Annotated in this window: 192 protein-coding genes, 1 tRNA gene, 2 pseudogenes and 1 riboswitch (1 of these 196 running past the window's edge); of the genes and pseudogenes, 87 read left to right on the top strand and 108 right to left on the bottom strand. The window is 74.1% G+C overall.

The window, feature by feature from the left end; translation table 11 throughout:
• A partial coding sequence (locus tag ABT403_RS04120; RefSeq protein ID WP_351647839.1) for a carboxylesterase/lipase family protein occupies positions 1-1395 on the top strand: 1395 nt, incomplete at its 5' end.
• 18 nt (positions 1396-1413) lie between these two features.
• On the opposite strand, the gene ABT403_RS04115 is transcribed toward ABT403_RS04120, so the two are convergent.
• Positions 1414-2769, bottom strand: a complete 1356-nt coding sequence (locus tag ABT403_RS04115) for a M64 family metallopeptidase (protein ID WP_344158064.1) — start codon at positions 2767-2769, stop codon at positions 1414-1416.
• A 161-nt stretch (positions 2770-2930) separates the two neighbouring features.
• On the opposite strand from ABT403_RS04115, the gene ABT403_RS04110 reads away from it, so the two are divergent.
• A complete protein-coding gene (locus ABT403_RS04110) occupies positions 2931-4265 on the top strand; it encodes a tetratricopeptide repeat protein (protein ID WP_344158061.1) in 1335 nt (444 codons plus the stop codon).
• Positions 4266-4337: 72 nt separating this feature from the next.
• On the opposite strand, the gene ABT403_RS04105 is transcribed toward ABT403_RS04110, so the two are convergent.
• Together ABT403_RS04105 and ABT403_RS04100 are read right to left on the bottom strand one after the other, a co-directional pair.
• Entirely contained in the window at positions 4338-4583 is a 246-nt protein-coding gene (locus ABT403_RS04105; RefSeq protein ID WP_344158058.1) for a DUF6158 family protein, read from the bottom strand.
• A gap of 42 nt (positions 4584-4625) precedes the next feature.
• The gene (locus ABT403_RS04100) at positions 4626-5726 is read right to left on the bottom strand and encodes an AI-2E family transporter (RefSeq protein ID WP_344158055.1); all 1101 of its coding nucleotides are present in this window, start codon (positions 5724-5726) and stop codon (positions 4626-4628) included.
• 128 nt (positions 5727-5854) lie between these two features.
• Here ABT403_RS04100 and ABT403_RS04095 point away from each other — a divergent pair, with 128 nt between their 5' ends.
• Together ABT403_RS04095 and ABT403_RS04090 are read left to right on the top strand one after the other, a co-directional pair.
• Entirely contained in the window at positions 5855-7147 is a 1293-nt protein-coding gene (locus ABT403_RS04095; RefSeq protein ID WP_425580192.1) for an MFS transporter, read from the top strand.
• A gap of 76 nt (positions 7148-7223) precedes the next feature.
• Entirely contained in the window at positions 7224-7961 is a 738-nt protein-coding gene (locus ABT403_RS04090; RefSeq protein ID WP_344158049.1) for a hypothetical protein, read from the top strand.
• Positions 7962-7969: 8 nt separating this feature from the next.
• On the opposite strand, the gene ABT403_RS04085 is transcribed toward ABT403_RS04090, so the two are convergent.
• The 4 genes from ABT403_RS04085 to ABT403_RS04070 form a co-directional block, all read right to left on the bottom strand.
• On the bottom strand, positions 7970-8314 hold the full coding sequence (locus ABT403_RS04085; protein WP_079431055.1) for a hypothetical protein: 345 nt from the start codon (positions 8312-8314) through the stop codon (positions 7970-7972).
• Between the two features lie 136 nt (positions 8315-8450).
• Complete coding sequence (locus tag ABT403_RS04080) at positions 8451-8681, bottom strand: hypothetical protein (RefSeq protein WP_344158043.1); 231 nt, start codon at positions 8679-8681, stop codon at positions 8451-8453.
• A gap of 141 nt (positions 8682-8822) precedes the next feature.
• Complete coding sequence (locus tag ABT403_RS04075; RefSeq protein ID WP_344158040.1) at positions 8823-9491, bottom strand: response regulator; 669 nt, start codon at positions 9489-9491, stop codon at positions 8823-8825.
• Positions 9488-10672, bottom strand: a complete 1185-nt coding sequence (locus ABT403_RS04070; RefSeq protein WP_344158037.1) for a sensor histidine kinase — start codon at positions 10670-10672, stop codon at positions 9488-9490. Before ABT403_RS04070 ends, ABT403_RS04075 begins: the two co-directional genes overlap by 4 nt.
• Before the next feature lie 279 nt (positions 10673-10951).
• On the opposite strand from ABT403_RS04070, the gene ABT403_RS04065 reads away from it, so the two are divergent.
• Positions 10952-13150 carry an MMPL family transporter gene (locus tag ABT403_RS04065; protein WP_344158034.1) on the top strand — a complete coding sequence of 733 codons (2199 nt, stop codon included), beginning with the start codon at positions 10952-10954 and terminating at the stop codon, positions 13148-13150.
• 39 nt (positions 13151-13189) lie between these two features.
• Here ABT403_RS04065 and ABT403_RS04060 read toward each other — a convergent pair whose 3' ends face one another.
• Positions 13190-13963: a GntR family transcriptional regulator gene (locus tag ABT403_RS04060; RefSeq protein WP_344158031.1), complete on the bottom strand. Its 774-nt coding sequence runs from the start codon at positions 13961-13963 to the stop codon at positions 13190-13192.
• Positions 13964-14098: 135 nt separating this feature from the next.
• Positions 14099-15634, bottom strand: a complete 1536-nt coding sequence (locus ABT403_RS04055; protein WP_344158028.1) for an IucA/IucC family protein — start codon at positions 15632-15634, stop codon at positions 14099-14101.
• Positions 15635-15851: 217 nt separating this feature from the next.
• Between ABT403_RS04055 and ABT403_RS04050 the strand changes: the two genes are divergently transcribed.
• The 4 genes from ABT403_RS04050 (at position 15852) to ABT403_RS04035 (ending at position 21086) form a co-directional block, all read left to right on the top strand.
• Positions 15852-17351, top strand: coding sequence for an IucA/IucC family protein (locus ABT403_RS04050; RefSeq protein ID WP_344158025.1), 1500 nt, complete (start codon positions 15852-15854; stop codon positions 17349-17351).
• 53 nt (positions 17352-17404) lie between these two features.
• Positions 17405-18028, top strand: a complete 624-nt coding sequence (locus ABT403_RS04045) for a class I SAM-dependent methyltransferase (RefSeq protein WP_344158021.1) — start codon at positions 17405-17407, stop codon at positions 18026-18028.
• A gap of 212 nt (positions 18029-18240) precedes the next feature.
• Positions 18241-19794, top strand: coding sequence for an FAD-binding oxidoreductase (locus ABT403_RS04040; protein WP_344158018.1), 1554 nt, complete (start codon positions 18241-18243; stop codon positions 19792-19794).
• Positions 19795-19874: 80 nt separating this feature from the next.
• Positions 19875-21086, top strand: coding sequence for a hypothetical protein (locus ABT403_RS04035; protein WP_344158015.1), 1212 nt, complete (start codon positions 19875-19877; stop codon positions 21084-21086).
• On the opposite strand, the gene ABT403_RS04030 is transcribed toward ABT403_RS04035, so the two are convergent.
• Complete coding sequence (locus tag ABT403_RS04030) at positions 21040-21435, bottom strand: hypothetical protein (RefSeq protein ID WP_344158012.1); 396 nt, start codon at positions 21433-21435, stop codon at positions 21040-21042. The genes ABT403_RS04035 and ABT403_RS04030 overlap by 47 nt on opposite strands.
• A gap of 51 nt (positions 21436-21486) precedes the next feature.
• The gene (locus tag ABT403_RS04025) at positions 21487-22428 is read right to left on the bottom strand and encodes an AEC family transporter (RefSeq protein WP_344158009.1); all 942 of its coding nucleotides are present in this window, start codon (positions 22426-22428) and stop codon (positions 21487-21489) included.
• A gap of 96 nt (positions 22429-22524) precedes the next feature.
• Here ABT403_RS04025 and ABT403_RS04020 point away from each other — a divergent pair, with 96 nt between their 5' ends.
• The 5 genes from ABT403_RS04020 (at position 22525) to ABT403_RS04000 (ending at position 27295) form a co-directional block, all read left to right on the top strand.
• Positions 22525-23898, top strand: coding sequence for a sensor histidine kinase (locus ABT403_RS04020; RefSeq protein WP_344158006.1), 1374 nt, complete (start codon positions 22525-22527; stop codon positions 23896-23898).
• Complete coding sequence (locus tag ABT403_RS04015) at positions 23895-24575, top strand: response regulator (protein WP_344158003.1); 681 nt, start codon at positions 23895-23897, stop codon at positions 24573-24575. The genes ABT403_RS04020 and ABT403_RS04015 overlap by 4 nt, the downstream gene beginning before the upstream one ends.
• Positions 24576-24684: 109 nt before the next feature.
• Positions 24685-24861, top strand: a complete 177-nt coding sequence (locus tag ABT403_RS04010; protein ID WP_344157999.1) for a DUF6126 family protein — start codon at positions 24685-24687, stop codon at positions 24859-24861.
• Between the two features lie 161 nt (positions 24862-25022).
• Positions 25023-26075, top strand: coding sequence for an alpha/beta hydrolase (locus ABT403_RS04005; RefSeq protein WP_344157993.1), 1053 nt, complete (start codon positions 25023-25025; stop codon positions 26073-26075).
• On the top strand, positions 26072-27295 hold the full coding sequence (locus ABT403_RS04000; protein WP_344157990.1) for an acyltransferase family protein: 1224 nt from the start codon (positions 26072-26074) through the stop codon (positions 27293-27295). Before ABT403_RS04005 ends, ABT403_RS04000 begins: the two co-directional genes overlap by 4 nt.
• Before the next feature lie 140 nt (positions 27296-27435).
• Here the strand turns inward: ABT403_RS04000 and ABT403_RS03995 are convergent, their stop codons facing one another.
• Positions 27436-27858, bottom strand: a complete 423-nt coding sequence (locus tag ABT403_RS03995; protein WP_344157987.1) for a DUF350 domain-containing protein — start codon at positions 27856-27858, stop codon at positions 27436-27438.
• 123 nt (positions 27859-27981) lie between these two features.
• Here ABT403_RS03995 and ABT403_RS03990 point away from each other — a divergent pair, with 123 nt between their 5' ends.
• Positions 27982-29811 (top strand): GNAT family N-acetyltransferase, encoded by a 1830-nt coding sequence (locus ABT403_RS03990; RefSeq protein WP_344157984.1) that lies wholly within the window; start codon positions 27982-27984, stop codon positions 29809-29811.
• Here the strand turns inward: ABT403_RS03990 and ABT403_RS03985 are convergent.
• Positions 29763-31766 (bottom strand): AMP-binding protein, encoded by a 2004-nt coding sequence (locus ABT403_RS03985; protein WP_344157981.1) that lies wholly within the window; start codon positions 31764-31766, stop codon positions 29763-29765. The two genes, ABT403_RS03990 and ABT403_RS03985, sit on opposite strands and share 49 nt — an antisense overlap.
• 148 nt (positions 31767-31914) lie before the next feature.
• On the opposite strand from ABT403_RS03985, the gene ABT403_RS03980 reads away from it, so the two are divergent.
• Entirely contained in the window at positions 31915-33816 is a 1902-nt protein-coding gene (locus ABT403_RS03980) for an ABC transporter ATP-binding protein (RefSeq protein ID WP_344157978.1), read from the top strand.
• 16 nt (positions 33817-33832) lie between these two features.
• On the opposite strand, the gene ABT403_RS03975 is transcribed toward ABT403_RS03980, so the two are convergent.
• Positions 33833-34543: a FadR/GntR family transcriptional regulator gene (locus ABT403_RS03975; RefSeq protein WP_344157975.1), complete on the bottom strand. Its 711-nt coding sequence runs from the start codon at positions 34541-34543 to the stop codon at positions 33833-33835.
• A 158-nt stretch (positions 34544-34701) separates the two neighbouring features.
• Between ABT403_RS03975 and ABT403_RS03970 the strand changes: the two genes are divergently transcribed.
• Both ABT403_RS03970 and ABT403_RS03965 read left to right on the top strand, forming a co-directional pair.
• On the top strand, positions 34702-35190 hold the full coding sequence (locus ABT403_RS03970; protein WP_425580191.1) for a gluconokinase: 489 nt from the start codon (positions 34702-34704) through the stop codon (positions 35188-35190).
• A gap of 11 nt (positions 35191-35201) precedes the next feature.
• Entirely contained in the window at positions 35202-36599 is a 1398-nt protein-coding gene (locus tag ABT403_RS03965; RefSeq protein ID WP_344157969.1) for a GntT/GntP/DsdX family permease, read from the top strand.
• Positions 36600-36612: 13 nt separating this feature from the next.
• Here ABT403_RS03965 and ABT403_RS03960 read toward each other — a convergent pair whose 3' ends face one another.
• The 4 genes from ABT403_RS03960 to ABT403_RS03945 form a co-directional block, all read right to left on the bottom strand.
• Complete coding sequence (locus ABT403_RS03960) at positions 36613-36861, bottom strand: hypothetical protein (RefSeq protein ID WP_344157966.1); 249 nt, start codon at positions 36859-36861, stop codon at positions 36613-36615.
• Positions 36858-38000, bottom strand: coding sequence for a hypothetical protein (locus ABT403_RS03955; protein ID WP_344157963.1), 1143 nt, complete (start codon positions 37998-38000; stop codon positions 36858-36860). The genes ABT403_RS03960 and ABT403_RS03955 overlap by 4 nt, the downstream gene beginning before the upstream one ends.
• A 100-nt stretch (positions 38001-38100) precedes the next feature.
• Positions 38101-38850: a serine hydrolase domain-containing protein gene (locus ABT403_RS03950; RefSeq protein ID WP_344157960.1), complete on the bottom strand. Its 750-nt coding sequence runs from the start codon at positions 38848-38850 to the stop codon at positions 38101-38103.
• A 109-nt stretch (positions 38851-38959) separates the two neighbouring features.
• Positions 38960-42529, bottom strand: a complete 3570-nt coding sequence (locus ABT403_RS03945) for a S8 family serine peptidase (RefSeq protein ID WP_344157957.1) — start codon at positions 42527-42529, stop codon at positions 38960-38962.
• A 196-nt stretch (positions 42530-42725) separates the two neighbouring features.
• On the opposite strand from ABT403_RS03945, the gene ABT403_RS03940 reads away from it, so the two are divergent.
• Positions 42726-44291 carry an MFS transporter gene (locus ABT403_RS03940; protein ID WP_344157954.1) on the top strand — a complete coding sequence of 522 codons (1566 nt, stop codon included), beginning with the start codon at positions 42726-42728 and terminating at the stop codon, positions 44289-44291.
• Between the two features lie 19 nt (positions 44292-44310).
• Positions 44311-45006 carry a DUF6629 family protein gene (locus ABT403_RS03935; protein WP_425580176.1) on the top strand — a complete coding sequence of 232 codons (696 nt, stop codon included), beginning with the start codon at positions 44311-44313 and terminating at the stop codon, positions 45004-45006.
• Here ABT403_RS03935 and ABT403_RS03930 read toward each other — a convergent pair.
• The 3 genes from ABT403_RS03930 to ABT403_RS03920 form a co-directional block, all read right to left on the bottom strand.
• Entirely contained in the window at positions 44921-45106 is a 186-nt protein-coding gene (locus tag ABT403_RS03930; RefSeq protein WP_425580175.1) for a DUF6126 family protein, read from the bottom strand. The genes ABT403_RS03935 and ABT403_RS03930 overlap by 86 nt on opposite strands.
• Positions 45107-45172: 66 nt before the next feature.
• Positions 45173-45835 (bottom strand): helix-turn-helix domain-containing protein, encoded by a 663-nt coding sequence (locus tag ABT403_RS03925; RefSeq protein WP_344157951.1) that lies wholly within the window; start codon positions 45833-45835, stop codon positions 45173-45175.
• Positions 45836-45910: 75 nt separating this feature from the next.
• Entirely contained in the window at positions 45911-47443 is a 1533-nt protein-coding gene (locus ABT403_RS03920) for an ATP-dependent DNA ligase (protein ID WP_344157948.1), read from the bottom strand.
• 163 nt (positions 47444-47606) lie between these two features.
• Here ABT403_RS03920 and ABT403_RS03915 point away from each other — a divergent pair, with 163 nt between their 5' ends.
• Positions 47607-50345, top strand: coding sequence for an alpha/beta fold hydrolase (locus ABT403_RS03915; RefSeq protein WP_344157945.1), 2739 nt, complete (start codon positions 47607-47609; stop codon positions 50343-50345).
• On the top strand, positions 50342-51223 hold the full coding sequence (locus ABT403_RS03910; protein ID WP_344157942.1) for an ABC transporter permease: 882 nt from the start codon (positions 50342-50344) through the stop codon (positions 51221-51223). The genes ABT403_RS03915 and ABT403_RS03910 overlap by 4 nt, the downstream gene beginning before the upstream one ends.
• Positions 51224-51292: 69 nt before the next feature.
• On the opposite strand, the gene ABT403_RS03905 is transcribed toward ABT403_RS03910, so the two are convergent.
• The 4 genes from ABT403_RS03905 to ABT403_RS03890 all read right to left on the bottom strand — a co-directional run bounded on the left by ABT403_RS03905 (position 51293) and on the right by ABT403_RS03890 (position 55252).
• Entirely contained in the window at positions 51293-52261 is a 969-nt protein-coding gene (locus ABT403_RS03905) for a D-2-hydroxyacid dehydrogenase family protein (RefSeq protein WP_344157939.1), read from the bottom strand.
• A complete protein-coding gene (locus ABT403_RS03900) occupies positions 52258-53208 on the bottom strand; it encodes an aldo/keto reductase (protein WP_344157936.1) in 951 nt (316 codons plus the stop codon). The genes ABT403_RS03905 and ABT403_RS03900 overlap by 4 nt, the downstream gene beginning before the upstream one ends.
• Positions 53209-53412: 204 nt before the next feature.
• Positions 53413-54588 (bottom strand): UDP-N-acetylglucosamine--N-acetylmuramyl-(pentapeptide) pyrophosphoryl-undecaprenol N-acetylglucosamine transferase, encoded by a 1176-nt coding sequence (locus ABT403_RS03895; RefSeq protein ID WP_344157933.1) that lies wholly within the window; start codon positions 54586-54588, stop codon positions 53413-53415.
• Between the two features lie 10 nt (positions 54589-54598).
• On the bottom strand, positions 54599-55252 hold the full coding sequence (locus ABT403_RS03890; RefSeq protein ID WP_344157930.1) for a DUF6000 family protein: 654 nt from the start codon (positions 55250-55252) through the stop codon (positions 54599-54601).
• A 567-nt stretch (positions 55253-55819) separates the two neighbouring features.
• Here ABT403_RS03890 and ABT403_RS03885 point away from each other — a divergent pair.
• The 4 genes from ABT403_RS03885 to ABT403_RS03870 all read left to right on the top strand — a co-directional run bounded on the left by ABT403_RS03885 (position 55820) and on the right by ABT403_RS03870 (position 58742).
• Complete coding sequence (locus ABT403_RS03885; protein ID WP_344157927.1) at positions 55820-56170, top strand: hypothetical protein; 351 nt, start codon at positions 55820-55822, stop codon at positions 56168-56170.
• Positions 56171-56216: 46 nt separating this feature from the next.
• Positions 56217-56684, top strand: coding sequence for a hypothetical protein (locus tag ABT403_RS03880; protein ID WP_344157924.1), 468 nt, complete (start codon positions 56217-56219; stop codon positions 56682-56684).
• A gap of 65 nt (positions 56685-56749) precedes the next feature.
• The gene (locus tag ABT403_RS03875) at positions 56750-57460 is read left to right on the top strand and encodes a class I SAM-dependent methyltransferase (RefSeq protein ID WP_344157921.1); all 711 of its coding nucleotides are present in this window, start codon (positions 56750-56752) and stop codon (positions 57458-57460) included.
• Between the two features lie 295 nt (positions 57461-57755).
• Positions 57756-58742 (top strand): hydroxyacid dehydrogenase, encoded by a 987-nt coding sequence (locus tag ABT403_RS03870; RefSeq protein ID WP_344158952.1) that lies wholly within the window; start codon positions 57756-57758, stop codon positions 58740-58742.
• Here the strand turns inward: ABT403_RS03870 and ABT403_RS03865 are convergent.
• Together ABT403_RS03865 and ABT403_RS03860 are read right to left on the bottom strand one after the other, a co-directional pair.
• Entirely contained in the window at positions 58730-59530 is an 801-nt protein-coding gene (locus ABT403_RS03865) for a sugar phosphate isomerase/epimerase family protein (RefSeq protein ID WP_344157918.1), read from the bottom strand. The genes ABT403_RS03870 and ABT403_RS03865 overlap by 13 nt on opposite strands.
• Positions 59527-60603 (bottom strand): LacI family DNA-binding transcriptional regulator, encoded by a 1077-nt coding sequence (locus ABT403_RS03860; protein WP_344157915.1) that lies wholly within the window; start codon positions 60601-60603, stop codon positions 59527-59529. Before ABT403_RS03860 ends, ABT403_RS03865 begins: the two co-directional genes overlap by 4 nt.
• 217 nt (positions 60604-60820) lie before the next feature.
• On the opposite strand from ABT403_RS03860, the gene ABT403_RS03855 reads away from it, so the two are divergent.
• The 5 genes from ABT403_RS03855 to ABT403_RS03835 all read left to right on the top strand — a co-directional run bounded on the left by ABT403_RS03855 (position 60821) and on the right by ABT403_RS03835 (position 66176).
• Entirely contained in the window at positions 60821-61972 is a 1152-nt protein-coding gene (locus ABT403_RS03855; protein WP_344157912.1) for a Gfo/Idh/MocA family protein, read from the top strand.
• Positions 61969-63129, top strand: a complete 1161-nt coding sequence (locus tag ABT403_RS03850) for a DUF993 family protein (protein ID WP_425580174.1) — start codon at positions 61969-61971, stop codon at positions 63127-63129. The genes ABT403_RS03855 and ABT403_RS03850 overlap by 4 nt, the downstream gene beginning before the upstream one ends.
• Complete coding sequence (locus ABT403_RS03845) at positions 63126-63965, top strand: sugar phosphate isomerase/epimerase family protein (protein ID WP_425580173.1); 840 nt, start codon at positions 63126-63128, stop codon at positions 63963-63965. The genes ABT403_RS03850 and ABT403_RS03845 overlap by 4 nt, the downstream gene beginning before the upstream one ends.
• Before the next feature lie 86 nt (positions 63966-64051).
• Positions 64052-65662 (top strand): N,N-dimethylformamidase beta subunit family domain-containing protein, encoded by a 1611-nt coding sequence (locus ABT403_RS03840; RefSeq protein WP_344157909.1) that lies wholly within the window; start codon positions 64052-64054, stop codon positions 65660-65662.
• A 133-nt stretch (positions 65663-65795) separates the two neighbouring features.
• A complete protein-coding gene (locus ABT403_RS03835; RefSeq protein ID WP_344157906.1) occupies positions 65796-66176 on the top strand; it encodes a VOC family protein in 381 nt (126 codons plus the stop codon).
• 57 nt (positions 66177-66233) lie between these two features.
• On the opposite strand, the gene ABT403_RS03830 is transcribed toward ABT403_RS03835, so the two are convergent.
• Genes ABT403_RS03830 through ABT403_RS03820 form a run of 3 tightly spaced genes read right to left on the bottom strand, consistent with a single transcriptional unit; the run spans position 66234 to position 69054 of the window.
• Positions 66234-67049, bottom strand: coding sequence for an ABC transporter ATP-binding protein (locus ABT403_RS03830; RefSeq protein ID WP_344157903.1), 816 nt, complete (start codon positions 67047-67049; stop codon positions 66234-66236).
• Entirely contained in the window at positions 67046-68068 is a 1023-nt protein-coding gene (locus ABT403_RS03825) for a FecCD family ABC transporter permease (protein ID WP_425580172.1), read from the bottom strand. Before ABT403_RS03825 ends, ABT403_RS03830 begins: the two co-directional genes overlap by 4 nt.
• Entirely contained in the window at positions 68065-69054 is a 990-nt protein-coding gene (locus tag ABT403_RS03820; RefSeq protein WP_344157900.1) for an ABC transporter substrate-binding protein, read from the bottom strand. The genes ABT403_RS03825 and ABT403_RS03820 overlap by 4 nt, the downstream gene beginning before the upstream one ends.
• Positions 69055-69089: 35 nt before the next feature.
• A riboswitch (cobalamin riboswitch) is annotated at positions 69090-69227 on the bottom strand.
• Positions 69228-69331: 104 nt separating this feature from the next.
• On the opposite strand from ABT403_RS03820, the gene ABT403_RS03815 reads away from it, so the two are divergent.
• Positions 69332-69841 (top strand): DUF4352 domain-containing protein, encoded by a 510-nt coding sequence (locus ABT403_RS03815; RefSeq protein WP_344157897.1) that lies wholly within the window; start codon positions 69332-69334, stop codon positions 69839-69841.
• Positions 69842-69945: 104 nt separating this feature from the next.
• A complete protein-coding gene (locus ABT403_RS03810; RefSeq protein WP_344157894.1) occupies positions 69946-71613 on the top strand; it encodes a GMC oxidoreductase in 1668 nt (555 codons plus the stop codon).
• A 67-nt stretch (positions 71614-71680) separates the two neighbouring features.
• Here the strand turns inward: ABT403_RS03810 and ABT403_RS03805 are convergent, their stop codons facing one another.
• On the bottom strand, positions 71681-72160 hold the full coding sequence (locus ABT403_RS03805) for a carboxymuconolactone decarboxylase family protein (RefSeq protein WP_344157891.1): 480 nt from the start codon (positions 72158-72160) through the stop codon (positions 71681-71683).
• Positions 72157-73239: an NAD(P)H-dependent amine dehydrogenase family protein gene (locus tag ABT403_RS03800; RefSeq protein ID WP_344157888.1), complete on the bottom strand. Its 1083-nt coding sequence runs from the start codon at positions 73237-73239 to the stop codon at positions 72157-72159. The genes ABT403_RS03805 and ABT403_RS03800 overlap by 4 nt, the downstream gene beginning before the upstream one ends.
• A gap of 135 nt (positions 73240-73374) precedes the next feature.
• Between ABT403_RS03800 and ABT403_RS03795 the strand changes: the two genes are divergently transcribed.
• The gene (locus ABT403_RS03795; protein ID WP_344157884.1) at positions 73375-74646 is read left to right on the top strand and encodes a serpin family protein; all 1272 of its coding nucleotides are present in this window, start codon (positions 73375-73377) and stop codon (positions 74644-74646) included.
• Here the strand turns inward: ABT403_RS03795 and ABT403_RS03790 are convergent.
• Positions 74546-75616 (bottom strand): PfkB family carbohydrate kinase, encoded by a 1071-nt coding sequence (locus tag ABT403_RS03790; protein WP_344157881.1) that lies wholly within the window; start codon positions 75614-75616, stop codon positions 74546-74548. The genes ABT403_RS03795 and ABT403_RS03790 overlap by 101 nt on opposite strands.
• Before the next feature lie 2 nt (positions 75617-75618).
• Positions 75619-76572, bottom strand: coding sequence for a bifunctional 4-hydroxy-2-oxoglutarate aldolase/2-dehydro-3-deoxy-phosphogluconate aldolase (locus tag ABT403_RS03785; RefSeq protein ID WP_344157878.1), 954 nt, complete (start codon positions 76570-76572; stop codon positions 75619-75621).
• A gap of 208 nt (positions 76573-76780) precedes the next feature.
• Between ABT403_RS03785 and ABT403_RS03780 the strand changes: the two genes are divergently transcribed.
• Positions 76781-78448: a sigma-70 family RNA polymerase sigma factor gene (locus tag ABT403_RS03780; protein ID WP_344157875.1), complete on the top strand. Its 1668-nt coding sequence runs from the start codon at positions 76781-76783 to the stop codon at positions 78446-78448.
• A 108-nt stretch (positions 78449-78556) separates the two neighbouring features.
• Positions 78557-81001 carry a DEAD/DEAH box helicase gene (locus ABT403_RS03775; RefSeq protein ID WP_344157872.1) on the top strand — a complete coding sequence of 815 codons (2445 nt, stop codon included), beginning with the start codon at positions 78557-78559 and terminating at the stop codon, positions 80999-81001.
• Between the two features lie 9 nt (positions 81002-81010).
• On the opposite strand, the gene gad is transcribed toward ABT403_RS03775, so the two are convergent.
• Positions 81011-82402 (bottom strand): glutamate decarboxylase, encoded by a 1392-nt coding sequence (gene gad / locus ABT403_RS03770; RefSeq protein WP_344157869.1) that lies wholly within the window; start codon positions 82400-82402, stop codon positions 81011-81013.
• Between the two features lie 297 nt (positions 82403-82699).
• Here gad and melC1 point away from each other — a divergent pair, with 297 nt between their 5' ends.
• A complete protein-coding gene (gene melC1, locus ABT403_RS03765; RefSeq protein WP_344157866.1) occupies positions 82700-83095 on the top strand; it encodes an apotyrosinase chaperone MelC1 in 396 nt (131 codons plus the stop codon).
• A complete protein-coding gene (gene melC2, locus ABT403_RS03760) occupies positions 83095-83943 on the top strand; it encodes a tyrosinase MelC2 (protein WP_344157862.1) in 849 nt (282 codons plus the stop codon). Before melC1 ends, melC2 begins: the two co-directional genes overlap by 1 nt.
• Here the strand turns inward: melC2 and ABT403_RS03755 are convergent.
• The gene (locus ABT403_RS03755; protein WP_344157858.1) at positions 83898-84599 is read right to left on the bottom strand and encodes a response regulator; all 702 of its coding nucleotides are present in this window, start codon (positions 84597-84599) and stop codon (positions 83898-83900) included. The genes melC2 and ABT403_RS03755 overlap by 46 nt on opposite strands.
• Positions 84596-86314, bottom strand: coding sequence for a sensor histidine kinase (locus tag ABT403_RS03750; RefSeq protein ID WP_344158944.1), 1719 nt, complete (start codon positions 86312-86314; stop codon positions 84596-84598). The genes ABT403_RS03755 and ABT403_RS03750 overlap by 4 nt, the downstream gene beginning before the upstream one ends.
• A gap of 156 nt (positions 86315-86470) precedes the next feature.
• Between ABT403_RS03750 and ABT403_RS03745 the strand changes: the two genes are divergently transcribed.
• A complete protein-coding gene (locus ABT403_RS03745) occupies positions 86471-87838 on the top strand; it encodes a cation:dicarboxylate symporter family transporter (protein ID WP_344157855.1) in 1368 nt (455 codons plus the stop codon).
• Positions 87839-88210: 372 nt separating this feature from the next.
• A complete protein-coding gene (locus ABT403_RS03740; protein WP_344157853.1) occupies positions 88211-89980 on the top strand; it encodes a S8 family peptidase in 1770 nt (589 codons plus the stop codon).
• A 53-nt stretch (positions 89981-90033) separates the two neighbouring features.
• Here ABT403_RS03740 and ABT403_RS03735 read toward each other — a convergent pair whose 3' ends face one another.
• From ABT403_RS03735 to ABT403_RS03725, 3 genes are all read right to left on the bottom strand, one after another.
• On the bottom strand, positions 90034-90711 hold the full coding sequence (locus tag ABT403_RS03735; protein ID WP_344157850.1) for a (2Fe-2S)-binding protein: 678 nt from the start codon (positions 90709-90711) through the stop codon (positions 90034-90036).
• Positions 90712-90760: 49 nt separating this feature from the next.
• Positions 90761-92014 (bottom strand): MFS transporter, encoded by a 1254-nt coding sequence (locus tag ABT403_RS03730; protein ID WP_344157847.1) that lies wholly within the window; start codon positions 92012-92014, stop codon positions 90761-90763.
• 111 nt (positions 92015-92125) lie between these two features.
• On the bottom strand, positions 92126-92932 hold the full coding sequence (locus tag ABT403_RS03725) for an alpha/beta fold hydrolase (protein ID WP_344157844.1): 807 nt from the start codon (positions 92930-92932) through the stop codon (positions 92126-92128).
• Between the two features lie 140 nt (positions 92933-93072).
• On the opposite strand from ABT403_RS03725, the gene ABT403_RS03720 reads away from it, so the two are divergent.
• Positions 93073-93759: a GNAT family N-acetyltransferase gene (locus tag ABT403_RS03720; protein WP_344157841.1), complete on the top strand. Its 687-nt coding sequence runs from the start codon at positions 93073-93075 to the stop codon at positions 93757-93759.
• A 93-nt stretch (positions 93760-93852) separates the two neighbouring features.
• Here the strand turns inward: ABT403_RS03720 and ABT403_RS03715 are convergent, their stop codons facing one another.
• The 3 genes from ABT403_RS03715 to ABT403_RS03705 are packed head-to-tail and all read right to left on the bottom strand — an operon-like array spanning position 93853 to position 97081.
• The gene (locus ABT403_RS03715; protein ID WP_344157838.1) at positions 93853-94881 is read right to left on the bottom strand and encodes a hypothetical protein; all 1029 of its coding nucleotides are present in this window, start codon (positions 94879-94881) and stop codon (positions 93853-93855) included.
• Between the two features lie 53 nt (positions 94882-94934).
• A complete protein-coding gene (locus tag ABT403_RS03710) occupies positions 94935-96197 on the bottom strand; it encodes an MFS transporter (protein ID WP_344157835.1) in 1263 nt (420 codons plus the stop codon).
• A 2-nt stretch (positions 96198-96199) separates the two neighbouring features.
• On the bottom strand, positions 96200-97081 hold the full coding sequence (locus ABT403_RS03705) for an alkaline phosphatase family protein (protein WP_344157832.1): 882 nt from the start codon (positions 97079-97081) through the stop codon (positions 96200-96202).
• Positions 97082-97352: 271 nt separating this feature from the next.
• On the opposite strand from ABT403_RS03705, the gene ABT403_RS03700 reads away from it, so the two are divergent.
• Positions 97353-98744, top strand: a complete 1392-nt coding sequence (locus tag ABT403_RS03700; protein WP_344157827.1) for an alpha/beta hydrolase-fold protein — start codon at positions 97353-97355, stop codon at positions 98742-98744.
• On the opposite strand, the gene ABT403_RS03695 is transcribed toward ABT403_RS03700, so the two are convergent.
• The gene (locus ABT403_RS03695; RefSeq protein WP_344157824.1) at positions 98722-100176 is read right to left on the bottom strand and encodes a carboxylesterase/lipase family protein; all 1455 of its coding nucleotides are present in this window, start codon (positions 100174-100176) and stop codon (positions 98722-98724) included. The two genes, ABT403_RS03700 and ABT403_RS03695, sit on opposite strands and share 23 nt — an antisense overlap.
• 144 nt (positions 100177-100320) lie before the next feature.
• On the opposite strand from ABT403_RS03695, the gene ABT403_RS03690 reads away from it, so the two are divergent.
• On the top strand, positions 100321-100644 hold the full coding sequence (locus tag ABT403_RS03690; protein WP_344157821.1) for a hypothetical protein: 324 nt from the start codon (positions 100321-100323) through the stop codon (positions 100642-100644).
• 94 nt (positions 100645-100738) lie between these two features.
• A complete protein-coding gene (locus tag ABT403_RS03685; protein ID WP_344157817.1) occupies positions 100739-101023 on the top strand; it encodes a chaplin in 285 nt (94 codons plus the stop codon).
• A 121-nt stretch (positions 101024-101144) separates the two neighbouring features.
• On the opposite strand, the gene ABT403_RS03680 is transcribed toward ABT403_RS03685, so the two are convergent.
• From ABT403_RS03680 to ABT403_RS03660, 5 genes are all read right to left on the bottom strand, one after another.
• A complete protein-coding gene (locus tag ABT403_RS03680) occupies positions 101145-102008 on the bottom strand; it encodes a tyrosinase family protein (RefSeq protein WP_344157814.1) in 864 nt (287 codons plus the stop codon).
• A 27-nt stretch (positions 102009-102035) separates the two neighbouring features.
• On the bottom strand, positions 102036-102404 hold the full coding sequence (locus tag ABT403_RS03675; protein ID WP_344157811.1) for a tyrosinase family oxidase copper chaperone: 369 nt from the start codon (positions 102402-102404) through the stop codon (positions 102036-102038).
• Between the two features lie 162 nt (positions 102405-102566).
• A complete protein-coding gene (locus ABT403_RS03670; RefSeq protein ID WP_344157808.1) occupies positions 102567-103715 on the bottom strand; it encodes an acyl-CoA dehydrogenase family protein in 1149 nt (382 codons plus the stop codon).
• Positions 103712-104902 carry an acyl-CoA dehydrogenase family protein gene (locus tag ABT403_RS03665; protein ID WP_344157805.1) on the bottom strand — a complete coding sequence of 397 codons (1191 nt, stop codon included), beginning with the start codon at positions 104900-104902 and terminating at the stop codon, positions 103712-103714. The genes ABT403_RS03670 and ABT403_RS03665 overlap by 4 nt, the downstream gene beginning before the upstream one ends.
• Positions 104899-105873: an NADPH:quinone oxidoreductase family protein gene (locus ABT403_RS03660; protein ID WP_344157802.1), complete on the bottom strand. Its 975-nt coding sequence runs from the start codon at positions 105871-105873 to the stop codon at positions 104899-104901. Before ABT403_RS03660 ends, ABT403_RS03665 begins: the two co-directional genes overlap by 4 nt.
• Before the next feature lie 243 nt (positions 105874-106116).
• On the opposite strand from ABT403_RS03660, the gene ABT403_RS03655 reads away from it, so the two are divergent.
• Genes ABT403_RS03655 through ABT403_RS03645 form a run of 3 tightly spaced genes read left to right on the top strand, consistent with a single transcriptional unit; the run spans position 106117 to position 108854 of the window.
• Positions 106117-107253, top strand: coding sequence for a hypothetical protein (locus ABT403_RS03655; RefSeq protein ID WP_344157799.1), 1137 nt, complete (start codon positions 106117-106119; stop codon positions 107251-107253).
• A gap of 59 nt (positions 107254-107312) precedes the next feature.
• On the top strand, positions 107313-108212 hold the full coding sequence (locus ABT403_RS03650; protein WP_344157796.1) for an SDR family oxidoreductase: 900 nt from the start codon (positions 107313-107315) through the stop codon (positions 108210-108212).
• 36 nt (positions 108213-108248) lie between these two features.
• Positions 108249-108854 carry an SMI1/KNR4 family protein gene (locus ABT403_RS03645; RefSeq protein WP_344157793.1) on the top strand — a complete coding sequence of 202 codons (606 nt, stop codon included), beginning with the start codon at positions 108249-108251 and terminating at the stop codon, positions 108852-108854.
• On the opposite strand, the gene ABT403_RS03640 is transcribed toward ABT403_RS03645, so the two are convergent.
• From ABT403_RS03640 to ABT403_RS03620, 5 genes are all read right to left on the bottom strand, one after another.
• Complete coding sequence (locus ABT403_RS03640; protein WP_344157790.1) at positions 108851-109684, bottom strand: enoyl-CoA hydratase/isomerase family protein; 834 nt, start codon at positions 109682-109684, stop codon at positions 108851-108853. The genes ABT403_RS03645 and ABT403_RS03640 overlap by 4 nt on opposite strands.
• A 63-nt stretch (positions 109685-109747) precedes the next feature.
• Positions 109748-110512: a PIG-L deacetylase family protein gene (locus ABT403_RS03635; protein ID WP_344157787.1), complete on the bottom strand. Its 765-nt coding sequence runs from the start codon at positions 110510-110512 to the stop codon at positions 109748-109750.
• 61 nt (positions 110513-110573) lie between these two features.
• Positions 110574-111884, bottom strand: a complete 1311-nt coding sequence (locus ABT403_RS03630) for an alpha/beta fold hydrolase (protein ID WP_344157784.1) — start codon at positions 111882-111884, stop codon at positions 110574-110576.
• Between the two features lie 184 nt (positions 111885-112068).
• Positions 112069-113154 (bottom strand): S-(hydroxymethyl)mycothiol dehydrogenase, encoded by a 1086-nt coding sequence (locus ABT403_RS03625; RefSeq protein ID WP_344157780.1) that lies wholly within the window; start codon positions 113152-113154, stop codon positions 112069-112071.
• A gap of 73 nt (positions 113155-113227) precedes the next feature.
• Positions 113228-114181 carry a LysR family transcriptional regulator gene (locus ABT403_RS03620; protein WP_344157777.1) on the bottom strand — a complete coding sequence of 318 codons (954 nt, stop codon included), beginning with the start codon at positions 114179-114181 and terminating at the stop codon, positions 113228-113230.
• Between the two features lie 71 nt (positions 114182-114252).
• On the opposite strand from ABT403_RS03620, the gene ABT403_RS03615 reads away from it, so the two are divergent.
• Both ABT403_RS03615 and ABT403_RS03610 read left to right on the top strand, forming a co-directional pair.
• A complete protein-coding gene (locus tag ABT403_RS03615; protein ID WP_344157774.1) occupies positions 114253-115236 on the top strand; it encodes a dihydrodipicolinate synthase family protein in 984 nt (327 codons plus the stop codon).
• Positions 115237-115639: 403 nt separating this feature from the next.
• Positions 115640-116416, top strand: coding sequence for a transglycosylase SLT domain-containing protein (locus ABT403_RS03610; RefSeq protein WP_344157771.1), 777 nt, complete (start codon positions 115640-115642; stop codon positions 116414-116416).
• Here ABT403_RS03610 and nadE read toward each other — a convergent pair.
• The 10 genes from nadE to ABT403_RS03560 form a co-directional block, all read right to left on the bottom strand.
• Positions 116410-117258: an NAD(+) synthase gene (gene nadE, locus ABT403_RS03605; RefSeq protein ID WP_344157768.1), complete on the bottom strand. Its 849-nt coding sequence runs from the start codon at positions 117256-117258 to the stop codon at positions 116410-116412. The genes ABT403_RS03610 and nadE overlap by 7 nt on opposite strands.
• A 143-nt stretch (positions 117259-117401) precedes the next feature.
• Complete coding sequence (locus tag ABT403_RS03600) at positions 117402-118007, bottom strand: response regulator (protein WP_344157765.1); 606 nt, start codon at positions 118005-118007, stop codon at positions 117402-117404.
• Positions 118004-119269 carry a sensor histidine kinase gene (locus tag ABT403_RS03595; RefSeq protein WP_425580190.1) on the bottom strand — a complete coding sequence of 422 codons (1266 nt, stop codon included), beginning with the start codon at positions 119267-119269 and terminating at the stop codon, positions 118004-118006. Before ABT403_RS03595 ends, ABT403_RS03600 begins: the two co-directional genes overlap by 4 nt.
• A gap of 175 nt (positions 119270-119444) precedes the next feature.
• Positions 119445-121097 (bottom strand): serine/threonine-protein kinase, encoded by a 1653-nt coding sequence (locus ABT403_RS03590; protein WP_344157759.1) that lies wholly within the window; start codon positions 121095-121097, stop codon positions 119445-119447.
• Between the two features lie 27 nt (positions 121098-121124).
• Positions 121125-122768, bottom strand: coding sequence for a peptide-N4-asparagine amidase (locus tag ABT403_RS03585; protein WP_344157756.1), 1644 nt, complete (start codon positions 122766-122768; stop codon positions 121125-121127).
• Positions 122769-122845: 77 nt separating this feature from the next.
• The gene (gene rraA, locus ABT403_RS03580; RefSeq protein WP_344157753.1) at positions 122846-123325 is read right to left on the bottom strand and encodes a ribonuclease E activity regulator RraA; all 480 of its coding nucleotides are present in this window, start codon (positions 123323-123325) and stop codon (positions 122846-122848) included.
• A gap of 62 nt (positions 123326-123387) precedes the next feature.
• On the bottom strand, positions 123388-123654 hold the full coding sequence (locus ABT403_RS03575) for a GlsB/YeaQ/YmgE family stress response membrane protein (protein WP_344157750.1): 267 nt from the start codon (positions 123652-123654) through the stop codon (positions 123388-123390).
• A gap of 71 nt (positions 123655-123725) precedes the next feature.
• Positions 123726-124022, bottom strand: a complete 297-nt coding sequence (locus ABT403_RS03570; RefSeq protein WP_344157747.1) for a hypothetical protein — start codon at positions 124020-124022, stop codon at positions 123726-123728.
• Between the two features lie 5 nt (positions 124023-124027).
• Entirely contained in the window at positions 124028-124909 is an 882-nt protein-coding gene (locus ABT403_RS03565) for a DMT family transporter (protein WP_344157744.1), read from the bottom strand.
• The gene (locus ABT403_RS03560) at positions 124906-125985 is read right to left on the bottom strand and encodes a phosphatase PAP2 family protein (protein WP_344157741.1); all 1080 of its coding nucleotides are present in this window, start codon (positions 125983-125985) and stop codon (positions 124906-124908) included. The genes ABT403_RS03565 and ABT403_RS03560 overlap by 4 nt, the downstream gene beginning before the upstream one ends.
• A gap of 170 nt (positions 125986-126155) precedes the next feature.
• Here ABT403_RS03560 and ABT403_RS03555 point away from each other — a divergent pair, with 170 nt between their 5' ends.
• Complete coding sequence (locus ABT403_RS03555; protein WP_344157737.1) at positions 126156-126785, top strand: TetR/AcrR family transcriptional regulator; 630 nt, start codon at positions 126156-126158, stop codon at positions 126783-126785.
• A 141-nt stretch (positions 126786-126926) separates the two neighbouring features.
• Here the strand turns inward: ABT403_RS03555 and ABT403_RS03550 are convergent, their stop codons facing one another.
• The 7 genes from ABT403_RS03550 to ABT403_RS03520 all read right to left on the bottom strand — a co-directional run bounded on the left by ABT403_RS03550 (position 126927) and on the right by ABT403_RS03520 (position 134373).
• Positions 126927-127472, bottom strand: a complete 546-nt coding sequence (locus ABT403_RS03550) for a TerD family protein (protein ID WP_344157734.1) — start codon at positions 127470-127472, stop codon at positions 126927-126929.
• A 106-nt stretch (positions 127473-127578) separates the two neighbouring features.
• On the bottom strand, positions 127579-128781 hold the full coding sequence (locus tag ABT403_RS03545; RefSeq protein ID WP_344157731.1) for a vWA domain-containing protein: 1203 nt from the start codon (positions 128779-128781) through the stop codon (positions 127579-127581).
• A 29-nt stretch (positions 128782-128810) separates the two neighbouring features.
• Entirely contained in the window at positions 128811-130022 is a 1212-nt protein-coding gene (locus ABT403_RS03540) for an AAA family ATPase (protein WP_344157728.1), read from the bottom strand.
• On the bottom strand, positions 130019-131866 hold the full coding sequence (locus tag ABT403_RS03535) for an ankyrin repeat domain-containing protein (RefSeq protein WP_344157725.1): 1848 nt from the start codon (positions 131864-131866) through the stop codon (positions 130019-130021). The genes ABT403_RS03540 and ABT403_RS03535 overlap by 4 nt, the downstream gene beginning before the upstream one ends.
• On the bottom strand, positions 131863-133014 hold the full coding sequence (locus tag ABT403_RS03530; RefSeq protein WP_344157722.1) for a leucine-rich repeat domain-containing protein: 1152 nt from the start codon (positions 133012-133014) through the stop codon (positions 131863-131865). The genes ABT403_RS03535 and ABT403_RS03530 overlap by 4 nt, the downstream gene beginning before the upstream one ends.
• 107 nt (positions 133015-133121) lie before the next feature.
• Positions 133122-133194 (bottom strand) — tRNA-Arg (locus ABT403_RS03525).
• A 75-nt stretch (positions 133195-133269) separates the two neighbouring features.
• The gene (locus ABT403_RS03520; RefSeq protein WP_344157719.1) at positions 133270-134373 is read right to left on the bottom strand and encodes a hypothetical protein; all 1104 of its coding nucleotides are present in this window, start codon (positions 134371-134373) and stop codon (positions 133270-133272) included.
• 219 nt (positions 134374-134592) lie between these two features.
• Between ABT403_RS03520 and ABT403_RS03515 the strand changes: the two genes are divergently transcribed.
• A complete protein-coding gene (locus ABT403_RS03515; protein WP_344157716.1) occupies positions 134593-135405 on the top strand; it encodes a glutamate ABC transporter substrate-binding protein in 813 nt (270 codons plus the stop codon).
• Positions 135406-135471: 66 nt separating this feature from the next.
• On the opposite strand, the gene ABT403_RS03510 is transcribed toward ABT403_RS03515, so the two are convergent.
• Positions 135472-135999 (bottom strand): DJ-1/PfpI family protein, encoded by a 528-nt coding sequence (locus tag ABT403_RS03510; RefSeq protein WP_344157713.1) that lies wholly within the window; start codon positions 135997-135999, stop codon positions 135472-135474.
• Positions 136000-136035: 36 nt separating this feature from the next.
• On the opposite strand from ABT403_RS03510, the gene ABT403_RS03505 reads away from it, so the two are divergent.
• Positions 136036-137508, top strand: a complete 1473-nt coding sequence (locus tag ABT403_RS03505) for a hypothetical protein (protein ID WP_344157710.1) — start codon at positions 136036-136038, stop codon at positions 137506-137508.
• Between the two features lie 157 nt (positions 137509-137665).
• Here ABT403_RS03505 and ABT403_RS03500 read toward each other — a convergent pair whose 3' ends face one another.
• Positions 137666-137887 carry a hypothetical protein gene (locus ABT403_RS03500; RefSeq protein WP_159050725.1) on the bottom strand — a complete coding sequence of 74 codons (222 nt, stop codon included), beginning with the start codon at positions 137885-137887 and terminating at the stop codon, positions 137666-137668.
• A 369-nt stretch (positions 137888-138256) separates the two neighbouring features.
• On the opposite strand from ABT403_RS03500, the gene ABT403_RS03495 reads away from it, so the two are divergent.
• The 25 genes from ABT403_RS03495 (at position 138257) to ABT403_RS03375 (ending at position 151756) form a co-directional block, all read left to right on the top strand.
• The gene (locus ABT403_RS03495; protein WP_344157703.1) at positions 138257-138589 is read left to right on the top strand and encodes a hypothetical protein; all 333 of its coding nucleotides are present in this window, start codon (positions 138257-138259) and stop codon (positions 138587-138589) included.
• A complete protein-coding gene (locus ABT403_RS03490) occupies positions 138586-138741 on the top strand; it encodes a hypothetical protein (RefSeq protein WP_344157700.1) in 156 nt (51 codons plus the stop codon). The genes ABT403_RS03495 and ABT403_RS03490 overlap by 4 nt, the downstream gene beginning before the upstream one ends.
• Positions 138742-138927: 186 nt before the next feature.
• Positions 138928-140202: a DUF2637 domain-containing protein gene (locus ABT403_RS03485; protein WP_425580171.1), complete on the top strand. Its 1275-nt coding sequence runs from the start codon at positions 138928-138930 to the stop codon at positions 140200-140202.
• A 139-nt stretch (positions 140203-140341) separates the two neighbouring features.
• The gene (locus tag ABT403_RS03480) at positions 140342-140503 is read left to right on the top strand and encodes a hypothetical protein (RefSeq protein ID WP_344157697.1); all 162 of its coding nucleotides are present in this window, start codon (positions 140342-140344) and stop codon (positions 140501-140503) included.
• A complete protein-coding gene (locus ABT403_RS03475) occupies positions 140500-141087 on the top strand; it encodes a hypothetical protein (RefSeq protein WP_344157693.1) in 588 nt (195 codons plus the stop codon). The genes ABT403_RS03480 and ABT403_RS03475 overlap by 4 nt, the downstream gene beginning before the upstream one ends.
• Before the next feature lie 8 nt (positions 141088-141095).
• Positions 141096-141536: a hypothetical protein gene (locus tag ABT403_RS03470; protein WP_344157690.1), complete on the top strand. Its 441-nt coding sequence runs from the start codon at positions 141096-141098 to the stop codon at positions 141534-141536.
• A 1-nt stretch (position 141537) separates the two neighbouring features.
• Complete coding sequence (locus ABT403_RS03465; RefSeq protein WP_344157687.1) at positions 141538-142323, top strand: molecular chaperone TorD family protein; 786 nt, start codon at positions 141538-141540, stop codon at positions 142321-142323.
• Between the two features lie 114 nt (positions 142324-142437).
• Positions 142438-142680 carry a hypothetical protein gene (locus tag ABT403_RS03460; RefSeq protein ID WP_344157684.1) on the top strand — a complete coding sequence of 81 codons (243 nt, stop codon included), beginning with the start codon at positions 142438-142440 and terminating at the stop codon, positions 142678-142680.
• A gap of 86 nt (positions 142681-142766) precedes the next feature.
• Complete coding sequence (locus ABT403_RS03455) at positions 142767-142928, top strand: hypothetical protein (RefSeq protein ID WP_344157681.1); 162 nt, start codon at positions 142767-142769, stop codon at positions 142926-142928.
• A 78-nt stretch (positions 142929-143006) separates the two neighbouring features.
• The gene (locus tag ABT403_RS03450) at positions 143007-143261 is read left to right on the top strand and encodes a hypothetical protein (protein ID WP_344157678.1); all 255 of its coding nucleotides are present in this window, start codon (positions 143007-143009) and stop codon (positions 143259-143261) included.
• Positions 143258-143728 (top strand): hypothetical protein, encoded by a 471-nt coding sequence (locus ABT403_RS03445; protein WP_344157675.1) that lies wholly within the window; start codon positions 143258-143260, stop codon positions 143726-143728. Before ABT403_RS03450 ends, ABT403_RS03445 begins: the two co-directional genes overlap by 4 nt.
• Positions 143725-143985 (top strand): hypothetical protein, encoded by a 261-nt coding sequence (locus tag ABT403_RS03440; RefSeq protein ID WP_344157671.1) that lies wholly within the window; start codon positions 143725-143727, stop codon positions 143983-143985. The genes ABT403_RS03445 and ABT403_RS03440 overlap by 4 nt, the downstream gene beginning before the upstream one ends.
• A gap of 79 nt (positions 143986-144064) precedes the next feature.
• Positions 144065-144463 (top strand): hypothetical protein, encoded by a 399-nt coding sequence (locus ABT403_RS03435; protein WP_344157668.1) that lies wholly within the window; start codon positions 144065-144067, stop codon positions 144461-144463.
• 103 nt (positions 144464-144566) lie between these two features.
• Entirely contained in the window at positions 144567-145160 is a 594-nt protein-coding gene (locus ABT403_RS03430) for a DUF5753 domain-containing protein (RefSeq protein ID WP_344157665.1), read from the top strand.
• Between the two features lie 221 nt (positions 145161-145381).
• Positions 145382-145645: a hypothetical protein gene (locus ABT403_RS03425; RefSeq protein ID WP_344157662.1), complete on the top strand. Its 264-nt coding sequence runs from the start codon at positions 145382-145384 to the stop codon at positions 145643-145645.
• Complete coding sequence (locus tag ABT403_RS03420; protein WP_344157659.1) at positions 145617-146141, top strand: DUF6879 family protein; 525 nt, start codon at positions 145617-145619, stop codon at positions 146139-146141. The genes ABT403_RS03425 and ABT403_RS03420 overlap by 29 nt, the downstream gene beginning before the upstream one ends.
• Positions 146142-146165: 24 nt before the next feature.
• Positions 146166-147014: a helix-turn-helix domain-containing protein gene (locus ABT403_RS03415; protein ID WP_344157656.1), complete on the top strand. Its 849-nt coding sequence runs from the start codon at positions 146166-146168 to the stop codon at positions 147012-147014.
• Between the two features lie 178 nt (positions 147015-147192).
• Positions 147193-147411: a hypothetical protein gene (locus ABT403_RS03410; RefSeq protein WP_344157654.1), complete on the top strand. Its 219-nt coding sequence runs from the start codon at positions 147193-147195 to the stop codon at positions 147409-147411.
• Complete coding sequence (locus ABT403_RS03405) at positions 147408-147617, top strand: hypothetical protein (protein ID WP_344157651.1); 210 nt, start codon at positions 147408-147410, stop codon at positions 147615-147617. Before ABT403_RS03410 ends, ABT403_RS03405 begins: the two co-directional genes overlap by 4 nt.
• Positions 147618-147758: 141 nt before the next feature.
• Positions 147759-148304 carry a class IV adenylate cyclase gene (locus ABT403_RS03400; RefSeq protein WP_344157648.1) on the top strand — a complete coding sequence of 182 codons (546 nt, stop codon included), beginning with the start codon at positions 147759-147761 and terminating at the stop codon, positions 148302-148304.
• 66 nt (positions 148305-148370) lie between these two features.
• A complete protein-coding gene (locus ABT403_RS03395) occupies positions 148371-149477 on the top strand; it encodes a radical SAM protein (RefSeq protein ID WP_344157645.1) in 1107 nt (368 codons plus the stop codon).
• Between the two features lie 93 nt (positions 149478-149570).
• Entirely contained in the window at positions 149571-150080 is a 510-nt protein-coding gene (locus ABT403_RS03390; RefSeq protein WP_344157642.1) for a hypothetical protein, read from the top strand.
• 110 nt (positions 150081-150190) lie between these two features.
• On the top strand, positions 150191-150862 hold the full coding sequence (locus ABT403_RS03385) for a class I SAM-dependent methyltransferase (protein WP_344157639.1): 672 nt from the start codon (positions 150191-150193) through the stop codon (positions 150860-150862).
• Positions 150863-150874: 12 nt separating this feature from the next.
• A complete protein-coding gene (locus ABT403_RS03380) occupies positions 150875-151360 on the top strand; it encodes an NUDIX domain-containing protein (RefSeq protein ID WP_344157636.1) in 486 nt (161 codons plus the stop codon).
• Between the two features lie 105 nt (positions 151361-151465).
• Complete coding sequence (locus ABT403_RS03375; protein WP_344157633.1) at positions 151466-151756, top strand: DUF6087 family protein; 291 nt, start codon at positions 151466-151468, stop codon at positions 151754-151756.
• Positions 151757-151760: 4 nt separating this feature from the next.
• Here the strand turns inward: ABT403_RS03375 and ABT403_RS03370 are convergent, their stop codons facing one another.
• The 5 genes from ABT403_RS03370 to ABT403_RS03350 all read right to left on the bottom strand — a co-directional run bounded on the left by ABT403_RS03370 (position 151761) and on the right by ABT403_RS03350 (position 154830).
• Positions 151761-153011 (bottom strand): fibronectin type III domain-containing protein, encoded by a 1251-nt coding sequence (locus ABT403_RS03370; protein ID WP_344157630.1) that lies wholly within the window; start codon positions 153009-153011, stop codon positions 151761-151763.
• A gap of 37 nt (positions 153012-153048) precedes the next feature.
• Positions 153049-153618 carry a hypothetical protein gene (locus tag ABT403_RS03365; protein ID WP_344157628.1) on the bottom strand — a complete coding sequence of 190 codons (570 nt, stop codon included), beginning with the start codon at positions 153616-153618 and terminating at the stop codon, positions 153049-153051.
• Positions 153618-153887 carry a hypothetical protein gene (locus tag ABT403_RS03360; RefSeq protein WP_344157625.1) on the bottom strand — a complete coding sequence of 90 codons (270 nt, stop codon included), beginning with the start codon at positions 153885-153887 and terminating at the stop codon, positions 153618-153620. The genes ABT403_RS03365 and ABT403_RS03360 overlap by 1 nt, the downstream gene beginning before the upstream one ends.
• A gap of 255 nt (positions 153888-154142) precedes the next feature.
• The gene (locus ABT403_RS03355) at positions 154143-154601 is read right to left on the bottom strand and encodes a hypothetical protein (protein ID WP_344157622.1); all 459 of its coding nucleotides are present in this window, start codon (positions 154599-154601) and stop codon (positions 154143-154145) included.
• A gap of 1 nt (position 154602) precedes the next feature.
• Positions 154603-154830, bottom strand: a complete 228-nt coding sequence (locus ABT403_RS03350; RefSeq protein ID WP_344157619.1) for a hypothetical protein — start codon at positions 154828-154830, stop codon at positions 154603-154605.
• 106 nt (positions 154831-154936) lie between these two features.
• On the opposite strand from ABT403_RS03350, the gene ABT403_RS03345 reads away from it, so the two are divergent.
• A complete protein-coding gene (locus ABT403_RS03345) occupies positions 154937-155290 on the top strand; it encodes a hypothetical protein (protein ID WP_344157616.1) in 354 nt (117 codons plus the stop codon).
• Positions 155291-155380: 90 nt separating this feature from the next.
• Here the strand turns inward: ABT403_RS03345 and ABT403_RS03340 are convergent, their stop codons facing one another.
• Entirely contained in the window at positions 155381-155707 is a 327-nt protein-coding gene (locus tag ABT403_RS03340; RefSeq protein ID WP_344157613.1) for a hypothetical protein, read from the bottom strand.
• Positions 155708-155798: 91 nt separating this feature from the next.
• Between ABT403_RS03340 and ABT403_RS03335 the strand changes: the two genes are divergently transcribed.
• The gene (locus ABT403_RS03335) at positions 155799-156008 is read left to right on the top strand and encodes a hypothetical protein (protein ID WP_344157611.1); all 210 of its coding nucleotides are present in this window, start codon (positions 155799-155801) and stop codon (positions 156006-156008) included.
• A 434-nt stretch (positions 156009-156442) separates the two neighbouring features.
• On the opposite strand, the gene ABT403_RS03330 is transcribed toward ABT403_RS03335, so the two are convergent.
• Both ABT403_RS03330 and ABT403_RS03325 read right to left on the bottom strand, forming a co-directional pair.
• Positions 156443-157348, bottom strand: coding sequence for a site-specific integrase (locus tag ABT403_RS03330; protein ID WP_344157608.1), 906 nt, complete (start codon positions 157346-157348; stop codon positions 156443-156445).
• A gap of 693 nt (positions 157349-158041) precedes the next feature.
• Entirely contained in the window at positions 158042-163510 is a 5469-nt protein-coding gene (locus tag ABT403_RS03325; protein WP_344157605.1) for a serine/threonine-protein kinase, read from the bottom strand.
• A 444-nt stretch (positions 163511-163954) separates the two neighbouring features.
• On the opposite strand from ABT403_RS03325, the gene ABT403_RS03320 reads away from it, so the two are divergent.
• Positions 163955-164218: a hypothetical protein gene (locus tag ABT403_RS03320; RefSeq protein WP_344157603.1), complete on the top strand. Its 264-nt coding sequence runs from the start codon at positions 163955-163957 to the stop codon at positions 164216-164218.
• Between the two features lie 262 nt (positions 164219-164480).
• On the opposite strand, the gene ABT403_RS03315 is transcribed toward ABT403_RS03320, so the two are convergent.
• Positions 164481-164876, bottom strand: coding sequence for a type II toxin-antitoxin system VapC family toxin (locus ABT403_RS03315; RefSeq protein WP_344157600.1), 396 nt, complete (start codon positions 164874-164876; stop codon positions 164481-164483).
• Positions 164873-165406 (bottom strand): hypothetical protein, encoded by a 534-nt coding sequence (locus ABT403_RS39000; RefSeq protein WP_425580170.1) that lies wholly within the window; start codon positions 165404-165406, stop codon positions 164873-164875. The genes ABT403_RS03315 and ABT403_RS39000 overlap by 4 nt, the downstream gene beginning before the upstream one ends.
• Positions 165407-165925: 519 nt before the next feature.
• Between ABT403_RS39000 and ABT403_RS03305 the strand changes: the two genes are divergently transcribed.
• Positions 165926-166114, top strand: coding sequence for a hypothetical protein (locus ABT403_RS03305; RefSeq protein WP_344157597.1), 189 nt, complete (start codon positions 165926-165928; stop codon positions 166112-166114).
• A 52-nt stretch (positions 166115-166166) separates the two neighbouring features.
• Here the strand turns inward: ABT403_RS03305 and ABT403_RS03300 are convergent, their stop codons facing one another.
• From ABT403_RS03300 to ABT403_RS03270, 7 genes and pseudogenes are all read right to left on the bottom strand, one after another.
• Entirely contained in the window at positions 166167-166535 is a 369-nt protein-coding gene (locus tag ABT403_RS03300; protein WP_344157594.1) for a hypothetical protein, read from the bottom strand.
• Positions 166536-166537: 2 nt separating this feature from the next.
• Positions 166538-168304: an AAA family ATPase gene (locus tag ABT403_RS03295; protein WP_344157591.1), complete on the bottom strand. Its 1767-nt coding sequence runs from the start codon at positions 168302-168304 to the stop codon at positions 166538-166540.
• Positions 168301-169152, bottom strand: a complete 852-nt coding sequence (locus tag ABT403_RS03290; protein ID WP_344157588.1) for a bifunctional DNA primase/polymerase — start codon at positions 169150-169152, stop codon at positions 168301-168303. The genes ABT403_RS03295 and ABT403_RS03290 overlap by 4 nt, the downstream gene beginning before the upstream one ends.
• 122 nt (positions 169153-169274) lie before the next feature.
• On the bottom strand, positions 169275-169727 hold the full coding sequence (locus ABT403_RS03285) for a hypothetical protein (RefSeq protein WP_344157585.1): 453 nt from the start codon (positions 169725-169727) through the stop codon (positions 169275-169277).
• Between the two features lie 62 nt (positions 169728-169789).
• The gene (locus ABT403_RS03280) at positions 169790-170116 is read right to left on the bottom strand and encodes a helix-turn-helix transcriptional regulator (protein WP_344157582.1); all 327 of its coding nucleotides are present in this window, start codon (positions 170114-170116) and stop codon (positions 169790-169792) included.
• Between the two features lie 545 nt (positions 170117-170661).
• Positions 170662-172395 carry a recombinase family protein gene (locus ABT403_RS03275; RefSeq protein WP_344157580.1) on the bottom strand — a complete coding sequence of 578 codons (1734 nt, stop codon included), beginning with the start codon at positions 172393-172395 and terminating at the stop codon, positions 170662-170664.
• A 497-nt stretch (positions 172396-172892) separates the two neighbouring features.
• A pseudogene (locus ABT403_RS03270) lies at positions 172893-172979 on the bottom strand (peptidase); the annotation flags it as partial.
• Positions 172980-173196: 217 nt separating this feature from the next.
• Here ABT403_RS03270 and ABT403_RS03265 point away from each other — a divergent pair.
• The gene (locus ABT403_RS03265) at positions 173197-174012 is read left to right on the top strand and encodes an endonuclease I family protein (protein WP_344157577.1); all 816 of its coding nucleotides are present in this window, start codon (positions 173197-173199) and stop codon (positions 174010-174012) included.
• A 21-nt stretch (positions 174013-174033) separates the two neighbouring features.
• Here the strand turns inward: ABT403_RS03265 and ABT403_RS03260 are convergent, their stop codons facing one another.
• From ABT403_RS03260 to ABT403_RS03245, 4 genes are all read right to left on the bottom strand, one after another.
• Positions 174034-174633, bottom strand: coding sequence for a hypothetical protein (locus ABT403_RS03260; protein WP_344157574.1), 600 nt, complete (start codon positions 174631-174633; stop codon positions 174034-174036).
• Between the two features lie 169 nt (positions 174634-174802).
• Positions 174803-176434: a beta-N-acetylhexosaminidase gene (locus ABT403_RS03255; RefSeq protein ID WP_344157571.1), complete on the bottom strand. Its 1632-nt coding sequence runs from the start codon at positions 176432-176434 to the stop codon at positions 174803-174805.
• Positions 176435-176520: 86 nt separating this feature from the next.
• On the bottom strand, positions 176521-176958 hold the full coding sequence (locus tag ABT403_RS03250; RefSeq protein WP_344157568.1) for a GlcG/HbpS family heme-binding protein: 438 nt from the start codon (positions 176956-176958) through the stop codon (positions 176521-176523).
• Positions 176959-176996: 38 nt separating this feature from the next.
• The gene (locus ABT403_RS03245; RefSeq protein ID WP_344157565.1) at positions 176997-178223 is read right to left on the bottom strand and encodes an MFS transporter; all 1227 of its coding nucleotides are present in this window, start codon (positions 178221-178223) and stop codon (positions 176997-176999) included.
• Between the two features lie 196 nt (positions 178224-178419).
• Here ABT403_RS03245 and ABT403_RS03240 point away from each other — a divergent pair, with 196 nt between their 5' ends.
• Complete coding sequence (locus ABT403_RS03240) at positions 178420-178872, top strand: MarR family winged helix-turn-helix transcriptional regulator (RefSeq protein WP_344157562.1); 453 nt, start codon at positions 178420-178422, stop codon at positions 178870-178872.
• Positions 178873-178910: 38 nt separating this feature from the next.
• On the opposite strand, the gene ABT403_RS03235 is transcribed toward ABT403_RS03240, so the two are convergent.
• The 4 genes from ABT403_RS03235 to ABT403_RS03220 all read right to left on the bottom strand — a co-directional run bounded on the left by ABT403_RS03235 (position 178911) and on the right by ABT403_RS03220 (position 181595).
• Positions 178911-179420: a hypothetical protein gene (locus tag ABT403_RS03235; protein ID WP_344157559.1), complete on the bottom strand. Its 510-nt coding sequence runs from the start codon at positions 179418-179420 to the stop codon at positions 178911-178913.
• Positions 179417-180073, bottom strand: a complete 657-nt coding sequence (locus ABT403_RS03230; protein WP_425580169.1) for an RNA polymerase sigma factor — start codon at positions 180071-180073, stop codon at positions 179417-179419. The genes ABT403_RS03235 and ABT403_RS03230 overlap by 4 nt, the downstream gene beginning before the upstream one ends.
• Positions 180074-180081: 8 nt before the next feature.
• Entirely contained in the window at positions 180082-180558 is a 477-nt protein-coding gene (locus ABT403_RS03225; RefSeq protein WP_344157556.1) for an LAETG motif-containing sortase-dependent surface protein, read from the bottom strand.
• A gap of 125 nt (positions 180559-180683) precedes the next feature.
• Positions 180684-181595 carry a nitroreductase/quinone reductase family protein gene (locus ABT403_RS03220; RefSeq protein WP_344157553.1) on the bottom strand — a complete coding sequence of 304 codons (912 nt, stop codon included), beginning with the start codon at positions 181593-181595 and terminating at the stop codon, positions 180684-180686.
• A gap of 463 nt (positions 181596-182058) precedes the next feature.
• Between ABT403_RS03220 and ABT403_RS03215 the strand changes: the two are divergent.
• Positions 182059-182880, top strand: a pseudogene (locus ABT403_RS03215) (helix-turn-helix domain-containing protein); the annotation flags it as partial.
• A 9-nt stretch (positions 182881-182889) separates the two neighbouring features.
• On the opposite strand, the gene ABT403_RS03210 reads toward ABT403_RS03215, so the two are convergent.
• Together ABT403_RS03210 and ABT403_RS03205 are read right to left on the bottom strand one after the other, a co-directional pair.
• On the bottom strand, positions 182890-183525 hold the full coding sequence (locus tag ABT403_RS03210; protein ID WP_344157550.1) for a class I SAM-dependent methyltransferase: 636 nt from the start codon (positions 183523-183525) through the stop codon (positions 182890-182892).
• A gap of 109 nt (positions 183526-183634) precedes the next feature.
• Entirely contained in the window at positions 183635-184501 is an 867-nt protein-coding gene (locus ABT403_RS03205) for a LysR family transcriptional regulator (RefSeq protein ID WP_344157547.1), read from the bottom strand.
• A gap of 111 nt (positions 184502-184612) precedes the next feature.
• On the opposite strand from ABT403_RS03205, the gene ABT403_RS03200 reads away from it, so the two are divergent.
• Positions 184613-185212: a short chain dehydrogenase gene (locus tag ABT403_RS03200; RefSeq protein WP_344157544.1), complete on the top strand. Its 600-nt coding sequence runs from the start codon at positions 184613-184615 to the stop codon at positions 185210-185212.
• 23 nt (positions 185213-185235) lie between these two features.
• Here the strand turns inward: ABT403_RS03200 and ABT403_RS03195 are convergent, their stop codons facing one another.
• The gene (locus ABT403_RS03195) at positions 185236-188682 is read right to left on the bottom strand and encodes an endo-alpha-N-acetylgalactosaminidase family protein (protein WP_344157541.1); all 3447 of its coding nucleotides are present in this window, start codon (positions 188680-188682) and stop codon (positions 185236-185238) included.
• A 151-nt stretch (positions 188683-188833) separates the two neighbouring features.
• On the bottom strand, positions 188834-189208 hold the full coding sequence (locus ABT403_RS03190; protein WP_344157538.1) for a YbjQ family protein: 375 nt from the start codon (positions 189206-189208) through the stop codon (positions 188834-188836).
• Between the two features lie 226 nt (positions 189209-189434).
• Here ABT403_RS03190 and ABT403_RS03185 point away from each other — a divergent pair, with 226 nt between their 5' ends.
• A complete protein-coding gene (locus ABT403_RS03185; protein ID WP_344157535.1) occupies positions 189435-189941 on the top strand; it encodes a hypothetical protein in 507 nt (168 codons plus the stop codon).
• A 105-nt stretch (positions 189942-190046) separates the two neighbouring features.
• Here ABT403_RS03185 and ABT403_RS03180 read toward each other — a convergent pair whose 3' ends face one another.
• The 4 genes from ABT403_RS03180 to ABT403_RS03165 all read right to left on the bottom strand — a co-directional run bounded on the left by ABT403_RS03180 (position 190047) and on the right by ABT403_RS03165 (position 193895).
• On the bottom strand, positions 190047-190976 hold the full coding sequence (locus ABT403_RS03180; protein WP_344157532.1) for a phosphatase domain-containing protein: 930 nt from the start codon (positions 190974-190976) through the stop codon (positions 190047-190049).
• A gap of 3 nt (positions 190977-190979) precedes the next feature.
• Positions 190980-192197 (bottom strand): RNA ligase, encoded by a 1218-nt coding sequence (locus tag ABT403_RS03175; protein WP_344157529.1) that lies wholly within the window; start codon positions 192195-192197, stop codon positions 190980-190982.
• 110 nt (positions 192198-192307) lie between these two features.
• Entirely contained in the window at positions 192308-193264 is a 957-nt protein-coding gene (locus ABT403_RS03170; RefSeq protein WP_344157526.1) for an SLAC1 family transporter, read from the bottom strand.
• Between the two features lie 4 nt (positions 193265-193268).
• Positions 193269-193895, bottom strand: coding sequence for an alpha-ketoglutarate-dependent dioxygenase AlkB (locus tag ABT403_RS03165; RefSeq protein ID WP_344157523.1), 627 nt, complete (start codon positions 193893-193895; stop codon positions 193269-193271).
• A gap of 97 nt (positions 193896-193992) precedes the next feature.
• On the opposite strand from ABT403_RS03165, the gene ABT403_RS03160 reads away from it, so the two are divergent.
• Positions 193993-195699, top strand: coding sequence for an AMP-binding protein (locus tag ABT403_RS03160; protein WP_344157520.1), 1707 nt, complete (start codon positions 193993-193995; stop codon positions 195697-195699).
• Between the two features lie 6 nt (positions 195700-195705).
• Here ABT403_RS03160 and ABT403_RS03155 read toward each other — a convergent pair whose 3' ends face one another.
• Both ABT403_RS03155 and ABT403_RS03150 read right to left on the bottom strand, forming a co-directional pair.
• Positions 195706-196569, bottom strand: a complete 864-nt coding sequence (locus ABT403_RS03155; RefSeq protein WP_344157517.1) for an FAD binding domain-containing protein — start codon at positions 196567-196569, stop codon at positions 195706-195708.
• A 9-nt stretch (positions 196570-196578) separates the two neighbouring features.
• A protein-coding gene (locus ABT403_RS03150; protein ID WP_344157514.1) for a SpoIIE family protein phosphatase crosses the window boundary here: on the bottom strand, positions 196579-197238 show its final stretch. 1479 nt of this gene lie beyond the right edge of the window; only the last 660 of its 2139 coding nucleotides appear in the window; its start codon lies off the right edge, out of view — the gene reads right to left on this strand; it ends in the stop codon at positions 196579-196581.

Below are 197238 nucleotides of genomic sequence, written 5' to 3'. Positions count from 1 at the left end.
CGCCGGGCGGCCGTCCTCGACGCGGGCGCGCCCGGGGCCCGCTGCCCGCAGCTGCCGGCCATCGGGCCGGGCGGGCCGAGCGGCTCGGAGGACTGCCTGTACCTGAACGTCACCGCCCCGGCGGGCCGGGGGGCGGCCCGGCCGGTCATGGTGTGGTTCCACGGCGGCGGCTTCCGCCTCGGCGCTGCGGACCTCTACGCACCGGAGCCGCTGGCCGTGCGCGGGGACGGCGCGGTGGTGGTGACGGTCAACTACCGGCTGGGGATCCTCGGCTTCTTCGGCCACCCCGAGCTGGGCGGCGCCCCGGACTTCGGGCTCGCCGACCAGCAGGCGGCGCTGCGCTGGGTCCGGGCGAACGCGGCCGCCTTCGGCGGGGATCCGGGGCGGGTGACGGTGTTCGGGGAGTCGGCGGGCGGGCTGAGCGTCTGCGCCCACCTGACCGCCCCCGGCTCGGCCGGCCTGTTCCACCGGGCGATCGTGCAGAGCGGGTCCTGCTCGACCACGATGCCGCCGTACTCCCTGCTGCCGACGGTCGGCACGTACGAGCCCTTCGTCCCGGAGGAACGCGTCGCCGGGGCCGGCGTCGCGGCGGCGGACGGGCTCGGCTGCGGCGGACGGCCGGCCGGGAAGGTGCTCGACTGCCTGCGCGCACTGGACGCGCGCCGGCTGGTGACGGCAGAGCTGACGGAACGGTTCTCCGGGGTCGCGTACGGGAACGCCCTGCTGCCCGTGGAGCCCCGGCGGGCCCTGGAGACCGGCCGTTTCCACCGGGTGCCGGTGGTCCAGGGCAGCACCGTGGACGAGATGCGGCTGTTCGTCTCGCAGACCCTCGCCACGTACCCGGTGGACGGGCGGCGGGACTACGGCGAACGGCTCCGCGCCTCCTTCGGCGCCTCGGCCCCGGCCGTCGCGGCCGCGTACCCCGAGGCCGCGTACCCCTCGGCCGCGATCGCCTGGGCCACGGCACTGTCCGACGCCTCATTCACCTGCCCGACGCTGCGCGACAGCCGCGCCCTGGCCCGCCACGTCCCGGTGTACGGCTACCTGTTCAGCGACAGCCGGGCGCCGAACTTCACCGGCCTGCCGGAGCGCGCCGGCTTCCCCTTCGGGGCGGCCCACGGCTTCGAGCTGCCCTACCTGTTCCGGACGGTGCCCCTGACGGCACCTCAGACGGAGCTGTCGGAGCGGATGACCGGCTACTGGACCCGGTTCGCCGGCACCGGCTCGCCGGACGCGCCGGGGGCGCCGGCCTGGCCCCGGTTCGACGGGCGGACGCCGTCGGTGCTGCGGCTGGCTCCGGGCCCCGGGGGGATCCGGCCGGTGGACGCGGCGGCCGCGCACCACTGCGCCCTGTGGGACGGCCTGCCGGTGCCGGAACCCGGCACCGGCGGCTGAACGGGGGTCAGACGGCCCCTACAGGCGCACGTTCCAGGTCGCGGTGGAGGACAGGGAGCGGGCGACGGCGGGGTCGCGGACGGCGGGGGTGCGGTCCTCCACGGTCACCGACAGCTCGTGGGTGCGCAGGTCCAGCAGCCACAGCTCGGCCACCCGCACCTCGGTGCGGCCCTCGAACCGCTTGACCTCGCGGCCGTCGAGGTACCAGCGCACCGTCGGCTGGCGCCCGTCGGCGGCGGCCAGGCGCGGGACGGCCGCCTTCGCCGTGTGCCGCAGCCTCAGGGTCCGGTCGGTGGGGGTGATGGGGGTGACGAGGCGTGCGTGCCGCTGGAAGCCGGCGATCATCGCCTCCACGCCGGGGAGGTTGAAGGGCTTGCCCAGCACCCGCATGATCGAGTTGTCGGTGGGCCGGTAGAGGCCGGTGACGTAGTAGCCGCCGCCCTCGTAGGCGCCGACGGTGCCTCCGTCGGGGGAGGTCTCGCCGAGCCAGCGGTACCACTTGGCCCGCTGCGCGGCCATCCGGCCGGCGTCGAGGGTGGAGGTGTTGGGGTCGGCGGGCTCGGGGCCGGTGTACTTCTCGTAGTCGGGGACGCCCGGGTAGAAGTACTCGTCGGCGAGCTTGCCGAGCGAGTGGCCGGTCTCGTGGATGGCCACCTGACCGGACTTGGGATGGCCGGCGGAGGCCGTCGAGATGCCCTCGTACCCGAGGGTGGGGCTGGGTTCGTTGTAGCCGGCGCCGCCGTACTTGGCGCTGTTGGCGAGGACGACGACCAGGTCGGCGGCAGGCGCCTTCGCCACGTACGCGTCCACCTTGGGCTGGTCCACGCAGAGCAGCCGCTCGATGGACTCGCACCAGAAGTAGGCACCGAGGGCGGTGTCGCGGACGGTGTCCGGGCCGGGGTCGCCGGAGACCCCGGACTGGGCGGAGACGGCGTCCACGGTCCATACGTTGAACAGGTTCCGGTAGGTCGTGTAGGGCTCCACGGCCGTGACCTCGGCCCATTTCGCGCGGACGTCGGCGTGGAAGCGGTCCAGTTCGGCGGCGGTGTAGCCGTCGCCGACGAAGACCACGTCGAGCCGGTCGGAGGTGGGGCCGTTGTCGACCGTCTTGGTGACCTGCCCGTCGGCCGCCCGCACGGACTCCGAGAGGCGGGGCGCGGCCTTCGCCCGTCCGGCGGCGGGTACCCGGGTGTGGCCGGATCCGGCTTCCGCGCCGTGTTCCGGCCCGGGTATCTCGACCTCGACGCCGGGGCGGGTGCTCGGGCCGCCGGGCGGCGCCGCGTCGGCGGGCACGGCCGACGCGGCCAGCAGCGCGGCGCTCGCGCAGGCGGCCGCGAGCGCCGCGCGCAGGGCCGTTCGGACGGTTCTCTTCATGAAGTCCTCCGCCGGGGCCGGGAGTTGAGGGGAGTTAATTGAACGGTTAACTCGACTGAACCGGCTGCTTAAACTAGAGGGCGCCCGAGGGCGTGCGCAATGGGTGACTCCCGCCGGATACTGGGGAGTTGAGGAAACCTCGTGGACCGCAGGGGGAGTTCATGGACGAACCGGCCGAGATCGGGCGCCGGGTGCACCGGCTGCGCGGTGAACGCGGGCTGACGCAGAGGCAGTTGGCGGAACCCGCGTACACACCGGCGTACGTGTCCACCCTGGAGGCGGGCAAGGTGCGGCCCTCGGAGACCGCGCTGCGCTTCCTCGCCGGACGCCTCGGGACCTCGTACGAGGAACTCGCCACCGGGCGCCCGGCCTCCCTGGCCACGGAGCTGCGCCTGGCCCTCACCGACGCCCAGCGCACCCTCGCCACCGGCTCCGCGCACGAGGCCGCGGGGCACTTCCGGCGGCTGCTCGGGGAGGCGGAGCGGCTCGGGCTGGCCGACGAGCGGGCGGAGGCCCTGCTAGGGCTCGGCGACTGCGCGCTGGAGGCGGGCGAACTGACCGAGGCGGCCGGGCACTTCGAGGCCGCGGAGCTGCTGCTGGCCGGTGAGCCGCTCCCCCGCCGGGCCCGGCCGATCCGCGGCCGGGCCGTCGCACACCTGCTGGCCGGCGAGCTGCGGTACGCCTGCTACCTGCTGGAATCGGCCATCGACGGCCTCAACGCGGGCGGGCTCGCCGACCCCGAGGCGCTGGTGCTGCTGTACTCGGCGGTGATCGGCCCGTACATCGACATGGGCGCGCACGCCCGCGCGGCCCACGCGGCGGAGCTGGCGCTGGCACTGGCCCCGCAGGTCGCGGACCCGGCGCTGGTGGCGGGGATGCACCGGCAGGTGGCCCGCACGTTCCTCGCCGAGGGCCGGATCGCGGACGCCGACGCCTCACTGGCGCAGGCCCAGGCCGTCTACCGGCAGCTGCGGCTGCGCACCGATCTGGCGCACTGCCACTGGATGCGTGGCTACGTCCAGGCGCAGCACGGGGAACTGGCCTCGGCGGAGCGGGAGTTGCGGATCGCCCGGGAGATGCTCACGGCCCGGCGGGCGGCGTTGTACACCGCGCAGGTGGAGGTGGAGCTGGCGGACGTGCTGCGCCGTCTGGGACGGCACGAGGAGGCGGCCGAGCTGGTGTCGGGGCTGCTGGCGGAGGGCTCCGGCCCGGGCGCGGTGCACGCGGGCGGGGCGCACCGGCTGCTGGGGCTGATCGCCGAGGAGCGGGGGGAGGCAAAGGCGGCGGAGGAGCACTACGTACGGGCGCTGGCGCTGCTGGAGCGGAGCGGGGCGGGCGGGGACCTGGCGGACCTGTGCCGGCTGCTGGGGGACCTGCTGCGCCGGGCCGGCCGCACCGAGGCGGCGCTCGACGCCTACCGCACGGGCCTGGGCCACCGCGCCGCCCCCGGCACCACCACCCTGGGCCCGGCCCCGGCGGCCCCGGCCTTCCGCTGAGCCGTACCCCGCGCGGGGCGGGGGCGGGGGCGGGGCCGCGGGGGCGGGGACATCGCCCCGCGCGGCGGCCGGCTACGACTCGCCCGGGGTACGGGCGCGGGCGCCCTCGCGGGTGCGGCCCGAGGCGGGGGCGCGCTCCGGGTGGCGCCGGAGGTACTCGTCCTCCAGCTCCCGCAGCCGCTGCGTGTGCGTGGCCAGGGCGTCGTCCGAACCGTGCAGCAGGGTCTCGTGGCGGGTGCGGTGGATGGTCTCCAGTTCCTTCAGCAACCGGTCGTCCCCCAGCTTGCGCGGCGCCGCTCCGCCGGAGCTCTCTGCCATGGCTACCACCTCCACGTCCTACGGTAGACGCGTCCCGCCCGTTCAGCCGTCCGGCCCCGGCCCGGACCCCACCACCGGCGGCGGCTCCGGCGGCAGCGGCCGGGCCGCGGCGGCGTGGGCGCGCAGGGCGCAGCGGACGGACCAGGTCACCGAGACCACCGGCACGGCGACCACCGCCCCCACCACCCCGGCGGCGATGGCCCCCGCGACCACCGAGACGGCCACGACCAGCGGGTGCAGGGCCACCGCCCAGCTCATCACCAGGGGGTGCAGCAGATGGCCCTCGATCTGGCCGATCACCACGATCAGAGCGACCACCACGCCCGCGATGACCGGCCCCTTAGCCGCCAGCGCGACCACCGCCGCGACGGCGAGCGCCACCGGGGAGCCGATCAGGGGGACGAAGGCGGCGAAGAACTCCAGCAGCGCCAGCGGGAGGGCCAGCGGGACCCCGAGGAGGTAGAGCGCGAGTCCGACCAGGGCCGCGTTCGTGCCGGCGACCAGCACGATCCCGTGCGTGTAGCCGGTGAAGGTGCGCCAGGCCGCGCGTCCGGCGACGCCCACCCGCTCGCGCGCCCCCTCGGGCAGCTGGGCGCAGAACCAGGCCCACTGCCGGTCGCCGCCGTGCAGGAAGAAGACGGAGGAGAACACCGCGAGCGCCAGGACCGTGAGCACCTGCACCACGTGCCCGGCGCCGCTGACGGCCGTGCTCAGCAGGGCCGAGCGGTGGGCCGAGACGTACGCGCCGATGCGGGCCTGGATGTCGGTGAGGGCTTCCGACTTCAGCCGGAACGGCGGCCGCTCCAGCCACCCCTGGATGCTGACGAGTCCCTCCCGGAACTCCCTGACCAGGGTCTCGCTCTCCCCCGCCACCGCCTCGCCGACCAGCGCGAGCACGCCCAGCAGCACGACCGTGCTGCCGATGAGGCTGACGGCCACGGCCAGCGAGCGGGGCACGAGCAGGGTCAGCCGCCGGGACAGGGGGGACAGCAGCGCGGTGATGACCAGGCCCAGGAAGAGGGCGACGCCGATCTCGTGGAAGCGGCCCAGGACCACGAAGACGGCGTAGACGGCAGCCCCGACGACCAGCAGGCGCCACGCATAGGACGCTGCCGTACGCAGGAACGGGGAGACCGGCGGCATGACCCATGGGTGCCACCGGAGGCGGCGCGTGCCACGCCCCGGGGTCCGTTTTGACCCGTCCGGGGAGAAAATCCGTTGCCCGGCCGTGCGGCGGCCCCGCACGATGGCGCGTTGTGAGTAGCTCCCGTCTGTCCTCCGTACTGCCCGACCTGTCCCCCTGGCGTTCCAGCCGTGACTTCCGGCTCCTCTTCTTCCAGGGGACGGTCACCTTCTTCGGCTCGTTCATGGCGATGATCGCCCTCCCGCTCCAGATCAAGCACCTGACGGACTCGCCGCTGGCGGTCGGTGCGATGGGCGCGGTGGAGCTGGTGCCGCTGGTGGTGTGCGGGCTGTACGGGGGCGCGCTGGCGGACGCGGTGGACCGGCGGCGGCTGATCCTGCTGACGGAGGCGGCGCTCGGGCTGCTGGCGCTGGTGCTGCTGGTGAACGCGCTGCTGCCGGCCCCGCTGCTGTGGCCGCTGTACGTGGTGGCGGCCGGGGTGTCGGCGCTGACGGGGCTCCAGCGGCCGGCGCTGGACTCGCTGATGGCGCGGATCGTGCCGCACGACCAGCTGACGGCCGCCGCCGCGCTGAACGCGCTGCGCTACCAGTTCGGGGCGATCGCCGGGCCGGCGGTGGCCGGGGTGGTCGTCGCCTACGCCGGGTACGCCTCGGCATACGCGACGACGGTCGCGGGCTTCGCCGTCTCGGTGGCGCTGTGCGCGCGGCTGCGCCCGGCGCCGCCGGCGGGCGGCGGGGAGCGGCCCTCGCTGCGGGCGATAGCCGAGGGGGCGCGGTACGCGTGGAGCCGGCCGGTGCTGCTGGGGACGTACGCCGTCGACCTGGCGGCGATGTTCTTCGCGTTCCCGAACACGATCTTCCCCTTCCTCGCGGACGAGCTCGACGCCGAGTGGGCGCTGGGGCTGATGTACGCGGCGGGGGCGGTCGGCTCGCTGGTGCTGGGGCTGACCAGCGGCTGGGTGTCGCGGGTGCGGCGGCACGGGCTGCTGGTGGTCTTCGGGGCGGCGGCCTGGGGGCTGGCGATCGCCGCGGCGGGCTGGTTCTCGGACATCTGGCTCGTGCTGCTGTGCCTGGCGGCGGCGGGCGCGGGCGACATGCTGAGCGCCCTGGGCCGCTCGACGATCTGGAACCAGACGATCCCGGAGGAGCTGCGGGGGCGGCTCGCGGGGATCGAGGTGCTCTCGTACAGCGTCGGGCCGCAGCTCGGCCAGGTGCGGGCGGGTACGACGGCCGGCTGGACCGGGACCCGTCCGGCCTTCTGGAGCGGCGGTCTGGCCTGTGTGGCGTCGGTGGCGCTGCTGGCGGCGCTGCTGCCGAAGCTGATCTCGTACGACGCGGACACCGACGAGGACGCGCTGCGCCGCCGGGCCGCCCGTGAGGCCGGCGACCCGCAGGCCGATCCGGCGGGCGCGGCGGCCTGAGCGGGCGCCGGGCGCGGGACGCCCGAACGGCGGTCCTCGCGGTGCGGAAGGCCGCCGTCACCGGGAGGGTGACGGCATGGGCGACTGGTGGTACCGCAACATCCTGGAGCCGGGCAAGCTCCCGCTGCTGCTGGCCCTGACGGCGTTCGTCGTGACCTTCGTGGCCACCCGGGTGATCACCCGGATGATCCGGGCCGGGAAGGGCCCCTTCCGCAACGTCACGCCGGGTGGTCTGCACGTGCACCACTGCGTGCCCGGGGTGATCCTCATGACCGTCGGCGGTTTCACCGCGATCGCGGGCGGCCGCACAGGCTGGGGTTCGTGGGTGGCGGCCGTGCTGTTCGGGATGGGCACGGGGCTGGTGCTGGACGAGTTCGCGCTGATCCTGCACCTGAGCGACGTCTACTGGAGCAAGGAGGGAACGCTCAGCGTCGAGGTGGTGGTCATGACCTCGGCCCTGGCGGGGCTGTTGCTGTGCGGGTTCCTGCCGCTGGGCGTGGACGGTCTGACCGAGGGCCAGCTGGAGAACCGCCTGTTCCTCGTGCTGACCGTGCTGTTCAACCTGCTGCTGGCCGTGATGGCCCTGTTCAAGGGGAAGCCGCGGCTCGCGGTGCTGGGGGTGGTGGTGCCGCTGATCGCCCTGATCGCGGCGGTGCGGCTGGCCCGGCCCGCGTCCCCGTGGGCGCGCCGGTTCTACGGCCGGCGGCCGAGGGCCCGGGCCCGGACCCTGCGGCGCGCCTACCGGCACGACCGGCGCTGGAGCGGGCTCGAGCGCCGGATCGGCTACCTCATCGGCGGCGCGCCCAGCCGGTGAAGGGGGTGTCAGGCCGAGGCGGCGGGGGCCGCGTCGAGCTCCCAGGCGTGGCGCTTGAACTCCTTGCGGAAGTCGGCGTGGTCCTCCCACTGGCGGGCGATGCCGCGCAGCACGTCCCAGTGGTGCTCGACCGACTGGTCGATGACCTTGCGCACGAGCGGCTCGGCCGTCTCGCGGGTCGCGATGAGCCCCTTGACGGCGGAGGCCTCCAGGACGCTGTTGCGCAGGGCGCGCAGGGCCCGGGAGGTGTCGTCCATGGCGAAGCCGCGCTCACTTCCGGTCTCCGCGTCGAACAGCGGGGTCAGCCGCGCCTCGATGAACGCGGTGATCCGCTCGAAGTGCTGCACGTCCATCAGGGTTCTCCCGTTCCCGCCGGTCCGGCGCTGCGCGCGGCCCGGCCCGTCTCGTCGAAGCTGCTCGGGGGTGAGCTCCGGTGCAGGATACGAGGTCACGGGCGCCCGGGGTGCGCCGGGCACCCTGACGCCGCGTTCAACGGCGCAGCGGGTCCGGCGCGGTGACGGCGAGGAGGGGCGGGGCCGGGGAGGTGTGGCGGTGGCCGCAGGGGTCGAAGACCAGCACCACGGGCTCGCCCGGGCGCTGGCGCCAGGAGATCCGCTCCGGCGGGGCGGCGCAGCGGGGACAGGCGGGCAGCGGGCCCGGCTCGGTCCGGCACTCGGGTGCGGCCGTCAGCAGCGGCGGCAGGGTGTGCGGGTCAGGCATGGGGGCTCCCTGGTCCGGAGGTTGCGCTGCTGGCACTGTGCCATGTGCGGGGCCTTGCGCGCACGGGTGAATCGTCCGGCGTTCCGGCAGGTCAGAGCCGTCCCGGCCGGGGAAATCGGGCCGTCTGCGGGCAGTTGGTGATCAAGTGCTCCTCCGCTCCGCCTCCACCAGGCCCGATTCGTACGCGGCGATCACGGCCTGGGCCCGGTCGCGGACGCCGAGCTTGCCGAAGACACCGGTGAGGTGGTTCTTGACGGTGGAGACGCTGATGTCCAGTTCCGCGGCGATCTCGGCGTTGTCCAGCCCGGCGGCGAGCAGCCGCCAGATCTCCAGCTCGCGCGGGGTGAGTCCGTCGGGGGCCGCCGGGGCGGGCCGGGGCGCGCGGGCCGGGGTGCGGACGTAGGCGGAGATCAGCCGGGTCAGCAGCCTCGGGGCGACGGCGGCCTCTCCGCTGTGGACGGTCCGGACGGCGGCGATCAGCTCCTCGGGGGAGACGTCCTTGGGCAGGAAGCCGTAGGCGCCGGCGCGCAGGGCGGCCACCACGTACTCGTCCATGTCGAAGGTGCTCAGCGCCAGGACCCGGGACGCGGGGCGGGCGGAGGCGAGTTCCCCGGTGGCGCGGACCCCGTCGAGGACCGGCATGCGGATGTCCATGACCACGACGTCGGGGTGCAGCCGCAGGGCGAGTTCCACCGCCTCGGCGCCGTCACCGGCCTCGCCGACGACCTCGACGTCCGGGTGGGGGGCCAGGATCAGGCTGAGGCCGCGCCGCACCAGCGGCTGGTCGTCGGCTATCAGTACGCGGATCAACGGGGGTGGTCCTCTCCTCGTGCCCCGTCCGGGGCTCCGGCGGCGGCCGGGACCGGGAGGCGGGCCGCGACCCGGAAGCCGCCGTCCGCACGCGGGCCGGCTTCCAGGGTGCCGCCGTGCAGGGCGACGCGTTCGCGCATGCCGATCAGACCGTACCCGCCCCGGCCCTGCTGCCGCTGGGCCCGGCGCGGCGGCGCCTCGCCGGGGCCGTCGTCGCAGACCTCGACGGCGACCTCCGCCGCGCGGTACGTGAGCCGGACCCGGGCGCCGGCGTTCCCGGCGTGCTTGCGGGCGTTGGTCAGGGCCTCCTGGACGACCCGGAACACGGTCAGGCCGACGGTGGGCGGCAGCGGGCGGACGGCGCCGTGCACGGTGAACTCGGTGTCCATGCCGCCCAGCCGGGACTCGGTGACGATCCGTTCGAGGTCGGCGGTGCCGGGCTGCGGGGCGGACGGCGCGGGCTCCGTCTCCTCCCCGGCGCGCAGGACGTCCAGGAGCTGGCGCATCTCGCCCAGGGCCATCCGGCCGGAGTCCTCCAGGATCACCAGGGCCTCGCGGGCCGCCCCGGGGTCGTGCTCCAGGCTGACGCGGGCCCCGCCGGCCATCAGCTGCATGGTGGTGATGTGGTGGGCGACGATGTCGTGCAGCTCCCGGGCGATCCTGCGGCGTTCGGCGGCCACCGCCCGGTCGGCGAGCAGCGCCCGGTTGGCCTCGACCTCCCGCTGCCAGCGGTTGACGCCGACGGCGGCGCCGACGACCAGGGCGGCGGCGAGGGCGTTGGTGAGGACGTTCAGACCGGAGGGGAGCACGGAGCCCCCCAGGCCGACGGCGGCCAGCGGAACGCAGGCCGGGGCAGCGGCGGCGACCACGGCGGGCCGGCAGCGGCGGGCCACCGTGAAGAGGGCGACGGTCAGGGTCAGGCCGAAGTGCGGCGCCGCCGGGGTGACGACGTTCACCACCATGCCGAGGGCCAGCACGGCACCGAGCACCGGGACCGGGTGGCGGCGCCGGAAGAGCAGGGTCAGGGCGGCGAGCACCAGTCCGAGCGCGGCGGTGACCGTGAAGGGGGTCCCGTCCACCAGGGCGCTGAGGGACAGACCGGTGAGGTCGGTGGCCGCCGCCCCCACCGCCACCAGTCCGTCGCCCCGCGTCCACTCCAGGCGCTCGGCGCGCGTGCCCATCGGTTCCCGCCTCCTCCGCAGGCCGCTCCCGCCCGGCCGGTCCGGGGCGGCGCGCGGCCGCCCGCGGAGCTCCATTCTGGCAAAGCCCCCTGGTCGGGGCAGCGTCCCCGGGTCGGGGAGCGGACCAGGACTGCGGTCCTGGTCCGGGCCACGGCCCGGACCGGGGTCCCGGGCGGCGGATCCTCCCGCGCCCCGACGCGCGGTGCCCGGGCGGCTGATGGTCTGGAGACCCGTCGGCGGTGCGCCGGCGGTGGACGTCGCAGAGACCGGAGGAGAGAAGTGATCCGCGCCCTGACGGGATGTTCGACGAGACACGCGTGGAAGGTGATCGCCGTCTGGGCGGTGGTGGGCATCGCGCTGGCCATCCTGGGCCAGGCGTTCGTGTACCGGGCGACCCAGTCCGGCAACGCCGGTTTCCTGCCGGAGAGCTACGACTCGGCGGCCGCGCTGCGGATCGCCGAGGAGGACTTCGGGGTGCGGCCGGACGCCGACCCGCTGACGGTGCTCGTGGCCCGCCCGGACGGGGCGGCGCTGACGGCCGGGGACGAGCGGCGCATCGGGGAGGTGGCCGGGCGGCTGGGCCGGCAGCGGGTGGTCATGCCGCGGCCGAAGGACGATCCGCCGCTGGTGCAGGACCACTCCCAGGTGCCCCGGATCGGGGCGGGGGCGACTGCGCCGGACCGGGCCTTCCGGCTGATACCGGTGGAGCTGACGGGCAATCCGGAGGATCCCGGGGTGCAGGACACCTACCGGGCCTTCCGGGAGCAGGCGCGCGGGGCGTTCCGGGAGGCGGGGCTGCGGACCGGGTTCACGGGCGGGCTGGCCACGACGGTGGACACGGCCGACGCGGAGGAGACCCGCACCCTGGTCGTCGGTCTCGCGATGACCGGGCTGATCGTGCTGCTGCACGTCCTGGTGTTCCGCAGCCTGGCGGCGGCCCTGCTGCCGCTGGTGACGGTGACGATCGTCGGCGGGGCGGCGGCGGGCGCGGTGGTCGGCGCGGCGCTGCTGACCGGGGTCGACCTGGCCCCGTCCACGCCCGGGCTGATCAACGTGGTGCTGATCGGCATCGGGATCGACTACTTCCTCTTCCTGCTGTTCCGCTTCCGCGAGCAGCTGCGCGCCCATCCCGGGCAGTCGGGCCGGGAGGCGGCGGCCGAGGTGGCGGGCCGGGTGGGGACGGCGGTCACCTCGGCGGCGCTGACGATCGTGGCCGCGTTCGCCACGCTGGGGACCGCCTCCTTCGGCCAGTTCCGGGTGCTGGGCCCGGCGATCGCGGTGGCGGTGCTGGTGATGCTGCTGGGCAGCCTGACGCTGATGCCGGCGCTGCTGGCCGTGACGGGCCGCCGGATGTTCTGGCCCTCGCGGTCGCTGCGGCGGGCTCCGCGCGCGGGCGCGGCGGGGCGGCTCGGTGAGCTGGCCGCCCGGCGGCCTGCGGCCCTCGCGGTGGGCGCCGTACTGCTCCTCGGGGCGCTGACGGCGGGGGCCGCCGGGGTCCGGATGGACTACGGGCAGGGCGGCGCCGGCGGTGAGCGGACCGCGGCCGTGCGGACGGCGGAGGAGATCGCCCGGTCGATGCCGGCCGGGGTCTCGGATCCGGCGACCGTGTTCGTCAAGGCGGAGGACGGGCGGCCGATGACCGCCGAGCGGGTGGCGGGGCTGGCGGGGGCGCTGGCGCGGGTGCCCGGGGTGGGGCAGGTGACCCCGGCGGTGGTGAGCGGGAACGGTTCGGCCGCCCGTATCGACCTGCTGCTGACGGCCGCGCCGGGCGGCCAGGAGGCCCGGGACCTGGTGTCGGGTCCGGTGCGCGCGACCGTACGGGCGCACGTGCCGGCCGGGACCGGGGCGCACGTCGGGGGCACGGCCGCGGTGTTCGCCGACGTCGCGGTGGCGGTGGGCGAGGACCTGGAGGTGATCTTCCCGGTGGCGGCGGTGCTGATCGCGCTGATCCTGCTGGTGCTGCTGCGCAGCCTGTTGGCGCCCGTGGTGCTGATGGTCGCGGTCGGGCTGGGCTTCACGGCCACGCTGGGGGCGGCGGCGCTGGTGTTCCAGCACGCGCTGGGGCGGCCGGGTGTGGACTTCACGCTGCCGCTGGTGCTGTTCCTGTTCGTGGTGGCCCTCGGCACCGACTACAACATCCTGGTCTGCGACCGGATCCGGGAGGAGATGGAACGGCCCGGGCCGGCGCGGGCGGCGGTGGCCCGGGCGGTCCGGCACACCGCGCCGGCGATCGCCACCGCGGGCCTGGTGCTGGCCGCCTCCTTCGGCAGCCTGGCGGTCAGTCCGCAGCCGGGTCTCCAGCAGACCGGGTTCGCGACGGCGGTGGGCATCCTGCTGTCGGCGTTCGTCCTGTCGGTGGTCCTGGTCCCCGCCCTGGCCGCGCTGCTGGGCCGCTCCCTGTGGTGGCCGGTGCGCCCGTCCGCGAAGGCGGCGGCCCGTGTGGAGCGGCCCGAGCCCGGGCGGGTCCCGGTCGGCTGAGGGCCCGTCGGCCGGGGCGGGAGGCCTCCGGGCGGACCGTCAGCTGACGCGGAAGGCGCTGGCCTCGGGCCGGCGGTGGAAGGTGACCCGGTCCCAGCCGGGGAACGCCAGGTCCGTGACGGCGAGCAGCCGGCCGGAGGCGTCGTGCACGGTGCGCCGTACCGAGAGCCCGCAGGCGGGGGACGCGGCGGCGGGGTGGCTGGTGCGGGTCATCGTGATGGTCTCGGCGGTGCGGCCCCGGGCGGCGGCCCGCTCCAGCCAGCGGTGCAGCGGCCGCAGGTCCTCCTCGCGGGCGGCGGCCGGGTGTTCCAGGTAGGCCGCGAGTTCCGGGGTGCGGGCGACGGCGCGCGGGCAGAGGTAGGTCACGGTGTGCTGGAGGGTGCGGCCGTCGGGGCCGTGCACGCGGTGGTGGTGGACCAGGGTGCGCTCCCCGCCGCCCATGCCGAGCAGCGCCGCGAGGGAGGGCGGCACGGTGACCAGTGCGAGCCGGACGGCGGCCGGGCCGGCCGGCCCCTGGGGGCGGGCGGTGGCGGGACCCCGCGCGTCCGCGCGGCCGGCGGGCCGGGGCTGCAGCGCCGGGGCGGCCCGGGTGCCCCGGCGGCCGGTGACCACCAGTCCGTCGGCGCGCAGCTGCTGGAGGGCGGCGCGGACGGTCTGCCGGTTGACCTCGTAGCGGGCGGCGAGGCTGCGCTCGGAGGGCAGTCTGCCTCCGGCGGTCCGGGCGGCGTGGTCGAGTTCGTCCCGCAGCGCTGCGGCGATGCGCTGGTACTTGGGCATGGCGGCCGGGCCGCCGCCCCGCGAAGGGGAGGGCATGGCTTCTCCTCTGACGGGTGGTCAAGGACTGCGCGGTCTGCCCGACCAACCTAGCATTGGTCTATACCTTTCGGTACGGGATCCCCGCCACCGGCGCCACCTTGGCCGAATCCGGCACCGGCCCTCCCGCCCCCGTCAGCCGCGCAGCGGGTTGGGCAGCTCCAGGTAGCGCGCGTCGGCGCCGTCCGCGCGGGTCCACCGCAGCAGCAGGTTCGTCTTGGCCGGAAGGGCGGGGGCCGCCAGCAGCCGTGCGATCTCGGGCAGGCCGTGCTCGGCGTCGTAGCGCAGGAACTCCTCGCGGACCGCCGGCCACACCAGGCCGGCCAGCTCCGGACGGTGTTCGGCCAGGGCTGCGGCCACCTCCGCCAGGTGGTTGACGACCAGGCAGTACACGAGCCGCTCCCAGGCCGCCGCGCGCGGCATGTCCTGCGGGAGTTTGACCCCCTCCGCGTCGCGGAAGAGGGCCTGCACGGGCGTCCCCCGGCCGTCGACGGCGACCAGGCAGTTCTGGAGGTGGGCCTCCAGGACGATCCCGTGCCGCGCGAACAGGTCCAGCACCGGAGGCACGACGTGGCGCAGATAGGCCCGCCACCACCCCGCCGGATCGGGCGCACCCTCCAGCGGGCTGCCGGGGTACCCCTCGGCGAGCGCGGCGCACAGCAGCGGCACCGCCCCCGGAAGCACCCGCCCGCGCAGTCCGTCACGGACCAGGACGGCGAGTTCCTCGAAGGCGAAGGCGGCCGTACGGTAGCCGCGGTCGCACAGCCAGACCGCGCTCGCCCCGGTGCGGCGGCGCAGGTCGGCGAAGCCCTCCTCGACGGCGGCGTCGGTGCGGCGCAGCTTGAGCAGGTCGTGGCGCCACAGCCGGCGCACGTCGTTGGTGATGCGGACGTCGAGGCTGAACTTCGCGAACAGGTCGCCGTCCGGGCCGGGCGCGTGCACGGTGCGGATCGAGGCGGTGGGCCACACCGGCCGCCGGGTCGGCCCGAGCCGCAGCAGGCGCCCGTCGGCGAGGGCCTCGCGCACCTCCCGCCGCCCGGCGACCAGCTCCAGCTGCCAGGGGTGCGCGGGCAGCGCCCGGTAGCCGGCCGGCGGGCGGGGGCCGTCGAGGATCCCGGCCAGGGCGTCGACCGCCGCCGCGGCGGCCGGGCCGCCCTCCTGCGCCACCTGGTCCTCGCGCAGCCCCAGCATCACCAGCGGGAAGCGCGCGTGGGCCTCGGGGGCGTACGGCAGCCAGCTCGCGGCGGGGCCGCCGCCTCGGGTCTTGGGCGCGGGATGGTGCGGGTGGCCCATGAGGAGGGCCTGCTCGGAACGGACGTAGGGGTCCTCGGGCACCGCCGCGCCGGCCCGGGCGGCCAGCAGCGCGGCGACGGTGTCGCGGCTGTCGGCCATCTCCACCGGCAGCTCGTCGTTGGAGACGCCCGTGTGGCGCAGCAGCTCGTCGGAGGCGAGCTTGACCAGTTCGGCGTGGCTGAGCGGGTGCCAGCCGTCCGCGGTGCGCAGCTCGGGGTCCGCGGGCCGGCGGCCGCCGCCGACCCGCAGGAGCCGGCCGCTGCCGCGCAGCCGGTGGACCCGCCCGCCCTCGGCGTCGGTCACCTCCCGCAGCAGGCAGTTCAGGAGCGGTGCGGCGGCGTAGGCGTCGGCGGCGGCGTTGAGGTCCACTGGATCCATTCGGGGGCTTCGGAGCGTCGGTGCGTCGGTGCTGCGGCGCGGCGGGGTCCGCTGGGGGGACCACCGGCCGTGATCTTCAGTATCCGGGATGATGACTTGATCATCGGGTAAACGCCCGAGTCGAGAGCGATCCGAAAGGAACGGGACCCTGGACCGCAGCACGCACGTTTCCCCGCCCGACCCCGGCCCCTCCCCGGCGGGCGCCGCCGAGGAGGCGGTGGCCGCCGCCCTGGCCGGCGTACGGCCCGGCCTCGGGTCCGCGTACGAGGCCGCCCTGGAGGGCGCGCGCGCCGCCGTGCTGACCCGGCTCTGGCGGGCGCTGGCCTTCGAGCCGCTGCCCTGGGTGACGGGCCGGGAGCGGGGGCCGGACTCGCTCACGCTGCTGCTGGCCGGGGGCGGGCGGCTGGAGGGGCCGCGACCGGACCCGTACGCGACCGACGCCCGCGTCACCGAGGTGCGGCTCGACGGCCGGGCGTACCGGCAGGCGGCCCGGCTCGTCGAGGCGCTGCGGGTGCCGCACGGCGCGGCCGGTCCCCTCGGGGCCGCCTTCGCATCCTTCGCCGCCGAGCTGGACGACAGCACGGCCTCCCTGGCGCTGTCGCGCGCCGGGCAGCCGGCCGGGGTGAGGGCCGCGCCGCGCACCACCTGGGAGTGGGAGCAGCGGGTGGTCGACGGGCACCCGTACCACCCCAACTGCCGTTCCCGTCCCGGGTTCTCGGTGGCCGAGCAGCTGGCGTACGCGCCCGAGCACGGACCGCTGGTGGAGCTCGGGCTGGTCCCCGTACCGGCCCGGGAGTGCCTGGTCTCCGGGGAGTGGCCGGAGCACCTGCGCGACGGCGACCGGATCCTGGTCCCGGTGCACCCGTGGCAGGCCGAGCACGTCCTCAAGGGCGAGGAGGTGCTGCCGGGGCCGGCCGCGCACCCGCTGATGGCGCTGCGCACGCTCGCCCCGGCGGACGGGGGCGCCCATGTCAAGACGGCCCTGAGCACCCGGCTGACCTCCTCGGTACGCGACATCTCCGCCTACTCCGTCGAGACGGCCGCCGTGGTCTCGCAGTTCGCGCACGCGCTGGCCGAGCGGCTGGACGGCCGCCTGCACATCACCCGCACCCTCGGCGCCGCCACCGCCTACAGCCCGGACCTGGCGGCGGTGCTCCGCGAACCCCCGGAGGCGTACGCACGGGCCGGGGAGCGGGTCGTGCCGGTGGCGGCGCTGGCGGGGAGCGAACTGGCCCGGTCGGCCGGCTGGCAGGCGCGGTTCGCCCGGCTGGCGCTCTCGGTGTGCCTGCGGGTGCTGGACCTCGGGGTGGCGCTGGAGGCCCACGGGCAGAACCTCCTGGTGGTCCTGGCGGCCGACGGCACCCCGCTGCGGCTGGTCTACCGGGACCTGGCGGACATCCGGATCAGCCCGGCCCGGCTGGCCCGGCACGGGCTGGCGGTGCCGCCGCTGTCGGGCCGGCTGGTGACGGACGACGAGACGGTGCTGCGGCGCAAGATGTTCGGCTCCCTCGCGGCCGGGGCGCTGGCCGCGACGGCGGGTTCGCGGGAGGCCTTCGGGGAGGCGCTCGCGGCGGGCCTGGACGGGCTCGCGCCGACCGCCGACTCCGAGGTGCTGCGGGGGCCGCTTCCGGTGAAGGCGCTCACCCTGATGCGGCTGAGCCCCGGTGTGTCCGGGGACCAGTGGACGAGCCTGCCCGGTCCGCTCGCCGGGGGGTGAGGCAGGGGGCGGGCCGGTGAATCCGGGCGCCCGCCCCACTAATGTGCAGGAGCATGACAGCCACCTCGCGCCCCGGCCCCGCAGGGGGGTCGCACGAGCGCGCCGCCGTCGACCGCGCCCGGCCGCCGTGGGACGAACCGCCGGCACGGCCGCTGGACCGGGCCCTGCTGGACGCCTTCACCGCGTACGCGCGCGCCGGGGGCGGGGCGGTCGCCGACGTGGGCTGCGGCCCGGGGCACCTGACGGCGCACCTGGACCGGCGGGGCGTACGGGCCTTCGGCGTCGACCCCTCCCCGGCGAGGGTGGCGGCGGCCCGGCGCTCCTATCCGTGGCTGCGCTTCGAGGTCGGGCCGATGGCCGGGCTGGACGTGGCGGACGGGACCCTGTCCGGGGTCCTCTCCTGGTACGCGACCGTCCACACCCCTCCCTCCGGGCTCCCCGGCCTCTTCGCCGGGTTCGCCCGGGCCCTGGCACCCGGTGGCTACGCGCTGGTCGCCTTCGAGACCGACGACGGCCACCCGTCGGGCCCCGGCGTGTACGGGACCCCGCCCGGACTGGTCGCCGGGCTGCTGGCGGAGGCGGGGCTGGCCGAGACGGCCCGCACGGTCCGCGCACCGGACGGGGACGAGTCGGCCCCCCGCGGCTTCGTCCTGGCCCGCAGGCCACCGGCGGCCTGACGCCCGCCTGACGGCGCGACACCACCCCTCCCCGCAGCGTGCCTTCACGGCGTCCGCACGGGGGCACGGGTCTCGAGAGCGGCCTCGTAAGGGGGCTGACGGGGTGACACCCGTCGGGTTGTCGGTCCGGAGTGTCCGCCGTTCGGGGGACAACCCGGCCGCGCCGGGCCCGCCTTCGTATCGATCGGCGCGGGCGGTGGCAGGAAGGAAGTATGAAGATTCCACGCCGCCGGGTCCTCGCGGGCGGGGCCGCCGCCCTGCTGGGCGCCGCCGGGGCGGGCCCGTCGGCCGCCGCCGGACGCACCCGGGCCCCACGCGCCGGGGCCTCGGCCGGGCCGGACTTCGCGGCGCTGGCCCGGGCGGTGGACGGGCGGGTGGTCCTCCCCGGGGACGCGGACTACGCCGAGGCCCGGCAGCTGTTCCAGCCCCGCTACGACTCGGTCGCCCCCGGGGCCGTGGCCTATCCCGCGCACGCCGCGGACGTGGCCGTCTGCCTGGACTTCGCCCGCCGCTCGGCCGCGCCCGTGGTGCCGCGCGGCGGCGGCCACGGCTACGCGGGCTGGTCGACGGTGGCCGCCGGGCTCGTGATCGACGTCGGGGCCATGGCCCGGGTGACGGTCGAGGGCGACGAGGCGCACGTCGGCGCGGGCGCCCGGCTGGCCGACGTGCACGCGGCCCTCGCCGGGCGCGGTCTGGGCGTCCCGGCCGGGCTGTGCCCCTCCGTCGGCATCGCGGGACTCACCCTCGGCGGCGGCCTCGGCATCGCCTCCCGGGCCCACGGCACCACCTCCGACCGGCTGGCCGGCGCCCGCGTGGTGACCCCGGACGGGGTGGTCCGGGAGGCCGGTCCCGACCGGGACCCGGAGCTGTTCTGGGCGCTGCGCGGCGGCGGGGGCGGCAACTTCGGGGTGGTCACCGAGTTCCGGCTGCGCACCCATCCGGTCGGCGACGCCGCCTTCGCCGAACTGCACTGGCCCGGGGCCGACGCGGCCGCGGTGGTGCGCGGCTGGCAGCGCTGGCTGGACGGACTGCCGGACCCGTTCTGGAGCCAGGCCGAGTTCACAGTGGAGACCGGGTCCGCCGCCGCCCTGGCCGTCCGGGCGGTCTGCCTCGACGGGCGCGCGGAGCTGGAACGGGAACTGGCCCGGCTGACCGGCCTGGTGGGGCGGGAGCCCCGGGACTCCTGGACCACCGTGCGGAGTTACGGGGACACCGTACGGGCCATGGCGGGCTGCCCCGACGGCGGCCCCGAGCGGTGCCGGCTGCCGGGGCGGCTGCCCGGCCGGGACCCTCGGGGCCTGCTGGGCCGGGACTCGTACGCGGCCCGCTCCGACTTCTGGGGCGGGGCCGGGCTGCCGGACGCGGCGGTCGCCGCCGTCCTGGACGCCCTCGGCCGCTACGGGCGGACGGCGCCACCGGGCGGGCTGGGCGTGATCCAGTTCGACGGGGTGTGCGGCGGGGCCGTGAACCGGGTACCGGCCGGCGCGACCGCCTTCGTGCACCGCGACAGCGCCTTCCTCGCCCAGTACCTCGCGTACTGGCCGACGTCCGCGACCGCCGCCGAGACGGCCCGGCACCAGGACTGGCTGGACGGCCTCTGGCGGGCGCTGCGCCCGTGGGCGGGCGGCCGGGCCTACCAGAACTACGCCGACCCGAAGCTGACCGGCTGGCGCGAGGCCTACTACGGGCCGAACCTCCCCCGCCTGGAGCGGGTCCGGCGCGCCTACGACCCGGACCGGCTGCTGCGTTTCCCCCAGGCCCTCTAGGCCGTCCAGGCCGTCCGGGCCGCCACTCACCGGAACGAACAGGCACGAACAGGCACGACAGGAACGGACAGGAACGAGAGATGCTGCGCACCTTCACGCTGGCGGCGGCGACCGCCGCCCTGTTGCTCCCGGGCGGGCCGCTGCCCGGCCTGGAACCCGCGAGCGCCGAGGCCTCGGCCGGGCGCTGGACCGCGCGGGAGGCCGCCGCGTTCTGGACACCGGAGCGGATGGCCTCGGCGGCCCCCGTACCGGACCCGCCGGCCCCCGGCGCGGCGGCACCGGCCGCGCCCGGTACGGCTCTCCCCGGTACGGCTCTGCCCGGCGCGGCCGCCCCCGCCGCGCCGCCCGCACCCGCCGCCCAACCGGCCCCCGCGCCGGAACCTTTCGCCTCCGCCCCCGCCGCACCCTCCGCCCCGCCCGCCCCCGCCGCCTCGGCCGCCGCCGCCTCGGCCGTGCCCGTGCCCGCACCGGCGGCGAGCACCCTGCCCGCCCTGGTGACCGCGCCCTCCGCCACGGCGCCGGCGCCGTCCGCCTCCCCGCTGCCCGCGCCGGTGCTCCCCTCCGCCCCGGCCGGGGTGGGCAAGGACTTCGACGGGATCCCGGTCGTCGGCCGGATGTTCGTCATGAAGGGGGCGGGCGCCTACTTCTGCACCGCCAGCGTCGTCTCCTCCCCCGGCCGGGACCTGGTGCTCAGCGCGGCGCACTGCCTGATCGGCAGCGACACCCGCCAGATCGCCTTCGTCCCGCAGTACACGCTGGCCAACCCGCGCCCGTACGGCATGTTCCCGGTCCTGCGGGACTCGGGGGGCCGTTCGAAGATCTGGATCGCCTCCCGCTACCGCGCCGAGGGCGCCGCGAAGGCCGCCACCCTCGACGTGGCCTTCGCGCAGGTCGGCCCGGACGCCGACGGTGAGGAGGTGGAGGACGTGGTCGGCGGGAACCGGCTGGTGACCGGGGCCACCTTCACCCACCCCAAGGTCGTCCTCATCGGCCACCCCGCGCCCGCGCCGCGCCCGCGCGTGTGCGTCAACAAGACCACCAAGTTCACCAGCACCGACCCGGCCAGCCCCGGATCGTTCCTGCGGATCGACTGCACCGGCTACCCGGGCGGCACCAGCGGCGGCCCCTTCATCACCCGCTTCGACGAGGACACGGCGACCGGGGACGTGGTCGGGGTGATCGGCGGCTGGGAGACCGGCGGGCCCACGGCCGACACCTCCTACAGCGCCTACTTCGGCGCGGAGATCAGGAAGCTGTACCAGTCGGCGGTCGCCGGGGTGCGGGCGGAGTGAGGACCCGCACCCAGCGGGTGCGGCGCGGGTTGCCGACCGTCCGGGGGGTCGCCGGGACCCCCTCGGCGGTCAGCGGCTCGGCCGGGGGCAGGGCCAGCTGACGGCGCAGGTCGGCGAGGGCGGCGTGCACCGGCGCCAGGATGACCTCGGCGCGCGGGTGGATGCGCGCGAGGGCGTGCGCGGTGGTCTCGATCGTCTCGGCGGCGTCCTCGGCGGCGGTCCGGCTCCATCCCCCGGGCCCGCCCTCGCCCCAGGGCATGACGGCGTCGTAGAGGTGGCAGGCGGCATCGGCCGCGGCGTCGGCCCGTTCGCCGACCCCCGGCGCCGCGATCATCGGCAGCAGCTCCATGCCCGCTCAACGAGCGGAGCCCGCCGGGGGAACGAGGCGCCGGCCGGCGGCCTACGAGGCGACGGCCTGGAGCCAGACGGGCAGCAGGAGGAGGGAGACCACCGAGCTCTTGATCACGACGGAGGCGGAGAGGTCGACGCCGATCTCGTAGCGCTGGGCGAAGATGAAGAGGTTCTGCGGGGTCGGCATCGCCGCGATCAGCACGAGGTACGCGAGCCAGGGCCCGCGTATCCCGAAGAGCCCCGCGCACACCGCCCAGGCCAGCAGCGGGAAGGCCAGGCACTTGAAGGCGATCAGCGCGGCCTCCTCCCGGGTGGTGCCCCGGACGTCCAGTCCGGTGCCGCCGAGGTGCAGGCCGAGGGCGAACAGGGCCACCGGCGAGGCGCTGTCGCCGACGAACGCGGCCCCGTCGAGGAGCACCTTGGGGACGTGCACCGAGAGCAGGTTGAGCAGGATGCCCGCGTTGCAGGCGAGGACGAGCGGGGTGGCGAGGGAGGCGGCCAGCGCGCGGGAGAGCCGGGTGCCGGGGCCGCCCGCGCCCGCGCGGCCCAGTTCCATGAGGGCGATGACCACGAGCGAGAGCACGCACACCTGGAACAGCAGCACCGGGAAGATCGGCGCGGCCGTCCCGAAGACCGTGATGAAGACGGGGACGGCGAAGTAGGCGGTGTTGACCTGAACCCCGGCCATCACGCGCAGTGCCACCGCGCGGGGCTCGCGCACGCCGTAGGCGGCGGCGCCGAGGGCCACGGCGAGGACGGCGAGGGCGGCGGCGGCCGCGTAGCCGCCGATGGCCCGCCAGTCGAAGAGGGCGCCGAGGTCGGCGGCGTAGATGTTGCCGAAGAGGTAGCAGGGGACGGCGAAGAGGAAGGCGTAGTCGGAGAAGGCCTTGGAGGTGTCCGCCGGGACGGTCTTGCGGCGGGCGAGCAGGACCCCGCCGCCGAAGGCCAGCAGGACCGGCACCAGTTTCTCGAGTGCGGCCGCCCCGCCCATAGCCGTCGACCCCCTCGTTCGATTTTCGGACGGCGTGCAGCCTATCCCTCCCCTCCGCCGCCCCTCCGCGGGCCCCTGCGCATAGGCTGGCGGATCATGAGGTTCACACCGCGCATCCCGGGCCGCGCCCGGAAGACCCCGGCGGCCGGCGCGCGGGGCGCGGGCCCACGGGACACCGGCGGCGGGTTCGGCCGGCTGGCGGTGGCCCTGCGCACCCCGGCCCGGCCGGGCGAGCCGCTGCTGGCCCGGGCCCCGCGCCGCTGGCAGCGGCTGGCGCCCTTCGCCGTCACGGCCGTCTTCGTGGTGGTGCTGCTCCCGGTGACCATCGCGGTGCTCACCAACGACTACCGGATGGGCGGCGGCTGGGCCGGCGCGCTGGGGGTGGCGCAGACGGTGCCGCTGCTGCTGGCGGTCACCCGGCCGGTGCCGGCCTGGGCGGTGGTGCTGGCCGCGGACGTGGCCGGGGCCGTGCTGCTGGTGTTCACCGAGGGGGTGGCGGGGCGTTCGTGGCCGTGGCCGCCGATGGGGATCGTCGGCTACCTGGTGCTGATGGCCTGCCTGGGGCTGCGGGAGTCCGTGCGCACCCTGGTCGGGGTGTGGCTGGCGACCGGCGCGGCCGGGGTGGTGCTCGGGTTCTTCGCCCCCGGCGGGGTGACGAACACGGTGGCCGTGCAGTTCGTGCTGGGCGGGGTCGTGCTGGCGCTGACCGGGGCGCTGCGCGGGCTGGGCGACGCCCGGCAGCGGATCGCGGAGCAGGAGAGCATCAGCGGGGCGGAGCGGGCGCGGCGCACGCTGCTGGAGGAACGGGCGCGCATCGCGAGGGAGTTGCACGACGTGGTGGCCCACCACATGTCGGTGATCACGGTGCAGGCGGACTCCGCGCCGTACCGGCTCCCGGGGCTGGAGGAACCGGTGCGCAAGGAGTTCGCGGCGATCGCGGCGAGCGCGCGCGAGTCGCTGGGCGAGATGCGGCGGCTGCTGACGGTGCTGCGCGGGGACGGTTCCGACGGGGGCGCGGGCGGGGGCGGCGGGGAACGGGCGCCGCAGCCGGGTGTGGCGAGGATCCAGCAGCTGGTGGAGGCGACCGTGCGGGCCGGGCAGCCGGTGGAGCTGTCCCTGGCGACGGGCGTGGCCGAGGCGGCGCGGGCGGTGCCGGCCGTGGACCTGTCGGCGTACCGCATCGTCCAGGAGGCCCTGGCGAACGTGGTGCGGCACGCCCCGGGGGCGCGGACCAGCGTGTCGGTGACGCGTTCCGCCGGGGACCGGGAGGTGCTCGTGCTGGTGGTCAACGGCCCGGCGCGGGACGCCGTGACGGCGCTGGAGGGGGAGGGCACGGGCCACGGTCTGGTCGGGATGCGCGAGCGCGTACGGTTGACCGGCGGGACCCTGGACGCAGGCCCGCTGCCCGAGGGCGGTTTCCGGGTCGCCGCCCGGCTGCCGCTCGATTCCCGGACCGAGGACTCCAGTTGACCATCCGCGTGATCATCGTCGACGACCAGGCCATGGTGCGGGCGGGGTTCGCCGCACTGCTGTCGGCGCAGGCCGACATCGACGTGGTGGGCGAGGCGCCCGACGGCCGGGAGGGCGTACGGCTCTCGCGGACGGTGCACCCGGACGTGGTGCTGATGGACGTGCGGATGCCGGAGCTGGACGGGCTCTCGGCGGCCCGGGAGCTGCTGGACCCGCCGGCCGGGGTGGTCCACCGGCCGAAGGTGCTGATGCTGACCACCTTCGACATCGACGACTACGTGTACGAGGCGCTGCGCGCGGGCGCGTCCGGGTTCCTGCTGAAGGACGCCCCGCCCGCCGACCTGATCGCGGCGGTCCGGGTGGTGGCCTCGGGCGAGGCGCTGCTGGCGCCGTCGGTGACGCGCCGGCTGATCGCGGACTTCGTGCGGCGGCGTCCGGCGCCGCGCAAGGACCCGGCGCTGCGGCTGAACGGCCTGACCCCGCGCGAGACGGAGGTGCTGGAGCTGATCGCCCGGGGGCTGTCGAACCAGGAGATCGCCGCGCACCTGGTGCTGGCGGAGCAGACGGTCAAAACCCACATCGGGCGGGTGCTCGGCAAGCTGGACCTGCGCGACCGGGCCCAGGCGGTGATCTTCGCGTACGAGGCGGGGCTGGTCCGGCCCGGCGACTCGGCGTAGCCCGGGGGGCCGGGGCCGGGCCGGGATCCGGGCCGGGATCCGGGGGCCGGGGTCCGGGCGGGCGCTAGACTTGCAGAGTTATGCAATTCACCAAGGAGGCCCCGCGGTCATGACGCACGACACCCAGGACGACGGCGCCTCCGGGAGCCGGGCGGCAGCGCGGGAGCAGGAGAGGTGGAAGGCCAAGGGCGTCGCCCTCCGTGCCTTCTTCTACATCGCCGGCACGCACGTGTTCGCCGCCTTCGTGATGCTGCTGTTCTACCTGGGGCAGCACGCGCAGAAGTGAGCCCGGCCGCCGCGCGGTGAGCGGCGGCCCCCTCCCCCTCCCCCTCCCCCTCCTCCACCCCCTACCGGGGTATGACATCCGGCTTGGCTCTCCGGTCCGACGTGCCGCCGGGCACCTGCTTCCTACCTTCCTCCCCGTCACGAGGAGAGAGGGGACAGGACATGGGCCGCTTCGGGAGGACGATCGTCACGGCCGCGCTGGCGGTGGCCGTCGTCACGGGAACCGCCGGCTGGGCCTCCGGCGACGCGCAGCAGGCCGTCACCGGCCCGCCGCCGGGAACGGCGGCCTGGCGGGCCGACCCGGGGTACGGCCGGGAGCTGCCCGATCCGGCGGGCGCGAGCCCCCGGGAGGTGGCCCGGTTCTTCGCCGGCCTGGACGAGGACGCGCGGCGCGGACTGATGCGGGCCCACCCGCTCGTGGTCGGCAACCTGGACGGGGCGCCGCTCCCCCTGAGGTACGAGGCCAACCGGCTGGCCGTCCTCGCCACCGGTGAGGCCCGCTACGCCTCCCTCGCGGCTCCGGGCCGCCGGATCCTCGCCTTCGACCCGCGCGGCCGGGGCCAGGTGGCGGAGGTGTTCGGGGACCTGGAACGGGCCGCGCACGTCGCCGTGGTCGTGCCCGGCTCCGACAACGACGCCGAGACCCACGACGCCCCCCGCGCCCCGGCCACCGGCCCGGCCGGGATGGCCCGCGCGCTGTGGGCGGCGGCGGGCGGGGCCGGCGGGGACACCGCCGTCGTCGCGTGGACGGGGTACACCACCCCCGTCGGGGTCGGCCTGGACGCGGCGGGCGGGCGGCTGGCCGAGGCCGGCGCCGTCCGGCTGGCCCGGTTCACCGCGGGGCTCGACGCCGTCGGCACCCCGGACCCGGTGCTGCTGTGCCACAGCTACGGCTCGGTGGTCTGCGGTCTCGCGGCCCGCCACACGGACGCCCGCGACCTCGTCGTCCTAGGCTCCCCCGGGACGCGCGCCGCCACCGCCGCCGGTCTCGGGACGAAGGCCCGGGTGTGGGCGGCGCGCGGCCCCTCGGACTGGATCGCCGACGTGCCGAACGTGGAGGTTGCGGGGCTCGGGCACGGCGCCGACCCCACCTCGCCCGCCTTCGGCGCGCGCCGGGTGCCGGCCTCCGACGTGGTCGGGCACACCGGGTACTTCAGGCCCGGCACCCGTTCGCTGGCCGCCCTCGCGGCGATCGTGCGGGGGGAGGTCCGATGAGCGCCCTGACCGCGCTGCGGCGGACCGCCGACGGGATCGACCGCCGGACCCCCGCCCACCGGGACCGGGCGGTCGACGGGCTGCGGGCCCTGGCCCTGCTGGCGGTGCCCACCGGGCACTGGCTGCTCGGCGGGTTCACCCTGGACCCGGAGGGCGGGCTGCACAACGCCAGTCCGCTGTCGGCCGTCGGCGCCCTCGCCCCGGCGAGCTGGGTGCTCCAGATGCTCGGGATCTTCTTCCTCGTCGGCGGCTACGCCTCGGTGCTCTCCTTCCGCCGGCGCACGGGCTCGACGCGGGCCTGGCTCAAGGGGCGGATGGTGCGGCTGGGACGGCCGGTGCTGGGGGTGACCGCGGTGTGGGCGCTGGCCGCGCCGCTGCTGTACGCGGCCGGGGTGCCGGAGGCCACCCTGCGGACGGGGGCGACCCTGGTGGTCCAGCCGCTGTGGTTCGTCGGAGTGTACGCGGTGGTGACGGCCCTGACCCCGTACTGCGTCCGGGCCGCGGGCCGGCTCGGCGGCTGGGCGGCGGCCCCGCTGCTGGTCTCGGTCGCGGTGGTGGACTTCCTGCGGTACGGGCCGGCCGGCCCCTCGATGCCGTCGTGGCTGTCCCTGCTGAACGTCCTGCCGGGCTGGCTGTTCGCCTACCAGCTGGGCGTGGACTGGGGCGAGGGGCGGATCGGCCGGCGCGGGGCCCGGCTGCTGCTGGTGGGCGGGGTCGCGCTGTTCGCGGTGCTGCTGACGGTCTTCCACTACCCGGCGTCGATGGTCGGCGTGCCGGGGCGGACGCGGACCAACTCGCACCCGCCGTCGCTGCTCGTCCTCGCGCTGGCCTCGGCCCAGTCGGGCGCGGCGATCCTGCTGCGGGACCGGCTGGGGCGGCTGCTGGCGCGGCCGGCGCTGTGGGCCCCGGTGGTGGTGGTCAACCTGTCGGCGATGACCGTCCTGTGCTGGCACCAGACCGCGATGCTGGCGGCGGCCGTGCCGGCCTCCTTCGCGGGCGGCGGGGTGGCCGGACTGACGACGGCGCCCGACGGGGCGGGCTGGATCGTGGCGCGGGCCCTGTGGCTGCCGGTGTTCGCGGTACTGCTGGTAGGGATCGCCCGGTACGCGCGCCGGTTCGAGACGCCGCCGACGGCGGGGCGCCGGGGGGCGGCGGTCCGCGGGGCCCTGGCCGGGGTACTGGCGGCCGGGTTCGGGGCGTTCGCGCTGGGGCTGGCGTAGGCCCGCCCACGGCGGAGCGCCCGTACGCGAGCGGAGCACCCGTACACGGGCGGAGCACCTGTACACGAGGAGAGCGCCGCTCCCGAGGGGGAGCGGCGCTCTCCCGCCGTGCGGGACGCGGGTACCCCCGCGCCGGGCGGTCAGGCGATGGAGGCTGCCACGATCGCGGCGACCGCGAGGTTGCAGGAGGCGGTGACCCACACGGCCGGGTGCGGCTCGGGGTCGACCACGATGGCGCCGAGCTTGCCCGGGGTCACCAGGTCCAGCACCAGGAAGGCCACGGCCATCAGGACCAGGCCCAGCAGCCCGAAGGCCGCAGTCGACAGCAGCCCCTTGCCGAAGTCCTCGTACGTCGTCCAGATCGAGGTGAAGACGATCCCGCCGATGCCGAGGAGCGCGGAGCTGAGCATCAGGGCCGCGTTGCGGTTGCGCTCCTCCCAGATCTGCCGGGGGAGCTTCCCCGGGGTCAGGACGTCCACCAGGACGATACCGAGGACCAGCAGGACCAGCCCGACGGCGCCGTAGGCGGTCGTACGGCCAAGTCCGTTGACGATGTCGCTCATTGAGAAGCCTGTCTGACGCGGAGGTGGGATAAGGATGGGCCGGATGAGGATGGGCCGGGGACGTGCCGTGGGGAGGCCGAATCTATCGCACGGCCCAGCCCCGGACCATGGGAAGGTCAGGAGATGGCAAAGGCCAGGCCCGCGCGGCCCGGGGAGGCGGCCGCGCTGACCGCGCTGGTCATGCGGTCCAAGGCGTACTGGGGGTACGGCCCGGAGTTCCTCGCCGCGTGCGCGCCGGAGCTGCTGGTCCGTGAGGAGGAGCTGACGCTCCGGCGGATCGCGGTGGCCGAGAACGCGCGCGGCGAGGTGCTGGGCCTCGCTTCCCTGGAGGACGTCCGCGGGGACGCGGACGGGGTGCGGGGCGCGACGGCGCGGCTCGGGCTGCTGTTCGTGGATCCCCCGGCCGTCGGCCGGGGCCTCGGCCGGCTGCTGTACCTGGACGCCGTGCGCCGGGCCGCAGACCTGGGGGTGCGGCGGCTGCTGATCGACGCCGACCCCCATGCGGCCGGCTTCTACCGGGCGATGGGCGCCGTCCCGGCGGCGGGTTCCCCGCCGGGCCTGGTCCGCTTCGAGGTGGCGCCCGCGCCCCTCGCCCCCTGGGCGCGGGCCTGGACGGGCGGGATCCCGGCGGTGCACCTGGGCAACGTCGCCGAGTTCAACGCCCAGTTCGCCGACGCCTCCCTCGGCCCCGGGCAGCGGCCCGCGCACGACTACGCCTGCCTGGCCGCCTTCTACAGCCCCCGCCCGGCCGCGCTGGTCCTGCCCCGGCCGGTGCCGCGCTGGTGGGCCGGGGCGGTCGGCCGGCAGCTGGGCTGGGACCCCGAAGTGGAGGTGTACGACGGGCTGGTGGAGCGGGGCCCCGGCCTGTCGGAGGCGGTGCTGGCGCGGCCGGCGCTGGCCGGGCGGCTGAGGGAGGCCGGGCTGCCGCTCGTACCGTGGGGGCGGACCGGGGCGTACGCGCGGCTCGCGGGCCTGCCGTGGCGGCCGGACGCGCTGCGGTACGAGTCGAAGTCCGCGGCCCACGCCCTGTTCGCCCGGATCCTCGCGGACGGCGGCCACCCGGGGATCACCCTGCCCGCGCAGTGGCCGGCCGCCACCCGCCGGGCGGCGGTCCGGCGGGCGGCCGCGCGCGCCCGGGCCGGCGAGAGCACCGTTCTCAAATCGGAGCATGGCGTCGGGGGTTCGGGCACCACGGTGGTGACCCCCGGGCGCGTACGGGCGGCCGGCGGGGCGCGGGCCCTGCTGCGGCACCTGCCGCGCGGGCCGCTGCTGGTGGAGGAGTACGTGCACGGCCCGGCGGAGGGGGACACCCCCCGGGACGTGACCTACGACGGCTTCGTGGACGCGGCGGGCCGCCCGCACCCGGTCGGCGCGGCGCTGATGGACGTGGCCGACGGCGCCTACCGGGGCGCCACGGTGGGCCCCGGGGTGGTGCCCGCCCGCCTGGAGGGGCCCCTGCTGGCCTTCGGCGCGGCGGTGGGCCGGGAGCTGGCGGCGGCCGGCCACCGGGGCTGGTTCGACGTGGACTTCGTCGTGGACGCGGCGGGGAGGCTCGCGCCGACCGAGGCCAACCTGCGGCTCACCGGCCCGTCGGTGGCGTTCATGGCGGCCGCCCGGCTCGACGAACTGCGGGGCGCGGGGCACCTCGTACGGATCGTGGACCGGGTCGAGCTGGGCGCCCGGCTGCCGGAGGCCCAGCTCGAGGAGGTGTGCGCCGCGCTGGCGCGGGGCTGCGCGGAGCTCGGGGCGGTGTTCGTGCCGGCCATTCCGACGGGGGCCTTCGACCCGGCGCCGTGGCTGGGCGTGCTGCTGGCCGCGCGCGGCCCGGAGGCACTGGACGCGGCCGGCGCCCTGGTGCGGGAACGGGCCCTGGCCGTGGGCGAGGGCCTCGCAAGGCCGGCGGATCAGCCCCCGGGGCCGGACCGGGGGGCCGCGGGCCGGCGGGTGAGGTAGAGGGCCACCACCGCTCCCGCGATCATCAGCGGGACGTTGAAGGTGTAGACGAGGGCGGCCTGCCGGGGCCAGTCGTGTTTCGCGGCGAGCCGGTAGAGGTTGTCCTGCGGCCACCAGGCCATCAGCAGGTAGGCCACGGCCAGGTGGGCGGCCGCCGTCAGTCGCCTGCCCGGGCCCGGGCGCGGCATCCGCTTGCGGCCCGCGAACAGGAACAGCAGCCCCGCCGCGAAGGCCGAGCATTCGAAGAAGTACAGGAGGGAGAAGAGGAACGACCACGGGCCGGGCACTGCGGTGAGGTCGGTCGAGCCGGGCCAGATCAGATCGGTGGCGAGCAGGGTGAGCACGGCCAGCGGCAGCGCCGCACAGCCGAAGCCGAAGCAGCCGGGGAGCTCGCCTCCCGGCCCCGCCCCGTACTTGCCGCTGCGCGCCGGCCGGGCCCCCGGCCGCGGGGGCTGCGGCAGCGCCGCCCGGTCCTCCTGGCCCGCCCGGGTCCGGGGCAGCGCGCGCAGGCGCACCAGGCGGGCCGGGGCCTCGGCACCGGGCAGCTCCCGCGCCAGGTGCGCGCGGAGCTCCTCGACACCCGCGGCCCCGTCCGCCCAGGCGTCGCCGGGCGGCGGGGCGACGTACGCGACGAGGCGGGTGTTCCCGCCGTCGTCCCGGACGGGGGCGACGAGGGCCGCGCCGACCTCGGGGTGGGTGCGGAGCGCCGACTCGACCGGGTGGGGGTCGAGGGGGCTGCCGTCGTCCAGGGTGATCCGGTCGCGCAGGCGTCCCGCGAACTCCAGCAGCCCGTCGGGGCGGAGCACGGCGAGGTCGCCGGTGGCCAGCGCGTCGCCGCCGCCCGGCGGGGTCAGGCGCAGCTCCCCGTCTCCCGGGTCGGCGCGGCAGCCCGGGAAGGGGGTGCCGAGCAGGGAGAGCCGTTCGGGCGGGTCCGGGGGGCGGGGCGTCAGCGGGAGTTCGGACCAGGTGCCGACGCCGGCGGCCTCGGCGGGGCCGTACACGTTGAGCACGCGGGCGCCGGGGCTCAGGCGGTCCTGGAGGGCGGCGTGTTCGTCGTGGTAGAGGCGGTCCCCGGTGACGGTGAGCAGCCGCAGGGAGGCGAGCTGCGGCGCGGGCCCGGGCCGCCGCGGGCGGGTGGCGGCGCCCGCCTCCGGGCCGCCGTCCGGGAGGCGCAGGGCGCCGGCGGGGTCGGTGTGCAGCACGGTGACGTCCCGGTCGGCGACGGCCTCGGATATCCCGTCGGGCTGCCGGACCGGGCCTTCGGGGAGGACGAGGGAGCCTCCGGCGCACAGGGCGCGGGTCCATCCGGCGGCGAAGGCCGTGAGGTCGGGGCCGCCGGTGAACAGGTGGCGGTCCTCCGGGGCCGGCCGGGCGACCTGCGACCAGGCGTCGTGGGCGGCGAGCAGCAGGGCGTGGCCGACGGGGACGGGGCGGGGGACGGCGGTGCCGGTGAACAGCAGGGCCGCCGCCTGCCGCTGCGGGGAGCGGGCCGGGGCGTGGCCGGGGCGGGCGGCGATCCGTTCGGCCTCCTCGTCGGTGAGCAGGGTGGGCAGGCCCTTGCCCTGGTCGAGGCGGGCCGCGCCGGCCGCGTCGGTGATCAGCAGGTCCGGGGCGAGGGCGGTGAGCTGGAGCCGGGCGGTGCGGGAGTCCCCGGTGTCGACCAGGGCGTAGGCGGCTTGGGCCTTGAGGACGGCGAGGAGGGCGACGACGGCCTCCTCGCGGCGGGTGGGGCCGACGGCGATGCGGGCGTGCGGGGGCAGTCCCCGGCCGAGGAGGTGGTGGGCGAGCCGGTTGGCGCGCGCGTCGAGTTCGGCGTAGGAGGTGGAGGGGTGGGGGTCCCGCCGGACGATGAGGGCGGGGGCGCCCGGGGTGTCGCGGGCCCACTGTTCGAAGCGCTCCAGCACGGTGTCGGCGGCGGGCCGGCCGGGGCCGGCCGCGTGCGATGCCTGCGTCATTCCCCGATGATGCCACCGCGTCCGGAGCGGGCACGTGGTTCTCGGGAATCCCTTGCGTCAGCGGGAGTTGACCGCCGGCGGACCCCTTCGGGCGGTACCCCGACGTTCCCTTGACCTGAAGTTTGGTCGAGGTTCTACCGTGGGGGTCATGGACATGGAAGTCACCGCCTGGCATTCACTGCACAGCGCGATCAACGCCCAGCAGGGCGACCGGCCCCCGTTCTCCCGGGCGAGCCTGCGCCGGATCGCCGCCTTCGCCCGCCCGCACCGGCGCGGGCTCACCCTCTTCCTGCTGCTGAGCGTGGTGGGCGCGCTGCTCGCGGTGGCCACCCCGCTGCTGGCCAGCCGGATCGTGGACGCGATCGTCCAGGGGGCGAAGGAGGGCGGGGGCGGCGACACGGGGAAGGTCACCCGCCTCGCCCTGCTGATCGCGGTGATCGCGGTCGCCGAGGCGGGTCTGGGCCTGCTGACCCGCAAGCTCTCCTCGACCCTTGGTGAGGGGCTGATCCTCGACCTGCGCCGGGCGGTCTTCGACCACGTCCAGCGGATGCCGGTGGCCTTCTTCACCCGGACCCGGACGGGAGCCCTGGTCAGCCGCCTCAACAACGATGTGATCGGCGCCCAGCGGGCCTTCAGCAACACGCTGTCGGGGGTGGTCTCCAACGTGGTGACCCTGCTCCTGACCCTGGGGGTGATGCTGAGCATCTCCTGGCAGATCACCCTGCTGGCCCTGGTGCTGCTGCCGGTGTTCGTGCTGCCGGCCCGCCGGATGGGCACCCGGATGGCCGGGATGCAGCGGGAGGCCTCGGCCCTGAACGCGGCGATGGGCACGCAGATGACGGAACGGTTCTCCGCGCCCGGTGCCACCCTCGTCAAGCTGTTCGGGCGGCCCGCCGACGAGTCCGCGGAGTTCGCGGCCCGCGCGGCCCGGGTGCGGGACATCGGGATCCGGACGGCGATGGCCCAGTCGGCCTTCATCACCGCCCTGACCCTGGTCTCGGCACTGGCCCTCGCCCTCGTCTACGGCCTGGGCGGCTACTACGCCCTGCGCGGCAGCCTGGAGGCCGGCTCGGTCGTCGCCCTGGCCCTGCTCCTGACCCGGCTGTACGCCCCGCTGACCGCGCTGGCCGGGGCCCGGGTGGAGGTGATGAGCGCGATGGTCAGCTTCGAGCGGGTCTTCGAGATCCTCGACCTGGAGCCGCTGATCGCCGAGAAGCCGGACGCCCGCCGGGTGCCCGACGGCCCGGTGGCGGTGGAGTTCGACCGGGTCTCCTTCGGCTACCCCTCCCCCGACAAGGTCTCGCTCGCCTCCCTGGAGGAGGTGGCCGTCCTCGACGCCCGCGGCGGCACGCGGGTGCTGCACGAGGTGTCCTTCCGCGCCGAGCCCGGCCAGATGATCGCCCTGGTCGGTTCCTCCGGCGCCGGCAAGTCCACCATCGCCCAGCTGCTGCCCCGCCTGTACGACGCGGACGCGGGCGCGGTGCGCCTGGGCGGGGTCGACGTACGCGACCTGACCGCGGACTCGATCCGCGACACCCTGGGCATGGTCACCCAGGACGGGCACCTGTTCCACGAGTCGGTACGGGCCAACCTGCTGCTGGCCCGCCCGGAGGCGGCCGAGGAGGAGCTGTGGGAGGCCCTGCGCCGTTCCCGCCTGGACGGCCTGGTCGCCTCCCTCCCGGACGGCCTGGACACCGTCGTCGGCGAGCGCGGCTACCGGCTGTCGGGCGGCGAGCGGCAGCGGCTGACCATCGCGCGGCTGCTGCTGGCCCGGCAGCGGGTGGTGATCCTGGACGAGGCCACCGCCCATCTGGACTCCACCTCCGAGGCGGCCGTCCAGGAGGCCCTGGCCGAGGCCCTGGCGGGCCGGACGGCCGTGGTGATCGCGCACCGGCTCTCCACGGTGCAGGCCGCCGACCTGATCCTGGTGGTCGAGGAGGGCCGCATCGTGGAACGCGGCACCCACACCGAACTCCTGGCCGCGGGCGGCCGCTACGAGGAGCTCTACCGCACCCAGTTCGCGACGCGCGGCACGGCCGCGGCCGGCTGAGCCCGGGCCGCACCGCCTACGGGGCGAGGACGTCGAGCTCCTCCAGGGCCCCGAGGGCGATCTCGCGGGTCAGGGCCTCGGCCGCGGCCGCGTCGCCCTCGCGGACCGCCTCGGCGACCCGGACGTGGAGGGTGACGGCCTCCGGGTCGGGGTCGTGGAACATCACCGCGTGCTCGGTACGGCCCGTGAGGACCTCGGCGACCACGTCGCCGAGGCGGGCGAACATCTCGTTGCCGGAGGCCTCCAGCACGGTGCGGTGGAAGGCGATGTCGTGCCGGAGGTAGCCCTCCAGCTGGTGGCCGCGCGAGGTGCGGACCATGCCGAGGGCGGCCTCCGTGAGCCGCGCGCACTGTTCGGGGGTGGCCCGGGACGCGGCGAGGCCGGCCGCCACGGGTTCGACGGCCGAGCGCAGGACGGTCAGGGAGCGCAGCTGCCGGGGGCGGTCCGCGCCGGCCAGCCGCCAGCGGATGACGTGCGGGTCGTAGACGTTCCACTCCTCGGGCGGGCGGACGGTGACCCCGACCCGGCGGCGGGATTCGACGAGCCGCATCGACTCCAGGACCCGGACCACCTCCCGTACGACGGTCCGCGAGGCCCCGAACCGCTCGGCGATCCCGTCGGTGCGCAGCACGCTGCCGGGCGGGTGCTCCCCCGCCGTGATCGCGAGACCGAGGGTGTCCAGCACCTGGGAGTGGAGTCCTCGGCCCGGACTGCCTTCGGTGGTCATGGCGTAAGCGTACGGTGACGGCCGGAGGGCCAAAAGATACGACTTTTCGGGGGCAGGGTCTTGAATACGTAGTACTTAATGCGCTTCAGTGGTGCTCCTGCAACGAAGCGGCGAGAACGGCGAGGTACGACGTGGGGTCCCAGCGCGTCATCGTGGTGATGGGTGTGTCCGGTACGGGCAAGACGACCGTGGGCCGGCTGCTCGCACGGGCCCTGGGCGTCCCGTACGCCGAGGGGGACGCCTTCCACCCGGCGGCCAACGTGGCCAAGATGTCGGCCGGGATCCCGCTGGAGGACGCCGACCGGTGGCCCTGGCTGGACGCCGTCGGCGCGTGGATGCGCGAGCGGGGCGCGCCGTGCGGCGCGGTGGTCGCCGCCTCCTGCCTGAAGCGGGTCTACCGCGACCGGCTGCGGGCCGCCGCGCCCGGGGGCGCGGTGTTCGTCCACCTCACCGGCGAACGGGGGCTCATCGAGGGGCGGATGGCCGCCCGCACGGGGCACTTCATGCCCGCCTCCCTGCTGGACTCGCAGTTCGCCGTGCTCGAACCGCTCCAGGCGGACGAGCCCGGGGTCGCCGTCGACGTCGCCGGTACCCCGCCGGAGATCACCGAGCGGGCGCTCGCCGCCCTGCGCACGTTCGAGAATTGAGGAACCCCACCGTGACCGGTCTCAGCGTCGAGACTCTGGCGGCGGCCGCTCCGGCGCCCATCACCTCGGCCGGCGACGCCCGGCTGGGGCTCGCCGTCCTCGCGGGCATCGCCGTCATCGTCCTGCTCATCACCCGTTTCAGGCTGCACGCCTTCCTCGCCCTGACGATCGGCTCGCTCGCGCTCGGGTTCCTCGCGGGGGCCCCGGCGGACAAGACGATCGCGAGCTTCACCTCCGGACTCGGCTCCACGGTCGCCGGCGTCGGCGTGCTCATCGCCCTGGGCGCGGTCCTCGGCAGGCTGCTCGCCGACTCCGGCGGCGCGGACGAGATCGTGGACACGATCCTGGCCCGCGCCCGGGGCCGCGCCATGCCCTGGGCCATGGTGCTGATCGCCTCGGTGATCGGGCTGCCGCTGTTCTTCGAGGTCGGCATCGTGCTGCTGATCCCGGTGGTGCTGCTGGTCGCCCGGCGCGGCGGCTACTCGCTGATGCGGATCGGGATCCCCGCGCTGGCCGGCCTGTCGGTGATGCACGGCCTGATCCCGCCGCACCCCGGCCCGCTGGTCGCCGTGGACGCGCTCCACGCGGATCTGGGCGTCACCCTGGCCCTCGGGGTGCTCGTGGCGGTGCCGACGGTGGTCGTCGCCGGGCCGCTGTTCTCCCGTTACGCGGCCCGCTGGGTGGACATACCCGCGCCGCAGGAGCCTCCCGCGCAGACCCCGCCGGCGCCGGCCGCGCGGCGGCCCCGGTTCGGTGCGACGGTGTGCACGGTGCTGCTGCCGGTGGCCTTGATGCTGTTCAAGGCCCTGGCCGACATCGTCGTCGCCGACCCGGCCGACGGGGTCCGCCGGTTCGCGGACGTCGCCGGCTCCCCGCTCGTCGCGCTCCTCGCGGCCGTGCTGGTCGCCATGTTCACCCTCGGCCGGGCGGCCGGCTTCGGCCGGGAGCGGCTGTCGTCCACGGTGGAAAAGTCCCTCGCCCCCATCGCGGGCATCCTGCTGATCGTGGGCGCGGGCGGCGGCTTCAAGCAGACCTTGATCGACGCGGGCGTGGGACGGATGGTCCTGGACCTGTCGCGGGACTGGTCGGTCCCGGCCCTGCTGCTGGCCTGGCTGATCGCGGTGGCGATCCGTCTGGCGACCGGCTCGGCGACGGTCGCCACCATCTCGGCGTCCGGCCTGGTGGCCCCGCTCGCGGCGGGCCTGCCGACGGCGCAGACGGCGCTGCTGGTGCTGGCGGTCGGGGCCGGCTCGCTGTTCTTCAGCCATGTCAACGACGCCGGGTTCTGGCTGGTCAAGGAGTACTTCGGGATGAGCGTCGGACAGACCGTCAAGACCTGGTCGGTGATGGAGACGGTCATCTCGGTGGTCGGGCTGGGCTTCGTCCTGCTGCTGTCGCTCGTGCTGTGAGGACCGCGCGGGCTCAGGACCGCCGGGGGTCCGGGCCGTCCAGCTGGGCCGCCGCGAGGGCGAAGCCGTCGGCGGCGCGGGCGCAGCGGTCGGCGAGGGCGGCCACCTCGGCGCGCAAGGCGTCGGCCTGCGGGCCGCGCCACTCCAGCGCCGCCGCGCCCGCGCGCAGCCGCCGGGCGTGGGCGCGCAGGGCGGCGCAGTGGCCGCGCAGGCCGTCGGCGCGGGCGGACGGGGCGGGGCGCGGCTGACGGCGGTCGCTCACGGGTTCCTCCGGGGGGCGGCGGCGAGCGGGAGGAGGCGGCTGTCCGTCACCGTCCCGTCGGCGGCGGCGGGCTGGTCCGCACCGGGCGGGAAGACCACCCCGGTGCGGAGGCCGGCGGGCGGCCGGGCGTCGGCCGGGGAGCCGGCGGCGTACACGTACGCGACGGTGTAGACGGCGGTGAAGTCCCGGTCGCGGGCCAGGTCCAGGGCGGTGACCGCGCCCATCCGGAGGCCGACCAGGGCGAGTTCGGCCCCGGAGGGGACCAGTGCGCGCAGCGCCCGGGCGACGGCCGGGGCGTAGGCGGCGTCCCGGTCGGGGAGCTGGACGACGTGGCGGAGCGTCCCGTCGGGTCCGGTCACCCGCTGGACGAGCAGCGACCCGGACGGGCCGAGCAGGCCGGTGTTGCGGACGTATCCGGCGAGGGTGCCGGTGGTGTCGAGCGCCTCCGGCAGGCCGGTCCCGGCGGTGCCGGGGACGTCGTCGCCCTGATCGCGTCCGCAGAAGGCCCGCAGGGCGGCGGCGATCCCCAGCAGCGGTTCGGCCCTCACGGCCCGGCCGGTGGCGACCTGCCAGCCCGCGTGGTCGTTGAAGGGGTTCTCGTCGGTCAGCGCGTGCCAGGCCAGGATGTCCGGGAAGGCCGGGGCGAGCAGGGTGAAGGCCCGCCCGGCGCCCCGCTCGCGCACCAGGGTGCGGAACGCGCGGGCCGCGTCGGCCTGCCGGCCCCCGTCCACGGCCCGCAGGACGGCCGCGCAGCCGGGGTCGGCGAGGAGCTCGGGCCGGCCCGCGCTGGCGACGCGGATCCGGGCCTTCAGCCCGCAGACGGCGGCGCTGACCGCCAGGTTCTCGCGCCGGGCCAGGACCCCGGCGAGCCACCCGGCCCGCGCGACCCCCCGCCCGCGCGGGGCCCAGCCGAGGCCGGCCGGGTCGGTGAGGGTGCGCAGCAGGGTCCGCCAGGCGCGGCGCCCCCGGCTGCTGCGGGCCACGAGGGCCCCGGCCGGCAGGCGCGCGCCGAACGCGAGCCCGGAGGCGTACCGGGCGGCTTCGCCCACGGCGTCGGCGGCCTCGGCCAGTTCCCGGCACAGGGCGTCGAGCGTGTCGACGTCCGGGTCGGTGGCCGGCGCGGTCACGGCGTCGGACATGGGCTCCTCGCGGGGGCTGCGTAGGGCGCTGCGCAGGGCGGCTTCGGGGGCTGACGGGATCACCGTACGTCGGCCCCGCGAGCGGCGCGCTCCGACTGCGCTACGGGAGTGGGCCGCCCCCCACGGCCGGTGCGGTGACGGGTCCGGCGGCGAAGGCAGCCTCCCTGAAGGCGGTGCGCGGCCCGGGGCCGGGGCCCTGCGCGGGGCCCGGGAGCAGGATCGCCCAGCGGTCGTGGCGCGGGGCGATCCAGAGGGCGGGGCCGGGGCCGGACGGGGGGTGGTGGGCCCAGACTCCGGCGGGCGCCGGGTGCCAGAGCAGGCCCCGGGAGGGGCTGAGCTCGCCGGTGCGGATGCGCAGCGACTCGGCGGTCCAGGCGCGCGGGACGGGATGCTCGGCCGGGGACAGCAGGTGGCGGAGGAACCGGGTGAGGTCGGCCAGGGTGGTGTGCAGGACGCCGTCGGCGAGGCGGGTGCCGGTCATGCCGAGGGGCTGCCAGATCCGGGCCCGGGCACAGTCTCCGAGCGGGGCGCCGGCGAGGTGTTCGGCGAGGCGGGTGAGGGCGGCGAGCGGGTCCGGGCCGTCGCCGTGCGTGAGGAGCCGGTGGGCGGTGGTCGCGGGGTGCCGGCCGTAGGCGGTGAGCGGGGTGTGGAGGCCCAGTTCGCCCTCGGCCACGAGGGTGCCGAGGACGGGCCAGAGCGCGAGGACCGGGGTGAGGGCGGCGGCGTCGAGCGGGGTGTCCCAGTCGCCGGGCGGGCCGGGGCGGGCGGCGTGGACGGAGTCCGCCGAGCCCACCGCCCAGACCGCGTCCGGATCGGCGGTGCGCATGAGGGCCTCGATCTGCGGCGTCATGCCCGGCACGCTACGTCGGCCCGGGCGGCCCGCCGGGCAGGTCCGGGGGGAAGTCGCGGACGCGTTGCCGCCCGCCACTCGAATGCCGGGGGCGGGCGGCGGGCCGGGGCTACGGCTTGTCGGGGCGTTCGGTCACCCGGACGGCGTTGACGAGGGGTTTGCCGGATCCGCCGTGGGTGACGAAGCGCAGGTCGAGCGCCCCGTCCGTGACCTTGACCGTGTAGGTCCTGGTCAGGGCGGTGTACGGGCCGGCTTCGAGGGCGATGTCCAGGGAGGGCAGGACGAGGGCGCCCTCGGCGAGGACGTCGAAGACGCGTTTGTCGGGCCGGGTGGCGGAGAGCTCGGCGAAGCCCAGCTCCACGGTGTAGGTGCCGTTCGGGACGCCGTCGAAGCGGTAGGCGTACATGCCCTCGCGGGCGGTGCGCAGCAGCCGCTGGTCCTCCGTCGCGGCGATGGCGCGTCCGGTGGACCGTACGGCGGAGGTGCCCAGGTAGCCGTAGGAGCCGGGGGTGTGGGCGCGGTCCGGGGACCAGGGGTCGCCCGCGGCGTCCACGGAGGCCTGGTCGGATCCGGCGTCCACGGCGGCCTGGTAGCGGGGGACGACGAGGGTGACGGGGACGGTGAGGACGGGGGCCCGGCCGCTGGCCGAGGTGATCCTCAGGCCCGTGGTGAGGACCGTGCCGGGGGTCAGCCCGGTGGTGTCGGCCGTCAGGGTGAGCGGGGTCCGGCCGCCCGTCGGGAGGTTCCCGTCGGCGGGTGCGGCCGTCAGCCAGGGGGCGTCCTCGGCGACGGTGAAGGCGGTGGCGAGGCCGGGGTTGGTGAGGTTCAGGGTGCGGGTGCGGCGCTGCCCGGGTGTGAGGACGAGTTCCAGCGCGGGCCGGTCGGCGGTGACCCGGCCCGTGCGCAGGGAGCCGTCGACGGTGGTGACGTCGGCCGCCCTGACCTCGGCGGTGCTCTGAGCGGCCTCGTAGGCCGGGGCGGTGAGGGAGACGGGGCGCGGTCCGGAGGGGCTCTGGACGACGTACCCGCCGTCGGCGGCGGTGGTGGCGGAGACGGCGGTGTCCCCGGTGCCCACGGTCACCGTGGCCCCGGGGACGCCGTTGCCGTCGTTGGCGTCGAGGACGCGGCCGGTGACGACGCCGCTGCGGGTGGTGCGGAAGCCGACGGACAGGCCGTCGGTGAGCACCGGGGTGTTGAAGGAGTACCGGAAGGCGTCGGTGCCGGCCGCGTTCTCCACGCCGACGGTGGCCGAGGAGCCGCTCTTGAGGCCGGTGCCGCCGGTGCCCTTGTAGGAGTAGGAGACGGTGCCGTCCTCGCCGACGGCCGCCGCGAAGGAGAAGGGGTCGGACTGGGCGGACCAGTGGGCCACCTGCCGCCATTCGATGACGTAGGCGCGGTGCGGGGCGGTGCCGGTGACGGCGGTGAAGACGCCGGAGCCGCTGCCGGCGGCGCCGACGACGAGGTCGTCCCAGAAGGGGTAGAGGGCCGCGTTGGGCGTGGCCGCACTCGGGAGGTCGCCGTTGACGTCGCCGGTGTGGTCGCCGCCGAAGCTGACGGTGCCGTTGGTGCCGATCCAGGCCTGGCCGTACGTCTTCCCGTACAGCGGCAGCGGGAAGGGCAGGTCGACGCGCTCGGTGGCGTTGTCGCCGGTCAGGGCGAGCCGCCGGTCTCCGGCGGGGTACGGCCGGCCGGCCGTGGTGGCGCAGGCGTAGCCGTAGGCGTCGGTGCGCTCGGGCAGGGTGAGGGCGACGGTGGTGTCCCCGGCGACCTCGGCCCGGGCGGTGGCGCCGGAGAGGCAGCGGGAGGGATGGGTGGCGGTGAGGTCGTAGCCGCCGTGCGGCAGGGTCACCGCGAAGCGGCCCTGGGCGTCGGTGGTCGCGGTGACCGGGGTGCCGGTGACGGTGACGGTCGCGCCGGGGGCGGGGCCGGCGGCGGAGGAGACGGTTCCGGTGAGGGTGGCGGACGGGGCCGGGGTGAGGGTGAGGTCGCCGGTGGCGGTGGTGTTCTCGACGACGTCGGCGGTGGCGGTCCGTTCGCCGTAGCCGAACTTCGTGGCGGTCAGGGCGTAGGCGCCGGCCGGGAGGGAGGGGAAGCGGTAGCCGCCGTCGGCGGCGGTGACGGCCGTCCGGTCGATCGGGCCGCGGGCGGTGACCTGCGCACCGGCGACGGGTGCGCCGTCGGGGCCGCGCACGGTCCCGGCGAGGGCGCCGGCCGGGCCGCGCGGGGCGGCGGTGACCGCGGCCAGCGCGTCGAGGCGTCCCTCGCCGAAGACGTTGTTGTCGGCGGGGGTGCCGCCGCACTGGCCGTCGGGGGTGTCCTGGGCGCTGCCGTCGAGGAGGGCCTCGGTCCGGGCCACGTCGCCCACGAGGGCGGGTGCGGCCGACCAGAGCAGGGCCACGGTGGCGGCGGTGTGCGGGGAGGCCATGGAGGTGCCGGAGAAGGAGGCGTACTCCCCGCCGGGGACGGAGGAGCGGATGTTCACGCCGGGCGCGGCGATGTCCGGCTTAACGATGCCGCCGGGGCCGGCGCCGCGCGAGGAGAACGGGGCGATGGCCCCGTCGCTGCCGAAGGCGCCGGAGCTGTAGGAGCCGGCGTAGTCGCCGGGCGAGCCGCTGGTGGCGCAGGCGGGGCCGGAGTTCCCGCCTGAGAAGGCGGGGAAGATGCCGGCGGCCCGCCAGGTGTCGACGACCTGGCGGTACCAGTCGTCGTGCGCGGGGCTGCCCCAGGAGTTGTTGACGACGTGCGGGGCGAGGTCGGGGCGCGGGTTCTGCCCCCTGAGATCGGTCGGGGCGACGATCCACTGGCCGGCGGCGAGGAGGGAGGCCTCGGAGCAGGAGTTGGACTCGCAGCCCTTCGCGGCGATCCAGCGGGCGCCGGGGGCGACGCCGATCCTGTTGGTCCCTCCGTCGTCCCCGACCATGGTGCCCATGGTGTGGGTGCCGTGGTTGTTGTTGTCGCAGGGTGCGGCCCCGGCGCAGATCCCGGCGGGGTCGAACCAGTTGTAGTCGTGCTCGTAACTCCCGTCGGCCTTGCGGCCCCGGTACCGGCCGTTGACCGCGGGGTGGGTGTAGTCGACCCCGCTGTCGATGCTGGCGACGACGATCCCCTCGCCCCGGACCCCGAGGCGGTCCCAGACCTGCGGGGCGTTGATCCGGTCCACGTTCCACTCGACGGCGCCCGCGGCGGTCCCTTCGCGGGTGCCCGTGGCGGGTGCGGGGAGGGTGACCTTCTCGTCGGCGTCGATCCGCGCGACCTCGCGGCGCCCGGCGAGCGCGCCGGCGAGTTTGCGGTCGCCGACGACGCGGACGGCGTTCACGATCCAGTACGAGGTGTACTCGGCCCCGGCCCCGTCCAGCGCCTTGAGCAGTCCGGCCTGGGTGCGCGCGGCATGCTCCCGCTGGGTGCGCAGAACCGTTTCGGCTTTGGCGGTGCGGGTCGGCTGCCGGCGGGCGGCCGTGAGGTCGGCGGCGCTGTCCAGGTAGACCCAGAAGGCGGCCTTGCCGGCGCCGTCGAGCTGCGCGCGCAGGGCGGGCTCGACCTTCCGCTCGGCGGGGCCGGGCGCGGGTCCGGGTCCGGGGGCGGCGGCCGCCGTGCCGACGCCGAGGGGCAGGAGCAGGGCGGAGGTGAGGGCGGCGAGCGCCCCGCGTAAGGATCGTCGTCGACGGTTGGGCCGGGCCACGTGTGGTCTCCTCGTACGCCGGGTGCGGAACGTGCGGAACGGACGTGCGCGACGTGTGCGACGTGCGCGGATCATGCTGGAGGAGCCCGTGCCCGGCTCACAAGGACGCCCATCCGGCCGGGCGGCGGCCGGATGCGGTGCCCGCCCGGCGCTCCTCCCACTGGCCCTTCCGGGGCGGGCGGGTCAGCCTGGGGGGATGAGCGCGATACCCGGCGAACCCGTGCCCGGTCCCGGTGCGTCCCCGCCGCCGCCCGGCCCCGCCCCCGCCCCCGGGCCCGGAGCGGAGCCGGGGGTCGTGCTGCGCTCCGCGCGGGGGCGGTGGGTGCTGCTCGCCACCGTCCTGGGGTCGGCCATGGCCCTGCTGGACTCGACCGTGGTCAACGTGGCCCTCCCCCGCATCGGCCGCGACCTCGGCGCGGACCTGGCGGTCCTCCAGTGGACGGTCAACGCCTACCTGCTGACCCTGGCCGGGCTGATCCTGGTGGGCGGGGCGCTCGGCGACCGGTTCGGGCGGCGCCGGATCTTCGTCCTCGGGGTGGTGTGGTTCGCCGTGGGCTCGCTGCTGTGCGGCATCGCCCCGAACGCCGGGGTGCTGATCGGCGCCCGCGCCCTCCAGGGCGTCGGCGGGGCCCTGCTGACGCCCGGCTCGCTCGCGCTCATCCAGGGCTCGATCCGGGCCGACGACCGGGCCCGGGCGGTGGGCCTGTGGTCGGGGTTCGGCGGTGTCGGCGCGGCCGTGGGGCCCTTCCTCGGAGGCTGGCTGGTGGACGGGCCGGGCTGGCGGTGGGTGTTCCTGCTGAACGTGCCGGTGGCCGCGCTGTGCGTGCCGGTGGCGCTGAGACACGTACCGGAATCCCGGGATCCGCAGGCCGGCGGGCGGTTCGACGTGGCCGGCGCGGTGCTCGGGGCGGCGGCCCTGGCCCTGCTCACGTACGCGCTGATCGAGGCGCGCTCCGCCGGCGCGGCCGTCATCGGGGCGGCGGTGGGCGGGGTGCTGCTGTCGGCCGCGTTCGTGTACGTGGAGCGGCGGCGGGCGCATCCGATGGTGCCGCCGGACGTCTTCGCCTCCCGCCAGTTCACGGCCGTCAACCTGGTCACGCTGTGCGTGTACGCGGCCTTCGGCGGGTTCTTCTTCCTCGTCGTGCTCCAGCTCCAGGTGGTGTCCGGGTACTCGGCGCTGGCGGCGGGGGCCGCGCTGCTGCCGACCACCGCCCTGATGCTGCTGCTGTCGGCCCGCGCGGGGGCGCTGGGCGAGCGGATCGGCCCGCGGATCCCGCTCACGGCGGGGCCGCTGCTGTGCGCGGCCGGGATGCTGCTGACGCTGCGCGTGGGGCCGGGGGCCTCGTACGTGCGGGACGTGCTGCCGGCGATGGCGGTGCTCGGCCTCGGCATGGCCGCCCTGGTGGCCCCGCTGACCGCGACCGTGCTGGCCTCGCTGGACCCCGGCCGGGCGGGCCTGGCCAGCGGCATCAACAACGCCGCCGCCCGGGCCGCCGGTCTGCTCGCGGTGGCGGCGCTGCCGCTGCTGGCCGGGATGGGCCCGGACGCCTACCTGTCGGCCGGCGCCTTCGACGCGGCCTACGGGCGGGCCATGCTCTGGTGCGCGGGGCTGCTGGTGGCGGGCGCGGCCCTGGCGTGGGCGACCGTACGCTCCCCCTCGCCCGGGGCCTGCCACCCGGAGTGCCGGACCTCGTGCGCGGTCGGCTCCCCGCCCCTGGAGCACCCGCAGGGGGCGGACCCCCCGCCGCGGCCCGCCCCCTGACGGGTCCCGGAGGCCGTCCGTGTGCTGGAGCGCTCCGGCGGACCTGGTGGCGGGCTCGGCCGTGGCCGCCGTCGGGGTGGTGTGCCTGGCGCGCGTACGGCGGGCCCGGGACCTGCCCGTCGCCGCGCTGCCGCTGCTGCTGGGCGCGCACCAGCTGGTCGAGGCCGCCGTCTGGCACGCGGGCGGCGGCTGTGGTCCGGCCACCACGGCCTGGGCGGTGATCGCGCTGCCCGTGCTGCCGGCGTGGGTGGCGCTGGGGGTGCTGCTCGCCGCCCCGCCCGCCGCGCGGCCCCGGCTGTGGGGGCCGGCGGCCGCCGGGGCGGCCGTCTCCGCGGTGCTCGCGTACCGCCTGGCCGTGCGGCCTGCGGGGGCCGAGGTGCGGGGGCGGGTGATGGGCTACACGGTGGACGTGCCGCTCGCGCCGCTGGTCCTGGCGGGGTACCTGTACGCCGCCCTCGGCTCCCTGCTGCTGTCCGGGGACCGGCGGCTGAGGGCGCTGGGGGCCGTGCTGGGCGCAGGGGCGGCGGTGTGCGCGGCGCTGTGGCGGCTGGAGTTCGCCTCCACCTGGTGCGCGTTCGCGGCGGTGGCGTCGGTGCTGGTGGCGGGCTGGGTCCGGCGGGAGGGGCCGGCTACTGGTTCTGGCCGCCCAGGACGAACAGCAGGTACACGAAGAAGGCGAAGAGGTGGCCGACGAACAGGTACGCGACCAGCCTGATGACCAGGCCGCGCGGGAACTTCGACTCGAAGCGCCGGAAGACGCCGCGCTGCGCGGGCCGTTCGGTGTCGGTGGACATGTTCTCTCCCTTGGACGGCATGAGGACGGCTCCTGGACTGGACCGGCGGCACGCCGGTCGGCTGGTGACGGCTGGGCAGGGTGACGGCTAGGTGTGGTGCTTGGCGGCGCCGCCGAGGCACACTCCGGCGAGGCTGCTCTGGAGCAGGGTGTGGACGAACAGCAGCTCGGCCCCGCCGGGACCGGCCGCGCCGATCCGGTGCGGGGTCAGCGAGTCGAAGTGCGCGCTGTCCCCCGGTTCCAGCAGGTGCTCGGCCTCCCCCAGGTGCAGCCGCAGCCGCCCGCCGAGCACGTACAGCCACTCCTCCCCGGGATGGACGCGGACCAGCTCGCCCTGGCTCCGCCCGGGCGGGACGTGCACGCGCAGCGCCTGCATCCCCCGCCCGGATCCCCCGGCCTGCCAGTACGTCCACCCGTCGGCCTCGCGGGCCCCGGGGCCGCCGGCCCGTACGATGGGGTCGGGGACGCCCGGGGTCTCGCCGAGCAGTTCGGAGACGGTCGTACCGTAGGTGCGGGCGAGTCCGAGCAGCAGCGGCAGCGAGGGCTGGCGCCGGCCGGTCTCCAGCCGCGACAGGTGCGCGGGCGAGAGCCGGGCCCGGGCGGCGGCCGCCTCCAGGGTGAGCCCGGCGCGCCGGCGCAGCTCGCGCAGCTGCGGGGCCACGGCGGGCAGCTCGTCGGCCGCGCCGCCGGGGGCCTGCTGAGGGGGCTGCGGGTTCGCGGTGTCCGAGGGGTCCTCGGGACGGGGGGTCATGTCCCGATTGAGCCAGAATCTTGCCCCGCTGGCAATGTTACTTGCCTCTGAGGCAAAAACACCGCCGGAGCGCCTTCAGCCGCCGTGCTGCCCCAGCACCGTCTCCACGGTGTCGGCCTCCCGCGGACCCTTGTCCGGGCGGTGCCGCAGGACGCGGGCGAAGCGCAGGGCCACCCCCGCCGGGTAGCGCGGGGAGCGCTGGAGGCCGTCGTAGGCGATCTCCACGACCAGCTCCGGCCTGACCCGTACGGTGAACCCGTCGTCCTCGACGGCGAGCTCGCGCAGCCGCCCGGTCTGCCAGCGGAGCATCTCGTCGGTGAGCCCCTTGAAGGTCTTGCCGAGCATGGCGAAGCCGCCGTCGGCGGTCCGGGCGCCCAGGTGCAGGTTGGACAGCAGGCCGGTGCGGCGGCCGTGGCCCCATTCGGCCGCGAGCACCACCAGGTCGAGGGTGTGCACCGGCTTCACCTTCAGCCACTGCTTGCCGCGCCGCCCCGCCGCGTACGGGGAATCGAGCCCCTTGACCATGACCCCCTCGTGGCCCCGGCGCAGGGTCTCGGCCCGGAACGCCTCGGCCGCCTCCGCCTGCGCGGCCGGGTCCTCCACCACCAGCCGGCGGACCCGGGCGGCCTCGGGGACGAGCCCGGCCAGGGCGGCGTACCGTTCGCGGACGGGCAGGTCCAGCAGGGCGCGGTCGCCGAGGGCCAGCAGGTCGAAGAAGTACGCGGTGACGGGCAGGGTGCGGCGGGCCGCGGCCACGTCCACCCGGGAGCCCACCCGGCTCGCGATCTCCTGGAAGGGCACCGGCCGTCCGGCGGCGTCGTGCCCGATGACCTCCCCGTCCAGGATGAACCGCTCCCCCGGCAGGCTCCGGGCCAGCTCGGCGACCTCCGGCAGCCGGCCGGTGATCTCGTCCAGGGAGCGGGTGTACACGTGGACGTCGCCGCCGTCGCGGTGCACCTGGACCCGGATCCCGTCGAGCTTCTCCTCCACCGCGCAGGGGCCGAGCGCGCGCAGGGCGTCCTCCAGGGAACGGGCGGTCCCGGCCAGCATCGGCTGCACGGGCTGCCCGACCCGCAGGGCGACCCCGCTCAGCGCCCCGGCCCCCTCGGCCAGCACCGCCGCGGCCACCCGGGGCAGCGAGCCGTCCAGCATCACCGCCCGGCGCAGCGCGGCGGCCGGCACCCCGGCGGCCGCCGCCACCCCTTCCAGGGCCACCGCGTCCAGCGCGCCCTGGCGCACCTCGCCGGAGAGCAGGCTGCGCAGGAACCGCTGTTCGGCCTCCGTGGCGGCGCCCAGCAGGGAGGCCACGATCCGGCGCCGCTCGGCCTGCGCGCCGGGGCCGGATACGGCGGCCAGCTCGGTCACCGCCGCGTCGACGGCCCGTACGGTCAGGGCGGGCTCCGGGGCGGGCTCGGCGTCCTGGGCGAGGGTGCGCCAGCCGACGCCCGGGCGGCCCTGCGGGAGCCGGCCGGAGAGGTAGGCGATGACCAGGCCGGCCTCGTCGGGCGGCGCGGCGGCGAAGAGCCCGGCGAGCAGGGCGGTCTTCCGCGACCGGGCGGAGGTCTCGGCGACCTCCCGGGACACGCGCGCGACCTCGGCCAGCAGCATGCGGTCCATCCTGCCGCCGCCGGGCCCGCCCCGCAGCACGGGCGGGGCGGGGCCCGCCTACCGCAGGTGCGGTACGCGGGGCCGCGCGGGTACTCCTGGAGAAGGGGCGGGGCTCCCCCTGAGGGAGCTCGGGGAAGGCGATCACGGGCTTTAGGGTTCCCCTATGAAGCTCCGACTGCCCCGGCGGCCCCGGGACCGCCTGCTCGCCGGCGCCGCCGCCCTCGCGGTCCTCGCGGGCGCCGGCACCTGGACGGCCTCGGCCGCCTCCGGGGACGAGCCGGCCGTGCACCGCCTGGACCAGGTCCTGCGGATGCCCGCCACCGGCACCGGCGACTCCGCCGAACCCGAAGCCGGCATCGACACCTCCTTCTTCACGGCCGGGGAGGGCTCCGGGCGCCGTCCGGCCGTCCTCCTCGGCCACGGTTTCGGCGGCAGCAAGGACGACGTCCGCGCGCAGGCCGAACGCCTGGCCCGCGACGGGTACGCCGTCATGACCTGGTCGGCGCGCGGTTTCGGCCGCTCCGGCGGGAAGATCGGGCTGAACGACCCCGAGCACGAGGTCAAGGACGTCTCCGCGCTCATCGACTGGCTGGCCCGCCGTCCCGAGGTGCGGCTCGACGCGGACGGCGACCCGCGCGTGGGCGTGGCCGGCGCCTCCTACGGCGGGGCCGCGGCGCTGCTGGCCGCCGGGTACGACCGGCGGGTGGACGCGATCGCCCCGCAGATCACGTACTGGAACCTCGCGGACGCCCTCTTCCCGCAGGGCGTGTTCAAGAAGCTGTGGGCCGGGATCTTCTTCGCCGGCGGCTCGGCCGACGGCCTCGGTCAGGCGGGCCGCCCGGCCGGCGCGGCCGGCGCGGCCGGCCCCCCGGCGGCGGCCCCGGGCTGTGGACGGTTCGAACCGGGCCTGTGCGCCATGTACGAGCGCGTCGCGGTGGCCGGCAAGCCCGACGCCGAGGCGCGCGAGCTGCTGGAGCGGCGCAGCCCGTCGGCCGTCGGCGACCGGATCAAGGTGCCCGCGCTGATCGTGCAGGGGCAGGACGACTCCCTCTTCCCGCTGGACCAGGGCGACGCCATGGCGAAGGCCATCGCCGCGAACGGAGCCCCGGTCGCCGTGGACTGGGCGGCCGGCGGACACGACGGCGGGATGCGCGAGTCCGGCCGGATCGAGACCCGGGTGAGGACCTGGTTCGACCGCTACCTCAAGGGCGACGAGGGCGTGGACACCGGCCCGGCCTTCCGGATCACTCGTACCGGCGGCATCGACTCCACCGACGGGCGGATCATGGTGCGCGGCGCGAGCGGCGACCGCTACCCCGGACTGCTGTCGGATCCGCGGGCGTTCGCCCTGGCCGGGCGGGAGCAGACCTTCGCCAACCCGGCCGGCGGGGCTCCGCCGGCGCTGTCGGCGCTGCCGGGGATCGGCGGGCAGCTCGCCGCCCTCGGGACCGGGTTCTCCCTGGACTTCCCCGGTCAGAGCGCCCGCTTCGAATCGGAGCCGCTGGCCTCGGAGGTACGGCTCACCGGGACCCCGACCGTCACCCTCGACCTGAGGTCGACGGCCGCGGACGGCTCGGCCGTGCTGTTCGGGAAGCTGTACGACGTGGGGCCCGACGGGAGCCGGCAGGTGCTGCCGAGCCAGCTCGTGGCCCCGGTACGGGTCGCGGACGCGGGCCGGGGCCGGAGCGTGGAGCTGCGGCTGCCGGCCGTCGACCACGTCTTCCAGGCCGGGCACCGGCTGCGGCTGGTGCTCGCGGCCACCGACCTCGGCTACGCCTCCCCGGCCGAGCCGGCCTCGTACACCGTCGCGGTGCGCTCGCCGCTGCGCGTGCCCGTCGCCGACGGGGTGCGCACCGCCACCGCCGGTCTGCCCGGCTGGATCTGGTGGCTGCCGCTCGGCGCGCTGGCGCTGGCCGCCGCGCTGCTCGGGATCCGCCGCCCGGGCGGGAGCCGGGCGGCCGCCGCGCCGCCCGAGCCCGCGCTGGCCGGCGTACCGCTCGACATCACGGGGCTGACGAAGCGCTACGCGAAGTCCCAGGACCGGTACGCCGTGCGCGACCTGTCCTTCCGGGTGGAGCGGGGCCAGGTGCTGGGCCTGCTGGGGCCCAACGGGGCCGGCAAGACCACGACCCTGCGGATGCTGATGGGGCTGATCACGCCGGACGCCGGGGAGATCCGGGTGTTCGGGCACCCGATCCGGCCCGGTGCCCCGGTGCTGTCGCGGGTCGGGGCGTTCGTGGAGGGCGCCGGCTTCCTGCCGCACCTGAGCGGCCGGGCCAACCTGGAGCTGTACTGGGAGGCCACCGGCCGCCCCGCCGAGGACGCGCACCTGGCGGAGGCCCTGGAGATCGCCGGGCTCGGCGACGCGCTGGAGCGGGCGGTGCGCACGTACTCGCAGGGCATGCGCCAGCGCCTCGCGATCGCCCAGGCCATGCTGGGCCTGCCGGACCTGCTGATCCTCGACGAGCCGACGAACGGTCTGGACCCGCCGCAGATCCGGGAGATGCGCGACGTGATGATCCGCTACGCCGCCGCCGGACGGACGGTCATCGTCTCCAGCCACCTGCTGTCGGAGGTGGAGCAGTCCTGCACGCACCTGGTGGTCATGGACCGCGGGCGGCTCGTGCAGGCCGGTCCGGTCGCGGAGATCACCGGCGGCGGGGACACCCTGCTGGTGGCGCTGGAGGGGCCGGTGGACGAGGCGGCCGTGGAGAAGGTCGCCGCGCTGGAGGGCGTCGCCTCCGTGGTCCCCGCCGACGAGGGGCTCCTCGTACGGCTCGACGGCGCGACGCCCGCCGCGCTGATCGCCGAACTCGTGCGGCTGGAGCTGCCGGTGTCGGCCGTGGGGCCGCACCGGCGGCTGGAGGACGCGTTCCTGACCCTGATCGGAGGTGCGGCATGAGCGCCGTACGGGCCTCGGCGGCCGCCGAGGAGACCGCGCCCGGCTACCGGCCGGGGCGGACGCTGCCGCTGCGCGTGGAGGCGCTGCGCCAGTGGCGCCGGCGGCGGACGCTGGTGATGGGCGGGGTGCTGGCCGCACTGCCGTTCATCATGATCATCGCCTTCGCGGTGGGCGGGGCGGACGACGGCCGGGGCGGCACCGACGGCCGGGTCAGCTTCATCGACACCGCCACGGCCTCCGGCGCGAACTTCGCCGCGACCTGCCTGTTCGTGTCGGCCGGCTTCCTGCTGGTGGTGCCGGTGGCCCTGTTCTGCGGGGACACCGTGGCCTCGGAGGCCGGCTGGTCCTCGCTGCGCTATCTGCTGGCCTCGCCGGTGCCCCGGGCCCGGCTGCTGTGGAACAAGCTGGTGGTGGCGCTGGGGTTCAGCCTCGCCGCGATCGTGCTGCTGCCGGTGGTGGCGCTGGCGGCGGGCACGGCCGCGTACAGCTGGGGTCCGCTGAAGCTGCCCGCGGGCGGGGCGCTGCCCGCCGCGGACACGGTGGCGAGGCTGGCGCTGGCCGTGGCCTTCGTGTTCGTGTCACAGCTGGTCACGGCCGGGCTGGCGTTCTGGCTGTCGACGCGCACGGACGCGCCGCTGGGCGCGGTCGGCGGTGCCGTCGGGCTGACGATCGTGGGGAACGTGCTGGACGCGGTGACGGCGCTCGGCTCGTGGCGCGAGTTCCTGCCCGCGCACTGGCAGTTCGCCTGGGTGGACGCCCTTCAGCCGCAGCTGGAGTGGGGCGGCATGGCCAAGGGGGCGGTGGTGTCGGCGTCGTACGCGGTGGTGCTGTTCGCGCTCGCCTTCCGCGGCTTCGCCCGCAAGGACATCGTGTCCTGAGGTCCGGCCAGGACGCGGGCCGCCGAGGGCCCTCCCGGGTGTCCGGGAGGGCCCTCGGGGCGTCCGGGCTCAGGGCAGAACGCGTACGGGCGAGCCGTCGAGGAAGGCGAGGACGTCCTCGACCGCCTCCCGGTAGTACGTGGCGTAGTTGGCCCGGGTGACGTAGCCGAGGTGGGGCGTGGCCAGCAGGTTGGGGGCGGTGCGCAGCGGATGGTCCGCCGGCAGCGGCTCGGTGTCGAACACGTCCAGGCCGGCCCCGGCGATCCGGCCCGTGCGCAGGGCCTCCAGGAGCGCGTCCTGGTCCACGATCGCGGACCGGGAGGTGTTGACCAGGTAGGCGGTCGGCCGCATCAGCGCCAGCTCGGCGGCGCCGATCAGCCCCCGGGTGCGCTCGCCGAGCGCCAGGTGGACGGAGACGAAGTCGCCGTCCGCGAGCAGCGCCTCCTTGGACGGGGCGAGCACGACCCCCGCGGCGTCGGCCCGCTCCTTCGTCAGGTTCGGGCTCCAGGCCGTCACCTCCATGCCGAAGGCGAGACCGATGCGGGCCACCCGGCTGCCGGTCTTGCCGAGGCCCAGCAGGCCGAGGCGGCGGCCGTACAGGTCGGCGCCCACGGTCTGCTGCCAGGGGCCGCCCCCGCGCAGGGCGGTGTGCTCGGTGACGATGCCGCGCGCGAGCCCGAGCAGCAGGGCCCAGGTGAGCTCGACGGGCGGGGTGGAGGAGCTGGCGGTGCCGCACACGGTCACCCCGGCGCGTTCGGCGGCGGCGTAGTCGATGACCGAGTTGCGCATGCCGCTGGCCACCAGGAGCTTGAGACGCGGCAGCCGCGCCAGCAGGCTCGCGGGGAAGGGGACGCGCTCGCGCAGGGTGACGAGGATGTCGTACGCGGCCAGGCGGGCGGCCAGTTCGTCCTCGTCCGCCAGGTGGTCGGGGTAGGAGACCACCTCGACGCCCCGCGCGGTGACCGGCGACCAGTCGGCCAGGGTGGTGGCCACCGCCTGGAAGTCGTCGAGCACCGCGCAGCGCAGCGGGGTCGTCATACGGCGTGGGCCTGGGCCACGGCGTCGATCTCGGCCAGGAGTTCCGCCTCCAGCGGGCGGGCACCCGCGGCCGCGTTGGCGCGTACCTGCTCGGGGGAGGTGGCTCCGGCGATGACGGACGCGCAGCCGGGCTGGGCGGAGAGCCAGCCGATGGCGAGTTCCAGCACGGTGCGTCCGTGCTTCTCGGCGATCGCGGCCAGGGCCTCCACGGTGTCGAGGCGCTCCTCGGTGAGGTAGGAGTCCCGGCCTTCGAGGCGGGAGCCGGCCGGGACGGGGGCGCCCCGGCGGATCTTGCCGGTGAGCAGGCCGTTGGCGAGCGGGAAGTACGGCAGGACGCCGAGGCCGTAGTGGCGGGCGGCGGGCACCAGTTCGCGCTCGGCGGACCGCTCCAGCAGCGACCATTCGTTCTGCGCCGACACGAAGGGCACCGTGCCGCTCTCGCGGGCGGTGTGGGCGGCTTCGGCGAGCTGCCAGCCGCTGAGGTTGGAGTGGCCGAGGTAGCGGACCTTGCCCTCGGCGACGAGCTCGCCGAGCGCGGCGAGGGTCTCGGCGACCGGGGTGGCGGGGTCGGGGCTGTGCAGCTGGAGGAGGTCGATGTGGTCGGTCTCCAGGCGGCGCAGGGACTCCTCGACGGCGCGCCGGATGTAGGCCCGGCCGCCCCGGGAGCCGGCGGCGGGCCCGTATCCCATGTCGACGCCGTCGTAGCCGAACTTGGTGGCGAGGACCACCTGGTCGCGGCGGCCCTTGAGGACCTGGCCGAGGTGGCGCTCGGAGCCGCCCCGGCCGCCGTAGATGTCGGCGGTGTCGAGGAGGGTGATCCCGGAGTCGAGGGCGGCGTCGACGACGGCGCGGGTGGCCTGGAGGTCGAGGCGGGCGCCGAAGTTGTTGCAGCCGAGGCCTACGGCGGAGACCAGGAGACCTGAACTGCCCAGGGGGAGATAGCGCATGAGGGACCGTCCTCCACACTCATCGGTACATGATCGACAAGCGGCCAGTCTAGGCATACCGCCCGGTCGGGCGATACGGTCCGCGGCCCCTGCCGCGTGAACACCCTGTGTCGTACGCGAACACCCTGTGCCGTGCGGTCTCCGCGCCGACGCGGAAGGCGCCGCCGGCGGGGTGCCGGCGGCGCCTTCAGCGCACGTTCCGGTTCAGCCGTTGGCGGCGGCCAGCAGCACGTCCACCAGCCGCTCGGCGGCGTCGGGCCGACCGTACGCCCGGGCCGCCTCGGCCATCCGCGCCCGCCGGCCGGGGTCGGTGAGGAGCGGGCCGACCGCCTCCGCGAGACCGTGCGCGGTGACCTCGCCGAGCAGGGCGACGGCGGCGCCCGCGTCCGCCAGGTACTGGGCGTTGTGCGCCTGCTCGTTGCCGGCCGAGGTGGCCAGCGGGACGAACACCGCGGGCTTGCCCAGCGCGGTCAGCTCGGCCAGGGTGCCCGCCCCGGACCGGGAGATCACGATGTCGGCGAGGGCGAGCACGTCGGGCAGCTCCGGACCGACGAAGCCGGTCACGTGGTAGCGGCCCGCGAGGACGGGGTCCAGTCCGGCCGCGGCGAAACGGAGTTCGTCGACGTTGGCCGGGCCGCACTGGTGGATCACGTTCGCGTGGCTCAGCAGCCACGGGAGCACCTCGCGCACCACGCCGTTGATCTGCTGGGCGCCCTGCGCGCCGCCGGTGACGTAGACGGTCGGCAGACGGCGGTCGAAGCCGACGAGGTTCAGCGCGTGCACGGCCTTGTCGGGGTGCCCCGACAGCACCTCGGGACGGACCGGGTTGCCGGTGACGACGGCGCGGTCGCGCACCTCGGCCGACAGCAGCGGCAGCGAGGACTCGGAGGAGACGGCGATGCGCGTCGCGGACCCGGCGAGCTTGCGGTTGGCGAGGCCGAGACGGACGGTCTGCTCGTGCAGCACGAGCGGCCGCTTGCACAGCCGCGCCGCCAGGCCGGCCGGAACGGCGACGTACCCGCCCGTGGCGAGGACGACGTCGGGCTCGAACTCGGAGACGATCGTCCGCGCCTGGGCCACGCCGAGCGGCACGCGGGCCATGTCCTTCATGTTCGCGGCCGACAGCATCTTGAGCGGGTTCGCGGAACGGCGGATCTTGCCGGTCGCGACGGTCTTGAACGCGATCCCCTCGGCCGGCGCGACGCGCGCCTCCAGGCCGTCGGCGGTCCCGATCCACAGCACGTCGAGCGTGCCGCCGGCGGCCGCGAGCCGCCGCTGCAGGGTACGGATCGCGGTCAGGGCGGGGTAGGTGTGACCACCGGTCCCCCCACCCGTGACGAGCAGCCGGAAGGAACGCGGAAGCGCGGAAGAAAGGTTCACCCGGCCCACCCTACTGTCCTGCCGGGAACATCTCCCTCCGGGGCCGCCCGTCGGCGAAGTCGCACTGCAGGTCCGTCCAGCGGCGCAGCCGCCCGGGCTCGTGCCACCGGGGGTCGCGGCCGCCGAACCGGGCCTCGGCCCAGCGCTGCCAGAGACCGCCGGGGGCGGTGAAACGGTCCGCGTGGCGGGTGCCGAGGCGGGCGTCGAGGTGGAGCAGGGCGCCGAGGGCGGCCTCCTGGTCGTACATGAGGTCGGTGCGGGGGAGGTAGCGGTCCAGGTAGGCGGCGAGGAGCGCGGCGTCCTCGTGCGTGCCGAACCGGGCGAGGGCGAAGCAGTAGCCGCGGCCGGCGTACCAGGTCTCGCTGGCGAGCAGGAGTTCACCCAGGCGCTCGCGGAACGAGGTCCGCCGGCCGACGCCGATCAGCCAGGCGGCGGCCAGGCGCGGGCGCCAGCCGTGGTCCAGGAGAACTTCCAGCTCGGGGTCCGTGATGGCGGCGGCGTCCTCGGCCAGCCGGCGGACGAAGCGTTCCACGTGCGGCCCGCCCCGCACCATCATGCGGAGGCCGTTCAGTTCGAGGTAGCGCGGGAATTCCGAGTCCACGCACGTCACGTAGCGCTCGAGCAGGACGCGGTAGCCGACGTCCTCGATGTGGTCGTGCGCCATGGGCCCCTCCCGGCGGTGACGGCGGTCCGTGTGCGCAGTCTCCTCGACGGGCCGGTGGCGGCGCCAGACGATGGTGCGGGGGCAGCGCCCGAAGCGTTCCAGGATGTTCCGTATGCCCGAGGGGTTCCGTCCCGGCTACCCGGCCCGGGCTCGTCGACCCGGTGCTCGCGTACGCGGGCCGGCCGGTCCGGACCGCCCTGGAGATCGGCGCCGGGACGGGGAAGGCGACCCGGGTGTTCACCGGGCGGGGGACCGCCATCACCGCGACGGAGCCCGACGCCGCCATGCTCGCCGAGCTGCGCCCGCACGTACCGGCGACGGTGCGGACCTGTGGGCCACGTGCGAGGAACTACGCCCGGGCGAACGGCACGGACCGGTCTACGCGGCCCCGCACGGGACGCGGCCGTGGGACGGTGGCCGCGCGTGGCCGCGCTGCTCGGGGGGGGCCGGTCCGGCCCGGCCGACCCGGAGGTGGAGGAGGTGGTGCGGGCGGCCCGTGCGCCGTCCCGGAGAGCGACGAGGGCCCGTCCCCGGACGGGGCGCCCTCGGCCTACGGCATGCGCGGTGGTGGGTACGGAACTGCAGCGGTCCGAGCAGTTCACCGACGTCCGGCAGGCGGTGGCCGAGCGGCGCCTGACGATGAGCGCCGACGACTACGCCGGCCACCTCCCGGTGCCGCAGGCCGCGGAGCGGGAGGAGGCCTTCCGCCGGATCACCCGGGCCCTGCCGCCGACGGTCGCCATCACGGCCGCCGACACCGTCCACCTCGCCCGCCTGCGCGAGGAACCTGTCTCTTCCGGGTCTCGCTCCCCCGGCTACCGCCGGGAGGTGCCCCCGGACGGACCCGCGCCGCGCCGGCACCGCACCTCACGGCGTCGGCGGGGCCCCAGCGGTAGCCGGGGGACGACGCGGACTTGACCGGAAAGATCCGGCGCGCCCGGCCTCCATGGGTGATGATCACCGCATGAAACCCCCTCACCTCCCGACGACCGAGTCGGCCGTCCGCGCGATACGCGAGATCGCGGAGGAACACCGCCTGACGATGACCGTCAGCGACGACATCGGCGCGGACCAGACCTCACGCCGCACGACGGCCGGCATCGGCGCGACCCTCGACCCGGACGGCTCCCTGCCGCACGAGGCGTTCGTCGACCTCGCGGGCACGCCCGCGGTCAGCGTCCGTCTCTTCCCGGACGACGACGCCAAGATCACGGTGGAGGACGTCGAGTTCCACGACGTCCCGCGCGACTCGGTCCCCGCCTTCCTCCGCTCGGTTTACGGCGGCCTCGCCCACACCAAGAGCCGCTTCTTCCCGCCCGGCCTGTGGCTGGTCGTGCCGCTGCCCGGCGACACGACCTACAAGGAACGCGCCAACGCCCTCCACCCCACACCCTGGCTCCTGCGCATCGCCCGCGACCCCCGCCACACGTAACGCGGCCGGGAGGCGGACCTACGCTGGACGCGTGGCGGAGGTGAGGCGCGTGAGGAGGCCGCGGCATGGCTGAGGCGGACGCGTGGGCGGAGTCCGGGCGGGAGCTCGGCGAGGTCCAGCGGGAGCACTGGGAGCGGACCTACGGTGAACACCCCGGTATGTACGGGGAGGAACCCTCCGAGCCCGCCGTGCACGCCGCCGGGGTCTTCCGGGCCGCCGGCGCGCGGGAGGTGCTGGAGCTGGGGGCCGGGCACGGGCGTGACGCCCTGTACTTCGCCCGCGCCGGCTTCGACGTGCTGGCCGTCGATTTCAGCCCGGTCGGCCTGGAGCAGCTGCGCCGGGGCGCGGACGCCCGGGGGGTGGGGGCCCGGGGGGTGGGCGGGCGGATCACGACGGCCGTCCACGACGTCCGTACGCCACTGCCCCTCGGGGACGCCTCCGTGGACGGTGTGTTCGCGCACATGCTGCTCTGCATGGCGCTGTCCACGCGGGAGATCCACGGGCTGGTCGGCGAGGTCCGCCGGGTGCTGCGCCCGGGCGGCAGCTTCGTCTACACCGTCCGTCACACCGCAGACGCGCACTACGGGGCCGGCACCGGCCACGGGGACGACGTCTGGGAGCACGGCGGCTTCGCCGTCCACTTCTTCTCTCGGGCCTTGGTCGACGCCCTCGCGAAGGGGTGGACGCTCCGGGAGGTCCGCCCCTTCGAGGAGGGCGGCCTGCCGCGCAGGCTGTGGCGCGTCACCCAGACCACACCGTCAGCCGCACCGGAGTGACGCACGGCGGCGGGCGGACCTGACCAACGCCGCGCCGCGCCCGGACGCATGCCGGAATCGGGCCTGCGGGTGAACCAGGGGGCCGCGCGCACGTGTCGGCGCCCCCGGTGGGCCGCGCTCTGTGAGCATCTCCCTGCCCACTACCCGGACCACCGGCCCTGCCCACTGCCCGCCGCCCTCAAGCTCCTCGGTCTCCGACGCCTCGGGCGGCGCCCGGGTCCCGGGATTCCCCGCAGGAGGTGCCCGCGTGACCAGCCCCGCTCCCTCCTCCGCCCGGCCCGTCACGGTGCTCGCGATGAGCGCGGACACCCGGGCGGCCGTCCTCGGCGGCCGGGCCCTGGCCGAACTCGTCCGGGTCGCCGACGTGGACCCCGGGCTGCTGCTCGCCGACTTCGCCCGGCACGACCCGGTGCTCGGCGGGCGGCTCGACCGCGTCGAGGTGCTGTTCACCGGGTGGGGGTGCCCCTCCCTGGACGCGGACGCCCTGCGCCGGATGCCCCGGCTGCGTGCCGTCGTACACGCCGCCGGAAGCGTCAAGCAGCATGTGACCGCCGCCTGTTGGGAGCGCGGCCTGCTGGTCTCCAGCGCGGCCGCCGCGAACGCCCTGCCCGTCGCCGAGTACACGCTCGCCGCGATCCTCTTCGCCAACAAGCGGGTCCTGGAGTCCGCCCACGCCTACCGCCGCGCACGCGGTCCGCTCGACCCGCTCGACCTCTGCCGGACGGGCGGCAACTACCGGCGCACCGTCGGAATCGTCGGTGCCTCCCGGGTCGGCCGGCGGGTGCTGGAGCTGCTGCGGCCCTTCGACCTGAGGGTCCTCGTGCACGACCCGTACGCCGACCCGGCTGAACTCGCCTCCCTCGGCGGCGAGACCTGCGGCCTGGACGAACTGCTCGGCCGCAGCCACGTGGTCAGCCTGCACGCCCCCGAACTCCCGGAGACCCGTGGTCTGCTGAACGCCTCCCGGCTGGCGCTGATGCCGGACGGCGCCACGCTGATCAACACGGCCCGGGGCGCCCTCGTCGACACGGCGGCGCTGACGCGGGAGCTGGTCTCCGGCCGGCTGTACGCCGTTCTCGACCACACCGAGCCGCAGGTGCTGCCCGCCGACTCCCCCCTGTACGACCTGCCGAACGTCCTGCTCACCCCCCATGTGGCGGGGTCGCTGGGCGGGGAACTGGAGCGGCTGGCGGTCACGGCGGTCGAGGAGCTGGAGCGCTACGCGCGGGGTGCCGGCTTCCGCTACCCGGTGGACCCGGGCCGCCTGGCCTACTCGGCCTGATCGCCATGGACCACCAGCCCCTCCAGGTGTTCGCGGCCCCGGGCGAGCCTCGGCCCGGCCAGCTCGGCCGCCCCGGGGTACCAGCGTCTCTCGTATTCCCAGCACAGCCAGCCGTCGGCCGGGGTCCCGGCCACCGCTCCGGCGAGCGGCAGCACACCCACGCCGAGCGGGACCGGGGTGAGGTCGTCGGCCGAGGCCACGTCCTTGACCTGGAGGTAGCCCAGGTGCGGCCCCAGTCTGCGTCTCGACTCGTCCGGCCGCTCCCCGCCCAGCCAGGTGTGCAGTACGTCCCAGAGCGCGCCCGCCGCCGGATGGCCGACCGCGTCGAGCACGCGGGCGGCGTCGGCCGCCGTCCGGTGCGAGTCGTGGGTCTCGAGCAGGATCCGGACCCCGTTCCGCTCCGCGTGGGGGGCCGCTTCCCTCAGTCGGCGTACGGCGTTGGCGTCGGCCTGTGGCCCGGGCAGACCGGCCCCGCCCGGGAAGACCCGTACGTAAGGGGCTTCGAGGTCGGCGGCGAGGCGGACGAGGGCCTCCAGCTCGGCGAGGACCGGCCCGTCGGCGCCGGGCGCGGCGACCTTGGTGTAGCCGGCGACACCGAGGACGCCCACGCCCGCGCGGTGGAGGGTCCGCAGCCCGGCCGTGCGGTCCCCCGGCGGGCTCTGCGGGTGCAGCGGCTCCTCGGGGTGGGCGCGCAGTTCGAGTCCGTCGTAGCCGTGGGCGGCGGCCAGCCCGGCGCTCCGGGCGAGGGGTGTACCCGGCAGGCCGAGGGTCGAGAACGCGTACCTCACGGCGTCCTCCCGGTGGCCGGTGGCGGGGCGGTGGAGCCCCGCACCATGAGTTCGGTGGGCAGGGTGGTGATTCCTCCCGGTGGCAGGGGCCGGCGGCCGGTCACCAGCTGGGCGGCCAGCGCGCCCGCCTCGCGTAGCGGCACCCGGACGGTGGTGAGGGCGGGGGCGGTGTCCTGGCTGAAGGGCAGGTCGTCGAAACCGGCGACCGAGACGTCCTCGGGTATGCGCAGGCCCGCTTCGCGCAGCGCGGCGGCCGCGCCCGCGGCCGCCGCGTCACCGGCCGCGGCGACGGCCGTGAACGGCTCGCCCCTGCGCAGCAGTTCACGGGTGGCGTCATAGCCGGCGGAGCGCTCGGACCCGGCGTGGACGGTGAGCGGGGCGCAGGCGTCGGTCAGCGCCGGGTCATGCCGGCGCAGGGCCTCCCGGTGTCCGGCGAGGCGCTCGCGGGTGCTGCTGCGATCCGGGGGGCCGGCGACGTAGGCGATGCGCCGGTGGCCGAGTGCCAGGAGGTGTTCGGCGAGCCGGAAGGCGCCTCCTCTTTCGTCGAACACGACGGTGGCGACGGGCAGGGCGGGGGACACCGGCAGGGGCGGGCGCCCACACAGGACCACGCGGGCTCCGGCGGCGGCCATGCGGGCGACCCGGGCGGCGAGCGCCGCGGTCTGCTCCGGATCCTCGGCGGCGGCGCCGGCGAGGACGACGCCTCCGGCGCGCTGGCCTTCCAGCAGGGCGAGGCAGGCGGTCTCGGTGGCGGGAACGCCCTGGGTGTTGCAGACCACCGAGAGCCGGCGCGCCTCCCCCTCCCCGGTGGGGTCGAGGCCGTGCTGCAAGCCGCCGGTGAGGACGCCGAAGTATCCGTCGGCGATGTCGTGCACGAGGATTCCGATGAGGTCGGAGGTGGCGCCCGCGAGGGCGCGGGCGGGGGCGTTGGCGATGTAGCCCAGTTCCTCGACGGCCCGCTCCACCCGGGTCCGGGTGCCGCCGGCCACCGGATAGCCGCCGTTCAGTACGCGCGAGACCGTGGCGGGCGACACCCCCGCGTGTGCCGCGACCTCCGCGAGAGTCACTGCCATGTCCGTCCCCTCCCCCTGTGACGGCCCTCCGCCGTGGTCGGCCGTCGTCCGATGTGGTGCGTCGATGACTTCATGATGCCCCACGAAGAAAGCGCTTTCTATCACCCGAACGGGTAATTGTGGCGCTTCGATTCTGAAATCTAGCCTGATCGACAGAAAGCGCTTTCTACCGCTTTCTACAGACCCGACCGACAGGACGGACCGGAGGAGACTCGTCATGGAGCGCAGGACAATCAAGATCGCGATGAACGGCGTGACCGGCCGGATGGGATACCGCCAGCATCTGGTCCGGTCCCTCCTCGCCCTGCGCCAGCAGGGCGGCCTGGACCTCGGCGACGGCACGGTGCTGTGGCCGGAGCCGGTGCTGGTGGGCCGGCGCGAGGCCGCCCTGCGGGACATCGCCGGGCGGCACGGCCTGGAGCACGTCAGCACCGACCTGGCGGCCGTGCTGGCCGACCCGGAGGTGGAGGTCTATTTCGACGCCCAGGTGACCGGAGCCCGGGAGGCGGCCCTGCGCCGGGCGCTGGCCGCCGGTAAGCACGTGTACTGCGAGAAACCGACCGCGCTCGGCTTCGCCGCCGCGCTGGAGCTGGCCCGGCTGGCGAGGGCTGCCGGGGTCAAGCACGGCGTGGTGCAGGACAAGCTGTTCCTGCCGGGCCTGCTGAAGCTGAGGCGGCTGGTGGAGGACGGCTTCTTCGGCGAGATCCTCTCCGTCCGGGGGGAGTTCGGCTACTGGGTCTTCGAAGGGGACCGGCAGCCGCCCCAGCGCCCCTCCTGGAACTACCGGGCCCAAGAGGGCGGCGGCATCGTCGCCGACATGTTCCCGCACTGGGACTACCTGCTGCACGAGCTGTTCGGCCGGGTCCGCACGGTACAGGCCCTGACCCGTACGCACATCGGCCGCCGGTGGGACGAGGAGGGCAGACCCTACGAGGCCACGGCGGAGGACGCCGCCTACGGGATCTTCGAATTGGAGGGAGGCGCCGTGGCCCAGATCAACTCCTCCTGGACGGTCCGGGTGCACCGCGACGAGCTGGTGGAGTTCCAGGTGGACGGCACCCGCGGTTCGGCCGTGGCCGGGCTCCGTACATGCAGGATCCAGCACCGGGCGACCACGCCGAGACCGGTCTGGGATCCGGACGTGCCGACCGCCGAGCCCTTCCGCGCGCAATGGCGGGAGGTCCCGGACGACGGCCCGGTGGACAACGGGTTCAAGGCCCAGTGGGAGCTGTTCCTGCGCCATGTCGTGCGGGACGAGCCCTGGCGGTGGGACCTGCTCGCAGGAGCCCGGGGGGTGCAGCTCGCCGATCTCGGCCTGCGCTCCTGCGCGCAGGGGCGGCGGCTGACGGTGCCGGAGGTGACCCTGTGAACGGGATTCCGCTCCCCACAGCGGAGGGAGGGCTCCACCTGTACCGGCCGACGGCCGCTCCGCTCGGACCGTTCTCCTCCGCCCCGGCCCGCAGCCGCGTCCTCTACGCCGCCGCCCATGTGGCCGCGGCCCCGCCCGGCGGGCCGGGCGGGGGCGGGCCGGTGGTCGACTGGGAGGCCACGCTGGGCGCGCGGCACCGCCTGTGGGCCCTGGGCCTCGGGGTCGCGGAGGCCATGGACACCGCCCAGCGGGGAATGGGGCTGGGGTGGCCCGGCGCGGCGGAGCTGATCCGCCGGTCGACGGCCGAGGCCCGGGCGGCCGGCGGCCGGATCGTCTGCGGAGCGGGAACCGACCAGCTGCCTCCCGGCCGGGTGCACCCGCTCGCGGCGATCACCGCCGCGTACGAGGAGCAGCTCGCGCACATCGAGGACTGCGGGGCGGGGGCGGTCCTGATGGCCTCCCGCTCCCTGGCCGCGGCGGCCCGTGGTCCCGAGGACTACCTGGAGGTGTACGGGACGCTGCTGCGCCGGAGCTCCCGCCCGGTCGTGCTGCACTGGCTGGGCCCGGTCTTCGATCCGGCGCTCGCGGGGTACTGGGGGCATGACGACGCCGGAGAGGCCGCGGAGATCCTCCTGAAGATCGTCGGCGAGTGCCCGGGGAAGGTGGACGGGGTCAAGGTCTCGTTGCTGGACCCGGAGCGGGAGAAGGAGCTCAGACGCCGGCTCCCGGCGGGCGTGCGGTGCTACACCGGGGACGACCACCACTATCCGGAACTGATCGCCGGGGACGGGGAACGGGCCAGCGACGCGCTGCTGGGGATCTTCGGGCCGATCGCCCCCCTCGCGGCACGGGCGGCGCTCGCCCTCGACCGGGGGGACCCCGGGGGCTTCCGGGCGTTGCTGGATCCCACGGTCGCGCTGTCGCGGCACCTGTTCGCCCCGCCGACCCCGCTCTACAAGACGGGAGTGGCACTGCTGGCCTGGCTTGCGGGGCATCAGGAGCATTTCACGATGCTGGCCGGGCTGGAGTCGGCCCGTTCGCTCCCGCATCTGGCGCGGGCCTACGAGCTGGCCGATCTGCTGGGCCTGTTCCCCGACCCGGAGCTCACCGCGGGCCGGATGCGCCGGCTCCTCTCGGAGCAGGGGGTGGAGTCGTGAGCCGGGTGGCGGCCCCGGCCCGGTTCAGCCTGAACCAGGAGACGGTGCGGCAGTGGTCGGTGCCGGAGCTGGTGGCCGGCTGCGGTGCGGCCGGAGTGGCGGCGGTGGGGCTGTGGCGGGACCCGGTGCGCGGTTTCGGGGTGCGGGAGACGGCGCGGCTGGTCGGCGCCGCCGGGCTGCGGGTCAGCTCGCTGTGCCGGGGCGGGTTCTTCACCGCTGCCGATCCGGCCGGCCGTGCGGCCGCGCTGGAGGACAACCGGCGGGCCGTGGAGGAGGCGGCCGAGCTGGGTGCGCAGGCCCTGGTCCTGGTCTCGGGCGGGCTGCCGCAGGGCGAGCGGGACCTGGCGGAGGCGCGGCGGCGGATCACCGGATTCCTGGGCGATCTGGTCCCGTGGGCCGCCGGGCACGGGGTACGGCTGGGGATCGAGCCGCTGCATCCGATGTTCGCGGCGGACCGGTGTGTGGTCTCCACCCTGGGGCAGGCCCTGGACATCGCCGAGCAGTTCCCGGCGGACCGGGTCGGGGTGGTGGCCGACTCCTACCACCTGTGGTGGGACGAGCGGCTGCCCGGCGATCTGGAGCGGGCCGGCGCGGGCGGGCGGATCGTCTCGGTGCAGGTGGCCGACTGGGTGACCCCGCTCCCCGAGGGCGTCCTGCTGGGGCGGGGGCAGCTCGGGGACGGCTGCGTCGATCTGCGGGCCTTCCGCGAGCTGGCCGACCGGGCCGGGTACCGGGGTGCGGTGGAGGTCGAGATCTTCCATCCGGGCCTGTGGGCGCGGGACGGTCACGAGGTGCTGCGGGAGGTGATCTCACGCTACCGCGAGCACGTCGAATGAGCCGGGCCGTCCGCCGGGGGCCGAGGCCCCTCCGGCGGTCCGTGGGCGGTGTGGCTGGGGGAAGGGGGGTGACATAACGTGCGCGTATGGATCCAGAGCACATACCCGGGGGCGCCGGGGGCGCGGGCAGGCGGCGGTTCCTCGCCATCGCGACGGGGGCGGCCACCGCCGCCGGGCTCGGCTCGGTCGCCGGCTGCGCGGGTGCCGGGGAGGCCGGGAGTGAGGCCGCGCTGAGGGGGAAGGGTGCGGGCGGGGAGTCGCCGTCGGCGCCCGGCCGGGCCGGTTTCGACGTGCGGGCGGAGAACGCGCTGCCCGGCAACGCCGACTGGCACGTGGTCAAGGCCGGACCGGATCGGGCCATCGAGGGCTTCACGGACAAGGTCAGCGTGCTGCCCGGGGAGTCGTTCGGGCTGCACGTGTCCACCACCGCGCCCCGGTTCACGGTCTCCGCGTACCGGATGGGCTGGTACGGCGGGGGCCGGGCCCGGCTGGTGTGGCGTTCCGAGGCTCTGCCGGGGGTCCGTCAGCCCGAGCACACGGTGGACGCCGCCACCCGGATGGTCCGCACCCGGTGGGCGCGCACCGCGACGGTGGACACCAAGGGCTGGCCGGAGGGCTGCTACCTGCTGAGGCTCGACGCCCAGGGCGGGGAGGGGCAGCGCTTCGTTCCGGTGACCGTCCGCTCGGCGGGCACGGCGGGGCGGACCGTGATCGTCAACGCGGTGGCAACCTGGCAGGCGTACAACCGCTGGGGCGGTTACGGCAGCTACGACGGTCCGAGCGGGGCCTATGCCTCGCGTTCGCTGTCCGTGAGCTTCGACCGGCCGTACGAGTACGACGACGGGGCGGGGCTGTTCCTGGTGTACGAGGCGCCGCTGATCGCGCTCGCCGAGCGGCTCGGGATACCCCTCGCGTACGCGACGACCACCGATGTGGCGCGCGAGCGGCGGCTGCTGGAGGGGGCGGCGGCGGTGCTGTCGCTCGGCCACGACGAGTACTGGTCGCCCGAGCAGCGGGCCCACTTCACGGCGGCCCGGGACGCGGGCAGCAACATCGCGGTACTGGGCGCGAACTGCTGCTTCCGCCGGATCCGGCTGGAGCCCTCCGAGCTGGGCCCGGACCGGACGCTGGTCTGCTACAAGTCCTCCTACGACCAGGACCCCGGCTTCAAGCGGGGACAGCCGGCGACCGTCGACTTCCGTTCGGCGCCGGGGGCCGACCCGGAGAGCTCCCTGCTCGGCGTGATCTACGACGGCTACCCGGTGGACGCCCCGTACGTGGTGGTGAACCCGGGCCACTGGCTGTTCGAGGGGACGGGCGTGAAGGCGGGCGACGGCTTCCCGCATCTGGTCGGCGTGGAGTACGACAAGGTCAACACGGGTTTCCCGACTCCGCGGCCGATCGAGATACTGGCCCACTCCCCGGTGGTGTGCGAGGGCCGTCCGAGCCATCAGGACACGGCCTACTACACCGTGCCGAGCGGGGCGGGGGTCTTCGCGACCGGCACGATGCGCTGGGTCGAGGCCCTCGACGCGACCGGCGACGGCCGCGGCGGCGCCAACCACGGCCTGGACGCCCGGGCCGGCGCGCTGACCACCCGGGTGACGGAGAACCTGCTGCGCGTCTTCGCCGCGGGCCCGGCCGCGAGGACGCACCCGGCGCAGGACAACGTCAAGGCGGTGTACGGGAGTTCATGAGCCACGCCGACGGCCGGAATTCGGTGGACCGGGTACGGGCGAGGTGTTTAGGATCAAGGCGACGGCATCGCGTGCCGGTCACCGACCGGGTGAGGCATGGAGGTGCCGTGATGCCTTGTGGAGGCATTCACACATGTCCGTCCAGTTGAACCACACGATCGTCCACTCCCGTGACAACCGGGAGTCCGCCACATTCCTGGCGCACATCCTCGGTCTCGAAGTCGGCCCGGAGTGGGGTCCGTTCATCCCGGTGGAGACCGGAAACGGGGTGACCCTGGACTTCGCGACCATCCCCGCCGAGTCCATCACCCCGCAGCACTACGCGTTCCTCGTCTCCGAGGAGGAGTTCGACTCCGCCTTCGAGAAGATCCGGGCGGGCGGCGTCGAGTACTTCGCCGATCCGCACCGCAAGCACCCGGGCGAGATCAACCACAACGACGGCGGGCGCGGGGTCTACTTCCTGGACCCCGTCGGACACGCCATGGAGATCATCACCCGCCCCTACGGCGGCTGACGAGCACCCCGGGGGCCCGCGGCGCACCGCGCCGCGGGCCCCGCGCCCGGCGGCGGCTCAGCCGAGGCCGGTCTCCGGTACGGGACCGGCCGGCTGCTCCGGGAGGTAGACGATGCTCGGAGCACCCGTCGCCGGATGGACGGCGATCCGGGTGGCGACCCCGTAGACCTCCGCCAGCAGCTCCTGCGTGAGCACCTCGCGCGGCGGCCCCTCCGCCACGACCCGGCCGTCCGCCAGCACGTACAGCCGGTCGCAGAAGCACGCGGCGAGGTTGAGGTCGTGCAGGACGAGCAGACCGGTCACCGGAAGCCGCCTGACCAGCCCCAGGACCTCCAGCTGGTAGCGGATGTCGAGGTGGTTCGTGGGCTCGTCCAGGGCAAGCAGCCCGGGTTCCTGGACGAGGGCGCGGGCGACGAGGGCGCGCTGCCGCTCCCCGCCCGAGAGACCGTCGAAGCGGCGCCCGGCGAGGGCGGACACCCCGACGGTCTCCAGCGCCCGCGCCACGCGCCGCCGGTCGTCCGGGCCGTCCTGTTCCCAGAACCTCTTGTGCGGGCTGCGCCCCATGGACACGACCTCGCCGACCGTCAGCCCGAAGGTGCCGCCCGCGTCCTGCGGGACCACCGCCACCCGCCGGGCGCGCTCCCTGACACCCAGCGCCGAGGCGTCGGCCCCGTCGAGCAGCACCCGGCCGGCGGTGGGCCGCAGGGCGCCGTAGACGCAGCGCAGCAGCGTCGTCTTGCCGCTGCCGTTCGGCCCGACGACCCCGACCGTCTCGCCGGGCCGGGCGGTGAGCGCGATCCCGTCCAGCAGCGTCCGCCCGTCGGTCTCGTAACGCAGTCCCTCGACCGAGAGTTCCAGCGGACGCCCCGTCATCCGGTCACCCCTTCGCTGCGGGTGGACCTGCGCAGCATCCACAGGAAGAACGGGCCGCCGGCCAGCGCGGTGACCACGCCGACGGGTATCTCCCCGGGCGCCGCCGCCGTCCGGGCCAGCAGATCGGCCAGGCTCAGGAAGACCGCCCCGGCCAGTGCGCAGACGGGCAGCAGCGCCCGGTGCCCGGCGCCGACCACCATGCGGGCGGCGTGCGGAACCATCAGGCCGACGAAGCCGATCGCCCCGCTGCAGGCCACGAGCACCCCGATGACCAGGGAGGCGAGGACGAACACGGCGGCCCGGAAGCGGCCGGTGTCCAGGCCGAGGGTGCGGGCCCCCTCCTCCCCCGCGAGCAGCAGGTCCAGGGGGCGTGCCAGGGTGACGAGCACGGCGGTACTGGCGAGCAGCGCGGCCGCCGGCAGGGCGAGTTCGTCCCAGCGGGCCCCGCCCAGGCCGCCCAGCGTCCAGAAGAGCACGGAGCGGAGCTGGTCGGGGTGCGCGGCCAGCACCAGGACCAGGCTGGTCAGCGCGGACAGGACGTACTGCACGGCCACCCCGGCCAGGATCAGCCGCCCGGTGGTCATCGTGCCACCGCGCCGGGCCAGGGCGTAGACGGCGACGAGTGCGGCGAGGGAGCCGGCGAACGCGGCCAGCGGGAGTCCGGCGGCGGTTCCCGCGCCCACCCCGAGCACGATGACCAGCACCGCCCCCGCCGACGCGCCCGAGGAGGCGCCCAGCAGGAAGGGGTCGGCGAGGGCGTTGCGGACGAGGGCCTGGAGCACGGCGCCGGAGACCGCGAGCCCGGCGCCGACCACGGCCCCGAGCAGCACGCGCGGCATCCGCACGTCCCACACGATGGAGGCGAGGGCCCCCCGTCCCCCGGGTCCGGCCAGCAGGACGTCGAGCACCCGGCCGGGGGCGATGCGTACGGGTCCCAGGGCGAGCCCCGCCACCATCGAGGCGGCCAGCGCGGCCGCGAGGAGCACCAGGGCGGCCGTGGTGCGGCGGTACCCGGTCACGCGGCGTCGGGGTGCAACTGGCGGCCGAGGGACTCCACCGCGTCGGCGACGCGTACGCCGAGGACGGCCGAGGACAGCGGCAGCACGACGAACCGGCGGTTCTTCACGGCGGGAACCTCCGCCAGCGCCGGATCGTTCAGCAGGCGCTGCTTCTTGGCCTCCACGGCGGTGCCGCCGTAGTCGTAGATGAGAATGGTCTCGGGCCGCCGCTCGATGACCTTCTCCCACGGCACGTCGCCGAAGGTGTTCTGGAGGTCGGCGAACACGTTCGTCCCCCCGGCCAGGGAGACGATCTCGTTGCCGATGCCGTTGCCTCCGGAGGTGAAGGCGGAGGACTCGCCCGAGTCGTAGACGAAGACGGACGGCCGGGCCCGGTCCCTGACCCGTGCGGTGACGGCGTCGATCCGGCGCTGCTGGTCCTCGATGAGGGCCGTGCCGCGCTCGGGCACGCCGAAGGTCCGGGCGACCTCGGTGATCTCGGTCTTCAGCTGGGCGAGCCCGACGCGGCCGGGGGTGCAGTACTCGACGCTGAGCCGGGAGCCGATCCCCGAGCCGGCGAGCCCCTCGCGGTCACGGCCCTGCCCCTTGTCGAAGGCGCTGGAGTACCCGCCGTACACGAAGTCCGGGTCGGCCGCGAGGAGCACCTCCTTCGACGGGTACTCCTTCGCCAGCACCTTGATGCCCTCGTAGGCGCTCCGGTAGGCGGGGAGTACGGCGTCGTCGAGGTAGGCCGTGCCGGCCATCCGGTCCTGGAGGCCGAGGGCCAGCATGATCTCGGTGGCGTGCTGGTTCATGGTGACGGCGCGTTCGGGCGGGGCCTGATACGTGCTGGTCACACCGCAGTTGGTGACGGTGTACGGGAACCCGGGCGCGGACCGGGCGCCGGGGGCGGGCCGTTCCTCCCCGGACGGACCGCCGCACGCGGTCAGGGAGAGCAGGAGCGCGAGCGCGGTGAGCGGGCGCGGGGCGGCGCGGAAACGCGGCATGGTGAGGCCTCTCCGGGGGATCCTCGTCCCCGGTCGAAGTGAAGAGGCGGTGCGTCAGTGTCTGACTCCCGGGACCCCGCGGACGGGGTCGCCGGTCACAGTGGCGGGACCGCACCGGATTCACACCGGTTTCCTGGCCCGCACCGCCCGGGACAACCCGGCCAAGTCTGCCAGATGCCGCGTTTGCCCCACAGTGGGGATCAAGGGGGCCGCCGGTGGCGGGAGCGCCCGGCACGGAGGATCGTGGGCGGCGAGGGGGGTGTGGAGGAGGTCGGTCATGCGTCACGGCAGCCATCCGGGGCACGGCGGTCCCGGGCGCACGGCCAGGGCCGGCCGGCTCCTCCTGGCCCCCCTCCTCGCGGCGCTGCTGCTCGGCGCGGGCACCGGCGGTTCCGGCGAGACCGTCTCCCTCGACGGTGACCGCCCCGGCGAGCGGCTCGACGTCACCCTCACCGGGGTCGTCGACCCGGCGGGCCCGGCGCCGGCGCCCGGGGCCGACCGGCTGGTCGCCGTGGAGCTGCGCCTGGAGAACACCGGAACGGTGCCGTACGAGGACTCCCCCGCCCCGGCCGCGCACCTCCTGGACACCACCGGGCGGCGCTTCACCGGCCTGAGCGATGCCACGGACGCGGGCCCGGCTTTCCCCGGCACCGTCAGCCTCGCCCCCGGCGGATCGGCGACGGGGTACGTCGTCTTCCGGCTGCCGCGCGCATCGCGCCCGGCGGCGGTGCAGTTCGCCCTGGACGCGGGGCTCGGCGACGACGTCGCCCACTGGAGCCTGTCGTGATCCGCTGCCGGAACCAGCCGGAAATTATCTCGACGTATCTAGTGACTTAGCAGGCACCCGCCAGTAGAACTTGTTCCCACTCCGCCGAGAGTGAGGAACGCCACATGAGTGACAAAGGCCTGCACAGCAAGGTGTCCCAGGGTGTCTCCCGACGTGGATTCATCGCTGGAACTGGTTCTCTTCTGGGGGCCATGGCCCTGGCCGTCAATACCGTCCCGGCCCGTGCGAATCCCGCCACCGCCTCCGCCACCGTCTCCGCCTCCGCCAACGCCCCCATCACGTCCGGGACCCATGTCCCCGCCCTCGTCATCGGCACCGGGTACGGCGGCTCCGTCGCCGCGCTGCGGCTCGCCCAGGCCGGTGTCGACGTCCACATGATCGAGATGGGCATGGCCTGGGACACCCCCGGCACCGACGGCAAGATCTTCGCCAACACCACCAAGCCCGACTACCGCTCCTTCTGGCTGCGCACCCGCACGAAGGCGCCGCTGAGCAATTTCCTCGGCTTCCCCATCGACAAGGACGTCCCGAAGTACACGGGCATCCTCGATGCCGAGGAGATGGGCGGGATCATCGTCTACCAGGGGCGCGGCGTCGGCGGCGGTTCGCTGGTCAACGGCGGTATGGCGGTGACCCCCAAACGGCAGAACTTCGCCGCGATCCTCCCCACCGTCGACGCCGAGGAGATGTACTCCACCTACTACCCCCGGGCCAACGCCGGGCTCGGGGTGGGGCTCGTCGACCCGGACTGGTTCGAGACGGTGGACTGCTACCAGTTCGCCCGCGTCGGCCGCAAGCACGCCCAGCGCTCCGGCTTCCCCTTCGTCTTCGTGCCCGACGTCTACGACTGGGACTACATGAAGCAGGAGGTGGCCGGCACCGTCCCCAAGTCCGCGGTGGACGGCGAGATCCTCTACGGCAACAACGCCGGCAAGAAGTCCCTCCAGAAGACCTACCTGGCCGCCGCCCGGGCGACCGGCAAGGTGGCCGTCTCCCCCCTGCACCGGGTCACCACCGTCTCCCCCTCGGACGGTGGCGGCTACACGGTCGCCATGGAGGAGCTGAACACCTCCGGTGACGTGGTCGCCGTCAAGACCGTGACCGCCGACCGGGTGTTCTTCGCCGCCGGCAGCGTGGGTACCAGCAAGCTCCTGGTGCGGCTGAAGGCGACCGGCGCGCTGCCGCTGCTCAACGACGAGATCGGCAAGGGCTGGGGCGACAACGGCAACGTCATGTGCGGCCGGGCGAACCACATGTGGGACCCGACCGGGAAGGTCCAGGCCTCCATCCCCTGCGGGGGCATCGACAACTGGGACGCGGGCGGCGCGTTCGCCGAGGTGGCCCCGCTGCCGACCGGCATCGAGACGTACGCCTCCTTCTACCTCTCCATCACCAAGAACCCCAACCGGGCCGAGTTCACCTGGAACGCGGCGACGGGCAAGGTCGAGCTGAACTGGCAGACCGCCTGGAAGCAGCCGTCCATCGACATGGCGAAGACCATCTTCGACAAGATCAACGCGAAGGAGGGGACGATCTACCGCAGCGACCTCTTCGGCACCAACAAGGTCTGGGGCGACCACCTCACGTACCACCCGCTCGGCGGGGCGGTCCTGGGCAAGGCCACCGACAACTACGGGCGCCTGCACGGCCACCCGGGCCTGTACGTCATCGACGGAGCGCTGATCCCCGGCAACACCAGCGTCAACCCGTTCGTGACGATCACGGCCCTGGCCGAGCGGAACATCGAGAAGATCATCGCCACGGACCTGTGACGCGGGACGGTCACGGTCACCGGGGCCGGCCGGGCGCGGTGCGCGCCCCGGCCGGCCCCGCCGCCGTTCAGCTCCCCGGCAGCACACAGACGCCGTCGAGGCCCAGGACGTGGTTGAGCCGGCCGAAGGCGAGCCAGGACCCGATGCTCATGCTGAGCTCCACGATCTCCACCTGGCTGTAGTGCGCGGTCATCCGCTCCCAGAACTCCTCGTCGAGGTTGTGGTGGTCCAGGGCGTAGCGCTCGGCGTACTCGGCGGCCAAACGGGTGCGGTCGTCGAAGGCCCGGGTGGTGCGCCACTCGGTCACCGCGTCGGCGAAGTCCTCCTCGACCTTCTCCCCGTCCCGGTCGGTGCGCCAGTCGAGGCAGAAGAGGCATCCGTTGATCTGCGCGATGCGCAGCCGGGCCGCCTCGAACTCGCGCAGGCCCAGGGTGGTGTGGGCGTACACCGACAGGGAGAAGTTGGCGGCGGCCATGCCGATGCCGGGGACCAGGTCGCCCCACACGTACTCGATGGGGTGCTGTCCGTCGGGGACGTCGATCCTCATGGCTGTTTCCTTCCGAGTTTGCCGACTGCGGGGCGCAGCGGGACGTCGAGGGCGTCGTAGAGCCCGGGTTCCGCCTCCACCAGCCAGTCGATGGCGCCGACCAGCCGTCCGACGGCGGTGGCGTTGCCGCCCGCAGAGCGGTTCTCGCCCTCGTCGGTGGCCTCGACGGTGACCTCGATGCGGGGACGGCCCTCGATGACGACCCGGTGGGCGCCCGCGCCTCCGTCCGGCGGGGAGGGCCAGTCGGGGGCGCAGGAGGCGTGGATGCGGGTGACGTGTTCGATGACGATGTGGGGCTCGCCCGCGACGATGCCCTGGACCTCGAAGCGGATGGCGCCCTGGGTGCCGGCCTCGAACACGCCCATGGTGGGGGTGGTGACGGTGGTGTCGAGGGCGCGCCGGTCGGTGGTCTCGCGGATGTCGTCGAGTTCGGCGCCGAGGGCGCGGGCCATCATCCGGATCTGCCCGCCCCACACCATGGTCGGGACGGAGGGCATGAGCATCATCGGCTCGTAGTCCATGGGCCGGCCCATGCCGACCAGGTTGCGGACGGAGTCGGGCTGGTCGTAGGTGGAGTAGTCGAAGATCTCCTGGCAGCGGATCGCGTCCACCGTGGTGCCCAGTCCGCTGAGCAGGAGCGGGAGCACGTCGTTGCCCCAGCCGGGGTCGACGCCGGAGGCGAAGAGGGAGCCGCCGCCCTCGGCTATCGCCGCCAGCACCGGGTCGCGGAACTCCGGCGGGGCGCTGCGGTGGTCGTAGAGGGGGTAGAGGGCGGGGCTGACGACGGCCGCGCCCGCCGTGACGGCCCGGGTGATGTCGGCGAGGGCGTCGTCGGGGCGGACGTCGCCGGACGCCGCGTAGACGACGGCGGCGGGGCGGGCCGCGAGCACCGCCCCGATGTCATCCGTCGCCGCCACCCCCAGCCTGCGGCCGAGCCCGGCGAGTTCGCCCGCGTCGCGGCCGACCTTGGCGGGGTTGTGGACGATGACTGCCGTGAGTTCGAGCGCCGGGTGGGCCTCGACGGCGCGGATCGCCGCGCGGCCTACGTTGCCCGTGCCCCAGACCACCGTGGGAATCATGCGCGGAGGGTAGCGACGGGTCGCGGAGGAACCCAGGGGCGCGGAGGATGTTTTTCGGACCGGCCGGCACCCGGAACCCCGGGCACGGGGAAAGGATTCGGCAGGCCCGCCTCCCGCCCCGTACGCTCCCCCGGCATGAACATGAGGAATTCGACGGTACGGGCGGTCAACCGGCTGACGGCGCGCTGGGCCGAAGCCCACGGGGGTGACGCCGGTACGGTCTTCACGGCGGCCGGGGTCTGGCCGCTGCTCGCCCCGCTCGCGGACGGGGCGGCGGGCCCGGCCCGGGCGGAGCTGGCGGAGGCCCTGGGCCTGCCGGCCGACCGGGCGGCGGAGGCGGCGCGGGAGCTGCTGGCCGCGCTGGACGGCGTACGGGGGCTGCGGGCGGCGACGGGCCTGTGGACCCGGGCGGACCTGCCGCTGGAGGCGGCCTGGCTGGAGCGGCTCGCGCCGGGCGGCCACGGCACCCTGAGCGGCGACGCGGTGGCCGACGGCGAGGCGCTGGACGGGTGGGCCGAGGGGCGGACGGACGGGCTCGTCAAGCGGATGCCGGTCACGCTGACCGAGGGCCCGGACGGGACGCGGCTGGTGCTGGCTTCGGCCCTGACGCTGAAGACGAGGTGGGTCCAGCCGTTCAGGGAAGGGCGCGGTCAGGCGGAGGCCGGCCCGTGGGCCGGACGCACCCTGCGGATGCTGTACCGCAGCACGGCCCTCGCGGACCGGGCCGGGGTGGCCGAGGGGCCGGCGGGGCCGGTGACCCTGCTGGAGGTGGTCGGGGACACCGGGGTGGACGTCCACCTCGTGCTGGGCGGGCCCGGCGCCGGGCCGGCCGGTGTCCTCACCACCGGGATCGAGGCCGTCACCCGCGCCCGGCCGGTCACCCCCGCGAGCCTGCTCCCGGAGGGCCGCCCCGGGCCCGGGCTGACCGTCGCCACCGTGCTCGCCCTGTCGCCCGAACCCCGGCTCGCCGTCAGGACGCCCGCCTTCGAGGTGCGGGCGGAGCACGATCTGCTGGAGCGGGCCGCTCTGTTCGGGCTGGACACCGCGCGCGACAGCGGCCGCGGCCACTTCCCCGGCGTCAGCTCCGCACCCCTGGCCGTCGGTTCGGCCCGGCAGTCGGCGGTGGCGCGCTTCCGCGCGGAGGGCTTCGAGGCCGCCGCGGTGACGGCCGTGGCCATGGCGCCGGGCAGCGCCATGCCGCCCAGCACCCGCTACCGCACGCGCCTGACCGAGCTCTCCTTCGACCGGCCCTTCGGCTTCCTGGCCGTGCACCGCACCTCGCGGCTGGTCCTGGCGGCGGGCTGGGTCAGGGATCCGCTCGGGTACGAGGAGCCGCCGGAGCTGAGCGAGGAGGAGAAGAGGCGGGAGGAAGAGGAGGCCGACGCGGCGTGGGAGGCAGAGGGGTAGGCGGCGCCAGCGTGGCGGCCAGGGCCGCCGTCTCCGCGAAGGCGGGGACGCGGCCGGTGCCCCCGCGGCCCGACACCGACAGCGAGGCGGCCGCGACCCCGTGGGCCACCGCCTCGGGGAGCGGGTCGCCGAGGGCGAGCCGGGCGGTGACGGTGCCGGTGAAGCAGTCCCCGGCACCGGTCGCGTCGACGGGGTCCGGGTTGGCGGGGACGGGGTGGTGGGCCGCGCGGGTGCCCTCGTCCAGGAGCAGCGGGCCGGCCCCGGCGGTGACGGCGACGGCGCGGGCGCCCAGGGCCCGGTAGCGGGCCGCCGCCGTCCGCGGGTCGGCGGTGTCGACCAGGGCCAGGGCGTCGGCCGGGCAGGAGGTCTTGAGCAGGCCGGTCAGCGGGGCGACGGCGGCCAGCAGGGAGCGGGCCTCGGCCCGTCCGGTCAGCCGGGGGCGGAAGTTGGGGTCGTACGTGACGTGGCCTCCGGCGGTGTGGACCGTCCGGGCGGCGTCGAGGACCGCCGCGCGGCTGGACGGGGAGAGGGCCCCGGCGATCCCGCCGGTGATCAGCGCCCGGGCGCCGGTCAGCAGCTCCCGCCAGGTCTCCACGTGGGCCGGGGAGAGGGTGGAGCCGGCGCTGCGGGTGCGCCAGTAGACGAACTCGCGGTCGCCCTCGGTGTCCGCGCAGAGCAGGTAGGCGCCGTTGGGGTGCGGGGCGCGGCGGACGTGGGAGACGTCCACGCCCAGGTCGGCGGCCCGGCGCAGCAGCGGGACGCTCAGCTCGTCCTCGCCGACGACGGCGAGCAGCGCGGTACGGGCTCCGGCCGCCGCGGCGGCGGCCGCGGCGTTCAGGGCGTCGCCGGAGTAGGAGATCCGGGCGGCGGTCCCGTCGGCGGCCGCGCGCAACGGGGTACCGGCGTGGATCTCGACGAGCACCTCGCCGAGCACGAGGACGTCGTACGGCCCGGCGGCCGCAGGGGCCACGGCTACGCCTCCCCGCACGGCGCGGGCGGGCGCGCGGGCGGTACGGGTGGCCCCGCGTCCGGCGTCGCGCGCATGGCGTCCGGCGCGAACGGCCGCCGTCCCCCGGGCCCGGCCGCGCCGTCCTCCGGCCCGGCCGGCCGCTCGCCCGGCGGCGCGGAGCCCGCGACCGGTGGGCGCGGGGCCCGGCCCGGTGCGGGCCGTCCCGTACCCGGTACCGCCCGTGCCCCGTCGGACGCGGCCGCCGCGGCGCCCGGCCCGGCCGGGTGCCCGGGCGGTGCTCCGGTGTCCTCGTGCGCTGGGGCTCCGGCATCGTGTGCGCGGGCCCGACGGCCGCCCGGCGGGGCCGCGTCGGACGCCAGGGAGGCGAACAGGGCGGCCAGTTCGGCCGGCTCCGTCGGCAGGCCGCTGCCGATGCCGACGGCGCTCGCGCCCGCCGCGAGCCAGTCGCGGACCTCGCCGGGGGCGATGCCGCCGGTCGGGATCAGCAGGGCGCCGTCGGGGAGGACGGCCCGCAGGGAGCGGAGGAACGCCGGGCCCCCTACATGGGCCGGGAACACCTTCGCCGCGCCCGAGCGGCGGACGGCGGCCGCGATCTCACCGGGGGTGTATCCGCCCTCCACGAAGGCCGCCCCGCGCCGCCGGGCGACCTCGCGGACCTCGGGGGCGGGGTAGGGGGACACGAGGAAGCCAGCCCCCGCGTCGAGGGCCGCCCGGGCCTGGGCGGCGGTGGTGACGGTGCCCACGCCGATCAGCGCCGGGCGGCCCAGCGCGTCGGCCAGACCGGCGGTACGGGCCACGGCCCCGGCCCAGCCGGGGACGGAGGTGGTGAGCTCCACCGCGCGGCAGCCCGCGGCGAGCAGGGTCGCGGTGGCGCGGACGGCCTCGTCGGCGTCGGCGCTGCGCAGCACCGGGAGCAGCCGCTGGGCGGCCAGCACTTCGTACGGACGCAAGGACACGGCCCCTCCCGGAGGTCCCCCGGGACGGGGAACTCGGCGTCGCACCGGGCGACTTATTGGTCCAGACCTTACACATCCGGGGGGCGGTCGGCGCCGGAGATCCTCCTCCGGATAAAAAGTTCTTCCGGATAAGTGTTATCGGAGTCCCCCTCGACGGTCTCCCAGGTGTCGGACATCATCGACCGCCGGTACGGACAGGGAAGTTCACATGAGTACACAGCACACGGCAGAGCTGGTGGCAGCGGCCCGCGCGGGCGATCCCCGCGCGCAGGACGAGCTGGTCGGTACCCACCTGCCCCTGGTCTACAACATCGTCGGCCGGGCCCTGAACGGTTCCTGCGACGTGGACGACGTAGTGCAGGACACCATGCTGCGGGCGCTCGACGGGCTGGGCGGCCTGCGCGCCGACGAGAGCTTCCGGTCGTGGCTGGTGGCGATCACGATGAACCGGATACGGGCCCACTGGCAGGCCCGCAGCGGCATTCCCGGCGAGAGCGGCCTGGAGGCGGCCCAGGACCTGGCCGACCCCGGCGCCGACTTCGCCGACCTCACGGTGGTCAAGCTCCAGCTGTCGGGGCAGCGCCGCGAGACGGCCCGCGCCACGCGCTGGCTGGAGCCCGACGACCGGGCGCTGCTGTCGCTGTGGTGGCTGGAGTGCGCCGGTGAACTCACGCGGGCCGACGTGGCGGCGGCCCTGGAGCTGACCCCGCAGCACACGGCCGTGCGGGTGCAGCGGATGAAGGCGCAGCTGGAGTCGGCGCGGGTGGTGGAGCGGGCCCTGGAGACGCAGCCGCCCTGCGAGCAGATCCTCGCGATGACGGGCACCTGGGACGGGCGTCCCTCGCCGCTGTGGCGCAAGCGCATAGCCCGGCACGCCCGCGAGTGCCTGCGCTGCTCGGGACTGTGGAACGGGCTGATGCCGGCCGAGGGGCTGCTGGCCGGTCTGGCCCTGGTCCCGGTGGCGGCGGCGCTGATGACGGGCGTCCGGGCCGCCGTGACGGCCGGCGCCGCCCCCGTGGCCTTCGCCGACGCGGCGACGCAGCTGAGCCCGGTGGTGTCCGGACCGGGCCGGGCGGCCCGGCGCAAGGGCGGGGACGGCGGCCCCGGCGACCCGGCCGGCGGCCGGGGGGCGGAGCGCAAGCGGCGCCAGAACCGCCGCCGGGCCATCGGCGGCGCCGTGATCGCCGCGTGCGTGGCGGGCGGCGGCCTGGTCTACCTGACGACGATGCCCGGCAATCAGGGCGCCGAGGCGGACGGCGCCTCCCCCGCCTCGCCGCTGGCGGCCCTCTCCGCGCCGGACACGGCCTCGCCGCAGCCCTCCGGCTCCCCCTCCTCCTCGGCCTCCGCTTCGGCCTCGCCCTCCCCCTCCGCCTCGGCCTCCGCTTCGGTCTCCCCGTCGCCGTCCACGAGCTCCAAGGCCGCGGACCCGGCGCCCGCGCCGGTGAAGAGCAACCCGCCGAAGCCCGCGCCGCCCGCTCCGGCACCCGCCCCGGCCGGGGTGGTCGGGCAGGTGATCGCCCTGGTCAACTCCGAGCGGGCGGCGGCCGGCTGCGGCCCCCTCAAGGAGGACGCGCAGCTGGACAGGGCCGCCCAGGGCCACTCCGACGACATGGCGCGGCGGGGCTTCTTCGACCACACCAACCCCGACGGGGCGGACCCGGGCGACCGCACGACGGCCGCCGGGTACCGCTGGTCCACTTACGGGGAGAACATCGCCAAGGGCCAGCAGAGCGCGCAGGACGTGATGGACTCGTGGATGAAGAGCCCGGGGCACCGGGCGAACATCCTCAACTGCTCCTTCAAGGACATCGGCGTGGGCATGCACCCCGGCGCCGGCGGCCCGTGGTGGACGCAGAACTTCGGCGCCCGTATGTGACCGGGCCGCACCCGCCTTCTCCTCTTTGACTCAGAATCCGGGCAAGATAGGGGCTGGAGTCCGAAGAGCAGATCAGAGCGGGCAGTCAGAGCGGGCAGGGTGAAGCAGGTGCCGAGGAAAGAGCTGCGGCCCCATCAGCGGGAGGCGGTCGACGCCGTCACCCGCGCCCTCCAGCTGCCCGCCGGCGGCCCGGTGCCCGCGCGGGGCCTGCGGACCCAGGTGATCATGGCCACCGGGTCGGGGAAGTCCCTGGTCGCGGTGCGCTCCTCCGAGGAGCTGCGGGCCGGGCGGGTGCTCGTCCTGGTGCCCTCCCTCGACCTGCTCGTGCAGACCGTCGCGGCCTGGCGGGAGGGGGGCCGCACCGGGCGGGCCCTGGCCGTGTGCTCGCTGCGCGGCGAGGACGTGGGGGTGCCGACCACCACCGATCCGCGCATCCTGGCCCGCTGGGGCGCCCGGCCGGTGGAGCGGGTGACGGTGTTCGCCACGTACGCCTCGCTCGGGCTGGGCACCATCGAGCGGGCGCACCTGGCGGGCCTGCCGTCCTGGGACCTGATCGTGGTCGACGAGGCGCACCGCACCTCGGGCCGGATCGGCAAGCCCTGGGCGGTGGTGCACGACAACGTGCGGATCCCCTCCGTCCGGCGGCTGTACATGACGGCCACGCCCCGGGTGTGGCGCGACGGCGAGGACCTGGAGGAGGAAGAGGAACAGGAGGGCGGCCGGGAGCCGCGGGGGCGGGGCGAGCTGGTCGCCTCGATGGAGGACGACCCGGAGGGGCCGTTCGGCTCCCGCTGCCACACCCTCTCCCTGTCCGAGGCCATCGACCGGGGGATCTGCGCCCCCTACCGGGTGGTGTGCGTGGACGTCAGCGATCCCGGGTTCCAGTCGGCCGTGCTGCTGGGGGCCGACGGCCGTTCGGACCGGGTGCGCGGGATGCGGCTGGCCGCGCTCCAGGCAGCGCTGGTGAAGGCGGCGGCCGACCAGGGCTTCCGGCGGACCCTGGTGTTCCATCACCTGACCAAGGAGGCCGAGGCGTTCGCGGCGGGCCTGCCGGCGGTCGCGGCCCGGCTGCGGACGGCGAGCCGGAGCCCGCTGCCGGCGTACCCCCGTACGGTGTGGGCGGACTGGCTGTGCGGGCAGCACACGGCGGCCCACCGGCGGCGGGTGCTGGACGCCTTCGCGGCGGACCGGGTCGCGGACAAGGCCTTCCTCGGCAGTGTCCGGGTACTGGGCGAGGGGGTCGACACCAAGGAGTGCGACTCCGTCTTCTGGGCCGACGTCCGCGGTTCCATGCCGGACCTGGTCCAGGCCGTGGGCCGCGCGCTGCGGATCCGGCCGGGCGAGGGGAAGGTGGCCTCGCTGGTGGTGCCCGTCCTGCTGGGGCCCGGCGAGTCCCCGGAGTCGATGCTGACCTCACGGGCGTACGGGGACCTCGCGCGGCTCCTGGAGGCCCTGCGGGCCCACGATTCGCGGCTGGTGGAGGCCCTGGCGCAGCCGCAGGCGCCGAGCGCCGCGCCGAAGGCCCCGGCGGCGGCCGCGACGGCGGCGGGGCCCGGGGAGGGGGCGCGGGCGCTGCTGAGCTTCTCGACGCCCCGTGACCCGGCGCTGCTCGCGGCCTTCATCCGGCTGCGGGTGCTCCACCCGGAGCACACGCGGTGGCGGCGCGGGGCGGAGGCGGCCCGGATCTACGCGGCGACGGCGGGGGACCTGAAGGTGCCGTTCGCGTACCGGGTTCCGGCGGACGACGAGGAGTGGCCGGCGGCCCTGGCCGGGTTCCCGCTCGGCCAGTGGATCGCGGACGCGCGGCGCACCTACCGGCGGGGGGCGCTGGGCCGGGAGCGGACGCGGGAGCTGGACGAGCTCGGGATGGTGTGGAGCCATTTCGACGTGGCCTTCGACGAGGGGCTCGCGGCGGCCCGTGCCTGGGCCGCCGAGCACGGGCACCTGCTGCCGCCCGTGGACGCCACCTGGCACGGGGTGCCGGTCGGGGTGTGGATGAAGAACAACCGGGCCGCCGGCCGCCGGGAGGGGCCGGGGGCGTTGCCGCCGGAGCGCCGGGAGGCCCTGGACGAGATCGACCCGGCCTGGTGCCCGGCCTGGGACATCGGCTGGCAGCGCGGCTTCCACCTGACCCGGGCCCATCTGGAGGCGGGCGGCCGGATCCCGTCCGGGCCGGGGCAGGTCGTGGTCCAGGGCGAGGACCTGGGGCTGTGGGTACGGGCCCAGCGGCTGGGCTGGGACCGGCTGGCCTGGGCGCAGCGGTGGCTGCTGGAGCACGTGCTGGGGCTGGACCCGGCCGGGGAGGAGGAGCGGCCGCCGCCACGGCGCAGCCATGCCGACGCCTGGGCCGGGCATCTGGAGGCGGCCCGGCGGTTCCACGCGCGCGAGGGGCACCTGAGGGTGCCGCGCACGCACGTGGAGCGGGTCGACGGGCGGGAGCTGCGGCTGGGGTCGTGGATCTCCAACCAGCGCTCCCGGGCGGCGGCGCTGTCCCCGGAGCGGGTGGCGGCGCTGACGGCCCTGGGGATGCGCTGGCCGGCGTCGTCGAACTGAGCGGTCCGGTCAGTGGTGGAAGCCCGCGCGGCCCGGGGTGGCCGGGGCGAGCTGCGGGACGGCCCGCAGGTGGGCCAGGGCCCGGCGCAGGTCCTCGACCAGCAGGGCGATCTGGTCGCGGGTGACCCCGTGCCGGATCAGGACGCGCTGGATGACGGTCTCCTCGCGGTCGGCCGGGAGCGGGTACGAGGGCACCTGCCAGCCCCGCATCCGCAGCCGGTCGGACAGGTCGTAGAGGCTGAACCCGGCCCCGCCCGGGTCGGTGAGGGTGTAGGAGACGGCGGGCAGCGCGCCCCGGCCGTCGTAGAGCAGGGTGAAGGGGCCGAGGCCCTCGATCTCGCGGGCCAGGTACTGGGCGGTGTCGGCGCAGGCCTGCTGGACGCGGCGGTAGCCGGCCCGGCCCAGGCGCAGGAAGAGGTAGTACTGGGCGATGACCTCGCCGCCGGGGCGGGAGAAGTTGAGGGCGAAGGTGGGCATGTCCCCGCCGAGGTAGTCCACGTCGAAGACGAGCTCCGCGGGCAGCAGGTCGGCGGTGCGCCACACGATCCAGCCGACGCCCAGCGGGGCGAGCCCGTACTTGTGGCCGGAGGTGTTGACGGAGGCGACGCGCGGCAGCCGGAAGTCCCAGACGACGTCGGGGTGGAGGAAGGGGGCGACGAAGCCCCCGCTGGCGGCGTCGACGTGGAGGGGGACGTCCCAGCCGCGTTCCTCCTGGATCCGGTCGAGGGCGGCGGCGAGTTCGGCGACGGGCTCGTAGTCACAGGTGTAGGTGACGCCGAGGATGGCGACGACGCCGATGGTGTTCTCGTCCACGTGCGCGGCGAGCTGGTGGGGGCGCAGGCCGGTGGCACCGGGTTCCAGGGGGACCTGGCGCAGTTCGACGTCGAAGTAGCGGGCGAACTTCTCCCAGCAGATCTGGACGGGGCCGCAGACCAGGTTGGGGCGGTCGGCGGGTTTGCCCTCGGCCTTGCGGCGGGCGCGCCAGCGCCACTTGAGGGCGAGCCCGCCGAGCATGGCGGCCTCGCTGGAGCCGGTGGTGGAGCAGCCGGTGCCGGTGGTGCCGGCCGGGGCGTTCCAGAGGTCGGCCAGGATGTTGACGCAGCGGGCCTCGATCTCGGCGGTCTGCGGGTACTCGTCCTTGTCGATCATGTTCTTGTCGAGGCACTCGTTCATCAGCCGGTGCACGCCGTCGTCCGACCAGGTGGTGCAGAAGGTGGCCAGGTTCTGGGCGGCGTTGCCGTCGAGGAGGAGCTCGTTGTGGAGGAGCGAGTAGACCACCTCGGAGGACGAGTGCTCTTCCGGCATTCGGTACTTGGGCAGGACCTGGCCGCTCAGGGCGGACGCGAAGACGTCCGTGGCGGCGTCCTCGGCGTGGGTGTCCTTCGTCTGATGAAGAGCCATGTCCGGACTATAGGCGGTAGATCACCCGAAAACGGACTTCAAGGACCCTTGAGGACCGATCGGGAATGGCGAATTCCGGCACTGCTTCCGGCCGACCGCGGAGAGTGACGCCGTCCACATCCATACCGTCGGACCGCAAAACTTACCGTCAGGTAGCATGAGTGCCGCAGATCTTCCCGTCCGGTCCACCGGAGCCGGTCCGGACGGGAAGATCATTTAATTTGTTCTACATAGAACTTATCCGCCGATGTCCGGATTCCGGCCAACTCCCGTCCGGACGCTGATAGTTCTTCGGCCATGAACAAGATCACCCGCCGGCAGGCCCTGGGCACCACCGCCGGCGCTCTCACCGTCCTCGGCATCGCAGGCGCCACCGCGCACGCCGCCGCCACCGACTCGCGCGCCGCGGCCACCACCCCGGCCGGCACGGTCGACGAGGTGTACATGGGCCGCCGCATCCAGATATCCCCCGCCTCGGGCGGCGGGCACCACGGCGGCCACCACGGCGGTGCCGGCCTGCCCAGCGTCCGGATCGACGGCCGCGAGCTGCACATGATGCAGAACGCCGACGGCACCTGGATCAGCGTGGTCAACCACTACGAGACGTATTCCGACCCGGCCTCGCTGGCGCGGGCCGCCGTGCGCGAACTCCAGGGCTCCCAGCTGGCCCCGATGCAGATGGGCGGCATGTGATGACCGTGCGCAAGAACCAGGCCACGCTGACCGCCGAGGAGAAGCGCGCCTTCACCAACGCGCTGCTCGAACTGAAGCGGACCGGCCGCTACGACCGCTTCGTCACGACCCACAACGGGTTCATCATGAGCGACACCGACTCGGGCGACCGCGTCGGCCACCGCTCCCCCTCCTTCCTCCCCTGGCACCGCCGCTTTCTCCTCGAGTTCGAGGCGGCTCTTCAGGCGGTGGACAAGAGCGTTTCGCTCCCGTACTGGGACTGGACGGCCGACCGCACCGCCCGCTCCTCCCTCTGGGCCGCCGACTTCCTCGGCGGCACCGGCCGGGCCCGCGACGGACAGGTGATGGACGGACCCTTCGCGTACGCGACGGGCAAGTGGGAGATCTCGGTCCGCGTGGACGGCCGCGCCTACCTGCGCCGCGCGCTCGGCGAGGGCGTCGCCCAGCTGCCGACGCGCGCCGAGGTGGACGCGGTGCTCGCCATGCCGGTCTACGACATGGCCCCCTGGAACAGCTCCTCGGGCGGCTTCCGCAACAACCTGGAGGGCTGGCGCGGCGCCAACCTGCACAACCGGGTGCACGTGTGGGTCGGCGGCCAGATGGGCACCGGCGTCTCCCCCAACGACCCCGTGTTCTGGATGCACCACGCGTTCGTGGACAAGCTGTGGGCGGACTGGCAGGCGAAGAACCCGAACTCGCCGTACCTGCCGGCGGCCGGCACCCCGAACGTCATCGACCTGCGCGACACCATGCGCCCCTGGAACGACGTGACCCCGGCCGACATGCTCGACCACCGCAAGTTCTACACCTTCGACACCGAGCCCGCCTCCGCCGCCCGCCAGCGGTAGTGCAGCTCGGGGCGGCCGACCTGGCCGTACCGGGGGGCACGGTCCGCGCGACCGGTGTCCACCAGGTGCTCCAGGTACCGGCGGGCGGTGATCCGCGAGATCCCGGCCGCCCCGGCCGCCCCCGCCGCGGTCAGCCCCTCGGGCGCCGCCCGCAGCAGCGCCGCGACCCGGTCCAGGGTCGGGGCGCTGAGTCCTTTGGGCAGCTGCGCGGCGGCGGGTGCGCGCAGTGCGGCGAGCGCCCGGTCGACGTCGTCCTGGCCCACGGCCTCGCCGGCCGCCGCCCGGAACTCGGCGTAGCGCAGCAGCCGTTCGCGCAGGGTGGGGAAGGCGAAGGGCTTCAGCACGTACTGGACGACGCCCAGGGAGACGCTCTCGCGGACCACGGCCAGGTCCCGCGCCGAGGTCACCGCGATCACGTCGGCCGGATGCCCGGAGGCGCGCAGTCCGCGGGCGAAGCGCAGTCCGTTGCCGTCCGGCAGGGTGAGGTCGAGCAGCAGCAGGTCGACCCGGGTGCGCTCCAGCACCCGGGTGGCCTCGGCGAGGGTGTGGACGGCCGCCACGGCGGTGAACCCGGGCACCCGGCCCACGTAGAGCGCGTGCGCGTCGGCGGCGACGGGGTCGTCCTCGACGACCAGGACCCGGACGGGCGCGCTCACGCGGTACCGCCCACGGCGGGCGGACCGGGGAGCGGGCACTCCGCCGCCGGGACGGCGGTGCGGCCCGCGCCGGGCGCGGCACCGACGCGGCCGGCCGTCGGGCCCGGCTGGTCCGGGCATGACGGCCCCGGGCCCGCAGGGTCCGGCGAGCCGTCGTCGGTTCCCGCCCCTTCCGCCGGAGGCAGCGGCAGGCGGGCCGTGAACGCCGCTCCGCCCGCCGGGGTGTCGCCCGCCTCCACCGAGCCCCCGTGCCGCCGGGCCACCTGAAGGACCAGGGCCAGGCCCAGCCCGCGCCCCTCCCCCTTGCCGGACCAGCCGCGCTGGAAGACGTCCACCCCCTCCGGCAGCCCGGGCCCGTTGTCCGCGACCCGCAGCAGCAGCGCGTCGGCGTCCCGGCGCACGGTGACGGCGATCCGCCCGCCCGGTACCCCGGTGAGGGCGTCGAGGGCGTTGTCGACGAGGTTGCCGAGGACGGTGACGAGGTCCCGGGCGGGCGGCAGTCCCGGCCCGGCGTCGATCGCGCCGCTGTCCGGGGTGACGTGCAGTTCGATGCCGCGCTCGTGCGCCTGGGCGGCCTTGCCGAGCAGCAGCGCGACCAGCACCGGCTCGCCGACGGCGGTGACGACCTCGTCGGTCAGGGCCTGGGCCAGCTCCAGTTCGGCCGTCGCGAACTCCACCGCCTCCTCACTGCGGCCCAGTTCGATGAGGGAGACCACGGTGTGCAGGCGGTTGGCCGCCTCGTGGGCCTGGGAGCGCAGGGCCTGGGTGAAGCCGCGCTCCCGGTCCAGTTCCCCGGCGAGGGCCAGGAGTTCGGTGTGGTCGCGCAGGGTGACCACCGTCCCCCGGCGGCCGCCGCCCGCGACCGGCGCGCTGTTGACCACGAGCACCCGGTCCGCCGTCAGGTGCACCTCGTCCACCCGGGGCCGGTCCGCGAGCAGGGCCCCGGTGAGCGGGGCGGGCAGCCCGAGGGCGTCGGCGCCGGTGCCGGTGACCGCGCCGGACAGGCCCAGGAGTTCCCGGCCCGCGTCGTTGATCAGGGTGATCCTGCGGTGGCCGTCGAGCAGCAGCAGCCCCTCCCGGACTCCGTGCAGGGCCGCCTGGTGGTAGTCGTACATCCGGCTGAGCCCGGCCGCGTCCATGCCGTGCGTGTGGCGGCGCAGCCGGGCGTTGACCACGTACGTGCCCGCGCCGCCCAGCGCCAGCGCCCCGGCCGCCACCCAGGCCAGGGCGGTCAGCTGCCGCGCGAGCCGGGCGCTGACGGCGCGGACGGTGATCCCGGCGCTGACCAGGCCGACGACCGCGCCGTCCGGGCCGGTGAGCGGGGTGACCACGCGGATGGACGGGCCGAGGGTGCCGGTGTAGGTCTCGCTGAAGGTCTCGCCGCGCAGGGCCGGGGCGGTGTTGCCGAGGAAGCGCTCGCCGATGCGCCGGGGGTCGGGGTGGGTCCAGCGCCGCCCGTCGGGGGCCATGATCGTCACGAAGTCCACGTCCGCGTCCTCCCGTACCCGCTCCGCGTAGGGCTGGAGCGCGGCCGAGGGGTCCGTCCCCGAGCGCGCCCCCTCCCGTACGGCCTCGCGCACGGACGGCGAGTCCGCGACGGCCCGGGCCACCGCCCCGGCCTGCCGCCGGGCGGCGTCCTCGGCCTGGTCGCGGGCGGTCGCGTACGCGAAGACGGCGCAGCCGGCGACGACGAGGGCGACCAGCAGGACCTGCATGGCGAAGAGCTGGCCGGCGAGGCTCCGGGGCGGCCGGACGAAGCGGAACATAGCGCTCAGTGTGCACCGGGCCGTGAACTCAATGAACGCAAGGGTGACCGGGGTCACAGGGTGGGCGATGGTCTCCCGGAACGTATCCACCACCAGGAGGCGAACGTGGCCGCCAGACGCGACCGAACCCATTACCTCTACATCGCGGTGATCGCCGCGGTGCTGCTCGGCATCGCCGTCGGCTTCGCCGCGCCCGGTACCGCGGTCGAGCTGAAGCCGCTGGGCACGGGCTTCGTCAACCTGATCAAGATGATGATCTCGCCGGTGATCTTCTGCACGATCGTGCTGGGGATCGGCTCGGTCCGCAAGGCCGCCAAGGTGGGAGCCGTGGGCGGCCTGGCCCTCGGCTACTTCATGGTCATGTCCACGGTCGCCCTGGCGATCGGGCTCGTCGTCGGGAACCTGCTGGAGCCCGGAAGCGGGCTGCACCTGACGGAGGCCGCCCGGCACGCCGGCGAGGCGCAGGCCAAGGCGGGCGGGGCGCAGAGCACGCCGGAGTTCCTGCTCGGGATCATCCCGACGACGCTGGTGTCGGCCTTCACCGGGGGCCAGGTGCTCCAGACGCTGCTGGTGGCGCTGCTGTGCGGGTTCGCGCTCCAGGCGATGGGCCCGGCGGGCGAGCCCGTGCTGCGCGGGATCGGGCACGTGCAGAAGCTGGTGTTCCGGGTCCTGGCGATGATCATGTGGGCGGCGCCGGTGGGCGCGTTCGGGGCGATCGCGGCGGTGGTCGGGGCGACCGGGATCGACGCGCTGAAGTCCCTGGCGGTCATCATGATCGGCTTCTACACCACCTGCCTGATCTTCGTCGTCGTGGTGCTGGGCACGCTGCTGCGGCTGTGCACGGGAGTCAGCGTCTTCGCACTGCTGCGCTACCTGGGCCGGGAGTTCCTGCTGATCCTGTCCACCTCCTCCTCGGAGTCGGCGCTGCCGCGGCTGATCGCGAAGATGGAGCACCTGGGCGTCTCCCGGCCGGTCACCGGTATCACCGTGCCGACGGGCTACTCCTTCAACCTGGACGGCACGGCCATCTACCTGACGATGTCCTCGCTGTTCGTCGCGGAGGCCATGGGCAAGCCGCTGGCCCTGGGCGAGCAGATCTCGCTGCTGCTCTTCATGATCGTGGCCTCGAAGGGCGCGGCCGGGGTCACCGGGGCCGGACTGGCCACCCTGGCCGGAGGCCTCCAGTCGCACCGGCCGGAACTGGTGGACGGCGTGGGCCTGATCGTGGGCATCGACCGCTTCATGAGCGAGGCGCGGGCGCTGACGAACTTCGCGGGCAACGCGGTGGCGACGGTCCTGATCGGCGCGTGGACCAAGGAGTTCGACCGCGAGCGGGCCGCCGAGGTCCTCGCGGGACGGCTGCCCTTCGACGAGTCCGTCCTCGTGGACGACGGGCACGGCGCGGCCCCCGCCGATCCCCCGGCCCCCCTCCCCGGCCCCTCGGCGGGCCCCAAGGACGGTGTGCCGGCCTGACCGGCCCACCCCCCGGAACCCGGCCGGGCAGGGCTCGCCCCCACGGTGCCCCGCCCGCCCGGCGTACGGCCCGGCGCCGCCCCTCCTCGCGGCGCCGGGCCGCCTCCGCGGAGACCGCGCGACCCGTCCGTACGCGTGCGCGAGTCAGACGAACGGCGCAGAACGCCCAACACCGGCCGGGGAACGTCGAGTTTCGGCCAGCCGGTCTCAAGTCGAGCGCGGCAAAAAGGTACTTCCCTCCGGGGCCGCCCGTCTGACATCTTGCGTCCACCACTCGTTTCGTACGGCCCGGCAGGTGCCACCAGCACCGCCACCGGGTCATCGGAGGACGTTTTGATACCCCACATATCCAGTCGACCTCGACGTGCCCTGGTGGTGGCTGCCGCCCTGGGCGCAGCCCTCACCCTCGGAGCCCCCGCCGCGCTCGCCGGCACCGCTCCCGTCGGCCCCTCGGGCTCCGCCGTCGCGGTGGCGCCCAAGGCCCCCAAGGCCTCGGCCCCGGCTTCTTCCCAGAGTGCGACCTGGGTTGCCGGCACCCGTGCCTACCTCGTCATCACCGCCCCGGGCGACAGCTCGGCGGTACGGTCGGCCGTCACCGCCAACGGCGGCACGGTCTTCTCGTACTTCGACCAGATCGGCGTCATCGTCGCCCACTCCTCCTCGGCCTCCTTCGCCACCGCCCTGCGCGGCGTCAGCGGGGTCCAGCAGGTCGGCGCGACCCGGACCTCGGACGTCCCCGCCGACGCCTACAACCCGGCGCTGCCCGCCAACCCGGCGCAGGCCAGCACCCCGGCGGGCGAGCCCGCGCGGGCCGACATGACGCAGATCAAGGCCGACCAGGCCTGGGCCGTCAACCCCGGCTCCGCGTCGGTCAAGGTCGGCATCCTCGACACCGGTGTCGACGACCAGCACCAGGACCTGGCGCCGAACTTCAACGCGGCGGACTCCGTCTCCTGCGCCTACGGCAAGCCCGACACCCGCACCGGCGCGTGGCGTGACGTCGACACGCACGGCACCCACGTCGCGGGCACCATCGCCGCCGCCAAGAACGGCAAGGGCGTCGTCGGCGTGGCCCCGGGCGTGAAGATCTCCGCCGTCCGCGTCGCGGAGCCCGGCAACTCGTTCTTCTTCGCCGAGAACACCATCTGCGGGTTCGTGTGGGCCGGTGACCACGGCTTCAAGGTCACCAACAACAGCTACTACACCGACCCGTGGCAGTTCAACTGCCCGGACAACATCGACCAGGCGGCCATCATCGAGGGCGTCAAGCGCGCCCAGGAGTACGCCGAGGGCAAGGGTTCGCTCCAGATCGCCGCGGCGGGCAACGAGAACTACGACCTCGCCCACAAGACGACCGACACCGCGAGCCCCAACGACTCGACGCCGGTCACCCGCACCATCACCAACGCCTGCCTGGACATCCCGACCGAGCTCCCGGGCGTGGTCACGGTCGCGGCGAACGGCACCGGCACCACCAAGGCCTCGTTCTCCAACTTCGGCCAAGGCGTCATCGACGTCGCGGCCCCCGGCCAGGACGTCTACTCCACCCTGCCCGGCGGCAAGTACGGCACCAAGAGCGGCACCTCGATGGCCACCCCGCACGTGGTGGGCGTCGCCGCGCTGATCGCGAGCGCCAACCCGGGCATCACCCCGGCGCAGATCCGCGACAAGCTGGCCACCCAGGCCAACGACATCGCCTGCCCGGCGGACGGCCGCTGCACCGGCACGACGGCCAACAACTCCTTCTTCGGCGAGGGCCAGGTCGACGCCCTGAAGGCGGTCGGCGCCACCCCGCCCGCGGGCAAGTACTTCGAGAACACCGCGGACTTCGCGATCGCCGACAACAGCACGGTGGAGAGCCCCATCACCGTCACCGGCGTGACCGGCAACGCCCCGGCCACCCTCAAGGTCGGCGTGAACATCGTCCACACCTACATCGGCGACCTGAAGGTCGACCTGGTCGCGCCCGACGGCACCGTCTACACGGTCCACAACCGGGCCGGCGGCAGCGCGGACAACATCAACCAGACCTACACCGTCGACGCCTCCTCGGAGGTCGCGAACGGCACCTGGAAGCTGCGCGTCAACGACAACGCGGGTGGCGACACCGGCAAGATCGACTCCTGGAACCTGACCTTCTAGTCGGGACCGCCGGCGGGGCCGCCGGGGAGGGAACTCCCGGCGGCCCCTCCGCGCTACCGGGTCCGCAGCACGCAGTCCCCGCACAGCCCGCCACCGGGCACCTTGTAGTAGAGGCAGCAGCTGCGCCGGACGAAGGCCACCCCGAGGCCCTCCTCGTGGACGAACTCCCCCGTGCCCGCCAGGGCCCCGCCCTCGGCCAGCAGGCCCGCCGCCTCTGCCACGGCCCGCTCCCCCGGCACCCGGTCGAGCAGCACGCGCAGGGCCCCGACCAGCCCGGAGGCGGCGTTGCCGCGCAGGACCCGCTCCGAGACCCCGTACGCCCGCCGCAGCGCGCCGTCCAGCACGGCCAGGTTCCCCAGCACGGTCTCCCCCAGGGCCCCGGCGGGCAGGACCTCGGCCGGGGCCGGCAGCCACAGGCGGAGCGAGCCGCCGTCGGGCAGGTGCCACCACACCCGGTCCGGGGCCAGATCCGGTACCTGGCCGCCCAGGGCGGCGCAGCCCAGCGCCAGCGACCACAGCCGCGAGACGATCCCGAACTGCGCGGTCGAGGCCGCCACCCGGCCCGGCCCGGTGCCGATCCGCCGGCCCACCTCGTCGACGTACGGGCCGAGCCGCTCCCCGTAGAGCTCCGTCAGCGGGCGGAAGCCCGGTCCGGGCGGCTCCGTGCCGTAGGGGACGGTGAAGAAGGGGCCGACGGCCTCCAGCCTGCCCAGTACGTCGTCCAAGTCCATCCCCGCATGATCGCAGGGCCCGCCCCCGCCCCGGCGCGCCGGGAGGGGGTCAGGAGAGCCCGGGCGAGGCCGCCCCGGCCGGCGCCCGCCCGTCCTCGCCGCCGGCCTTCGCCCGGGCCCGGCGGGAGGCCGGGCCCATGGCGTACGAGGCCGCCAGCAGCAGGGCGCCGAGCAGCAGCCAGCCGGGGATCCCCCACATCAGCAGCAGCGCGGTCAGCAGCAGCGGGCCCAGGGTCCGGGCCACCGGGACCCCGGTGCCGAAGAAGCCCTGGTACTGCCCGATCCGCTCGGGCGGGGCCAGGGAGAAGCCGATCTGCCAGGATCCGGCCGACTGCCGCATCTCGGCGTCGGCCTGGAGCGCGGCGCCCGCCACCAGCAGGGCGGCGGCCGCCCACCCCGAGGAGGGCAGGGCCGAGACGGCGAACACGACGCAGGACAGGGCCATGACAATCCCGGAGATCCGCAGGGCCCGTCCGGCGCTGTCGAGGCCGGTGACGGGCCGGGCCAGACGCACCTGGAACAGCATCACGGCGAGGGTGTTGAGCACGAACAGCGCCGACACCAGCCAGCCCGGGGCCTGGGTGCGCTCGGCGATCCACAGCGGGATCGCCAGGCTCAGCAGCGGCATCCGCAGCAGCAGGACCGCATTGAGCAGCGTGACCAGGGCGTACGGGCGGTCGCGCAGCACCGCCAGGCGCGGCTCCCCCGCCGCCCGGCCGGGCGCCGGCGCCACCGCGGGCAGCCCGCGCAGCACGGCCGCGCAGACCAGGAAGCTCACCGCGTCCAGGGCGAACACCACGAGGTAGGCCCGCTCGGTGCCGGCGCCGAGGGCCAGCCCGCCCAGGGCCGCGCCGAGGGCCAGCCCGGCGTTGAGGGTGGACTGGAGGCGGGCCAGTACCCCGGTGCGCTCCCCGGGGGCCACCAGGCCCGCGAGCAGGGCCTGGCGGGCGGCCGCGAGCCCGCACTGGGAGACGGCGTAGAGCACCACGGCGCACAGGAACGCCCCGAAGGAGCGGATGAACAGGAAGGAGGCCACCGAGGCGGCGGTGGCCAGCGCCAGCAGCACCGAGGTGCCGCGCGGCCCGCGCCGGTCGGCGAGGGCCCCCAGCGGTACTCCGGCGACCGAGCCGACCGCCCAGGCGAGGGTCAGGCCGAGGCCGATCTGGGCGGGCGAGAGGCCCACGACGCGGGTGAAGTAGAGGGCGGAGCACACGTAGTAGGCGCCGTCGCCGACGGAGTTGCTCAACTGGGCGGCGGCCAGGCGGCGGGGCGCGCCGGGCGCGGGCAGGAACCGTATCGTCACCGCTCCATTGGATCACCGCGGCGGCCCGCCGGAGTGGGCCGATCGGCAGTCTGTCAGGTGGGCCACTTCACCGTTCGCACGGTCCCGCCCGGCGGCCCCGCCGCACCCGCGTCACAGGTCGCCGAGGAACTCCAGCAGCGCCCGGTTGAACTCCTGCGGCCGCTCCACGCCCGGCAGGTGCCCGGCCCGTTCGATCACCCGGAGCCGGGCGTGCGGCACCAGGGCGCACAGGGCCTCGGCCTCCGCGACCGGGGTGTAGACGTCGTCGGCCCCCACCAGCACCAGGCAGGGCACCTCCTCGGGCAGGGCGGCGAGCACCGGCCGGTAGTCCGGCCGCTCGGCGCGGCCGCGCAGCGCGGCGGCGGCGCCGAGCGGGTCGGTGGCGCGCATCATGGCGCTGACCCGGGCGGCTGCCTCCGGCTGGCCCGTGACGTTGTAGGGCGCCAGCATCTTGTCAATGACTTCTTCGGCGTACGGACCCATCCCCTCCGCGAGGAGCCGCTCGGCGGTCTCGCGGCGGAACTCCGCGCCCTCCGCGGTCTCCGGAACGGGGGAGGTGTCGGAGAGGACGAGGGCCCGCACCAGCCCCGGGTGGCGCAACCTGAGCTCCATCGCGATCTGCCCGCCCATGGACACTCCCCCGACGACCGCCTGTTCGATATCCAGGTCCCGGAGGAGGCCTGCCAGGTCGTCGGCGAAGGAGGCGAGCGGGGTCTTTTCCTCCGTCGCCGGGTTGTCCCCATATCCTCGCAGGTCAGGGACTATGACACGGAAGCCGGCGGCGGCCAGCGCGGCCGCCTGCGGGGCCCACATCGACCGGTTGAACGGGTGTCCGTGGATCAGGATCACGGGCTCGCCGGCCGCCGGGCCAAAGTCATCGAAAACACACTTTGCGCCATTGCCAAATAGGGGGTTCATGAGAGGACCCTAAGGGGCTACATTGAGCCACTCGCGTTCACCTGACAGCCCGTTGCCTTTCACCCGCGTTTTGCGCGGGGGGTGACGTCAGGGACGCAGACTGTGCAACCACCCCACCGCCCAGAAGGACCGAAGGCTCCGTGCCCGTACCCGTACTCCTCGCCGGCCGCTCCGTGCGGCTCGAGCCCCTCGCCCCCCACCACACCGAGGCCCTGGCCGAGGCCGGGGCCGAGGATCGTACGACTTACGCCTTCACTCCCGTTCCGCACGGGTTGCAGGCGTCCCACGAGTACATCGACCGTGCCCTCGCCGATCAGGCAGCGGGTCGATCCCTTGCGTTCGCCGTGGTCAGAGCCTCTGACGGGCGGGTGGTCGGGTCGACCCGGTTCCTGGAACTCGACTACTGGCAGGGCCCGCTCGTCTGGCCGGCCGTACCCGGCGTCCCCTTCGGGGATCCGGCGACGGCCATCCCCGACGCGGCGGAGATCGGGAACACCTGGCTGTCCCCGGCCGCCCAGGGCACCGGCATCAACACCGAGGCCAAGCTGCTCATGCTGCGCCACGCCTTCGAGACCTGGGGCGTGCGCCGCATCTCGCTGCGGGCGGACGCCCGCAACGGGCGCTCGCGGGCCGCGATGGAACGTCTCGGCTTCACCTGCGAGGGGGTCCGCCGGGCCCACTCGCGGGGACTGGACGGCGCGGTGCGCAGCACGGCCTTCTACTCGATCCTCGACGAGGAGTGGCCGACGGTCCGCTCGATCATCGAACTGCGCATGTCGGCGGCGGCGCCCCGGCGCCGCCGGCGCAAGACGCTGATTCCGGCGTAACGGTCCTGCGGGCTCCGGCCCGCCCGGATCCGCGTCCCGCCGCGCGCCCGCGCGGCGGGTCCCCCCGGCCCTCGTTCCCGCCCTCCCGGCCGCTCAGCCGAGGAAGGCCGGGGCGAGGGCCGAGGCCGTCACCCGGGTCGCGGCCCCGCTCCCGTCGGCCGGCACGGAGTACAGGTCCGCGCCGAAGTCCCCGGGCAGCGAGTAGACGACGGTCGCGTCGTCGGTCCACACCGCCTGGTCGTCCACGCTGCGCTCCTCCGCGAGCGGGGTCTCCCGCAGGGAGGCGAGGTCCAGGACGTAGAGCCGCCAGGGGGCGTCCTCGGGCAGTCCCGGCACCCGCTTCTTGAACACCAGCCGGGTCCCGTCCGGGGACAGCGAGGGGCACTCCAGGTTCTCGCGCAGCACGGTCACCGTGCGCCCGGCGAGGTCGCCGCGGACCAGGTGGGTGCGGCCGCCGGTGGCCAGCGTCGCGTAGAAGGTCTTCTCGTCGGCGGCGAAGGTGACCCCCCAGAAGTTGACGTCGGCGTTCCGGTAGGTCTTCCCGTCCATGCGGACGGTGAAGTCCTCCAGGGAGGCGTCGTACCTCCCGGTGCGCAGGTCGAGCAGGGAGGTGCGGGTGGAGAAGTTCGTGCCCGCGTACGAGTCCCCGCCGACGAAGACGGTCCAGGCCACCAGGTGCCCGCCCGGCGAGACCCGGGCGCGGGTCGGGATCCCCGCGAGGGGGCGGGCCGCGACCTGCTTGAGGCCGGCGTCGAGGACGACCGCCCGGTAGCTCTCCTGGACCCCGCCCTTGTCGGCCTGGAGGCAGATCCCGGTGCCGGCGGCCGCGTGGAAGCGCAGGCACTTCACCCCGGACGCGGTACGGGGGCCGTCCGGGGCGGCGGCCGGGACGGAGGCGAGTTCGTCGCGGTGCGGGCCCCAGGCCATGTTCCGGAAGACCATCCGCCGGCCCCCGTCGCCCGGGGCGAGGGAGACCGTGCCGGGGGTGATCCGCGGGCCGCCGGGCCGGGCCTGGTCCTTCTCGTCGGCCCGCGACCCGGCGCGGACCACGGCGATCACGCCGACGGCGGCGAGCAGGACGACGGCGCAGACCAGGATCAGGATCCGGCGCTGGAGGGTCATGTGGGGGCCTTCGGTCTTTCTCGTGTGGGGATGCGGCGGTGCGGCGGCCGGGGTCAGGGGCGGCGGGGCCTCAGCCGGGCGCAGCCGGCGACGGCGAGGGCGAGCAGGACGGCGGCCACGGCGAGGGCGGGCCGGGCGCCCCAGACGGTCCAGGCGGCGCCGAAGCCCAGGGAGGCGGCGAACCGGGCGAGGGCCTGTCCGGTCTGGACGAGGGCGAGCCCGCCGCCCCGGTGCTCCTCGGGGACGGCTCCGGCGGCCTCGGCCATGAGCACGCCGTCGGTGGCGGCGTAGAAGGCGCCGTGCAGCAGGAGGACCGCGTACGGCAGGACCGGGTGGTGGGCGCCGGTGAGGAGCAGACCGTACGCGAGGAGCAGCGCGAGGTGGCCGCCGAGGAAGACCCGGCGGCGGCCGGCGCGGTCGGCGAGGCGGCCGAGCGGCATCGCGAGCAGGAAGAAGGCTCCGGCCGTGCCGAGCGGCAGCAGGGCGAACCAGCGGTCGGCGATCCCGGTGGCCTTCTGCAGCAGCAGGAAGACGAAGGCGTCACTGACGGTGCACAGCCCCAGCAGCAGGGCGCACAGGGCCGTGCGGCGCAGGTCCCGGCGGCGCAGCAGGCCGAGGGAGGCCCGCAGGGAGACGGGGGCGGCGCCGGGCGCGGGGACGGTGCGGCGGCCGGGGACGAAGAGCACGAGCACCAGCACGCCGAGGGCGGCCACGCAGGCGCTGACGGTGAACACGGCGTCGTAGCCGTCGGCGGCGCCGCGCAGGATCAGGAACGCCAGCAGCGGCCCGATGAGCGCGCCGGCGGTGTCCATGGCCCGGTGCACGCCGAAGGCCCGGCCACGGTCCTCGGGGGCGGCGGCCAGGGAGATCAGCGCGTCGCGCGGAGCGGTGCGCAGCCCCTTGCCGGTGCGGTCCAGCGCGAGGACGGCGCCGATGGCGGGGAGGGTGTGGGCGAGCAGCAGCAGCGGTTTGCACAGGGCGGAGAGGCCGTAGCCGATGCCGGCGAGCGCCTTGTGGCGGCCGAGCCGGTCGCCGAGGTGGCCGCCGGTGAGGCGGACCAGGGCGCTGACGCCGTTGTAGACCCCGTCGAGGAGGCCGAAGCCGAGCGGGGTGAGCCCGAGTCCGGCGACGAGGTAGAGCGGGAGCACGGCCGTGACCATCTCCGAGGAGACGTCGGTGATCAGGCTGACCGTGCCCAGGGCGAGCACCGTGGGGGCGAGGGCGGCGCGCCGCCCCGGGCGGGTGCCCGGGGCGACGGCCTGCTTCTCGGGGGCCACGGCGGGCGCGGGGGTACCGCGACTGTCCGCGACGTACATGGTCAGGAGGCCCAGATCCCCGTGATGTCCTTGGCGGTGGCGGCGTTCCCGGCGTGGGTGGTCAGCCCGGCCAGGCCCTCCAGGGTCCGCAGCACGTCGTAGTGGTTGTAGGTGGTGGCCGTGGTGGCGCCCGGGGTCACGGGCTGGCCGTAGAGCACGGTCGGGATCTGGTTGCCGGCGAGCCGGTTGTCCTCGTCGAAGGTGACGACGAGCAGGCTGTTGTGGGTCTTGGCCCAGTCCGCGTAGGCCTTGAGGTTGTTCTTGAGCCAGGTGTCGCCGGTGCCGACGGAGCAGTCGTGCATGTCGCTGCAGAGGTTCGGGACGACGAAGGACACCTTGGGCAGGGTGGTGAAGTCCGTGGGGAACTGGGTCATCGTCTTCGCGGTGCTCGTGGGCACGTTGGAGAAGGCGAACCAGGGGTTGTGCTTGCGGGCGTACTTGCCGCTGGAGCAGGTGGTGGAGCCCTGGCTGGGGAGGGTCTCGTTGTAGCTGCCCCAGCTCTGGCCGGCGGCTATCAGCTCGGAGGCCAGGTTGGGGGCGGAGCTGAAGCCGGGGGTGTAACAGCTGTCGTCCGTGACGCCCTGGTTGGAGCCCGAGAAGAGCTGCATGTAGTTGGGCTGGCTGGGGTGGGTGATGCCGAACGACTGCGTGAGGCTGGCACCCCCGGCCTTCAGGGAGTTGATGTAGGGGGCGCTGGAGCTGCCGATGACCTGGTTGTAGGCGTGGTTCTCGAAGACCACCACGACGGTGTGGTCGGGGGCGGGCAGGCCCGCGGCGTGCGCGGGCTGCGCGCTGCCGAGGCCGGCCCAGAGGGCGGCACCGGCGGCGGTGACGCCGAAGGCGGTGGCCAGGGCGGTCTTGCGGCGGGGCCGTGAAATGGTCATGCCAAACACGGGATGTACCTCCGGGCACATGGGGGAAGCCTTGGGGGCGGCGGCGCGGACGCACCATACCCAGGGGCGTGTGCATGGGCCAGGGACGCGTGGATAACAGGAGGGGAACTCCGTGCGCCGTACAGGCGATGGGCAATGCCCTACCCCCTGGACCGTCAAGAAAAGGAAAAATAGGGAACCCCGAGGCACTATCGTTCATCATTCGAACGGAAGCAGTCGTCATCCCCCGACGGGGCCAGCAACAGCCGGAGAGCCACCGCACATGTCGTACTCACCCGACGGCCAGTACCAGCCGCCGTACCGGCCGGAAGGTCAGAACCCGCCGCCGCGCCCGCCCTACGGCCAGCCGCAAGGAGCCCAGCAGGGCCGGCCGCAGTACGCCCCCCAGGGCGGGCGTCCGCAGCCGTACGGCCGGCCCCCGCAGGACGGGCAGCCCTACGGCGGCCCCCAGCAGGGGCGGCCGCAGCAGGGCCGGCCCCCCTACGGGCAGGACCAGTACGGGTACGAGGCACCGACGCAGGCGCAGCCCCGTTACGAGCAGCCGGACTACCGGCAGCAGCAGTACGACCAGTACGAGCCTCCCTACGAGGAGGAGCCGCCGCGCCGCAAGTCCAAGGCGAAGAAGTGGATCATCGCGGGCGTCACGGTGCTGGCCCTGGCCGGCATCGGCGCGGGTGTGATGGCGTACTTCGAGATACCGCCGTTCACCGACAAGGGCGAGGCCGTCTCCTTCGGCAAGCCCCAGGGCGGCGCGGCGGAGGGGGCGAAGCAGGCGCCGAACTCCAAGGCGCTGATGCCGACGAACCCGACGGCCCAGTTCAAGAACGCCTCGACCCTGTCCGACGGCACCAAGGTGGCGGTCACCGAGCTGGACGGCAAGAAGTCCGGCTTCAAGGGCAAGGTGTGGGTCTGGGCCCCGAAGGAGTACAACGACCCCAAGTTCGCCAAGAGCGGCTTCCCGGTCCTGATCGCCCTGCCCGGCGGCGCCGGCTACCCGGTCAACTACTGGATGGGCACGGACCTCAAGCTCCAGTCCAGCATCAGCAAGTGGTACGAGGAGGGCAAGAGCAAGCCCTTCATCCTCGCCATGCCGGTGCTCAACCCGCAGCCGGACGAGCCCAAGGCCATCTACTGGGACGGTTCCGACATCCCGGATCAGCCGAAGATGGGCACCTGGCTGACCGAGGACGTCCCGAACCTGATGAAGGAGAACTTCCGCACCGTCAAGTCGCGGGACGGCTGGGCCTACATGGGCTCCTCCACCGGCGGCTTCGCGAGCCTCAAGGCCGTGCTGAAGTACCCCGAGAAGTTCAAGGCCGCGATCTGCTCCGGACCGGACATCGTCCCGGACTCCCCCCTGTGGGCGGGGCACGACAAGGAGAAGGCCGAGAACAACCCGGAGCTGCTCGCCAAGCAGCTCATCGACAAGAAGGGCCCGGACGTCTACCTAGCCTTCCAGGTCGGCGACAACGAGAGCAACAAGAAGACGCTCCCGGACGTGCAGAAGTTCGTCGCCACCTATACCAAGGGCCCCATCCACACCAGTCTGAGGGTGATCCCGGGCGGCCAGCACAACGCCAAGACCTACGTGCCGAACATGGGTGAAGGACCGATCCAGTTCATCAGCAAGGTCATGGAAGGACCAGTGGAGTAACAGCCTCCGCACGCACTGCCTCCGGCTCCGGCCCGCCGAACACCTTCGGCGGGCCGCTGCCGTTCCAGGGCTCCCAGCCGGGGTCCCCGGTGACGGCGTAGCGGACCCAGGCCCCGTGCATCTCGTCGGCCAGGGCCTGCGGCGCGTCCGGCCCGGCCAGCCAGGAGGACTCCGGCCGGCCGAGGGTGTCGAAGACGAAGCCCAGCTCCAGCGCGTGACAGGCGCCGAGACCGGGTACACCGCTGGGCCAGCGGAACTCGTAGAGGTGGCTCGGGGCCGCCCGCCGGGCCCCGGCGATCCGGCGCAGGGGGTCCCGCAGCAGCCGGTCGGTGACCAGCTGCCCGGCGAGGTCGGCCGGGGAGGCCTCCGGCAGCGCGGCGCGCAGCGCCCGCACGGCGGCCCGGTCCTTGCCGCCGCGCAGCCGCCCGTACGCCACGGCCAGCGGCCCGAGCCGGTCCAGCAGCCTCCCCCCGCCGGTCGGGGCGAGCCACAGCCGGTGCTCCTGGGCGGTCCAGCCCATCAGCAGCGGCACGTCCGAGGCCACGGCCGCGTCCAGCGGGTCGGCCGGGAGCGTGTCCGGGTCGGTGACCAGCCCGAAGGCGGGGCCGCCGAGCACCGGGGAGGAGCGGCGCATCGCCGCCTCCTGGGCGGAGAGCAGCGCGGGCAGAGGGACCGCCTCGAAGGCCCGGGCGGTGGCGGGCACCCGCAGCCGCGCCGCCATCCGCCGGACCATCGTGCGGACCTGGTCGCGCAGGAGCGCCTCGGGGGCCCCGCTCTGGAGGACGGCCCGGGCGAAGAGGCCTGAGGCGCGCGGGGCGGCGAGCAGGGCGCCGATGCTGATGGCGCCGGCGGACTCGCCGAAGAGGGTGACCCGGCCGGGGTCCCCGCCGAAGGCGGCGATGTGGTCGCGGACCCATTCGAGGGCGGCGATCTGGTCGAGGAGGCCCCGGTTAGCGGGGGCGTCGGGGAAGAGGCCGTAGCCGAGGACCCCGAGCCGGAAGTTCACCGAGACCAGCACGACCCCGTCGCGGGCGAAGGCGGAGCCGTCGTAGACGGGCACGGCGGACGAGCCCCGGGTGTGGGCGCCGCCGTGGATCCAGACCATCACCGGCAGCCGGGCGCCGGGGGCCGGGTCCGGGGTCCAGACGTTGAGGGTCAGGCAGTCCTCACCGGGGATCTCGGGGTCGGACAGCAGGGCGGCGAAGACCGGCGGATAGGGCACCTTGGGCGCGGTCGGCCCGAACGCCCCGGCGTCGCGTACGCCGTCCCAGGCGGCCGGGGGCCGCGGGGCGGCGAAGCGCAGGACGCCCGTGGGCGGGGCGGCGTAGGGGACGCCCCGGAAGACGGCGGTGCCGCCGGCCTCCCAGCGGCCCTCCACGACCCCGTACCCGGTGCCCGCCCGGGGCCGGCGCCCACCGCCCGCTGTGCTCATCCGCGCTCTCCTCGGCCGGCCCCGGTCCGCGCCCGGGCCTCGGTAGGGCCCGGTTCCGCTTCCGGGCGTTCCGAGCACGGTCGCACACCCGTCCGACGGGTGACAAGGCGTGACCGGCTCCCGGGCGGGCCGGGTTGGACCGGCATGCGAGCGAACCTCATCACCCCCGCCGCGGCCGCCCTGGCCCTGGGCGCCCTGCTGTCGGCCGCGTCCGGCCCGGCACAGGCCGCCGGTCCCGGATTCCAGTACGTCGGCCAGGACGACCGCGTCCACGGCGTGACCTCCCCGAACGGCTGCGCGGAGGCGGCGGGCGGCGGCGGGCGCGCGGTCACCAACCACACGGGGCACACCGCGTCCCTGTACCGCGAACCGCACTGCAAGGGGCGGGTGGTGGCGGTTATGCGGCCGGATGCGGTCGCTCAGGTCCGGCCCTCCTTCGCCTCTGTCCGTTTTTCCGTCCCCGGGTAGCCCACTGGGCCGTGACCACTCGGCGCTCGCCGCGTTGTATGCCATGTCAAATGCCGCAGAGGATGCGGCGCCCACATCTCACGAGGAGATCTTGATGTCGCGTATCGCGAAGGCATTCGCCATCACCGCTGTCGCCGGTAGCACCATGGCCGCCGGCGCCGGTCTGGCCGTCGCCGATGCCGGAGCGCACGGTGCGGCGGTCGGCTCCCCCGGTGTCCTGTCGGGCAACGTCGTTCAGGTTCCGGTTCACGTCCCGGTCAACGTGTGCGGCAACACCGTCAACGTGATCGCCCTGCTGAACCCGGCCTTCGGCAACACCTGCGTCAACGCCTCCGGCGGCGGCGGCCACCACACCGAGGGCGGCAGCTACGGCGACTGATCGCCTCCCCGCCTGACCGGCTGAAGGGCCCCCGCCAAGAGGCGGGGGCCCTTTCCGTGCCCTGCCGTGGGCTGCGCCACCCTTCGCGGCTCCCTCCGCGGTACGAAGGGGCCGCGCGCGTTCACTCGTAGCGGTAGACGCCCCCGTGGCCGAGCATCTCGCGCGGGGTGACGTCCCAGGGGGGCATCGGCTCGTCGAGGGCGATGACCCGGCCCCGCTGGAGGTCCCCGAGCTCCAGCGGGGCGGCCGGCAGGTAGCCGGAGCGGGGATGGCGCCGCTGCCAGCGGTCCCAGACCAGGTCCACGAAGGCGTGGTGCAGCCAGAACGCGGGGTCGTTGGGGGAGGTGGCACCCGTCATATGGCCGCCGATCCACTGGTGGACCTTGTTGTGGTTGCGCCAGCGCTCGCTCTTGGGCGCGGCCCAGCCCTCCAGCTTGTTGCGGAAACCCCCGCCCTCGGTGGTGGAGTTCCAGGGTGAGGAGTCGTAGACGGGGTCGTCGATCGCCCACTGGAGTTCGGCGGCGGTCGGCAGGGAGATGGGATTGCCGGGCCGTCCGAGGTTGCGGGTGAGGAACGGGGCCTCGCTGACACCGACGGTGATCGTCCAGTTGCCCCGCTCGTAGGCGAAGGGGCCGGTGGTCACCTGGAGGTCGCCCTCCCGGCCGGTGCCGCCGAGGAAGTCATCGGCCCACAGGGAGGAGACGGGGCTGGAGTCGGCGGTCCAGTCCCAGTACGGGATGGAGATGCGGGGGTCGAGCTCCCGCAGCCGCTTCTCGAACTCCAGCAGGTAGCTGCGGTGCCAGGGGAAGAACGACGGGGACATGTGCCCCACGCGCAGCTTCCGGTCCCGGTCGGGCACGAAGTAGGTGCCGTGGGTGCGCACGAACTCGTCGTAGGTGCCGTTGCGCTTGAGTTCCAGCAGCGCGGACGTGAACAGCTTCTTCTGCGCGCCGGTGAGGTTCTTCTGGTTCTGCCGGGTGTACACCGCGGGGGTCCTCCTGGTTCCCGGCCGTCAGCCGTGGTGCGGGGCGGCCAAGGCCAGTTGGGTGGTGCCGAGTTCGTCGACGGCCGCGCGGGCCAGCTCCAGCGGGGTGTCGTAGGACTGGAAGTGGTTGACCGCGCTGAGGTAGCTGCCGTCGGCGCGGCGCATGACGTGCAGGGGGCGGCCGTCGATGTGCACCGCCTCCCCGGCCGGGTCGACGCTGATGTGCCGGCCCCGGTACGTCTCCTCGGCGAGCGGGGCCGGGCCGAGGGTCTGCCGGGGGCGGCGGGTCCGCAGGAGGGGGGTCAGCGCGGCGGCCGTACCGGCGAGGGCGGTCGCGCCGAACACCGTACGGAGGAAGGCGCGGCGGGTGCGCGTGGCACGGGCGCTGGCGTACATGGGTCTCCCTCGGTCGTTGGTCCGCGTACGCGGGGTCTAACGCCGAGTGGCGGGGAGAGGTCACCTGTGCGTGACGGGAGACTCCGCCCCCCGGCCCCACACGCGCCTCAGTCGCCGACGGGGCGGTGAACGGCCCCGCCGGCGACTGAGGCGAAACGGAGGTTATGGCGCCGCCAGCTCCGCGAAGTCGGCCACCAGGCCGCGGTGGTGCCCCTCCGTGCCGAGCGCGAGCGCATCGGCCTTGGCGCGCTTGAGGTAGAGGTGGGCGGGGTGTTCCCAGGTCATGCCGATCCCCCCGTGGAGCTGGACGCACTCCTCCGCCGCCCGGACCGCGACCCCGGAGCAGTACGCCTGGGCGACGGCCACCGTCAGGGGCGCGTCGGGGGCGGCCGTGGCGAGGGCGTCGGCCGCCGCCCGGGCGGCCGCGCGGGCGGAGGCCACGTCCAGCCAGAGCCGGGCGAGGCGGTGCTTGAGGGCCTGGAAGGAGCCGACGGGACGGTTGAACTGGTGGCGGCCGCGCAGGTACGCGACGGTCTCGGTGAGGCACCACTCGGCGATCCCGACCTGCTCCGAGGCCAGCAGCCCGGCCCCGGACAGCAGCGCTCCGGCGACGGCCGCCCGGGCGGTGGCGGGGTCGGCGAGGGGGGTCGCGGCGGCGCCGTCGAGGGTGACGGTGGCCAGCGGGCGGGTCAGGTCCAGCGGGACCGCCGGGGTGAGGACGGCGCGGCCGGCGGGGACGGCGTGGAGCCCGGTGTCGGCGAGGACCAGCAGGACGTCGGCGGCCACCGCGTCGGCGACGGAGGTGACCGTCCCGCTGAGCACCCCGCCGCCGCCGTCGTGCAGCGGCGCCGGCAGGGGCGCGCCGGGGGCCTGGGTCAGGGGGAGGGCGGGGACGCAGACGAGGCGTCCGGCCGCGAGCTCCCGTACCAGCTCCGCCGCCCCGGGGCCGTCACAGGCGCAGGCGAGCAGGATCTCCGTCGCGACGACGGACCCGGTCAGGTACGGGACGGGGGCGACGGCCCGGCCCAGCTCCTCCAGGACCACGGCGGCCTCCCGGTGGCCGGCGCCCGCCCCGCCCAGTTTCTCGGGGACGAGCAGTCCGGCGGCGCCGATCCCGGCGGCCAGGGTCCGCCACAGCTCCGGGTCGTGGGGGTGGCCGGTCTCCGCCCGGGCGAGGACGGCGGCGGGTGCGCAGCGGTCGGCGAGCAGCGACCGCACGGCCGCGCGGAGTTCCTCCTCGGTGTCGGAGTACAGCAGGTCGAGCGGGGCGCGGGGGGCCGAGTGGCCCGGCTGCGGCGGGCGTGCGCTCATCGGGCGAGGTCCTTCCAGGGGGTGTCCTTGTCGTCGCGCGGTTCGGCGGGCAGTCCGAGGACGCGTTCGGCGACGATGTTGAGGAGGATCTCGCTGGTGCCGCCCTCGATGCTGTTGCCCTTGGCGCGCAGGTAGCGGTATCCGGCGTCGCGGCCGGTGAAGTCGACGATCTCGGGGCGGCGCATCGTCCAGTCCTCGTACAGGAGGCCCTCCTCGCCGAGGAGTTCCACCTCCAGGCCGCTGATCTCCTGGTTGAGGCGGGCGAAGGTGAGCTTCATCCCGCTGCCCTCGGGGCCCGGCTGGCCGGCCGCGAGCTGCTGGCGCAGCCGTTCGGCGGTGAGGCGGGCCACCTCGGCCTCGACCCACAGGCCGAGCAGCCGCTGGTGCAGGGCGTGGGTGCGCAGCCCGGGGCGTTCGCGCCAGGCCGCGGCGACGGGGGCGATCATGCCGCCCTCGCGCGGCAGGCGCATGCCGCCGATGGAGACGCGTTCGTTCATGAGGGTGGTGCGGGCGACGGCCCAGCCCTCGCCGACGGCGCCGAGGCGGTGGGTGTCGGGGATGCGGACGCCGGTGAGGAAGACCTCGTTGAACTCGGCCTCGCCGGTGATCTGGCGCAGCGGCCGGACCTCGACGCCGGGGGCGTGCATGTCGCACAGGAAGTAGGTGATGCCCCGGTGTTTGGGCAGGGACGGGTCGGTGCGGGCGATGAGGATGGCCCAGCGGGCGGTGTGGGCGCTGGAGGTCCACACCTTCTGCCCGTCGACCACCCACTCCCCGGCCGCCTCGTCGAGGACGGCGCGGGTGCCGAGGGCGGCTAGGTCGGAGCCGGCGCCGGGCTCGCTGAAGAGCTGGCACCAGACCTCCTCCCCCAGCCACAGGGGGCGCAGGAAACGGCGTTTCTGCTCCTCGGTGCCGTAGGCGAGGATCGTGGGCGCCGCCATGCCGAGGCCGATGCCGATCCGGCGCGGGTCGTTGTCGGGGGCGCCGGCGGCCTCCAGTTCGGCGTCGACGACGGCCTGGAGGGTGCGGGGCGCGCCGAGTCCGCCGAGGCCCTCGGGGTAGTGGACCCAGGCGAGTCCGGCGTCGAAGCGGGCGCGCAGGAAGTCGGCGGGGTCGGTGGTCGCGGGCGGGTGGGCGGCGAGGAGGTCCCGGGTGCGGGTGAGCAGCCGCGCGGCGGTGAGGGTCATCGGGCGCCGCCGGGCAGGGAGGGTACGACGACCAGCCGGCCGGTGGTGGTGCCGTCGGCGACGCGCTGGACGGCGTCGGCGGCCCCGGCGAGCGGGACCCGTTCGCTGACCAGGGGGGTGATCGCCCCCTGGTCGGCGAGGCGGGTGAGTTCGGTGTGGCAGGCGAGGACGGCGGCCGGGTCCTTGGCCGCGTACAGCCCCCAGTGCAGGCCGAGGATGGAGTAGTTCTTCACCAGGGCGTGGTTGAGGGCGGGGGCGGGTACGGTGCCGCCGGCGAAGCCGACGACGACGATCCGGCCCTCGAAGGCCACGCACTTGGCGGAGGCGGTGTAGGCGTCGCCGCCGACGGGGTCGTAGACCACGTCGGCGCCGCGTCCGCCGGTGAACTCCTTGACCCGGGCGACCAGGTCCTCGGTGGTGCGGTCGATGACGAGGTCACAGCCGAGCTCCTCGGCGGTGCGGGCCTTGGCCCTGCCGCCGACGACCCCGATGACGGTGGCCCCGGCGGCCTTGCCGAGCTGGACGGCGGCGCTGCCGACCCCGCCGGCGGCGGCGTGGACGAGGAGGGTCTCGCCGCGCTGGAGGCGGGCCCTGCGGTGCAGGCCGAACCAGCCGGTCTGGTAGCCGATGTGCAGGGCGGCGGCCTCGGCGTCGTCGAGGGAGCCGGGGGCAAGGAGCAGGGCGCGCGCGGGCGCGGTGACGTACTCGGCGAACCCGCCGTGGGGCAGGCACGGGTTGGCGATGACGCGCCGGCCGTCCTCGGTCTCGCCGCAGATCTCCACTCCGGGGGTGAAGGGCAGCGGGGGCCGGATCTGGTACTGGCCCCGGGTGAGGAGCGCGTCGGGGAAGTTGACGTTGGCGGCGAGCACCCTGAGTCTGACCTCGCCCTCACCGGGTACCGGTTCGGGGACCTCCTCGAGGCGCATGGCCTCGCGGGGTTCGCCGGTCGTGTGTACTCGCCATGCCTGCATCCGGGGCCTCCAGCCGCCGTCGAGGAACCACGCTCGGCGGCATACTAAGCGGTCGCTTGCACCCTTGGGAACCCTCGGCGGAAGCGGGCACACACGATCGAGGTGGGAACAGGAGACCTGGAGATAACATCAACTTGCCGCTTTCACAGGGCATATGACACATCGGGGGTCCCGTGCGCCCGGAGCCGCCCATTCCGGGCGTGGGTCCGGGCCACGGGCACACAGCACAGGGGGAAGAGAACGATGGACCACACGCGCACCCGCACCCGCACCCGCCGCGCCGCCTCGGCGGCGACCGCCGCCCTCGTCCTGGCGGGCATCGTCACCGCGGCCGGACCGGCCGCCGCGGCCACCGCCTCCTGCACGCCCCGCATCCAGGTGCTCGGCTCGATCGGTTCCGGCGGCTACCAGGTGGGCAACCCGCAGTCCGAGGGGGTCCTCGGCCTCGGCACGGCCAACCTGTCCGTCGGTCGCTCCGGCGGCAGGGCCGTCTACTGGACCGGCACCCGGCTCCACAAGGTCCCGCTGCCCGAGACCTCCCCCTCGGGCGCGGTGCTCGCCGTGAACAAGGGCGGGCTGATGGTGGGTGCCGTGTACGGCGCCGACGGCTACCTCTTCACCTACCGGGCGGGGGACGCCGCGGTCACCAGGCTGCCCGAGAGCGACTTCCTGTCCGCCGACGCCGACGTCAACGACGCCGGATACGTCGTCGCCGCCACCCGGACGGGCCGGGGCGCCGTCTGGAAGGACGGCCTGAAGGTCCGCGAACTGGCCGTTCCGGCGGGCTCCGTCCCCAACACCAGGGTGGACACCGTCACCGCCGTCAACAACAGGGGCGACATCCTCGGCATGGCCCGGGAGGACTACGAGGTCCCGGAGACCGGCGAGCACATGGAGGGGACCTTCCCCGTGCTCTGGCCCGCCGGCGGCGGACCCGCCAAGGCCCTGTCGCGTACCTCGAACGACAGCTACGTCCAGGACCTCGACGAGAGCGGCCGCGCGGTGGGCTACGACTGGAACGGCATGGGGTACCGGTACCTGCCGGTGACCTGGACCCCGCCGTACGCCGGGTCCACGTCCTACCCGGGGGTGCTGAAGACCCACCCCTACGGCACCCTGGAGGCGATCAGCCCGACGACCGGCGTGTCCGTCGGCACCGCGAAGTTCCACCCGGACGAGCAGACCCTCCCCGACCAGGCGCAGCTGTGGCCGGGCACGGGCCCGCTGCTCGCCCTGCCCCGGCTGGCCGCGAACCGGGCCAGCACCGCCTCGTCGGCCGCCGACGACGGCCGGGTGGGCGGCGCGGCCGTCAACGCGGCCGGCACGCTGAAGCCGGTGATCTGGACCTGCGCGACGAAGCAGGCGTACCAGCCCGAGTAGGCCCGTACGCCCGGTGCGCGGGCATGGCGATCTGAGCGCCCGCGCGCTATCGATGCCCCATGACGGATGAGACCCGGCGCGGGCTGCCCGCGCCCCCACCGCTCGGCGCGGCCGCCCTGCCCCCCGGTACGTACGAGGGACGGGTGGTCCTCGTGACGGGCGGCGGCACCGGGCTGGGCAAGGCCATCGCCGCCGAGTTCGCCCGGCTCGGCGCGGACCTGGTGATCGCCGGCCGCCGGGCCGGGCAGCTCGCGTCGGCCCGCGAGGAGCTGGTGGCCGTACCCGGCGCGGGCCGGGTCACGGCCGCGGTCTGCGACGTCCGCGACCCCGAGAGGGTCGCGGACGTCTTCGACGCGGCCGTGGCCGCGCTCGGGCCGCCGGACGTGCTGGTCAACAACGCGGCGGCCAACTTCCCCTGCCCCGCCGAGGACCTGTCCCCCAACGCCTGGCGGGCCGTGGTGGACACCACCCTGACCGGCACCTGGTTCATGACCCGCGAGTTCGGCCGGCGCCATCTCGCCGCCGGCACGCCCGGGGCGATCGTCAGCATCGGCGCCTCCTACGCCTGGACCGGCGGGCCCGGCTTCGCGCACAGCGCCGCCGCCAAGGCCGGGGTGAAGAACCTGGTGGAGACCCTCGCCGTGGAGTGGGGGCCGTACGGGATCCGGGTCAACGGGCTGGTTCCCGGGCTGTTCCCGCACGCCGACATGCCCCGCGAGATCCGGGGCGGCCTGGAGCGCGCCGCGCCGGACGGCCAGGACGGCCGGCAGCCCGCCCTTCGGGTGGGGGCGCCGCGCGAACTGGGCTGGGCCGCCACCTTCCTGGCCTCGCCGTACGCCGCCTTCATCACCGGCCACACCCTGGTGGTCGACGGGGCGAACTGGCAGCGGCGGGCCCTGGTCCAGCCCGAGGTGGTGCCGGTGCGCGAGCAGCTGGGACGCGGCCCGTTCACCCCGTGAGGGCCGTTGTCGGTGGGGTGCGGCACCATCGGGTACATGAAGATCCACGAATGGGAACCCTTCCTGCGCACCTGGAGCGCCGAGCGCGACGCCGCCCGGCGGGCCGAGGAGCCCGCACAGCCGACGCTCGGCTGGCTGGGCTTCGATCCGGCCCCGCAGGAGCGGATCGCCGCGCTCGAGACCCGGCTCGGGGCCGTACTGCCGCCTTCCTACCGGGCGTTCCTGGAGGTCACCGATGGCTGGCGGTGGGCCGGGGAGTTCGTGGAGCTGCTGTCTCCGGCGGACCGGGTGGGGCCGGTCCGGGAGCTGACGGCCTTCCTCCACGAGGACCTCACGATGTGGGAGCGGGAGGACCTGGACGCGGACCTCGACGAGGAGGACGAGGACGAAGAAGAGGAGGAGGGGGAAGAGCAGGCGGAGTACCAGAGCGCGCGGTGGAACCGCGCGGTGCAGATATCCCTGACCGGGGACCAGACCTGGCTGCTCCTCGACCCCGGTGACGTGGACGGCGACGGCGAGTGGGCGGCGTACCGGTACTCCGCCTGGAGCGGGTACGGACCGCAGCGGTACGACTCCTTCGCCGCCCTGATGCGCGCCGAGTACCAGAGCTTCCGCGACCTGCGCACGCCCAGGGCTTCCTAGGCTCCTCTGAAGTGCGGGGGCCGGCGGGCCGCCGAGGCGGTGTAGCCCTCGCGGGCGTCCTCGGAGGCCAGGGTGAGGGCGGCCGTCATCGCGACCCGGTCGAGGGCGGCCGGGAGGGCGGCGTCGGCGTAGGCGTCGACCGCCCGCTTGATGCCCTGGACGGCCAGCGGGGCGTTCGCCGCGATCTCCGTCGCCAGCGCGCGGGCCGTGGCGTCCAGTTCGGCCGGGGGCACCACCAGCTGGACCAGGCCCAGCCGCTCGGCCGTCGCCGCGTCGACGCGCCGGCCGGTCAGGGCCAGCAGCTTGGCCCAGCCCGCACCCGCCTCCCGGGCGATGCGCAGGTCGCCGCCGGCGTCCACCGCCACCCCCAGCCGCGCCTCGGGGAGGGCGAAGACGGCGTCGTCCGCGGCCACCCGGATGTCCGCCATCAGGGCCAGTTCGAAACCGAAGCCGAGGCAGTAGCCCTGGACTGCGGCCACGACGGGCTGCGGGAGGCGGGAGAGGACCGCGAAGCGCTCGTGGACCCAGCGGATGCCCTCGTAGTAGTTACGGGTCCGCTCGGCGGCGGACGCCCCCGTGATGTCCCCGCCGGGGGCGGTGACGTCGATGCCCGCGCAGAAGGCCCGGCCCTCCGCCCGCAGCAGGACCGCGCGCACCGCCGGGTCGAAGCGGATCCGGTCGGCGAGCAGACCCAGCTGGCGGGTGGACTCCCAGCTCCAGCCGTTGAGTTCGCCGGGGCGGCAGAGGGTGAGGAGCGCGATCCCGTCCTCGACGTCCAGCCGGACGCGCTCCTCGCCCTCGCCGATGTCCGTGGAGACCGTGTCGATCACGCGTACCGCACCCCGCTCCCGACGACCGTTGACTGACGGAGCGTCAGGTTACTACGGAGGCGATCAGCGGGGGAAGACCTCGAACGGGACCGCCGGGACGCCGCCGAAGCGGGACGCCGCCTGCTGGACGTTGCCGGTCAGGAAGTTCCTCACGTACTCCTGCGGGTCCTGGTCGGTCAGTGCCGCGATGTACGCCTTGTGCTCCAGCAGGGAGTGCACGGCGCGCTCCAGGCCCGGGCCCGCCTCGACCGCGTGCGTCGGCGTGGTGGTCCCCGACACCGCTACCCACCGCACCCCGTCCCACGGCTCCAGGCCCTGCTCGGAGATGAGTTCGGGGAAGATCCACCGGTTGCCGGCGTCCCCGGCGGCGTCCAGGACGGCCCGGCCGACGGCCTTGTGGTCGGGGCTGTTCCAGTTCCCGCCGCCGTCCGCTCCACCCCAGGTGTCCCGGTGGTTGAGCGTGATCACCAGCTCGGGGCGGTGGCGCCGGATGGCCGCCGCGATGTCCCGGCGCAGGTCCGGGCCGTATTCGATGACGCCGTCGCGGTGGCCGAGGAACTCCACCGTCGAGACCCCGACGACGGACGCGCTGGCGCGCTGCTCGGCCTCGCGCAGCGGGGCGCACTCGTCCGGCGCGACCCCGTCGATACCGGCCTCGCCCCGGGTGGCGAGCACGTAGGCGACCTCGCGGCCGCCGTCCGTCCAGTGGGCGATGGCGGCCGCGCAGCCGTATTCCAGGTCGTCGGGATGGGCGACCACCGCGAGGGCGCGCTGCCAGTCGGTGGGCATCGGCTGCAAGGGCGCCTGCTGATCAGCTTGTTCGGTCATAGCCCGCACAATAGGCGAACGGACCGTCAGGGACGCTGGTGGTGGCGCCGCTCGACGTGGCCTACTCCTCGAGGAGGGTGAGGAGGCGGTCCAGGACGTGGGGGCCGCCCGCGCGGACGCCGTCGTGTTCGTACTCGTCCGTCACCCAGGTGCGCAGGCCGCGGATCGAGCGGGCGGTGCGCAGGGAGTGGGCGGTGTCGACGTACATGTCGTCGTGGTAGACCGCGGCCGCCACCGGGACCTCGTTGACGGCGAGGCGCGCCGGGTCGTAGAGGGGCTGCCAGCCGGTGCGGGCCGCCAGGAGTTCGGCGGTGTCGCGCAGGGGGGCCAGGGCGGGGTCGGCGGTGAAGTGCCAGGGGTGGATGGTCTCGCCGGTGAAGAGGAGGGGCTCGGCGCCCTCAAGGGTCTTGGCGGCGTCGAAGCGCGGGTGGGCGGCGCGGACGCGTTCGGCGGCCCAGCCGGTGGGGGCGGCCGGGTCCTGCGCGTAGATGGTCTCGTGCAGGAGGGCGTAGAGGGGGTGGGCGGCGAAGGAGAGGTGGGAGAGGGCCGCTTCGAGGAAGGCGTCGCAGAGGGCGGGGCCGGAGGCGGTGGTGACGAAGGCGTCCTCGAGGAGGTAGTGCAGCTGGTGGCTGCCGTCGCCGGTGCCGAGGAGCAGGCCGAGGGACTGGAAGGCCTCGGCGGTGAGCCGGTAGCCGCCCGGGAGTTCGGCGGGCTGTTCGGCGAGGTGGGCGGCGATGCGGCGGGCGCGTTCGACGTCCATGGGGTAGCGGGCGTAGTGGGCGAGGTTCTTGCGCTCGACGCGCGGGTACGCGGCCTCGTACACCTCGGTCGCGGTGGCGTCGAGGGAGGGCAGGCCGCCGGTGATCAGGGCGGCGGTGAGGCCCTCGGGGGCGGTGGAGAGGTAGTGGGTCGCGCAGAAGCCGCCGAAGCTCTGCCCGAGGACGGTCCAGGGGGCGCCGCCGGTCAGGGTGCGGCGGATGGTCTCGGCGTCGCGGACGATGGAGTCGGCCCGGAAGTGGGCGAGGTGCTCGGCCTGCTGCGCGGGGGTGCCGCGCAGAGGCAGGGTCTGCCGGTTGAGCGGGGTGGAGCGGCCGGTGCCGCGCTGGTCGAGGAGGAGGACGCGGTGATCGGCGAGGGCCCGCTCCAGCCAGGCCTGCCGTCCGGTGAAGCGCCGGGCCCCGAAGCCGGGGCCGCCCTCCAGGTAGAGGAGCCAGGGCAGCCGCTCGGGGTCCTTGCCGGTGGCGACCACCTCGCGCGCGTAGAGCTCGATGTGCTCCCCGCCGGGGCGGGCGTGGTCGAGCGGCACGCTGAAGTGGTGGTCGGTCAGGACGACACCGGGCTGGCGGTAGCTGTGGCTGCGCTGGCGGGTCACGGACGGCTCCTGGGGGTCTGGGGGCCCGGCGGCACCTTCCCGTCGTCGCTCGCGGAGCGAACGGGCGGACGGGAAGGTGCCGGAGGGTCCCGGGCCTGCGCCGGGCCCCGGCCGGGTCGCGGCCGGGGCGGGCGGAGGTGTGCGGTCCGGCCGAGTCTACGGAAGCCGCCGCGGGGTCAGCCCGTCAGAACTCGACCACCGAGCGGAGCACCTCGCCGCGCTCCATGCGGGTGAAGGCCTCCTCGACCCCGTCGAGCGGGATGGTCTCGGAGACGAAGGCGTCGAGGTCGAGCCGGCCCTGGAGGTAGAGGTCGATCAGGAGGGGGAAGTCGCGCTCGGGCAGGCAGTCGCCGTACCAGGAGGACTTGAGGGCGCCGCCCCGGCCGAAGACGTCGAGGAGCGGGAGTTCGAGCTTCATCTCCGGCGTCGGTACGCCGACCAGCACGACGGTGCCGGCCAGGTCGCGGGCGTAGAAGGCCTGCCGGTAGGTCTCGGGGCGGCCGACGGCCTCGACGACCACGTCCGCGCCGTTCCCGCCGGTCAGCTCCTGGATCGCCTTGACCACCTCCTGCGTGCGGCCGTTGACGGTGTGGGTGGCGCCCAGTCCGCGCGCCCACTCCAGCTTCCGGTCGTCCAGGTCCACGGCGATGATCTTCGAGGCGCCCGCCAGCCGGGCGCCGGCCACGGCCGCGTTGCCCACTCCCCCGCAGCCGATGACGGCGACCGAGTCGCCGCGCCCGACGTTGCCGGTGTTCAGGGCGGCGCCGAGGCCGGCCATCACCCCGCAGCCCAGGAGCCCGGCGGCGGCGGGCGAGGCGGCCGGGTCCACCTTGGTGCACTGGCCGGCGGCGACGAGGGTCTTCTCCGCGAAGGCGCCGATGCCGAGGGCCGGGGAGAGCGGGGTGCCGTCCTCGAGGGTCATGGGCTGGGTGGCGTTGTGCGTGGCGAAGCAGTACCAGGGGCGTCCGCGCTTGCAGGCCCGGCAGGTGCCGCACACCGCGCGCCAGTTGAGCACCACGAAGTCGCCGGGGGCGACGGAGGTGACGTCCGGGCCGACGGACTCGACGACACCGGCCGCCTCGTGCCCGAGGAGGAAGGGGAACTCGTCGTTGATGCCGCCCTCGCGGTAGTGCAGGTCGGTGTGACAGACCCCGCAGGCCTGGACCTTGACCAGGGCCTCGCCCGGGCCCGGGTCGGGCACGAGGATCGTGGTCGTCTCCACGGGCGCGCCCTTGCTCCGTGCGATGACTCCTCGTACGCGATGTGTCACGTCGTACCCCGTTCTGATCGGATCGGTCTGGATCACCGAACGTACACGGGCGGCGCGCGGTGCGGGAGTTGTGTCACGCCCCGGCGCGCGGTACGGCCAGATCCGGCGGTACCGCGGCCCGCAGCGACGCGGCGAAGGCGGCCACGGCGGGGTGGGTGCCGGCCCCGCTGCGGAAGGCGATCTCGGTGCGGCGTTCCATGTCGAGGCGGGTCAGGGCCACGCCGGCGCCCGGCGGGCCGGTCACCCCGAGCTGGGGTACGACGGCCACCCCCTGCCCGGCCGCGACCAGCGCGAGGACGGTGGCGAACTCGTCGATGCGGTGGCGCACGCGGGGCGTGAACCCGGCCGCCCGGCAGGCGCGCAGGGTCATGGTGTGGCACAGGGTGCCGGGGGTGGCGGTGATCCAGGGCGCGTCACGGTGGGCCCGCAGGACCGCGCCCTGGTCGGCGACGGGGGCGGCCGGGCCGGGCTCCGGCCACGCCCCCGATGGCGGCTCCGCCGGGGCGGCCAGGTACATGGCCTCCCCGTACAGCGGGCGGGTGGCCAGCCCCGGCTCGGGGGGCGTGGGGACGAAGTCGTACGTGTGCACCAGGGCCACGTCCAGGTCCCCGGCCCGCAGCGCGTGCGCGACGGCCGCCGGGTCGGTCTCGTGGACCATCGGCTCCAGCGCGGGGTGGCGCCGGGCCAGGTGGACCAGGGCGGCGGGGACGAGGGCGCGGGTCGCGGTGGGGAAGGCCCCGACGCGCAGCACCCCGGCGAGTCCGCCGCGGGCCTCGGCGAGGTCGGCGCCGGCCCGTTCCAGCCGTTCCAGGACCGCCTCGGCGTGCCCGACCAGGTTCTGGGCGGCCGGGGTGAGCCGGACCCGGCGGCCGGTGCGCTCCAGCAGCGGCAGTCCGGCCTCCCGCTCCAGGACGGCGAGCTGCTGGGAAACGGCGGAGGGGCTGTAGGCGAGGGCCTCGGCCACGGCGGCGATGGTGCCCCGGCGGGCGAGTTCGCGCAGGAGCCGCAGGCGGCGTACGTCGAGCATCGGCTCAGCTTACGGATCACGTAAGGAATGTGAACTGGATTCACCGCTCGGAGCGGGCGAGGCTCTTGGGCATGCGACAGGACACGGAGCAGTACGCACGGCACACGGCCGGCCGGACCTCGGGCCCGCGCCTCGACGGGATCCACGTCCCGCTCATCACCCCCTTCGACCGTGACGGGGAGGTCGCCGCCGGGGCCCTGGAGGCCCTCGCCCACGAGGTGCTCGACGCGGGCGCGGCCGGGATCGTCGCCCTGGGCACCACCGCCGAGACGGCCGCCCTGGAGGAGGCCGAGCGCGACCTGGTCACCGGGGTCTGCGCCCGGGTCTGCCGGGAGCGGGGCGCGCTGCTCACGGTGGGAGCGGGGGCGATCGGGACCCGGGCGGCCGAGGCCTCGCTGGCCCGGCTGGCGCGGTGGCCGCAGGCGGGGGCGGCGCTGGTGACCGTGCCCGCGTTCGTCCAGCCCTCGGTGGCGGGGGTGCTGGCGCACTTCGCCCGGCTGGCCGCCGTGAGCCCGGTGCCGCTGGTCGTCTATCACATCCCGTACCGCACGGGTCAGGCTCTGGACGCGGCCGCGCTGCGGGCGCTGGGCTCGCTCCCGGGGGTGGCCGGGGTGAAGTACGCGGGCGGCGGGATCGACCAGGAGGCGGTGGCGCTGCTGGGGGACCTGCCGGAGGGGTTCGCGGTGCTGGCCGGGGACGACGTGTACGTGTCCCCGCTGCTCGCGCTCGGCGCGTCGGGCGGGATCCTGGCGTCGGCGCACCTGGCGACGGAGCGGTTCGCGGAGCTCGCCGGGGCCTGGCGGGACGGGGAGGCGGTGCGGGCCCGGGAGCTGGGGCACGGGCTGGCGCGGCTGTCGGCGGCCCTCTTCACGGAGCCGAACCCTTCCGTCGTCAAGGGCGTGCTGCACGCGCGGGGGCGGATCCCGACGCCCAGCGTACGGCTTCCGCTCCTGCCGGCCTCCGGGGCGGCCGTGGCGGCGGCCCTGAAGGAACTGGAGGCTCTGGAGGAACTGGAGGAACCGGCGACGCCCAGGGATCCGGCCGCCGCGCTCTGACCGGGCCGCAGACCCCCGAAAGCGCGCCCGATTCAGCCGTATTCATCCGGATTCAAGGCTCTCGCGCGTCTCGCCCCAATCGGCGGCATCGGCCCGCGAATTGCCCGTATTGAGCGAGGGAACGGGGGGCCCGGCGGGGCCGTGATGTGAGCCACACCCGCCGGGCCAACATCAATTTCCCCGGAAGGGTCGATTCCCTTTTCCCGGAAAGGGAAACCTCGATTTCCCGAGAAGTTTTCCAAGGTCGTTTACCGGACCCCCGGAGAGAAGTCGATCTCCGGGGGGAATTCGCGTCTTGTCCGGCCCCCCGCGCTCGCCTACGGTCACCCTCATTCCCGGCGGCCGACTGCCGAATCCGGCCGCCGCCGGGACTCCCCCGCACCCGCACGTGAGGAAATGCGCCATGCCCGCACCGGGTAAGCACCGCCGGCCCAAGCAGCACAAGATCGCCCGCAAGCTGGCCTTCGCCGGCACGGGCGGAGCGGCTCTCGCCCTCCCCCTGATCGGCGCGACCACGGCCGGGGCGGCCGCCCTGCAGCCCGCCGCGAACACCGTGGCCCTGCCCGCCGCCGAGCCAGCCGCCAAGCCGGCCGCGGAGCAGGCGGTGGCCCCGCTGACCTATTCCGTGGTCGGCGGCGACACCCTGGCGAAGATCGCGGCGGAGCACTCGGTGAGCGGCGGCTGGCAGGCCCTCTACGCGGCCAACCGGACGGTCATCGGCAGCAACCCCTCCGTCATCCGCCCCGGGCTCAAGCTGTCGCTCGGCGGGCCCGCGAAGGCCGCCGCCTCCCGGGCCGCCGCGCTGGCCGCGAAGCCGGCCGCCGCGCCCGCCGCAGCGCCCGCCGCCGTGAAGACGTACGCGAACAACCTGGACGGCTGGATCCGGCAGTCGCTGGACATCATGGCGCGGCACGGAATTCCCGGCACCTACAACGGAATCCACCGCAACGTCATGCGGGAGTCCTCGGGCAATCCCCTCGCCATCAACAACTGGGACTCCAACGCGGCGGCCGGCATCCCCTCGAAGGGGCTGCTCCAGGTCATCGACCCGACCTTCCGGGCCTACCACGTGCCCGGCACCGCGATGGACTCCTACGACCCCGTCGCGAACATCACGGCCGCCTGCAATTACGCCGCCGCCCGCTACGGCTCCATCGACAACGTCAACGGGGCCTACTGAGCCGGGAGGTGTCCCGGGGCGATCGGCAGCCGGCGCTTGTGGTCGGTGAGCCGGTAGCGGCGCACGATCGTCTCGAAGGCCCGGGCGTCGACCGGCTTGCCCTCCAGGAAGTCGTCGATGTCGTCGTAGGTCACACCGAGGGCGTCCTCGTCGGCCTTGCCCGGGTCGAGGGTCTCCAGGTCGGCGGTGGGGACCTTCCACACCAGCTCGGCGGGGGCGCCCAGGGCGTCCGCGACCGCGCGCACCCGGCGCTTGGTCAGGCCGGTCAGCGGGACCAGGTCGGCCGCCCCGTCGCCGAACTTGGTGAAGAAGCCGGAGACCGCCTCGGCGGCGTGGTCGGTGCCGACCACCAGCCCGTCGTGGGCGCCGGCCACCGCGTACTGGGCGATCATGCGCTGGCGGGCCTTGATGTTGCCGTGGACGAAGTCCTCGTGGTGGGCGTCGCGGAACTCCACGCCGGCGGCCCGCGCCGCCTCCAGGGCCGCGTCGCTCGCCGGCCTGACGTCCACGGTCAGGACGTGGTCTGCGCGGATGAAGGACAGGGCGAGCTGGGCGTCGTGCTCGTCGGCCTGGACCCCGTAGGGCAGCCGCATCGCGTAGAACCGGGCCTCGTGCCCGGCCGCGCGGGCCCGCTCGACGGCGAGCTGGCACAGCCGGCCGGCGGTGGTGGAGTCGACCCCGCCGCTGATGCCGAGGACGAGGGAGCGCAGCCCGGTCGAGGTCAGCCGCTCGGCGAGGAAGGCCACCCGGCGCTCGATCTCGCGCTCGGCGTCGAAGGTCTCGGCGACCTCCAGGTCCCGGGCGATCTCCTGCTGCAGGGCGATGGACGCCGGCTCGCTCACGTCTGCTCCTCGTTCTCGGCGGTGTCCGCGCCGTCCGCGCCGTCGGCGGACAGCCGCGTTCCCGTTCGACGGTGGGGTGTCTGGCCCCCACCCTACCCAGGCGGCTCCACCGCCCCTGCCGCCCCCGCCGCCCCCGTCGTGGCTCAGAGCCAGCCCTGCCGGCGCGCCGCGCGGACGGCCTCCATGCGGTTGCGGGTGCCGGTCTTGCCGATGGCGGCCGAGAGGTAGTTCCGTACGGTCGACTCCGACAGGTGCACCCGGGCCGCGATGTCGGCGACCGTGGCCCCGTCGGCGGCCGCGTTCAGCACGTCGGCCTCGCGCGGGGTCAGCGGGTTCGGGCCGGCGCTGAGCGCGGCGGCCGCGAGCGAGGGGTCGATCACGGTCTCCCCCGCCAGCACCCGGCGGACGGCGGCGGCCAGCTCCTCCACCGGCCCGTCCTTGACGAGGAACCCGGCGGCCCCCGCCTCCATCGCCCGGCGCAGGTAACCGGGGCGGCCGAAGGTGGTGAGGATCAGCACCCGGCAGCCGGGGAGGGCCGTACGCAGTTCGGCGGCGGCGTCGAGGCCGCTGCGGCCCGGGAGTTCGATGTCGAGGAGGGCCACGTCGGGCCGGGCGTCGAGGGCGGCGGGCACGATCGCGTCCCCGGCGGCCACCTGCGCCACGACCTCGATGTCCTCCTCCAGCCCGAGCAGCAGGGCCAGGGCGCCGCGCATCATGCCCTGGTCCTCCGCCAGCAGGACCTTGATCATCCGTTCCCCTCGTCCCCTTCCCCGGTCTCCACCGGGAGTTCGGCGGTGACCCGGAAGCCTCCGCCGGGTACGGGGCCGCCGGTCAGCGTGCCGCCCGCGGCCGCGAGGCGTTCTCCGAGGCCGGTCAGTCCGCTGCCCGGCGGGGTCGAGCCTACGCCGCTGCCGTCGTCCGTGATCACCAGCCGGACCCGCTCCGGCCCGCCGTGCACCTCGATCTCGCAGGTGCCCGCCCCGCTGTGGCGGACCGCGTTGGTGGCGGCCTCGCGGACCACCCAGCCGAGCAGGGTCGCCGCCTGCGGGGGCAGCGGGGGCCCGGACTGGCGCACCACGGGCTCGATACCGGCGGCGGTCAACGCGGCGCGGGCCCGGTCGAGTTCGGCGGCCAGGCTGGCCTCGCGGTAGCCGGTGACGGCCTCCCGGATCTCGGTGAGGGCCTGGCGGCCGACGGTCTCGATGTCGCGGACCTGGCCGAGCGCGGCGTCCAGGTCGCGGGGGGCGATGCGGCGGGCCGCCTCCGACTTCACGACGATCACCGACAGGGTGTGGCCGAGCAGGTCGTGCAGGTCGCGGGAGAAGCGCAGCCGCTCCTGGTCCACGGCGTTGCGCGCCAGTTCCTGCCGGGTGTCGCGCAGCTCCCGGACCGTCTCGGCCAGGGCGAGGATGGCGGCGGTGACCATGCCCGACAGGAAGGTGCCGTAGACGATGCCGAGGGCGTCCCAGCCCTCCCGCAGCCCCGCGATCACCCCGGCGAGGGCGCTGATGCCGAACAGCACCTGGCCGAGCCGGCGGCCCCGTACGACGGCGCCGGTGGCCAGGCCCAGCAGCGGGAAGAACAGCAGCCAGCTGTCGCCGTAGGCCCCGGCCATCGCGCAGGTGACGGCGGCGAGCGCCGCCAGGCACCAGCGGGTGGCGGCCGCCTCCCGGGCCCGCTTGTCGAAGGCCCGGAAGACCAGGGTGATGTAGAGGGAGTTGAACAGGAGCAGGCCCAGGGCCCCGATCCACGGGTTGGGGGTCTTCCCGTGGAGGAGGTTGGAGATCGCCCCCATGCCCAGGAGCAGCCAGGGCAGCAGGGTGAAGGCGTTGGGCGGGCCCATGGGGCCGCTGCCGTAGTCGGGGGCCTCGCCCCGGGCCTTGCGGGCCTTCTCCGCCTCCCGCCAGGCGGCCTTGCGGGCCGGCCAGTCGGCCTTCCACTCGGCCTTCCACTGGGCCTTCCGGGCCTTCCGCGCCTTGCGGTCCTTCGCGTTCCGGCACTCGTCCCGCATGTCCGTTCCCGTTTCCCGTTCCACCTGTGCGCCGCCGCGTGCGAGGGGCGGTGCGGAGATCTGCTCTGTCATGACCGCCACGTTAGGGAACGGGGCGGCGGCTCCGGCAGATCCGCGCGTACGGTCCCGGGCAGTACGAATGTCACATCCGGGCGTGCCGGCACGGGACACGGTGTCAGGAGCGGTACACCTTCTTCACGTTGCCCTGGGTGTCCGCGTACAGGTAGCCGCCTCGGCCGTACTCGTCGCTGAGGTAGGGGCGCATGGAGGCGGCGGTCTCGTCGAGCAGCCAGGGTTCGACGATGACGTAGCGCGAGGTCGGGTCGGCCACGCCGAGTTCCTGGCGGGCCTTGTCGAGGAGCCCGGGCAGGGCGTCCCACTTCACGCCCGCCATGTCGATCAGGGGCTTGGAGGCGTCGATCCGGCCGCCCGGCCCGTCCCGCTTGACCTGCCCGTCGCGGTACTCGTACCGGTCGTACGTGTCGGCGCCGGCGGCGGTGGGGATGGAGGCGAGGACGTACCCCTCGTAGACGGTCATCTCCACGAAAGTGGTGGTGCCGGTCTGCCGCTTGAACGCCTCCAGTGCGGTGCGGACCGCGTCCGGGGTGAGCAGGCTGCCCTTGGTGGCGGCGGCGGGGCCGCCCTGCGCGGTGGACGGGACGGTGTTCGGGGCGGCCGTGCGGCCGGTGACGGGGCGCGCGCCGCCGGGGGTGCCGGTGGTGGCGGGCCCGGCGTTCGTGCCGGAGCCGCCGGAGCCTCCGTCGGGCAGCGCCTGGACCAGGCCGACGCCGCCGCCGGCGAGGGCCACCGCGAGCAGGGCTCCGATCAGGACGGGCCGGCGGCGGTCCGTGCGGGCCGCGGTGACGGGCGCGGTGACGGCGTACGGGGAGCCGCCGCCCGGGGCGAAGGGCCGGGTGTGCGAGGCCGCGGCCGGGGGCCCGTACACCGGAGGGAGGAGCGGGGCTCCGGCGGCGGCGCCGGAAGCGGCGCTCGCGGCGCGGAGCAGTGCTTCCAGTTCGGCGCCGTCGGGCCGTACGGCCGGGTCCCGTACGAGCAGCCGCTCCAGTACGGGGCCCAGCGGGCCGGAACGCACCGGCGGCGGGATCGGGTCGTCGAGGACGGCGACGACGGTGGCGAGGCTGGTGGCCCGGCGCAGCGGGTGGGTGCCCTCGGCGGCCACGTACAGCATCATGCCGAGCGACCACAGGTCGGAGGCGGCGAGCCCCTCCTCGCCCCGCGCGCGCTCGGGCGCGATGTACTCGGGCGAGCCGATCAGCACCCCGGTGGAGGTGAGGGCGGTCGCCCCGCCCAGGGCGGCGATGCCGAAGTCGGTCAGGACGGCGGCGCCGTCGGGCCGCAGCAGCACGTTGGCCGGTTTCACGTCCCGGTGGAGGACCCCCTCGGCGTGCGCGGCGCGCAGCGCGGACAGGACGTCGAGCCCGAGCCGCAGCACGTCGGGGACCGGCATGGGGCCGTCGGCCAGCCGGTCGTGCAGGGAGCCGCCCTTGACCAGCTCCATCACGATCCACGGGTGGCCGTCGGTGCCGGGGGCGGGTTCGACGATGTGGTGGATCGTCACCACGCCGGGGTGCGCGAGGCGGGCCAGGGCCCGGGCCTCGCGCACGGCGCGTTCGCGCATCTGGGCGGAGAGCCCGGGGTCGGCGGCCGCGGAGGCCGGGTCCGGCGGGCGCACCTCCTTGAGGGCGACCTCGCGGTGCAGGGCGATGTCGCGGGCGCGCCACACCGTTCCCATGCCTCCGGCGCCCAGGGGTGCGATCAGTTCGAAACGGCCGTCGACCAGCCGTCTGCCGGCCTCACTCGTGTCCATGGCCGGTCATCGTAGAGGGCGCCACCGTCAGCAGCGGCGGCGGTCCGCCGTGACGGCGCCCTGCGCGGTGGACACCGTACGGTCGTAACAGCCGGCCCCGATGCCGGACCCGTACAGCTGGTAGCGGGCGGTGGTGGTGCCGACCGCGTGCCGCTGGTCGCGCGGGACGTTCGCCGTGTACGAGGCGTCGCCCGTGTACCGGTCGTCGAGACGGGTCCGGCCGGTCTGACGGCCGCCGCGCAGGGTGACGGTGTCGGCCCGGTCGCCCAGGGAGAGGACGGTGCGCAGCCGGTCGCCGGCGCCGAGGGTGGTCTCGCCGTCCATGGTGTAGGCGCGGGTGGTGCGGGTGGTGACGGCGCCCCGGGTGACGCTCTCCTCGTCGTTCCAGGCGGCGGTGAGGGCGTCGCGGTTCTCGTCGTCGGTCCAGCGGTGGACGGAGGTGGCCCGCACGGTCCGGGTGACGGTGGTGGTGACGCGGCCGTGGGAGGTGTCGAGGTACCCGGCGAGGGTGAGGCCGTGGGCGCCGTCGGTGTCCAGGCGGTGCTCGCCGCCGGGGGTGGCGGGGGTCCAGCGGGAGGTGCCGGTGGGGGCCGTCTCCTCGTGGCGGGTGAGGGCGCCGGTGACGACCTCTCGGCCCCGGTCCTGCCACAGCAGCAGGTTGGCGGGGGTGTTCCAGCCGCTCTGGCCGGCCGGGACCCCGGCGACGGCGACCTCGACGCGGTGCGGGCGGCCGTCGTTGAGGAGGGCGGCGAAGGGGGTGAGGTCGTAGACGAGGGGCTGGACGTCGAAGGCGCGGGGGCCGGGGGTGACGTACCAGAGGAAGGGGTTGGACCAGCCGCCCGTCCAGACGGTGGGGAAGGGCGCGGCGAGTCCGGCGAGCCGTCCGTCGACGGAGATCCGGACCTCGCGGTGGGGGCCGCCGGCGGCCTTGCAGGAGTAGGGGGCCGCGTCGGGGACGGTCATGTACCAGTACTCCTCGCAGCCGCCGCCCGAGCCGGTGGCGTACACCTCGGCGAGGATCCGTTCGGTGTTGCGCGGGGTGGTGACGGCGGGGGTGGTGAGCGGGAGGACCCGGTCGGGGGTGGGGGCGGGGCGGGTGCGGCCCTCGGCGGCGTAGAAGGTGAGGGTGGCCCTGACGTCGATGACGCCGGTGTAGGTGTCGTCGACGACGTTGCCGATCAGCATCTCGACGGGCTGTGGCCGGCTCAGGACGTCGCGGTAGTGGGTGACGTCCTTCTCGACGGACCATTCGATGCCCTCGGGGGAGGGTTCGGGGGTCGAGGTGGCGAGGATCTCCACGCCGCCGACGGTGAGGTTGCCGAGGCGGTCGTACTGGCGGCCCTTGACCTTGCCGTCGAGGCGGAGCACCACCTTGGCCCAGCCGGAGCGGCCGCAGCCTCCGGGCGGGGTGTAGTCGCCCCGGTAGGGGGTGAAGTCGCGGAACTGCGCTTCGGCGAGGGTGACCCGGCAGGAGGTGGTGGCGGGCCGTTCCACGGGCGGGGCGGCGGTGAGGGGGTCGTGCCAGTCGGTGCCGAACTCCGCGGGCGGGGTGTCCGCGGGCCGCGCGGACACCGGGACGGGGCCGGCCGCCGCGGGTCCCGCGGCCGCGGCCAGGGTGCCGGCGGCGAGGGTGAGGGCGCCGAGCAGGCCCATGATCCTGTGTCGTCTCATGGGCCCGCAGTGAAGCGGCATCCGGGCGCCGTCCGCCAGGGCCGGTGGTCCGGGCCTGGCGCGATCTCGCCTACGGCTCAGGCCGGCAGGACCACGACGCCGTCGTCGTCCACGTAGACGGTGTCGCCGGGCCGGAAGGTGACGCCGCCGATGGTGACGGGCTCGTCGACGGCGCCCGCGCCGGTCTTGCCGCTCTTGCGGGGGCAGGTGCCCAGCGCCTGGACGCCGAGGTCGAGTCCGCCGAGGGCGACGCTGTCGCGGACGGCCCCGTTGACGATCAGCCCGGCCCAGCCGGAGCGCTCGGCCGCACCGGCGATGAGGTCGCCGACGAGCGCGGTGCGCAGGGAGCCGCCTCCGTCGATGACGAGGACGGCGCCTTCGCCGGGGGTGTGGAGGAGTTCACGCAGCAAGGCGTTGTCCTCGTGGCAGCGGACGGTGCGCACGGGCCCGGCGAAGAGGCGGCGGCCGCCGATGGGGCGGAAGGCGGTGGTGCAGATGCCGAGGCTCTCGCCGTGCTCGTCGTAGAGGTCGGCGGTGGGGACTGGGGTGACGCTCATGTGGCTGTGGCTCCTCGCATCCGGGACGTCGCGCCGTGCGGGCCCCAGCGTAAGCGCACGGTCTAGTCGCGGGAGTTGCCGAAGAGGATGCGGTAGCCGATGAGCAGGACCAGGGAACCCGCGATGGCGGCGCCCCAGGTGGCGAGGTCGAAGAAGTGGTTGTCGATCGGGCGGTGCAGGAACTTGGCGGAGAGCCAGCCGCCGACGAAGGCGCCCGCGACGCCGATGAGGGTGGTGACGATGAAGCCGCCGGGGTCCCGGCCGGGCAGCAGGAACTTGGCGATGCCCCCGGCCAGCAGGCCCAGGACGATCCAGCCGATGACGCCCATGCTCGTTCACTCCGCTCGTTGGTCCGCGTCTTTCTACGGTGGGAAGGACGCAGACCGGCGCCCGGTGGTTCTCAGCCGCGCCGGGTCCGTACCAGGGCGGCGGCCAGGGTGGCGGCCGTCACGGCGCCGATCCCGGCCACCGCGAGGCCGCCGCGCGAGCGGTAGGAGAACAGGGAGAGGGCGGAGCGGGCCGAGAAGGCGGAGCCCGCGCTCAGCCAGGAGGCCGCCGAGCCGGCGGAGAGCGCGGAGCCGAGGGAGCCGACGGACAGCACGCTGCCCACCGAGCCGATGGAGAGCACCGAGCCCACCGAGCCGATGGACAGCACGGAGTTGCGGGACCACAGGGACAGGTACGAGCGGTCGGCCATGGAGATCATGCTGTCACATGGCCGGCCGGTACGGGGTGGCTTTCGCGGCTTTCGCCGGTCTGGACGGAGGCGGGCGCGGTCCGGGTCAGCAGGAGCACCCCCCGGGTGGCGGCGAGCGCTCCGGCGACGGCGAGCACGATGCCGAGGGCGCCGCCGTGGAGGCGTTCGCCGAGCAGGGCCATGCCGATGACGGCGGCGGCGAGGGGGTTGGCCAGGTTGACCACGGCGAGCGGGGCGCCGAGGCCGCCCCGGTAGGCCCGCTGCGAGAGCAGCATCCCGCCGACCGCGAAGACGACGACGAGCAGGGCCACGGTGATGACCCGGGCGCTGAGCAGGGAGCCCCCTCGGCCGCCCGCCACGGCGACGGTCTGGGTCAGGGCGGAGGCGACGGCGGAGGCCAGCCCGGAGGCGGTGGCGTGGCGCAGGCCCGGGCCGGGGTCCTTGCGGGCGGTGAGCAGGGCGATCACGGCCAGGGTGGCCCCGGAGACGGTCAGGGCCTCGGCGACGCTGAGGGTGTCGTCGGGGGCCGGACCGGAGGCGGGGAGCAGCAGCAGGCCGAGCCCGGCGACGGTGGCCAGGGTGCCCCGCCACTCGGTGGCGGCGACCCGTCGGCCGGCGCCGCGCGCGCCGAGGGGGACGGCGGCGACGAGGGTGAGCGCGCCGAGGGGCTGGACCAGGGTGAGCGGGCCGTAGCGCAGGGCGGCGGCGTGCAGCAGCGCGGCGGCGGCGTTCAGCCCGGCCGACCACCACCAGGCGCCGTTGCCGAGCAGGTCGCGGGCGCTGCGGGCGACGGCCCGGCGGGCGAGCCGCTCCTGGGCGACGGCGGCGGCCGCGTAGGTGACGGCGGAGGCGAGGCAGAGCGCGACGGCGAGCAGGGTGGCGTTCACCGCTCGCCTCCGGCGGGTACGGGAAGGGCCCGGACGGGGCCCGGCAGGCCCGGCGGCCCGCCATCGGCCGCACCGGGCGCGGCCTCGCGTGCGACCACCGGCCCGGGAGCGGCCACCGGCACGCGCGCGGGCGCGACGGCCGGCACTCGGGAGGGCGCGACGGCCGACCCGGGAGCGGCCACCGGCGCGAGGGCGGCCGCCCGCGTGGGGTTGGCCGCCCCCGCAGGGGCCGCCGTCCCGGCAAGGGCCACCGACCGCGCAGGGGTCGCCGCTCGCGCAAGGGCCGTCGCCGTGCGGGTGGCGGCGGGGGTCGCCGGCCGGGGTGGGCGCGGGAGGGTTCGTACCGCCTCGGCGCCGGTGTCCGTGCGGGCCGTGGGGCGGGGGATCAGGAGGAGGGCCGCGCCCAGCAGCAGGGTCGCGACGGCCGCGTCGGCCCAGTAGTGGTTGGCGGTGCCCACGACCACCAGGAGGGTGGCGAGGGGGTGCAGCAGCCACAGGGCGCGCCACCGCGAGCGGGTCGCGGCGATCATCCCGAGGGCCAGCATCAGGGCCCAGCCGAAGTGCAGCGAGGGCATCGCCGCGAACTGGTTGGCCACGGTGTCGGCGTCCGGCGCGGCCCGGTAGACGGTCGGCCCGTAGACCTGGCCGGTGTCGACCAGGTGCGCGGCGCCCAGCATCCGCGGGGGCGCGAGGGGGAAGGACAGGTGCAGGACGAGGGCGGCGCCGGTCAGGACCGTCAGGACCCGGCGGGTCCACAGGTAGTGCCCGGGGCGGCGCAGGTACAGCCAGACCAGGAACAGCACGGTCGCCGGGAAGTGCACGGCGGCGTAGTAGGTGTTCGCCGCGTGGACGACGCCCTCGGAGTGGAGCAGCAGCCGCTGGACGGCGCCCTCACCGGGCAGGTGGAGGGCGCGTTCGGCGTCCCACACCCGGGCGGCGTTGCGGAAGGCCTCGTCGGTGCGGCCCGTCGAGAGCATCCGGCCCGCCTTGTACACGGCGAACAGGCCCGCGACGAGCAGCAGCTCGCGTATGAGCCGGCGCCCGGGCCGTGTGGGTGTGGTGGTGTGGGACGTCATCCCCCGGTCTCAATTCTTTCGAGCGGCTTTCGGTCGGACCGTTTCCGATCGACACGCCAGTGTATCGATACATTCGCGTATCGATACGATGGTGTAGCGATAAGCCTCCGGGGCCTTACACTCGGGAGCACGACCCACCGCCCGTGAGCTCACGAGGAGAGCCGCAGCCCATGACGTCCACGCCGCAGGCCACCGCGCGCCGCTCCAAGATCAGTCCGGAGCGCGAGCAGGAGTTCTACGACGCCGTCCTGGACCAGCTGCGCGAGCACGGGTACGAGGCCCTCACCATGGAGGGCGTGGCCGCGCGGGCCTGCTGCGGAAAGTCCACGCTCTACCGGCAGTGGAAGACCAAGCCCCAGCTGGTCGCCGCCGCCCTGCGGGCGAGCCGGGCACGGCGCGGCGAGCGGACGCTGGCCGACGTGGACACCGGGAACCTGGCGGAGGACCTGCGCGAGGCCGCCCGGATCGCGGCCGGCACCTCAGGGCGCGACACCCGGCTCACCCAGGCGCTCGGCAACGCCGTGCTCAGCGACGAGGAGCTCCAGCGCGCGCTGCGCGAGGCGCTGGTCGAGCCCGAGCTGGCGGCCTTCGACGCGATCGTGGCGCGGGCCGTGGCGCGGGGCGAGATCGCCGCCGACCACCCGGCCGTGGAGTTCCTCCCGGCGCAGCTGATGGGCGTCCTGCGGATCCGGCCGGTGCTGGAGGGGCGGTACGCGGACGCCGACTATCTGGTCCGGTTCGTCGACGCGGCCCTGCTGCCCGCCCTGGGCATCGGCCCGGGAGACCTTCCGGCCACCTGAACCGGTGGGCCGCCGTTCACGATGACCGGACGGCGACCCGCTCGCGCTGCCTCGTGGGGACGGCGGCAGCGCGCCACCCGGACGGGGTGGCGGCCCTCCCGGGCAGGGGGGACCGCCGCCCCGTCCGGTCCGGACCCCTCCTCAGCCGCGCGCGGCGCCCATCAGCCGGGTGTACTCCTGCGGGTCCGCGTCGAAGCCGCGGGCGCCGGCGTCCAGGGACCAGCCGCCCGCCCCGTCCCGGACGAACTCGGCGACGGTGGCCGACGTGGCGCCGGCGAGAGCGGCGAAGTCGAGGACGGCGAGCTCGGTGTAGCCCTCCCGGATCCGCAGCCCGGTCCCGGCCACGGAGCCGAAGACCGTACGGCCGGGCGTGCCCGCCGGACCCGGGTCCTGGATCACCACGCCGACCACGACCCGGCCCAGCGCGGGCGCCAGCCGGTCCAGTTCGAGGGTCATCACCTCGTCCCAGCCGAAGCCCTGCCCGTTGCGGCTGTCCCGGTCGAGGGTGATGGTCCCGTCGGGGGCGCGGCTGCCGAAGTGCACGAGGTACACGGGCTCCCCGTGCGGGTCGGACACGGAGAAGACACCGGCGACGAGGTCCAGGTCGTGCGGCGGCGTCCCGGCCGGGCTGGGGTCCCAGCGCAGGGAGATCTCCACCTTGGCCAGGCTCTTGCGTACTCCGGTCACCGGACTCCCCCTCCGCTCGGCCGCTCTGGCCGGTGCTGCCCGGCCATGCTGCCACGCGTCCGTGATCACCGGGCGAACCACCGTACACAACCGGCCAGTTCCCCGGTCAGCGCGTGGGGGCCACCCGTACGGTCTCCACCCAGGCCGGGGGCTGCGGCGCGTCCGCCCCGATGAGCGCGGCGATGACCCGGCAGCGCGGCGGGCCCTCCGGCCACGGGGTGTACCCGTCGGTGAGGACCACCACGATGTCCGGCCGGTCGGGTACGGCCAGCGCGGCGGCGATGCCCACGCGCATGTCGGTACCGCCGCCCCCGGCCAGGGTCACCTGCCCGGCGCTGGTCACCCGGTTCACGGCCTGTACGTCGGCGTCGCAGGCCAGCACCGCCACCCGGTTGCCGCCGACGCCGACCTCGCGCAGCACGCCGGTCACCTCGCCGAGCGCGGCGGCGAGTTCCGCGTCCCCCATGGAGCCGGAGGTGTCGACGACGATCGCGACGCGCGGCACCGGCCGGCGCAGGCTCGGCAGCACCACCCTGCCGCCCAGCGCCGGGGTGCGCCGCGAGGGCCGCCGGTAGGTGTAGTCGACCGCGCCGCCCGCCCAGGCGGCGGCCTCCCGCACCGCCCCCGTCAGGGCGCGCCGCCAGTCCACGACGGGCTCCAGCACCTCCTGCGCCCAGCGTTCCCACCCGGCGGGCAGGCTGCCCCGGCCCTTGGTGCGCCGGTGGGCGCGCATGGCCTGGGCGGTGGTCCGGCGCAGGGCCTCCGCCTCCACGGGGCCGATCCGGGCGGTGTCCGTGCCGCCGTCGCCGAGTTCCCAGGGCGCGGGTACGCCGTGCGCGCCGGAGCCGCAGTCCACGTGCGGGGGCGTGTGCGGGATGCCGGGCAGGTAGCCCTCGAACAGGCCGCCCGCCGGGAGGCCGAAGCGGCCCGGTTCCATCCGGCCCTCGGGCAGGCGCAGACCGTCGGCGAGGAGGTCGTCGTTGATCTCGCAGTCCTGGGCGATGTTGATCCGCAGCGGATCGCGCTGGTCGGCGGCGGGGAGCCGGTCGGCCCGGCCGTGGTGGTCGCGCAGCAGGTGGGCGACCTCGTGGATCCACACCCCGGCGAGCTCGGGGACGGGGGTCCGTTCGACGAACGCGGGCGAGACGTAGCAGCGCCAGTGCCGGTCGACGCCCATCGTGGACACCCCCGCCGGGCCCGGGGAGGGCACGACGGTCAGCGCGTACAGGGCGGAGGCCAGGTACGGGCGGGCCTCGGCCGCCGCGTAGCGGGCGGCGAGCAGCTTGGCCCGGTCCAGAGGGCGGTCCATAGGGCGGTCCACCGGTGCGGCCCGCCCGCTCAGCGGGCGCCGGGGAGGGCGCCGGCCAGCTGGAGCAGTTCCACGAAGGCGTCGATGCCGGCGGGTACGGGCCAGGACAGGTCGCGCATCGCGGCCAGGTCGGCGGCGGCCCGGGCCGCCACGTCGGGGACGCCCGCGTCGACGGCCTTGGCGAGCACCGTCCAGGCGGCCTCCCAGCGGGGCCGGGTGAGCTCGCCCTGTACGGCGGCCACGACCGCGATCAGGAAGGCCAGCTGCCGGTCGCCGCGCCCCGGCAGGGCGAAGGCGTCGGGGTCGGCCAGCACCTTCTCCGGGTCCGGCAGGTCGAGGTTCTCCAGGTAGGTCAGCAGCTCCAGGCCCGCGCCGTCGCCGACGGCCCCGGTGAGCGCGGCGGACAGCGCCTCGCGGCCGGCGCCGGACGCGTAGCCGGTGGCCAGCAGCCGCAGCGCCATCTCCCAGGTGCGCGGGGAGGGCCAGGCCCGGCCGCGGCCCTCGGCGTCGTTCGGCATGTGGTGGACGAGGCCGGGACGGGCGGTGAGGAAGCCGGAGATCACGCCCCGGGCGCGGGCGGCCGCGCCGGCGGCCCGGGCCGGGTCGACGGCCGGCAGAGCCGTCTCGGGCCAGATGCCGGCCATGCCGCGGGCGACCGTGCGGGCGTCGTGGGTCCAGTCGAGGTGGACGAAGCGGTTGGCGAGCGGCGGGCTGAGGTGCCAGCCGTCGGCCGCGCTGGAGGGCGGGTTGGCGGCGGCCACGATCCGTACGGACGGGGGGAGTTCCAGGCTTCCGACGCGGCGTTCGAGGACCACGCGCAGCAGCGCGGCCTGGACGGCGGGCGGGGCGGAGGACAGCTCGTCGAAGAAGAGCAGGCCGTGCCCGGTGCGGGTCAGGCGCACCGCCCAGTCCGGCGGGGCCATGGGCACGCCGGTGGTGGCGGGGTCCTCGCCGACGATGGGCAGGCCGGCGAAGTCCGAGGGCTCGTGGACGCTGGCGATCACGGTCTCCAGCCGGACCCCGAGGGCGTCCGCGAGCCGCTCCATGCCGGCGGACTTGCCGATGCCGGGCTCGCCCCACAGCAGCACGGGCTGATTGGCCGTCACCGCCAGCGCCAGGGCCTCCAGTTGGGAACTGGCCGCCGGCTCGGTACGGGTGGCGCCCAGCCGGGCGTTCAGGGCGTCGGCCGCGGCCAGCGCGGGTGCGGGCGCGGGCGCGGGCCGCGCAGGTGTGGTGGTCATGCCTCCCCCGCCCCGCCGCCGACGGGACCCGTGGGGTCGCCGAGGGCCGCGTAGCCGTCGTGGTCGTCGTACTCCTGGGCCTCTTCCCACTCCTCGCGCTCGTCCATGAACTCCTCGTACTCGCCGGAGCCGAGGTCGGGGTGGCGTTCCTCCACCAGCCGCTTGAGGAAAAAGAGGTCGCCGCGCTTGTAGCGGCGCACCACCTGGGCCAGCGACAGGTCCAGCTCGTCGACCACGTCGGTCCGGGCACCGGCCGCGAGGAGGGCCCGGACCAGGGCGGCGGTGCCGCCGTTCTGGACGGCGCACTGGAGCGGGGTGCGGCCGGAGTCGTCCTCCTCCTCCAGGCCGAGCCCGGCCTCCAGGAGCCGGGGTAGCAGTTCCTCGTGGCGGACGAAGGGCAGCAGGTGCAGCAGGCTCTGGCCGCGGCCGTTGCGCACCCGGGGGTCGAGGCCCGCGTCGAGGAGGGCGAGGACGCCGGGGGTGTCGCCGTGCTGGACGCGCTCGAACAGCTCGCGCCGCTCGGCCCGCAGGGCGCGCGGGAGCCGGCCCTCGCCGGTGGTCCAGGCCTCGCGCACGGCGAAGCAGCCCGCGATGGCGCCGCCGAAGGCGCGCATGGCGCGCTCGCGCCGCTGCTCCTCGGCGGTGTGCGGGACGTCGAGTACGCCGTCCCGCGAACCCACCTCGTGCCACTCGCCGACGCAGCGCACCCGGACGGGCCGCGGCAGGGCGGGGCCGGGCGGACCCGAGGCCGGGCCGGCTCCGGGGAAGAGCGCGTCGGCGACGAGCGGATGCAGTTCGCGCACGGCGGTCCGGCCGGAGCGCACGAGGTACGGGTCGGGCAGCGGCTGCCAGGCGTGGCCGGGCAGCCGGGTGACGTCCCCCACCGCCTGCGGGTCGACGAGACGCAGCCGCAGGCCGTCGCCGGCCGCGTCCCCGGCGGGTTCCAGCAGCAGGAGGGCGCGCCAGTGCGGGGCGAAGCGGAACCGCTCCCCCGCGCCCGCCGCGCTCAGCCGGCGGAACTCGTCGGCGAGCCGGACCGGCTCCAGCGGGACCGTCTCCAGTGCTTCCCGGGCGTCCTGTGTGGGGTAGAGGTGGCCGCGCCGTTCGAACGGGGAGAGGTCCAGCTCGATCCCGGCCGTGGCGAAGGCGCCCTCCAGGTCGCCGCGCCGGTAGAGCTCGGCGGCCCACTCCGTACGGGCGGCGCGGTCGCCGGCGGCGGGTTCGGCGCAGGGCAGCGCGTCGGCGCCGAGCGGGGTGCCGTCGGCGTGGAAGAAGGGCAGACGGCCGGCGGGCCCGGCGGCGGTGCGCAGCGCGGCGGTGTGCCGGGAGTCCCAGAACCAGGGGACGAGGGTCCAGTCCTCGGTGATCCAGCCCCCGTAGGCGTGGTGCTTGCGCGCCGGGTCGACCGGCGTGCAGTGCAGCCGCAGCCGCTGCGGGCCGTCGATCATGCCGCGGGTGGTGACGTACAGGGCGGGCGCGCCCTCGTCCCGGCCGTAGCGGGCCAGTACGACGCGGCGGCTGGGGGCGAGGACGCTGCGGCCGCCCAGCACCCGGGGCAGGTGCCAGCGCACCAGCTCGGGGACGAGGTGGTGCAGGTCGACCTCCACCGCCCCGGCGACGGCGGTCCCGTACGCGGAGGCCAGGGCGGGCAGGTCGACGGCGACCTCGACGCCGGCGGCCGCGCAGGCGGCGCGCCAGTCCCCGGCCAGGCGGTGCGCGGTGGCCCGCTCGATCATCCAGCGGGGGACGGCGTAGCGGCGGACGCGCTGCCAGGACGCGGCGTCCTCGTTCGGCAGGGCGCCGGGCGGCAGGTCGGCGAGGGGCCGCTCGCTGGGGGCGCTCACCGGTACACGCTGCCGATGGCCCGCAGGTCCGGGTGGCCGGCCGGGGCGGGACGCAGCCGCTCGGCGAAGGAGCGCTTGAGGCGGCGGGGGGTGCCGGGGCCCAGGCCGACGTGCTCCAGGGGGCTGCCGTCGGGCAGTGCGGCCAGCAGGCGCTTGGCGCCGCGGCCGGTGATGCCGGTGTGGCGCAGCTCCAGGCGGCGCAGCGGGCTGCCGGGCAGCGCGTCGGCCAGGGCGTACGCGCCCTCGTCGCCGGTGGCGTTGCCGGTGGAGCCGAGGCTGCGCTCGGACATGACGCGGCCGAGGTCGAGGGACTCGATGCCGCCGAGGGCGGCGGCCAGGGCGCGGGCTCCGGGCACGCCGATGCCGTTGCCGCCGAGGCCCAGGCGCACCGGGCGGTCGGGGCCGGCTCCGGCCGCGGCGGCCGCGAGGACGGCGGCGCCCTCGTCGCCGAGGTGGTTGGCCGGGACGTACAGTTCGCGGACTCCGGCCTCGCTGATGAGGGCGGCGAGCAGCGGGGCGGCTTCGGCGGTGAGCCCGTTGCCGCCGAGGTAGATCCGCTCCAGCGGGGTCGCGCGGGTGCGCAGGGCGTCGAGGAGGAGGCGCAGGCCGTCGGCGGTGACCCCGGTGTTGACCAGGTCGAGGGTGCGCAGCGCGGTGTTGCGGCGCAGCAGGGCGGCGAGGGTGCGGGCGCCGTCCTCGTGGAGCGGGTTCCGCTTGAGCCAGAGGGCGCGGACGGTGGTGTCCTCGGCGAGGGCGCCGGCGAGGGCGAGGAGGCCGTCGGGGCCGATGCGGTTGCAGCCGAGGTAGAGGGTGTGCAGCCCGTGCGCGGGGCCGGCGCCGGTGAGGGCGTCGGCGAGGGTGCGGGCGCCCTCGTCGGCGATGGAGTTGGTGCCGAGCAGCAGGTGCGCGGCGTGCGGGGAGGCGGTGGCGACGGGCAGCAGCCGGGCCGCTCCGGCGGGGCCGAGGCCCTGCTTGCACAGGTCGACGCGGCCGTCGGCGCGCAGGGTGCCGAGGGGGAAGGTCTCGTCGGCCAGGACGGGGTGGTCCTGCGCGAGGCGGGCGAGCAGCGGGTCCAGGCCCGCCGGATCGGCGAGCGGCAGGTCCGGGTGCTCGATCGCGGGGCACCGTACGGGCGTCGGCCGTGTCATCACCACTCCACCGGTTCCTTCGCCGGCTTCCGGCGACCGAGCTGATTCGGGTACGACCGTCATGACGGCAGGGCGTCGCGCCCTGTCGTCGTGACGGGAAGAAGACGCAAGACCGGTCGGATTCGAACCGACGTCCTCCAGCTCGATGCTTGGGCGCGACGACCTCTGCGCTACGGCCTTGCTGCGGTGATCATAGCCGCTGCGAGGCCGAAAATCGATCACCAGTTTGAATCTGCGGGGCGTCGCCCGGCCCGGCTACCAGTCGCCGTCCTGCACCGGATCGCCCGGGCGGGGCGCCTTCCCGACGTGCTTGACCTGGCCCGGCGCCGGGGGCGTCCAGGGCGCGTGGTCGTCGCCCAGCCAGTCACCCACGGGCTTGACCTCCGCGAGGGGCCCGGCGGCCGGAAGATCGGTTCCGCTTTCGTCGTAGTAGTCGTACCAGGGCAGTCCGGCCTGGGTGTAGGCGGCCCGGTCGACGGGCGAGGGCGGAGCGTCCTCACCGGTGATACGGCGCCATTCGGGCGGGGTCACCAGGTGCACGAAGACCCGCGCGGCCGGGGTGTCCGCCCAGGCCGCGAGCGTGCGCTCGTCGCGGTAGACCTCCTGGCGCATCGAACCGCCGACCCCGAGCCCCATCGCCGGCGCCGGGGCCCGCCGGGCGGCGGGCCGGGCCGGCGCGCCGCCCGGAGCGGGCATCGCCGCCGGCATCGGCGGGGCGGCCCCGTAGCCCGCGAAGCCGGCGGGGGCCGAACCGGGCGCCGGGGCCGGTCCAGCGCCGAAGCGGGGCCGCCCGCGCCGGCGCACCTGCTGCGCGTCGCGCCACGCGGCCAGGGCGTCCGGCTCCAGCGGGAAGGCCTGGAGCTGCACCCCGCCCGTGGTCTCCTCCCCGGTGACCTGGCCCTCGACGGTCGCGCCGAGGCCGAGCGGCACGGCGACGAACTGGCGCACCGTCCCGTCGCCCGAGTTGATCCCGTCGAGCCAGGGCTGGCGGGGCAGCACCACGTAGTTCTGCGGGTCGCGCGCCAGCCGGCCGGTCCACGGCTTCCCCGACACGGCGCACACCTTGCCGACCCCGACCTGGAGCGCGGCCGGCTCCGTCGACCCGCCGAAGGCCAGCCACATCGCCTCGCGCAGGTACACCGGCAGCATCACGCCGCCCTTGGCCCGCCACTCCGGCGGGACGGTGTCCGGATAGTCCTCGACCCGGCGCAGCGGGAACTCCCCCAGCCCCGGCGGAAGTGCGTGCGTCCCCGACTCGGGGAGGCGCAATGTCCGGATGAACCTGATACGCACCCCGTCGCCCAGCAACAGGGTGTTCCCCTCGACCCGCGCCGCCCCCAACGCCTCGCCCTCCGCCATGCACCGGCCCCCTTCTCGCGTCCCGGAGTGCCGCCGCCGCAGGATCTTCGGCGGAACCGGATCGTTATCCTCAAGTTTTCCTCAGATGTAGTGACGCTGCGGCCGCCACCTTCCTAGCTTCCTCGTACACGTGCCCACGCACCCACGCGGTTCCGCACGTCCCCCCACGTTTCCCGCGACACCCCCCGCGGATCCGCTTTCCCGAGGAAAGAGCAGCACATGAAGGTTCCCAAGGCCGGCGCGGTCGCCGCAGTGATCGCCCTCGCCGCCACTGCCTCCGGCTGTGGTGGTGAAGCCAAGAAGGAGCCCATCCCGGTCGGCATCAAGTTCGACCAGCCGGGCATCGGCATGCGCGAGCCCGACGGCACGTTCACCGGTTTCGACGTCGACGTGGCCACCTACGTCGCCAAGGAGCTCGGGTACAAGGCGAACGAGATCGACTTCAAGCAGGTCTACAGCAACGACCGGGAACTGCTGATCCAGTACAACGAGGTCAAGTTCGTCGCGGCCAGCTACACGATCAACGACAAGCGCCGCGAGAAGGTCGACTTCGCCGGCCCCTACTTCGTCGCCCACCAGGACCTGCTGGTCCGCGCCGACGACAACACGATCACCAAGCCCGAGGACCTCAACACCAAGCGGCTGTGCTCGGTGACCGGCTCCACCTCGGCCGAGAACGTGCGCAGCAAGCTCGCCCCGAAGGCGAGCGTGCTGGAGCTCGGCGGGTACTCGGAGTGCCTGGTCGCCCTCCAGGACAACCTGGTCGACGCCATGACGACCGACAACTCCATCCTCGCCGGCTACGCGGCCAGGAAGGGCAACGAGGGCAAGTTCAAGCTGGTCGGGCTGAACCTCAGCAACGAGAACTACGGCATCGGCATCAAGAAGGGCGACTCCGAGCTCCAGAAGAAGATCAACGCGGCGCTGACCAAGATGGTCTCGGACGGCTCCTGGGAAGCGGCCGTGAAGAAGAACTTCGGCCAGGCGAACTACAAGTACGAGCCGGCCCCGCGCGTCACCACGGGCGGCTGACGCCCGCACCCGCAGGCCGAGGGGCCCCGCCGGATCCGGCGGGGCCCCTCGCGTGCGCGTACGCCGCTACGCCAGCGGCGCCTTGGCGCGCAGCACCGTCAGGAACTCCCGCATCCAGGCGGAGTGGTCGGGCCAGGCGCGGGCGGAGACCAGGGTGCCGTCGACCACGGCCTCGGAGTCCCGGAACGCGGCCCCGGCGGCCCGCATGTCGGGCTCCAGCGCCGGATAGGCCGTGACCGTGCGCCCGTCGAGGGCCCCGGCCGCGGCGGTGATCAGCGGGCCGTGGCAGATCTGGGCGATGGGCTTGTCGGCCCCCGCGAAGGCGGCCAGGATCCGGCGCACCTCGGGGTCGTTGCGCAGGTACTCCGGGGCGCGCCCGCCCGGCACGACCACGGCCGCGTACTCCTCGGGGACCACCTCGGCGAAGGCGATGTCGGCGGGCCAGGTGTAACCGGGCTTCTCCGTGTAGGTGTCGAAGCCCTCCTCGAAGTCGTGCACGACGAAGCGCAGCTTCTTGCGGGAGGGGGCCGCGACGTGGACCTCGTACCCCTCCTCCCGCAGCCCGCGCTCTCCCTCATGGAGAGAATCAGGCACTTCAACCTGCGGTGATGCACGCTCGTTGGTGGGCCGATGAGCGCGGCCCTCGTGGAATTCGTCCAGGCGGACGCCCGCGAGCACTCCCGGGCTCGCTACCTCGTGCAGCGCGGTCGGGTTCTCCTGCGCCCCGAGCTGGCCACGCATGAGGACGTCCTTCGTCTGGCGGCCGACACCGGCGAGCACCGCGCCGCCTTCGATCTGGTCTACGCCAGCACCCGCGCCGACGGCCGCGCCATCCGCTCGGCGATCTTCCAGGCGATCTACGCCCGCGCCCACATCGACGGCGCTGTCTTCCGTCGTACCCACGAGCAGATCGCCGAGGACGCCTCCGTGTTCGCCGGCCGCGAGGTCAAGGCGGCATCGGTGACGAAGTACATGCGCGAGTTCATCGCGAAGAACCTGCTCGTCACCCTCGAAGGCGGCCTCTCCCCTGCGGCCCACGCCAGGCTCGGCGGCAAGGGAGCCCGGGTACCCCTGTACGCGCTGACCGTGCCCGTCATCCTCGACGGCCACCTCCCCGACCGCACCCCGCTCCACAAGGGCCGCGACGCCGCTGCCCGCGAAGCCGCTCTCGGCCGCCGCGTCCGCAAGGCCCTCGGCATCCCGGAGCCGGAAGAAACCGCAGGTCAGAAAAGGTGGGAAAGTTCCTCCACAGATTCCTCGGGCATGTCGAGCGATGAGCCTGTGGATCTACTTTCCCACCCAAACCCCTCCCGTAGGGAGGTGGTTAGTTCCCCCCGTCCGCGTCCGCGTCGTGATGCTTCCGGTCCTGGTCGTACGCCGCGTACGCGGCGAGGGAAATCCGGCAACACCAAGACCACGAGCCCGGCGTACCGCCTGGCCGAGGCCCTCGCCGAGTACGGCCCGCTGGCCCGGATCAGTGCCGAGCGCCGGGCCCGGCTGCTGCGTCCGTTCGCGAACGCCGGCTGGTCGCCCGCCGACATCCGCCGCGCCCTCGACTTCCACCCTCTCCACGGGGCTCACATCCACACCGCCGATCCGAAGTACCCGCTGAGCTGGGCCCAGTACCGCCTCGGGCTGTGGCAGAACCCCGACCGGACCGCGCTGACGTCGCCGAGTCAGCAGCAGCGCCCCGGCTGGATCTGGGACGGAACCATCGCGCCCACCGCCGCCCTGCCCGAGGACATCACGCCCGGCGTGCCGATTCAGCGCGGCCAGCACCAGCCCGGCGCCGAGTTCCGCGCCGCACGCGCCGCCCTGGCCCCCACCAGCGGCCTGTCCAAGCTCACCCGGGCCCAGCGCCGCGCCCATGACGCCGAGGAGCGCGAGCGCATCGAGCACGACCTGGACCGACGATCACACGGATTCCGTGAACGCATCACGCAGTTCTACGCGGACCGCCACCTCGAACTGCACGGCCTCGATGCGCCGCGCCAGTACACCCGCGAGGGGCAGGCAGAGGCCGTGCCGCGCCAGGTCACGCAGCTTCTCTTCGGCCGCGATGAGCAGACCGACCTCGAACGCCTGATTGGAGACCTGAGGTGACCCCCTGCCAGAACGAAGCCTGCATCGAGGCGGACCCGCTCTCGTCCTGCGTCTGCCGCTGCGGCGGATGGGGCCACGCGGGCAAGACCCAGCCGGGCCTCTTCCAGTCCGAGGACGTCGAAAGGCCTCCGCCGGATCGAGGGCCTGGAGAAGTCGATCAGGCAGTGGCCGGCTTGTCGTAGGTCACCGGCGGCTCGGGCTCGTCCGGGACCTGTGGGGCCCCGATCGCCTTCACGGCCCGCTCGTACCAGTCGATCGGGACGACCGCCACGACGTCCGTCGTGTACTGCCGGGCGATCACGACGCCGCCGCGCTCGCGGACGTACCGCGTCACCTTCGCCCAGTGCACCCGTACGTCGTTCGAAGTCAGTCGCCACATGCCACGCATCGTACGGCCCGGTTGACTCGCCCGAAAAGGTCGAGTGGGTTGACTCAACCGACTTTTTGGGTGCACGCTCTACCCCGCAAGACCTCAACGCCGCAGCAGAAAACCGGAGTTGAAGCAGCACTACCAGGAGCCCGGCGGTGGTCCGGGGGAGGCAGCCGGCGCCTTTGCAGTCCGGGAGAAGGCCGCGCGACGGCCTCTAAAGCGCCGGGCAAGGTCTCGGCGCATCGCGGCGGGCGGGCCCCAGCGGGACCTCCTCGGACGCCGGAGCAACACCGGCCCCGCCCACGCAAAACGAAAAGCCCCGACCGTGCGCGAACACGACCGGGGCGACCGAACCCCCTACGCAGCAGGGAGAACGACATGACCAACGTACCGCCCCCCATTCCCGACCCCCGCGCCGGGCAGGCCGCACGCCGAGCCCACATTGCCGCCGTCATCGCCGAGCTGACAGCCGAGCACCCCGACGCCATCGCGGTCTACGACGCGGTGATGGACGTCCTCGCGGCCATCGACCGCATCCCCGGCGCCATCCTCGACATCCGCCTCCCCGGCGTGCTCGACGTCCACGACATGACCGCGCTGGGCGACACCCTCACCGAGGGCCGCACTTGGCGCACCGGGCGTCTCACCGAGGCCACCGGCGTGACCGAGCACGGCGCCCACGTCCGCGTCATGACGGAGGTGGCCGCGTGAGCGGGATCCAGCTCCGCCTCCCGACCGGCTACGCCGTCACCCTCGACCAGCGCCGACTCCGCGCCGCGCAGATCCGGGCCGACCGCAAGCGCCGCGCCAACGCGCAGCAGTGGCACCAACTGGCCGCCGACTTCATGCGGGGGATCGGGTGAAGCCGCAGAAGCAGGCCGGTTGCGGAACGGTCGTCATCAACCTGGCCGCCGTTCTCGGCCTGGTGCTCCTCGCCCTCCACGCCGGGACCGGCCGGTGACCTCCCGGCCACCGCTGCACCAGCGGTACCGCTCCATGGCCCGGTTCTTCGCCGGGGCCCGAAAGGCACGACTCGAAAGGAGCCCGCGGTGACCGACACCCGCACGGGCCTCGCCCAGCTCACCGGCGCCCGCAGAACCCTCGCCATCTCCGTCGGGGCCGGCGCCCTGGTGATCGCCGGAATCGGCTTCGCCGGGTCCTACTCCGCAGTCGTCGGCCTGGCCCGCGACAAGGGGTTCGGCGACTTCGCCGAGGTCTTCCCCATCGGCATCGACGCCGGTATCGGAGTACTGCTCGCGCTGGACCTGCTGCTGTCCTGGATCCGGATCCCCTTCCCGGTCCTGAGGCACATCGCGTGGCTGCTGACGGCGGCCACCATCGCCTTCAACGCCGCCGCCGCGCGGCCGGACCCGATCGCCGTCGGGATGCACGCGGCGATGCCCGTCCTGTTCGTCGTCGTGGTCGAAGCAGTCCGGCACGCCGTCGGCCGCCTTGCCGACATCACCGCCGACCGCCACATGGATGGCGTCCGCTTCTGGCGGTGGGTGTTGTCGCCGCTGCCGACCATGAAGCTGTGGCGCCGGATGAAGCTGTGGGAGCTGCGCAGCTACGAACAGGCCGTCGGCATGGAGCAGGACCGCCTGATCTACCAGGCCCGGCTCCAGGCCCGGTACGGGTGGGCGTGGCGACGCAAGGCCCCGGTCGAAGCGGTCATGCCGCTGCGGCTGGCCAAGCTGGGCGTCCCGCTGACGCAGACCGCGCCCGCCGGACTGGCCGCCGCCGGAATCGAGTTCGAGTGGCGCCCGGCCCCGCAGCCGGCGCCCGTCGAGATTCCCGTGGTGCCCGCGCTGGAAGACCACATCGAGAAGGCCCTGGCCGTGGTCGGCACCGTCGCCGCGCCCGGCCGGGTGCCGGTGTTCGCCGAGGACAAGCCGAAGCGCCCCGAGGTGACCGTGCGGGTACCCGAGGTGGTCACGCCGGAGCCTGAGGAGACCGGACAAGCCGAAGAAGGACAGGCCGAAGACGACACTCCGGAAGACGAGTCCGACGACGCGACCGAGCAGGACAAGCCGGGAGCCGCGTCTGGAGATGAGTCGACAAAGCCGCCGGTCGAATCGGCCGGTCCTATCCCCCGGATGGAGGAGACTCCGCCGCCGCCGGAGGAACCGAAGCCGGACCGCCAGACCGACGCGCTGACTGCCGCCAACGCCCGCCGCAAGGCAGAGGCGGAGACCCGGCGCCGCGACCTGGTGACGGCCTGGCAGACCGCATTGGTCGAACGGCCTGACCTGACCAAGGCCGAGTACGCGGCCGAGCACGGCATCTCGCCCAGGACCCTCTCCCGGGCCCTGGCCCACGCCTGACCGACGCTTCCCGATCGTCCCCGGCACCGCGCCGGGGGCGGTGGAGGGCCGTCGGCCCGCACACAAGAAAACGGCGCCCTGGCCCAACTTCCTACGGCCGGCCAGGGCGCCAACCTCCCCAACAAGGAAGGAAGCCCCAGTGTCCCGCATAGCGGAACAGCTCCGCCGCCCGGCATACCGCATCACCCGTACGGGCTACGTCCTGCACAGCGTCCCCGCCCGGCCGGTCCACACCGCTGAGCCCGGCGCCGACGAGATCGCCCTGCGGTCCGCGCTGATCCGGATGGGGGTCGGCCGGTGAACGACGACAGCACCCTCAAGGACACCCGCAAGGAGCGGGGAGAGAAGAAGCGCCGCATCCTCTGGTACAGCCTCGCCAAGGACGGCCAGGAGGACGCGGTACCTGAGCCCCCGAAGACCGAGACGCAGCAGATGCTCGACGTCCTGAACCAGATCGCCGAGCAGACCGCGCCACCGCCGGCCAAGAAGAAGCAGAAGCTGCCGCACTCGACGCAGGACGTCCACGAGTGGTGGGCAAAGCTGCCCGCCAAGACGAAGTTCCTGATCCGCCATGGGTCCGCCCTGGCCCTCGGCGCCTGGGGCTATGGCCTCCTCGAAGGAGACTTCTCCGTCGGGCTCCCGCAGACCTTCGGATCGTGGATGCAGGCCGCCGCGGCGTCCTCGGCCTCCCGCTACACCGGCCTCGCGCTCGGCGCCTTCATCGTCCTCGGCACAGCCTTCGTCGGCGCTCGCATGATGACCACGGTCGGGAAGTGGCTCGCGTTCTCCCCGGTCCTCCTCGGCACCGTCCGGTACGCGCTCGCCGTCCCGATGTCCTCGGCCGTCTTCGCCGTTCTCATCCACACGACGGCCGCGACGGTCTGAGGGGAATCATGAACAACGAGTTCATCCTGGCCGGCGCGCAGACCGCCCTCGGAGACGTGGGCGGCGGGGGCATGGCCGTCATCTTCGCGACCGTGCTCATCCTGGGCGTCAAGGGAAAGGGCAAGAAGCGGCTTGCCTCCGTCCCCGCCGTCGTTGTCGGCATCTTCGCCGGGGTCGAGTTCGACCGGGCCGGCGACCCCTGGAACACGATCTCCCAGTCCCTGCACGAGGTGGTCGTCGAGACCAGCAGTTCGGGCGACCTGGGCACCATGGGCCCCGGCTTCGCTGCCCTGTTCCTGCTGGCCTTGTTCTTCTACCTCAAGCTCTCCCCGGCCGTCGGCGCCATCCTCGGCCTGCTGATGTCCTCCGCATGGGCGGCGGCGCCCGAGTCAGTCTGGCGGGTGCCGCTGAAGCTCGTGGGGACCCTCCTCGGCATCGTGGGAGGCTGAAGTGGATCCCAAGATCCCGACCCCACGCGAGTGCGGCAGGTCCCTGTGGTGGCTGCTCCGGTACGCCCACCACATCGTGTTCGTCGCCGGAGCCGAGGTGCGGAACGGAAAGGGCAAGGTGATCGAGGAGTCCACCCGCTCGACCCGCGTTGTCGTCGCGGGGTTCACCAGCTTCCTGCTGGTCATCTTCGGCAAGCGCTATCCCGACGTGTGGTGGTGGGCGGGCGGTGCCCTCTTCGTGGCCGTCTTCGGTCTCGCCGCCACCGGCGACTTCACCGACGAGGAAGACGACGACCAGGACGAGGTGGGGGAGAAAGACGGGGAGAAGAACGGCAACCAGGAGGACGACGGCGGCCCTGGGGAGATCGAGGCGAAGGCCGAGCCGGCGGATACGAAATCCGCGGGGGAGAAGCTCACCCTCAAGATCCTGCGGTACGTGAACATCCACACCTCGGGCGGCACCAAGGGTGTGCACCTCGACGCTCTTGCCGTGCACCTCGACCTGTCCCTCCCCGCGCTGCGCGAGCACTGCGAACGCGAGGGCTTCGAGGTGGTCTCGATCAACATCAAACGGAACGGAGAACAGTCCAACAAGGTCGGCATCCGCAGGGACTTCCTCGAACGCCACTACGGCGCCCCCCTCCCCATCGTCCTCCAGCAGTTCGAACCGCCCACCACCACGCCCGACGGGCTGACCGCCCCCACGGACGCCTCCCTCCCGGACGGCGTCCACATCCTGAAGCCCCGCCCCTCCCCCGACTCCCTCCCGGGCGCGGTAGCGGGGTAGGACCGCAGGTGAGAGCCCTAGCCGCTAGACCTAGCTGCTCCCCGAACCACCCCCACGAACCCCTTCCAGCAGGTAGCGTCAACAGTCAACACGGCCTGTTGAAGGGGGAGTTCGATGGCCTGGTGCTACCGCTGCGGCACCTGCGACACCACGTGGGGGTGGATGACCAAGGAGGACGCCAACGGGGTCCGCGCCCGGCACCGCGAACAACGCCACGACGGCGGGGCACCCGGCCAAGAGGAATTCACCTCTGATGCCCAGAGCGCCACCGACAACCCCATCGCGCTCTTGATCACCGGTGCCCTCTTCACCTTCGGCGCCCTCGCCTGGATCTGGCAGCAGATCACCGGCACCTGAACCGGTCACCTGGCCGTGCAGCTCCCGCCCGCGCGGGAGCCGTGCGGAGGCCGACCGGCCTGCCCGTCCACGAAAGGACAGCCCTCTTGATCACCAACCGGTACAAGCAGCTCGCCGAAGACGCTGCCGGCGCCGCGTACGCCAACCCGAACATCAGCGAGGAAGAGGGAGCCACAGCCAACGGGCTCGCCGCCATCGCCTACGCGCTCCTCCACCTCGCCGAGGTGATCGAGGACAAGGAGGGCTAACCGCGCTCCTCCCACCACCCGGGCCCCCGCCACCAGCACCACGGCGGGGGCCTTCGTCATACCCGAAGGAGTAACTCCATGACCGACACCCGCCCGCTCAGACCCGACCACCGCGACGCGGTGCGCGAGGCCGTCCAGGCCCTCCTCGGCGAGGCCCGCGACATCCTGTTCCACGAGTCCGCCGACGGCGCGTGGGCGTACGAGGAGGAGGACGGCCAGGCCCTCCTCGACGCCGCCAATCAGGTGCGGCTCCGCCTCGACACCGCCGTGGGCAACCTCCGCCGCACCCTGGCCACCGCCCAGGCGTCCCACCGGGGCCGGAGGCGCTCATGACCCGCGCATCCACCACGCAGGCCCTGGGGGACCTCGCCGAACAGCTCGACCGAACCCCCGGCTGGACCATCGTCCGGCAGCGAAAAGGAAGCGGCGTCACCGCGCTCGGGCCCGACGGCCAGACCGTCCGCTTCAACATCTCGGGGCAGGGCGGCTGCAAGACCGCCAACGTCCGCGCACAGCTCAAGCGGGCCGGCTGGGACCCGACCGCTGCCGACCGCGCCAAGGATCGCCAGGCGAAGAGGCGGCTGGCCGAGGCCCAGCAGAAGACCGAGAACGCCCTGGAACGCGCCCAGCTGGAGGGCGAGCGACGCGCCCACGTCGAGCAGCTCACCAAGGCCCGTACCGCACTCGACCGGGCCGAGGTCGAGCTACGCCGGACCCGGACCGCCTACGAGAACGCCGAACGGACCCACCGCCAGGCCCTCACCGCCCTGCGGGACCTCGAAGAGAAAGCGACCTCATGACCACGACGACCACCACCACGTCGCCCAGCGCCGACGACACCCTGTGCGAGACCTGCGGATGGACCTTCGGCATGGTCTGTCCGGAGTGCAGCAAGGGCTGCGGCTGCTCTGTCGGCTGCACCGGGTGGCGCCACGGCGAGTACGCGGGCGACACCGACCCCGCCAAAGTCGGCGGGCCCTTCTGTGATGACGACTACTGCGAGGGGTGTGACGACTGCTCGCCGTACGGTTTGGCGTACAGGCAGACGGGATGGTGAACAAGTCGCCACACTGCGCGGCACGAGGTGCGATCGTTCAGGGTCTGCTAAATACCCTCGACCCATCCCGGAGCTGGTGATGTTCGATACGAACGATTTCGTCCGTGCAGTGCTGGACGAGTTGAACGACCGTGAGTTCCCCGTGATCAAGGTGCCGATGAAGATGCTGCGCAACCTTGTGGAAGGCAAGCGCCTGCGCGACAAGGCGGTCAACGACATCGCGGCAGCGCTCGCGCAACGGGGGCTTCGATACCTTCCCGCCCAGATCCCCCGAGACGAGAACCGGAGTCTTCTAGTCTGGACCCCTGGGGTCCCCGGCACGGAGATGCTCGACCTTGTCCTACGCATGGACCAGGGAAGCGACATCCACCAGAACGGCGAGCGGCTTACCTACACGCTCACGGAACAGGACATCACAAAAGTCCACGAGACGACGCAGGCAGCAGTCCACCACGCTCGGAGTTCGAGGGCAGCCTGACGGTTCCTCGCCCCCGCCCCGGCACCGAGCCGGCCAGCGGGGGCTTCGTCGTTCCGGACTCGCACCCTTGACGCCTTGGAGGCCCTGCGATTCGGTGTGCCGCATGACCTACACCGAGTGGCGCGAGTTGATGAGCGATGGTCTACGGCAAGGGCAGGACCAGGTGTACGCGGACATGGAGAAGACCGTGCTGCTGCGGGTCTACAGCTCCAACGTGGTCCCGGGCTTCCTTCAGACTCCGGAGTACGTCCGCGCCCTGTTGCACAACATCACCGACTTCTTCGGCACCCCCAACGACGTCGATCAGGCGGTAGACGCGCGAACCGCCCGCCAGCGTTTTCTCCACGAGGGCGACCACCAGTTCCGCGTCATCGTGGAGGAGCAAGTTCTTCGTCACCGGATCGGGGACGCCTCCACGATGCGCGAGCAGCTTCAGCACCTGCTCGACTCGCTGACCGTGCCGAGCCTGAGGGTGGGGATCATCCCCTTCGGTGCCGAGCGTTCCGTGTGGCCGCTGGAGTCCTTCTACCTCTACGACGACCGGCAGACCCTGGTGGAGAACCTGACCGCCAAGGTGGACGTGAAGGCGCCGGCGGAGCTGGCAGACTACCTGCGCGCCTTCGTGGGGCTGTCCAAGAGCGCGGTGCACGGCGACAACGCCAGGGTGCTGATCGAGAGCGCCCTGGCCGCGATCTGACCTGCGTCAGCCCCCGCCCCGGCAGACGGCCGGTCCGCGGGGGTTCTTACCTTCTGGCCCCTGAGTGAGCTGCGCCCGCCCCCAGTTCACTAGGCCGAGGGCGAATTCCGGACCGGATACCGGTCTTCCACCGCCGCTCTCATCGCGCGCCCTTGACGGCCCGGCAGCCGGGCGGAAGGGTCATGCAAAACTGCGCAACCGACTTGGTACGGGAGGGCACTATGACGCTACGGTTCGGCGGAATCGACCCCAACACCGGAGACGACGAAAGCCCGACGGTGTGGGTGGACGACGAGGAGAGGGAGCTGGTCGTCCAGGGCTGGAAGCCCAGTGAGACGCTGCTGGCCAAGATCGGCAGTACGGAGTGGGTGCCCGGCCACGCCGTCGGCATCCCCGACCACGAGAACGTGACCCGTATCCCGCTGCGCATGGCGGGGATCATCAGGAAGGCGCTCGATGATGCAGAACGTGCCGGACTTCTCTGAACTGCTCAAGAGCGCCCAGCACTCGGCGGTGCACCTGGAGATGCGAGACTCTTACGGGGTCGACAAGGAGAAGGGCCCCTTCGCGGCGTGGCGGGACGGCGCCCGGCTCGACCCCAACAATCGCGCGGCGTGGTGGCGCCCCTGGCTCGACCTCATCTCGGAAACCGTCGCGCGTGGCGTCGTGATCCGCCGGGCGCGGATCGTCTCTGAACCGGTGACCGAGTACATCCGCTTCGAGCACTCCGGCACCTTCACCAACATCGAGGCCGGCGAACAGATCCGTTGGCTGCCGCGGCGCCGAGCGTCGGATATCGCCCTGCCTGGGAACGACTTCTGGCTGTTCGACGGAAGGATCGTCCGGTTCAACCACTTCACCGGCGACGGTGCGTCCGCTGGACCGGAGATGTGCGAGGACCCCGGCGTGGTGAAGCTGTGCGCCTCCGCGTTCGAGACGGTGTGGGAGCGCGCGGTCCCGCACGAGAAGTACACCGTCTAACACCGGTAACGGGACAGTCAGCTCATGCCCTCCTCCCCGTCCTCCAGCGCCCAGGAGGCCCGTCTCGCCGTCGCCGCGCGGCTGCGCGAGATCATGTTGGACGCTGGTCTCCAGGGGCAGGAGCTGGCTGGTCTGTGCGGCTGGAACGGCGCCAAGACCTCCCGCATCATCAACGCCAAGACCGCGCCGTCCGACTCCGACATCCGGGCGTGGTGCGCCGCCTGCGGTGCGGACGACCAAGCAACAGATCTCATCGCCGCCAGCCGCGCCGTAGACTCCATGTATGTCGAGTGGCGCAGGCTCACCCGAACCGGCCTGCGCAGGCTGCAAGAATCCGCGGTACCCCTGTACGAACGCACCCGTCACTTCAGGGCCTACTCCTCCCGAGTCGTGCCGGGCGTCTTGCAGACGGAGGCGTACGCTACCGCCTTGCTCGCCACTGTTGCCGACTTCCGCCGCACACCCAACGACGTCGCCGATGCGGTGAAGGCACGTCTGGCCCGTTCCCGCGTCATCCGCACAGGCAACCACCGCTTCGCGATCCTGGTGGAGGAGTCCGTCCTCTATTACCGCCTCGGCAGCGTCGAGACGATGGCCGAGCAACTGGTGCACCTGCGGACAGCGATGTCGCTGCCCGCCGTCTCGCTCGGCGTCATCCCGTTCACCGCGCAGCGCACCATGTGGCCTACGGAGACGTTCAACATCTTCGACGATGTGCAGGCCGGCGTAGAGCTGCTCTCCGCCCAGGTGACGGTTACCTCGCCCAGCGAAATCGGGCTCTATGTCAGGGCGTTCGACAGGTTCAAGGACCTCGCGGTGCACGGCAGGCAGGCGCGGGCCTTGATCTCCAGGGCGATCAGCTCTCTGGGCTGAATTCTGCAATCGCGTGCAAACGCGTTGGTAGCGCTTCCCCGTCCTTCCTACGGTGTTCATCGCACCCCGGACCATTCCACCGGCTCCGGGAAGTGCTCCCCCAGCAGCGGGCCGCAGGTCCCTCATCCTCGCGCCGTCCTGCGGTCCGCTGCGTCCTTTGTCGGAGAGGAGTAAGGCCGTGACCACCCCCTCCCTGCCGCGCCGGACGCCCGGGTCCAGCGGACGCCAGCCCAACGCCGAGGCCACCGACCGGATCCCCTGGGAGGCCTTCGCCGTCAGCGCCGACACGTCCGCGACCTATGGGCAGCCCTCCCCGGCGCTGATCGCGCGAGCCCGGCGCGGCTGGCGCAGACTCGGGAACCTGCACGAACGCCTCGGCCAGGGAGGCGCTCAGTGAGCCGGCGCCCGGAGTGGCTGATCGAGGGAAACCGGGTCTACGACGTCGACCAGGACCGCGAAGGCGTGATCCAGTTCGTCGGCGAATTCGAGGACCCCGCCACCCGGCGCTTCACCCCCGAGGCGGTCTTCCTCCGCCCCGAGGGCGGCGGTGTGGAGTGGATCGTGTCCGACCACCACGCCCTGCGCCCGGCCGACGCCCGCTGACGTGCGACAGCGATTAGCCGTTCTCGCCTACGTCCTCGTCGTCACGATCGCGGTCGTCACCCTGGTGGCCAACGCCAACCGGTGACCCTGCGCCGTGATGTAGAGAGTGCGAGGCACCCGTACCGAGGAAGGAACGACATCGTGACCGACGCTGTGACCGAGTTCGAGGTCAAGGCCCTTGAGATCGACCCCGCCGACATCGCCGACCGGATCAAGACCGCTGGCGGTGTCCATGTCGCCGACCGCCACATGCGGCGCTACGTCTACGACACCGTCCCCGCGGTGCCGGGGAAGTGGGTGCGCCTGCGGGACACCGGAAGCGCCGCCACCCTGTGCGTCAAGGAGATCACCAGCGACCAGGTCGACGGCACCCGCGAGACCGAGGTGGGGGTCTCCGACTTCGACACCGCCCACGCCGCGCTCACCGCGAGCGGCCTGACCGCCCGCGCCTACCAGGAGAACCGGCGCTCGTCCTGGGAGCTGGACGGGGTCCGGCTCGAACTCGACCACTGGCCGCTCATCCCCCCATACCTGGAGATCGAGGCCGACACCGAAGACGCCGTATGGGTGATGGCCGACCGCCTCGGCCTGGACCGCGCCGAGCTGACCGGCGAGAACACCACGGCCGTGTACGCCCGCTACGGAATCGACCTCGACAAGGTCACCGACCTCAGGTTCACCGCCTGAACCGAAGCACCATCCAGTAGTGCGGCCGGAGCACGGGGACCGGCCGCACGGAAGGAAGGCCACGACATGCTCTTGCACAAAGTGCCCGTGGAGGTCCGCCCCGACGACACCGGACGCGTCAAGATTGACGACGACTGCGGACTGGCCTGCGTCTTCTGCCACAACGAGGGCACACCCGTCACCGCCGACAACCGCGACGCCCAGCCGGGCCAGTACACCGGCACCCCCGGCAAGACCGGCCGCGTCTCCATCTATCTCGCCGACAACGGCGCACGCTTCCTCGCCGCCCGCATCGAGCCGGGCCCCGACTTCGCGCTTGCCCTCGCCGGCCTCCGCGGGAGCATCCGTACCCGCGAGATCCACTTCACCGGCGGCGAGCCCACCCTCCACCCACGCCTTCCCGCCCTCGTCCGGCAGGTCCGCGACATGGGGTTCACCGTCGGGCTCACCTCCAACGGGGAGAACGGCGCCGCCGTCCTGGAGGAGTGCGCGCAGGCCGGGCTCGACCGCATCAATCTCTCCGTCTTCGGCACCACCGCGACCGAGCTCGCCGCCGTGCAGGCGCCGCGGTTCGCGTCCGTCAGCCTCGCCGAGAAGAAGATCGCGGCCCTGGAGGCCAGCATCGAGACCGGACTGCGCAGCGGCATCAAAGTCTCCGCGAACCTCGTCGTCAGCGACCACACCCAGATCCCGCGCGCCCTGCGGATCGTGGAACGGTACGGTCGGGACGTCACCGTGCGGTTCCTGGTCAACCTGGAGACCGAGCACGGCTCACGGGAGGCCATCCACGAGACCCTCGCCGCCCTCGACGCCGTCCCGGTCCGGCACATCATCACCGCCGGAACTTCCGACGAACGCACCCGCTACCGGCTCCCCGACGGACGCACCGTCTACGCCAAGAACATCCGCCCCGTCCGTCTCCCCGACACCTGCGCCGGCTGCAAGTTCAATAACACGCGCGACTGCCAGGAGGGCTACTACGGGGTCCGGGTGTACCGGGCCAAGGGCGGCCCCTACATGGTTGGCGTCTGCATCCGCCGCATGGACTTCTGCGTGAGCGTGGGCGAGTTCGTCATGAGCCAGCGCGCCCGCGAGGTCCAGGCCTTCCGTGACGACGAGACCGCGCGCCTCACCGCGCTGTACCCCCAGCAGGTCACGACGCTGCGCCGCTGACCTCCCAGACTCCCGCCCCGCCTTCCTGCGGCTGGGGGCGGGCCCCGCACCACTCTCTGCACCACTCGAACCGATCGAGAGGAGCACCACCGCATGACGATCATGATCGAGAACCCGAGCACCGACACCGCCGTCCGTTCCCGGGACCCCAAGGAACTGCTGAACGCGGTCCAGGACCGCATCGAGCACCTCACCGTCAACATCCTGGACGACGGCATGTCGATCTGGGACCGCGAAGTCGCGCTGCTGCTGCGCGACGAGGTGGACACCCGCGAGACCGCCGAACGCATCCTCGGCAACGCCGTGATGTACATGATCGCGTCGATGGAGCACCCCGAGGTGCACATCGGGGTCGGAAAGATCGTCGACAAGGGCGTCCACCAGGTCATCCTCGACACCCCCGTCTACTTCGCGTTCTGCGACCTCTACAACGGCGGCCGGTACAAGCACCACGCCCCGTTCATCAAGCGCCGCGACGACGGCACGGTGATCCGCACCGCCGACTTCCTCACCGCCTGCGGCTTCACCCCGGACGAGGAACTGTGGGCCAAGGACGGCGCGACATGCTCGCCGTGCGACTCCAAGGTCCCCGACTCCCACTGACGGACGACCCGCGGCCGAATCCGGCACCTGACCGACCGAACCGCCCCTAGGGTGTGGGCCTCGCCAGCGCGACCGGCGGGGCCCCTCCCGCGTTCCCGAAGGACACCGACATGAACACCCCGCACAACTACGAGCACGAGCGCGCCCTGTGGGACCAGTTCGCCGAGAGCGCCACGAAGGACCCCTCCACCGGCGGCCCCGTCTTCCGCTGGACCCAGTACAAGGACCACCCCGCCGACCCCGGCCCCGGCATCCTCGGCGACCCCGCCACCGTCCTGGAAATCGGCTACGGCACCGGCCGCGCCCTCGCCTACCTTGCCGAGCAAGGCGTCAAGTGCACCGGCGTAGACCTGTCCCCGGTCGCCGTCGCCCACAGCACCCAGAAGTACGGACACCTTGGCATCGAGTTCGTGTGCGCCGAGGTCCTCGCCCACCTGGCCGGCCGGGAGAACAGCTTCGACGCGGTCTATTCGATCTTCGGCGCGGCGTGGTTCACCGATCCGAAGAGGCTGTTCCCCCTGGTTGCCAGCAGCTTGAACCCCGGCGGCGTCTTCGTCTTCTCCCAACCCCCCGCCATCCCCGGCGCCTATGGGCCACAGGGCATGTACAAGGGCGGCTTCGCCGGGCCTGCGATGTTCACCTACCGCTACAGCTACCCGTTGCACCAGTGGCACGAGTTCATGGAGAACGCCGGCTTCATCGACGTCGAGGTCCGCGAGATCGACGCGCCCACGCCCGGACACATCGGGACCCTGCTGGTCAGGGGTACCAGGAGCAACTAAGGAGGCCGAAATATGAGCGCCAACTGGGTCCCGGCCGAGGAGTACGTCAAGACCATCGCGAACGCGACCAGCTATGCGGGCTTCTACTTCACGGACACCGACGACCGCCCCATCCAGCTTCGCTCAGCTCACAGCGCGGAGACCTGGCAGTGGCCTGGCGGCAACATGGACCCCGGCGAGACGCCGTGGGAGTGCGCCCTCAGGGAGTGCTTCGAGGAGACCCAGATCAGCTTCGCCGGCCCTCAGAAACTTCTCGCCGTCCACTTCATCGCTCAGGGCGCCCACTGGCCGCTCAACAAGTTCGGTGTCATCTTCGACGGCGGTCAGCTCACCGCGGGCCAGATCAACAGCATCGCCCTCGACCCCGCCGAGCACACCGAGCTCCGAGTGCACACCCTTGAGGAGTGGGAGGAGATCATGAGCCCCGCGAGCTTCGCCCGTCTCCAGGCCGCCGACAACGCCCGCCGCTCCGGAACCGTCGCCTACCTGGAACGCTGACGCCCACCACGCACGGCGGCGTCCCTCTCCCGCGTGGATGGGACAGGGGCGCCCCGCCGCCCGGGGACCGGTAGGGTGCTGCCCCTGCTCGACGGAGGTACGACGATGAACCCCGAAGACGAACCCCTCGCCCAGTGGGCCGCCCGGCGCGAAGGGCGCTTGAGGAAGCCCGGCGAGCTGAAAGCCGTCACCCTCGGCGCCGGCCCGCAGCGCGCCGCACACGTCAACCCGGACGCCCCCCGCTTGATTCTTGAGTGGGACGGCTTCGCCTGGCAGCCGCTGGCGACGGTAGACAACTACGCCGCGGCACGCGCGTACATGAATCCCATGCCCGCAACGCCGCCGACGCCCAGGCAGCCGATGAAGAAGGCGCCGGGTCGCCACCGGAAGCCGTGACCTCTCAGGCCCGCGCCGCCGGGGCGGTCGTCCCGTCGAGGGCCGTGCTCGCGATGCTCTCGCCAAGCTCGTTCACCGCCGTCACGGTGAGGTTGTAGGGGCTGTTTGCGGTGTAGCCGCCGACCGGCGCCGACGTGGTGTTGCCCGGGACGCTGGTCCGGAAGACGCCCGCGTTGTAGATCCGGTACTCGCGGACGGCGGGCGTCGAGCCCACCGCGTTCCAGGCGACCGGGACCGTCGTGGCAGTCACCGCTCCACCAAGGCGTAGGTTCTGCGGCGTCGCCGGGGCCGAGGCCGACGGCAGGACTGTCACCAGCGGCGCCGAAAACGGTGAGTAAGCATTCCCTCCGAGCTGGACCGGCATCACCGCGCGCACCTTCAGGCTGATGAATCCAGGCTCCGTGATGGGCGCGGTCGTGACCTGCACAGGCTTCTGGCTGTCCACGGATCCCGGCTGGCTGGCCGTCCCCACGAGTAGATCGCCCTCCAGCAAGCCGATCGGGCCCGACATCCCCGGCCGGGGGTTCCGGCTCGCGTACAACTCGTAGCTGCTGGCGTGCTGCACGGCCGTGAATTCCAGAGAGAAGGGGCCCTGTGCGCCGCTGGCCGGGTTCGGAACGGTGGTCCCCTGCTGGAACGCCAGCGATGTGGGGGCCTGGAGCGGGGCGACCTGGCCGTACCGGTACGGCGGCAGATCGCTCGGGGTCTCCACGTACAGGACCGCCGACTTCGGCCCGAGGGTGCCGTCGAGGCCTACGGCCTGGAGCTGGATCGCGTAAGCGGTGTTCGGCGTGATGGGTGTCCAGACAGGCGGCCCCGGCGGCTGCGCGGTCGACGGCACGAAGTACCCGCCGATCAGGGCTTCGAGGTCCGGGTGCGTCATGGTCCCCGAGGGGGTGGTCGGCGGTACGGGCACCGGCACCGCCCCCGTAACCGGGATCGGCAGGGAGCCGATGTAGATCCGGTAGGAGTCCACGCCCGAAAGGGCGTCGATGGGTCGGCTGCCCATGCCGCCGGGTTGCGGGGTGGGAGTGATGGCCCCTACGGGCATGGTCCACAGCAGCTGGATCTCACGCTGGTCTACGTAGCCGCCGGCGATCGGCTCGTCCTTGCGGATCTGCCGTCGCGGTGGTTGGACCGTCGCGCCGTCGGCTGAGGCCTTGTACCACTCCGGCGCGGGCAGCGCAGGCGGCGGGGAGGGGGTGTTGTCGCGGACGACGCGCTCACCGAGGGTGGCGTACGTGGGGGTGGTCATGCTGCTGCTCTCTTCCTGTCGGGTGGTGTTGGTCGTGCTAGCTGTAGGACCAGGGCGCCCAGCCGCATTCGGCCTCGGGTAGCTCCTTGCGCTGCTTCGGGGGCTCCGGCTTGTTCCACGGCCGCCGCAGGCCTCGCCGCTCGCGCTCGAACACGGTCAGCCGGTTGGCCAAGTGGTTGATGAACCCGTTCGTCTTCGCGAGCGGGTGCTCCTTCGGCGCCCAGGACGGCCCTGGATCCACCCCGGTACCCGCGTACCTGAGGACGTCGCGGCGGTCCTCCCGCAGCAGCTCGTACGCCGCCTGACCCTGGCGCCCCTCCCACGCACGGAGAGGAGCTTCGTCGAGCCACCTGGACGGCTGCCCGGCGACGTTGTGGACCAGGGTGGGCGCGATCATCCATGCCGGGGGCTCCGGGCCCTCGTACGGGGCGCTGGGCAGCACCGGCGGGGGTTCGTCGAGGATCTGTTCCGCGTAGGCCCGTACGGCGCTCACAGGGGCCTCTACGGGCTCCTTGGGCTCGTCGTCGACCCCGGGCGGCTTGCCCCCGGTCCACTCTCGTAGCCGTCGCTTGCGCTGCCGGCGACTGCGGGTCTCGTTCCGGCCCATCAGTCGATCACGTCCGGGCACATCGGCCGGGGAGGCGGAGGAGGGGGCACCTTCCGCACCAGGCGGTACGTCGGCAGCGGGTCACCGTCACCCCGGCGACGTATCACCGGAGGAGCGGGCGGCCGCGAGAAGTCGACGACGGGACGCTCGCGCTGAAAGTCCGCCTCCTTCGCGGCGAGGATGTCGGCGTACGCGGCCCGTGCCGAAGGGGTGGAGAGGTCGACGACCGGCTCGGGCCGGCGCCGCCGGAAGAAGTCGAGGAACCCCATATCAGCCCCCTTTGCGCGCAGTGGTGTCCCCGCTGCCGGTGCGCGGATCCCCCGCTCCGGAACACGTCCGCACCGCAAGAGGGGTGGGGGCCCGAAGGCCGCCGGTGGGTGTCGACACCACAACTCGACCCCCGGCGAACCCCCGGCATCCTCCGACGAGGAACGCCCTTGTTCTGACGGGCCCGAGGGCCTGGTCGACGACGGGCGCCGCAGTGGTGTCCTCGGTGACCCCGCAAGCGGTGCCCTTGTACGTGTTCAATGTGCGCTCCCGTTGAGCTGCTCGGCCTTCCGGTACCAAGCGGCCCCGGTGCCCTGCGGCACGGCCACCGCCCGCCAAGGGCGACGCAGGCCGTCACGGAGGATCCGGATCGGGGTGTACTCGGTGAGGTGCTGGACGTCGCGGGAGAGGCTGCTCGACGGCAGGCCGACGTCATGCAGTTCGGTCCCGTCGGCGAGGTAGAGGTCGACGTTCGCCGCGACCACCCACCGGTGTCCGTTGTGGGCCCGCTCCATCCCGAAGGTGCGCACGAGAACCGGGCCGGCCTGGATCGACCACCAGCAAATCCCGGACGCCCAGTAGCACCCTTCCGGCGGGGTCTCGTACACCGGCACCCCCGGCGACGTCCGCAGCGGCTCGTACGAGGGAGGGGAGAACCGGTGAGACATGCTCTGATACGAGGCCGCCCACTCCGGCGGCGCCAACGTGGTGCTCATCTCAACTCACGTCCGAGTACACGCGGTGCGGGGTCTCCTCGGCAGCGACCTCGGCGAAAAGGCCGCTGCCCTCTACAGCAGTGTGACCCCACCCTGAAGGATTGATTCGGGCCGCCGCATTCCGGTAGCGCTGCACCGCTAGTTCGTGATTCCGCCTGCGGAGATCGGGGACATTGGCGCCCCCTCCGATGGCTTCGGCAAGCGGCTTGATGCGGACGGTTTCAGACATGGCTGTCCCCTTGGAATCGGGAAGGATTCTTAACACCGCTAATGGTGTCTGCCGTACCTTCTGTAGTGGTAATTACATAACCGCTCAGAAAAAAGGGGGCTGCCCTATGAGGTGGCGTCTGTCCGACACGAAAGTCGACGTCCAGAAGAAAACCCGGCACCGCGAAGCAGAGGACACCGAGCATCATGTAAATGCGGGGTACTTCAACACCCCGCCCGTCCACGAAATCCCCGGCCACGTTCCCGGCCGGTTCTTCAGTGACCCGCAGATCGACCCGGCTCTCCAGCACATCCCCCGCTACCTGGCACCCCGGGGCCGCGCCGAGGACCAGTTCGAGGACGCCCGGGATGCCGCGCTCCGCCCGGCGGGCCGCTACAGCGCGTCAAGCCGCTACACCGAGGGCCACCTCCAGGCCGGACAGAACATGCCCGCCGGCCGTCGGGATGAGTACTACGCCTGACACGGCAGGAGGCCCCCTCATGGCCAAGAGGGGGCCTCCTTACACGTGCGGTAACAGGACTAAGAACCCGCACGCGTGGTCTGGGCGGTCTCAGACCGAAGCGGGTATGCGCGGCCCCATGTGGCGCCACGTTCCCGGCCGGGCCGCCGCGGGGCGCTTGACCGTGGTCGACGCCTCGGGCTCGAACTCGCTCTTGCCGTACTGCATGTCCACGTACGCATAGTGCTTGTGCAGCACCGCCACCACGTCCTGGCTCAGGGTCACCGGGAACTCGGCGTACTGCCCGCGCTCGTTCCACGTGAAGGTGCCCGGGGCGAACTCGGCGACGATGGGGGAAGGGTCGGCGCCCGGGGGGAGGTGAAGGTGCCCGGGGAAGCCGCGCTGATGGGTCGGGATGAAGACCTTGGGGTTTGTCATGCGGCCAGCCTCGTCGCTGGGATTTCGCGGGTGATACTCCTCGCCGACCGCCCCGCGTGCGCCGCTGACCGCCCCGGGCGAGAGTGGGCTCATGGACCCCCGCATCGTGATCCACAAGCCCGACGCCGACGGCGGCCGACGCGTCCACTACGACGGCGCCATCCTGGGCCTGGCCCGGAGCGAGCTCGATCTCCGCGAGTTCCTGCGGCGGGCGGAATTCCCGGGCTGGGACGACGTGGATATCGAAGACCCAGGGATGTTCAGGTGGGAGGGCGGGGGCCCGGAAACCTGGGAGAGTTAATCCTCTGGGCGAAAAAATGGCGGGGAGCTGAAAGCGGTGTCCAGAGGCATCTCTCCTCATAGGAGTAAACAAGAGAGGAGCACTCAGAGCCCCCGTGTGCGCCTGCGGTGCTCCTGCTGGGGAAATGCCGTCTGCGTGGGGGTGTCGTCAGTAGCGACGCCCTGACTCACTTGGAGCAACTCCTCCCGCCTCCCGCAAATGCCAGAGCCGCTACGGAGTAGCTCACCCAAGCTCTCGAAATGGCTAGGGCCAGGGAGGCCAGGCGTCCACATTTTGGGCAACGAAAGCAGTGTCCCGCCTCTCCTGATATTTCCAAAAATCTGACGGCAATAAAGGCGAGGTCCTCTCGATATCGGAAGAGGGGCGCTGGATTTGCTGGATAATTCCTGCCCACCCACCCCTTCACAATATGAAGGGGTGCACCATCGTGCCATTCACCCTCGGCCGGCGACCTGTCCAAGGTCGTCGCTCTCGGCGCGCGGGGCGGGGATGACCGGGACCTTGGCCATAGCGTTGCCGTCCCACTCGTCGCGGGGGCGGATATACCCGTCGGCCACCTTCGAGTTCGGCGACCAGCGCCCTTGCCTGCGGATGGCCGCGCCCGATGCGCCGTTCTCGTCGGCGATGGTGGCGCCGCTGGCTCGGGCGCCGTGGGCGGTGAATTTCAGGCCGTTGTCGTCGTACAGGACGCCCGCAGCCTCGGCCCTCGCCTGGATGATGTCGTTGACGGACTCGGCGCTCAGCTCCTCGCCGACGTTTCCCCAGCGGTCGATGCGGCGCAGGATCTTGCCGGTGGTGATGCCGGCCGCGGCGAGGGCGTCGCGGTATTCGACGTAGGCAGTGACGGGGTCGAGAAGGTCGTCGCGGCGGGGCATGACGACCCACTCGCCCTCGGCGCCCTGGTCGGTTTTGCTGCTGGCGAAGAAGAGGCGGACGCCCTTGCGGGGGACGACCACGGCATCGGGAAGGACGCGGTCGGAGAATTCGGAGCGGCGGGTCATGGCCCAGATCGACCAGACGATGATCAGGCGGTCCCGAAGGCCGGTCAGGGTGCTGGTGTCGCACTCCCGGACCATGGCCACGAAGCCGTCGGTGTCGACGGTCGCGGACTTCTTCACCCGGCGGCCGCAGTCGGCGAGGCGCTTCTTGTGCGCCTTGATGAGCAGCCGGGCCGGCCGCGGGTCCGGGTGGCGCTCGACGGGAATTCGGCTCCAGGTGTGCGCGGCGAGGATGGCGGCGACGGCCTGACCGAGGGCGGAGGCCCCGTAGGGCGCGCCCGTCTTCTCGCTGGGGGTGTCGATAGTGACGCGGATCCACTCGGTGAGCGTCTCGGTGGTCATGGGGAGGACGGTGCGCGACCGTTCCTGCTGCGCGCACCAGCCGGCGGCCCGTCGCAGCCAGAAGTCATATTTTCGGTAGGTCTCAGCCGGTACAGCGGACTTGAGTGCCTCAACCGTTTCAGGGCTTAGCTCATAATCTGCGGAACTATGTACCGAAAGCCCGGATCCGAGACCCATCCCTAGAAGGTCACTCTGGGCGATGGGAAGTAGCTCCGCGTCGACAATCTCAAGCTCGTTCATTTGTCCCCTTTGTCGATCCCGGTAAGCACGGTTACCAGGACTGAGGCGTACCTTAGTAAGGAAGTTGGCGGTTCGTCAGGTGGATCCCGGATCTTGGACACCGAAGTCGACCCGAACCGAACGAGGCCCGGCTTCGACACCTCGACCCGCATCTCGACCTCGGACTCGATTCGGTCGCCGGCCGCGGGGAGCCGGGTCTCGATCTCGATTTCGCGTGGACGCGCCGGACGCGTCCTTGTTGCCGCTGTGTCCTTGACCCTCCCTGTCCAATGGAGGAGTCGCCGGCGCCCGGACGTCGGGAAGGCAGTGCTGTTTCCGCCGCGCCCCTGCGCGAGGCGCGCTTCGCCGGGCGGGGCGGGGTGTCCGGATCACCCTGCCCTCACCGTGGTGGGAGGTGGTGGTTCTACCCGTCGGCCGGGCCTGTGCTCAGTGGGGGCGCGGGGCCCCCGGGGCTCACGCCCCGATCAGTACCCGCCCGGTGTCGGCGACGGACGCGGCCGCCACGGTCACCAGGGCCGCGCTCGCGGCCAGCGTCATGGACTCCCGCGCGAGGCGGGCCGGAATGATGGTCCGCATGACCGGCGGCGCGGCCGGGGCGCTCACGTCCTGCCGCAGCTCGGCGAGCTCCCGCTCAACGTCGGCCCACGTCGCCTTCGGTAGGGCGGCCGCGCCCAGGTCACTGCGGCCCTCGTCGGCGAGGACGTGCAGCGCGTCCAGCTCGGCGCGCACCTCCTCCCACGTCTTCACCGGCTCCAGGTCGGCGCGCAGGTCGGCGAGCTCCGCGCTCAGCTCCACCCAGTCGAGGGCAGGGCCGTCGTCGGGCTGCGCCCGGTCGGCGCGGTTGGCCGCAGAAATCGCCGCGTAGTCGGGGCCGTCGTCGTCCTGGGCGGCCGGGACCGGGGGCACGACCGGGGCGAACCAGTCGCGCACGGCGGCAGGCTCGGGCATGGCGGGGGTCGTGTCGGCGGTGCAGATAACCAGCGGGACGGGGGTGTCGTAGTCGGCCAGGACCCGGCGGACCATGCGGCCGCCCGCGTCCTGTACGGCCTTCTCCTGCCCCAGGGCGCGGCAGGCGTCGAGGAGGTCGGCGGCGCTGTCGTAGCCGCCCCGGCCCATGCTCACGAGGTCGCCGGGGATGCTGGCGCCGGTGGCCGTCTCCCACTCGTCGTGGCGCTCCATGCCGTACCAGCGGCCGCCCCGTTCCTGCGCCTCGAAGCCGTAGCCGTACTGATCGCGGAACAGCCACCAGGCCTGACCCCACCCGGGGTTCATGGGTTCGATGCGCTCCCCGTTGTTGATTGCGGGGGCGTCGGGCTGCGCCTGCTCGCGCTTGGTGCGGCGCTGCGCCTGCTTGGCCTCGCCTGCGAGCTTCCACACGGCGCGGCGCTGCTCGGCGGTGGTGCGGTGCGCGAGGTCGCGGGCGGCCTGCTTCTCGTGCCGGGCGTACGTCTGGGGCACGGTGAGGGTGAACAGGGTTTCGCAGATAGTCAGAGCGGGGACGGCGGGCACGACATACGCGTCCAGCGCCTCGCACGTGGGCGCGGGGGGAAATTCAGCCGGGCGTCCCGGCCGACCAGGGACCGCCAGTCCTACTACCTGCGGGTGGTCGAGGAGTTCATGCCCGCAGCCCTGGCAGCGCGTACCGACCAGCTCGCGGCAGCGGCACTTGGGGCACCGCTCCCGCCGTTCGCGCTCCTCCGCGAGCTGCGCCCAGCACTCCGCCTCCTCTTCAGCGGCCTGGCGGGCCGCGTCGGTGACGGGGACGAAGGTGTCGGCGGGGGTGACGATGATCCCGCCGCCGGTACCGAGGACGGTCACCTTGGGGGCAGTGGTCGCGTCGAGGTCAGCGGTCGGTACGTGCTTGGTGCCGTTGCCGTCCTCCCACACCACGAGCACGGTGGGCACCCGCTTGAGGGGATCGACGCTGCGGACGGTTCCCCGGCGCCCGCCCACGCTGACGACGTCACCCGGCATCGGCTCGCCGCCCGCCGGAGCGGGCGCCATATTCGCCGGAGCGGTCTGGGCGCGGTAGCGCTCGGCCAGCGGCTTCGTCTTCCCCTGGGGGTCGACCGCATCCCACCACGCGGCCTCGGCGAGTTTCTGCGTCTCCCCCATGGGCAGCACCGACAGGCAGTTGCGTGACCAGCGCTTCCCCTTCCCGTTGGCCTCGCGGCGCTGCGCGGCCTTGACGGCTTCGTCGGCCTGGGCGTTGGTGAGCAGTCCGGCGGGCCACGCCTTGGCGTAGGACAGGGCAACGGCGCCGTCGGCGGTGACGGTGACCTGTCCGTCCTCCTCCTTGGGCAGGGAGAGGAATCCGGCCCCGGCGAGGAGGCGTACGCGGTCGGCGCGCACCGGGCGGCCCCGGGTCAGCTTGAACCGCTTCCCATCGCGGTAGAGGTCACCGGCGGCCGCCCACTCCACGAACTGCGCCATGGACTCGGACCATCCCAGCCGGGGGAGGACGTCCTTCGCCTTGAGCTCCAGGACGTAGCGGGCGGTCCGCTGTTCGTCGGTCTCCACCTCGGCGGCCGCGACGGGCGCGGGGTGCTTCTTCCGGCCGTGGGCGCGCATCGCGAGGAGTGCCTCAGCGTCGCAGATCACCGACTTGAAGACCTTCCCCTTGCACGTCTCGTGCAGGCAGCGCACGGAAGTCGTCCAGCCGTTGTCACCCTTGGGCTGCTCCCCGTGGTGACGGTGCTTGTCCCCGAGGTCGTTGCCCGTCGTGCGGAACCGGCCCTCGCTGATCTCCCAGTCGTACGCCATGCGCTCGAAGTGGTGCCCGTACCCGTCATCGCTGGCACCCGCGTAGGTAACGCTCTCGCCCTCGGCGAGCTGGGCGCCGGGGGTGGCCGCCGCCCGCTCCATACGTTCCCGGGCCTGCGCCTTGCTCCACGCCACGGCGTCCCGCCCGCACGGCCACGAGTGGTCGCAGGGCTTGGGGAAGGAGCCGCATCCCTGACGCGGGTTCCGCTCGTTCTCGTACGACCACGCGGAGATTTCCTCCGTGTCGGCAGGAGCGAAATCCTCGACGGGCGAGCCGGCCGCCGGGGTCAGGTTTTTCTTGGTGTCGGCGGCGGCCTGCTCCAAGACGGCACGGTCGAGAACCGTCACGCCCAGCTCGGCGATCACCGCGTTCGTGGTTCCCCGGTCCTTCGCCCACTCCCAGTCTTCGCCCAGCACGCCCAGGTGCTCCGACGCGGTCCAGCACAGCATGTAGTGCTTGGAGGCGGTCCGGTCGTCCGAGCACAGCTTCATCGCGTCCGCCCGGGTCATGCCCCACAGCACCCGGCGGCGGGTCGGGTTCGAGCGGGCGGAGACGATGAACACGGCCACCGGCTCCAGTTCGGCGGCGCCATCCTCGGGCTGGTGCTCCTCGGCGTGCTCCGCCGTCCACGCGACAGCAGCGTCACGCACCGCGCGCCGCTTGGCGGCCGCCGTCTTCGCCGTGCCCTTGCCACCCTTGAAGACGTGCTCCGCCTCGCACCCGCACACGGTGCACTCGGCCCGGTAGACGAACTCGTACGAGAAGGACGCCCACACCACGCGGGAGGCCTCGGACTGCCCCGGGAACCGGTCGGTGGGCGCCGGGCCCTGCTGGCCGCCGAGGTGCCACTCACCCAGGGCGCGGGCGGTCTTCTCCGTCTCCCGGAAGGAGGTGTCCGAGTCCGGGGTGACGATGTGGCCGAACTCGTAGCAGCCCTCGCGGCCGCCGTTGCAGGTGGCCCACCACATGCCCTCGGTGCCGTCGGTCTTCTCCCCCTGCGGGCTGACCGGCTGCACGGCGTAGCCCGGCGTGATCTCGGGCGCCACCTCGGCGTTCCACTCCTCCTCGTCGCCCTGGTCGTCCTCGACGAACGGCTCGGCGGCGGCGTGACGGTGCCACGCGGCCTCGGCCTCCTCCGTGGTCATGAAGTACGCGGCCTTGCGGCTGTGGCCCTCCTCGCTGATTTCCATGTGGCTCATGCAGACGCAGGTGGCGCGGATCAGGCCCGGCTTGATGACCGGGTTCGACGGACGCACCCACCCACGGTGGCCGTTGGCCTCGACCTGGTAGGCAGTCGGCAGAGCCGCCATCTGCTCCTCGGTGACCCGTACGACGCTGCCGCAGTGCTCCCGGAGTCGCGCCTTGCCGTCGCCGTCGCCGTCCACGGCCACCGCGTCCACGGACATGGCGCCGTTCTTCACCAGACGCTCGATGCGGTAGGCCGTGACGATCTCCGGGTACGCCTGCGTCACCAGGTCGCCGACCCTGAGTTCACGCCCCCGCGCGTCGATCGGGAACTCCCAAGGGCGCTCGCGCCGAGCCTGCTTCTCCTCCGCCGTCGGCTCCTCCGCGACCGGCTCCGACTGTTCCTCGACCACCGGCTCCGGCTGCCGCTCACCACGGGCCACCGCGTCCGCGAGAACGGCCTTCTTCATCTCTGGGCGCGTGGGGAAGTACGTCCCGCCCGTCCGGCAGATGTTCTTCTTGTCGGTGCCGGTGAACCGCAGGGTTTCACGCGTCTCGTTGTGCGTGATCGTGTAACTGCCCGCCAGCAGATTCACGGTGTAGAAATGGCCCATGAGCTGCACCGTGGTCGGAAAGGAGTCCGTGGCGAAAAGGATGTCGCCGACCTTGGCCTTAACGATCTTCCGAGGAGCCATCGAACCCCGCCCCATGCCGTTGCTCTCCTCCGCCTGCTTCGTCGTCTTCTTGGGGGTCCTCGTGTTCATCAGCCGGGCGAACTGTTCGGGGTCCTCCCGCAGGCCCGTCGCAAGGCGCCGGAACGCCAACCCGGCCGTCTTGCCCACCATCAGCGCGGTAGCGCCCCAGCGGATGACGTACTGGTGCCGCTCCCACTTCGCCGTGAACGTGGTGCCGTCGATGTCGCGGGTCTGCGGGTGGTGCTCCGTCGCGTGGTCGGCATCGAAGTGCGGCTCCTGCCGGTGGTGCGCCGCCCGCATCTGCGCGAAGTCCTCGCGGTCAAACCCGCCGTTGTCCTGCTCCCAGCCGCAGGAGCACGACGGGATGAAATGCCCATCCAGCTCGGTCACGGTGGTCACGTGCTCCGGCCCCGCCGGGCCCGGCTCCCCCTCTGGCTCCGGACCCTCCTCCCCGCCGCCGTCCACCGGCACCACGGGCGCCTGCCACGCCGTCTTGTTCCCCGAGGACAGGAGCACGATCGTGCCGCGCAGCTCCCCGGCCAGGACGTAGCCGAGCTCCGCGAGCATGCCTTCGATGACGTTGGGGGCGACGGCGGCGAGCATCCGGTACGCCACCCCCGTGGCCGGGTTGCAGACCGGCGCGAGCTTCACCGCCAGGCACCCCGCGCACTCGCACACCAGCCGCAGCCCGACCCCGAAAGTCTTGTCGAGGACGACTTGCACCGCCGCCGGGACGGCCGGGCACGGCTCCGGCTGCGCCTCGGTGTGCGCCACGGTGGACGGGAGGTAGGTCCGCGCGAGCACGGTCATAACCGGCTCGCCGATCGCGTCTTCCGGCACGGCGTGCATGTCGTAGGAGCTCGCCCACGTCCAGCGGGACTCACCGGGCGCCGTCGCCCCGGTCGCCCACACGGTCATGGAAAAGCCGGACGCATCGGCGTCCCGCTGGATAGCGGACATGGTGTAGTCGCCGGGGAGGGTGAATTCCGGTTCGACCGCGACCGGAGTGTCTTCGATCGGAGACAGGTCCGCCGAATTCGCGCGAACCCACGTCGTCACGGCGCCCGTCGACTTGAACCCCTTGTCGAGGTACCGGCCGTCCAGCGTGATCACGTAGTAGAACGTCGTCATCCGGTCGTACCGGCCACGGATGGCACGCTGCGCGCGGTAGGCCAGCCGCTCCCCGCCCTTGCCGACGACCTCAGTCCAGCCCGTGAGACCGCGCTCCCGCAGGATCTCCTGAATTCGGGCAGAGCTCTCCCCTTGAATCTGTCCCATTTCTGAAAAACCCCTATCGTCGAGTGTCGCTAGTCGGGCGGCCCGGGGTCCAATCCGGGCATAGGGATATTCTCCCAAAAGGCGCGAGAGAATACCAGGGGGTGACGGAAATGCAGGCCGGTTGCAGGGTGGGGTATTTCACAAGGGAATTCAATAAAGAATCGAAGCGGAGGGTTGACGGGGCGAGAATTCTTTGAATGTGGCCAATCTATTTAAATGGGGCATAAGGTACCCCCACCCTTAAGTCCCTTTTGCCGTAATCGCGGGGCCTGGCCCTCCACACGCAAATGGCCGACCCCGACGCAGGCAGTGCCCCCGCACACCGGGCAGTGGCCCCAGCGTCGAGGCGGCGCTCGGATAGCCGGCGGGAGCAAGGGGACGACCGGTAGCGGCGCGACGCCACCGCCCAGGCGGCCGGCTCGTTGACCCGGCGTGGATACGACCGTGAGCTGGATGCACTGCAACGCCTGCCCGCGCGAGGCCCCGATGGTCGGTGAGCTGGTGGTCGCCGGGGGCTCCCTGACCCTCCAGGACGCCATGGAGGCCGCCAGCGCCCACGTGCGGCGCGCACACCCCGGCCGGAGCGTCCCGGGCTCCCTGGCGGTGCGCACGGCGCCCCTGGGCATCGTCCTGGGCGCCGTCCCCTCCCCCGAGCGGATCCCGGCAGCGGTCGACGCGTTCAACCGCACGCGGCCATCGGACTTCTAACCGGTCCAGTGCGCGAGACACCCGTCCCGCACCGGCCGAGGCGCTGCTACTGTCGACGTATCGAGAAGCTCCTAGTCGGGCGTCTCCCAGCGGCCGCCCTGGTCCAAGCCCCGCAAGGGGGCAGGGCGGCCGCTTCTCGCTGTCCGGGCCCAGCACTGGCCGGGCTCACCGCCCCCTCCTTCGGCATGGGCGACGCCTCCCCGAGTTCTGCAAGCAGTGGCGGAAGGCGGGACTCGGCGAGCGGCGAGCCCTTCACCGCAGGTCAAACCTTGATGATGTTCACTCTGTCGCGGCAGAGCATGCGCATGTCCTCGGGGTCCGAGGTCAGGATCGATACGGGGCCGTGCGCGCGGAGGGCGGTGGCGGCCACAATGCTGTCGATCGCGTATTTGTGTCCGGCGAGGCCGCCGGCGTCCCGGAGAAGTTCGACCGCGTGGGCGGCGATCTCCTTCGTCACGGGCTCGATGGTGAGGCGGGAGACCACCCAGGACATGCGGGCCCTGTGCACGCCGTTGGGGTCGGCTTCAACGAGGGTCACGGGGCTGATGATGACGCGGATGTCCCGCTTGATCGCGACGGCCAGGTTGGCGGCCATCTCCCGGTTGTCCCGCAGGTAGAGGCCCAGGGCCTCGCTGTCGAGGACCCAGGTACCGCTCACAGGCCGCCCTTCGTGTAGTAGGTGGTGTGCTGCATCTGACTCTGGCGGATTTCGACTCCAGTCGGCCCGACGGCCTCGGCGAGCCCGGCCGCGGTTTCTTCATCGCGAGTGACCCAGTGACTGCCAGACCCGCTACCGGCCGCCTGCCTCCAAGATGCCCCAGCCCGGTAGCCAGAGAGGAGGTCGCGCAGGCGCTTTCCCAGCCGGCGCTCATGATCAGAGTCAAGGTCCAGTGCCGCCAGCAGGTTGTCGAGATGAACCTGCCAGCGCTCAGGATCTGCGTCCAGGCCGAGCCTGGTCTCCGCGGCGGCGATCTCGTCCTCGGTGATCACGCCGTGTCGGGTCTCGTGGTCGGCGACGAGCTCGGCGAGGTTGTCGCGCTCGATCTGGCGCTGTATGGCCGCCTCGATGTAGCCGGAGACGCCTCGCTTCCCGACGCGGGCGCGGACGGCTTCGATGGTGCCCTCATGAACGGAGACGGATACGGATTTCGTGGGCCCCTCACCGGGGGCGTGGAGTGATGCACCCATACCATCGAATCTAGCAAAAGTTCTAATAGAGTGAGGCTGTCCGGAGGAATCAGGCCGCCTGCCGGGACCTACGCGGGTCCGCCGATCCGGAGATCATGGTTGGTCTGGCGCCCGCGTAGCCAACTCGGGGCGGTCGGGCGATCACGCGCGGCAGAGCCCCCTCACCTTCGTCCGGTGTGCTGCGGTGCGCGGGGGGTGCGCTCCCTGCCGCGCGACGGCGTATTGGGCCATCCTGGTGACATGGCGACGCTTCCGAAGGCCCCGTGCCCCTCTTGCAGCGTCCCGCACGCCCTGCTGCCCACGAAGCGGATCGGCTACGGCTCGGTCGCGGACCACAAGGTCGAGCCGCGGCCGATGAGCAGAAGCTCTTTTGAACGGCGCCCGTCGGCCTCCGTGGTCCACGGTGACACGGCGAACGACACAACGAACGATCCCTCGAACGGCCTCTTGACCTGCGCGTCCTGGATCCCCCGAACGGCCCTTGCTCGGTGCCCACCCTCCCGAGGCACAGTTGCCGGCATGGCGACACAACCCACTCCAAGTAGCCCCTACGACGACTACGGCCAGAACCTGACCCGCGAGGAGATGGACGAACGGCAGGCGATGTACCGCGCGGAGATCCTCGCCGAGCACGGCCCCGAGGCGCTGGCGGCTTACGAGGAGCGCTGGCAGGCCGAGTTCGAGCGCTCCAATAGCTGGACCCGGTAGCCGCTGCCCCAGAGCAGAGCGCCCGCCGAAGGCGTCCACGGCGGGCGCTCCGTCATGCCGCGCTTTGGGTGATGACGATCGGCAAGGTGTGCCCGGGGAGGTAGCGGGCTTCGGTCTGGTCGATGCGGACGCGGTAGCCGGCCGCTTCGAGCTTGGCGCGGTCCGCCTCGAACTCGGCCTGCCAGGCGAAGCTCCCATCACACTCCGGGTACGGTTCGGCGACCCAGACCCAGCCATCCGGGCCGCGGTAGCGATAGGCGTGATCCGCCCACAGCGGGGTCCGGTAGCCGCACGCCGCATAGTCCGCGACCTGCAAGACATCGAGGGCCTTGGCGGGGCCGCTGCGGGCCTGCCAGCCGCGCCGGAGCCCGGGGGCCTCGGGGGTGTTGGGGGGAAAAGGAAGACGGGGTGGTGCCGTCATGATCAGTTCTCCTTGTGCTTCGCGTCACGGACGCGGTTCTTGACGGTGCCGACGCTGATGTCGAAGGCGGTGGCGATGGAGGTGTACGCCTCGCCGGCCGCTGCGCGGCGCACGATTTCCGCGTCCTGCTTCGGCGATGTCGACGGCGTGCGGCCTCCCGATCCGGGAGCGGGGCCGCGACGTCGCGCAGGGACAGCGGCCGAGGGCGGCTCGGGGACGGCTTGGACCGGGCCCTGTTCGTCGTCGCGCCGCGGGGCCGTCGCCCCGGGGGCAGTGGCGGCCAGGGTGGCCTCGGGCGGAAAAGCAACGGGAGCCGTGGCGCGCTTGCGGCGGGTGTAGACGCGCGTCGAGGGCGTCGACAACAACTCCTCCGAAGGGAGCGAAGGGAGCGAAGAGCGCGAAGGGAGCGGCACACACGGGTCCGCCCCCTTCCGCGCTCCCTTCGCGACGGGGTCGGGGGGAACGTTGTTGTCCGGGGCGTCGGGGACAGGGTCGATCAGGTGCCACACCCATCCGCCGTCGAAGGCGCCTTGTGTCTTGCCGGACTTGATTCCTGCCCGACGCTTGGCCCGCTTGAGCTGGTCGACCGAGGCGCCGATGTTCTTCGCGGCTCGGGGGATGTCGTTGGACGGGATCTCGCGGTGCTCGCCGACGCCGTTGGCCAGGAAGTACTCGTGGAGGACGCCGGCCAGGTCGGCGACTTCCTCTCGCTCTTCGGCGGTCTGCCGCGCTGCGGTCAAGGCGTCGTCGGCGGACACCTCGGATTCGCCGTCGACCACGACCAGGCCCACGCTGACGGGAATGCCGTCGTCGGTGTCCACGAGCACCGATTCGAAGTGGTAAGCCGTGTCAGGGGCCTTCTGGGGCGCGTAGCTGTTCTTCTTCTGGCTGACGACGTAGGAGTTCTCCTCGACCTCGGCGAAGACGAAGCCGACGCGGGCGCAGTCGCTGTATGAGTGGGCGCCGGACATGCGGGCGGTGGCGTCCTCCCCGTGGCGGCGGTTGAGGTGCATGACGCTGATGAGCGAGGAGGAGGTGCGTTCCACTACGGGCTGGAAGGCGTCGAAGACGGTTCGGATCGCCTGCGGGTCGTTGTGCTTGATGTTGGGGCCGAGGCACGACATGACGGGATCGAGCAGGATGAAGACGATCTCGTTGACCGCGAGGAACTCTTCCAGCGACTCCGCGTCATAGGGGAACTGGGGCACAAGGTCGTCCCGCTCGGCGGTGCGCGTGGCGATCTTGAATACCCGCTCCAGGTCTGCGTTGGCGGCGATCAGGCGCGGCTTGACGATGTGCTCGTAGGAGTCCTCCGCGCAGAAGACCGCGCAGTTGCGGGGCGCGCCCTCGAATACGCCTGGGAGCGTGCCCCGGGTGAGGCGGGCAACAACGTGCTGGAGGAAATACGTCGTCTTGCCGATGCCGCCGGGGCCGGCCACGTACCCGGCCTCTCCGAGCGGGATGATCGGGTAACCGTTCTCCTCCCAGAGCCACGTCTTGCGCAGGGTGCGCAGCGTGCTGAACCGGACGCCGTAGACCTGGCGGAGCGCTCCGCCGTCCTTGTTGTTGTCGGTGCTTCCCGAAGGGAGCGCGGAAGGGCGTGCTTCCTTGTGTGGCGCCCCCTTCGCACCCTTCGCTCCCTTCGCTCCCTTCAGGGGCAGTACTTTTTGTGGGTCGGCGTCGTGCTTGCGAACTGGCCATGGGGCGACCTGCACGGTCAGGCCACCGTCGCGCATGAGCTCCTCGGCCGCGTCGTGGGTGGTGGTCATGCTGCCACCGCCCGCAGGGCCCGGTTCAGCTTGGTCTCCGCGTCCCAGACGGTCAGCCCGACCCGCTCGGCGGTCGATGCCAGTACGACCCGGAGGGCGCCCTCATCGGCTCCGTCGGCGACGGCCTCGGCGAAACGGCAGGCAGCCCACCACAAGCAGTTGTCGCGGTTGCCCTCGTGTTGCTCCAGGAGCTTGGCCACCACGCCGCGGATCCGCTCCCAGGTACAGCGCGACTCACCCGGCGCGCGCGGCTCGGGGGCGACGCGGAGGAGGTGCTCGATCCAGCCGGGCAGCGGCACGACCTCCGCGTCCCAGTCGACGGCCTCGTACACCGCGCCCGTTTCGTGGCGGGAGCCGGGGGCGATCACGTACCCGCCGTACTTCGAGGTTGTGGAGGCGCCGCCCCGGATGTCGAAGCCGCGGCCGGCGAGCAGTCCGAGCCCGTTACCCAGGGGCTGCTCAGGCTGGTGGAAGTAGTGGTGGAGGCCCTTGCGGGTGCGGACGGTAAAGGTCTGCGGCAGGCAGCGGCCACGGTCGGCGCACAGGTCGGCGAGGGCGGTTCCGGTGTCGTCGTCCAGGACCAGAAGGCCGGAGGGGCCGCAGGCGACCGCGATGTTGCGCGGGCTGGGATCGTACCAGCGTGCCGCCATCGCCGGGTCGTTGGTCGCCACCGCCGACCAGCGCACTGCGGGGTGCTTCCCTCGCTGGTGCCGCTTGCCCTTCTCGCGCTCGTCCCGGAGCTGGTCGGGATGGTGCGCACGCAGACAGGCCGGTGCGGCCAGGGCGGGGTGGTCTGCGGGGAAGAGGTGGAGTCCGAGGCGCTGGAGACGGCGTGCGGCCTCGCCCAAGCGATCGGATTCCCCGCTAAGCGCTTGCTTAGAAATTTCGGACATGAGTAACATCTCCCTATTGGATTGGTTGGTTTGTCAGTGGTTCCTAGGGGCCCCCGGGGTGGTGACCGGGGGCTTCGTCATGCAGCCGGCCGAAGGCGCGCCCGCGGCGGGCTCTTGTGCGGCAGCACCTGCCATTGCGCGCCGTGACGGTGCATCCGCTCGAAGCGCCCAACCGTCCACTCGCCCCGACGCAGGCCGCCGAGTTGGCGCAGCAGGTGGACGTGGTGCACGCGACGCAGGCCGTCCTCGACGACCTGGCCGTCATCGAGGTGGCGCACTCGCAGGTCCAGGCGCGGCCGGCGCTCGCTCGGCGCGAAGCCGAGTACTTGGAGTGCCACCAGCGGCCCCACGAAGGCGGTGGGCAGCATCAACGACACGTTGGCGCCGCCGGGCTGCGGCAGGACCCCAGGGCGGCGCGTGAGGGCAGCCACGGCCTGGGCCGGGGTCATGTCGCCGGGCAGACCGTACGGGTTCACCGGCTCGGCGGATACCGGCTCGGCGTGCGGCTGCTGGACAGTGGTGAGTGACACGAATTTGCTCCGATCTGCTGCCCCCTGACCAGGCCCGGCCGGGGGCAGTGGCATGTGAGGGGTCAGGCAGGGATGGGGGCGCGGACAGAGGTCCGCCGCTGCACCGTCAGCCCGAGGTCCGGCATCTCGCGGGCGAGCCAAGGTTCGCCGTCGAAGTCGTTGAGCGCGCGGAGGACCGGGTCGTCCGGATCGGGCTCGTAGAGTTCGGCCACGCCGAGGCCGAGGGCCTGGGCGAGAAGGCCGACCACGTAGTCGGGCGGGCTCACCCGGCCCACCTCGTAGGTGTAGATGGCGTTGCCCGACTTGCCGATGCGCTGGCCGAGCTGGGGCTGGGTCAGGCCGCGCAGGGTGCGGGCGGCGGTCAGCCGGCTAGGGACGAACGTGGGCATGGAGAACCTCCGATCCGGGTGTTTCGGATGAATCGGAGGAACCAAATCACAGGTGAATTTTAGGGTGTTAATACGTCATACCGATGGCGCAACGTGCTCGGCGACATCCCGGTACGAGGGGGCCGCGAGGGCAGTGGCCGGGCCAACAGTTCGACCTCTCACCGGTAAGGGGGAATCCACGGCGCGCCGATCCGCAGCACCCGACGGTGGGTGTTGGACTTTCCGGGTCCTAGGAGGACTCACGAGGGCCGCCGTTCGGCCCTCCCTGTTGCGTATTCAAGAAGGTGCACCGCGCTGGCCGGCCTGCTGGCGACGTGATGACCCACGCCCTTCTTCAATATCGAACAGAGATGAGTTCCCCATGCCGGTCCGCACCTCCACGCAGATCACGCCCGACCTCGACGCCGCCGACGCGATCTGTCGTCAGCGTGGGCTCTACGACCGGGTCTTTCCGCTACGGCCCGTCTTCGACCGCCAGGCCCTCAACGACGTCTACGCCGAGGGCCTTCTAACGGATGCAGACATGACGAGGATCATGCTGGAGATCACGCCACCAGCTCGTCCTCCTCGCCGTCCTTCGACCGCTTCGGCTTCAACAGCCCTCGCTTGATCACCGAGAGATACTGGGAGCGGGAGACGTTGTCCAGGTGGTCCGCAGCCACCGTGTCGGCTACGTCGTCGGGCAGTGCACCGGCGGCCAGGGCGAGCTTCTTAAGGTCCCCCAGGTGCACGAGGATGCCGGGGGTCTCGCCGTCCTCGCCGCGGCGCCAGATGACGATCCGGATCCCGCTCTTGTCCAGGAACTCGCGGCGCTCATCGTTGTCCATGCGGGCCCACTTCTGCCGCCAGGTCCGACCAGTCCTCTGGTACCAGGCGCGGGCCGGCCGCTGAGGAAGGGATTCGAGGCGGGCGATCTTCTTGGTCAGGCCCTCCAACACCGTCCAGTAGAACTTCTCCTTCTGGGGGCCGTCGTACTCTCCCTCGGCGTAGTCCTCGGACAGCTTCACCAGACGTTCCCGGGCCCGCTCCAGCTTCTCCGTGTGGGACTCGCCCTCCTCCCACATCCGGATGACCTCAGGCAGGTCGCCGACGGCCGTCATCATGGCGTCCTCGGCGAACTCCTCCAGGTAGTACTTCTTGCAGTTCGCCCGCTCCACGCAGTGGAAACCGTGCTTGGCGTTTCGGCACCGATAATCTTCGTAATGCGTAGCCGAGCCCAGCTTGGTCATGCTCGGGGGAAGGACCGTTGCCCGCTTCTTGCGGTGGAGGTACATCGCGCCTCCGCAGCCCTCGCACAACGACGCCCCGGAGTACGTCCCTTCGTCGGGCTTGCTGTCGGGGTCCGAGACGGCCACGCCTTTGCGGCTGGTGGCGTCCAGGACGGCCACCGTCTGCCGCCACTGCTCGTGGGTGAGGTGGGGGTACTCCGTGGCCATGCGGGGCTCGCCCAACTCGTCCATGACCAGCTCACCCCTGTAGGTCATGTAGCCGGCCATGGCGGGGTTGCGGAGGATCCTGTCGACGGTCTGATCGGTCCACTTCACGCCACGCGGGGGTGTAGCGGTGACCTCCTCGCCATCCCGCTCCTGCTTCCGCGCCTTGAGGGTGCGCTGGTAGTCGGTCCAGGACAGCACGCCCTTCTTGTTCATCTGCGCGGCCACCCACCGCCGGGACTTGCCTTCCTCGCGCACCCACTTCGCCATGCGCACGGCATGGCGGGCGTACCGCAGCTCGGGCATCAGGACGTAGTGCCCGCGCTGCTTGGCCAGAACGTAGCCCACGGGCGGGTTCCCCTTCGTCTGGAAGCCCTTCGACCGCAGCCACTCCGAGGTGTCCCTCACCCGCTCGCGGATCTTGTGCAGCTCCTTCGCGGCTTGCGTCGCCTTGATCGTGAGGATCATCCGGCAGTCCGGGTCACGCAGGTCGATAGTCGGGTCGTCCAGGATGATGAGTTGCTTGTTCCAGTCGAGCATGTGCCGCATGAAGGCGTTGAAGTGCAGGTCATCACGCGAGAGTCGGTCCTGGGTCGTGACGATCATGCAGTCCCAGCGTGACAGGCCCTCAGTGGTGAGCCATTGCGCCAGCTTCGGCCGGTCCGGGAAGTCGAGCGCGCCCGAAACCCCTTCGTCCCTGACGATCCCCGCAAGTGCACCCTTTCGGGCGATGACCTCGCGCTGCCCCGCCTCGACCTGGCGCGGGATCGATGTGCCGTCCTGCTTGTCCACGGAGCGGCGCGCGGCGATGAGATAGCGGGTCTGATCGGCGTAGGAGGTGGGCATGGGCCCGTACTGTACGGCCGCCAGCGCGACCTGACGGGCCGTCTCGATTAGTAAGACGTTTCTGCGTTGAAGGTGCCGAGAGCCGGCGTTGACTTGCGTGACGGGGTGTCGGTAGTGGAACGTGGCCCCTGCCCGGCGCCGTCGGGTGCAGTGGCTCCACATGCGAAAGACCCCGGCGGGAACCGGGGCCTCTCGATGCGACATCGGATGCCGCTGGATGACCGTCGCGGAGCGGGAACTCCAGAACGGTCGTAGGCCCTCACCACACGAGGACCCCTTCCGATGTCTGTAAAGACTCGGGGTGTCGCCCGCCGAAGCGGCGCGAACGCCCCCACTATGCCAGGCCGGTACGACAAAGTTCCAGGCGCTCTCGTCCTTCGGAAGCCAGCCGACGACCGGCGTCACCCCGGACGTGTACGATCCGGCACCCATGAGCACCTCGCGGTCCACCTCGACCCGCGGGCAGTCGGCTTCGAGCGGGGGAGAACTCCCTACGCTCCAGAGAGCCCTAGGCGCTGGTAGGGGTAGAGGACCTCCAGGGACTCCGCGGCGTCGCCGGTCACGATGAGGATCTTCACTGCCATGGGCTGCTCCAGGGGCGCTGTCGACGGCCGGGCGGGGCCGTCCGGGGCACCGCCTACCGTGCCCATGCCCGTCCGGTGGCAAACCCTTCGGCCACGCCCGTCCGACACGTGGTTTTAACCTGTTCGATACATGACAATGTGAGCCTCGCTCTGCCACCTGACACCCCGCCAACTGCCAGGGCGGGGGCGGTGCTTGTGGAGAGGTATCCCCCACGTCATGAGAATCTCCCGTACGGCCCCCTGGGCCGCCGGCCTCGCGGCCGCCGCGCTGTTCCTCATACCGGCCACCGCCACGGCCGGTCCGCAGCGGACGGCGGCGGCTCCCCGCGCCGCGGCCGCCGCGACGAGCGTCGACGACTACTACGCGCCCGCGGCGGGCAAGACCGGCGCCGCGCTGAAGACGGCGCTGCACGACATCATCAAGAACCAGTCCACGGTGACGTACGACGGCGTGTGGAACGCGCTGAAGGTCACCGACCAGGACCCCGCCAACCCCAACAACGTCATCCTGGTGTACTCGGGCCGCTCCCAGTCCAAGAACACCAACGGCGGCGGGGTCGACGACTGGAACCGCGAGCACGTCTGGGCCAAGAGCCACGGCGACTTCGGCACGGCCACCGGGCCGGGCACCGACCTGCACCACTTGCGTCCCGAGGACGTCACGGTCAACAGCACGCGCGGCAACAAGGACTTCGACATGGGCGGGAGCCCGGTCGCCGAGGCCCCCGGCAGCTACACCGACGCCGACTCCTTCGAGCCCCGGGACGCGGTCAAGGGCGACGTCGCGCGCATGCTGCTCTACATGGCCGTGCGCTACGAGGGCGGGGACGGCTTCCCGGACCTGGAGATGAACGACAAGGTCAACAACGGCACCGCCCCCCTCTTCGGCCGGATCAGCCTGCTGAAGCAGTGGAACCAGATGGACCCGCCGGACGCCTTCGAGAAGCGGCGCAACCAGGTCATCTTCGACACCTACCAGCACAACCGCAACCCGTTCATCGACCACCCGGAGTGGGTCAACTCCATCTGGTAGCGGGCCCGGCGGACCCGGCGGCTACTTGACGTAGATCTCGTTGAGGGTGTCGATGACCCCTTCCGCGTTCAGGTGGTAGCGGAAGGGCAGGCCCTTGTCCGGGTGGGTGTCCAGCCAGCCGGTCAGCTCACTGGTGGAAATGGGCTTGCCCATCACCTCCGAGGGGAGGATCGGCGCCGTCGCGGTGATCTTGGCGGTCTCCGAGATCGGGATGTACGTCCACGGGCCCGCCGGTTCGAAGCGCCCGGGGCAGCCGTACGTGCCGTGCTGGACGATGAGGCTGGTCATACCGCCCTCGGGCGTGTAGCGATGCACGGCGATCGTGTCGGGCGCGACCGGCATCCTGCCGTCGGGGCCGCAGGGCGTCCCGGAAGGCGGGGCCGGCGCGGGAGGTACCTTCCCCGGCGGGGTGGCGGTCGCCGGGGACTTGGGCGCCGCCCCGGTCTTCGAGGGGGCCGGCGCGGCGGCCGTGGCGGTGGCGGCGGGCGGGGGCGGTGCGGCCGCGCTGGGCTTCGCGTCCGGTGCGCCGGCCTGGTCGTCGCCGTTCTGACAGGCGCTCAGCGCCAGCATCCCGCACACCGCGAGGGCGACCATGGCCGCCTGCCCCCGTACCGCTCTCATGGTCTTCTCCCTCTGCGAGTTCCGCCGTCGCGCAGAACGTAGCCCCCGGGATCCGGCCGGGGCGACGGCCGGACGCGATTCGTCACCGGGCCGGGATCGGCTTGTTGCGGAGTACTGACCTCCGGCCCCGGGCGGCGGACGTCCGTGACCGCTCAGCGGTCCCGGCCGGTCAGGGGGCCAGGCGGCCGGCGAGGGCCTGGAACTCGGACCAGGGGGCCTGCGGCGGGCGGGGGTCCCAGAGCTTCTGGGAGAGGGCGGCCAGCGGCATCCGGATGCCGGCGGCCACCTGGGCCGGGGTCTGGGAGCCGGCCAGGTCGCACCAGACGGCGAGGCGGGCGCCGAGGATCTGCGCGTCGTACGAGGCGGGGACGGCGGCGGTGCCGCGCAGGACTAGCGGGGTCCACTGCTCGTAGATCCGCTTGCCGGTGGGGTAGGTGAACTGGTTGGGCTCGCCGAGGACGTAGTAGAGGTACTCGTCGTTGAGGTTGACCACCTTGCGGCCCGTGCTCAGGTACTCCGCCGGCGGACGGGCTCCGTTCTCCTTGCCGGTCCAGTACTCGGCCTGGATGTCCGGGGCCGCCTGTGCGACGCCCCCCTTGAAGATCCCGTCGTTCCACGCCTTGAGGGCCTTGCCCGACGGACGGACCACCGCAGCCCGGTCGTTGAGCCAGCCCGTGGCCAGGTCGCGCACCCGGGCCGTGGCCCCGTAGCGGGCCCGCGCGGCCTGCGCGAGCTGCGGGAAGGAGGCCTGCGGGTCGCTGACGACCAGGGCCTGGTACTCGTCGGCGCCCAGGTGCCAGGCACCGGCCGGGAACAGGGGCAGGAACTCGCGCAGCAGGTCGTCCACCAGCTTCGCGGACGCCGGGTTCGCTATGTCCACGGCGCCCTTGACGGCCCGGCCCGCCGCGTCGCGCAGTTGCAGCTCCGGGTGGGCGCGCAGGACGGCGCCGAGGTGTCCGGGCGAGTCGATCTCGGGGACGACCGCGATGTGCAGCCGGGCGGCGAGCGCGGTGATCCCGCGTACGTCGGCCTTGGTGAGGTGCGGGGTGGAGACGATCTCCGGGTGGGTGTCCGACTCGATCCGGAAGGCCTGGTCGTCGGAGAAGTGCAGGCCGAGCTGGTTGAGTTTGAGGTCGGCCATCTCGCGGAGCCGGTCCTCGATCCAGCCGGTGGTGAAGTTCTTGCGGGCGATGTCCAGGTTGAGTCCGCGCTGCGGTTTGGCCGGGGCGTCCTTCACCGTGCCCTCGGGGGCCGAACCGGCGCCGCGTATCTCCTGTTTGAGGGTGCGGGTGCCGTAGAAGACGCCCGCCTCGTCGGGGCCGGTGACGGTGACCCGGCCGCCCTGGACGGTGAGGGTGTAGGACTCGGGCGGCCCGGACCCCTTCGCCCCCAGGGCGAGGCTGACGTCGCCGGGCTGCGCCTGGTCCGACTCCGCGTACCCGAGGCCCAGTTCGCCGGCCAGCAGCCGCCCCTCGTCGGCGAGGGCCGCGCGGTCGGCGGGGGCCACCAGGACGCGGGCGCCGGGCGCGGGCTTCCAGCCGGGGCCCCGGGCGGGTACGTGCTCCCGTACGGCCGGGACGGTGCGCGGGGCGGCGGACAGCGGGTACGCGGAGGCCGTCCGCAGGTCCGGGGCGCTCGGGGTGGCCGGTGCGGGCGTGCCCGGCGGGGCGGTGGCGGTGGGGGCGGGGCCGTCGTCCTGGGCCCCGGCGGAGCACGCGGGCACGGCGAAGGAGACCAGGGCGGCGGCCGCTGCCGTCACGATGGTCCGTCCTGCGGCGGTCCTTCTCTTCGTCGTCCGCATGATGCACCGGTCCCCCGTACCAAGCTGGCACGGGGGACCGGCGTCCGCGACCCGGGGCGGAAGGGGTGGCTCCGGGCCGGGGCGGGTCAGGCAGCGGCGAGGGCCTCCAGGGCCGCCTCGCCGAACCCGTGGTCCTGCTCGGGGGCGCCGCCGCCGACGCCGACTGCGCCGATGAGGTGGCCGTCGCGGTGGACCGGGAGGCCGCCCGCGATGAACAGCAGCGGCCGGTCGAGGGCGGTGGGCAGCGAGTGGAAGGGGCCGCCGGGCAGGACGGCCTCGGTGAGGGCCGCGGTGGGCGCGTTCAGCTGGAGGGCGGTGTAGGCCTTGCGGGTGCTGGTCTCGCCGGAGATCAGGACGGCCCGGTCGTCGCGGCGGAAGGCCAGGAGGTGGCCGCCCGCGTCCAGGACGGTGACGCTGACCGCGACCCCGGCCGCCTCGGCGGCGCTGCGGGCCGCGCTGACGAGCAGCTCGGCGTCCTCGGTGGTCAGCGGGGAGAGGGCGGTACGGGTGGTGGTGCGGGACATGGGGTGCTCCTGTCGCGGTGGTGCGGTCGGTGGGGGGATCAGTGGTGGACGGGGGCGGGGCCCGGGGTCGCGGTGGGGGCCGCGGCCGCGACGACCCGGCTCCCGCCCTCGGCGCGGCGGCCCGTACGGCGCTCCAGGGCGCCGGAGACGAGGGCGAGGACCAGGGCGGAGGCGGCGAGGGCGGCGCCGACCCAGTTCGGGGCGGTCCAGCCGAGGCCGGCGCTGATGACCAGCCCGCCGAGCCAGGCGGCGAGGGCGTTGCCCAGGTTGAAGGCGCCGATGTTGACGGCGGAGGCCAGGGTGGGGGCGCCCTGGGCCTGGTCGAGGACCCGCTTCTGCAGCGGCGGGACGGTCGCGAAGCCGAGGGCGCCGATGAGGGCGACGGTGACGGCGGCGCCCGGCTTGCTGTGGGCCGTGACGGTGAAGGCGGCCAGGACCAGGGCCAGCGCGCCGAGCGACACGTACAGCATCGGCATCAGCGCCCGGTCGGCGAAGCGGCCCCCGACCAGGTTCCCGGCGACCATGCCCAGCCCGAAGAGGACGAGCAGCCAGGTCACGGAGGTGTCGGCGAAGCCGGCGACGTTCGTGAGCATCGGGGTGATGTAGGTGATCGCCGCGAAGACGCCGCCGAAGCCGAGGACGGTCATGGCCATGGCGAGCAGTACCTGGACGTTGCGGAAGGCGGCCAGTTCGTGGCGGATGCGCACGCCCTCGGGCCGGGGCGGTTCGGGGACCAGCCGGGCGATGCCGAGCAGGCCGGCCACGCCGAGCGCGGCCACGATCAGGAAGGTGACGCGCCAGCCGAGGTGCTGGCCGACGAGGGTGCCGAGCGGGACACCGACCACGTTGGCCACGGTCAGGCCGGTGAACATCATCGCGATGGCGCCGGCCTTGCGCTCGGGCGCCACGAGTCCGGCGGCGACGACCGCCCCGATCCCGAAGAAGGCGCCGTGGGCGAGGGAGGCGACGACCCGGCCGGCCAGCATCACCCCGAAGGACGGGGCGAGCGCGGAGACCACGTTGCCGACGACGAACAGGCCCATGAGCAGCATCAGCATCCGCTTGCGGGGGACACGGGTGCCGAGGACGGTCATCACGGGGGCGCCGAGGACGACGCCGAGGGCGTAGCCGGTGACCAGGAGGCCTGCGGTCGGGATCGAGACGCCGTATCCGGCGGCGACCTCGGGCAGCAGGCCCATGATCACGAACTCGGTGGTGCCGATCCCGAAGGCCCCGATGGCGAGGGCGAGGAGCGCGAGAGGCATGAGCGTGCGGCCCTTCAGGGTGGGGGGAGGTCAGTGCGGACGAAGCGGCGGGAAGATTGCGCCAGCCGTTTACAGTCGTCCACATTAATTGCAGACGCCGGATATTTGCAAGCGCGGGCTATTGCGCATGTCCCCTATCCTGGGTGGTACGCGCACGCGCACGCCCCGGGCGTACGCCCTGACGACGGAGGAGCCCATGACGGCCACGGACAGCGCCCCGACCCCCCTCGCCCAGGGCTGGTGCGCCCTCTCCCTCCTCCACGGCCGCATCGAGGCGCACCTGGAGCGGGCCCTGCAGGCGGGGCACGGGCTGAGCGTGCGCGAGTACTCCCTGCTGGACGTCCTCAGCCGCCAGCACGACGGGCCCGGCGGGCACCTGCGGATGCACCAGGTCGCGGAGTCGGTGGTGCTCAGCCAGAGCGCGACGACCCGCCTGGTCAGCCGGCTGGAGGACCGGGGCCTGCTGAACCGCTACCTCTGCGACACGGACCGGCGCGGCATCTACACCGACGTCAGCCAGGCGGGCCTCGACCTCCTGGCCCGCGCCCGCCCCACCAACGCGACCGCCCTGCGCGAGGCCCTGGACGAGGCGGCCGCCCGCCCGGAACTGGCCCCCCTGGTCACGGCGGTCGAGAACCTGCGCGCGTAGGCCCCGGCCGGGAAGACGGCCGGGGGCCCGGGCGCCCCTCAGGGCTTGGGTGAAGAGGGGACCGCCGTCACCGGCGGCAGCCCCGCCCCCGAGCCCGCGGAGGGTACGGCCGAGCCCTGGGCCGGGGCGTGCGTGGACGGGGGCGCGGACGCCGGACGGGACGGGCGCGCCGAGGAGCCGGGCGGGGTCGGCACGGGGGTGGCCCGGGGGCCCGGGCTCTGCGAGGGCGGCTCCGAGGGGACCGCCGAAGGCGCCGGGCTCACCGACGGGCTCGGGCTCGGCAGCGGGGTGAGCTCCGGCGGCGCGGCGGGCGGGACCGGGCGGGACGGGACCTCGTCGGGGCCCAGCAGCAGGTAGCCGGCCAGGGCCGCCGCCGCGAGGCCGGACAAGCCCGCGAAGGCCCAGGCGGGGCGGCGCAGCCGGACCCGGGTGGCCTTGAGGTGCGGGCCCGGCGGGTCGGCCGGGCGCAGCGAGACCACGGTGACCTGCGCGGCCCTGGCCTCCATGGCCTGCCGCAGCCGGCGCTCCACGGGGCGTTCGCCGCTCATACCCGTCCCTCCAGGATCCGTTCCAGCGCGTCCAGGGCGCGGCTGGCGTTCGACTTCACCGAGCCCCGGCTGATGCCCAGGGTCTCGGCTATCTCCGCTTCGCTCAGGTCCGCCCAGTACCGGAGCACCAGCACCTGGCGGCGGCGCGGGGTCAGCCGGCCCAGCGCCGCCAGGACCTCGCGGTGTGCCTCGTCCAGGACGACGGACGCCTCGGCGGAGGGTACGTCGGCCGTGACGGGCGGGATCCACGCGCGGGCCGTGCGGCGCCGACGCAGCACGGAGCGGGCGGTGTTCACGACGGAGGTGCGCAGGTAGCCCAGCGCGTTGTCCACCTCCGTGATCCGCTCCCCGTAGCGGCGGTAGAGGGCGGTGAACGCGTCCTGGACCACGTCCTCGGCGGTGCCCGGGTCGTCGACGAGGAGCACGGCGAGGCGGACCATGGACAGCCGGTGCGCGTGGTACAGCTCGCTGACGGTCGGCACGGGGTCGCCGGCGGCGGGACCGGGCGTCCCGTAGGTGTACGGGTGGGGGTGCGCGCCGGGGCCGGCCGGCGGGGCGGGGGTTTCGCGGCGGGTCAGCCACCACCACAAGCCCCGCCACGCCCGGGGGGAAGCGGGCGCGGCGGGGCCGGCGGTCGGTACGAGTGCGAGCACTGGTGTCCTCAGTTGCCTGCGCGGCGCCGCACGGTGTAAAGGGCTCCCGCGCCCACGGCGACGAGCCCGGCCGCTCCGGCGCCGAGGGCGACGGTCGTCGCCGAGGAGCCAGTATGCGCGAGCTCGGACCCCTCGCCGGAACCGGGCGCCGCGGACGGCACGGCGGACGGGGCCGCGGACGGAACGGCGGACGGCTGCCCGCTGCCGGGGTGGCTGACGGACGGGCTCGGCGCCGTCGGCGGCAGGGAGGGGACGGCCGAGGGCTGCCCGCTGCCCGGGTGGGTCGGGACCGGGCTCGGCTTGGCGCTGCCGCCGGGCTGCGAGGGAACCGGGTGCGGCGCCGCCGAGGCGGAGGGCGGCGCCGGAGTGGCGGAAGCCCCCTGCGCGGCGAAGGCCGGCCCGCCGAGGGCGACGGCCGCCCCGGCGGCGGCAGCGACGACGGCCGCCCGGCGGGCGGACTGGGGTACGCGCTTCAGGTTCTTCACGGTGCATCTCCACGATCGGTCCGAGGGCTCGGAACTTCGCCCTTCACCCCCGCACGACGTGCGAGTGCGCGATCGGTTGCCGCCGTTCCCGGAAAATTTTCCGCGCCCTCTTCGCCCTGCCGCCCTCAGGGGCGCGGCGGCGGCCAGGGGACCTCGGCCAGCAGCGGGAGCAGGGTCTCCTCCTCGTGGTCGAGGTGGGCCGTCAGCTCGGCCGTCATCCTGGCCAGTTCGGCGCGGAACCGTTCGGGTTCGGCGATCCGCACGCCCTCCAGGAGGGAGACGAGCTCGTCCTGGATCCGGGCGACGGTGCGGTGTTCCTCGCGCAGCCGCTCGAACGTGCCCGCCAGGTGGGGGTGGTGGACGGCGATGCCGGGGAAGAGGTGCTCGTCCTCGCTCGTGTGGTGGAAGGCGAGGGCCTGGCAGAAGGCCAGGCAGCGCTGGCGGATCTGGAGCCCGAGTCCGGGTTCGGGCGGCCGGCCCGGTCCGGTGTGGGCGGCCCGGGCGGCGAAGTGGGCCTCGGTCTCGGCGCGGACGTGGCCGAGCTGGGCCCGCAGCCAGGTGTGGACCTCCAGGAGTTTGCCGGCCAGGGTGCGGACCTCGCCGGGGGCCCGCCACCCGTCGGGGGCGGCGGACTCCAGGACGACGACGGGCAGCGGGCGTTCGGTGCGGGCCTGGTAGTCGGCGTACCCGGGGGCGGTGCGCAGGACCCGCGCGAAGAGCTCCTCGCGGCGGGCTCCCTCGGCGGGGACGGCGAGGGCCTCGAAGGCGTCGGCGCCGAGTTCCACCCGTACCTGGGGGTGGGCGAGGAGGTTGTGGTACCAGGCGGGGTGGCGGGGGGCGCCGAGGTCGGAGCCGACCACGAGGAGGGCGCCCTCGTGGCGTACGTAGCCGAGCGGTGTGGTGTGCGGGGCGCCGGACCGGGCGCCGGTGGTGGTCAGCAGGAGCAGGTCGGCGCCTTCGAAGGGGCCGCCGACTTCGCCCCGGCGGGCACGGAACTCCTCGATGACGGACTGGTTGAAGGAAGGGGGCGTGGGCACGCGTGTGTCTCCGGACGGGACGGGCCACGCCGGCGGCGCCCGGACGGCCCGCCAGGGGGCGGGGGCCGGCGCGGCGGGGCGTGGCGCGGGGATGCGCGGGTGCGCGGGGAAGGGGGGCGCCCCGGCCTGGGGCCGGAGCGCGGCGCGGCAGCCGGACGTGCGGCTGCGCTGCGTCAACTGCGGGGTGTGGAAGGCCTGTTCATGGCGGTCCCCTGATGTGAAGGGTGTTCGCCCGTCCGCCGGCCGGCCCACTGCTCTTTGGCCGGCGTCACGCGACACCGCTCGCCATTAGACGCGTCCGGCGGGGCGATGTCAACGCCGTTGATCTTGAGCGGTCGCGTGGGGGGCCGGGTGAGGGCCCCTTGATGGGGCCGCCACCGTGGATCACAATCCGCAGATGCCGACGCCGCCGTGCACTCCCCCGAGCCCGCCCGCGGGCCGACGGCCCCCGTACAGCAGCTGGATGCGGTACTTCTCCCCCGCCCCGGTGCACCGCCGGCTCGGCCTGGTCTGCCTGGGTGTGGGCGTGCAGCAGGGGGCGCTGCCGGTCGTCGGGCCCCGGGTCCTCGGCCATCACGTGGCGGTCGTGGTCACGCGGGGCCGCGGCTGGTTCGCCGGCGCCGGGCGTCCGCCGCAGCCGGTGGCGGCGCCCGCCCTGCTGTGGCTGGTTCCGGGGGTGGAGCACCACTACGGCCCCGACGCGGACGGAGGCGGCTGGGACGAATGCTTCGTCGACTTCACGGGCGCCGCCGTCGGCGCGTACACCGACCTCGGCTACATCACCCCGGACCGTCCGGTGGTGCCGCTGAGCGGGACCACCGGGGTGCAGCACGTGGTGGACGGGATCGTCCGGGCCGCCCGGCGCGGCGGGCCGCTGCTGGAGGTGGAGGCCGCCGCGCAGGTGCACGCCCTGCTGGTGGCGCTGCGCTACGCCCGGGCGGAGGTGTCCCGGCACGGGGACGCGGTGGTGGACGCGCTGGCCCGCGACGCGCTGCTGCCGATCCCGGTGGCCGAGCACGCGGCGCGGCTCGGCATCCCCCTGCCGGAGCTGCGCGGGGCGGTGCGCCGCAGCACCGGCGAGGGCGTCAAGGAGTACCTCCTCGGGATCCGGCTGAGCCGGGCCAAGGAGCTGCTGGCCCGGACCGACCTGCCGGTCGCGGGGATAGCCCGCCGGGTGGGGTACGAGGACCCGGCCTACTTCAGCCGGCTCTTCAGCCGCCGGGTGGGCATGGCCCCCGTACGGTTCCGGGCGCAGCAGTCGGTGCGGGCCCCGGCCGGGTACGCCGGCGGGGCCTCAGGCCACGGGGCGCCGGGCGTAGCAGAAGAAGTGCTCCTCCGGGTCGGCGAGCCCGCCGGCCGGGCGGAACGGGGCGCTCTCGTGGTGCAGGACCTCCAGCCCGGCGGCCTCGATCCGGTGCAGGTACTGCTCGGCGGAGAGGCTGCTGACGGTGACGGGGTGGCCCATGAACTCGATGTCGAGGGCGTCGATGTCGCCGGGGACGGTGGCGACGAGGAGGTAGCCGCCGGGGGCGGTCCAGGAGGCCATCCGCTCCAGTGAGCCCGCGATCTCCGCCTGGTCCATCATCAGCAGCGGGAAGAAGGCGCAGACGGCGTCGTAGCCCCCGGGTCCGGGCGGGGTGTAGCCGCGGACGTCGGCCTGTTCGAAGCGGGCTCCGGGGACCCGGGCGCGGGCGAGGGCCACCATCTCGGCGGAGACGTCGATGCCGGTGACGGCGCAGCCCGCGCGGGCCAGGGTCTCGGCGGTGGGGCGGCCGGTGCCGCTGCCGACGTCGAGGACGCGGGCGCCCCGGGGCAGCCGTTCCGTGAGCCACTCCAGCGCCTTCCGCTGGGCCGGGATGGTGCCGAACGCCTCCTCGTAGCGCCCCGCGAGGGCGTCGAACACCTCTGCGGCGGTCCTGCGACCGGTCATCGTGCGGCCTGCCTCTCCTCGTCGTGCCCGTACCGTTCCCGCGTACGGACTCCTCAGCGCAGGATGCCCGCCGCACGGGCCGTCCGTGCCCGCGACCGCCGAACCGGCGTCAGCCGGTGACCGCCTCCCGGACCGCCGTCAGGAAGGCGGCCGTTCCCGGGTGCGTGGCGTGGCGCGGGTAGGACACGTAGACGGTGGCGGGCGGGGCGTCGGAGACGGGGAGGAAGCGGACGCCCGGGTGGGCGTGGCTCTCGGCGGTGCCGGCCGCGGCGAGGCCGAAGGCGCCACCGGTGGCGATCAGGTTGAGCCACTCGTCGACGTTGCCGACCTCCACCGTCCGGGCGGGGCGCTCCCCGGGCGGCCACAGCTCCGGCGAGGCGGTGCCCGCCTCGGGCCACACGGCCAGCGGCAGCGCGGGGGCGGCGGTGAGTTCCGCGAGCCGGACCCGGTCCCGGCCGGCGAGCGGGTGGTCGTCGGGCAGGGCGGCGACGCGGTCCTCCGTGTAGAGGGCCTCGCTGCGCAGGCGCGGGTCGTCGGGGAGGGTGCGCAGGACGGCGACGTCGGCGTCCCCGGTGGCGAGGCCGGCGGTGGCGTTGTCCCGCCGGACCACGTCGAGCGGGGTGGCGGGGTGGGTACGGCGCCAGGAGCGCAGCAGCGGTACGGTCTGCTGCCCGAGGACGGCGCAGGTGTAGCCGAGGCGCAGCGGGCGGGAGACGTCCCGGGTGTCGGCGAGGGCGGCCTCCAGGTGGGAGAGGATGGCCCGGCCGTGCCCGAGCAGGGTGGTGCCCGCGCCGGTGAGGGCCAGGTGCCGGGAGGAGCGGTCCACCAGCCGGACGCCGACGCGGGCCTCCAGCTGGGCCAGGGTCCGGGAGAGGGCGGGCTGGGTCATGTGCAGGCGGGCGGCCGCGGCGGTGATCGTGCCGGCCTCGGCCACCGCGTCCAGCGCCCGCAGGTGCCGCAGTTCCACATCATCCATGCCTGGGGAGCATAGTCGCCGCCCAGACGGCATTTCCGGACGGGCGGCGCGGTCCATACCGTCGGAGGTGCCCGGCGGAGGTGCCGCCGGGCCCGTTCTCCGGAGGTCATGATGAGGATTCTGCTGGTCGGCGCGGGCGGCACGCTGGGCACCGCGGTGCACAAGGCACTGGCGGCGCGCGGGCACGAGGTGGTCGGGGTGGGCCGCTCGGGCGGTGACCTGGTGGCCGACGTCACGGACCCGGAGCAGGTGGCCCGCCTGTACGCGCAGGCGGGTCCGCTGGACGCGGTGGCGGTCGCGGCGGGTGAGGCCGTGTTCCGGCCGCTGGGGCAGCTGACCGCGGACGACTTCGCGGCGACGCTGCGGGGCAAGGCGCTCAGCCAGATCGAGCTGGTCCGCCAGGGCGCCGCGCACCTGGCCCCGACCGGTTCGTTCACGCTGGTCAGCGGCATCCTCACGGAGCAGCCGATCGTGGCCGGCGCGGCCGCCTCGGCGGCGAACGGCGCGGTCGAGGCCTTCGTGCGGGCGGCGGCGATCGAGCTGCCGCCGCAGCGGATCAACGCGGTGAGCCCGACGGTGCTGGAGGAGTCCCTGCCCGCCTACGGCCCCTTCTTCGCCGGGATGGAGGCCGTGGCGGCGGCCCGCGCGGCGACGGCCTACGTGCGGTCGGTGGAGGGGGCGCGGACGGGCCAGGTCTACCGGGTCCACTGACCGGGCCCGTCCCGGCCCGTCCCTCAGGGCAGGTAGCCGACGTTGAGCTCGGCGACCGAGGTCCAGGGGTTGCCGTTCACCTCCCGCGTGGCCCTCAGCCTGACGTAGCGGGCGGCCCGGGGGGTGAAGGCGGCGTCCTGCCGCGCGGCCCCGTCCGCCCAGGTCCCGGTGGCGGCGGCCGGGCCCCAGCTGGTCCCGTCGGCGGAGGTGTAGACCTCGTAGTCGGCGATGCGTCCGTTGCTCTGCGACGGCCGGGGCAGCACGTGGAGGGCGGACACCCGGTAGGAGGCGCCGAGGTCGAGGGTGATCTCGTGCGGCATGGGCGCGGTCGCGGTGTACCACCGGGTGTGCCAGATGGTGGCGGCCTTGCCGTCGAGGACGTTGGCGGCCGCGCCGTTCTCGCCCTCCGTCTCCTCGCTGTCGACGGCGCTGACCCTCATCTTGTTCTGCGGGACGAGGAGTTCGCCGGATCCGGCCGGTCCGAGGTCGTCGACGGTGAGGTCGTCGAGGACGAGGTCGGCCTCGTCGTGGGAACCCTCCGCGCTGACCTTACGCACGCCGATCCAGGCGTCGGCCCCCGCCGTGAAGGTCTGGCTGAAGGCGGTGGCGGTCCGGGCCTGGCCGAGGGCGGTGGCGCTCTCGGTGGAGCCGGCTCCGGTGACGAACCGGTAGTCCCCGGCGAAGCCGTTCTCGTAGCGGAAGCCGACCCGGTAGGCGTGGCCCGGGGTGAACCGCAGGGTCTGCGGGAGGGTGCGGTAGACCAAGCCGGGGCGTTCCTCGTGCGATTTGAGGGAGTTCTGTCCGCCGATGACGTCGTCGACGAGTTTCCCGTTCCAGCCGGCCTGCGTGTAGGGGGCGTTGCGCTGGGCGATGTGGGTACGGGGGTCGGTGGCCGATCCGCCGGCGCCGCCGAAGGCGAAGGGGCCCCAGCCGGCGTCCACGTTCTCGAAGTCCTCCGCGTAGGTGTGCCCGCCCAGCGGGGTACGGGCGGAGCGCACCACGCGTACGTCGTCCAGCCGGACGGTGCCGGGTCCGGCGGCGGCGGACAGCGCGAGGAGGGCCGTGGACTGTCCGGCGGGTACGTCGAAGAGCACCTTCATCCGCTGCATGGTGGTGCCGTTCTTCTCGCTGCCGCCCAGGTCGTTCACCAGCGGGGAGGAGTCGGCGTACACGGACTCGGCGGTGGCCGCGCCCGCCGGGGTGACGGCGAGGGTGGCGGCCCGGCCGGCGGGGGTGGAGACCCAGACGGAGGCGGAGTAGGTGCCGGGGCTCAGGCCGGTGAGCCGCTGGGAGACGGCCGGGGCGGTCTGCGGGCCGAAGGTGAGCTCGTTCTGTCCCAGGGCGTTGCGGGTGACGGCGGCGCCGGTCCCGGCGGGGTTCCAGGCGCCGAGGTCGCCCGCGTTGAAGGAGGGGTCTTTCACGGGGGTGCCCTCGCCCCAGCGCGGGTCGGGCCGGTCGGGGGCGGAGCCGTCGGTGACCACGTACGCGGTGCGGGCGGCGGCGTCGATGGTGACCCGGCCGTCCGTGCCGGTGGTGAGGGGGCCTACGAGCCGGCGGCCGGTGTCGGTGAGCCGGTAGAGGGTGGGGGTCCGCCAGCCGGCGGGCAAGGTCCAGGTGGTGGGGCCGCCGGCCGCGTTCCAGTGGTAGAGCTTGCCGTCGCGCGGGAGCAGGTAGGCGGAGCCGTCGAGGACGGTACGGCCGGCGGTGGTGATGCGGCGGGTGCCCCCGGCCGTGGTGACCGTGGTGCCGTTCGCGAGGGTGACCGTGTCGGCGGTCCACTTCACGATCGGGGACTCCTGGAGGTACTTGGTGGGCAGGTCGGTTCCGAAGGTGGTGTTCAGGAAGGCCGGGTAGTCCTTCTTGCCCTGCCAGCCCTCGTAGGCGGCGAGTTCGGCGCCGCCGAGCAGCGGGTCGCGGGCGATCCAGTCGTCCTTGGCGTGGTTGGCGATGAACCGGGCGATGACGGAGTTGACGCCCTTGAGGTCGCTGCCGCCGTAGTCGACGTCGGCCGCCCAGTGGTGCCAGAGGGACTGCTCGGTGAGGGTGTGGGGGAACTCGGTGGCGAGCTGGAGGCCGAGGCCGGAGATCTCGCGCTGGAGCTTGCGGGAGACGTAGCCGTCGCCGTACCAGACGTCGACGTAGAGGAAGTCGAGCCCGGGCGCGGCGGCCTTGAGGTCCGCCAGGCGCCTCAGCCGCTCCCCCGACTGGCCGTCCTTGCGGGTGTCGACGTAGTACGACTGGTCGAGCCAGTCCCAGCCGGGGCCGCCGCTCTGGTGGGCGGGGTCGAAGGTGGCGGAGACGGGGTACTCCTCGGTGGCGTTGATGTGCACGCCGAAGTCGGCGTTGTAGGCGTGGCCGGCGGTCGTGAGGGCGTTCAGGCCCTCGGCGCCGCCGAGTTTGGCGCCGATGTTCTTGTAGTCCATGTGCGCCGAGTCGTGGCCCTCGGAGGCGTATCCCTTCAGCAGGACGAACTGGCCGAGGCCGTCGGTGGCGAGGCTGACGCGCTTGGTCTCGTCGAGGGTCTGCGCGAAGGGGTGGGTGGCCTGGGAGGCGAAGTTGAACGGGATGCGCTGGACCACCCGGCGGGCGGTGTCCTGCCAGCCGGTGGGCGGGGTCCAGACGTCCCGGTAGGCGACGGCGGCGTCCTGCCAGTCGACCACGGAGTCGGCGTTGCGGTCGGCGGTGACCGCGACCCGTACGTAGGGCAGCGGCTCGGTGTCGGTGTCGGCGGCGCCCCGGGCCCGGTACAGCCAGGCCCCGCTCCACAGGCCGGCCCGGCGGTAGGAGCCGTGGTCGGTCACCCTCTCCCCGATCCGGCCGTTCTCGCGGGCGGTGCCCCCGGAGGGGGTGTCGTAGAGGGAGTTGGAGTCGATGGCGGCGGCCAGCCGGCCGGTGCTCAGGAGGCCGTACATCACGGTCCTGGGGGCGGGGTCCACCGGCGTGGAGGCCGTGATGGGGGTGAAGGCGTCACCGGTGCCGCTGGTGGCGGTGTGCATGGTGGCGGTGGCCAGCGCGGCGCCGGGCTGGTCGCTGCGGACGCTGACGAGGGTGTGCTCCGGTATCTCGAAGCTGCGCACCCGCAGGGCGGGGGTGTCCTCGACGGCGGTGACCCGGAACTCGACGACCGAGCCGGCCACCGAGATCCGGGAGCGGACGGTCACCCCGGAGAAGGACAGCGCGTAGTCCACGCCGGAGGCGGAGGGGACGGAGGTGACGTCGGGGGTGTACGCGGTCCCGTTCACCAGGACGGTGCTCAGCGGGTCCTCGTTGCCGTGGAGCACGTCCCCGGTCGCGCGCCGGGTGTAGTCGACGACGCGGGGGAAGGCCGGGTCCACGCTGACGGACAGCTCGGACGAGGTGATCGTCACGGGAGCGGCGGCGGCCGGGGCCGCCACGACCGGCCCGGACGTGAAGAGGGTGGCGACGAGACCGGCGACCGCGGCTGCGGCCGGCCAGTGGGGGGTGCGCATCGGGCCTCCGGGAGTCGGCGCTTCCTTGCACGGACGGCAAGACCGCACGACTCCCTCCGGAGCCCGGCGGTCCGCTCACTGGCCTGCCAGCTTGCGGACCCCGGGCGCCCGGGCCCATGGACAAAGCGACGCCGCGTCCTGGACTTACCGGTCAGCCGCCGGCGGGCACCAGCACGACGGCCGTGCCGTACGCGCACACCTCCGTACCGACGTCGGCCGCCTCCGTGACGTCGAAGCGCATCATCAGCACCGCGTTGGCCCCGCGCGCCCTGGCCTGGTCGATGAGCCGGTCCATGGCCTGGTTGCGGGTCTCCACGAGCGTCTTGGTGAGCCCCTTCAGCTCGCCGCCGATCATGGACTTCAGGCCGGCGCCGATCTGGCTGCCCAGGTGCCGGGAGCGCACGGTCAGCCCGAACACCTCGCCGATCACCTGCTCCACCCGGTAGCCGGGCACGTCGTTGGTCGTGACGACCAGGACACCGGTCTCCCGGGCGCCGGGGCCGCCTCCGTAGTCTTCGATACCCATGCGCCCCACTGTGGGCGCGGGCGCGGCCGCCCGCATCCGCTGGACCGCCCACCCGTCGCGGACCGGACGCGGACCGCTGGACAGGTTGGGCATATCGGGCTAAACGGCGGTGTGTCGCCGGGAGCCCGCGAGGCCCGCCTCGTCATAGTCGTCCCTGGCGGCCGCCGGGCCGCCGCGCCCCGCCGCGCAGCGCGGCCGGGCGGGAGCCTTTCCAGAGGAGCCGCTCATGCTCAAGCCCACCAGGACCATCCTCGCCCTGGCCGCCGGAAGCCTGGCGCTCGGCCTGGTCGGCGGGGGCGCCGCCTTCGCGGACCAGGGCGCGGCGGCCCACGGCGGAGCCCGGTACCAGGCCCCCGGGGACGGGAGGGACGACGACGACCCCTCCTACGACGAGGACCACCACAAGCACCGGTACTCCCTGGGCAAGGTCGTCTCGCGCGGGCCGCTCAGCGTCCGCAGCAAGCCGACCACCCACTCGCACCTCCAGTACAAGGTGTACCCGGGCGAGACCCTCGCGCTGAAGTGCAAGACGCGCGGCGAGAACGTCGCCGGGAACGACATCTGGTACCTCATCGACCCGGGTGACGACGACCGCGACGACTGGGCGGACGGGGGCGACGGCGAGGGCCGCAAGAAGGCCCGCGGGAGCATGGCCCGCGACGGGTACGACCACGACTGGGTCTCGGCCCGCTACGTCAAGGACCTCGACCGCGTCCGCTGGTGCCGCGACTGACCGCGCCCGCCGCGACCGTCACCGCCGCCGCGACCGCCGCTCCCTCGGCGGCGGTCGCGGCGGCGGGCCGTGGCCTTGGCCTCGGCCTTGGCCTTGGCCTCGGGGTCAGAAGTCCCCGTAGTTGACCTGCCAGGTGGGCAGGCCCATCCGGCGCCAGACCGCGACCACCCGGTCCCGGTCGTCGAGCGAGACGCGGACCGCGTACCGTTCGCGCACGTGCGCGTCGAACAGCTCGGCCTTGACGACGTCGTCGCGGCGCGTGTCGCCCGCCGCGCGCATCCACAGCTCGTCGTACGGCACTTCGTGCGCCCGCAGCCAGGACTCGGTCTGCGTCCGGTGCTCCTCCCCGCGCCCCGACAGCAGCACGAGCCGGTCCCCCGCCCGCCGGAACGCCTCCAGGGCGTGCCGCACCGGCTCGTTCAGCAGGTCGATCTCGCAGCGCGAGAAGTCGTACGGGCCGCGGTCCCCGGTGAGGGCGAGCGTCCCGTCGATGTCGCACATCACGGCGGCCGGCAGGTCCGGGTCCGGGACGTACGGCCGGACCGGCGGCTGGTCGTTCAGCCATGCGGCGGTCAGCCGCCAGCCGCCCTTGCGGGCCTTGGCGTGCTTGTCGGCCAGGATCCGGATGATCTCCTCGCCGACCGGCCGCTCCCGCGCGGCGTCGCGGCGCAGGCACTCCTCCACGGGCACGTCGGTGAAGTCGTGCACGACGAAGGTGGCGCGGCCCGCCACCGCCGCCTTGAGCCGCTTGGGGATGTGCGAGGTCAGGTGGGTGTTGTCGACGACCACGTCGAAGCCGTCCGCGACGGCCGCGGCGACCGCCGCGTCCTGCACGGCGAGCACGGTCTGCTCGTGCTTGTACGAGCGGCCCCGCTCGGGGTCGGGCACGTCGAGCATGGCCCGCAGGTCGTCGAGGTTGACCCGGCGCATCCGGCCCGCGGCCTCGGCCTGGAGGGCGCGCGCCGCGGTGGTCTTGCCCGAGGCCGGCAACCCCGTCATGACGTGGACCACGGGGAGTTCGGGCTCTTCGGACACGGTTCAGTTCTCCTCGTCGGTGGTGAAGGGGTCGGCCGTCTCGGGCCGCAGGGCCCGCCAGGTGACGAGCTCGGTGGTCCGGCCGTCCAGCCGCATGAACATGGCGGCGCGGATCTCGCCGTCGGGGTGCTCCCGCACGGCGCGGGCGAAGGCGCCCCGGTCGTCCGCCAGGTGCTCGAACTGCTTGTAGGCCTCGTCGATGGCCCGCTCCCGGCGCGCGAACTCCTCCTCCAGGCCCGCGATCACCTCGCGCACCCAGTGGTCGAACTCGTCGGGGACCTGCTCCAGCAGCGCGTCCAGCGGACGGCCGCCCCGGGAGCGGATGCCGCCGAGCTCGGCGACCGAGAGGCCGAGGCCCTGGGCCAGGCGCTTGGCGGAGGTCCCGGCGAAGCGCTGGATGCCGTGGCTGCGCCAGACGTCCCGCTCGGTGACCCCGGTGAGCAGCTTGTGCAGGCGCACGTACTCGGAGAGCTTGGCCTTGGCCCGCACGCCGGAGGCGAACCGCAGGACGAAGCCCTCGGCGTCCATGCCGGTGGCGGAGTCCCCGCCGGGCAGGGTGTTGGACTCGGCGAGCGCGAGGAGTTCGGGCAGCGGCATGGCGGGCCACACCTTCACGACGGAGCCGATGCCCTCCCAGTGCGCGGCGGCCTCGGCGAGCGGGACCTCGGTGCCGGCCCGGTCGAACGCGGCGAGCAGGACGAGGTCCCGGCGGTCGCCGTAGTCGACGACGATCCGGTTCTGCGGGTAGAGGATCTCCGCGAGGTAGGTGGTGCCGGGCACCAGGGCCGCGGTGTCGCTCGCGTCGAGGCGGCGCTGCGCCCAGGTGGCCTGGTTGCTGATGAAGGAGCCCTTGGAGGCGACCTGCCAGCGGTCCGCGTAGTGGAAGACGACGGCGAGGCTGCCGTCGACCTTGTCGTACACCTCGAACGGTTCGTCGGGCAGGGCGGGGGCGTAGGGCTGCCCGGACTCGTGTTCGCCGACGTTGAAGAACTTCGGCAGCGGCAGCGCGACGACGGCTCCCGTGACGTCGTCGGCGACGAGGCCGCGGCAGCGCGTGGTGACCTGGTTCCAGACCCGCTCGTACTGCGCGGTGCGCGTGTACGTGTAGATGGACAGCGGCAGTTCGGGGTGGCGCTTGCGGGTCACGTATCCGGCGTCGACGGCCTCCGCCAGTGCCTGGGCGGGCAGCAGGTCATGGAGAGTCAGGCGGTCCTGGCTCATGGGTTCCTCCCGGTTCGAGTGGGCTCATTCTCACCGGCGGGCGGGGCGGCCCGGTACTTAATTACGACTGGTCACCGGCCTGTAGCGGGGCTGTGACACGGGCGGCGCCCTCAGCGCGGGCGGCGGCGGACGGGGCGGCGCGAACGCAGGAAGGCCACGCAGGTGAGGGCCCAGGCGGCGGCCGCGATCCACAGCAGCACCTCGCCCAGCGGGCGCAGGGGGGCCACACCCGTCACGGGGGCGGCGGTGAGGCAGGCGGTGGCGGTCATGCCGAGGGGGAAGACGGTGGACCAGCGGCGGATGTCGTAGCGCGGACGGGGGCTGCGGACCTCGGCGGCGAGCAGGACGGCGTACCAGACGAGGGAGAGCGCGAGGGCGGTCAGGGTGGCGGTGCGCAGGGCCGCGTGCGCCGGACCGCCGGCCCCCGCGGGCGAGGCGGTGAGCCGGGCCCCGGCGAGGGCGGTGATGGCGAGAGAGCCGCCCGCCACCCAGTGGTCGCCCGCCCCGCCGAGCACCTCGCGGAAGTCGAAGCGCCGCAGGGCGAGCACGTAGAGCAGGACGCCCAGGCAGAAGCAGGCCAGTGCGGCGCGGGCGAGCCAGTCGAGGCGGTGGACGGTGGCCAGGGCGGCCGCGAGGACGGCGAGGCCCTGGGTGGCGACGCAGCCGAGGAAGACCACCCCGGGCATGCGCCGGCGCCAGTGCCGGACGACGGCCAGCAGCAGTCCGGGCCAGATCAGGGCGGCCAGGACCAGCAGGGCGGCGGCCGCGTCCTGGCGGCCGAGCTGGGAGAGACGGGCGCCGAGCACGGTGGTGGCGGCGACGGCGGTGAGGGCGGCGGGGGTGTAGGCGTCGGCCCTGAACCGGCCGCGGTCGACGGCGAGCCGGAGGGTGAAGTCGGCGGCCAGCAGCAGCCAGAGCAGGGCGGAGAGGGCCAGCGCGGCCAGCGAGAGCAGGTGGTGGCCGGTCAGTTCGAGGCCGACGGAGAGGATTCCGGCGGCCATGACGGCTCCGCCCGCGGCGGGCGGGAGTGCGGCCCACCAGTCCCGCAGGTGGCTCCGGCTGAGCATGGCCTCACATTACGCCGCGGGTACGGAACTGGACGCTGATGCGGGGGCCGACGGCGCGCGCCGTCTTGGGGACGGCGTGCTCCATGGTGCGCTGGCAGGAGCCGCCCATCACCACGAGGTCGCCGTGGCCGAGCGGGAGGCGCAGCAGGGTGGGGCCGCCGTCGCGGGGGCGCAGCACGAGGTCGCGGGGGTCGCCGACGGACAGGATCGCGACGAGGGTGTCCTCGGTGGCGGAGCGGCCGGTGCGGTCGCCGTGCCAGGCGACGCTGTCGCGGCCGTCGCGGTAGAGGCAGAGCCCGGCGGTGACGAAGGGTTCGCCGAGTTCGGGGGCGTAGTGCCGGCTCAGGGCCTCGCGGGCCTCGGTGAGGACGGGGTGCGGGAGGGGGTCGCCGGCCCCGTAGAAGGCCAGCAGGCGGGGCACGTCCACCTCGCGCTCGTACATCTGCCGCCGCTCGGCGCGCCAGGGCACCTCGGCGGCGAGGTGTTCGAACAGGGCGTCCGCGCCGGTCAGCCAGCCGGGCAGCCGGTCGGTCCAGGCCCCGGCCCCGAGCTCGGTGCGCTCCAGGGGCGAGAGGGGGCCGAGCCGGATCTCGTCCGTCTGGTCGAAGAGGGAGCCCTGGAGTGCGTGCATGGTTTCCAGCCTACTCCCCGATGCGAACAGATGCTCGATTAAATGCACGCGAAACCCTCCTCGGGGGCTCTGGCGGGACGGGCCCGGGGAGGCGATCATGAGCGGGCGCCGGGCCGCGGGCCGGGCGCGCCCGCCGCCGCCCCGGCTCCCCGTCCAGGAGGTACGTGTGTCCGTCGCGTCGAGTTGTGCGTCCGGGAGCGTGGAGGTCCCGCTCCTGGAGGAGACCATCGGGGCCAACCTCGACCGCACGGTGCGGGACTTCCCCGACCGCGATGCCCTCGTCGACGTGGCCGCCGGCCGCCGGTGGACCTACCGCGAGCTCGCCGCCGACGTGGACGCCCTCGCCCTCGGCCTGCTGGACCTGGGCATCGAGCAGGGGGACCGGGTGGGCATCTGGGCGCCCAACCGCGCCGAGTGGACGCTCGTGCAGTACGCCACGGCGAAGATCGGGGCCATCCTCGTCACGGTCAACCCGGCCTACCGCTCGCACGAGCTGGAGTACGTGCTGAACCGGTCCGGGATCCGGCTGCTGGTCTCGGCCGGGCGCTTCAGGAACTCCGACTACGCCGGGATGGTCGAGGAGGTCCGGCCGCGCTGCCCCGACCTGGAGTTCACGGTCCTGTTCGACGGGCCGCGGTGGGACGCCCTGCTGGAACGCGGCCGGCTGGCCGATCCGGCGGTCCTGGCGCGGGCGGCCGCCGCCCTGCACCCGGACGACCCGATCAACATCCAGTACACCTCGGGGACCACAGGGTTCCCCAAGGGCGCCACCCTCTCCCACCGCAACATCCTCAACAACGGTTTCTTCGTCGGGGAGCTGTGCGGCTACACCGAGGCGGACCGGGTGTGCGTGCCGGTGCCCTTCTACCACTGCTTCGGCATGGTCATGGGGGCCCTGGCCTGCACGAGCCACGGCGCGGCCATGGTGATCCCGGCCCCGGCCTTCGACCCGGCGGCCACCCTGGCGGCGGTCGAGGCGGAGGCGTGCACCTCCCTGTACGGGGTGCCGACGATGTTCATCGCCGAGCTGGCCGCGCCCGGGTTCGACAGGTACGACCTGTCGAGCCTGCGGACGGGGATCATGGCGGGCTCGCCGTGCCCGGTGGAGGTGATGAACGAGGTCATCGAGCGGATGGGGATGACCGAGGTGTCCATCTGCTACGGCATGACGGAGACCTCCCCGGTGTCCACGCAGACCCGCGCGGACGACTCCGTGGAGCGCCGGGTCTCCACCGTCGGCCGGGTGGGCCCCCACCTGGAGGTCAAGGTGGCCGACCCGAGATCCGGCCGGACCGTCCCGCGCGGCACGCCGGGCGAGCTGTGCACCCGGGGCTACTCGGTGATGATCGGCTACTGGGGCGAACCGGACAAGACCGCCGAGGTGGTGGACCGGGAGGGTTGGATGCACACCGGCGACCTGGCGGTCATGGACGCGGACGGCTACCTGAGCATCACCGGCCGGATCAAGGACATGGTGATCCGGGGCGGCGAGAACCTCTACCCGCGCGAGATCGAGGAGTTCCTCCACACCCACCCGGACGTCCTGGACGTCCAGGTCATCGGGGTGCCCGACGCCAAGTACGGGGAGGAGCTGATGGCCTGGGTGCGGATGCGCGAGGGCGCCGAGCCGCTCACCGCCGACGCGGTGCGGGCGTACTGCGAGGGGCGGCTCGCCCACTTCAAGATCCCGCGCTACGTCCACGTGGTGGACGAGTTCCCCATGACGGTCACCGGAAAGATCCGCAAGGTCGAGATGCGGGCGATGGCCGCCCGCCTGCTGGAAGGGGCTCCGGAAGGGGTCTGAGGCCGCCTAGGCGCGGTACTCCTCCCAGGTCCACAGGAGCTGGCGGCGGGCCATGACGCCGACCGCGTGGCGGCGGTAGCGCGCGGTGCCGCGGACGTCGTCGATGGGGTTGCAGGACGCGGCGGCGAGGTCGCCGAACCGCTGGACGACGGAGGGGGCGAGGGCCTTGCGGGAGTCCCAGAGGCCCTCCTCCTCCAGGGCCGCCTCCAGGAACTCCTCGGCGGCCCGGGCCCGTACGGGGGTGGGGGCGGCCGAGCCGATGCCGGTGCGGACCGAGCGCGTGCGCGGGTGCAGGGCGAGAGCGAAGGCGCACACGGCGATGACCATCGCGTTGCGGGTGCCGACCTTGGAGAACTGCTGGGGGCCGTCGGCGACGGGGACGCGGATGGTCTTGATCAGCTCGTCGGGGGCGAGCGCGTTGCGTTTGACGCCGGTGTAGAAGGAGTCGACCGGGATCAGCCGGGCGCCGCGCACGGACTCCGCCTCCACCTCGGCCCCGGCGGCGAGCAGCGCGGGGTGGGAGTCCCCGGCGGGCGAGGCGCAGCCCAGGTTGCCGCCGACGCTGCCGCGGTTGCGGATCTGCGGGGAGGCGACGGTGTGCGAGGCGAGCGCGAGCCCGGGCAGGGGCGCGCGCAGCTGCTCCATGATCCGGGTGTAGGGGACGGAGGCCCCCAGGCGGACCACGTCCCCGTCGGTCTGCCATTCCTGGAGGAGCGCGATCCGGTTGAGGTCCAGGAGGTACTCGGGCCTGCGGTGGTCGAAGTTGATCTCGACCATCACGTCGGTGCCTCCGGCGATGGGCAGGGCCGACGGGTGCTCCGCCTTGGCGGCGAGGGCCTCCTCCCAGCTCGCGGGGCGAAGGAATTCCATGAGCGGCTCTCAATCCTCGTGCGGGTGCGGGTCCTGGTCCTGGTGCGGGTGCGGGTCGTCGGGTGCCTGCCGGCCGCCGCCCGGCGCGCGGTGGATCCGGGCGAGGAGCAGGACGGTGTCGTCGGTCGCCCCGTCGGGCAGCAGGGCCTCCAGGATGCGGTCGGCCTCCCGCTCCAGCGGCCCGGCGGCGCGGGCCAGTTCGGCGCGCAGGGCGTCGAGGCCCGCGTCGATGTCCTGGCCGCGCGCCTCGACGAGGCCGTCGGTGTACAGGGCCAGGACGGCCCCGTCGGGGAGTTCGGCCGGGGCGGAGCGAAAGGGGACCCCGCCGACCCCCAGCGGGACGCCGAGGGCCTGGCCGAGGGTCTCGACGGTGCCGTCGGGGTGGCGCACCAGGAGCGGGAGGTGGCCGGCGCTGGCGATGCGGGCGAGCCCGGTGCGGGGGTCGTAGAGCACGTAGAGGCAGGTGGCCAGTTCGGTCCCGGAGTCCTGGACGGCGGCGTCCAGCTCGGCGAGCAGGCCCTCGGGGCCGGGGCTGTGGCGGGCCAGCGCGCGGGCGGTGATCCGCAGCCTGCCCATGGAGGCGGCGGCGGGGACCCCGTGTCCCATGACGTCGCCGACGACGAGGGCGACCCGGCCGTCGGGCAGGGCGATCACGTCGTACCAGTCGCC

Origin of the sequence: Streptomyces sp. NPDC000075 (assembly GCF_040301925.1) — a bacterium.
Lineage (GTDB): Bacteria > Actinomycetota > Actinomycetes > Streptomycetales > Streptomycetaceae > Streptomyces > Streptomyces polychromogenes.
The sequence above is the reverse complement of the archived record's forward strand: the minus strand, read 5'-3'. Positions and strand labels throughout refer to the sequence as shown.

What these genes read in the sequence shown, in the direction of transcription:
- ABT403_RS04115 (WP_344158064.1), bottom strand. Translation starts at nt 2,769, where the DNA reads ATGAAGAGAACCGTCCGAACGGCCCTGCGCGCGGCGCTCGCGGCCGCC.
- ABT403_RS04110 (WP_344158061.1), top strand. Translation starts at nt 2,931, where the DNA reads ATGGACGAACCGGCCGAGATCGGGCGCCGGGTGCACCGGCTGCGCGGT.
- ABT403_RS04105 (WP_344158058.1), bottom strand. Translation starts at nt 4,583, where the DNA reads ATGGCAGAGAGCTCCGGCGGAGCGGCGCCGCGCAAGCTGGGGGACGAC.
- ABT403_RS04100 (WP_344158055.1), bottom strand. Translation starts at nt 5,726, where the DNA reads ATGCCGCCGGTCTCCCCGTTCCTGCGTACGGCAGCGTCCTATGCGTGG.
- ABT403_RS04090 (WP_344158049.1), top strand. Translation starts at nt 7,224, where the DNA reads ATGGGCGACTGGTGGTACCGCAACATCCTGGAGCCGGGCAAGCTCCCG.
- ABT403_RS04085 (WP_079431055.1), bottom strand. Translation starts at nt 8,314, where the DNA reads ATGGACGTGCAGCACTTCGAGCGGATCACCGCGTTCATCGAGGCGCGG.
- ABT403_RS04080 (WP_344158043.1), bottom strand. Translation starts at nt 8,681, where the DNA reads ATGCCTGACCCGCACACCCTGCCGCCGCTGCTGACGGCCGCACCCGAG.
- ABT403_RS04070 (WP_344158037.1), bottom strand. Translation starts at nt 10,672, where the DNA reads ATGGGCACGCGCGCCGAGCGCCTGGAGTGGACGCGGGGCGACGGACTG.
- ABT403_RS04060 (WP_344158031.1), bottom strand. Translation starts at nt 13,963, where the DNA reads ATGCCCTCCCCTTCGCGGGGCGGCGGCCCGGCCGCCATGCCCAAGTAC.
- ABT403_RS04055 (WP_344158028.1), bottom strand. Translation starts at nt 15,634, where the DNA reads ATGGATCCAGTGGACCTCAACGCCGCCGCCGACGCCTACGCCGCCGCA.
- ABT403_RS04045 (WP_344158021.1), top strand. Translation starts at nt 17,405, where the DNA reads ATGACAGCCACCTCGCGCCCCGGCCCCGCAGGGGGGTCGCACGAGCGC.
- ABT403_RS04040 (WP_344158018.1), top strand. Translation starts at nt 18,241, where the DNA reads ATGAAGATTCCACGCCGCCGGGTCCTCGCGGGCGGGGCCGCCGCCCTG.
- ABT403_RS04035 (WP_344158015.1), top strand. Translation starts at nt 19,875, where the DNA reads ATGCTGCGCACCTTCACGCTGGCGGCGGCGACCGCCGCCCTGTTGCTC.
- ABT403_RS04030 (WP_344158012.1), bottom strand. Translation starts at nt 21,435, where the DNA reads ATGGAGCTGCTGCCGATGATCGCGGCGCCGGGGGTCGGCGAACGGGCC.
- ABT403_RS04025 (WP_344158009.1), bottom strand. Translation starts at nt 22,428, where the DNA reads ATGGGCGGGGCGGCCGCACTCGAGAAACTGGTGCCGGTCCTGCTGGCC.
- ABT403_RS04020 (WP_344158006.1), top strand. Translation starts at nt 22,525, where the DNA reads ATGAGGTTCACACCGCGCATCCCGGGCCGCGCCCGGAAGACCCCGGCG.
- ABT403_RS04010 (WP_344157999.1), top strand. Translation starts at nt 24,685, where the DNA reads ATGACGCACGACACCCAGGACGACGGCGCCTCCGGGAGCCGGGCGGCA.
- ABT403_RS04005 (WP_344157993.1), top strand. Translation starts at nt 25,023, where the DNA reads ATGGGCCGCTTCGGGAGGACGATCGTCACGGCCGCGCTGGCGGTGGCC.
- ABT403_RS04000 (WP_344157990.1), top strand. Translation starts at nt 26,072, where the DNA reads ATGAGCGCCCTGACCGCGCTGCGGCGGACCGCCGACGGGATCGACCGC.
- ABT403_RS03995 (WP_344157987.1), bottom strand. Translation starts at nt 27,858, where the DNA reads ATGAGCGACATCGTCAACGGACTTGGCCGTACGACCGCCTACGGCGCC.
- ABT403_RS03990 (WP_344157984.1), top strand. Translation starts at nt 27,982, where the DNA reads ATGGCAAAGGCCAGGCCCGCGCGGCCCGGGGAGGCGGCCGCGCTGACC.
- ABT403_RS03985 (WP_344157981.1), bottom strand. Translation starts at nt 31,766, where the DNA reads ATGACGCAGGCATCGCACGCGGCCGGCCCCGGCCGGCCCGCCGCCGAC.
- ABT403_RS03980 (WP_344157978.1), top strand. Translation starts at nt 31,915, where the DNA reads ATGGACATGGAAGTCACCGCCTGGCATTCACTGCACAGCGCGATCAAC.
- ABT403_RS03975 (WP_344157975.1), bottom strand. Translation starts at nt 34,543, where the DNA reads ATGACCACCGAAGGCAGTCCGGGCCGAGGACTCCACTCCCAGGTGCTG.
- ABT403_RS03970 (WP_425580191.1), top strand. Translation starts at nt 34,702, where the DNA reads ATGGGTGTGTCCGGTACGGGCAAGACGACCGTGGGCCGGCTGCTCGCA.
- ABT403_RS03955 (WP_344157963.1), bottom strand. Translation starts at nt 38,000, where the DNA reads ATGTCCGACGCCGTGACCGCGCCGGCCACCGACCCGGACGTCGACACG.
- ABT403_RS03950 (WP_344157960.1), bottom strand. Translation starts at nt 38,850, where the DNA reads ATGACGCCGCAGATCGAGGCCCTCATGCGCACCGCCGATCCGGACGCG.
- ABT403_RS03940 (WP_344157954.1), top strand. Translation starts at nt 42,726, where the DNA reads ATGAGCGCGATACCCGGCGAACCCGTGCCCGGTCCCGGTGCGTCCCCG.
- ABT403_RS03930 (WP_425580175.1), bottom strand. Translation starts at nt 45,106, where the DNA reads ATGCCGTCCAAGGGAGAGAACATGTCCACCGACACCGAACGGCCCGCG.
- ABT403_RS03925 (WP_344157951.1), bottom strand. Translation starts at nt 45,835, where the DNA reads ATGACCCCCCGTCCCGAGGACCCCTCGGACACCGCGAACCCGCAGCCC.
- ABT403_RS03920 (WP_344157948.1), bottom strand. Translation starts at nt 47,443, where the DNA reads ATGCTGCTGGCCGAGGTCGCGCGCGTGTCCCGGGAGGTCGCCGAGACC.
- ABT403_RS03915 (WP_344157945.1), top strand. Translation starts at nt 47,607, where the DNA reads ATGAAGCTCCGACTGCCCCGGCGGCCCCGGGACCGCCTGCTCGCCGGC.
- ABT403_RS03910 (WP_344157942.1), top strand. Translation starts at nt 50,342, where the DNA reads ATGAGCGCCGTACGGGCCTCGGCGGCCGCCGAGGAGACCGCGCCCGGC.
- ABT403_RS03905 (WP_344157939.1), bottom strand. Translation starts at nt 52,261, where the DNA reads ATGACGACCCCGCTGCGCTGCGCGGTGCTCGACGACTTCCAGGCGGTG.
- ABT403_RS03900 (WP_344157936.1), bottom strand. Translation starts at nt 53,208, where the DNA reads ATGCGCTATCTCCCCCTGGGCAGTTCAGGTCTCCTGGTCTCCGCCGTA.
- ABT403_RS03890 (WP_344157930.1), bottom strand. Translation starts at nt 55,252, where the DNA reads ATGGCGCACGACCACATCGAGGACGTCGGCTACCGCGTCCTGCTCGAG.
- ABT403_RS03880 (WP_344157924.1), top strand. Translation starts at nt 56,217, where the DNA reads ATGAAACCCCCTCACCTCCCGACGACCGAGTCGGCCGTCCGCGCGATA.
- ABT403_RS03875 (WP_344157921.1), top strand. Translation starts at nt 56,750, where the DNA reads ATGGCTGAGGCGGACGCGTGGGCGGAGTCCGGGCGGGAGCTCGGCGAG.
- ABT403_RS03870 (WP_344158952.1), top strand. Translation starts at nt 57,756, where the DNA reads ATGAGCGCGGACACCCGGGCGGCCGTCCTCGGCGGCCGGGCCCTGGCC.
- ABT403_RS03860 (WP_344157915.1), bottom strand. Translation starts at nt 60,603, where the DNA reads ATGGCAGTGACTCTCGCGGAGGTCGCGGCACACGCGGGGGTGTCGCCC.
- ABT403_RS03855 (WP_344157912.1), top strand. Translation starts at nt 60,821, where the DNA reads ATGGAGCGCAGGACAATCAAGATCGCGATGAACGGCGTGACCGGCCGG.
- ABT403_RS03840 (WP_344157909.1), top strand. Translation starts at nt 64,052, where the DNA reads ATGGATCCAGAGCACATACCCGGGGGCGCCGGGGGCGCGGGCAGGCGG.
- ABT403_RS03835 (WP_344157906.1), top strand. Translation starts at nt 65,796, where the DNA reads ATGTCCGTCCAGTTGAACCACACGATCGTCCACTCCCGTGACAACCGG.
- ABT403_RS03830 (WP_344157903.1), bottom strand. Translation starts at nt 67,049, where the DNA reads ATGACGGGGCGTCCGCTGGAACTCTCGGTCGAGGGACTGCGTTACGAG.
- ABT403_RS03820 (WP_344157900.1), bottom strand. Translation starts at nt 69,054, where the DNA reads ATGCCGCGTTTCCGCGCCGCCCCGCGCCCGCTCACCGCGCTCGCGCTC.
- ABT403_RS03815 (WP_344157897.1), top strand. Translation starts at nt 69,332, where the DNA reads ATGCGTCACGGCAGCCATCCGGGGCACGGCGGTCCCGGGCGCACGGCC.
- ABT403_RS03810 (WP_344157894.1), top strand. Translation starts at nt 69,946, where the DNA reads ATGAGTGACAAAGGCCTGCACAGCAAGGTGTCCCAGGGTGTCTCCCGA.
- ABT403_RS03805 (WP_344157891.1), bottom strand. Translation starts at nt 72,160, where the DNA reads ATGAGGATCGACGTCCCCGACGGACAGCACCCCATCGAGTACGTGTGG.
- ABT403_RS03800 (WP_344157888.1), bottom strand. Translation starts at nt 73,239, where the DNA reads ATGATTCCCACGGTGGTCTGGGGCACGGGCAACGTAGGCCGCGCGGCG.
- ABT403_RS03795 (WP_344157884.1), top strand. Translation starts at nt 73,375, where the DNA reads ATGAACATGAGGAATTCGACGGTACGGGCGGTCAACCGGCTGACGGCG.
- ABT403_RS03780 (WP_344157875.1), top strand. Translation starts at nt 76,781, where the DNA reads ATGAGTACACAGCACACGGCAGAGCTGGTGGCAGCGGCCCGCGCGGGC.
- gad (WP_344157869.1), bottom strand. Translation starts at nt 82,402, where the DNA reads ATGGCTCTTCATCAGACGAAGGACACCCACGCCGAGGACGCCGCCACG.
- melC1 (WP_344157866.1), top strand. Translation starts at nt 82,700, where the DNA reads ATGAACAAGATCACCCGCCGGCAGGCCCTGGGCACCACCGCCGGCGCT.
- melC2 (WP_344157862.1), top strand. Translation starts at nt 83,095, where the DNA reads ATGACCGTGCGCAAGAACCAGGCCACGCTGACCGCCGAGGAGAAGCGC.
- ABT403_RS03750 (WP_344158944.1), bottom strand. Translation starts at nt 86,314, where the DNA reads ATGCAGGTCCTGCTGGTCGCCCTCGTCGTCGCCGGCTGCGCCGTCTTC.
- ABT403_RS03735 (WP_344157850.1), bottom strand. Translation starts at nt 90,711, where the DNA reads ATGGACTTGGACGACGTACTGGGCAGGCTGGAGGCCGTCGGCCCCTTC.
- ABT403_RS03725 (WP_344157844.1), bottom strand. Translation starts at nt 92,932, where the DNA reads ATGAACCCCCTATTTGGCAATGGCGCAAAGTGTGTTTTCGATGACTTT.
- ABT403_RS03715 (WP_344157838.1), bottom strand. Translation starts at nt 94,881, where the DNA reads ATGACCCTCCAGCGCCGGATCCTGATCCTGGTCTGCGCCGTCGTCCTG.
- ABT403_RS03710 (WP_344157835.1), bottom strand. Translation starts at nt 96,197, where the DNA reads ATGTACGTCGCGGACAGTCGCGGTACCCCCGCGCCCGCCGTGGCCCCC.
- ABT403_RS03705 (WP_344157832.1), bottom strand. Translation starts at nt 97,081, where the DNA reads ATGACCATTTCACGGCCCCGCCGCAAGACCGCCCTGGCCACCGCCTTC.
- ABT403_RS03700 (WP_344157827.1), top strand. Translation starts at nt 97,353, where the DNA reads ATGTCGTACTCACCCGACGGCCAGTACCAGCCGCCGTACCGGCCGGAA.
- ABT403_RS03695 (WP_344157824.1), bottom strand. Translation starts at nt 100,176, where the DNA reads ATGAGCACAGCGGGCGGTGGGCGCCGGCCCCGGGCGGGCACCGGGTAC.
- ABT403_RS03690 (WP_344157821.1), top strand. Translation starts at nt 100,321, where the DNA reads ATGCGAGCGAACCTCATCACCCCCGCCGCGGCCGCCCTGGCCCTGGGC.
- ABT403_RS03685 (WP_344157817.1), top strand. Translation starts at nt 100,739, where the DNA reads ATGTCGCGTATCGCGAAGGCATTCGCCATCACCGCTGTCGCCGGTAGC.
- ABT403_RS03675 (WP_344157811.1), bottom strand. Translation starts at nt 102,404, where the DNA reads ATGTACGCCAGCGCCCGTGCCACGCGCACCCGCCGCGCCTTCCTCCGT.
- ABT403_RS03670 (WP_344157808.1), bottom strand. Translation starts at nt 103,715, where the DNA reads ATGAGCGCACGCCCGCCGCAGCCGGGCCACTCGGCCCCCCGCGCCCCG.
- ABT403_RS03665 (WP_344157805.1), bottom strand. Translation starts at nt 104,902, where the DNA reads ATGACCCTCACCGCCGCGCGGCTGCTCACCCGCACCCGGGACCTCCTC.
- ABT403_RS03660 (WP_344157802.1), bottom strand. Translation starts at nt 105,873, where the DNA reads ATGCAGGCATGGCGAGTACACACGACCGGCGAACCCCGCGAGGCCATG.
- ABT403_RS03655 (WP_344157799.1), top strand. Translation starts at nt 106,117, where the DNA reads ATGGACCACACGCGCACCCGCACCCGCACCCGCCGCGCCGCCTCGGCG.
- ABT403_RS03650 (WP_344157796.1), top strand. Translation starts at nt 107,313, where the DNA reads ATGACGGATGAGACCCGGCGCGGGCTGCCCGCGCCCCCACCGCTCGGC.
- ABT403_RS03645 (WP_344157793.1), top strand. Translation starts at nt 108,249, where the DNA reads ATGAAGATCCACGAATGGGAACCCTTCCTGCGCACCTGGAGCGCCGAG.
- ABT403_RS03635 (WP_344157787.1), bottom strand. Translation starts at nt 110,512, where the DNA reads ATGACCGAACAAGCTGATCAGCAGGCGCCCTTGCAGCCGATGCCCACC.
- ABT403_RS03620 (WP_344157777.1), bottom strand. Translation starts at nt 114,181, where the DNA reads ATGCTCGACGTACGCCGCCTGCGGCTCCTGCGCGAACTCGCCCGCCGG.
- ABT403_RS03615 (WP_344157774.1), top strand. Translation starts at nt 114,253, where the DNA reads ATGCGACAGGACACGGAGCAGTACGCACGGCACACGGCCGGCCGGACC.
- ABT403_RS03610 (WP_344157771.1), top strand. Translation starts at nt 115,640, where the DNA reads ATGCCCGCACCGGGTAAGCACCGCCGGCCCAAGCAGCACAAGATCGCC.
- ABT403_RS03600 (WP_344157765.1), bottom strand. Translation starts at nt 118,007, where the DNA reads ATGATCAAGGTCCTGCTGGCGGAGGACCAGGGCATGATGCGCGGCGCC.
- ABT403_RS03595 (WP_425580190.1), bottom strand. Translation starts at nt 119,269, where the DNA reads ATGCGGGACGAGTGCCGGAACGCGAAGGACCGCAAGGCGCGGAAGGCC.
- ABT403_RS03590 (WP_344157759.1), bottom strand. Translation starts at nt 121,097, where the DNA reads ATGGACACGAGTGAGGCCGGCAGACGGCTGGTCGACGGCCGTTTCGAA.
- ABT403_RS03585 (WP_344157756.1), bottom strand. Translation starts at nt 122,768, where the DNA reads ATGAGACGACACAGGATCATGGGCCTGCTCGGCGCCCTCACCCTCGCC.
- rraA (WP_344157753.1), bottom strand. Translation starts at nt 123,325, where the DNA reads ATGAGCGTCACCCCAGTCCCCACCGCCGACCTCTACGACGAGCACGGC.
- ABT403_RS03575 (WP_344157750.1), bottom strand. Translation starts at nt 123,654, where the DNA reads ATGGGCGTCATCGGCTGGATCGTCCTGGGCCTGCTGGCCGGGGGCATC.
- ABT403_RS03570 (WP_344157747.1), bottom strand. Translation starts at nt 124,022, where the DNA reads ATGGCCGACCGCTCGTACCTGTCCCTGTGGTCCCGCAACTCCGTGCTG.
- ABT403_RS03560 (WP_344157741.1), bottom strand. Translation starts at nt 125,985, where the DNA reads ATGACGTCCCACACCACCACACCCACACGGCCCGGGCGCCGGCTCATA.
- ABT403_RS03555 (WP_344157737.1), top strand. Translation starts at nt 126,156, where the DNA reads ATGACGTCCACGCCGCAGGCCACCGCGCGCCGCTCCAAGATCAGTCCG.
- ABT403_RS03545 (WP_344157731.1), bottom strand. Translation starts at nt 128,781, where the DNA reads ATGGACCGCCCTCTGGACCGGGCCAAGCTGCTCGCCGCCCGCTACGCG.
- ABT403_RS03540 (WP_344157728.1), bottom strand. Translation starts at nt 130,022, where the DNA reads ATGACCACCACACCTGCGCGGCCCGCGCCCGCGCCCGCACCCGCGCTG.
- ABT403_RS03530 (WP_344157722.1), bottom strand. Translation starts at nt 133,014, where the DNA reads ATGACACGGCCGACGCCCGTACGGTGCCCCGCGATCGAGCACCCGGAC.
- ABT403_RS03520 (WP_344157719.1), bottom strand. Translation starts at nt 134,373, where the DNA reads ATGGCGGAGGGCGAGGCGTTGGGGGCGGCGCGGGTCGAGGGGAACACC.
- ABT403_RS03515 (WP_344157716.1), top strand. Translation starts at nt 134,593, where the DNA reads ATGAAGGTTCCCAAGGCCGGCGCGGTCGCCGCAGTGATCGCCCTCGCC.
- ABT403_RS03505 (WP_344157710.1), top strand. Translation starts at nt 136,036, where the DNA reads ATGAGCGCGGCCCTCGTGGAATTCGTCCAGGCGGACGCCCGCGAGCAC.
- ABT403_RS03500 (WP_159050725.1), bottom strand. Translation starts at nt 137,887, where the DNA reads ATGTGGCGACTGACTTCGAACGACGTACGGGTGCACTGGGCGAAGGTG.
- ABT403_RS03495 (WP_344157703.1), top strand. Translation starts at nt 138,257, where the DNA reads ATGACCAACGTACCGCCCCCCATTCCCGACCCCCGCGCCGGGCAGGCC.
- ABT403_RS03470 (WP_344157690.1), top strand. Translation starts at nt 141,096, where the DNA reads ATGAACAACGAGTTCATCCTGGCCGGCGCGCAGACCGCCCTCGGAGAC.
- ABT403_RS03460 (WP_344157684.1), top strand. Translation starts at nt 142,438, where the DNA reads ATGGCCTGGTGCTACCGCTGCGGCACCTGCGACACCACGTGGGGGTGG.
- ABT403_RS03450 (WP_344157678.1), top strand. Translation starts at nt 143,007, where the DNA reads ATGACCGACACCCGCCCGCTCAGACCCGACCACCGCGACGCGGTGCGC.
- ABT403_RS03445 (WP_344157675.1), top strand. Translation starts at nt 143,258, where the DNA reads ATGACCCGCGCATCCACCACGCAGGCCCTGGGGGACCTCGCCGAACAG.
- ABT403_RS03440 (WP_344157671.1), top strand. Translation starts at nt 143,725, where the DNA reads ATGACCACGACGACCACCACCACGTCGCCCAGCGCCGACGACACCCTG.
- ABT403_RS03435 (WP_344157668.1), top strand. Translation starts at nt 144,065, where the DNA reads ATGTTCGATACGAACGATTTCGTCCGTGCAGTGCTGGACGAGTTGAAC.
- ABT403_RS03430 (WP_344157665.1), top strand. Translation starts at nt 144,567, where the DNA reads ATGACCTACACCGAGTGGCGCGAGTTGATGAGCGATGGTCTACGGCAA.
- ABT403_RS03425 (WP_344157662.1), top strand. Translation starts at nt 145,382, where the DNA reads ATGACGCTACGGTTCGGCGGAATCGACCCCAACACCGGAGACGACGAA.
- ABT403_RS03420 (WP_344157659.1), top strand. Translation starts at nt 145,617, where the DNA reads ATGATGCAGAACGTGCCGGACTTCTCTGAACTGCTCAAGAGCGCCCAG.
- ABT403_RS03415 (WP_344157656.1), top strand. Translation starts at nt 146,166, where the DNA reads ATGCCCTCCTCCCCGTCCTCCAGCGCCCAGGAGGCCCGTCTCGCCGTC.
- ABT403_RS03395 (WP_344157645.1), top strand. Translation starts at nt 148,371, where the DNA reads ATGCTCTTGCACAAAGTGCCCGTGGAGGTCCGCCCCGACGACACCGGA.
- ABT403_RS03390 (WP_344157642.1), top strand. Translation starts at nt 149,571, where the DNA reads ATGACGATCATGATCGAGAACCCGAGCACCGACACCGCCGTCCGTTCC.
- ABT403_RS03385 (WP_344157639.1), top strand. Translation starts at nt 150,191, where the DNA reads ATGAACACCCCGCACAACTACGAGCACGAGCGCGCCCTGTGGGACCAG.
- ABT403_RS03380 (WP_344157636.1), top strand. Translation starts at nt 150,875, where the DNA reads ATGAGCGCCAACTGGGTCCCGGCCGAGGAGTACGTCAAGACCATCGCG.
- ABT403_RS03375 (WP_344157633.1), top strand. Translation starts at nt 151,466, where the DNA reads ATGAACCCCGAAGACGAACCCCTCGCCCAGTGGGCCGCCCGGCGCGAA.
- ABT403_RS03370 (WP_344157630.1), bottom strand. Translation starts at nt 153,011, where the DNA reads ATGACCACCCCCACGTACGCCACCCTCGGTGAGCGCGTCGTCCGCGAC.
- ABT403_RS03365 (WP_344157628.1), bottom strand. Translation starts at nt 153,618, where the DNA reads ATGGGCCGGAACGAGACCCGCAGTCGCCGGCAGCGCAAGCGACGGCTA.
- ABT403_RS03360 (WP_344157625.1), bottom strand. Translation starts at nt 153,887, where the DNA reads ATGGGGTTCCTCGACTTCTTCCGGCGGCGCCGGCCCGAGCCGGTCGTC.
- ABT403_RS03355 (WP_344157622.1), bottom strand. Translation starts at nt 154,601, where the DNA reads ATGAGCACCACGTTGGCGCCGCCGGAGTGGGCGGCCTCGTATCAGAGC.
- ABT403_RS03350 (WP_344157619.1), bottom strand. Translation starts at nt 154,830, where the DNA reads ATGTCTGAAACCGTCCGCATCAAGCCGCTTGCCGAAGCCATCGGAGGG.
- ABT403_RS03345 (WP_344157616.1), top strand. Translation starts at nt 154,937, where the DNA reads ATGAGGTGGCGTCTGTCCGACACGAAAGTCGACGTCCAGAAGAAAACC.
- ABT403_RS03340 (WP_344157613.1), bottom strand. Translation starts at nt 155,707, where the DNA reads ATGACAAACCCCAAGGTCTTCATCCCGACCCATCAGCGCGGCTTCCCC.
- ABT403_RS03335 (WP_344157611.1), top strand. Translation starts at nt 155,799, where the DNA reads ATGGACCCCCGCATCGTGATCCACAAGCCCGACGCCGACGGCGGCCGA.
- ABT403_RS03330 (WP_344157608.1), bottom strand. Translation starts at nt 157,348, where the DNA reads ATGACCACCGAGACGCTCACCGAGTGGATCCGCGTCACTATCGACACC.
- ABT403_RS03325 (WP_344157605.1), bottom strand. Translation starts at nt 163,510, where the DNA reads ATGGGACAGATTCAAGGGGAGAGCTCTGCCCGAATTCAGGAGATCCTG.
- ABT403_RS39000 (WP_425580170.1), bottom strand. Translation starts at nt 165,406, where the DNA reads ATGGGTGCATCACTCCACGCCCCCGGTGAGGGGCCCACGAAATCCGTA.
- ABT403_RS03305 (WP_344157597.1), top strand. Translation starts at nt 165,926, where the DNA reads ATGGCGACACAACCCACTCCAAGTAGCCCCTACGACGACTACGGCCAG.
- ABT403_RS03300 (WP_344157594.1), bottom strand. Translation starts at nt 166,535, where the DNA reads ATGACGGCACCACCCCGTCTTCCTTTTCCCCCCAACACCCCCGAGGCC.
- ABT403_RS03295 (WP_344157591.1), bottom strand. Translation starts at nt 168,304, where the DNA reads ATGACCACCACCCACGACGCGGCCGAGGAGCTCATGCGCGACGGTGGC.
- ABT403_RS03280 (WP_344157582.1), bottom strand. Translation starts at nt 170,116, where the DNA reads ATGCCCACGTTCGTCCCTAGCCGGCTGACCGCCGCCCGCACCCTGCGC.
- ABT403_RS03275 (WP_344157580.1), bottom strand. Translation starts at nt 172,395, where the DNA reads ATGCCCACCTCCTACGCCGATCAGACCCGCTATCTCATCGCCGCGCGC.
- ABT403_RS03265 (WP_344157577.1), top strand. Translation starts at nt 173,197, where the DNA reads ATGAGAATCTCCCGTACGGCCCCCTGGGCCGCCGGCCTCGCGGCCGCC.
- ABT403_RS03260 (WP_344157574.1), bottom strand. Translation starts at nt 174,633, where the DNA reads ATGAGAGCGGTACGGGGGCAGGCGGCCATGGTCGCCCTCGCGGTGTGC.
- ABT403_RS03255 (WP_344157571.1), bottom strand. Translation starts at nt 176,434, where the DNA reads ATGCGGACGACGAAGAGAAGGACCGCCGCAGGACGGACCATCGTGACG.
- ABT403_RS03250 (WP_344157568.1), bottom strand. Translation starts at nt 176,958, where the DNA reads ATGTCCCGCACCACCACCCGTACCGCCCTCTCCCCGCTGACCACCGAG.
- ABT403_RS03245 (WP_344157565.1), bottom strand. Translation starts at nt 178,223, where the DNA reads ATGCCTCTCGCGCTCCTCGCCCTCGCCATCGGGGCCTTCGGGATCGGC.
- ABT403_RS03240 (WP_344157562.1), top strand. Translation starts at nt 178,420, where the DNA reads ATGACGGCCACGGACAGCGCCCCGACCCCCCTCGCCCAGGGCTGGTGC.
- ABT403_RS03235 (WP_344157559.1), bottom strand. Translation starts at nt 179,420, where the DNA reads ATGAGCGGCGAACGCCCCGTGGAGCGCCGGCTGCGGCAGGCCATGGAG.
- ABT403_RS03210 (WP_344157550.1), bottom strand. Translation starts at nt 183,525, where the DNA reads ATGACCGGTCGCAGGACCGCCGCAGAGGTGTTCGACGCCCTCGCGGGG.
- ABT403_RS03205 (WP_344157547.1), bottom strand. Translation starts at nt 184,501, where the DNA reads ATGGATGATGTGGAACTGCGGCACCTGCGGGCGCTGGACGCGGTGGCC.
- ABT403_RS03200 (WP_344157544.1), top strand. Translation starts at nt 184,613, where the DNA reads ATGAGGATTCTGCTGGTCGGCGCGGGCGGCACGCTGGGCACCGCGGTG.
- ABT403_RS03195 (WP_344157541.1), bottom strand. Translation starts at nt 188,682, where the DNA reads ATGCGCACCCCCCACTGGCCGGCCGCAGCCGCGGTCGCCGGTCTCGTC.
- ABT403_RS03190 (WP_344157538.1), bottom strand. Translation starts at nt 189,208, where the DNA reads ATGGGTATCGAAGACTACGGAGGCGGCCCCGGCGCCCGGGAGACCGGT.
- ABT403_RS03185 (WP_344157535.1), top strand. Translation starts at nt 189,435, where the DNA reads ATGCTCAAGCCCACCAGGACCATCCTCGCCCTGGCCGCCGGAAGCCTG.
- ABT403_RS03175 (WP_344157529.1), bottom strand. Translation starts at nt 192,197, where the DNA reads ATGAGCCAGGACCGCCTGACTCTCCATGACCTGCTGCCCGCCCAGGCA.
- ABT403_RS03170 (WP_344157526.1), bottom strand. Translation starts at nt 193,264, where the DNA reads ATGCTCAGCCGGAGCCACCTGCGGGACTGGTGGGCCGCACTCCCGCCC.
- ABT403_RS03165 (WP_344157523.1), bottom strand. Translation starts at nt 193,895, where the DNA reads ATGCACGCACTCCAGGGCTCCCTCTTCGACCAGACGGACGAGATCCGG.
- ABT403_RS03160 (WP_344157520.1), top strand. Translation starts at nt 193,993, where the DNA reads ATGAGCGGGCGCCGGGCCGCGGGCCGGGCGCGCCCGCCGCCGCCCCGG.
- ABT403_RS03155 (WP_344157517.1), bottom strand. Translation starts at nt 196,569, where the DNA reads ATGGAATTCCTTCGCCCCGCGAGCTGGGAGGAGGCCCTCGCCGCCAAG.